Source organism: Streptomyces sp. NPDC053541 (genome assembly GCF_044544705.1).
GTDB lineage: Bacteria > Actinomycetota > Actinomycetes > Streptomycetales > Streptomycetaceae > Streptomyces.
The window spans coordinates 1-219,576 of record NZ_JBITXM010000001.1; the positions used below are offsets into that span (position 1 = coordinate 1).

The 219,576-nt window shown below is 72.9% G+C and carries 233 protein-coding genes, 1 tRNA gene, 1 rRNA gene and 1 riboswitch (1 of these 236 only partly in view); of the genes, 126 read left to right on the plus strand and 109 right to left on the minus strand.

The window, feature by feature from the left end; translation table 11 throughout:
* Nucleotides 1-145 precede the first annotated feature (145 nt).
* Nucleotides 146-262, plus strand: a 5S ribosomal RNA gene (gene rrf, locus ACIGW2_RS00005).
* Between the two features lie 60 nt (nt 263-322).
* Here rrf and ACIGW2_RS00010 read toward each other — a convergent pair.
* The 4 genes from ACIGW2_RS00010 to ACIGW2_RS00025 form a co-directional block, all read right to left on the minus strand.
* Complete coding sequence (locus tag ACIGW2_RS00010) at nt 323-1,006, minus strand: response regulator (protein WP_399840319.1); 684 nt, start codon at nt 1,004-1,006, stop codon at nt 323-325.
* Nucleotides 1,003-2,217 (minus strand): sensor histidine kinase, encoded by a 1,215-nt coding sequence (locus ACIGW2_RS00015; RefSeq protein ID WP_399840322.1) that lies wholly within the window; start codon nt 2,215-2,217, stop codon nt 1,003-1,005. The genes ACIGW2_RS00010 and ACIGW2_RS00015 overlap by 4 nt, the downstream gene beginning before the upstream one ends.
* A 97-nt stretch (nt 2,218-2,314) precedes the next feature.
* On the minus strand, nt 2,315-3,073 hold the full coding sequence (locus ACIGW2_RS00020) for an ABC transporter permease (protein ID WP_399840324.1): 759 nt from the start codon (nt 3,071-3,073) through the stop codon (nt 2,315-2,317).
* Entirely contained in the window at nt 3,070-4,101 is a 1,032-nt protein-coding gene (locus ACIGW2_RS00025) for an ATP-binding cassette domain-containing protein (protein WP_399840326.1), read from the minus strand. The genes ACIGW2_RS00020 and ACIGW2_RS00025 overlap by 4 nt, the downstream gene beginning before the upstream one ends.
* A 176-nt stretch (nt 4,102-4,277) precedes the next feature.
* Here ACIGW2_RS00025 and ACIGW2_RS00030 point away from each other — a divergent pair, with 176 nt between their 5' ends.
* Nucleotides 4,278-4,841: a GNAT family N-acetyltransferase gene (locus ACIGW2_RS00030; protein WP_361587579.1), complete on the plus strand. Its 564-nt coding sequence runs from the start codon at nt 4,278-4,280 to the stop codon at nt 4,839-4,841.
* 67 nt (nt 4,842-4,908) lie between these two features.
* Here ACIGW2_RS00030 and ACIGW2_RS00035 read toward each other — a convergent pair whose 3' ends face one another.
* From ACIGW2_RS00035 to ACIGW2_RS00065, 7 genes are all read right to left on the minus strand, one after another.
* A complete protein-coding gene (locus ACIGW2_RS00035) occupies nt 4,909-6,456 on the minus strand; it encodes a type VI secretion protein (RefSeq protein WP_399840328.1) in 1,548 nt (515 codons plus the stop codon).
* A gap of 1 nt (nt 6,457) precedes the next feature.
* On the minus strand, nt 6,458-7,861 hold the full coding sequence (locus tag ACIGW2_RS00040) for an ATP-binding protein (protein ID WP_391652922.1): 1,404 nt from the start codon (nt 7,859-7,861) through the stop codon (nt 6,458-6,460).
* Between the two features lie 20 nt (nt 7,862-7,881).
* Nucleotides 7,882-9,435: an SCO6880 family protein gene (locus ACIGW2_RS00045; RefSeq protein WP_399840331.1), complete on the minus strand. Its 1,554-nt coding sequence runs from the start codon at nt 9,433-9,435 to the stop codon at nt 7,882-7,884.
* The gene (locus ACIGW2_RS00050; protein ID WP_399840333.1) at nt 9,432-10,802 is read right to left on the minus strand and encodes a hypothetical protein; all 1,371 of its coding nucleotides are present in this window, start codon (nt 10,800-10,802) and stop codon (nt 9,432-9,434) included. The genes ACIGW2_RS00045 and ACIGW2_RS00050 overlap by 4 nt, the downstream gene beginning before the upstream one ends.
* Nucleotides 10,792-11,592, minus strand: a complete 801-nt coding sequence (locus ACIGW2_RS00055; RefSeq protein WP_399840334.1) for a hypothetical protein — start codon at nt 11,590-11,592, stop codon at nt 10,792-10,794. Before ACIGW2_RS00055 ends, ACIGW2_RS00050 begins: the two co-directional genes overlap by 11 nt.
* A 118-nt stretch (nt 11,593-11,710) precedes the next feature.
* Nucleotides 11,711-12,019 (minus strand): hypothetical protein, encoded by a 309-nt coding sequence (locus ACIGW2_RS00060; protein ID WP_046908545.1) that lies wholly within the window; start codon nt 12,017-12,019, stop codon nt 11,711-11,713.
* A 282-nt stretch (nt 12,020-12,301) separates the two neighbouring features.
* Nucleotides 12,302-12,859: a hypothetical protein gene (locus tag ACIGW2_RS00065; protein WP_399840336.1), complete on the minus strand. Its 558-nt coding sequence runs from the start codon at nt 12,857-12,859 to the stop codon at nt 12,302-12,304.
* A 184-nt stretch (nt 12,860-13,043) separates the two neighbouring features.
* On the opposite strand from ACIGW2_RS00065, the gene ACIGW2_RS00070 reads away from it, so the two are divergent.
* From ACIGW2_RS00070 to ACIGW2_RS00085, 4 genes are all read left to right on the plus strand, one after another.
* On the plus strand, nt 13,044-14,069 hold the full coding sequence (locus tag ACIGW2_RS00070; protein ID WP_391652917.1) for an NlpC/P60 family protein: 1,026 nt from the start codon (nt 13,044-13,046) through the stop codon (nt 14,067-14,069).
* A 191-nt stretch (nt 14,070-14,260) separates the two neighbouring features.
* Entirely contained in the window at nt 14,261-14,971 is a 711-nt protein-coding gene (locus ACIGW2_RS00075) for a phosphatase PAP2 family protein (RefSeq protein WP_399840337.1), read from the plus strand.
* Between the two features lie 427 nt (nt 14,972-15,398).
* Complete coding sequence (locus tag ACIGW2_RS00080) at nt 15,399-16,211, plus strand: hypothetical protein (RefSeq protein WP_391652915.1); 813 nt, start codon at nt 15,399-15,401, stop codon at nt 16,209-16,211.
* Nucleotides 16,212-16,329: 118 nt separating this feature from the next.
* Nucleotides 16,330-16,536, plus strand: coding sequence for a hypothetical protein (locus ACIGW2_RS00085; protein ID WP_391652914.1), 207 nt, complete (start codon nt 16,330-16,332; stop codon nt 16,534-16,536).
* Between the two features lie 117 nt (nt 16,537-16,653).
* Here the strand turns inward: ACIGW2_RS00085 and ACIGW2_RS00090 are convergent, their stop codons facing one another.
* Entirely contained in the window at nt 16,654-17,007 is a 354-nt protein-coding gene (locus ACIGW2_RS00090) for a metal-sensitive transcriptional regulator (RefSeq protein ID WP_356061672.1), read from the minus strand.
* 193 nt (nt 17,008-17,200) lie between these two features.
* Here ACIGW2_RS00090 and ACIGW2_RS00095 point away from each other — a divergent pair, with 193 nt between their 5' ends.
* Nucleotides 17,201-17,821: a DUF47 family protein gene (locus tag ACIGW2_RS00095; protein WP_356061670.1), complete on the plus strand. Its 621-nt coding sequence runs from the start codon at nt 17,201-17,203 to the stop codon at nt 17,819-17,821.
* A gap of 6 nt (nt 17,822-17,827) precedes the next feature.
* Nucleotides 17,828-18,826, plus strand: coding sequence for an anion permease (locus tag ACIGW2_RS00100; protein WP_391652912.1), 999 nt, complete (start codon nt 17,828-17,830; stop codon nt 18,824-18,826).
* Nucleotides 18,827-19,070: 244 nt separating this feature from the next.
* Here the strand turns inward: ACIGW2_RS00100 and pstB are convergent, their stop codons facing one another.
* The 11 genes from pstB to mshD all read right to left on the minus strand — a co-directional run bounded on the left by pstB (nt 19,071) and on the right by mshD (nt 30,721).
* Nucleotides 19,071-19,847, minus strand: a complete 777-nt coding sequence (gene pstB, locus ACIGW2_RS00105) for a phosphate ABC transporter ATP-binding protein PstB (RefSeq protein ID WP_361587556.1) — start codon at nt 19,845-19,847, stop codon at nt 19,071-19,073.
* Nucleotides 19,848-19,872: 25 nt separating this feature from the next.
* A complete protein-coding gene (gene pstA, locus ACIGW2_RS00110; RefSeq protein WP_361587555.1) occupies nt 19,873-20,943 on the minus strand; it encodes a phosphate ABC transporter permease PstA in 1,071 nt (356 codons plus the stop codon).
* Nucleotides 20,940-21,914 carry a phosphate ABC transporter permease subunit PstC gene (gene pstC, locus ACIGW2_RS00115; protein ID WP_391652910.1) on the minus strand — a complete coding sequence of 325 codons (975 nt, stop codon included), beginning with the start codon at nt 21,912-21,914 and terminating at the stop codon, nt 20,940-20,942. The genes pstA and pstC overlap by 4 nt, the downstream gene beginning before the upstream one ends.
* 138 nt (nt 21,915-22,052) lie before the next feature.
* Nucleotides 22,053-23,189: a phosphate ABC transporter substrate-binding protein PstS gene (pstS, locus tag ACIGW2_RS00120; RefSeq protein WP_356061656.1), complete on the minus strand. Its 1,137-nt coding sequence runs from the start codon at nt 23,187-23,189 to the stop codon at nt 22,053-22,055.
* 292 nt (nt 23,190-23,481) lie between these two features.
* On the minus strand, nt 23,482-23,907 hold the full coding sequence (locus ACIGW2_RS00125) for an NUDIX hydrolase (protein WP_399840340.1): 426 nt from the start codon (nt 23,905-23,907) through the stop codon (nt 23,482-23,484).
* Nucleotides 23,904-24,905, minus strand: coding sequence for a CHAD domain-containing protein (locus tag ACIGW2_RS00130; protein WP_399840908.1), 1,002 nt, complete (start codon nt 24,903-24,905; stop codon nt 23,904-23,906). Before ACIGW2_RS00130 ends, ACIGW2_RS00125 begins: the two co-directional genes overlap by 4 nt.
* 13 nt (nt 24,906-24,918) lie before the next feature.
* On the minus strand, nt 24,919-27,267 hold the full coding sequence (locus tag ACIGW2_RS00135; protein WP_399840342.1) for an RNA degradosome polyphosphate kinase: 2,349 nt from the start codon (nt 27,265-27,267) through the stop codon (nt 24,919-24,921).
* Between the two features lie 228 nt (nt 27,268-27,495).
* On the minus strand, nt 27,496-28,476 hold the full coding sequence (locus ACIGW2_RS00140; protein WP_399840344.1) for an ABC transporter permease: 981 nt from the start codon (nt 28,474-28,476) through the stop codon (nt 27,496-27,498).
* Entirely contained in the window at nt 28,473-29,312 is an 840-nt protein-coding gene (locus tag ACIGW2_RS00145) for an ABC transporter ATP-binding protein (protein WP_399840346.1), read from the minus strand. Before ACIGW2_RS00145 ends, ACIGW2_RS00140 begins: the two co-directional genes overlap by 4 nt.
* A complete protein-coding gene (locus ACIGW2_RS00150; RefSeq protein WP_391652905.1) occupies nt 29,309-29,734 on the minus strand; it encodes a GntR family transcriptional regulator in 426 nt (141 codons plus the stop codon). Before ACIGW2_RS00150 ends, ACIGW2_RS00145 begins: the two co-directional genes overlap by 4 nt.
* Nucleotides 29,735-29,794: 60 nt before the next feature.
* Entirely contained in the window at nt 29,795-30,721 is a 927-nt protein-coding gene (gene mshD, locus ACIGW2_RS00155; protein ID WP_399840347.1) for a mycothiol synthase, read from the minus strand.
* 188 nt (nt 30,722-30,909) lie between these two features.
* On the opposite strand from mshD, the gene ACIGW2_RS00160 reads away from it, so the two are divergent.
* A complete protein-coding gene (locus tag ACIGW2_RS00160; RefSeq protein WP_391652903.1) occupies nt 30,910-32,754 on the plus strand; it encodes a bifunctional metallophosphatase/5'-nucleotidase in 1,845 nt (614 codons plus the stop codon).
* 188 nt (nt 32,755-32,942) lie between these two features.
* Nucleotides 32,943-33,803: a phosphatidylinositol-specific phospholipase C gene (locus ACIGW2_RS00165; protein WP_399840349.1), complete on the plus strand. Its 861-nt coding sequence runs from the start codon at nt 32,943-32,945 to the stop codon at nt 33,801-33,803.
* Here the strand turns inward: ACIGW2_RS00165 and ACIGW2_RS00170 are convergent.
* The 5 genes from ACIGW2_RS00170 to ACIGW2_RS00190 all read right to left on the minus strand — a co-directional run bounded on the left by ACIGW2_RS00170 (nt 33,768) and on the right by ACIGW2_RS00190 (nt 39,024).
* The gene (locus ACIGW2_RS00170) at nt 33,768-35,204 is read right to left on the minus strand and encodes an ATP-binding protein (protein WP_391652901.1); all 1,437 of its coding nucleotides are present in this window, start codon (nt 35,202-35,204) and stop codon (nt 33,768-33,770) included. The two genes, ACIGW2_RS00165 and ACIGW2_RS00170, sit on opposite strands and share 36 nt — an antisense overlap.
* Entirely contained in the window at nt 35,201-35,932 is a 732-nt protein-coding gene (locus tag ACIGW2_RS00175; RefSeq protein ID WP_361587536.1) for a response regulator transcription factor, read from the minus strand. Before ACIGW2_RS00175 ends, ACIGW2_RS00170 begins: the two co-directional genes overlap by 4 nt.
* A 20-nt stretch (nt 35,933-35,952) precedes the next feature.
* Nucleotides 35,953-37,047 carry a S1C family serine protease gene (locus ACIGW2_RS00180; RefSeq protein WP_399840351.1) on the minus strand — a complete coding sequence of 365 codons (1,095 nt, stop codon included), beginning with the start codon at nt 37,045-37,047 and terminating at the stop codon, nt 35,953-35,955.
* A gap of 116 nt (nt 37,048-37,163) precedes the next feature.
* Nucleotides 37,164-38,189: a LacI family DNA-binding transcriptional regulator gene (locus ACIGW2_RS00185; protein WP_356061624.1), complete on the minus strand. Its 1,026-nt coding sequence runs from the start codon at nt 38,187-38,189 to the stop codon at nt 37,164-37,166.
* A gap of 61 nt (nt 38,190-38,250) precedes the next feature.
* Nucleotides 38,251-39,024 carry a response regulator transcription factor gene (locus ACIGW2_RS00190; RefSeq protein ID WP_361587532.1) on the minus strand — a complete coding sequence of 258 codons (774 nt, stop codon included), beginning with the start codon at nt 39,022-39,024 and terminating at the stop codon, nt 38,251-38,253.
* A 228-nt stretch (nt 39,025-39,252) separates the two neighbouring features.
* Between ACIGW2_RS00190 and ACIGW2_RS00195 the strand changes: the two genes are divergently transcribed.
* The 8 genes from ACIGW2_RS00195 (at nt 39,253) to ACIGW2_RS00230 (ending at nt 44,429) form a co-directional block, all read left to right on the plus strand.
* A complete protein-coding gene (locus ACIGW2_RS00195; protein ID WP_399840353.1) occupies nt 39,253-40,089 on the plus strand; it encodes an alpha/beta hydrolase family protein in 837 nt (278 codons plus the stop codon).
* 45 nt (nt 40,090-40,134) lie between these two features.
* On the plus strand, nt 40,135-40,389 hold the full coding sequence (locus ACIGW2_RS00200; protein WP_356061619.1) for a MoaD/ThiS family protein: 255 nt from the start codon (nt 40,135-40,137) through the stop codon (nt 40,387-40,389).
* Between the two features lie 10 nt (nt 40,390-40,399).
* Nucleotides 40,400-41,590 (plus strand): hypothetical protein, encoded by a 1,191-nt coding sequence (locus tag ACIGW2_RS00205; protein WP_399840355.1) that lies wholly within the window; start codon nt 40,400-40,402, stop codon nt 41,588-41,590.
* 146 nt (nt 41,591-41,736) lie between these two features.
* Nucleotides 41,737-42,429: a DUF2993 domain-containing protein gene (locus tag ACIGW2_RS00210; RefSeq protein ID WP_399840356.1), complete on the plus strand. Its 693-nt coding sequence runs from the start codon at nt 41,737-41,739 to the stop codon at nt 42,427-42,429.
* A gap of 205 nt (nt 42,430-42,634) precedes the next feature.
* Nucleotides 42,635-42,715 (plus strand): Ms5788A family Cys-rich leader peptide, encoded by an 81-nt coding sequence (locus tag ACIGW2_RS00215; protein ID WP_352021666.1) that lies wholly within the window; start codon nt 42,635-42,637, stop codon nt 42,713-42,715.
* 157 nt (nt 42,716-42,872) lie between these two features.
* Nucleotides 42,873-43,718 carry a sulfurtransferase gene (locus ACIGW2_RS00220; RefSeq protein ID WP_356061610.1) on the plus strand — a complete coding sequence of 282 codons (846 nt, stop codon included), beginning with the start codon at nt 42,873-42,875 and terminating at the stop codon, nt 43,716-43,718.
* Nucleotides 43,719-43,759: 41 nt separating this feature from the next.
* Complete coding sequence (locus ACIGW2_RS00225; RefSeq protein WP_361587524.1) at nt 43,760-44,047, plus strand: DUF1416 domain-containing protein; 288 nt, start codon at nt 43,760-43,762, stop codon at nt 44,045-44,047.
* Nucleotides 44,048-44,075: 28 nt separating this feature from the next.
* Nucleotides 44,076-44,429: a DUF3099 domain-containing protein gene (locus ACIGW2_RS00230; RefSeq protein ID WP_391652894.1), complete on the plus strand. Its 354-nt coding sequence runs from the start codon at nt 44,076-44,078 to the stop codon at nt 44,427-44,429.
* An 81-nt stretch (nt 44,430-44,510) separates the two neighbouring features.
* Here ACIGW2_RS00230 and ACIGW2_RS00235 read toward each other — a convergent pair whose 3' ends face one another.
* A complete protein-coding gene (locus ACIGW2_RS00235) occupies nt 44,511-44,873 on the minus strand; it encodes a DsrE family protein (protein ID WP_361587515.1) in 363 nt (120 codons plus the stop codon).
* Nucleotides 44,874-44,996: 123 nt separating this feature from the next.
* Here ACIGW2_RS00235 and ACIGW2_RS00240 point away from each other — a divergent pair, with 123 nt between their 5' ends.
* From ACIGW2_RS00240 to ACIGW2_RS00265, 6 genes are all read left to right on the plus strand, one after another.
* Nucleotides 44,997-45,824, plus strand: coding sequence for a hypothetical protein (locus ACIGW2_RS00240; RefSeq protein ID WP_399840359.1), 828 nt, complete (start codon nt 44,997-44,999; stop codon nt 45,822-45,824).
* On the plus strand, nt 45,821-46,684 hold the full coding sequence (locus tag ACIGW2_RS00245; protein WP_399840361.1) for a hypothetical protein: 864 nt from the start codon (nt 45,821-45,823) through the stop codon (nt 46,682-46,684). The genes ACIGW2_RS00240 and ACIGW2_RS00245 overlap by 4 nt, the downstream gene beginning before the upstream one ends.
* Nucleotides 46,681-47,559: a hypothetical protein gene (locus tag ACIGW2_RS00250; RefSeq protein ID WP_399840363.1), complete on the plus strand. Its 879-nt coding sequence runs from the start codon at nt 46,681-46,683 to the stop codon at nt 47,557-47,559. The genes ACIGW2_RS00245 and ACIGW2_RS00250 overlap by 4 nt, the downstream gene beginning before the upstream one ends.
* A 219-nt stretch (nt 47,560-47,778) precedes the next feature.
* A complete protein-coding gene (locus ACIGW2_RS00255; protein WP_361587509.1) occupies nt 47,779-48,351 on the plus strand; it encodes an FABP family protein in 573 nt (190 codons plus the stop codon).
* 40 nt (nt 48,352-48,391) lie between these two features.
* Nucleotides 48,392-48,829 carry a transcriptional repressor gene (locus ACIGW2_RS00260; protein ID WP_361587507.1) on the plus strand — a complete coding sequence of 146 codons (438 nt, stop codon included), beginning with the start codon at nt 48,392-48,394 and terminating at the stop codon, nt 48,827-48,829.
* Nucleotides 48,830-48,838: 9 nt separating this feature from the next.
* On the plus strand, nt 48,839-49,819 hold the full coding sequence (locus ACIGW2_RS00265) for a YgfZ/GcvT domain-containing protein (protein ID WP_391652889.1): 981 nt from the start codon (nt 48,839-48,841) through the stop codon (nt 49,817-49,819).
* Between the two features lie 107 nt (nt 49,820-49,926).
* Here ACIGW2_RS00265 and dtd read toward each other — a convergent pair whose 3' ends face one another.
* A complete protein-coding gene (gene dtd, locus ACIGW2_RS00270; RefSeq protein WP_356061586.1) occupies nt 49,927-50,352 on the minus strand; it encodes a D-aminoacyl-tRNA deacylase in 426 nt (141 codons plus the stop codon).
* Nucleotides 50,353-50,493: 141 nt separating this feature from the next.
* On the opposite strand from dtd, the gene ACIGW2_RS00275 reads away from it, so the two are divergent.
* The 3 genes from ACIGW2_RS00275 (at nt 50,494) to ACIGW2_RS00285 (ending at nt 53,247) form a co-directional block, all read left to right on the plus strand.
* Nucleotides 50,494-51,120, plus strand: a complete 627-nt coding sequence (locus ACIGW2_RS00275) for an ABC transporter substrate-binding protein (protein WP_399840366.1) — start codon at nt 50,494-50,496, stop codon at nt 51,118-51,120.
* 211 nt (nt 51,121-51,331) lie between these two features.
* Entirely contained in the window at nt 51,332-52,582 is a 1,251-nt protein-coding gene (locus tag ACIGW2_RS00280; RefSeq protein ID WP_399840367.1) for a GNAT family N-acetyltransferase, read from the plus strand.
* 35 nt (nt 52,583-52,617) lie between these two features.
* Nucleotides 52,618-53,247 carry a TetR/AcrR family transcriptional regulator gene (locus ACIGW2_RS00285; protein WP_399840368.1) on the plus strand — a complete coding sequence of 210 codons (630 nt, stop codon included), beginning with the start codon at nt 52,618-52,620 and terminating at the stop codon, nt 53,245-53,247.
* A gap of 79 nt (nt 53,248-53,326) precedes the next feature.
* Here ACIGW2_RS00285 and ACIGW2_RS00290 read toward each other — a convergent pair whose 3' ends face one another.
* Nucleotides 53,327-54,811: an MFS transporter gene (locus ACIGW2_RS00290; RefSeq protein WP_399840369.1), complete on the minus strand. Its 1,485-nt coding sequence runs from the start codon at nt 54,809-54,811 to the stop codon at nt 53,327-53,329.
* Between the two features lie 101 nt (nt 54,812-54,912).
* Nucleotides 54,913-55,398 carry a MarR family transcriptional regulator gene (locus tag ACIGW2_RS00295; protein ID WP_361587495.1) on the minus strand — a complete coding sequence of 162 codons (486 nt, stop codon included), beginning with the start codon at nt 55,396-55,398 and terminating at the stop codon, nt 54,913-54,915.
* 68 nt (nt 55,399-55,466) lie between these two features.
* Here ACIGW2_RS00295 and ACIGW2_RS00300 point away from each other — a divergent pair, with 68 nt between their 5' ends.
* Both ACIGW2_RS00300 and ACIGW2_RS00305 read left to right on the plus strand, forming a co-directional pair.
* Entirely contained in the window at nt 55,467-55,946 is a 480-nt protein-coding gene (locus tag ACIGW2_RS00300) for an HAD domain-containing protein (protein ID WP_399840370.1), read from the plus strand.
* Between the two features lie 133 nt (nt 55,947-56,079).
* Complete coding sequence (locus tag ACIGW2_RS00305) at nt 56,080-56,424, plus strand: hypothetical protein (protein ID WP_399840371.1); 345 nt, start codon at nt 56,080-56,082, stop codon at nt 56,422-56,424.
* A gap of 35 nt (nt 56,425-56,459) precedes the next feature.
* On the opposite strand, the gene ACIGW2_RS00310 is transcribed toward ACIGW2_RS00305, so the two are convergent.
* Entirely contained in the window at nt 56,460-56,879 is a 420-nt protein-coding gene (locus ACIGW2_RS00310; protein ID WP_356061568.1) for a VOC family protein, read from the minus strand.
* Nucleotides 56,880-56,948: 69 nt separating this feature from the next.
* Nucleotides 56,949-57,404, minus strand: coding sequence for a helix-turn-helix transcriptional regulator (locus tag ACIGW2_RS00315; protein ID WP_399840910.1), 456 nt, complete (start codon nt 57,402-57,404; stop codon nt 56,949-56,951).
* A gap of 205 nt (nt 57,405-57,609) precedes the next feature.
* Between ACIGW2_RS00315 and ACIGW2_RS00320 the strand changes: the two genes are divergently transcribed.
* Together ACIGW2_RS00320 and ACIGW2_RS00325 are read left to right on the plus strand one after the other, a co-directional pair.
* Nucleotides 57,610-59,970 (plus strand): ATP-binding cassette domain-containing protein, encoded by a 2,361-nt coding sequence (locus ACIGW2_RS00320; RefSeq protein WP_399840373.1) that lies wholly within the window; start codon nt 57,610-57,612, stop codon nt 59,968-59,970.
* Nucleotides 59,971-60,070: 100 nt separating this feature from the next.
* Nucleotides 60,071-61,171 carry a saccharopine dehydrogenase family protein gene (locus ACIGW2_RS00325; RefSeq protein WP_399840374.1) on the plus strand — a complete coding sequence of 367 codons (1,101 nt, stop codon included), beginning with the start codon at nt 60,071-60,073 and terminating at the stop codon, nt 61,169-61,171.
* Between the two features lie 84 nt (nt 61,172-61,255).
* Here the strand turns inward: ACIGW2_RS00325 and ACIGW2_RS00330 are convergent, their stop codons facing one another.
* Both ACIGW2_RS00330 and ACIGW2_RS00335 read right to left on the minus strand, forming a co-directional pair.
* Nucleotides 61,256-61,720, minus strand: a complete 465-nt coding sequence (locus ACIGW2_RS00330) for a hypothetical protein (protein ID WP_391652879.1) — start codon at nt 61,718-61,720, stop codon at nt 61,256-61,258.
* Nucleotides 61,717-62,172 carry a DUF6228 family protein gene (locus tag ACIGW2_RS00335; protein ID WP_399840375.1) on the minus strand — a complete coding sequence of 152 codons (456 nt, stop codon included), beginning with the start codon at nt 62,170-62,172 and terminating at the stop codon, nt 61,717-61,719. The genes ACIGW2_RS00330 and ACIGW2_RS00335 overlap by 4 nt, the downstream gene beginning before the upstream one ends.
* 152 nt (nt 62,173-62,324) lie before the next feature.
* Between ACIGW2_RS00335 and ACIGW2_RS00340 the strand changes: the two genes are divergently transcribed.
* The 3 genes from ACIGW2_RS00340 to ACIGW2_RS00350 all read left to right on the plus strand — a co-directional run bounded on the left by ACIGW2_RS00340 (nt 62,325) and on the right by ACIGW2_RS00350 (nt 63,755).
* Complete coding sequence (locus tag ACIGW2_RS00340; protein ID WP_399840377.1) at nt 62,325-62,759, plus strand: helix-turn-helix domain-containing protein; 435 nt, start codon at nt 62,325-62,327, stop codon at nt 62,757-62,759.
* Between the two features lie 20 nt (nt 62,760-62,779).
* Complete coding sequence (locus ACIGW2_RS00345) at nt 62,780-63,325, plus strand: hypothetical protein (protein ID WP_399840379.1); 546 nt, start codon at nt 62,780-62,782, stop codon at nt 63,323-63,325.
* Nucleotides 63,326-63,419: 94 nt separating this feature from the next.
* Nucleotides 63,420-63,755: a DUF2516 family protein gene (locus ACIGW2_RS00350; RefSeq protein ID WP_361587597.1), complete on the plus strand. Its 336-nt coding sequence runs from the start codon at nt 63,420-63,422 to the stop codon at nt 63,753-63,755.
* A gap of 33 nt (nt 63,756-63,788) precedes the next feature.
* Here the strand turns inward: ACIGW2_RS00350 and ACIGW2_RS00355 are convergent, their stop codons facing one another.
* The 3 genes from ACIGW2_RS00355 to ACIGW2_RS00365 form a co-directional block, all read right to left on the minus strand.
* On the minus strand, nt 63,789-65,036 hold the full coding sequence (locus tag ACIGW2_RS00355; RefSeq protein ID WP_356061550.1) for a fused response regulator/phosphatase: 1,248 nt from the start codon (nt 65,034-65,036) through the stop codon (nt 63,789-63,791).
* 370 nt (nt 65,037-65,406) lie between these two features.
* Nucleotides 65,407-66,465 carry an NlpC/P60 family protein gene (locus tag ACIGW2_RS00360; protein WP_356061547.1) on the minus strand — a complete coding sequence of 353 codons (1,059 nt, stop codon included), beginning with the start codon at nt 66,463-66,465 and terminating at the stop codon, nt 65,407-65,409.
* Between the two features lie 260 nt (nt 66,466-66,725).
* The gene (locus tag ACIGW2_RS00365) at nt 66,726-67,538 is read right to left on the minus strand and encodes a class I SAM-dependent methyltransferase (RefSeq protein WP_391652875.1); all 813 of its coding nucleotides are present in this window, start codon (nt 67,536-67,538) and stop codon (nt 66,726-66,728) included.
* Nucleotides 67,539-67,708: 170 nt separating this feature from the next.
* Here ACIGW2_RS00365 and mshA (ACIGW2_RS00370) point away from each other — a divergent pair, with 170 nt between their 5' ends.
* From mshA (ACIGW2_RS00370) to ACIGW2_RS00380, 3 genes are all read left to right on the plus strand, one after another.
* Nucleotides 67,709-69,103 (plus strand): D-inositol-3-phosphate glycosyltransferase, encoded by a 1,395-nt coding sequence (gene mshA / locus ACIGW2_RS00370; RefSeq protein ID WP_399840380.1) that lies wholly within the window; start codon nt 67,709-67,711, stop codon nt 69,101-69,103.
* The gene (locus ACIGW2_RS00375; protein ID WP_399840381.1) at nt 69,096-69,671 is read left to right on the plus strand and encodes a YbjN domain-containing protein; all 576 of its coding nucleotides are present in this window, start codon (nt 69,096-69,098) and stop codon (nt 69,669-69,671) included. The genes mshA (ACIGW2_RS00370) and ACIGW2_RS00375 overlap by 8 nt, the downstream gene beginning before the upstream one ends.
* Nucleotides 69,672-69,771: 100 nt before the next feature.
* Nucleotides 69,772-71,517: a glycosyl hydrolase family 28-related protein gene (locus ACIGW2_RS00380; protein WP_399840382.1), complete on the plus strand. Its 1,746-nt coding sequence runs from the start codon at nt 69,772-69,774 to the stop codon at nt 71,515-71,517.
* Here ACIGW2_RS00380 and ACIGW2_RS00385 read toward each other — a convergent pair.
* Nucleotides 71,504-72,886, minus strand: coding sequence for an MDR family MFS transporter (locus ACIGW2_RS00385; protein WP_399840383.1), 1,383 nt, complete (start codon nt 72,884-72,886; stop codon nt 71,504-71,506). The two genes, ACIGW2_RS00380 and ACIGW2_RS00385, sit on opposite strands and share 14 nt — an antisense overlap.
* A gap of 117 nt (nt 72,887-73,003) precedes the next feature.
* On the opposite strand from ACIGW2_RS00385, the gene ACIGW2_RS00390 reads away from it, so the two are divergent.
* Nucleotides 73,004-73,762 (plus strand): phosphoglyceromutase, encoded by a 759-nt coding sequence (locus ACIGW2_RS00390; RefSeq protein WP_361587469.1) that lies wholly within the window; start codon nt 73,004-73,006, stop codon nt 73,760-73,762.
* Between the two features lie 292 nt (nt 73,763-74,054).
* Here ACIGW2_RS00390 and ACIGW2_RS00395 read toward each other — a convergent pair whose 3' ends face one another.
* The gene (locus tag ACIGW2_RS00395) at nt 74,055-74,243 is read right to left on the minus strand and encodes a hypothetical protein (protein WP_391652870.1); all 189 of its coding nucleotides are present in this window, start codon (nt 74,241-74,243) and stop codon (nt 74,055-74,057) included.
* A gap of 49 nt (nt 74,244-74,292) precedes the next feature.
* Here ACIGW2_RS00395 and ACIGW2_RS00400 point away from each other — a divergent pair, with 49 nt between their 5' ends.
* The 3 genes from ACIGW2_RS00400 (at nt 74,293) to ACIGW2_RS00410 (ending at nt 75,731) form a co-directional block, all read left to right on the plus strand.
* A complete protein-coding gene (locus tag ACIGW2_RS00400; RefSeq protein WP_361587461.1) occupies nt 74,293-74,658 on the plus strand; it encodes a hypothetical protein in 366 nt (121 codons plus the stop codon).
* A gap of 191 nt (nt 74,659-74,849) precedes the next feature.
* Nucleotides 74,850-75,203 carry a hypothetical protein gene (locus ACIGW2_RS00405; RefSeq protein ID WP_399840384.1) on the plus strand — a complete coding sequence of 118 codons (354 nt, stop codon included), beginning with the start codon at nt 74,850-74,852 and terminating at the stop codon, nt 75,201-75,203.
* A gap of 54 nt (nt 75,204-75,257) precedes the next feature.
* Nucleotides 75,258-75,731 carry a GNAT family N-acetyltransferase gene (locus tag ACIGW2_RS00410; RefSeq protein ID WP_399840386.1) on the plus strand — a complete coding sequence of 158 codons (474 nt, stop codon included), beginning with the start codon at nt 75,258-75,260 and terminating at the stop codon, nt 75,729-75,731.
* Nucleotides 75,732-75,822: 91 nt separating this feature from the next.
* Here ACIGW2_RS00410 and ACIGW2_RS00415 read toward each other — a convergent pair whose 3' ends face one another.
* Entirely contained in the window at nt 75,823-75,984 is a 162-nt protein-coding gene (locus tag ACIGW2_RS00415; protein WP_361587455.1) for a hypothetical protein, read from the minus strand.
* A gap of 105 nt (nt 75,985-76,089) precedes the next feature.
* Nucleotides 76,090-76,770, minus strand: coding sequence for a phosphate signaling complex protein PhoU (gene phoU / locus ACIGW2_RS00420; protein ID WP_356061516.1), 681 nt, complete (start codon nt 76,768-76,770; stop codon nt 76,090-76,092).
* Between the two features lie 374 nt (nt 76,771-77,144).
* Here phoU and ACIGW2_RS00425 point away from each other — a divergent pair, with 374 nt between their 5' ends.
* Both ACIGW2_RS00425 and ACIGW2_RS00430 read left to right on the plus strand, forming a co-directional pair.
* Nucleotides 77,145-78,437, plus strand: coding sequence for a sensor histidine kinase (locus ACIGW2_RS00425; protein WP_391652867.1), 1,293 nt, complete (start codon nt 77,145-77,147; stop codon nt 78,435-78,437).
* On the plus strand, nt 78,434-79,114 hold the full coding sequence (locus ACIGW2_RS00430) for a response regulator transcription factor (protein WP_116159717.1): 681 nt from the start codon (nt 78,434-78,436) through the stop codon (nt 79,112-79,114). Before ACIGW2_RS00425 ends, ACIGW2_RS00430 begins: the two co-directional genes overlap by 4 nt.
* 234 nt (nt 79,115-79,348) lie before the next feature.
* Here the strand turns inward: ACIGW2_RS00430 and ACIGW2_RS00435 are convergent, their stop codons facing one another.
* Nucleotides 79,349-80,008, minus strand: a complete 660-nt coding sequence (locus ACIGW2_RS00435) for a DUF461 domain-containing protein (protein WP_391652866.1) — start codon at nt 80,006-80,008, stop codon at nt 79,349-79,351.
* 717 nt (nt 80,009-80,725) lie between these two features.
* Here ACIGW2_RS00435 and ACIGW2_RS00440 point away from each other — a divergent pair.
* The 6 genes from ACIGW2_RS00440 (at nt 80,726) to ACIGW2_RS00465 (ending at nt 87,065) form a co-directional block, all read left to right on the plus strand.
* Nucleotides 80,726-81,208: a CarD family transcriptional regulator gene (locus ACIGW2_RS00440; protein ID WP_003953493.1), complete on the plus strand. Its 483-nt coding sequence runs from the start codon at nt 80,726-80,728 to the stop codon at nt 81,206-81,208.
* A gap of 334 nt (nt 81,209-81,542) precedes the next feature.
* Entirely contained in the window at nt 81,543-82,292 is a 750-nt protein-coding gene (gene ispD / locus ACIGW2_RS00445) for a 2-C-methyl-D-erythritol 4-phosphate cytidylyltransferase (RefSeq protein ID WP_356061507.1), read from the plus strand.
* Nucleotides 82,282-82,812, plus strand: coding sequence for a 2-C-methyl-D-erythritol 2,4-cyclodiphosphate synthase (gene ispF, locus ACIGW2_RS00450; protein ID WP_391652865.1), 531 nt, complete (start codon nt 82,282-82,284; stop codon nt 82,810-82,812). Before ispD ends, ispF begins: the two co-directional genes overlap by 11 nt.
* A 137-nt stretch (nt 82,813-82,949) precedes the next feature.
* The gene (gene cysS, locus ACIGW2_RS00455) at nt 82,950-84,347 is read left to right on the plus strand and encodes a cysteine--tRNA ligase (protein ID WP_361587447.1); all 1,398 of its coding nucleotides are present in this window, start codon (nt 82,950-82,952) and stop codon (nt 84,345-84,347) included.
* Nucleotides 84,348-84,438: 91 nt separating this feature from the next.
* A complete protein-coding gene (rlmB, locus tag ACIGW2_RS00460; protein ID WP_361587446.1) occupies nt 84,439-85,395 on the plus strand; it encodes a 23S rRNA (guanosine(2251)-2'-O)-methyltransferase RlmB in 957 nt (318 codons plus the stop codon).
* A gap of 119 nt (nt 85,396-85,514) precedes the next feature.
* Nucleotides 85,515-87,065 (plus strand): DoxX family membrane protein, encoded by a 1,551-nt coding sequence (locus tag ACIGW2_RS00465; protein WP_399840390.1) that lies wholly within the window; start codon nt 85,515-85,517, stop codon nt 87,063-87,065.
* Nucleotides 87,066-87,294: 229 nt separating this feature from the next.
* Here ACIGW2_RS00465 and ACIGW2_RS00470 read toward each other — a convergent pair whose 3' ends face one another.
* From ACIGW2_RS00470 to ACIGW2_RS00480, 3 genes are all read right to left on the minus strand, one after another.
* The gene (locus ACIGW2_RS00470) at nt 87,295-88,008 is read right to left on the minus strand and encodes a nucleotidyltransferase family protein (RefSeq protein WP_356061493.1); all 714 of its coding nucleotides are present in this window, start codon (nt 88,006-88,008) and stop codon (nt 87,295-87,297) included.
* A 30-nt stretch (nt 88,009-88,038) separates the two neighbouring features.
* Complete coding sequence (locus ACIGW2_RS00475; protein WP_356061490.1) at nt 88,039-88,452, minus strand: hypothetical protein; 414 nt, start codon at nt 88,450-88,452, stop codon at nt 88,039-88,041.
* A 237-nt stretch (nt 88,453-88,689) separates the two neighbouring features.
* A complete protein-coding gene (locus tag ACIGW2_RS00480) occupies nt 88,690-89,787 on the minus strand; it encodes a sn-glycerol-3-phosphate ABC transporter ATP-binding protein UgpC (protein ID WP_361587439.1) in 1,098 nt (365 codons plus the stop codon).
* Nucleotides 89,788-89,968: 181 nt separating this feature from the next.
* Here ACIGW2_RS00480 and ACIGW2_RS00485 point away from each other — a divergent pair.
* The 3 genes from ACIGW2_RS00485 (at nt 89,969) to ACIGW2_RS00495 (ending at nt 92,291) form a co-directional block, all read left to right on the plus strand.
* A tRNA-Thr gene (locus tag ACIGW2_RS00485) sits at nt 89,969-90,042 on the plus strand.
* 132 nt (nt 90,043-90,174) lie between these two features.
* Entirely contained in the window at nt 90,175-91,872 is a 1,698-nt protein-coding gene (locus tag ACIGW2_RS00490; RefSeq protein WP_391652861.1) for a right-handed parallel beta-helix repeat-containing protein, read from the plus strand.
* Nucleotides 91,869-92,291, plus strand: coding sequence for a hypothetical protein (locus tag ACIGW2_RS00495; protein ID WP_391652860.1), 423 nt, complete (start codon nt 91,869-91,871; stop codon nt 92,289-92,291). Before ACIGW2_RS00490 ends, ACIGW2_RS00495 begins: the two co-directional genes overlap by 4 nt.
* 50 nt (nt 92,292-92,341) lie before the next feature.
* On the opposite strand, the gene ACIGW2_RS00500 is transcribed toward ACIGW2_RS00495, so the two are convergent.
* On the minus strand, nt 92,342-93,748 hold the full coding sequence (locus ACIGW2_RS00500) for an NAD(P)/FAD-dependent oxidoreductase (RefSeq protein WP_391652859.1): 1,407 nt from the start codon (nt 93,746-93,748) through the stop codon (nt 92,342-92,344).
* Nucleotides 93,749-93,857: 109 nt separating this feature from the next.
* On the opposite strand from ACIGW2_RS00500, the gene ACIGW2_RS00505 reads away from it, so the two are divergent.
* Both ACIGW2_RS00505 and ACIGW2_RS00510 read left to right on the plus strand, forming a co-directional pair.
* The gene (locus ACIGW2_RS00505; RefSeq protein ID WP_391652858.1) at nt 93,858-94,331 is read left to right on the plus strand and encodes a GNAT family N-acetyltransferase; all 474 of its coding nucleotides are present in this window, start codon (nt 93,858-93,860) and stop codon (nt 94,329-94,331) included.
* 51 nt (nt 94,332-94,382) lie between these two features.
* A complete protein-coding gene (locus ACIGW2_RS00510; protein ID WP_356061473.1) occupies nt 94,383-94,718 on the plus strand; it encodes a hypothetical protein in 336 nt (111 codons plus the stop codon).
* A 39-nt stretch (nt 94,719-94,757) separates the two neighbouring features.
* Here ACIGW2_RS00510 and ACIGW2_RS00515 read toward each other — a convergent pair whose 3' ends face one another.
* Both ACIGW2_RS00515 and ACIGW2_RS00520 read right to left on the minus strand, forming a co-directional pair.
* Nucleotides 94,758-95,762, minus strand: a complete 1,005-nt coding sequence (locus ACIGW2_RS00515) for a zinc-binding dehydrogenase (protein WP_399840391.1) — start codon at nt 95,760-95,762, stop codon at nt 94,758-94,760.
* Between the two features lie 154 nt (nt 95,763-95,916).
* Nucleotides 95,917-97,095 carry an FAD-dependent oxidoreductase gene (locus tag ACIGW2_RS00520; protein WP_399840393.1) on the minus strand — a complete coding sequence of 393 codons (1,179 nt, stop codon included), beginning with the start codon at nt 97,093-97,095 and terminating at the stop codon, nt 95,917-95,919.
* 105 nt (nt 97,096-97,200) lie between these two features.
* Between ACIGW2_RS00520 and ACIGW2_RS00525 the strand changes: the two genes are divergently transcribed.
* Nucleotides 97,201-97,866 carry a pentapeptide repeat-containing protein gene (locus ACIGW2_RS00525; RefSeq protein ID WP_391652854.1) on the plus strand — a complete coding sequence of 222 codons (666 nt, stop codon included), beginning with the start codon at nt 97,201-97,203 and terminating at the stop codon, nt 97,864-97,866.
* Nucleotides 97,867-97,962: 96 nt separating this feature from the next.
* Here the strand turns inward: ACIGW2_RS00525 and ACIGW2_RS00530 are convergent, their stop codons facing one another.
* From ACIGW2_RS00530 to ACIGW2_RS00545, 4 genes are all read right to left on the minus strand, one after another.
* The gene (locus ACIGW2_RS00530) at nt 97,963-98,463 is read right to left on the minus strand and encodes a hypothetical protein (protein ID WP_356061462.1); all 501 of its coding nucleotides are present in this window, start codon (nt 98,461-98,463) and stop codon (nt 97,963-97,965) included.
* 119 nt (nt 98,464-98,582) lie between these two features.
* Nucleotides 98,583-99,794 (minus strand): FAD-dependent monooxygenase, encoded by a 1,212-nt coding sequence (locus ACIGW2_RS00535; protein WP_391652853.1) that lies wholly within the window; start codon nt 99,792-99,794, stop codon nt 98,583-98,585.
* A 145-nt stretch (nt 99,795-99,939) separates the two neighbouring features.
* Entirely contained in the window at nt 99,940-100,584 is a 645-nt protein-coding gene (locus ACIGW2_RS00540) for a response regulator transcription factor (RefSeq protein ID WP_361587419.1), read from the minus strand.
* Nucleotides 100,581-101,750, minus strand: coding sequence for a sensor histidine kinase (locus ACIGW2_RS00545; RefSeq protein WP_361587417.1), 1,170 nt, complete (start codon nt 101,748-101,750; stop codon nt 100,581-100,583). The genes ACIGW2_RS00540 and ACIGW2_RS00545 overlap by 4 nt, the downstream gene beginning before the upstream one ends.
* 272 nt (nt 101,751-102,022) lie before the next feature.
* Here ACIGW2_RS00545 and ACIGW2_RS00550 point away from each other — a divergent pair, with 272 nt between their 5' ends.
* Nucleotides 102,023-102,568 carry a heme-binding protein gene (locus ACIGW2_RS00550; protein ID WP_399840396.1) on the plus strand — a complete coding sequence of 182 codons (546 nt, stop codon included), beginning with the start codon at nt 102,023-102,025 and terminating at the stop codon, nt 102,566-102,568.
* A gap of 100 nt (nt 102,569-102,668) precedes the next feature.
* The gene (locus tag ACIGW2_RS00555) at nt 102,669-104,087 is read left to right on the plus strand and encodes a M1 family metallopeptidase (RefSeq protein WP_399840398.1); all 1,419 of its coding nucleotides are present in this window, start codon (nt 102,669-102,671) and stop codon (nt 104,085-104,087) included.
* On the opposite strand, the gene ACIGW2_RS00560 is transcribed toward ACIGW2_RS00555, so the two are convergent.
* Both ACIGW2_RS00560 and ACIGW2_RS00565 read right to left on the minus strand, forming a co-directional pair.
* A complete protein-coding gene (locus tag ACIGW2_RS00560; RefSeq protein WP_391652850.1) occupies nt 104,084-104,596 on the minus strand; it encodes a GNAT family N-acetyltransferase in 513 nt (170 codons plus the stop codon). The two genes, ACIGW2_RS00555 and ACIGW2_RS00560, sit on opposite strands and share 4 nt — an antisense overlap.
* Before the next feature lie 86 nt (nt 104,597-104,682).
* The gene (locus tag ACIGW2_RS00565) at nt 104,683-105,258 is read right to left on the minus strand and encodes a TerD family protein (RefSeq protein ID WP_356061444.1); all 576 of its coding nucleotides are present in this window, start codon (nt 105,256-105,258) and stop codon (nt 104,683-104,685) included.
* A 139-nt stretch (nt 105,259-105,397) separates the two neighbouring features.
* On the opposite strand from ACIGW2_RS00565, the gene arfB reads away from it, so the two are divergent.
* Nucleotides 105,398-105,835 carry an alternative ribosome rescue aminoacyl-tRNA hydrolase ArfB gene (arfB, locus tag ACIGW2_RS00570; protein ID WP_356061442.1) on the plus strand — a complete coding sequence of 146 codons (438 nt, stop codon included), beginning with the start codon at nt 105,398-105,400 and terminating at the stop codon, nt 105,833-105,835.
* 142 nt (nt 105,836-105,977) lie between these two features.
* On the opposite strand, the gene ACIGW2_RS00575 is transcribed toward arfB, so the two are convergent.
* Nucleotides 105,978-106,544: a flavin reductase family protein gene (locus tag ACIGW2_RS00575; RefSeq protein ID WP_391652849.1), complete on the minus strand. Its 567-nt coding sequence runs from the start codon at nt 106,542-106,544 to the stop codon at nt 105,978-105,980.
* Nucleotides 106,545-106,821: 277 nt separating this feature from the next.
* Between ACIGW2_RS00575 and cdgB the strand changes: the two genes are divergently transcribed.
* A complete protein-coding gene (cdgB, locus tag ACIGW2_RS00580) occupies nt 106,822-108,501 on the plus strand; it encodes a diguanylate cyclase CdgB (RefSeq protein WP_391652848.1) in 1,680 nt (559 codons plus the stop codon).
* A 154-nt stretch (nt 108,502-108,655) separates the two neighbouring features.
* Nucleotides 108,656-109,621, plus strand: a complete 966-nt coding sequence (locus tag ACIGW2_RS00585) for a CBM35 domain-containing protein (RefSeq protein ID WP_391652847.1) — start codon at nt 108,656-108,658, stop codon at nt 109,619-109,621.
* 25 nt (nt 109,622-109,646) lie between these two features.
* On the opposite strand, the gene ACIGW2_RS00590 is transcribed toward ACIGW2_RS00585, so the two are convergent.
* The 5 genes from ACIGW2_RS00590 to ACIGW2_RS00610 all read right to left on the minus strand — a co-directional run bounded on the left by ACIGW2_RS00590 (nt 109,647) and on the right by ACIGW2_RS00610 (nt 114,749).
* On the minus strand, nt 109,647-110,492 hold the full coding sequence (locus ACIGW2_RS00590; RefSeq protein WP_391652846.1) for a ketose-bisphosphate aldolase: 846 nt from the start codon (nt 110,490-110,492) through the stop codon (nt 109,647-109,649).
* Nucleotides 110,493-110,543: 51 nt separating this feature from the next.
* Nucleotides 110,544-111,479 carry a 1-phosphofructokinase family hexose kinase gene (locus ACIGW2_RS00595; protein ID WP_356061433.1) on the minus strand — a complete coding sequence of 312 codons (936 nt, stop codon included), beginning with the start codon at nt 111,477-111,479 and terminating at the stop codon, nt 110,544-110,546.
* 116 nt (nt 111,480-111,595) lie between these two features.
* Nucleotides 111,596-112,741, minus strand: a complete 1,146-nt coding sequence (gene nagA, locus ACIGW2_RS00600; RefSeq protein ID WP_399840401.1) for an N-acetylglucosamine-6-phosphate deacetylase — start codon at nt 112,739-112,741, stop codon at nt 111,596-111,598.
* Entirely contained in the window at nt 112,741-113,694 is a 954-nt protein-coding gene (locus ACIGW2_RS00605) for an ROK family protein (RefSeq protein WP_391652844.1), read from the minus strand. The genes nagA and ACIGW2_RS00605 overlap by 1 nt, the downstream gene beginning before the upstream one ends.
* Nucleotides 113,695-113,825: 131 nt before the next feature.
* Nucleotides 113,826-114,749 carry an SIS domain-containing protein gene (locus ACIGW2_RS00610; protein ID WP_399840403.1) on the minus strand — a complete coding sequence of 308 codons (924 nt, stop codon included), beginning with the start codon at nt 114,747-114,749 and terminating at the stop codon, nt 113,826-113,828.
* A gap of 202 nt (nt 114,750-114,951) precedes the next feature.
* Here ACIGW2_RS00610 and ACIGW2_RS00615 point away from each other — a divergent pair, with 202 nt between their 5' ends.
* From ACIGW2_RS00615 to otsB, 3 genes are all read left to right on the plus strand, one after another.
* Nucleotides 114,952-116,247 carry an ABC transporter substrate-binding protein gene (locus tag ACIGW2_RS00615; protein ID WP_399840405.1) on the plus strand — a complete coding sequence of 432 codons (1,296 nt, stop codon included), beginning with the start codon at nt 114,952-114,954 and terminating at the stop codon, nt 116,245-116,247.
* Between the two features lie 10 nt (nt 116,248-116,257).
* Nucleotides 116,258-116,518, plus strand: coding sequence for a DUF3263 domain-containing protein (locus ACIGW2_RS00620; RefSeq protein ID WP_356061423.1), 261 nt, complete (start codon nt 116,258-116,260; stop codon nt 116,516-116,518).
* 85 nt (nt 116,519-116,603) lie between these two features.
* Nucleotides 116,604-117,449: a trehalose-phosphatase gene (gene otsB, locus ACIGW2_RS00625; RefSeq protein ID WP_399840407.1), complete on the plus strand. Its 846-nt coding sequence runs from the start codon at nt 116,604-116,606 to the stop codon at nt 117,447-117,449.
* A gap of 104 nt (nt 117,450-117,553) precedes the next feature.
* Here otsB and ACIGW2_RS00630 read toward each other — a convergent pair whose 3' ends face one another.
* The 4 genes from ACIGW2_RS00630 to ACIGW2_RS00645 all read right to left on the minus strand — a co-directional run bounded on the left by ACIGW2_RS00630 (nt 117,554) and on the right by ACIGW2_RS00645 (nt 122,855).
* Complete coding sequence (locus ACIGW2_RS00630) at nt 117,554-119,830, minus strand: immune inhibitor A domain-containing protein (RefSeq protein ID WP_399840408.1); 2,277 nt, start codon at nt 119,828-119,830, stop codon at nt 117,554-117,556.
* A gap of 292 nt (nt 119,831-120,122) precedes the next feature.
* A complete protein-coding gene (locus ACIGW2_RS00635; RefSeq protein WP_399840409.1) occupies nt 120,123-121,481 on the minus strand; it encodes a trehalose-6-phosphate synthase in 1,359 nt (452 codons plus the stop codon).
* A gap of 145 nt (nt 121,482-121,626) precedes the next feature.
* Complete coding sequence (locus ACIGW2_RS00640) at nt 121,627-121,857, minus strand: hypothetical protein (protein WP_391652832.1); 231 nt, start codon at nt 121,855-121,857, stop codon at nt 121,627-121,629.
* Between the two features lie 38 nt (nt 121,858-121,895).
* Nucleotides 121,896-122,855, minus strand: coding sequence for a glucosyl-3-phosphoglycerate synthase (locus ACIGW2_RS00645; protein ID WP_391652953.1), 960 nt, complete (start codon nt 122,853-122,855; stop codon nt 121,896-121,898).
* A 121-nt stretch (nt 122,856-122,976) separates the two neighbouring features.
* A riboswitch (SAM riboswitch) is annotated at nt 122,977-123,119 on the plus strand.
* Here ACIGW2_RS00645 and thrC point away from each other — a divergent pair.
* From thrC to ACIGW2_RS00670, 5 genes are all read left to right on the plus strand, one after another.
* Nucleotides 123,113-124,435, plus strand: coding sequence for a threonine synthase (gene thrC, locus ACIGW2_RS00650; RefSeq protein WP_391652831.1), 1,323 nt, complete (start codon nt 123,113-123,115; stop codon nt 124,433-124,435). Its footprint overlaps the riboswitch before it by 7 nt.
* A 23-nt stretch (nt 124,436-124,458) precedes the next feature.
* Nucleotides 124,459-124,734, plus strand: coding sequence for a MoaD/ThiS family protein (locus ACIGW2_RS00655; RefSeq protein ID WP_361587384.1), 276 nt, complete (start codon nt 124,459-124,461; stop codon nt 124,732-124,734).
* A 398-nt stretch (nt 124,735-125,132) separates the two neighbouring features.
* Nucleotides 125,133-125,336, plus strand: a complete 204-nt coding sequence (locus tag ACIGW2_RS00660; protein ID WP_005315736.1) for a cold-shock protein — start codon at nt 125,133-125,135, stop codon at nt 125,334-125,336.
* Nucleotides 125,337-125,697: 361 nt separating this feature from the next.
* On the plus strand, nt 125,698-127,320 hold the full coding sequence (gene groL, locus ACIGW2_RS00665; RefSeq protein WP_356061409.1) for a chaperonin GroEL: 1,623 nt from the start codon (nt 125,698-125,700) through the stop codon (nt 127,318-127,320).
* A 126-nt stretch (nt 127,321-127,446) separates the two neighbouring features.
* Nucleotides 127,447-127,929, plus strand: a complete 483-nt coding sequence (locus ACIGW2_RS00670; RefSeq protein WP_361587382.1) for an SRPBCC family protein — start codon at nt 127,447-127,449, stop codon at nt 127,927-127,929.
* A 30-nt stretch (nt 127,930-127,959) separates the two neighbouring features.
* Here the strand turns inward: ACIGW2_RS00670 and ACIGW2_RS00675 are convergent, their stop codons facing one another.
* From ACIGW2_RS00675 to ACIGW2_RS00700, 6 genes are all read right to left on the minus strand, one after another.
* Nucleotides 127,960-128,631, minus strand: coding sequence for a hypothetical protein (locus ACIGW2_RS00675; protein WP_391652829.1), 672 nt, complete (start codon nt 128,629-128,631; stop codon nt 127,960-127,962).
* Between the two features lie 19 nt (nt 128,632-128,650).
* Nucleotides 128,651-129,475 carry a hypothetical protein gene (locus ACIGW2_RS00680; RefSeq protein ID WP_399840412.1) on the minus strand — a complete coding sequence of 275 codons (825 nt, stop codon included), beginning with the start codon at nt 129,473-129,475 and terminating at the stop codon, nt 128,651-128,653.
* Between the two features lie 245 nt (nt 129,476-129,720).
* Nucleotides 129,721-130,062, minus strand: coding sequence for a deoxyxylulose-5-phosphate synthase (locus tag ACIGW2_RS00685; protein ID WP_356061399.1), 342 nt, complete (start codon nt 130,060-130,062; stop codon nt 129,721-129,723).
* A complete protein-coding gene (locus ACIGW2_RS00690; RefSeq protein WP_399840414.1) occupies nt 130,059-130,814 on the minus strand; it encodes a class I SAM-dependent methyltransferase in 756 nt (251 codons plus the stop codon). The genes ACIGW2_RS00685 and ACIGW2_RS00690 overlap by 4 nt, the downstream gene beginning before the upstream one ends.
* 1,113 nt (nt 130,815-131,927) lie before the next feature.
* The gene (locus ACIGW2_RS00695; RefSeq protein ID WP_391652826.1) at nt 131,928-132,188 is read right to left on the minus strand and encodes a DUF397 domain-containing protein; all 261 of its coding nucleotides are present in this window, start codon (nt 132,186-132,188) and stop codon (nt 131,928-131,930) included.
* Nucleotides 132,169-133,014: a helix-turn-helix domain-containing protein gene (locus ACIGW2_RS00700; RefSeq protein ID WP_391652825.1), complete on the minus strand. Its 846-nt coding sequence runs from the start codon at nt 133,012-133,014 to the stop codon at nt 132,169-132,171. Before ACIGW2_RS00700 ends, ACIGW2_RS00695 begins: the two co-directional genes overlap by 20 nt.
* A 116-nt stretch (nt 133,015-133,130) precedes the next feature.
* On the opposite strand from ACIGW2_RS00700, the gene ACIGW2_RS00705 reads away from it, so the two are divergent.
* Nucleotides 133,131-133,352: a hypothetical protein gene (locus tag ACIGW2_RS00705; RefSeq protein ID WP_399840415.1), complete on the plus strand. Its 222-nt coding sequence runs from the start codon at nt 133,131-133,133 to the stop codon at nt 133,350-133,352.
* Nucleotides 133,349-133,555, plus strand: coding sequence for a hypothetical protein (locus ACIGW2_RS00710; RefSeq protein ID WP_356061386.1), 207 nt, complete (start codon nt 133,349-133,351; stop codon nt 133,553-133,555). The genes ACIGW2_RS00705 and ACIGW2_RS00710 overlap by 4 nt, the downstream gene beginning before the upstream one ends.
* 30 nt (nt 133,556-133,585) lie before the next feature.
* On the opposite strand, the gene ACIGW2_RS00715 is transcribed toward ACIGW2_RS00710, so the two are convergent.
* A complete protein-coding gene (locus ACIGW2_RS00715) occupies nt 133,586-134,335 on the minus strand; it encodes a transporter substrate-binding domain-containing protein (protein WP_399840417.1) in 750 nt (249 codons plus the stop codon).
* An 86-nt stretch (nt 134,336-134,421) separates the two neighbouring features.
* Between ACIGW2_RS00715 and ACIGW2_RS00720 the strand changes: the two genes are divergently transcribed.
* Complete coding sequence (locus ACIGW2_RS00720) at nt 134,422-135,903, plus strand: alpha/beta hydrolase (RefSeq protein WP_399840419.1); 1,482 nt, start codon at nt 134,422-134,424, stop codon at nt 135,901-135,903.
* A gap of 17 nt (nt 135,904-135,920) precedes the next feature.
* Here the strand turns inward: ACIGW2_RS00720 and ACIGW2_RS00725 are convergent, their stop codons facing one another.
* From ACIGW2_RS00725 to ACIGW2_RS00735, 3 genes are all read right to left on the minus strand, one after another.
* A complete protein-coding gene (locus ACIGW2_RS00725; protein WP_391652821.1) occupies nt 135,921-137,585 on the minus strand; it encodes a PTS transporter subunit EIIC in 1,665 nt (554 codons plus the stop codon).
* A gap of 10 nt (nt 137,586-137,595) precedes the next feature.
* Nucleotides 137,596-138,531 (minus strand): N-acetylmuramic acid 6-phosphate etherase, encoded by a 936-nt coding sequence (murQ, locus tag ACIGW2_RS00730; protein WP_391652820.1) that lies wholly within the window; start codon nt 138,529-138,531, stop codon nt 137,596-137,598.
* Nucleotides 138,532-138,667: 136 nt separating this feature from the next.
* Nucleotides 138,668-139,630: a MurR/RpiR family transcriptional regulator gene (locus tag ACIGW2_RS00735; protein ID WP_391652819.1), complete on the minus strand. Its 963-nt coding sequence runs from the start codon at nt 139,628-139,630 to the stop codon at nt 138,668-138,670.
* Nucleotides 139,631-139,685: 55 nt separating this feature from the next.
* Between ACIGW2_RS00735 and ACIGW2_RS00740 the strand changes: the two genes are divergently transcribed.
* The 7 genes from ACIGW2_RS00740 to ACIGW2_RS00770 all read left to right on the plus strand — a co-directional run bounded on the left by ACIGW2_RS00740 (nt 139,686) and on the right by ACIGW2_RS00770 (nt 146,084).
* The gene (locus tag ACIGW2_RS00740) at nt 139,686-140,042 is read left to right on the plus strand and encodes a hypothetical protein (protein ID WP_356061375.1); all 357 of its coding nucleotides are present in this window, start codon (nt 139,686-139,688) and stop codon (nt 140,040-140,042) included.
* Entirely contained in the window at nt 140,039-140,323 is a 285-nt protein-coding gene (locus ACIGW2_RS00745) for a DUF4031 domain-containing protein (protein ID WP_361587354.1), read from the plus strand. Before ACIGW2_RS00740 ends, ACIGW2_RS00745 begins: the two co-directional genes overlap by 4 nt.
* A gap of 89 nt (nt 140,324-140,412) precedes the next feature.
* On the plus strand, nt 140,413-143,301 hold the full coding sequence (locus ACIGW2_RS00750) for a nitrate- and nitrite sensing domain-containing protein (protein ID WP_399840422.1): 2,889 nt from the start codon (nt 140,413-140,415) through the stop codon (nt 143,299-143,301).
* Nucleotides 143,298-143,735, plus strand: a complete 438-nt coding sequence (locus ACIGW2_RS00755) for a roadblock/LC7 domain-containing protein (RefSeq protein WP_361587350.1) — start codon at nt 143,298-143,300, stop codon at nt 143,733-143,735. Before ACIGW2_RS00750 ends, ACIGW2_RS00755 begins: the two co-directional genes overlap by 4 nt.
* Nucleotides 143,732-144,229 carry a DUF742 domain-containing protein gene (locus tag ACIGW2_RS00760; RefSeq protein WP_399840424.1) on the plus strand — a complete coding sequence of 166 codons (498 nt, stop codon included), beginning with the start codon at nt 143,732-143,734 and terminating at the stop codon, nt 144,227-144,229. The genes ACIGW2_RS00755 and ACIGW2_RS00760 overlap by 4 nt, the downstream gene beginning before the upstream one ends.
* Nucleotides 144,230-144,234: 5 nt before the next feature.
* Nucleotides 144,235-144,849, plus strand: a complete 615-nt coding sequence (locus tag ACIGW2_RS00765) for a GTP-binding protein (RefSeq protein WP_399840425.1) — start codon at nt 144,235-144,237, stop codon at nt 144,847-144,849.
* Between the two features lie 101 nt (nt 144,850-144,950).
* Complete coding sequence (locus ACIGW2_RS00770) at nt 144,951-146,084, plus strand: FAD-dependent monooxygenase (protein WP_399840426.1); 1,134 nt, start codon at nt 144,951-144,953, stop codon at nt 146,082-146,084.
* A 68-nt stretch (nt 146,085-146,152) separates the two neighbouring features.
* Here ACIGW2_RS00770 and ACIGW2_RS00775 read toward each other — a convergent pair whose 3' ends face one another.
* From ACIGW2_RS00775 to ACIGW2_RS00800, 6 genes are all read right to left on the minus strand, one after another.
* The gene (locus ACIGW2_RS00775) at nt 146,153-147,442 is read right to left on the minus strand and encodes a hemopexin repeat-containing protein (RefSeq protein WP_391652814.1); all 1,290 of its coding nucleotides are present in this window, start codon (nt 147,440-147,442) and stop codon (nt 146,153-146,155) included.
* A gap of 92 nt (nt 147,443-147,534) precedes the next feature.
* The gene (locus ACIGW2_RS00780; RefSeq protein WP_361587343.1) at nt 147,535-147,768 is read right to left on the minus strand and encodes a hypothetical protein; all 234 of its coding nucleotides are present in this window, start codon (nt 147,766-147,768) and stop codon (nt 147,535-147,537) included.
* A 38-nt stretch (nt 147,769-147,806) separates the two neighbouring features.
* On the minus strand, nt 147,807-148,013 hold the full coding sequence (locus ACIGW2_RS00785; protein ID WP_361587341.1) for a hypothetical protein: 207 nt from the start codon (nt 148,011-148,013) through the stop codon (nt 147,807-147,809).
* Nucleotides 148,014-148,055: 42 nt separating this feature from the next.
* Nucleotides 148,056-148,271, minus strand: a complete 216-nt coding sequence (locus ACIGW2_RS00790; RefSeq protein ID WP_391652813.1) for a hypothetical protein — start codon at nt 148,269-148,271, stop codon at nt 148,056-148,058.
* Nucleotides 148,272-148,322: 51 nt separating this feature from the next.
* A complete protein-coding gene (locus ACIGW2_RS00795; protein ID WP_391652812.1) occupies nt 148,323-148,517 on the minus strand; it encodes a hypothetical protein in 195 nt (64 codons plus the stop codon).
* 20 nt (nt 148,518-148,537) lie between these two features.
* Nucleotides 148,538-150,901: a S8 family serine peptidase gene (locus tag ACIGW2_RS00800; RefSeq protein ID WP_391652811.1), complete on the minus strand. Its 2,364-nt coding sequence runs from the start codon at nt 150,899-150,901 to the stop codon at nt 148,538-148,540.
* 324 nt (nt 150,902-151,225) lie between these two features.
* Here ACIGW2_RS00800 and ACIGW2_RS00805 point away from each other — a divergent pair, with 324 nt between their 5' ends.
* Complete coding sequence (locus ACIGW2_RS00805) at nt 151,226-152,002, plus strand: BTAD domain-containing putative transcriptional regulator (RefSeq protein WP_391652810.1); 777 nt, start codon at nt 151,226-151,228, stop codon at nt 152,000-152,002.
* On the opposite strand, the gene ACIGW2_RS00810 is transcribed toward ACIGW2_RS00805, so the two are convergent.
* Both ACIGW2_RS00810 and ACIGW2_RS00815 read right to left on the minus strand, forming a co-directional pair.
* A complete protein-coding gene (locus ACIGW2_RS00810; protein ID WP_399840913.1) occupies nt 151,989-153,197 on the minus strand; it encodes a Cmx/CmrA family chloramphenicol efflux MFS transporter in 1,209 nt (402 codons plus the stop codon). The two genes, ACIGW2_RS00805 and ACIGW2_RS00810, sit on opposite strands and share 14 nt — an antisense overlap.
* 139 nt (nt 153,198-153,336) lie before the next feature.
* Nucleotides 153,337-153,801 (minus strand): MarR family winged helix-turn-helix transcriptional regulator, encoded by a 465-nt coding sequence (locus ACIGW2_RS00815; protein ID WP_391652809.1) that lies wholly within the window; start codon nt 153,799-153,801, stop codon nt 153,337-153,339.
* A gap of 117 nt (nt 153,802-153,918) precedes the next feature.
* Between ACIGW2_RS00815 and ACIGW2_RS00820 the strand changes: the two genes are divergently transcribed.
* From ACIGW2_RS00820 to ACIGW2_RS00850, 7 genes are all read left to right on the plus strand, one after another.
* A complete protein-coding gene (locus ACIGW2_RS00820; RefSeq protein ID WP_399840429.1) occupies nt 153,919-154,329 on the plus strand; it encodes a VOC family protein in 411 nt (136 codons plus the stop codon).
* Between the two features lie 179 nt (nt 154,330-154,508).
* Nucleotides 154,509-154,736: a hypothetical protein gene (locus ACIGW2_RS00825; RefSeq protein WP_391652807.1), complete on the plus strand. Its 228-nt coding sequence runs from the start codon at nt 154,509-154,511 to the stop codon at nt 154,734-154,736.
* Nucleotides 154,714-155,241 carry a DUF6879 family protein gene (locus ACIGW2_RS00830; RefSeq protein WP_391652806.1) on the plus strand — a complete coding sequence of 176 codons (528 nt, stop codon included), beginning with the start codon at nt 154,714-154,716 and terminating at the stop codon, nt 155,239-155,241. The genes ACIGW2_RS00825 and ACIGW2_RS00830 overlap by 23 nt, the downstream gene beginning before the upstream one ends.
* A 13-nt stretch (nt 155,242-155,254) precedes the next feature.
* Nucleotides 155,255-156,103: a helix-turn-helix domain-containing protein gene (locus ACIGW2_RS00835; RefSeq protein ID WP_399840431.1), complete on the plus strand. Its 849-nt coding sequence runs from the start codon at nt 155,255-155,257 to the stop codon at nt 156,101-156,103.
* Between the two features lie 95 nt (nt 156,104-156,198).
* Nucleotides 156,199-156,642: a glycine-rich domain-containing protein gene (locus ACIGW2_RS00840; RefSeq protein WP_399840433.1), complete on the plus strand. Its 444-nt coding sequence runs from the start codon at nt 156,199-156,201 to the stop codon at nt 156,640-156,642.
* 200 nt (nt 156,643-156,842) lie between these two features.
* A complete protein-coding gene (locus ACIGW2_RS00845; protein ID WP_399840435.1) occupies nt 156,843-157,142 on the plus strand; it encodes a hypothetical protein in 300 nt (99 codons plus the stop codon).
* A 140-nt stretch (nt 157,143-157,282) separates the two neighbouring features.
* On the plus strand, nt 157,283-157,747 hold the full coding sequence (locus ACIGW2_RS00850; RefSeq protein WP_399840914.1) for a carboxymuconolactone decarboxylase family protein: 465 nt from the start codon (nt 157,283-157,285) through the stop codon (nt 157,745-157,747).
* Between the two features lie 22 nt (nt 157,748-157,769).
* Here the strand turns inward: ACIGW2_RS00850 and ACIGW2_RS00855 are convergent, their stop codons facing one another.
* A complete protein-coding gene (locus ACIGW2_RS00855; RefSeq protein WP_399840436.1) occupies nt 157,770-158,465 on the minus strand; it encodes a hypothetical protein in 696 nt (231 codons plus the stop codon).
* Nucleotides 158,466-158,618: 153 nt separating this feature from the next.
* On the opposite strand from ACIGW2_RS00855, the gene ACIGW2_RS00860 reads away from it, so the two are divergent.
* The 17 genes from ACIGW2_RS00860 (at nt 158,619) to ACIGW2_RS00940 (ending at nt 180,047) form a co-directional block, all read left to right on the plus strand.
* Complete coding sequence (locus ACIGW2_RS00860) at nt 158,619-160,055, plus strand: MFS transporter (protein ID WP_391652800.1); 1,437 nt, start codon at nt 158,619-158,621, stop codon at nt 160,053-160,055.
* Nucleotides 160,056-160,387: 332 nt separating this feature from the next.
* Nucleotides 160,388-161,563 (plus strand): trans-sulfuration enzyme family protein, encoded by a 1,176-nt coding sequence (locus ACIGW2_RS00865; protein WP_399840438.1) that lies wholly within the window; start codon nt 160,388-160,390, stop codon nt 161,561-161,563.
* A gap of 92 nt (nt 161,564-161,655) precedes the next feature.
* Nucleotides 161,656-162,210 (plus strand): MaoC family dehydratase, encoded by a 555-nt coding sequence (locus ACIGW2_RS00870; protein WP_361587324.1) that lies wholly within the window; start codon nt 161,656-161,658, stop codon nt 162,208-162,210.
* Between the two features lie 106 nt (nt 162,211-162,316).
* The gene (locus ACIGW2_RS00875; RefSeq protein ID WP_361587323.1) at nt 162,317-163,168 is read left to right on the plus strand and encodes an SAM-dependent methyltransferase; all 852 of its coding nucleotides are present in this window, start codon (nt 162,317-162,319) and stop codon (nt 163,166-163,168) included.
* On the plus strand, nt 163,165-164,208 hold the full coding sequence (locus ACIGW2_RS00880) for a methyltransferase domain-containing protein (RefSeq protein ID WP_399840440.1): 1,044 nt from the start codon (nt 163,165-163,167) through the stop codon (nt 164,206-164,208). The genes ACIGW2_RS00875 and ACIGW2_RS00880 overlap by 4 nt, the downstream gene beginning before the upstream one ends.
* Before the next feature lie 32 nt (nt 164,209-164,240).
* Entirely contained in the window at nt 164,241-165,131 is an 891-nt protein-coding gene (locus ACIGW2_RS00885; protein ID WP_361587320.1) for a diiron oxygenase, read from the plus strand.
* Between the two features lie 33 nt (nt 165,132-165,164).
* The gene (locus ACIGW2_RS00890; RefSeq protein ID WP_391652796.1) at nt 165,165-166,064 is read left to right on the plus strand and encodes a hypothetical protein; all 900 of its coding nucleotides are present in this window, start codon (nt 165,165-165,167) and stop codon (nt 166,062-166,064) included.
* A gap of 1 nt (nt 166,065) precedes the next feature.
* On the plus strand, nt 166,066-166,524 hold the full coding sequence (acpS, locus tag ACIGW2_RS00895; protein ID WP_361587316.1) for a holo-ACP synthase: 459 nt from the start codon (nt 166,066-166,068) through the stop codon (nt 166,522-166,524).
* Between the two features lie 25 nt (nt 166,525-166,549).
* Complete coding sequence (locus ACIGW2_RS00900; RefSeq protein WP_356061338.1) at nt 166,550-166,795, plus strand: acyl carrier protein; 246 nt, start codon at nt 166,550-166,552, stop codon at nt 166,793-166,795.
* Complete coding sequence (metK, locus tag ACIGW2_RS00905) at nt 166,792-168,000, plus strand: methionine adenosyltransferase (protein WP_361587312.1); 1,209 nt, start codon at nt 166,792-166,794, stop codon at nt 167,998-168,000. The genes ACIGW2_RS00900 and metK overlap by 4 nt, the downstream gene beginning before the upstream one ends.
* Nucleotides 168,001-168,003: 3 nt before the next feature.
* Nucleotides 168,004-168,987 carry a carbohydrate kinase family protein gene (locus ACIGW2_RS00910; protein WP_391652795.1) on the plus strand — a complete coding sequence of 328 codons (984 nt, stop codon included), beginning with the start codon at nt 168,004-168,006 and terminating at the stop codon, nt 168,985-168,987.
* The gene (metH, locus tag ACIGW2_RS00915) at nt 168,984-172,460 is read left to right on the plus strand and encodes a methionine synthase (protein WP_399840443.1); all 3,477 of its coding nucleotides are present in this window, start codon (nt 168,984-168,986) and stop codon (nt 172,458-172,460) included. Before ACIGW2_RS00910 ends, metH begins: the two co-directional genes overlap by 4 nt.
* The gene (gene metF, locus ACIGW2_RS00920; RefSeq protein ID WP_399840445.1) at nt 172,457-173,326 is read left to right on the plus strand and encodes a methylenetetrahydrofolate reductase [NAD(P)H]; all 870 of its coding nucleotides are present in this window, start codon (nt 172,457-172,459) and stop codon (nt 173,324-173,326) included. Before metH ends, metF begins: the two co-directional genes overlap by 4 nt.
* Nucleotides 173,319-174,740 carry an adenosylhomocysteinase gene (gene ahcY / locus ACIGW2_RS00925; RefSeq protein ID WP_399840446.1) on the plus strand — a complete coding sequence of 474 codons (1,422 nt, stop codon included), beginning with the start codon at nt 173,319-173,321 and terminating at the stop codon, nt 174,738-174,740. Before metF ends, ahcY begins: the two co-directional genes overlap by 8 nt.
* Nucleotides 174,741-174,829: 89 nt before the next feature.
* Nucleotides 174,830-175,426 carry a maleylpyruvate isomerase family mycothiol-dependent enzyme gene (locus ACIGW2_RS00930; RefSeq protein ID WP_391652791.1) on the plus strand — a complete coding sequence of 199 codons (597 nt, stop codon included), beginning with the start codon at nt 174,830-174,832 and terminating at the stop codon, nt 175,424-175,426.
* 63 nt (nt 175,427-175,489) lie between these two features.
* Nucleotides 175,490-179,221, plus strand: coding sequence for an amino acid adenylation domain-containing protein (locus tag ACIGW2_RS00935; RefSeq protein WP_399840448.1), 3,732 nt, complete (start codon nt 175,490-175,492; stop codon nt 179,219-179,221).
* Between the two features lie 199 nt (nt 179,222-179,420).
* Nucleotides 179,421-180,047 carry a LysE family transporter gene (locus ACIGW2_RS00940; RefSeq protein ID WP_391652789.1) on the plus strand — a complete coding sequence of 209 codons (627 nt, stop codon included), beginning with the start codon at nt 179,421-179,423 and terminating at the stop codon, nt 180,045-180,047.
* 18 nt (nt 180,048-180,065) lie between these two features.
* Here ACIGW2_RS00940 and ACIGW2_RS00945 read toward each other — a convergent pair whose 3' ends face one another.
* The 3 genes from ACIGW2_RS00945 to tpx all read right to left on the minus strand — a co-directional run bounded on the left by ACIGW2_RS00945 (nt 180,066) and on the right by tpx (nt 182,837).
* Complete coding sequence (locus ACIGW2_RS00945) at nt 180,066-180,638, minus strand: dihydrofolate reductase family protein (protein WP_361574450.1); 573 nt, start codon at nt 180,636-180,638, stop codon at nt 180,066-180,068.
* 85 nt (nt 180,639-180,723) lie between these two features.
* Nucleotides 180,724-182,115: an FAD-binding oxidoreductase gene (locus ACIGW2_RS00950; protein WP_391652788.1), complete on the minus strand. Its 1,392-nt coding sequence runs from the start codon at nt 182,113-182,115 to the stop codon at nt 180,724-180,726.
* 221 nt (nt 182,116-182,336) lie between these two features.
* Nucleotides 182,337-182,837 carry a thiol peroxidase gene (gene tpx / locus ACIGW2_RS00955; RefSeq protein WP_391652787.1) on the minus strand — a complete coding sequence of 167 codons (501 nt, stop codon included), beginning with the start codon at nt 182,835-182,837 and terminating at the stop codon, nt 182,337-182,339.
* Between the two features lie 240 nt (nt 182,838-183,077).
* Between tpx and ACIGW2_RS00960 the strand changes: the two genes are divergently transcribed.
* Nucleotides 183,078-183,998, plus strand: coding sequence for an MBL fold metallo-hydrolase (locus ACIGW2_RS00960; protein ID WP_399840450.1), 921 nt, complete (start codon nt 183,078-183,080; stop codon nt 183,996-183,998).
* 43 nt (nt 183,999-184,041) lie between these two features.
* Nucleotides 184,042-184,845, plus strand: coding sequence for a class I SAM-dependent methyltransferase (locus ACIGW2_RS00965; RefSeq protein WP_399840452.1), 804 nt, complete (start codon nt 184,042-184,044; stop codon nt 184,843-184,845).
* Nucleotides 184,846-184,885: 40 nt separating this feature from the next.
* On the opposite strand, the gene ACIGW2_RS00970 is transcribed toward ACIGW2_RS00965, so the two are convergent.
* Complete coding sequence (locus ACIGW2_RS00970) at nt 184,886-185,503, minus strand: TetR/AcrR family transcriptional regulator (protein ID WP_392172937.1); 618 nt, start codon at nt 185,501-185,503, stop codon at nt 184,886-184,888.
* A 50-nt stretch (nt 185,504-185,553) separates the two neighbouring features.
* Here ACIGW2_RS00970 and ACIGW2_RS00975 point away from each other — a divergent pair, with 50 nt between their 5' ends.
* Nucleotides 185,554-186,414 (plus strand): class I SAM-dependent methyltransferase, encoded by an 861-nt coding sequence (locus ACIGW2_RS00975; protein ID WP_399840454.1) that lies wholly within the window; start codon nt 185,554-185,556, stop codon nt 186,412-186,414.
* A 23-nt stretch (nt 186,415-186,437) separates the two neighbouring features.
* Here the strand turns inward: ACIGW2_RS00975 and ACIGW2_RS00980 are convergent, their stop codons facing one another.
* On the minus strand, nt 186,438-187,064 hold the full coding sequence (locus ACIGW2_RS00980) for a histidine phosphatase family protein (protein ID WP_399840455.1): 627 nt from the start codon (nt 187,062-187,064) through the stop codon (nt 186,438-186,440).
* Nucleotides 187,065-187,150: 86 nt separating this feature from the next.
* Nucleotides 187,151-187,666 carry a GNAT family N-acetyltransferase gene (locus ACIGW2_RS00985; protein WP_399840457.1) on the minus strand — a complete coding sequence of 172 codons (516 nt, stop codon included), beginning with the start codon at nt 187,664-187,666 and terminating at the stop codon, nt 187,151-187,153.
* 74 nt (nt 187,667-187,740) lie between these two features.
* Here ACIGW2_RS00985 and ACIGW2_RS00990 point away from each other — a divergent pair, with 74 nt between their 5' ends.
* From ACIGW2_RS00990 to ACIGW2_RS01005, 4 genes are all read left to right on the plus strand, one after another.
* Nucleotides 187,741-188,283, plus strand: a complete 543-nt coding sequence (locus ACIGW2_RS00990) for a GNAT family N-acetyltransferase (RefSeq protein ID WP_391652782.1) — start codon at nt 187,741-187,743, stop codon at nt 188,281-188,283.
* 48 nt (nt 188,284-188,331) lie between these two features.
* Nucleotides 188,332-188,937 carry a hypothetical protein gene (locus tag ACIGW2_RS00995; RefSeq protein ID WP_391652781.1) on the plus strand — a complete coding sequence of 202 codons (606 nt, stop codon included), beginning with the start codon at nt 188,332-188,334 and terminating at the stop codon, nt 188,935-188,937.
* Nucleotides 188,938-189,014: 77 nt separating this feature from the next.
* Nucleotides 189,015-189,353, plus strand: a complete 339-nt coding sequence (locus ACIGW2_RS01000; RefSeq protein ID WP_391652780.1) for a hypothetical protein — start codon at nt 189,015-189,017, stop codon at nt 189,351-189,353.
* On the plus strand, nt 189,350-189,592 hold the full coding sequence (locus tag ACIGW2_RS01005) for a hypothetical protein (protein ID WP_391652779.1): 243 nt from the start codon (nt 189,350-189,352) through the stop codon (nt 189,590-189,592). Before ACIGW2_RS01000 ends, ACIGW2_RS01005 begins: the two co-directional genes overlap by 4 nt.
* 273 nt (nt 189,593-189,865) lie before the next feature.
* Here the strand turns inward: ACIGW2_RS01005 and ACIGW2_RS01010 are convergent, their stop codons facing one another.
* On the minus strand, nt 189,866-190,393 hold the full coding sequence (locus tag ACIGW2_RS01010) for a PadR family transcriptional regulator (protein WP_391652778.1): 528 nt from the start codon (nt 190,391-190,393) through the stop codon (nt 189,866-189,868).
* 86 nt (nt 190,394-190,479) lie between these two features.
* On the opposite strand from ACIGW2_RS01010, the gene ACIGW2_RS01015 reads away from it, so the two are divergent.
* Both ACIGW2_RS01015 and ACIGW2_RS01020 read left to right on the plus strand, forming a co-directional pair.
* Nucleotides 190,480-191,043, plus strand: coding sequence for a hypothetical protein (locus tag ACIGW2_RS01015; RefSeq protein WP_391652777.1), 564 nt, complete (start codon nt 190,480-190,482; stop codon nt 191,041-191,043).
* A gap of 30 nt (nt 191,044-191,073) precedes the next feature.
* A complete protein-coding gene (locus ACIGW2_RS01020) occupies nt 191,074-191,667 on the plus strand; it encodes an SMI1/KNR4 family protein (RefSeq protein WP_391652776.1) in 594 nt (197 codons plus the stop codon).
* On the opposite strand, the gene ACIGW2_RS01025 is transcribed toward ACIGW2_RS01020, so the two are convergent.
* Nucleotides 191,654-191,857, minus strand: coding sequence for a DUF397 domain-containing protein (locus tag ACIGW2_RS01025; protein WP_356068479.1), 204 nt, complete (start codon nt 191,855-191,857; stop codon nt 191,654-191,656). The genes ACIGW2_RS01020 and ACIGW2_RS01025 overlap by 14 nt on opposite strands.
* On the minus strand, nt 191,838-192,689 hold the full coding sequence (locus tag ACIGW2_RS01030; RefSeq protein ID WP_399840458.1) for a helix-turn-helix domain-containing protein: 852 nt from the start codon (nt 192,687-192,689) through the stop codon (nt 191,838-191,840). Before ACIGW2_RS01030 ends, ACIGW2_RS01025 begins: the two co-directional genes overlap by 20 nt.
* 116 nt (nt 192,690-192,805) lie before the next feature.
* Here ACIGW2_RS01030 and ACIGW2_RS01035 point away from each other — a divergent pair, with 116 nt between their 5' ends.
* From ACIGW2_RS01035 to ACIGW2_RS01050, 4 genes are read left to right on the plus strand one after another with little or no spacing between them, the layout of a single operon-like run.
* Nucleotides 192,806-193,015, plus strand: coding sequence for a hypothetical protein (locus tag ACIGW2_RS01035; protein WP_391652774.1), 210 nt, complete (start codon nt 192,806-192,808; stop codon nt 193,013-193,015).
* A gap of 11 nt (nt 193,016-193,026) precedes the next feature.
* Nucleotides 193,027-193,389 carry an ATP-binding protein gene (locus ACIGW2_RS01040; RefSeq protein WP_391652773.1) on the plus strand — a complete coding sequence of 121 codons (363 nt, stop codon included), beginning with the start codon at nt 193,027-193,029 and terminating at the stop codon, nt 193,387-193,389.
* Between the two features lie 39 nt (nt 193,390-193,428).
* Nucleotides 193,429-193,800, plus strand: coding sequence for a hypothetical protein (locus ACIGW2_RS01045; protein ID WP_391652772.1), 372 nt, complete (start codon nt 193,429-193,431; stop codon nt 193,798-193,800).
* Complete coding sequence (locus ACIGW2_RS01050) at nt 193,797-194,072, plus strand: hypothetical protein (protein WP_356068488.1); 276 nt, start codon at nt 193,797-193,799, stop codon at nt 194,070-194,072. The genes ACIGW2_RS01045 and ACIGW2_RS01050 overlap by 4 nt, the downstream gene beginning before the upstream one ends.
* Nucleotides 194,073-194,257: 185 nt before the next feature.
* Here the strand turns inward: ACIGW2_RS01050 and ACIGW2_RS01055 are convergent, their stop codons facing one another.
* Both ACIGW2_RS01055 and ACIGW2_RS01060 read right to left on the minus strand, forming a co-directional pair.
* Entirely contained in the window at nt 194,258-194,653 is a 396-nt protein-coding gene (locus tag ACIGW2_RS01055; protein WP_391652771.1) for a DUF302 domain-containing protein, read from the minus strand.
* 162 nt (nt 194,654-194,815) lie between these two features.
* Nucleotides 194,816-195,556 (minus strand): PIG-L deacetylase family protein, encoded by a 741-nt coding sequence (locus tag ACIGW2_RS01060; protein ID WP_356068491.1) that lies wholly within the window; start codon nt 195,554-195,556, stop codon nt 194,816-194,818.
* A gap of 174 nt (nt 195,557-195,730) precedes the next feature.
* On the opposite strand from ACIGW2_RS01060, the gene asnB reads away from it, so the two are divergent.
* The 6 genes from asnB to ACIGW2_RS01090 all read left to right on the plus strand — a co-directional run bounded on the left by asnB (nt 195,731) and on the right by ACIGW2_RS01090 (nt 203,082).
* Nucleotides 195,731-197,533 (plus strand): asparagine synthase (glutamine-hydrolyzing), encoded by a 1,803-nt coding sequence (gene asnB, locus ACIGW2_RS01065; RefSeq protein WP_399840460.1) that lies wholly within the window; start codon nt 195,731-195,733, stop codon nt 197,531-197,533.
* On the plus strand, nt 197,530-198,621 hold the full coding sequence (locus tag ACIGW2_RS01070; RefSeq protein ID WP_399840462.1) for a hypothetical protein: 1,092 nt from the start codon (nt 197,530-197,532) through the stop codon (nt 198,619-198,621). The genes asnB and ACIGW2_RS01070 overlap by 4 nt, the downstream gene beginning before the upstream one ends.
* Before the next feature lie 102 nt (nt 198,622-198,723).
* Nucleotides 198,724-199,470, plus strand: coding sequence for an SDR family oxidoreductase (locus ACIGW2_RS01075; protein ID WP_356068497.1), 747 nt, complete (start codon nt 198,724-198,726; stop codon nt 199,468-199,470).
* A gap of 42 nt (nt 199,471-199,512) precedes the next feature.
* Complete coding sequence (locus tag ACIGW2_RS01080) at nt 199,513-201,078, plus strand: class I tRNA ligase family protein (protein WP_361574520.1); 1,566 nt, start codon at nt 199,513-199,515, stop codon at nt 201,076-201,078.
* Between the two features lie 296 nt (nt 201,079-201,374).
* Entirely contained in the window at nt 201,375-202,697 is a 1,323-nt protein-coding gene (gene mshA / locus ACIGW2_RS01085; protein ID WP_361575717.1) for a D-inositol-3-phosphate glycosyltransferase, read from the plus strand.
* A 217-nt stretch (nt 202,698-202,914) separates the two neighbouring features.
* Nucleotides 202,915-203,082, plus strand: coding sequence for a hypothetical protein (locus ACIGW2_RS01090; protein WP_356068501.1), 168 nt, complete (start codon nt 202,915-202,917; stop codon nt 203,080-203,082).
* A gap of 176 nt (nt 203,083-203,258) precedes the next feature.
* Here the strand turns inward: ACIGW2_RS01090 and ACIGW2_RS01095 are convergent, their stop codons facing one another.
* The 7 genes from ACIGW2_RS01095 to ACIGW2_RS01125 all read right to left on the minus strand — a co-directional run bounded on the left by ACIGW2_RS01095 (nt 203,259) and on the right by ACIGW2_RS01125 (nt 209,508).
* The gene (locus ACIGW2_RS01095; protein ID WP_399840463.1) at nt 203,259-204,404 is read right to left on the minus strand and encodes a LuxR C-terminal-related transcriptional regulator; all 1,146 of its coding nucleotides are present in this window, start codon (nt 204,402-204,404) and stop codon (nt 203,259-203,261) included.
* A 139-nt stretch (nt 204,405-204,543) separates the two neighbouring features.
* Entirely contained in the window at nt 204,544-205,626 is a 1,083-nt protein-coding gene (locus tag ACIGW2_RS01100) for a LuxR C-terminal-related transcriptional regulator (protein WP_391652767.1), read from the minus strand.
* 148 nt (nt 205,627-205,774) lie between these two features.
* Nucleotides 205,775-206,227 carry a Fur family transcriptional regulator gene (locus ACIGW2_RS01105; protein WP_399840465.1) on the minus strand — a complete coding sequence of 151 codons (453 nt, stop codon included), beginning with the start codon at nt 206,225-206,227 and terminating at the stop codon, nt 205,775-205,777.
* Between the two features lie 125 nt (nt 206,228-206,352).
* Complete coding sequence (locus ACIGW2_RS01110) at nt 206,353-207,351, minus strand: class I SAM-dependent methyltransferase (protein ID WP_361574532.1); 999 nt, start codon at nt 207,349-207,351, stop codon at nt 206,353-206,355.
* Between the two features lie 286 nt (nt 207,352-207,637).
* Nucleotides 207,638-208,120, minus strand: a complete 483-nt coding sequence (locus ACIGW2_RS01115) for a GNAT family N-acetyltransferase (RefSeq protein ID WP_361574535.1) — start codon at nt 208,118-208,120, stop codon at nt 207,638-207,640.
* A gap of 105 nt (nt 208,121-208,225) precedes the next feature.
* The gene (locus ACIGW2_RS01120) at nt 208,226-209,137 is read right to left on the minus strand and encodes a M56 family metallopeptidase (RefSeq protein WP_391652763.1); all 912 of its coding nucleotides are present in this window, start codon (nt 209,135-209,137) and stop codon (nt 208,226-208,228) included.
* Complete coding sequence (locus ACIGW2_RS01125) at nt 209,134-209,508, minus strand: BlaI/MecI/CopY family transcriptional regulator (protein WP_356068571.1); 375 nt, start codon at nt 209,506-209,508, stop codon at nt 209,134-209,136. The genes ACIGW2_RS01120 and ACIGW2_RS01125 overlap by 4 nt, the downstream gene beginning before the upstream one ends.
* An 84-nt stretch (nt 209,509-209,592) precedes the next feature.
* On the opposite strand from ACIGW2_RS01125, the gene ACIGW2_RS01130 reads away from it, so the two are divergent.
* Entirely contained in the window at nt 209,593-209,760 is a 168-nt protein-coding gene (locus ACIGW2_RS01130; protein ID WP_391652762.1) for a hypothetical protein, read from the plus strand.
* 36 nt (nt 209,761-209,796) lie between these two features.
* Here the strand turns inward: ACIGW2_RS01130 and ACIGW2_RS01135 are convergent, their stop codons facing one another.
* From ACIGW2_RS01135 to ACIGW2_RS01145, 3 genes are all read right to left on the minus strand, one after another.
* Nucleotides 209,797-210,096, minus strand: a complete 300-nt coding sequence (locus ACIGW2_RS01135) for a metal-sensitive transcriptional regulator (protein WP_391652948.1) — start codon at nt 210,094-210,096, stop codon at nt 209,797-209,799.
* Between the two features lie 44 nt (nt 210,097-210,140).
* On the minus strand, nt 210,141-212,408 hold the full coding sequence (locus tag ACIGW2_RS01140) for a heavy metal translocating P-type ATPase (RefSeq protein WP_399840466.1): 2,268 nt from the start codon (nt 212,406-212,408) through the stop codon (nt 210,141-210,143).
* Nucleotides 212,409-212,528: 120 nt separating this feature from the next.
* A complete protein-coding gene (locus ACIGW2_RS01145) occupies nt 212,529-212,813 on the minus strand; it encodes a cation transporter (protein ID WP_356068582.1) in 285 nt (94 codons plus the stop codon).
* A gap of 209 nt (nt 212,814-213,022) precedes the next feature.
* Here ACIGW2_RS01145 and ACIGW2_RS01150 point away from each other — a divergent pair, with 209 nt between their 5' ends.
* Nucleotides 213,023-214,057, plus strand: a complete 1,035-nt coding sequence (locus ACIGW2_RS01150; RefSeq protein WP_399840468.1) for a hypothetical protein — start codon at nt 213,023-213,025, stop codon at nt 214,055-214,057.
* A gap of 54 nt (nt 214,058-214,111) precedes the next feature.
* Here the strand turns inward: ACIGW2_RS01150 and ACIGW2_RS01155 are convergent, their stop codons facing one another.
* Nucleotides 214,112-214,906, minus strand: coding sequence for an alpha/beta hydrolase (locus ACIGW2_RS01155; protein ID WP_399840917.1), 795 nt, complete (start codon nt 214,904-214,906; stop codon nt 214,112-214,114).
* A gap of 284 nt (nt 214,907-215,190) precedes the next feature.
* On the opposite strand from ACIGW2_RS01155, the gene ACIGW2_RS01160 reads away from it, so the two are divergent.
* Nucleotides 215,191-215,889 carry a copper homeostasis protein CutC gene (locus ACIGW2_RS01160; RefSeq protein WP_399840470.1) on the plus strand — a complete coding sequence of 233 codons (699 nt, stop codon included), beginning with the start codon at nt 215,191-215,193 and terminating at the stop codon, nt 215,887-215,889.
* Between the two features lie 12 nt (nt 215,890-215,901).
* Here ACIGW2_RS01160 and ACIGW2_RS01165 read toward each other — a convergent pair whose 3' ends face one another.
* Entirely contained in the window at nt 215,902-216,651 is a 750-nt protein-coding gene (locus ACIGW2_RS01165; RefSeq protein ID WP_391652757.1) for a helix-turn-helix domain-containing protein, read from the minus strand.
* A gap of 431 nt (nt 216,652-217,082) precedes the next feature.
* On the opposite strand from ACIGW2_RS01165, the gene ACIGW2_RS01170 reads away from it, so the two are divergent.
* Nucleotides 217,083-217,991 carry an aminoglycoside phosphotransferase family protein gene (locus ACIGW2_RS01170; RefSeq protein ID WP_391652756.1) on the plus strand — a complete coding sequence of 303 codons (909 nt, stop codon included), beginning with the start codon at nt 217,083-217,085 and terminating at the stop codon, nt 217,989-217,991.
* Between the two features lie 5 nt (nt 217,992-217,996).
* Here ACIGW2_RS01170 and ACIGW2_RS01175 read toward each other — a convergent pair whose 3' ends face one another.
* On the minus strand, nt 217,997-219,576 hold the 3' portion of the coding sequence (locus ACIGW2_RS01175) for a HelD family protein (RefSeq protein WP_399840471.1). 454 nt of this gene lie beyond the right edge of the window; the window shows 1,580 of its 2,034 coding nt (coding positions 455-2,034); the start codon falls outside the window, past its right edge — the gene reads right to left on this strand; its stop codon occupies nt 217,997-217,999.

Sequence of the window (219,576 nt, forward strand, 5' to 3'; positions counted from 1 at the left end):
CGGATGTGGAAGCCCAGTAATGGGTGGAGCTGACCGGTACTAATAGGCCGAGGGCTTGTCCTCAGTTGCTCGCGTCCACTGTGTTAGTTCTGAAGTAACGAACACGCCCCCCTTCGGGGAGCGCGGCGGTTCAACTTCATAGTGTTTCGGTGGTCATAGCGTTAGGGAAACGCCCGGTTACATTCCGAACCCGGAAGCTAAGCCTTTCAGCGCCGATGGTACTGCAGGGGGGACCCTGTGGGAGAGTAGGACGCCGCCGAACAATCTTTGTGGGAAAGCCCCGCACCGTATGGTGCGGGGCTTTTCTGCGTTTGTGCCTCCTCTACGCGGAGGGCGATACCAGTCCCGTGTCGTAGGCGAGGATCACCGCCTGCACGCGGTCGCGCGAGCCGGTCTTCGCGAGGATGCGGGTCACGTGGGTCTTCACCGTGGATTCGGCGAGGTGGAGGCGGGTGGCGATCTCGGTGTTCGTCCAGCCCTGGGCGATGACCGTGAGGATCTCGCGTTCGCGGTCGGTCAGGGCGGCGAGGCGCGGGTCGTCCCGTCGGGTGGCCGGCTTGGCCATGGCGGTGGGGGACGGCGGCAGGTGCGGCAGGTAGGTGTCGAGCAGGCGGCGGGTCAGGCTGGGCGCCACCACCGCGTCGCCGCTCGCGACCGCGCGGATGCCCGAGAGGAGTTCCTCCGGCTGGGCGTCCTTCACCAGGAAGCCGCTCGCGCCGGCACGCAGGCCCTCGTACGCGTACTCGTCCAGGTCGAAGGTCGTGACGATCAGGACGCGGGTGCGTTCGCCCGTGGCGAGGATGCGGCGGGTGGCCTCGATGCCGTCGAGTCCCGGCATGCGGATGTCCATGAGGACCACGTCCGGGCGGTGGCGGTCGGCGAGGCGGACGGCCTCGGTGCCGTTCGCGGCCTCGTCCACGACCGTCATGTCGTCCTGGCTCTCCAGCAGCATCCGGAAGCCGAAGCGCTGCATCGGCTGGTCGTCCGCGATCAGGACCGTGGTCACGAGGGGAAGTCCTCCTTGGGGAGTCGGAGTCGTACGCGCCAGCCGGCGCCGTCGGCACCGCCGGGCAGAGGGCCGGAATCCAGTGTGCCGTCGTAGAGTGCCGCGCGTTCGCGCATGCCCACCAGGCCCTGGCCCTCTCCCTGTTCCGGTCCCCGGGCGGCGGCGCCCTTGCCGGTGTCCGTGACCGTGAGGACCACGGCATCGGGGCCGTACGCGAGCGTCACCGTCGCCTCCGCCTCCGGGCCGCCGTGCTTCAGCGTGTTCGTCAGGGCTTCCTGGAGCACACGGTAGACCGTCAGCTGGGCGCCCGCGGACAGGACGGTGTCCCCCTGGGGGCGGGGCAGTTCGGCGTGGACGCGCAGGCCCGCCTTCCGTACGCCGTCCACGAGGGCGGGGAGCTCCGCGAGACCCGGCTGCGGCGTTCGTTCGGCCGCCCCGTCCTCCCTCAGCACGCCCAGCAGACGCCGGAGTTCGGCCAGAGCCTGCCGGCTCGTGGTGCCGATGGCGTTGAGGGCCTGGGCGGCGCGCTCGGGGTTCTTGGCGGCGGCGTAGCGGCCGCCGTCGGCGAGGCCGGTGATGACGGAGAGGTTGTGGCCGATGATGTCGTGCATCTCCCGGGCGATCCGGGCGCGTTCGGCCGCCGCCGCCAGCCGGACCTCCTGGTCGCGTTCCTCGCGGCGCGAGCGGACGGTGATGCCGAGCAGCACGACGACCACGTACGCCCACAGGGTCGGCACCACGTACTGGTCCCAGGTGTCGGCCTGGTGGAGGAACGCGCCCGTCACCAGCGGCGGCACGATCAGCGCGGCCGACCATCCCAGGGCGCGGGGCGGGCGGGTGAGGGCGACGTGGAAGACGGGGAGCGCCTGGAGGAAGCCGGCCTGGAGGAAGGCGCCCGAGACGGCGCTGAGGAGCGCACCGGTCGCCATCACGGCCAGCGCCGCCGTCGGCCGACGGCGGCGCCAGTAGAGCGGCAGGGAGAGGAGCAGGCTGGCCACCAGGACGAGCCAGGTCGGTACGGACGGGTCGCGTGCGGTGTTGCGCCAGCCGCCGGACGCGTCGACGAGTGCGGCGAGCGTCCAGACCGAGGTGAGCAGGGCGTCCCAGGCCCACGGGCGTGCGGTGTCGATGGCCCGGGCGCGGGCGATGAGGCGCTGGACGTAGCGGCTGGGTCCGGTGGGTGCGGGAGCGTCCGGGGCTGCACGCCCCACAGGCGTGATCCGTCCCGTACCGCCCACGCCTGTCATGCTTCCGCTCCCGCGCCTGCCGGTCCTGCCCGTGCCCCTGCTCCTCGTCATGCGGCCATCCTCATACGTCCCTGCGGCGCAGTAGCAGTGCCGGGACGGCGAGGGCCGCGGCGGCCCACAGGGTGAGCGCGAGGAGGGCCGCGCCGGGGGAGGCGGCGCCCGGGATCGGGGTGGCGGAGCCGAGGGCGCCGGCGGCCTGGGTGGGGAAGTAGCGGATGGCGGTGTCGACGCTCTCGTACGGGAGCATCCCGAGAACCTCGGGCAGGATCATGACCCCGCCGATGAAGGCGCCGAGCGCGCCGGGGACGGAGCGGAGCGCGGCGCCCAGGCCGAGGGCGACGAGGCCGAGGAGGGTGACGCCGGCGGCGTTGCCGGCGAGGGCGGCGAGGACGCCGTCGTCGGTGAGGGAGGCGGCCTGGTCGGTGTCGTGGAGGAAGATCTGGGCGACGCCGAAGGTCAGCAGGGCGGTGGCGGACGAGAGCGTGAAGACGACGCCCGCGAAGACCGCGGCCTTCGCCGCGAGCACGGGCAGCCGGCGCGGGACGGCGGTGAGGGTCGCGCGGACCAGGCCGGTGGCGTACTCGCCGGCCGTGAGGAGGATGCCGAGGACGGCGATGGCGATGCCGCCGAGCTGGGAGCCGTAGAGGGTGAGGATCACGGTGTCGACGTCGGAGTCGCCGCCGCCGGACGTGTAGGTGGCGCCCATGAGGATGCCGACGCCGAGCACCAGGGCGACGGCGGTCAGGAGGGTCGCCCAGGTGGAGCGGACCGTCCACAGCTTGTGCCACTCGGCTCGGAGGACTCGGGTCGGGGTGATCACGCGGCTGCTCCCTCGGTCTGGGGCCGGGCCTGGGGCCGGGGCTGAGCCTGGGTCTGGGGCTGGGTCCGGGGCTGAGCCTGGGTCTGGGGCTGGGTCCGGGGCTGAGCCTGGGTCTGGGGCTGGTCGGGGGTCTGGTACTCGACGGAGTCGTGGGTGAGGTCCATGAAGGCCTGCTCCAGGGACGCGGTGCGCGGGGTGAGTTCGTGGAGCGGGACGCCGTGGGCGGCGGCGGCCCGGCCGATGGCGGCGGCGTCGAGGCCGGTGACGTGCAGGGTGCGGGGCTCGGGCCCTTCCGTGGTCACGTGGGCCGTCGCGGGCAGCAGGGCGCGCAGCCGGTCGGCCTCCGGGGTGACGACCTTGACGGTGGTGCCGCCGGCCTCGCGGACGAGGTCCGCGACGGTGGTGTCGGCGAGCAGCCGGCCCTTGCCGATGACGATCAGGTGGTCGGCGGTGAGGGCCATCTCGCTCATCAGGTGGGAGGAGACGAGGACCGTACGGCCTTCCGCGGCGAGGGACTTGAGCAGGTTGCGGATCCAGAGGACGCCTTCCGGGTCGAGGCCGTTGACGGGCTCGTCGAGGACGACGGCCGCCGGGTCGCCGAGGAGGGCGGCGGCGATGCCGAGGCGCTGGCCCATGCCGAGCGAGAAGCCCTTCACGCGGCGGTCGGCGACCTCGGTGAGTCCGGCGAGGTCGAGGACCTCGTCGACGCGGGAGCGCGGGATGCCGTGGGTGAGGGCGAGCGCGGTGAGGTGGTGGCGGGCGCTGCGGCCCGGGTGGAGCGAGCGGGCCTCCAGGAGGGCGCCGACCTGGGTGAGGGGTGCGGGGTGGTCGGCGTAGGGGCGGCCGGCGACGGTGGCGCGGCCCCGGGTCGGGGCGTCGAGGCCGAGGAGCATGCGCAGGGTGGTGGACTTGCCGGCGCCGTTGGGGCCGAGGAAGCCGGTGACGGAGCCGGGGTGGACGGTGAAGGAGAGGTCCTGGACGACGGTCCGCTTTCCGTACCGCTTGGTGAGTCTCTCTGCTCGGATCATGCTGACGACGCTAGGGAGCGGGCGGGGGCCGGGCGTCCGACCGCGGGTGGGAGGTGGCGGGCGGGCGTAGTACCGGGGTACGACGCGGGGTACGGCCCGTCCTCGGGGCGCCGCCCTGCGGGCGGCCCCGGGAAAAGTCCTTGTCAGGACGGGTCCGGGCTGGTGAGGATCGGCGCATGGACTATTCGATTCGCCCCGTGCGCGCCGACGAGTGGGAGCGGGTGCGGGAGCTGCGGCTCGCCGCGCTGCGGGACCCGGTCGCGCACCTCGCCTTCGTGGAGACCCACGAGGCCGCCCTCGCCCAGCCCGACGCCTTCTGGCAGGGGCGCGCGCAGGGCGCCTCCGAGGACGGGCCGGGGCGGGTGCGGCAGTTCGTCGCGGAGACGCCGGACGGGCGCTGGATCGGCACGACCACGGTGCTGGTGGAGCGGCCCTCGGACGAGGAGCCGCTGTTCGGCGAGCCGGCGGAGAAGGACCAGACGCAGCTGGTGGGCGTGTACGTGCGGCCGGAGGCGCGGGGCGGCGGCGTGATCGACGCGCTGTTCCGTACGGCCGTGGAGTGGTCGTGGGCGCTGCCCGCGCCGGCGGTCGAGCGGGTGCGGCTGTACGTGCACGAGGACAACGCCCGGGCGGCGGCCTTCTACCGGCGTTTCGGTTTCGTGCCGACGGGCGGCCGGATACCGGCGCCGGGCCCGGCGAGCGGTGAGGACGTGGAGTACGAGCTGCCGAGGGTCGGCTAGGTCGGCAACCCGGCTGGGTCGGCAACTCGGCTGGGTCGTCGGCCCGGGAAGATCCGGGAGGGACGGCCTAGCGGGCCGCGTTGCCGTGCGGGAGGGGCTCGGGCCAGCGGGCGCGGGCCTGCTCCTGGGAGCGCATCAGGGCGAGGGTCGGCAGGCCGAGCTCCTGGCCGGTGGCGACGAGTTCGGGCAGGCGGGGGATGGGGGCGACGGCCGCGACGTCGTCGAGGACGAGTGTCAGTGGTGGGTCGAGCCGACCGTCGGATGACCGTGCGGCCATGCGGCGGCCGTGCTCGACCACGCGTGCGGCGAGCGCGGTGAGGAGGGGCATCGCGCCCGGGTGGGTGCGCGGGTCCTCGATCGGTTCACCCACCACGTAAAGGGTGCCCTGCTCGGCGACGAAAGATGCCAGTGTGAGCGAATCCGTTCGATTCGGGGTGCAGGCCTGGCGGATGTGGATCGAGGAGAGGGCGGAGAGCGCCCGGGCCGTCAGTTCCTGGGCGGCGGCGCGGCGTTCGGGGTGCGCGGTGAGCGCGGACTCCAGGAGGCCGGCGTGGCCGGCGGCGGCCTTGGGGTGGGTGCGGAGGATCCGTACAGGTTCGTGGGCGTCGCCGCCCTGGGCCCAGCGGTGCACCTGCTTGAAGGGGCGGCCGTCGGTGGCGGCGGCGTGCAGCCAGCAGCGCAGGAGCGTTTCGGCGGTGTCGGCCACGGCCGCGTCGAGCCGGGACTGCGGGCGTACGGGTGCGAGGAGCGCCGCCGCGCGGTCGCGGGCCTCCTGGGGGTCCTCGCAGCCCTCGGCCGGGTTCCAGTGGAGCCGGGCCGGGGTGTCGCAGAGGTGGCCGGGGTCGTAGACGAGGACCGGGCCGAGCTTGCCGCGGGCGTCCTTGGTCTCGGCCCACAGCTCGGGGTCGGAGGTGACGACGAGCACGGCGCCCTCGGCGTCCCGGACCGCCTGGGCGGCGGTGGGGCGGCGGGCGGCGGCGGGGGCGTAGACGATGCGAGGGGAGGGCGCGGGGGCCGTCTCCGTCTCCTCGGCGGGGCGCCGCGGGGCCGGGGGCTGGGGGTGCGGCGCGGGCCGGGGTTCGGGCGCCACTGCGGCCGCGGGGGCTTCGGCGGGCCCGGCGGAGGACGCAGGGACCGCGGCGGCTTCGGGCGCTTGGGGGGCCTGGGGGGCTTCGGAGGCTTGGGGCTCTGTCGTACGGGCGGCGCGCTGCCGCTCGTCGCGGCGTCGCTTCCCGTACGAGATCCCCTTCCCCGCCCTGCGGTTCGCGCGGACCGTGCGCCAGCGGGCGAGGGTGCCGAGGGCGAAGACGGCGAGGACGGTCAGGACCATGGCCTCGCCGATGACCAGGCCCCAGAAGAGGCCGTAGCCGGAGAGGGCGGCCGGCGGGGTGCCGGGCCAGGCGGCGGCGAGGTCGGTCGGGGCGCCCATCAGGGAGCGCAGGGCCAGGGGCGTGCGCGTGAAGGTGACGCCCGGGGGCCAGGAGCCGTGCGCGAAGAGGCCGGCCAGGCCGGTCGCCGTCCAGACCAGGACGGCGAGGCCGAGCAGCAGGGCGAGCAGCCCGACCACGAACCCGTCGGGGATGCCGCCGCCCTGCTGCTCGCGGTCCTGCCGCATGTCACGCCACCGTCGACTGGGACGTGTCGTTCATCTGCTGCTCGATGAGGATCGCGCGCTGTTCGGTCTCCCACTCCAGTTCCTGGTCGGTCGTGGAGGGGCCGGAGGACTCGGTCATGGCGCGGTCGGTGTAGACGAGCGGGCGTTCCTTCTCGGTGATGAGGTGTTTGACCACCTGGACGTTGCCGTTGACGTCCCAGACGGCGATGCCGGGGGTCAGGGTCGGGATGATCTCGACGGCCCAGCGGGGCAGGCCGAGGACGCGGCCGGTGTTGCGGGCCTCGTCGGCCTTCTGGGCGTAGATCGTGCGGGTGGAGGCCATCTTGAGGATCGCGGCGGCCTCCTTGGCGGCGGCTCCGTCGACGACGTCCGAGAGGTGGTGGACGACGGCGACGAAGGACAGGCCGAGGCGGCGGCCGAACTTGAGCAGGCGCTGGAACAGCTGGGCCACGAAGGGGCTGTTGATGATGTGCCAGGCCTCCTCGACGAGGAAGATGCGCTTCTTCCGGTCGGGGCGGATCCAGGTGTGCTCCAGCCACACGCCGACGATCGCCATGAGGATGGGCATGGCGATGGAGTTGCGGTCGATGTGGGACAGGTCGAAGACGATGAGCGGCGCGTCGAGGTCGATGCCGACGGTCGTCGGGCCGTCGAACATGCCGCGCAGGTCGCCGTCGACGAGCCGGTCGAGCACCAGGGCCACGTCGAGGCCCCAGGCCCGTACGTCGTCTATGTCGACGTTCATGGCCTCGGCGGACTCGGCCTCGGGGTGGCGGAGTTGCTCGACGATGTCGGTGAGGATCGGCTGGCGGTCGGTGATGTGCTCGTTGACGTAGGCGTGGGCCACCTTGAGCGCGAAGCCGGAGCGCTCGTCGAGGCCGTGGCCCATCGCCACCTCGATGATGGTGCGCAGCAGGGCGAGCTGGCCGGTGGTGGTGATGGACGGGTCGAGCGGGTTGAGGCGGATGCCGTCGTCGTTGGCGACCATCGGGTCCAGGCGGATGGGGGTTATCCCCAGCTCCTGGGCGATGAGGTTCCATTCGCCGACGCCGTCCTCGCCCTGGGCGTCGAGGACGACGACCTGGCGGTCCCGGAAGCGGAGCTGGCGCAGGACGTAGGTCTTCTCCAGGGCCGACTTGCCGTTGCCGGACTCGCCGAGGACGAGCCAGTGGGGGGCGGGGAGCTGCTGCCCGTACAGCTGGAAGGGGTCGTAGATGTACCCCTTGCCGCTGTAGACCTCGCGGCCGATGATCACGCCGGAGTCGCCGAGGCCGGGGGCCGCGGTCGGCAGGTAGACGGCCTGGGCCTGGCCCGTGGAGGTGCGCACGGGCAGGCGGGTCGTCTCGACCTTGCCGAAGAGGAAGGAGGTGAAGGCTTCGGTGAGGACGGACAGCGGATCTCGCATCGGTCTGTGCCCCTTCGGCCCTAGCGGCGGATGCCGGTCGCGAACGGCAAGGTGTTCACAAAGGCCCGGTGGTGCTCGCGGTCGCACCATTCCAGCTTCAGGTAGGACTTGCCGGCGGAGGCCCTGATCGTGCGCTTGTCCCGGGCCAGGGCCTCGGGCGAGCGCGACGACACTGTGATGTACCCGACGAGGTTGACCCCGGCGGCGCCGCTGGCGAGATCTTCACCCCGCTGGTCGAGCCGGCCGTGGGCGGCGATGTCGCGCGGGTCGATGGTGCGGTTCATCTTGGCGGCGCGGCTGGCCTCCGCCTCGTCGTTGGTCTTCTCCGTGAGCATGCGCTCGATGGCGACCTCGGTGGGCTCCAGGTCCATGGTGACGGCGACGGTGCGGATGACGTCGGGGGTGTGGACGAGGAGCGGGGCGAGGAAGTTGACGCCGACCGGGGTCATCGGCCACTCCTTGATCCAGGCGGTGGCGTGGCACCAGGGGGCGCGGGTGGCGGACTCGCGGGTCTTGGCCTGGAGGTAGGTGGGCTCCGTGGCGTCGAGCTCGGCGGGCCAGGCGTTGCGCTTGGTCATGGCCTGGATGTGGTCGATGGGGTGGTCCGGGTCGTACATGGAGTGCACGAGGGAGGCGAGCCGGGACTGCCCGAGGGGCTGGCGGACGCGGATGTCGGCCTCGGCGAGGCGGGCGCAGATGTCGGTGAGCTCGCGGGCCATGACGACGGCGAGGCCGGCGTCGCGGTCGAGGCGGCGGGCGCCGGAGGCGTGGCGGGCGGCGCGGGCCATGGCGTTGGCCTCGGCGGCGAGTTCGCGGGTGTAGTGCATGCACGCGACGAGGTAGGCGCGGTGCTGCTCGCTGCTCGTCGACACCATGGACTGGAGCTGGTCGTACGACTCCTGGAGCCAGGCGGGGGCCGTGTGGTCGCCGCGCTGGGCGACGTCCTTGGCGTGGGCGTCGGGGTCGGCGGGGAGGGTGCGGGCGAGCATCTGGAGGCGGGTGACGAAGCCGTCGCCGTTGGCCACGTGCTTGAGGAGGGTGCCGAAGCGGTCGACGAGGGCTTCCTGGTCCTCGGAGTCGCGCAGGCCGACGCCGGGGCCCTCGATCTCGATGGCGGCGGTGACGGTGCGGCGGTCGGCGTGCAGGAGGACGGCGATCTCGTCGGGGCCGAAGGGGGCGGAGAGCCAGGTGACGCCGCCGATGCCGGGGGGCGGGCCGATCTCGACCTCGCGCCCGTCGAGGCGGGTGCCGGCCTCGACGGCGCCGGAGCGGTAGGCGGTGCCGCGCTTGAGCATGCGCTTGTAGCTGCGGTTGATCTCGAACCACTTGTAGAAGGTGCGCTGTTTGTACGGCACGTAGACGGCCGCGAGGGCGAGCATCGGCAGGCCCGCGAGCAGGGCGATGCGCAGGGCGAGGACCTGGACGATCAGTCCGCTCATCATGCCGAGGAACGCGCCGGCGATGATGAGCGCGATCTCGCCGGTCTCGCGGTTCTTGCCGACGATCGCGTTCGGCCGGGCGCGGCCGATGAGATACGTGCGGCGGGGCGAGACCGGCTGGGACTGGGTCGTCAACGCCCTGCACCTCCTGCTCCTGTGTTCTTGCGGTTGCTGCTGCTGCGGCTGGTGTGCGGGGTGCCCGCCGTGGGGCTGCTGCTACGGGGCGGGGGCGTGGCGCCGCTGGTGTTCTGGCCCCCGCCGCGGCTGCTGTGGGCGGCGACGCCGCCGGAGAGGGGGTTGGCGGGGCGGGGGGCGCCGCCGCCGGAGCCGCCCTGGGCGCCGCCTCCGCCGTCGCTGCGGGTGCTGTGGGTCTTGATGCCCTGCGAGACGAGGGAGGCGGGGGAGGAGATGACGGCGGCGGCGGTGTTCTCGCCGGCGCGGTGGAGGCGGTTGTTGCGGGAGGCGATGATCTCGTCGCCGAAGCCGGGGACGAAGCGGTAGATCATCGCGGAGGCGAAGATGGCGAGCAGGATGATCGCGAGGCCGGAGACGACGGCGGAGAAGGCGTCGGGGCCGGTGCCGGAGGAGAGCGCGCCGGCGAGGCCGAGGACGATGACGATGACCGGCTTGACCAGGATGACCGCGATCATGATGCCGGCCCAGCGGCGGACGTGGCCCCACATGTTCTTGTCGACGAGCCCGGAGTAGACGACGACGCCGAGGAGGGCGCCGACGTAGAGGAGGACGGCGCGCAGGACGAGTTCGAGGTAGAGCACGCCGGCGGCGAGGATCGTCACGAGGGACACGATGATCAGCATGATCGGCCCGCCGCCGATGCTGTCGCCCTTCTCCAGGGCCTGCTTGAAGCTGCCGAAGAAGACGTCGGTCTGCTGGCCGGTGCCGGAGGCGATGACCTCGGTGATGGCGTCGGTGGCGTTGACGACGGTGTAGAGGATCAGCGGGGTGAAGGCGGAGGCGAGGACCGTCAGCCAGAGGAAGCCGACGGCCTCGGAGATGGCGGTGGTGAGGGGGACGCCGCGGATGGCGCGCTTGGCGACGGCGAGGAGCCAGAGGAGGAGGGTGAGGAAGGTGGCGGCGGCGAAGACGATGGCGTAGCGGCCGAGGAAGTCGAGGTTGGTGAAGTCGACGGTGGCGGTGGACTTCACGGCGGAGGAGAGGGTGTCGACGACCCAGGCGGCGGCTTTGGCGCAGCCGTTGGCGAGGGAGGAAAGGGGGTCGGTGGTGGTGGTGGGGTCGTCGAGGCGGGGGTTGGTGCCGGGGGAGCGCTGGCCGTTTTCGCAGTACTCGCGGGCGGGGCCGACGATGAGGTCGCACTGTCCCTTGCCGGACGGGGACGCCGACGGAGTCGGGGCACCCGGTGTGGGAGTCCCCGGAGTGGGCGTGGGTGCGGCGAACGCACGGGTGGCCCACAGGACTGCGGCGGTCTGTACGGCGACCAGAGCCGTCGTCAGACGGAGCGCGGTGCGGGAGTCAGCGCGCATAGGTGAAGCCTCCGAACTCCTGGACGGCCTTGGCGATGGCGTCGGCGTCGGAGGCGGTGCGGTCGGTGTTCACCGGTGCGGGGCCCTCCTTCTGCGAGAAGGAATCCACCTTCCAGTCGCCGCCGGACCAGCGCAGGGCGAGCGTCATGGTGAACCAGTCGTTCGTGACGGGGTTGGTCGAACTCACACCGGCCGTGCCGAACACGCCCGTGCACCAGACGTCGATGGTGGCTGCGTCGTTCGCGTACGCGGTCACCTTGGTGCCGACCGGGGCCGTGCGCGACACGTAGGTCATGCCGGGTGCGGCGTTTCCCTGCTCGTCGAGGCCGAGCTTGGCGAGGAACTCCTTGCTGTACGCCTGGTTCAGCTTGGTTTCCATCTCGCCGATCTTGGCGTCGGTGAAGACGCCCCGCACGATGTCGCCGCGGCGGTCCGGCTTGAGGATGTCGGCGGAGACGAGCGCCACCGCGTAATTCGCCGCCGCGCTCTGCGCGCCCTGTTCGTCGTGGGCGAAGCCGGCCGGGAGGGGGCCGTTCTTGCCGGGGACGGGGCGGACGCCCGTCGCGGCGGTGGGGGCCTGGGTGGTCGAGGGGGTGGGGGCGGGGGGGCCCGAGGTGGTGGGGGTGCCGTCGCCGCGGTTGGCGAGGGCGATCGCCGCGACCAGGAGGACCACCACGCCGACCACCGCGACGAGGGAGCGGGCGCTCCGGGCGGGGGGTCGGGTGGTGGTGGGCGTGGAGTCGGGGAGGCGGGTACGGGTCTGGCCGTCGTGCTCGTCGCCGAAGCTCATGCCGGGTACGCCCCCTCGGCCCTGCGCGGGTACGACGACGGGAGCCGTGCTGGTTTCCGCGCGGGCGCGGCGTGGTGACTGGACATCAGGGAACGCGACCTCGGTGGTGAGAAACGGGTTAGACGGCCATCCCGTACACGATGGTGAAGAGCGTCCCCAGGGAGCCGATGATGAAGACTCCGGTCAGGCCGGCCACGATCAGGCCCTTGCCCTGCTCGGCGCTGAAGGTGTCGCGCAGGGCGGTGGCCCCGATGCGCTGCTTGGCCGCGCCCCAGATGGCGATGCCGAGGCAGAGCAGGATGGCCACGGCCATCACGACCTCGATCATCACCTTGGCTTCGGCACCGAGGCTCCCGAAAGGCCCCCAGTTCGGGGCGATTCCACCGATGATGGTGGTGATGTCGCCCTTCTCGGCCGCCAGGTACATGTAACTCACCGCCCCTGTTGGGTAGTTCGTCGCCCTGCCTGATGGCATGGGTCGTCGACCTATCTTCGCTGATGAAACCGCTCGCGTGTGACGGCTTGGCGGCTCTCTTTACCCGATCCCCGCACACTTGACCGATCCGACCGTCTTGACCTGCGGTGGTGTGGCCGGTTTGTATGCGAAGAAGCGTATGGTCACTCTGTGTATCACGCAGAGTGACTCCGGGCAATGATTGTCGTTGTGGCACCTTTGGCCGTGTATGCGCCACGCAGGAGGGCGCGTCTTTCAGGGGCGGTGCGGGGCCCAGGGCTCGCCGATCACGGACTCCTCGGCGACGGCGTGCGGGACCTTGGCGCACGGGGTGTAGCCGTCGAGGAACAGGGTCGTCGTACGGGTGTTCCAGGTGAGGTCGAACAGGTCGCCCGTCGCCGGGTCCTCGGCGCGGAAGCCGAGCTCGGTCAGGTCCTTGACCTGGCGGTCGCGGTCGTGGGTGATCTTCCAGCCGGCCGCGACGAAGGCCGCGCGCAGGCGCGTGCCGGTCGGGCGGGCGGTCTCGATCGGGACGTCCGGGACCTCCCAGCGCAGCTCGTAGGTCCGGACGTCCTCGGCGACCCGGTCGATGCCGGTGTAGCAGCTGTAGCCGGTCTCGATCCGGACCGGCCGCACCGGGGCGTGCACGGGCAGCGCCATCGACGCGTACGCCCACTGCGCACGGTCCGTCAGGCGGCCCGCGAGGACCGTCGGATCGCCCGCGGGGTAGCGCTTCTCCAGCAGGGAGCAGCCCGTGGTGGCCGTCAGGACGGCGAGCAGGAGGGCCGACAGGGCCGCGGTCGTCTTCTTCACCCCGCGACCGTACGAAGGGGGCGGCGGGGCCCGCGTGAGTAGCCGTACTCAACCGGGAGGCGGACCGGTACCCGGTCGTCTTCGGACACTTGCGTTCCGTCCGGTTCGTCCACGCCCCGAGCCGGGGGTGCCCGCCTAGACTGGGACGTCGGGCGTACGGGCAGGGACCGAGGGGTGGTTGACGGTGCGTAAGGCGCGCGGGGCCTGGCTCGTGGCGGGCGGGGCGGTCGGGGTCTGCCTCAGCTTCGTCGCGCTGCTCGTCGTCGGCACGTACTCCGCGGCCGCCGGGATGCTCGGCGGGGCCGCCAACGGCAAGGGCGGGGCCGTCGCGCTGGCCAAGGGCGCGGTGCCGGCGGCGTACCAGGGGCTCGTGCAGCAGTGGGGCAACCTCTGCCCGGCCATCAACCCGGCGCTCCTCGCCGCGCAGCTGTACCAGGAGAGCGGCTGGAACCCGACCATCGTCTCGCCCGCCAACGCCCGCGGCATCGCGCAGTTCATCCCCGGCACCTGGGCCACCCACGGCATCGACGGGGACGGGGACGGCGACCGGGACGTGTGGGACCCGAAGGACGCGATCCCCTCGGCCGCCTCGTACGACTGCGAGCTCGCCGGCTACGTGAAGGACGTGCCGGGCGACCCGACGAACAACATGCTGGCCGCGTACAACGCCGGCGCCTACCGCGTGATCCGGTCCGGCGGCGTGCCCCGGATCAGCGAGACGCAGAACTACGTGCGGATCATCCGCTCCCTGGAGAAGAGCTTCGCCCGTCCCGTCGGCCGGGTCGACCCGTCCAAGCAGGCCGCCGGGGCGATCTACTACGCGCAGCAGAAGCTCGGCACCCCGTATCTCTGGGGCGGCACGGGCACGGCCGCGCAGGGCGGGCGGTTCGACTGCTCGGGGCTCACCCAGGCGGCGTACGAGTCGGTGGGGATCACCCTGCCGCGCGTGGCCAACGACCAGTACAACGCCGGGCCGCACCCGGGCCGGGACGAGCTGCTCCCCGGTGACCTGGTCTTCTTCTCCGACGACCTGACGAACTCCCGGGCCATCCGGCACGTCGGCATCTACGTGGGCGGCGGCTACATGATCGACGCGCCGCGCACCGGCGCGGTGATCCGCTTCGACCGGATCGACACGCCGGACTACTTCGGGGCGACCCGGGTGACGAAGGACGGGGCCGCGGCCCTGCCCACCCACCTGCCCCGGTAGCCGGGCCGGGACGGCCGGAACTCCGCGTGATGCTCCGGCCCTGAGCTGCGACGGCCCGTCACCTTTCGATAACGTCGTAGTGATCTTGGGCGGAGAGCGGAACGCTGCCTTCGGGCGGATCGTTTCCCGATCCGACCACTCTGACCACGGGGGTTGGACGCCACCAACACGACAGCAAGGGGCCGCAGCAGATGGCTGGACTCGCATCGGACGGTTCGAACCCCGATGTCAGCCTGCTCTACGACATCAACGGGCTCGCGAAGACCGCCCCGCCGTGGTTCGACCGCGTCATGGAGTTCACCGGCGAGTACGGCATCGTGCTCGGCCTCGTCCTCGTGGTGCTCGGCTGCTGGTGGAGCGTGCGCAGACGCGCGGCGACCGCCGACTCCGTCTCCGGCCTGGCCGCGCTGCTGTGGGCGCCGCTCGCCGCCGGCATCGCCCTGCTCGTCAACGTCCCCATCCGGGGCTTCGTCGAGCGGCCCCGGCCCTTCAAGGACCACCAGGGCCTTGAGGTCCTCGTGGCCGGCAAGACCGACTTCTCCTTCGTGAGCGACCACGCCACCCTGACGATGGCCGTCGCCGTCGGCGTCTTCATCGCCCACCGCCGCTTCGGGCTGCTCGCCATCGGCCTGGCTCTCGCCGAGGGCTTCTGCCGGGTCTACATGGGCGTCCACTACCCGACCGACGTGGTCGGCGGCCTCGCCCTCGGCACCGCCGTCGCGCTGCTCCTGGCGCCGCTCGCGCTCGCCCTGCTGACCCCGCTGGTCTCCGCGGTCGCCCGCTCCCGGCGCGGCGCCCTCCTGGTGCGCTCCCGGCGCGCCGCCGACCGCCCGGCCCTCGCCGAGACCCCGGTCGTCCCCGAGCCCCGCCTCGGCGCCGGCGAGAGCGACCTCGCCGCCTGAGCCGTACGACCCCGAGACGTACGGCCCCGAGAGGTACGACCCCGAGACGTAGGGCGCCGGGCTGTACGACCCCGAGACGTAGGGCGCCGGGCTGTACGGCCCCGAGCCGTAGGGCGCCGGGCTGTACGGCCCCGAGACGTACACGCCGGCCTACGCCGTGCGCTCCGCCGCCCGGTCCGAGGGTTCCGCCCGTTCCGTGTGCTCCGACGCGTCCGTACGCGCCCGGTCCCGGGATCTGCGGGCGGGGCCACGCCAGCCGCAGCTGCAGCGGGCGAAGGCGAACGAACCGCGTTCCGCGGTCTCCGTGTGATGCGGCGCCTGCTCATGCACGTCAACACCGTACTGCGCGTGACGGGGCGTCCGGACCGTCGTTATCCGATGGGCGGGATCCGGACAGCGGCGGCAGGTTGTTGGGGGTTGGCAGGCGATGGTGGTGCGGAACGGACGCACGGGCGGGGCGTGGGCCGTCGCCGCGGCCCTGCTGGTCGGCGGGTGCGCGGGGGCGGGCGAAGACGATGCCGCGCCGGGCGGGGACGACCCGGCCGGGACCGTGCGCGCGGCGGCCGAGGGGCTGACCCGGGCCGGGTCCTCGCGGGCGAGCACCTCGATGGAGATGGCCTCCGGCGGGACCCGGGTCACCATTCGCGGCGAGGGCGCGTACGACTTCCGGCGCCGCACCGGCCGGCTCCAGGTGGTGCTGCCCAAGGACGCGGCCGGGGAGAGCGCGCACCGGCCCATCACCGAACTGCTCGCCCCGGGCGCGCTCTACATGAAGAACCGGGGCGCCGGCGTCCCCGCCGACAAGTGGGTGCGGGTCGACACCACGACCCTGGACGACGGCAACCTGGTCACCGGCGGCGCCACCGACCCGGCTGCCGCGGCCGAGCTGCTGCGCGGCGCGCGGGACGTCACGTACGTGGGCGAGAGCGAGCTGGCCGGCGTGAAGGTGCGGCACTACCGCGGGACGGCCGACATCGGGGAGGCCGCCCGGCTGGCCTCGCCGCAGGTGCGCGGGGCGCTGGCCGCGGCGGCGAAAGGGTTCACCACGGACACCGTGCCCTTCGACGCGTACCTCGACGCGGAGGGCCGGCTGCGCAAGGTGCGCCACCGGTTCAGCTTCAGCAACCAGGGGCGTACGGTCGCGGTCGCGTCGACCACGCTGCTGTACGGGTTCGGGACGCGGGTCTCGGTCGAGCTGCCGGCGCGGGAGGACATCTACGCCGGGAAGATCAAGGCCTGAGCGCCCGCCCCGGGGCCGGGGCACGGGCCATGGGCAAATGGCCCGGACGTGTCATGTGCGGTCCGTAGGGCCCTCCCTACGCTGGGAGACCGACGCCGGCAGGAAGAGGTGAAGGCACATGGCTCCGTCGTCGGACGCGGCGACCTCGACCGCATCCGGGGCCGCGACCGCGACCGTCGGGCCGGGGGATCCCGAGCGCGTGGCCCTGGCCGAGATCGAGCTGTGCGGCGAGCTGATCATCGCGGCCTCCGCCGTCGAGGAGGAGCGGCTGAGCGCCGACCGCATCGACGAGGTCCTCCGGGTGGGCGTCCCCGGACCGCGCTGACCGCCGTCCCCCTCCCGGGTGCCTCGGCACCGTTCTCTTTGCGCCACCGGAGCCATCGGGCCTCGGGCCGGGCCATCAGACCTCGGGGCCGCGCCCTCGGACCTCGGGGCCGAGGCCTCAGGTCCGCAGCATCCGGGCGATCGCCTTCGTGGCCTCCTCGACCTTCGACTCGATCTCGTCGCCGCCCTTGGTGGCCGCGTCCGCGACGCAGTGCCGCAGGTGCTCCTCCAGGAGCTGGAGCGCGAAGGACTGGAGCGCCTTGGTGGAGGCGGAGACCTGGGTGAGGATGTCGATGCAGTAGACGTCCTCGTCGACCATCCGCTGCAGGCCGCGGATCTGCCCCTCGATGCGGCGCAGCCGCTTGAGGTGCTCGTCCTTCTGCTTGTGGTAGCCGTGCACGCCGTGGTCGTGGTCCGTCGTCGGCGGGGCGGTCTCGGGGGTGACCTCGGCCGCCGCCTCGGTGGTCGTCATCGCGTCCTCCCGTTGTCCATAAAGGGTGTCTATACCCCTCGTGGGTATATGGTACCGATCCCCGCGAATCGGGGCGGGGGCCCGTGCAGATCACTGTGCCTGATGGGCGACACTGAAGGGACGCCGGTTAGCCGTGGCCGGATGATGCGCCTAGCATCAGCCTGACCGAATTCCAGCACCCCGAGGACCCCACGTGCGATTTCGTCTGACCCCCAGGGAGACGAGCTTCTACGACATGTTCGCCGCGTCCGCGGACAACATCGTCACGGGCGCCAAGCTCCTGATGGAACTGCTCGGAGCGGACACCTCCGCCCGGGCCGAGATCGCGGAACGGATGCGGGCAGCGGAGCACGCCGGCGACGACGCGACCCACGCCATCTTCCACCAGCTGAACTCCTCCTTCATCACGCCGTTCGACCGCGAGGACATCTACTCCCTCGCCTCGTCCCTCGACGACATCATGGACTTCATGGAGGAGGCCGTCGACCTGGTCGTCCTCTACAACATCGAGGAACTGCCCAAGGGCGTCGAGCAGCAGATCGAGGTGCTGGCGCGGGCGGCGGAGCTGACCGCCGAGGCGATGCCGAACCTGCGGACCATGTCGAACCTCACCGAGTACTGGATCGAGGTCAACCGGCTGGAGAACCAGGCCGACCAGATCCACCGCAAGCTGCTCGCCCACCTCTTCAACGGCAAGTACGACGCCATCGAGGTGCTCAAGCTCAAGCAGGTCGTGGATGTCCTCGAAGAGGCGGCCGACGCCTTCGAGCACGTGGCCAACACGGTGGAGACCATCGCGGTCAAGGAGTCCTGAGGCTTCGTGGACACCTTCGCTCTGATCGTGACCATCGGCGTCGCGCTCGGCTTCACGTATACGAACGGCTTCCACGACTCCGCCAACGCCATCGCCACCTCGGTGTCGACCCGGGCGCTGACGCCCCGGGCGGCGCTCGCGATGGCCGCGGTGATGAACCTGGCCGGTGCCTTCCTCGGCCAGGGCGTGGCGCACACCGTCAGCAAGGGCCTGATCGAGACGCCGACCGGCGACAAGGGGATGGGCATCCTCTTCGCCGCGCTGATCGGCGCGATCGTCTGGAACCTGGTCACCTGGTACTTCGGCCTTCCCTCGTCCTCCTCGCACGCCCTGTTCGGCGGCATGGTGGGCGCGGCGCTCGCCGGCGGTACGGAGGTCATCTGGTCGGGCGTGCTCGAGAAGATCGTCATCCCGATGTTCCTGTCCCCGGTGGTCGGCCTGCTGGCCGGTTACCTGGTGATGACCGCGATCCTGTGGATCTTCCGCCGGGCCAACCCGCACAAGGCCAAGCGCGGCTTCCGGATCGCGCAGACCGTGTCGGCGGCCGGCATGGCCCTCGGTCACGGTCTGCAGGACGCCCAGAAGACGATGGGCATCGTGGTCATGGCGCTGGTCATCGCGGACGTGCAGGGCGCCGACGACCCCATCCCGGTGTGGGTGAAGATCGCCTGTGCGGTGATGCTGTCGCTCGGTACGTACGCGGGCGGCTGGCGGATCATGCGGACCCTCGGCCGGAAGATCATCGAGCTGGACCCGCCGCAGGGCTTCGCGGCGGAGACGACGGGCGCGTCGATCATGTTCGTGACCGCCTTCATCTTCAAGGCGCCGATCTCCACGACCCATGTCATCACCTCCGCGATCATGGGCGTGGGCGCCACCAAGCGGGTCAACGCGGTCCGCTGGGGCGTCGCCAAGAACATCATCCTCGGCTGGTTCATCACGATGCCGGCGGCGGCGCTGGTCGCGGCGCTGAGCTTCTACGTGGTGCGGCTGTTCTTCGGCTGACGAGCGGTGCCACCCCGCTTTGCTGGGGGTCCGGGGGTTATCCCCCGGGGGATGCAGTATCACGATGCCGGCGGCGGCGCTGGTCGCGGCGCTGAGCTTCTACGTGGTGCGGCTGTTCTTCGGCTAGGCGGCCGGCCGCTCGGGTCGAACCCGGGTTGAACGTGGTTGGGCCCGGCTCCCCTGGGGGAGCCGGGCCCATTCGCGTCGTACGGCGGCACCGCCATGCAGCACCGTACGACTTCTTCTATCCGAAGCGGCCGGAGATGTAGTCCTCGGTCGCCTGGACACTCGGGTTGGAGAAGATGCGCTCGGTGTCGTCCAGCTCGATGAGCTTGCCGGGCTGGCCGACCGCCGCCAGGTTGAAGAAGGCGGTGCGGTCCGAGACGCGGGCGGCCTGCTGCATGTTGTGCGTCACGATGACGATCGTGAAGCGCTCCTTCAGCTCGCCGATGAGGTCCTCGATCGCCAGCGTCGAGATCGGGTCGAGGGCCGAGCAGGGCTCGTCCATCAGCAGCACGTCCGGCTCGACCGCGATCGCGCGGGCGATGCACAGGCGCTGCTGCTGACCGCCGGAGAGGCCGGAGCCCGGCTTGTTGAGGCGGTCCTTGACCTCGTTCCAGAGGTTCGCGCCCTTGAGGGAGCGCTCGACGATGTCGTTCAGCTCGGACTTCTTGTACGAGCCGTTGAGGCGCAGGCCCGCCGCCACGTTGTCGAAGATCGACATGGTGGGGAAGGGGTTGGGGCGCTGGAAGACCATGCCCACGGTGCGGCGCACCGCGACCGGGTCGACCCCGGCGCCGTACAGGTTCTCGTCGTCCAGCATCACCTTGCCCTCGACGCGGCCGCCGGGGGTGACCTCGTGCATGCGGTTCAGGGTGCGCAGGAAGGTGGACTTGCCGCAGCCGGAGGGGCCGATGAAGGCCGTCACGGAGCGGGGCTCGACGGTCATCGAGATGTCGTCGATCGCCTTGTGGTTGCCGTAGTAGGCGGAGAGGCCGCTGACGTCGATTCGCTTGGCCATATCAGTTCACTTCCAGTGTGCCGCGTCAGCGGCCGGTCTTGGGGGCCTTCCAGCGGGCGATGCCGCGGGCCACCAGGTTGAGGATCATGACGAAGGCGATCAGGACGAGCGCCGCGGCCCAGGCACGGGCCACGGAGGCGTCGGTGCCGACCGCGTACTGCTCGTACACGTAGAGCGGCAGCGAGGACTGGGCGCCTTCGAAGGGGTTCGGGTTGATGAGCTTCGTACCGAACACGAGGAGGAGCACGGGGGCCGTCTCACCGGTGATGCGGGCGACCGCGAGCATGACGCCCGTGGTGATGCCGCCGATCGCGGTCGGGAGGACCACCTTCAGGATCGTGCGCCACTTGGGGATGCCGAGGGCGAGGGAGGCCTCGCGGAGCTCGTTGGGGACGAGCTTGAGCATCTCCTCGGTGGAGCGGACCACGACCGGCATCATCAGGATCGCGAGGGCCATGGAGCCGGCGAAACCGGAGGGGCCGAAGCCGAGGATCAGGTTCCAGGTGGCGAGGACGAAGAGGCCCGCGACGATCGACGGGATGCCCGTCATGACGTCGACGAAGAAGGTGACGGCGGAGGCGAGCTTCCCGCCGCCGTATTCGACCAGGTAGACCGCGGTCAGGAGGCCGATCGGGGCGGCGATCAGGGTCGCGATGCCGACCTGCTCGATGGTGCCGAGCAGGGCGTGGTAGACGCCGCCGCCCGCCTCGGCGTCGAGGACGCCGTTCATCGAGTGGGTGAGGAAGTAGCCGTCGAGGACTTCGAGGCCCTTGCTGATGGTGACCCAGGCGAGGGACAGCAGCGGGACGACGGCGAGGACGAAGCAGACCCAGACGAGGCTGGTGGCGACCCGGTCCTTGGCCTGGCGGGAGCCCTCGACCTTGGTGGTGATGGCGTACGTGGCGAGGACGAAGACCAGGGCGGCGACGAGGCCCCACTGGACCTTGCTGTGCCAGCCGGCGCCGAGGCCGATGCCGATGCCGGCGGCGATGGAGCCGAGGGCGGTCGCGGCGGGGGTCCAGCGCGGGAGGCGGGCGTGGGAGAGCGGGCGGCGCGGGGTCACGGCGACCGGCCGGTCCTGTACGGCGTGGCTCATGCGTTCGCCCCCGAGTACTCCTTGCGGCGCGCGATGATCATGCGGGCGGCGCCGTTGACCAGCAGGGTGATGACGAAGAGGACGAGGCCGGAGGCGATCAGGGCGTCGCGGCCGTACTCGTTGGCCTCGTTGAACTTCGCGGCGATGTTCTGGGCGAAGGTGCCGCCGCCCGGGTCGAGCAGGTGGCCCGAGAGCACGAAGCTGGGGGAGAGGACGACGGCGACGGCCATCGTCTCGCCGAGGGCGCGGCCGAGGCCGAGCATCGAGGCGGAGATGATGCCGGAGCGCCCGAACGGCAGCACCGACATGCGGATGACCTCCCAGCGCGTGGCGCCGAGGGCGAGCGCGGCCTCCTCGTGCATCCGCGGGACCTGGAGGAAGACCTCGCGGGTCACGTTGGTGATGATCGGGAGGATCATGATCGCGAGCAGGATGCCGACGGTGAACATGTTGCGGGCGACGCCGTCGCTGGACTTGTCGAAGATGTACGTCCAGCCCAGGTACTGGTCGAGCCACTTGTTCAGGCCGCCGAGGTAGGGCACGAGGAAGATCGCGCCCCAGAGGCCGTAGATGATGCTGGGCACGGCGGCGAGCAGGTCGACCACGTAGGCGAGCGGCTTGGCCAGCTTGCGCGGGGCGTAGTGCGAGATGAAGAGCGCGATGCCGATCGCGACCGGCACGGCGATGAGCATCGCGATGATCGAGGAGACGATCGTGCCGAAGGCGAGGACGGCGATGCCGAACACCGGCGGGTTTCCGGCCGGGTTCCACTCGAAGGTGGTGAAGAAGTTGGTGCTGTCCTTCGAGATCGCGAGGACGGCACGGTAGGTGAGGAAGACCGCGATCGCGGCCATGATCACGAGGAGGGTGATGCCGGAGCCGCGGGACAGACCGCTGAAGACGCGGTCCCCGGGGCGGGTCGCGCCCTTGGCGCGCCGGCTCCTTCGTATGTCTGGTGTGGTGGAAGCCATCTGGGTTTCTCCGGTCTGCGGGGGCCGGTACGCGAGGCGCGCGGTGTGGCGTGCGTACGGTCCGGTCCCCTGGCGGCGGTGCACCGGATGCCGGGGACGGCCCCCCTACGGGAGATGAGGGGCCGTCCCCGGTCGGGGTCAGGACAGGGTCGGGATGATCTCGCGGACCTTGGTCGCGATCTCGGCCGGGAGCGGGGCGTAGCCGGCGGCGGGCAGGACCTTCTGGCCCTCCTCGCTGGCGGTGTAGGTGAGGAACGCCTTCAGGGTCGAGAGGGTCTCGGCCTTGTTGCCCTTGTCGCAGGCGATCTCGTAGGTGACCAGGGTCAGCGGGTAGGCGCCCTCGGCCTTGGTGGCGTAGTCGAGGGACAGGGCCAGGTCGCTGCCGGTGCCCTTGATCTTCGCCGCGGCGATGGCCTTGGAGGCGTTCTCGGCGGTGGCGGCGACCGGGGCGGAGGCGCCGGTGTTGATGCTGACCGTGGAGATCTTGTTGGCGGTCGCGTAGGAGAGCTCGAAGTAGCCGATGGAGCCCTCGGCGTCCTTGACGGCGGTGGCGACGCCGGAGGAGCCGTTGGCGGCCTGGCCGCCCTGGGCGGGCCACGACTTGGTCTTCGGGTCGTACTTCCAGTCGGCCGCGGCGGTGGCGGACAGGTACTTGCCCAGGTTCTGGGTGGTGCCCGACTCGTCGGAGCGGTGGAAGGCCTGGATCGTGGAGTCCGGGAGCTTGGCGCCCGGGTTCAGCTTGGCGATCGCCGGGTCGTTCCACTTGGTGATCTTGTTGTCGAAGATCTTGGCCAGGGTGGGGGCGTCCAGGACCAGGTTGTCCACGCCGTCCAGCTTGTAGCCGATGGCGATGGGGCCGCCGACCATCGGCAGGTTGACGCCCTTGCCGCCCTTGCAGATCTTCTGCGACTCGGCGACCTCTTCGTCCTTCAGGGCGGAGTCGGAGCCGGCCAGGGCGACCTGGCCCTGGTTGAACTTGGTGATGCCGCCGCCGGAGCCGATCGGCTGGTAGTTGATCTCGACGCCGGAGCAGGCGGCCTGGAAGTTCTTCACCCACAGGTCCATGGCGTTCTTCTGCGCGCTGGAACCGGCGGCGAGCAGCTGACCCTTGGCACCGTCGCACTTGATGTTCGACGCGGCGGCCGAGGTCTTGCCGCCGTCCTTGGTGGGCTCGTTGTTGTTGTCCGAACCACACGCCGAGAGGACGAGCGCGCCGGAGACGACGAGGGCACCGATCGCGGAGGCGCGAAGCCCGTTCTTACGCGAAAGCTTCACTTTCGGCTGTTCCTTCCAGAAGTCGCCTGCCGTGGACCGTGGTGTCCTGAACGTTGTACGGCGGCGCGTGTCGGGGTGGTCGGTGCGTCGCTGGGATCCGCACCGTGTACGACCGAAATTAGGCAGAACAGGTGAAGCGGTCGACGGAGGAGAGTGAACGGCAGGTGAACCATGCCGGAAGCCCGGGTTAGGTCACGCCGTGGTTACGGAGCGGCCACGGCCATGGCTCGGCACACGGGTACGGGCACGGGTACGGGACCGGCGTGGCACGGGTACGGCGCGCGTACGGGGCTCAGCGGACGGGCGTCGCGAGCAGGGCGTCCAGGAGCTCGCGGTCCCGGGGCTGGGTGAGCCGGGCGCGGGCCCGGGCCGGCGGCAGCCAGACCAGGGCGTCGACCTCCCGCCCGGGGGTGAAGGTGCCGCCGAGGGCGCGGGCCGCCCAGTAGTGGACCTCCTTGGGGCGGCCCTGCGCGAGGTAGTGCACGGAGGGCAGCCGGGCGCCCAGCTCGCAGGACTGGCCGGTCTCCTCCGCGACCTCGCGCACCGCGCAGGCCGCGAGGGTCTCGCCGCGCTTGAGCTTGCCCTTGGGGTGCGACCAGTCGTCGTATTTCGGCCGGTGGACGAGCGCGATCTCGATCCCTCCGGCGCCCGCGGCCCCCGCGGCCCCCGCGGCGCCCGGGGCCGGGCGCCACAGGACGCAGCCCGCGGCCAGGATCACGGCACCGCCGCCGTGGCGCGGGTCCAGGCGCGCTGGAAGGCGAAGCGGGCGGCCTCGACCTCGTGGCGCTGGTCGGCGTGCAGGACCCCGAGGGCGTAGGCGGTGGCCGGGGCGATCCGCGGGGTGCGGGCGGCGGCGGCCGCGGCGGCGGCGGCCTCGGCGGCGTCGCGGTGCCGGTCCAGGGCGCGGGCCGCCTCGTACAGCACCGGGTCGGGCTCGGCGCCGCCGCGCAGCACCTCGGCGGCGTAGCGGTGCAGCCGCAGCAGGCCGCGGGTCTGGTGCCAGGGGGCGTCCTGGGCCTCGCCGGCGGCGAGCGCGAGGGCCTCGGCGTTGTACGGGTGGGCGGCCCGGGTGAGCGGGAGGGCGCCGACCGCGTCGAGCAGCCGGTGCTCGACGACCATCGCGGGCGCCCGGAGCACCTCGTCGGCGCGGGTGGCGGCGGCCGGGCCGAAGGGCACCTCGGAGGCGAGCAGGGCGACGGCGTCGGCCACGGCGTGGAAGCGGGAGGAGCCGAGGGCCTGCAGGGCGGCGGAGTGGGCGCGGGTGCGGGCGAGGGTGAGCTGGCGTTCCAGGAGGGCGCCGGCCCGGGCGGCGCCGACGGTGAGCCCCGGGCCCTGGGTGCCGCGGGCGGCGGGCACCGGCCCCGTACCGCTCGACAGCCGGGACAGCGCGTCCACCAGGCGGACGAGCCGGCTGGTGCAGGCGTGCTCCAGGGCGAGGGTGCCGGAGAGCCAGGCGAGCTCGGCGCGCAGCTGGTCGGCCCAGCCGGGGTCGAGCAGCGGCCGGAAGGTGTGCAGGGTGCCGCTGATCCGGCGGGCGGCCGCCCGCAGGGTGCGGGCGGCGGCCTCGGCGCCGGCCGAGTCGGCGCCGCTCTCGGTGTGCAGCCGCAGGCCGCGGAGGAAGTCCGCGGCCCGCGCGTGCAGGTAGGGGGCGAGCACCTCGCCCGCGGAGACCTCGGACGAGGGCGTGGGTCCGGACCCGGTGGTGTCCGGCGCGATCGCCGAGGTGATGTCAGGGTTGTGCACGCCGGCGCCTCCGCGCGTCGATGAGCATCTCCTGGACGTGCCGGAGCGGCTGGCCCTCGGGGTCGGTCGCGTGCCGCGTCCAGTTCCCGTCCGGTCCCAGGTGCCAGGAGGAGGTGGTGTCGGACATCCCGGTCTCCAGGAGCCGGGTCAGGGCGGCCCGGTGGGCGGGGTCGGTCACCCGGACCAGGGCCTCGATGCGGCGGTCCAGGTTGCGGTGCATCATGTCGGCGCTGCCGATCCACACCTCCGGCTCGCCGCCGTTGCCGAAGGCGAAGACCCGGGAGTGCTCCAGGAAGCGGCCGAGGACCGAGCGGACCCGGATGTTCTCGGAGAGGCCCTCGACGCCGGGGCGCACGGCGCAGATGCCGCGGACCCAGATGTCGACCGGCACGCCGGCCTGGGAGGCGCGGTAGCAGGCGTCGATGACGGCCTCGTCGACCATCGAGTTGACCTTGATCTTCACGTACGCGGGGCGGCCGGCCCGGTGGTGGGCGACCTCCTTGTTGATCCGCGAGACCAGGCCGTCGCGGAGCGACTTGGGGGCGGTGAGCAGGCGCCGGTAGGTCTCGCGGCGGGAGTAGCCGGAGAGCCGGTTGAAGAGGTCGGAGAGGTCGGCGCCGACCTGCGGGTCGGCGGTGAGCAGGCCGAGGTCCTCGTAGAGGCGGGCGGTCTTGGGGTGGTAGTTGCCGGTGCCGACGTGGCTGTAGCGGCGCAGGGTCTCGCCCTCCTGGCGGACCACGAGCGACAGCTTGCAGTGGGTCTTGAGGCCGACGAGGCCGTAGACGACGTGGCAGCCGGCCTCCTCCAGCTTGCGGGCCCACTTGATGTTGGCCTGCTCGTCGAAGCGGGCCTTGATCTCGACCAGGACGAGGACCTGCTTGCCGGACTCGGCGGCGTCGATGAGGGCGTCCACTATCGGCGAGTCGCCGGAGGTGCGGTAGAGCGTCTGCTTGATCGCGAGGACGTCCGGGTCGGCCGCCGCCTGCTCCAGGAAGGCCTGGACGGAGGTGGAGAAGGAGTCGTACGGGTGGTGGAGCAGCACGTCCCGCTCGCGCACCGCGGCGAAGATGTCGGGCGCGGACGCGGTCTCGACCTCGGCGAGGTCGCGGTGGGTGCCGGCGACGAACTTCGGGTACTTGAGTTCGGGCCGGTCGAGCGAGGCGATGCCGAAGAGGCCGGTGAGGTCGAGCGGGCCGGGCAGCGGGTAGACCTCGGAGTCGGAGATCTTCAGCTCGCGGACCAGCAGGTCGAGCACGTAGGGGTCGATGGACTCCTCGACCTCCAGGCGCACCGGCGGGCCGAAGCGGCGCCGCATGAGCTCCTTCTCCAGGGCCTGGAGGAGGTTCTCGGCGTCGTCCTCCTCGACCTCCAGGTCCTCGTTCCGGGTCACCCGGAACATGTGGTGGGCCAGCACCTCCATGCCCGGGAACAGCTCCTCCAGGTGCGCGGCGATGACGTCCTCCAGGGGGACGTAGCGCTCGGGGGAGGCCTCCAGGAAGCGGGACAGCAGCGGCGGCACCTTCACGCGCGCGAAGTGGCGGTGGCCGGAGACCGGGTTGCGCACGACGACGGCGAGGTTGAGGGAGAGCCCGGAGATGTACGGGAAGGGGTGCGCCGGGTCCACGGCCAGCGGGGTGAGGACGGGGAAGATCTGCTGCCGGAACAGGGTGAAGAGGCGGGCCTGCTCCTTCTCGGTGAGCTCGGGCCAGCGGATCAGGTGGATGCCCTCGTCGGCCAGGGCGGGGGCGACGTCCTGCTGGAAGCAGGCGGCGTGCCGGGCCATGAGCTCGCGCGAGCGGGTCCAGATGAGGTCGAGCACCTCGCGGGGCTGCAGGCCGGAGGCGGAGCGGGTGGCGACGCCGGTGGCGATGCGGCGCTTGAGGCCGGCGACCCGGACCATGAAGAACTCGTCGAGGTTCGAGGCGAAGATCGCCAGGAAGTTCGCGCGCTCCAGGAGGGGCGTGGTGGGGTCCTCGGCGAGTTCGAGGACGCGCTCGTTGAAGGCGAGCCAGCTGCGCTCCCGGTCGAGGAAGCGGCCCTGGGGGAGCTCGCCGGCGCTGTCGTCGTCCTCGTACGCGTCGAGGTCGGCGTCCAGGTCGGGGTCGAGCTCGCTCACGGCGGCGCCGTTGACGGCGTGCGGCCGGTGCGCGGCTATGGAACCGAGGGAGGGCTGGGCGGCGGGCGTGGTGGCCGCCCGGTCGTCGGAGGCGGCGCGGGCCGCCTTCGCGGAGGCCTTGCCGGACCTCGTGCCGGACGTCCTGGCGGACGGCGCGGCCGTGGACGCGGACGACGGGGTGGACGACTGGACCGGGACCTCGGCGGGCTGCTGGCTCATGGCCCCATTCTTCCGCGCGAAGGGCTGGTCGGGCGCGTCGGAGCGGGCCGTGGTGGAGGGGAGTCTCCCTTTGGGGAGTCTGCCCCTCGGGTGGGCGGGCACGGAGCGCTTCATTGCGTGAGCGTCGCAAGCGCGTCTGAATGATTGGTAACGGGGACGTGACGTGAGGGAATCAGGGGCGGGACCGGGTCGCGGCCCCGCCCCCGTTCCTTCCACGGCCGCGGACGGTTACGGCAGCCGCGCCCGCAGCACCCGGAAGGCGAGGAGGGCCGCGAGGGCGGCGAGGGCGAGGAGGATGCCGGTCTCGACGAGCTGGGTGGGCCAGTAGTGGGACGCGGGGTGGTAGTCGACGTACTGGGCGGTGGCGCCGCGCCGGGCGAGGCAGCGGTCGAAGAGCGTCGTCCCGCCGTCTTCCAGGGCGTCCGTGCCCGGGGTCCTGTTCACCTCGTCCCAGCAGACCGACTGGTCGAAGCGGGCGCCGGAGGCGGTGAGCATGCCGGTGTCCATCACCAGTCCGTCGCCCGGCGCCCACAGGGCCCGCTCCACCGGTCCGGTGACCGTCCGCACCGGCAGGAAGGACCAGCGCAACGCGCCGAGCAGCAGCAGGACGACGCCCATGACCAGACCGGTGGCTGCCATGGCGACGAGGGTGCGGCGGATCAGCAGGCCGAGGAGGGCGCCGACGGCGACGGCCGCGAGGACGTACGCGAAGAGGACGGTGCCGGTGGCCATGTACGGATGCGGGTTCCAGCTCGTGTACCGGGCCCCCGGCATCCGTGCCCAGCCGAGCCGGTAGACGCCGGTGAGGGCGAGGGAGGTGAGCAGGGCGACGGAGGTCGCGGTGAGGAGCTTGGCGCGGAGCCAGGCCGCCGGGCTCACCGACTGGGTGAGCGAGAGCTGGTACGTCCCCGACTCGAACTCGCGGGCCACGAGCGGTCCCGCGACGAGGACGCCGACCAGGAGCGGTACGACGAGCAGGCCCAGGCCGAGGTAGTCCACGGCCAGGTCGAGCACCCGGTAGCCCCTGTTCTCGTACGAGGGCGTCCAGTGGCCGTCCTGCGCGTACACGTCCGGGGTCTGCGCGTCCCACAGGCGCAGCCCGCCGATCACCGCCAGGGCGCCGGCCACCGCGGTGGCCGCCAGCCAGAGCGTCCGCCGGTACTGGCGGACCGTCACCCAGTACGTGCCCTTGAGGGCGAGTGCGCTCACGCGGCGGCTCCTTCGGTGGTGCGGAGGTGGGCGAGGAGGAGGTCCTCCAGGGAGGGCGGCACGGTCTCCCAGGGGCCTTCGACGGGGCCCTGGTGGCGGACCAGGGCGGTGAGCTGACGGCCCGTGGTGCGGGACTCGACGACGGTGTGCGGGGCGAGGTCCGCGACCGGGCCGGTGAGCAGGGTGTGGGCGGCGAGGAGGTCATCGACGGGTCCGTCGAGGCGGACCCTGCCGCCGTGCAGCAGGAGGAGGTGGTCGCAGGCACCCTCCAGCTCGCTGAGGATGTGCGAGGACATCACCACCGTCGTCCCGTGCTCCGCCGCCTCCGCCAGCAGCAGGCCCATCAGCTGGTGGCGGGCCAGTGGGTCCAGGTCGGCCATCGGCTCGTCGAGGAGGAGGAGTTCGGGGCGCTTGCCCAGGGCCAGGGCGAGGGCGACGCGGGTGCGCTGGCCGCCCGAGAGGGTGCGGATCCGCGCGTCGGGGGCCAGCGCGTCGGCGAGGACGCGGCGCGCGGCGGCCTCGTCCCAGCGGTCCGGGTTCAGCTCGCGGCCCATCCGCAGGGTGTCGGCGACGGACAGCCGGGGGTGCAGCGGCTTGTCCTGGGCCACGTACGCCAGCCGCTCGCGCGGCGGCACCGTGACCGTGCCCTCGGTGGGGCGGCGCAGTCCCGCCGCGAGGGCGAGGAGGGTGGACTTGCCGGCGCCGTTGGGTCCGACCAGGGCGCAGACGCGGCCGGCGGGCAGGGCGAAGGAGCAGTCGCGCAGTGCCCAGGGGCGGGACCGTCCTCCGTACCGGGCGCCCAGGCCCTCCGCCCGCAGCGCGGTCTCCTCTGTCATGCGTCGTCCCCCTCGAAGAATTCGTTCAGTACGGATGTGAAGAGCGCGGCCACGTCGTCCCGCTCCAGGCCCGCCTCGCGCGCCCGCCGGGCCCACGCGGCGAGTTCGCCGCGCAGCGGCGAGTCGGCGGGGCCGGCGGCGAGGGTGCCGAGGGTGGCGCGGACGAAGGTGCCGAGGCCGCGGCGGGCCTCGACGAGGCCCTCGCGTTCCAGCTCGCGGTAGGCCTTGAGGACCGTGTTCGGGTTCACGGCGGTGGCCTCGACGACCTCGCGGGCGGTCGGCAGCCGGTCGCCGGGCTCCAGCAGGCCCATCCGGAGGGCCTGTTTCGTCTGCTGGACGATCTGGAGATAGGTGGCGACCCCGCTGCGCCGGTCGATGCGGTAGGCGAGCACGACTGCTTCCACCACCCTTTCACTAATCAAGTAGTGAAAGGGTGGTGGAAAGAAGGGGGCGGTGTCAACCGCCCCCTTCCGCAGCCGGGTTCAGGACTCCGTGCGGTACATCAGGTCCACCTCGTGGGTCCGGAAGCCCAGGCCCTCGTACACCCGCACCGCCGCCGTGTTGTCCGCGTCCACGTACAGCATCGCCGTCGGCAGCGTCTCCGCCGCCAGGTGCCGCAGGCCGATCGCGGTCAGCGCCCTGCCCAGGCCGCCGCCCTGGGCGTCCGGCAGCACGCCCACCACGTACACCTCGCCCAGCTGCTCCTCGGCGTGCACCTTCGTCCAGTGGAAGCCGACCAGCCTCCCCTCCCGCTCCGCCAGGAAGAAGCCCTTCGGGTCGAACCACGGCTCGGCCATCCGGTCGTCCAGGTCCCGCTGGGTCAGCGAGCCCTGCTCCGGGTGGTGCGCGAAGGCGGCCGCGTTCACCGCGAGCCAGGCCGCGTCGTCCTGGCCCGGCACGAAGGTGCGCACCGTCACGTCCGCCGGCAGCACCGGCTCCGGGATGTCCAGCGGCACCAAGGAGCGGCGCAGCTGGCGCAGTTCGCGGAACAGGGTCAGGCCGAGCACCTGCGCGAGGTGCCGGGCCGCCGACTTGCCGCCGTGCGCCCACACCCGCAGCCGCTTCCCGGAGGCGTCGAGCAGTGCGGTGCCGAGCGCCCGGCCGTGGCCGCGGCCCCGGTGCGCCGGGTGCACCACCAGCTCGGCCGCCGGCGCCTCCACCGGGTCGGTCTCCTCCAGTTGGGCGTAGCCGTAGAGGCGGGGGCCGACCGTGAGGAGGAAGTGCCGCACCCCCTCGCGCCGCCCGTGCCGCAGGTAGAGCCGCCCCTGCTCGGACACGGCGTGCACGCCGTCGGCGCGGTCGGCGGCCTCGAGCAGGTCGAGGACGTCACCGATCTGCTCGGGGCTCAGTTCTTCGTAACTGTTGATCTGCCGTCCCGGTTCGAGGGCCGGCGCCGCGTCGGAAGTCATGCCTCCGAGCCTACGGCGGGGGCCCGGCACCCCGTGGGAGATCAAACGGAGGCTGTCAGGTTCAGGGGGCCCCGTCCGGCGAGTGAGGAAAGTCAACCAGGTCGTAACCCGTGACCCCCTGTTGCGCTACGCGCGTTGACCCTAGGCTGCGCGGGCAGGACCGGAGTCGTTCAGGGAACTGGGGAGAAATGGCAGCGACACGGAAGAACAACAAGGCGGTGCGGCGGATACTCGCCGCGGGGGCGGGACTCGCCACCGTCGGTGCGCTGGTGGCGGCGCTGCCGGCCGGCGCCTCGCAGGACCGGGCCGAGGACGCCGGATACGGCAACGGCAAGGGCTGGGGGCGGATGGTCGACGTCCAGCTGCTCTCCTTCAACGACCTCCACGGCAACCTGGAGCCGCCGACCGGCTCCTCCGGCCGCCTCACGCACCGGAACGAGGACGGCACCACCCGGACCATCGAGGGCGTCGGCGGCGTCGAGTACCTCGCCACGCACCTGCGCGAGGCGCGCGAGGGCCACCGGTACTCCATCACCGCGGCCGCGGGCGACATGATCGGTGCCTCGCCGCTGGTCTCCGGCCTGTTCCACGACGAGCCGACCATCGAGGCGCTCAACAAGCTGAAGCTCGACGTCACCTCCGTGGGCAACCACGAGTTCGACGAGGGCGCGCGCGAGCTGGCCCGCATCCAGAACGGCGGCTGTCACCCGGTCGAGGGCTGCTTCGAGGAGGGCCGGTCCTTCTCCGGCGCCGACTTCCCGTACCTCGCGGCGAACGTGACGGACGAGAAGACGGGCCGTCCGATGCTCGACCCGTACTTCGTCTGGGAGCGCGACGGCGTCAAGATCGGCTTCATCGGCGTGACCCTGGAGGGCACGGCGGACATCGTGAACGCCGACGGCATCAAGGGCCTGAAGTTCGGCGACGAGGTCGAGACGATCAACAAGTACGCCAAGGTGCTGGAGAGCAAGGGCGTGAAGTCGATCGTGGCCCTGCTCCACGAGGGCGGCATGCCGGCCTCGGGCGCGTACAACTACGACTGCGACACCCCGGGCGCGGGCGCCGGCATCTCCGGCCCGATCGTGGACATCGCCAAGAACGTCACCCCGCAGGTCGACGCCCTGATCACGGGTCACACCCACCAGGCGTACGCGTGCAGCATCCCGGACCCGTCCGGCAGGCCGCGCACCGTCACCTCGGCGGCCTCCTTCGGGCGGCTCTACACCGACACGACGCTGACCTACGACCGGCGCACGAAGGACATCGTCCGCACCGCCGTCGCCTCCGCGAACCACGTCGTCACCCGTGACGTGACCCCGGCGTCGGACATGACCGAACTGATCCGCCACTACAAGACGCTGTCCGCGCCGGTCGCGAACCGTCCGGTGGGTCACATCTCGGCCGACATCGAGAACCCGCTGCCGGACCCGAAGAAGCCCTTCGCCGACGTCGAGCGGCCGGCCGGCTACCTGATCGCGGACGCGCAGCTGGAGGCCATGGCCCCGGCGGACAAGGGTGGCGCGCAGCTCGCGCTGATGAACCCGGGCGGCGTCCGCACGCCGCTGATCTACGCGCAGTCCGGCGGTGAGGGCGACGGCGTGGTGACCTACGCCGAGGCGTACGCGGTCCAGCCGTTCACCAACATGATGACGACGGTCGACCTGACCGGCGCCCAGCTGATCACCGCGCTCCAGCAGCAGGTCAGCGGCGCGAACCTGGCCGCCCCGAAGTACCTCCAGGTGTCGAAGGGCTTCACCTACACCCTGGACACGACCAAGACCGGCGCGGACCGGATCGTGGTCGACTCGGTGAAGCTGAACGGCGAGGCGATCGACCCGGCGAAGACCTACCGGGTCGCGATGAACGAGTTCCTGGCGGCCGGCAGCGACGGCTTCCCGGTGCTGAAGGAGCACAAGAACAAGCTCGTCGGCGTCTCCGACCTGGACGCGCTCGTCGCCTACCTGGGCGCCCACTCCTCGGCGAGCGCCCCGCTGGCGCCGCCGGCCCTCGGCCGGATCACCGTCATCAAGTGAGCCACCCTCACCTGATCCGCGCCTAAGGCGCTTCGAGCGAAGGGGCGGCGGCCGGTACGACCGGTCCGCCGCCCCTTTCGCGTACGACTCCTGGCCGTACCACTCCGGCGCCGCACGCCTCCGGGCCGTACCACGTCGCGCCCGCACACCCCTGGCCGTTCTTGTCGCGTACGCGTCATACTCCGGGCATGGACCGACGACGCTTTCTCGCGGGCGCCGCCGCGGCCGGTGCCGCGCTCCTCGCGGGCGCCCCCTCCGCCCGGGCGGCCACCGCCCTCGGGACGCAGGACTGGATGGCCGCGCACGGCGACCCCACCCCGCTCCAGAAGCTCACGATCCCCGGAACGCACGACTCCGGTGCCCGTTACGGCGGGCTGTGGACCGAGTGCCAGAACACCACCATCGCCCAGCAGCTGGACAGCGGGATCCGCTTCCTGGACATCCGCTGCCGGGTCACCGGCGGCTCCTTCGCCATCCACCACGGCTCCTTCTACCAGAACCTGATGTTCGGCGACGTGCTCGCGGCCTGCTGGGACTTCCTCGCCGCACACCCCTCCGAGACCGTCCTGATGCGGGTCAAGCAGGAGTACTCGACCGACTCCGACGCCACCTTCCGCGCGATCTTCGACGACTACCTCGACCGGCGCGGCTGGCGCCCGCTCTTCCGCATCGGCGACGGCGTGCCCACCCTCGGCGAGTCCCGCGGCCGGGTCGTGCTGCTCGCCGACAACGCGGGCCTGCCCGGGCTGCGCTGGGCCGACGGGCGGTACTTCGACGTCCAGGACGACTACCAGGCCGAGCCGTTCGCCAAGTGGCCGAAGATCCGCGACCAGTTCCGCGAGGCGGCCGCCCGGCCCGGCCCCTTCTACGTCAACTTCGTCTCGACCGCCGCCGGACTCCCGCCCCGCTGGAACGCCGACCGCCTCAACCCCCAGGTCCACTCCCTGATCGACGGCGAGGGCGCCGCCTGGAAGGGCCTCGGGATCGTCCCCATGGACTTCCCCAACACCCGCTCAGGACTCGTCGAGTCCCTCATCCGCCACAACTGACCCGTCCGCCCCGCCCGGCGGCGGTGTCGGCGCCCCCGGCAGCCGCACCGTCGCCACCGTCCCGCCGCGCCCGTCGGGCGCCGGCGCCAGCGCGACCGTGCCGCCCGCCTGCCCCACCGTACGGGCCACGATGGACAGCCCGAGGCCCGAGCCCGGCAGGCTGCGCGCCGACGGCGAGCGCCAGAAGCGGTCGAAGACGTGCGGCAGCTCGTCCGCCGGAATGCCCGGCCCGTGGTCCCGCACGGTCAGCTCGCCGCGCATCAGCCGCACCTCGACGGTGCCGCGCGGCGGCGAGAACTTCACCGCGTTGTCCAGCACGTTCACCAGCGCGCGCTCCAGGGCCGCCGGCTCCGCCCGTACGTACCAGGGCGCCAGGTCCGTCTCGAAGCGCAGCTCCGGACCGCGCAGCCGGGCCCGGTCGAGCGCCGCGCGCAGCACCGTGTGCAGCGGCACCACCTCCAGCGGACCCAGCGCCGCCGCCTCCGGCCGGGACAGCTCCTGGAGGTCGCCGATCAGTGCCGCCAGCTCCGTCATCTGCGCCTTCACCGAGGCCATCAGGGCCCGCCGGTCGTCCGGCGGCAGCGCGCGCCCGGTCTCCTCGCTGCGCGCGAGCAGCTCCACGTTCGTCCGCAGCGAGGTCAGCGGGGTGCGCAGCTCGTGCCCCGCGTCCGCGATCAGCTGTGCCTGCCGGTCCCGGGAGGTCGCGAGCGCGGCCGTCATCGCGTTGAACGAGCGGGACAGCCGGGCGATCTCGTCCTCGCCCTCCACCGGGATCCGCACCGTCAGGTCCTCGGTCGCCGCCACGTGCTCGACCGCCCCGGTCAGCCGGTCCACCGGCGCGAGCCCGGTCCGCGCCACCCACAGCCCGGCCGCGCCCGCGCCCACCACGCCGATCCCGGAGACCAGCAGCAGCACCCAGGCCAGCGTGGACATCGAGTTGTCGATCTCGGACAGCGGCCGGGCCAGCGACACCGCCATGCCGGGCCGCTCCGGGTCCGGGTAGGTGTAGACGCGCATCTCGCGCCCGTCGCCGTCCTTCGTCGTGTGCAGGGCGTCGTCGACCAGCCGGCGCGCCACCGCCACGTCCGAGGGCCGCGCCGGGATCGCCGCCTGGCCCGAGGTGCACACGGTGCCGTCGGCGAGGATCACCTGCACCGTGTACTGCGCGAGCGGCGGCGCCTGGTGCCCGGTCCGGCAGCCGGCGAGCACCATCGTCAGGTAGTCGCCGTCCACCTTGGTCCCGCGCAGCCCCGAGTCCAGCTCGCTCTCCAGCTGCGCGCGGGTCACGAACCAGCAGGCCAGTGACACCGCGGCGACCGCGACCGCCACCGCGAAGGCGGTGAGCAGCGCGAGCCGGGAGCGCAGCGGCCGGGCCCGGAACCAGGCGAGGGGACCGCTCATTCGGTGCCTCCGCCGCGCAGGACGTAGCCGACGCCCCGCACGGTGTGCACGAGCCGCGGCTCGCCGCCCGCCTCGGTCTTGCGCCGCAGGTACATCACGTACACGTCCAGGGAGTTGGAGCTGGGCTCGAAGTCGAAGCCCCACACGGTCTTGAGGATCTGCTCGCGGGTGAGCACCTGCCGCGGGTGCGCCAGGAACATCTCCAGGAGGGTGAACTCGGTACGGGTCAGCTCCACCGGCCGCCCGCCCCGGGTCACCTCGCGGGTGGCCAGGTCCATCCGCAGGTCCTCGAAGGCGAGGGCGTCCTCGGTCACGGCGGCCGGCGCCTGCTGGGCGGCGTACGAGCTGCGCCGCAGCAGGGCGCGGATCCGGGCGAAGAGCTCGTCCAGCTCGAAGGGCTTCACGAGGTAGTCGTCGGCGCCCGCGTCGAGGCCGGTGACCCGGTCGCCGACGGTGTCGCGGGCGGTGAGCATCAGGATCGGCACGGTCGATCCCGAGGCCCGGATCCGGCGGGCGGCGGTCAGCCCGTCCATGCGGGGCATCTGCACGTCGAGGACGACGAGGTCGGGGGCGTACGACTCCAGTTTGGCGAGCGCGTCGAGCCCGTCGACGGCGTCCTCCGTGCCGTACCCCTCGAAGGCGAGGCTGCGCCGCAGGGCCTCGCGGACGGCGGGCTCGTCGTCGACGACGAGGATGCGCTCGGGTGTGTTCGGCTGGCCGCTGCTCATGGGGCCAGCGTCCCATGCGTTCAGCTCCGGCCGCCCGATCGCAGCGAGTCCAGGTCGGCCTTCAGGGTGTTCACCGGGATCGCGAATCCGAGGCCGACGCTGCCGGCCGTGGAGCCGTTCGCGGAACTCGGCGAGTACATGGCGGAATTGATTCCGATGATCTCGCCGTTCATATTGATCAGCGCGCCGCCGGAATTCCCGGGATTGAGCGAGGCGTCGGTCTGGATCGCCTTGTACGTGGTCTTCGAGGAGCCGGTGTCGCCGTTGAACTGCTGTCCGCCGAACTCGAACGGCCAGCCCTGGCGCGGGTCCCACTGCTGCCCCTGGTCCTGGCCCTGGTCCTGGCCGCCGTCCTCCCTGGCGACGGTCACGTCGCGGTCGAGGGCGGAGACGATGCCGCTGGTGACGGTGCCGGTCAGGCCTTCGGGGGAGCCGATGGCCACGACCTGGTCGCCGACCCGCACCTTGGAGGAGTCGCCGAGGGTGGCGGCCTTCAGTCCGGAGGCGCCCTTCAGCTTGATCAGCGCGAGGTCCTTGTCGGGGTCGGTGCCGACGACCTCGGCCTCGTACGTCTTGCCGTCGCTGAGCCGCACGCTGATCTGCGAGGCGCCGGAGATCACGTGGTTGTTGGTGACGACCTCGCCGTCGGAGGTGACGATCACGCCCGAACCGGTCGACTTGCCGGAGGTCGAGCTCGCGGAGATCTCCACGATGGACGGGGAGACCGCCTGGGCGACCCCGGCGACGGTGCCGAGGCTGCTCGCCGAGACGTTGGTGCCGGGGACCGGGCCGGCCGCGGTCGGGGACCCGCCGTCCGTCCAGCGCTCGACGAGGGTCGCGGTGCCGCCGCCGACCGCCGCCGCGGCGATTGCCACGGCCGCCATCAGCCCGACCCCGCGCCGGGCCCGCCGGTGCGGCGCGGGGCCGGAGGGGGCGGTGGCGAAGGCCGCCGGTGCGGCCGGGGGCGGCGGCACGGTCGCGGTGGGTCCGGGGCCCGCGGGCCAGACGGTGGTGCCGGGCTCCGGCTGGTACGGCCGCGCCGGCTCGTACGGGGGCCGCGGCGGGTAGTACGGCTGCTGGGGCTGCTGCGGCTGGGGCTGGGTGTCGTCCGTCATGACCACGACTCTCGGAGCCGTAGATGAGAAGCGTCTGAGGACGGGGTGAGAAGCCCGACAGAAGCCTGTATGCCCGAAATAAAGCTGCGGCGGGCGGGCCGGTGCGTCCGGTCCGGTCAGTGCTCGCAGCCGCAGGAGCGGCGCACGATCAGCGCCGAGGGGAACTGCTTCACCCGCTCGCGCCGCGAGCCCGCGACCCGCAGCGAGTCGTCGAGCACCAGGTCGACGGCCGCCCGGGCCATCGCCGGACGGTCCGAGTAGACCGTGGTCAGCGGCGGATCGGCGAGCGCCGCTTCCTTCACGTCGTCGAAGCCGGCCACCGCCAGCTCGGTCGGCACGTCGATGCGCAGCTCGCGGGCGGCCCGCAGCACGCCCAGGGCCTGGTCGTCGGTCGAGCAGAAGATCGCCGGCGGGCGCTCGGGTCCGGACAGGATCTCCAGCGCGATCTTGTAGGCGTCGTAGCGGTTGTACGGGGCCTCGAAGAGCCGGCCCTCGACGGAGCGCCCGGACTCCAGCATGGCCCGCCGCCAGCCCTCGACGTGGTCGGCGACCGGGTCGCCGACGGCCGGGGTGTTGGGCACGCCGCCCAGGCACGCCACGTACGGATGCCCGTGCTCCAGGAGGTGCCGGGTGGCGAGCTGCGCGCCGCCGATGTCGTCGGTGACGACGGCCACGTCGTCGATCGCCTCGGGCCGCTCGTGCAGCAGCACGACCTTCGCGTCCCAGGCCTCGATCTCGCTCGCGGCCTGCTCGCTCATGCCCTGGCTGACCAGGATCAGACCGGACACGCGCATGCCGAGGAAGGCCCGCAGATAGTGGATCTCGCGCTCGGTGCGGTAGTCGGAGTTGCCGACCAGGACCATCTTTCCGCGCTCGGCGGCGGCCTGCTCGACCGCGTGCGCCATCTCCGCGAAGAACGGCTGCCGGGCGTCCGGCACGATCATGCCTATGAGGTCGGTGCGCCGCGAGGCCATGGCCTGGGCCACCCGGTCCGGCCGGTAGCCCAGCTCCTTGATCGCGGCGAGGACACGCTCGCGCGTGGCCGGGGCGACCGGCCGGGGTCCGTTGTTGATCACGTAACTCACGACCGCGGTGGAAGTACCCGCCAGTCGCGCAACGTCATCCCGCGTCACCTTGGCCACGCGCGGAAGTCTACGCGGGGTGACCTAGCTACCGGCAGGTCGCGCTGTGGCATACGCCACGTTAACGGTCCTCCACCGGAGTGAGTTCCCGCGTGTCCGCCTTGACGCGCGCCTCCGCGCGCCCACCCTGCGGCGCCCGGGTCTCCTCGGGCGCGCGCTCCGGCTTCTCGGGCGTCACGAAGCGGTAGCCGACGTTGCGGACGGTGCCGATTAGCGACTCGTGCTCGGGGCCGAGCTTCGCCCGCAGCCGCCGTACGTGCACGTCGACCGTTCGGGTGCCGCCGAAGTAGTCGTACCCCCACACCTCCTGGAGGAGCTGCGCCCGGGTGAAGACCCGCCCCGGGTGCTGGGCGAGGTACTTGAGCAGCTCGAACTCCTTGAAGGTCAGGTCCAGGACCCGGCCCTTCAGCTTGGCGCTGTACGTGGCCTCGTCGACCGACAGGTCGCCGTTGCGGATCTCCATGGGGGAGTCGTCCACGCCGATCTGCTGCCGGCCCATGGCGAGCCGCAGCCGGGCCTCGACCTCGGCGGGGCCCGCGGTGTCGAGCAGCACGTCGTCGATGCCCCAGTCGGCGGTGACGGCCGCGAGACCGCCCTCCGTGACGACCAGGATCAGCGGACAGCCCGGGCCGGTGGAACGCAGCAGCTGACAGAGCGAGCGCACCTGCGGCAGGTCGCGCCGCCCGTCCACGAGGATCACGTCCGCGCCGGGGGTGTCCACCAGGGCCGGGCCCTCGGCGGGGGCCACCCGCACGTTGTGGAGCAGCAGGCCGAGGGCGGGCAGCACCTCGGTCGAGGGCTGCAGGGCGTTGGTGAGGAGTAGCAGAGAACTCATCGCGACCCACCTGCCGGGTTCGTCGGTCGGTTGTGCGGTCGGTCGTGCTTCGTACGTGGTCGATCGTCCATGACGTCGGTTCCTCCTCGGCCCTCGCGCCCCGAGAGCTTTTGTTCACCTGTCCGTAACAACGGTCGGAAAACACAAAAGGACCCGGTGGCGGCGTCGCCCGGATCCTCTGCAAGCAGAATAGCGGACATGAGTTCCGAGGCAGAGGGCTGATTTCACATGGTGGATGTTTCCCCGATCACTTCCGGCCCCCTCCCGGACACGCCCGGCGCGGCACGGCGGGCCTGGCTCCGCACCGAGGACGGGGTCCGGATCGAGGCGGTGTACGAACCGTCCACCGCCACCAGTGTCACCGATCCGGCCGGAAGCGCGAGCGGCACGGCCGTCGTCCTCGCGCACGGTTTCACCGGCTCGGCCGGCCGGCCCGCGGTCCGGCGCGCCGCGCAGGTGTTCCGCCGCCACGCGCACGTGGTGACGTTCTCCTTCCGCGGCCACGGGCGCTCCGGCGGGCTCTCCACCGTCGGCGACCGCGAGGTCCTGGACCTGTCCGCCGCCGTCCGCTGGGCGCGCGAGCTCGGCCACGCGCGCGTGGTGACGGTCGGCTTCTCCATGGGCGGCTCGATCGTGCTGCGGCACGCCGCCCTGGAGAAGGGGACGGACGCCCGGGCCGACGCCGTCGCGGCGGTCTCCGCGCCGGCCCGCTGGTACTACCGGGGGACGCCGTCGATGCGCCGGGTGCACTGGGTGGTCACCCGGCCGGTGGGCCGGCTCGTCGGGCGCTACGGCCTCGGGACGCGGATCGACCACAGGCCCTGGGACCCGGTGCCGCTGGCGCCGTTCGAGGCGGTGCCGCTGATCACGCCGGCCCCGCTGCTCGTCGTGCACGGCGACCGCGACCCGTACTTCCCCGTCGACCACCCGCGGATGCTGATGGCCGCGGCGGAGGCGGGCGGCGGCCCGGCCGAGCTGTGGCTCGAACACGGCATGGGCCACGCCGAGAACGCCGCCGCCGACGAGCTGCTCGACCGCCTCGGGAACTGGCTCGCCCGGCCATAGCCCATCATGGGGGGCGGCGCGCACACGAACGAAGGGAGTGCCGCTATGGCAGCGGGAACCATCCGCTACTGGGCCGCGGCGAAGGCGGCCGCGGGGGTCGCCGAGGAGCCGTACGCCGCCGAGACGCTCGCGGAGGCGCTCGACGGCGCCCGCCGGCGGCACCCCGGCGAGCTGACCCGGGTCCTCCAGCGCTGCTCGTTCCTCATCGACGGCGACCCGGTCGGGACCCGTCCGCATGAGACCGTACGGCTGGCCGAGGGCGGCACGGTCGAGGTGCTCCCCCCGTTCGCAGGAGGGTGAACCGCACACCATGAGCAGTGATCAGCAGTACCCGTACGACCCCCGGCCCCAGGGCTTCCCGCAGGCCGGGCAGCAGCCGGGTCAGGCCCACGACCCCGGCGTCACCCAGACGTGGGAGGGCCAGACCTGGGACACGCAGTACCAGCCGGTGGTCCAGCCGCAGGCGGCCCGGCCGCAGGCGCCGGTGTCGTACGACACGGCCTACCTGCCGCCGCAGGGGTACGGGCAGCAGGGGTACGGGCAGCAGCCCGTGACGGGCGGGCATCCGCTGCCCCCGGAGATGCCGTACGGCTACGAGAACCAGGCGCAGGCTTCGGGCGCGGCCCCGGCCCCGGTGTCGTACGAGCCGCCCGCGGCCTACGAGGCCCCGGCCCCGGCACCCGAGGCGCCGGCCCCGGAGCCCGGCCCCGCCTACTCGCCGCCGACCCTGTCCGGGAACGCCCGGATCACCGACGCGCAGCGGGCCCGCGCCGAGGGCCGCTCGCCGATCATCGAGCCCGGGATGCAGCCGGCCGCGCTCACCGCCGCGCTCGGCGCGCTGCTCGCGGTCGGCGCGGCCGTCGGCCCGTACGCGCTGCTGGTCCCGCTGCTGCTGCTCCAGGGCCTCACCGCGGCCGGCTGGTTCCGGCTCAACGGCATGTGGCCCGCCCGGCAGGGCATCGCGCTCGCCTTCCTCGGCGGGATCGTCGCCGACGCCGCGCTGCTGGTCACCGGCCGGGAGCACGCGCCCGCCGCGGTCATCGGCACGCTCGGCGTCTGGGTGCTGCTCACCCTCGTGCTCCAGTTGCGCAGCCACGCCGATCCGGACGAGCGGATGTACGGCCTGATGGCCACGGTCGCCTCGGCGGCCCTGGCGATCCTGGCCGCCGGACAGCTCGGCGCCGAGCCCGACGCGGTGGTCGTCGGCGCGGTCGCCGTCGCCGCCACCGTCCTGGCCCGCGCCTTCCCGCTGCCCGGCCCGGCCTCCGTGATCGTCGCGCTGCTCGCGGCGGCGGGCGGCGGCATCGCGGCCGGCGGCCTGACCGGGCTCGGCAGCGCCGGCGCGCTGCTCGGCCTGGGCGCCGGCGTCTGCGCGCTGGTCGGACTGCGGGTGGCCAGCTACGACTACCCCTCGCGGTTCGTGCACATGACGGCCGGTGTGGCGCTCCCGCTGACCGCCGCCGTGCCCGCGGTGTATCTGCTCGGCAGGGCGCTCGTCTGACGCCCGCACCCACCGGAGCCCGGGGCTCCGGGGAACCGACCGGCCCCCCGACACGTCGATCTTGTGTCGGGGGGCCGGGATCGTTCGTCCGTTCGGGCGGGCTCACCGGCTCATCAGGGTTCTGTACGTACAGGGGGCTGGAACGCATGCGGGCACTGCGGATGGTGCTGATCGTGGCCGTGGTGCTCGGCGGGCTCCTGGTCGGCGCCGACCGGATCGCCGCCTCCTACGCGGAGTCGGAGGCTGCCGACGGGGTGCGGATCGGCGCGGTGCGCCCGGAGTCCACGGACGTCGACATCAAGGGCTTCCCGTTCCTCACCCAGGCCGCCGGGCGCAGCTTCGACGAGGTCGAGGTGCGCTTCACCGGCGTGCAGGCGATGGCCGGCGGCCGTCCGGTGCGGATCGGCGAGATGACCGCCACGCTGCACGACGTGTCCCTGACCGGGGACTACGCGATCGAGCGGGCGGGCAGCGCCGACGGCACCGCCCTGATCTCCTACCCCGACCTGGCGGCGGCCTCGGGCCGGGAGGCCCAGGTGGCGTACGGCGGGGACGGCAAGCTCAAGGTGACCGGCGGGGTGCGGATCCTGGGGCGGACGGTGACCCGCAGCGTGCTGTCGACGGTGACCCTGGTGAACGGCGACACCATCCGGGTGCGCGCCGACCGGGTGCCGGGCGAGGGCATCCCGATGCTGGAGGACGCGGTGCGGGCGAAGACCGACTTCGACCGCCGCATCGAGGGCCTGCCGAAGGGCATGCGGCTGACGAAGGTCGAGGCCCGCGAGAACGGCCTGGTGGTGACGGTGACCGGCCGGGACGTGGTGCTCGCGGCCGGCTGACGGGCCGGTTTCCGGCCATCGGAACGCACGCTGATCACATGTTGAGACGGTGACGTCCGATCCGCAGAAAGCGCAGGGGCGCGGCGGTGCGGGAGGCGTCCGGGGGTGATCCGTACCCTTTTCGTATCCCACATCCCGGACGATCGTGTCTCAAAATACGACACGCCGGTGACACGGCCGCCGGTCCGTCCCTACGATCGAGGGCATGAAGCGACAGGCGGAACTCACGAAGCGGCGGGCAGTCGACCTGTGCCGCGTCGCCGCCATGCTCTGTCGCTCAGTCTGAGCGGGACGCACGTTCTCCCGTATTCCCTCAGGCCCCACGACCCCACGTCGGGGCCGCCCCTGCGCAGCCGTACGCCGTCGTCCGCACCGCGAGCCGACGTGTCGTACCCGCACCACCCTGCACGAACCGCCGCACACTGCCCCGGAGGAGAAACAGCATGGCTCGCAGCGACGTCCTGGTCGACGCCGACTGGGTCGAGGCCAACCTCGACAACCCGCAGGTCGCCATCGTCGAGGTGGACGAGGACACGTCCGCCTACGACAAGAACCACATCAAGAACGCCATCCGGATCGACTGGACGAAGGACCTCCAGGACCCGGTCCGCCGCGACTTCGTCGACCAGGAGGGCTTCGAGAAGCTCCTCTCGGCCAAGGGCATCGCCAACGACACGACGGTGGTCCTCTACGGCGGCAACAACAACTGGTTCGCGTCCTACGCCTACTGGTACTTCAAGCTCTACGGCCACCAGGACGTGAAGCTCCTCGACGGCGGCCGCAAGAAGTGGGAGCTCGACTCCCGCGACCTGGTCGACGGCTCCGAGGTCCCGAACCGCCCGGCCACGAACTACAAGGCCCAGCCGCAGGACACCTCCATCCGTGCCTTCCGCGACGACGTCGTGGCCGCGATCGGCACCCAGAACCTCGTCGACGTGCGCTCGCCCGACGAGTTCTCCGGCAAGCTCCTCGCGCCGGCCCACCTCCCGCAGGAGCAGTCGCAGCGCCCGGGCCACGTGCCGAGCGCCCGCAACATCCCGTGGTCGAAGAACGCCAACGACGACGGCACCTTCAAGTCGGACGAGGAGCTCAAGGCCCTCTACGCCGAGGAGCAGGTCGACCTGGCGAAGGACTCCATCGCCTACTGCCGCATCGGCGAGCGCTCCGCGCTCACCTGGTTCGTCCTGCACGAGCTGCTCGGTGTCGAGAACGTCAAGAACTACGACGGCTCCTGGACCGAGTACGGCTCCCTCGTCGGCGTGCCGATCGAGCTCGGCGCCAACAAGTAAGACCCCGAGACCTCCCCTCTTCGACCGTAAGGATTCCTGACATGTGCGGAGCGCAGCCCGGCGGCCCCGACCCCTCGACCATCAAGCCCGGTGAGACCACCATCCAGGGCTACGTGACCAAGGACGGCCAGCCCGTCACCGGTTACGTCCGCCTCCTGGACTCGACCGGCGAGTTCACGGCCGAGGTCCCCACCTCCGCCACCGGCCAGTTCCGCTTCTACGCGGCGGAGGGCACCTGGACCGTCCGCGCCCTGGTCCCCGGCGGCACCGCCGACCGCCAGGTCGTGGCCCAGCAGGGCGGCCTGGCCGAGGTCGCCATCGCGGTGTGACCTCACACCACCGACCGGCCGAAGGGCCGTGCCTCCTGGGGGTTGGACGCTTTCCGGGACTTGGGGCACGGCCCTTCGGTCATTCCTCAACCCGGCCCGACGGTCGTACGCTGAAGGTGTGTACGCACGGCGACGGCGCGTCTACTTCTGGATGATGGGCGTCTGCCTGGTGCTTTTCGTGGGCGCCTGGGCCGTCGTGCGGCTGTTTTCCGTGCCCGCCGCGATCGCCATGTGCGTGGTCGCCATGGTCATCCCGCCGTTCGCCGCGATGGTCGCGAACCGGCGCGGCCCCGAGGACCGCTGGTGGGACGACCCCAGCGGCGACAAGCAGTCCGACGAGTGGTGGGACGAGCTGGACGGCAAGGACAAGCGGGACCGGTGAACCCGGCCGGCCGGCCTCGGCGGACGGAGTACGGCGCAGCGCCTCGAAGCCGCTGAGGCCCCCGGGGCCGAGCAGTGCGAGCTAGTACACCAGGGCCTGGGTGTCGTCCGACATGGCCTCCTGGACGAAGACCTGGGCGCCGGCGATGCGGACGCCCTTCAGGACGGCGTCCTCGGTGATCTCGCGGCGGGCGGCGCACTGCGTGCAGAGGGTGACGCGGCCGGCCGCCAGGATCGAGTCGATCAGGTCGGGCAGCGGCGCGGCGTGCGGGAGCTCGAACTCGGCCGCGCGGCCGGGAAGGGCGAACCAGGAGGACTCGCCGGTCAGCCACAGCGAGACCTCGACGCCGCTCGCGACCGCGACGGCGGCCACGGTGAAGGCCTGCGAGCAGCGTTCGGGGGCGTCCGCCCCGGCGGTCACCTTGATCACGAGCTTCTTCGCCATATACCGAACTGTAATGCGGTTCCCGGCAACCCCACGCACCCCTCGCGTGTCAGCTAGGCGCGCGGTCAACGGAATCCGCGCTTCTAGTCTCGTGGGGGGACTCTTTTGGAAGCCTCAGAAGCGGTGGAATCCGCTCAGACCACCCCGGAGGGCGTGCCCGCAGCCGCTCCCGGCCCCGCCGTCACACGGCCGGAACCGCCGTCCGTGCCGGTTCCGGCCGATCCCGCGCCCACCGCCCGCCGTCGCGGCCGGCGCACCCTCGCCCTGCTCGCGGCCGCCGCCGTGCTCGGCGTCGTCGGCGGCGTCGCCGTGGGCTACGGCGTCCAGGCGCAGCGCGAGCCCACCTCACTCCCGCCGCTCAACCAGGTCGACCTGGCCTACCCGGCGAAGCCCGCCGCCAAGGGCCAGGAGCCGGCCGTCCTCGCGGCCGCCGACGACCGCGGGCTCAGGACCGAGGGCGACCTGCGCAAGCTGCTGCTGCCCAAGCCGGCCGGCGCGAAGGACGTGCCCTTCGCGCCGGACGACCGCTGGCGGAGCGTCGCCTCGTACAGCAACACCTTCACCTCGCCCAGCGGTGCCTTCGAGTACCTCCTGGACAACGGTGTGCGCCGGGTCGCCAGCACCGCCTGGCGGGTCGGCCAGTACAAGACCGTCGAGATCAACCTGGTGCAGTTCCGCTCCAACGACCGCCTGGGGGCCGCCGACCACGCAGCCGAGCAGCGGGGGTACGAGGAGGACGACTCCGGCTACGGCGAGCCCATCAAGGGCAGCACCGACGGCCGCACCTACCTCCTGCCGGTGGACAAGGAGGAGGGCTACCTCGACGTCTACGAGGCGCGTGCGATCTTCCACCGCGGCGACGTCATGGTCCAGATCTTCGTGACGGACACCAAGAAGGTCAGCCAGAAGGAGATCACCTCGCTGGCCGAGCGGCAGCTGGGGCGCCTGTGAGCGAGGAGACCACCACCGTGGGCGAGCACGTGGAAGAGCACGCGGAAGAGCGCGTGGCAGGGCCCGTGGACCTGCACCAGAACCAGGAAACGGCGGCCGCCGCGCCCCGCGCGCGCCGCCGCCTCTTCCCGTACGTCCTCACCGGCGTCCTCGTCCTCGGCGTCGGCGCCGGCGCGACCTACACCGGCGTCACCGTCGCGGGCGCCGAGCGCCACGCGCCGACCGTCGCCTGGGAGGAGCCGCCGACCCCGCCCAAGGACCCGGCCGCGAACGCCGCCGACGGGCGCGCCTCGACCCCGCTGAGCAAGCTCCTCCTGCCCGTGCCCCTGGGGTACGCCCTCGGGCCCGACATCGAGGAGTACGGCAACGACGTCGAGCTCAGCGCCCAGGACGCCGTCGCCCTGGCCAAGCAGAGCGGCAAGGGCCTGTCCGGCAAGAAGCGCCGCGACTTCGACAAGCGGATCGAGAAGCTCGGCATCCAGGGCATCGCGATGCGCTCCTTCGTCTCCGACGACTCCGACCTGGTGGTCGAGGTGCAGGTCGTGCGGATGAAGGACAAGCGCTTCGGCGAGCGGATGTACGCGATGCGCGGCGAGGTCGCCGACCTCCTGAAGTTCCCCAAGGGACCGAAGATCGACGGCCACAAGAACGCCGGCTGCTGGTTGATGCCGCAGCCCAAGGGCGACGGCGAGGACGGGGACGCGGAGGAGAACCTCGACGGGATGCTCTGCTCCGCCTACGACTCCGAGTACTCGGTGAGCGTCACCGCCTTCGGCAGCCGGCCCTTCGACAAGTCGGCCGTCGCCGCGCTCGTGAAGAAGCAGCTCGACCACATCAAGTCCCCGGGGGAGTACGTATGACCGTGACCGAGCCGACGGGCGCCACCGCCCCGGAGACCCCCACGGAGACCACGGAGACGACTCCGGAAGCCGCTGAGGCCCCTGCGGCGCAGGCCCCCGAGGCCGTTCCCGCGACGAAGGCCCGCTCCCGCAGGGTGCTGGCCGGCGTGCTGCGCTGGGCGGCCGCCGTCGTCGTGTGCGGCGGGCTCGGGGCCGGGACGGCCGCCGCGATCACCTCGATGGAGCGCACCGACGTGCCCGGTCTCGCGACCGCGAGCGACGGCCGCTGGACGTACCCGAAGCTCAGCCTGCCGCCGCTGCCCGAGGGGTCCCCGCGCCCCTTCACCGTCGGCAACGAGGGCGAGGTCCACCACGCCGACCTGCGCCGGCTGCTGCTGCCCGCGCCGGCCGGCGCGACCGTCGACCCGAAGCTCGACGGCGCGTGGGTGAGCGTCGACCAGTACGTCTCCCTCTACACGAAGGCCGACCGCCCGAAGCTGAAGCAGGCGATCGCGGACTCCGCCCTGCGGCACGTCACCGCACGCTCCTGGACGATGCCGGACGGCACCAAGAGCGCCGTCTACCTGCTGCGCTTCAAGTCCGTCGCGTTCTCGGAGGACTTCAAGGACGAGGCGGTGAACGCGGGTACCCCGGCCACCGCGCTCCTGGAGGGCATGCAGTCCTTCGACGCCGAGGCGCTCGGCAACGAAGCCCGGGTGGCGAACACCGCGCAGTACGCCATGGCCGAGAAGGAGCCCTACGGCGCCGAGCAGACCCGCTGGGCGTACATCCAGGCCGGTGACACGCTCGCGCTGATCGTGCAGTCCCGCAAGGGTGGGGCGGCGGCCGTGCCGTTCCAGCAGACGGTCACCCTGCAGAACCAGCTCCTGGGCTGAGGCCCACCTCACCGAGAGGGGTCGGCCCCCGCCCACTAAGCTGGGGGCCGGCCCCGTCCGCCTTCACCGCTCACCGAGGAGCACCACGTGATCGTCTTTTTCGAAGTCCTGCTCGTGCTGGTCGCCGTCGCGGTGCTGGCCTTCGCCGGTCTCACCGTGAAGAAGCTGTACCAGGGCCAGCGCTGACCGCCGCCACCACAGAGATCGCCTGAGCTGCTCATGATCCAGATCCCGTCCGACCTCAATCCGTCCCTCGTCCCCCTCGCCTTCCTGCTGGGCACGTGGGAGGGCGCGGGCGTCTCCGACTTCCCCGGCGCCGAGAAGTGCAACTTCGGCCAGACCGTGACCTTCAGCCACGACGGCCGGGACTTCCTCGAGTACCGCTCCCAGACCTGGGTGCTGGACGCCGAGGGCAAGCAGGTCCGCCCGCTGGAGAGCGAGAGCGGCTACTGGCGCATCGACAAGGAGCGCCAGGTCGAGATCGTCATGGTCCGCGACCAGGGCATCGTCGAGGTCTGGTACGGCGAGCTCGCCGACCAGAAGCCGCAGATCGACATCGCGACCGACGCCGTCGCCCGCACCGCGGCCTCCGGCCCGTACAGCGGTGGCAAGCGCCTCTACGGCTACGTGAAGGGCGACCTGATGTGGGTCGGCGAGAAGGCCACCCCCGAGGTGCCGCTGCGCCCCTACATGTCGGCCCAGCTCAAGAAGGTCGTCACGCCGGAGGAGGTCGCCGAGATGGCGCGCAACCTCCCCGACATGCCGGACGACGGCATCGCCTTCTTCAAGTAGGACACCCGGGGTCGCTCGCCGCGCCTCCTACACTGGGGGCGTGGTGAGCACCGACTGGAAGAGCGACCTGAGGCAGCGCGGCTACCGGCTGACGCCCCAGCGCCAGCTTGTCCTGGAGGCCGTGGACGCCCTGGAGCACGCGACCCCGGACGACATCCTCGTCGAGGTCCGCAAGACCGCCTCCGGGGTGAACATCTCCACCGTCTACCGGACCCTGGAGCTCCTGGAGGAGCTCGGCCTGGTCAGCCACGCCCATCTGGGCCACGGCGCGCCCACCTACCACCTGGCCGACCGGCACCACCACCTGCACCTGGTGTGCCGGGACTGCTCGGAGGTCATCGAGGCGGACGTGGAGGTGGCGGCCGAGTTCACCGGCAAGCTCCGCGAGACCTTCGGCTTCGAGACCGACATGAAGCACTTCGCGATCTTCGGCCGGTGCCGCGACTGCACCCGCAAGGCCGGTGCCGCGGAGTCGTAGGCTTTTCCCATGAAGAGCCCTCTGTCGAAGAGCCCTCTGCTGTCCCTGCCGGGTGCCGTTCCCGCCGAAGGCCGTGACGAAGGCGTCGCCGCGCACTACGGCGACCTGTTCCGCGAGCAGCGGACCCTCGCCGACGGCACCGGATTCGTCGACCTCTCCCACCGCGGTGTCGTCACCGTCACCGGCGACGACCGGCTCAGCTGGCTGCACCTGCTGCTCACCCAGCACGTCAGCGACCTGCCGGCGGGCCAGGCCACCGAGGCGCTGATCCTGTCCGCGAACGGACACATCGAGCACGCCCTGTACCTCGTCGACGACGGCGAGACGGTCTGGGCGCACGTCGAGCCCGGCACGCAGGACGCGCTCCTCGCGTACCTGGAGTCGATGAAGTTCTTCTACCGGGTCGAGGTCGCCGACCGGACCGAGGACTTCGCCGTCGTCCACCTCCCGGCCGGTTCGATCGCCGAGGTGCCGGACGGCGTGGTCGTACGGGAGACGGCGCACGGCCGCGACCTGTTCCTGCCGCGCGCGGACCTGGAGGCCTTCGCGGCCACGCACGGCCCGGCGGCCGGCATCCTCGCCTACGAGGCGCTGCGGGTCGAGGCGCACCGGCCGCGGCTCGGCTTCGAGACCGACCACCGGACCATCCCGCACGAGATCGGCCTGATCGGCAGCGCCGTGCACCTCCAGAAGGGCTGCTACCGCGGCCAGGAGACGGTCGCCCGGGTGCAGAACCTGGGCAAGCCGCCGCGCCGGCTGGTCTTCCTGCACCTGGACGGCAGCGAGGTGCTGCTGCCCGGGCCCGGCACCCCGGTCCGCCTCGCCGCGGACGGGTCGGAGGGCCGCCAGCTGGGCTTCGTGACCACCTCGGCCCGCCACCACGAGCTGGGCCCGATCGCCCTCGCCCTGGTGAAGCGGAACGTGCCGGTGGACGCCGAGCTGATCGCGGGCACGACGGCGGCGGCGCAGGAGACGGTCGTCGAGCCGTGAGCCGTGAGCCGTGAGCCGTGAGCCCGGAGCCGTGAGCCGTGAGCCCGGAGCACTGAACCGTGCGGCTCCCGGTTCCCGGCTCCCGACGCTGCTCCGGAGCCGGGCCGTCAGACCTCGACGAGGACCGTGAACGGGCCGTGGTTCGTGAGCGAGACCCGCATGTCCGCGCCGAACCGGCCCGTCTCCACACGCGCGCCCAGCTGTCGCAGCTGGGCCACCACCTCGTCGACCAGGGGCTCGGCGACCGGGCCGGGCGCGGCGGCGTTCCAGGTGGGGCGGCGGCCCTTGCGGGCGTCGCCGTACAGGGTGAACTGCGAGATGACGAGCAACGGCGCGTTCACGTCGGAGCAGGACTTCTCGCCCTCCAGCACCCGGACGGACCAGAGCTTTCTGGCCAATTGCGCCGCCTTCTCGGGGGTGTCGTCGTGGGTCACCCCGACCAACACGCACAGGCCCTCGCCGACGATCTCGCCGACGGTCTCCCCTGCGACGACGACGCTCGCGCCGTCGACCCTCTGCACCACTGCTCGCATGGGGACCAACCTACCGATCGGCCCATCGACCGACACGGGGAGGGCCGAACGGGTGCAGAGCGCCTGCGTCCGCCGGGTCCGCAGTGGCACCATGCGTGTCAGGCGGTGCGGCCGACCGCACCGGTCGAGGGGACGATTCTCATGAGTGCTTCTGGCACCGGGCCCACGCCGTCCGGTCCCGTACCGCTGACCACGATGACCACCACTGCCACCACGTCGGCGGGCGGCCGCCCGCCCGTGCAGCGGACCGCCGAGCCGGAGCTGTCGCCGGACGACGGGGCGCAGCCCGACCTCGGGGGGCTGCGGCTGCCCGAGCTGCGCGCGCTGCGCCGCGACGCGCAGGGCGACGAGGCCGACCTCAGCTACGTACGGCGGATGCTGCAGGGCCGGATCGACATCCTGCGGGCCGAGCTGGCCCGGCGCACCGACCCGGAGACGCCCGTCGTCGACCGCCTGTCGGAGATCCTCGCGGACACGCCGTCGCGGCCCGGGGCGGCGGCCCGTTCGGCGCGGCACGTGACGCTGTCGACGCCGCGCAGCGAGGAGTACCGGCGGCTGGCGTCCGAGATGCTCTCGGAGGTCGAGCTGTCCGACCTCACCGCGCGCACGGACGAGGAACTGCACCGGGCGATGGGCCGGCTCGCGGGCTACGAGCAGCAGGTGTCGCGCCGCCGTCAGCAGCTCCAGCGGACCGCCGACGACTGCAGCGCGGAGATCGCCCGCCGCTACCGCGAGGGCGAGGCCCAGGTCGACGACCTGCTGGCCTGAGTGCCGGCCGCCCCCGGCACACCCGCCCTCACGCGCGTCCTCAGGGCGGACCCTCAGGGTGGACCCTCAGGGCGCACCTTCCGGTGGTCGCCTCTGGTCGTGGCCTCCGGTCGTGGCCCCCGGACGTGCCCGCGCGGGACAAGGCACCGGACGTGCCCCGCGCGGGAAAACTCGCGTGCGGCCGTCGGGCGCGCCCGCATAGCCTCGAAGGATGAGTCTTGAGGTGCGCCCGATCGACGAGTCCGAGTTCCGCGCCTGGCTGGTGGCCAAGCGCGTCGGCTTCCTCGCCCCGCCGGTGGTCGCGGACGAGGAGGTCGCCGACCGGCTGCCGCACACCGACCTCTCCCGTACCTACGGCGCCTTCGACCGCGGCCGGCTGGTCGCCACCTTCCAGTCCTTCGACCAGCGGCTCTCCACGGTCGGCGGCGCGGACCTCGCCGCGAACGCGGTCAGCGGCGTGACCGTCTCCCCGACCCACCGCAGGCGCGGCCTGCTCAGCGGCATGATGGCGGACGACCTGGCGCTCGCGAGGGAGCGCGGTGACGCGTGCGCGACGCTGATCGCCGCCGAGTACCCGATCTACGGACGGTTCGGGTACGGGGTCGCCAGCTGGATCACCCAGTGGCTGGTCGACGTGACCCGCTCGGGCCTCGACCGCCGCTGGTCCGGGCCGGGCGAGGCGGACGGCGGCGGGCGCATCGACCTCGCCGACGGCGCCGAGATCCGCAAGGAGGGTCCGGAGCTGCACCGCCGGCTCGCCGCGCAGCGCGCCGGGATCACCGACCGGACGCCGCGCGCCTGGGACGTCGGTACCGGCAACGCGTACCACGTGCGCCCCTGGACCGAGCCCTTCTACGCCGTCTACCGCTCGGAGGCCGGCGAGGTCGAGGGCTATGTCGCGTACACCTCCGACGACAACTGGAGCGACCAGAAGCAGCCGGGCAACACGGCGAGCGTGCGCGACCTGATCGCGGTCACCCCGGCCGCCGAGCGCGCCCTGTGGCGCTTCGTCTGCTCCGTCGACTGGATCACCAAGGTGCGCACCGGCTTCCGCGCGCCCGACGACGTGCTGCCGCTGCTGCTCCCGGACCCGCGCGCGGCGCAGGTGCTCACCCACACGGACATGCTGTGGCTGCGGGTCCTGGACGTGCCGAAGGTCTTCGAGCCGCGGACGTACGCGACGGAGGGCACCCTCGTCCTGGAGGTGAGGGACGCCGCCGGTTACGCGAACGGGCGCTTCCGGCTCGACGCCTCCCCGTCCGGTGGTGCCTGCGCCCCGACGAGCGCGGCACCCGACCTGGTCCTGGACGTGGCCGAGCTGGCGACGCTGGCGCTCGGCGACGAGTCGGCGGTGCGGCTCGCGACCCTCGGCCGGATCGAGGAGGCGGTGGCCGGGGCGGCGGCCCGGGCGGACCTGCTGCTGCGTTCCCCGCGCCGACCGTGGAGCATGGACATCTTCTGATCCCCGATGGGGATCCGACGTGCGAACGTGAAGGGGTGACCGTGAGCGGGCTTCGGGAGCTGAAGAAGGAGCGGACGCGGCAGACGCTCTCGGACACGGCCGTCGCGCTGTTCCTGGAGCGCGGCTTCGACGCGGTGTCGGTCGCCGAGATCGCGGCGGCGGCGGAGGTGTCGAAGCCGACGCTGTTCCGCTACTTCCCGGCCAAGGAGGACCTGGCCCTCCACCGCTTCGCCGACCACGAGGACGAGCCGGCCCGGGTGGTGGCCGCGGCCCGCGCCGCCGGCACCGCGCCCCTCGCGGCCCTGCGCGACCACGTCCTCGCGGGCCTGGAGCGCCGCGACCCGGTGACCGGCCTGAACGACGACCCGCGCGTGCTCGCCTTCCTGCGCCTGCTGTACGGCACCCCGGCGCTGGTCGCCCGCATGGCCGCGTACCAGGCCCGTTCGGAGGAGGCCCTCGCGACGGCCCTCGGCGGTACGGACCCCTTGGCGGCCCGGCTCGCGGCGGCGCAGATCGTGGCCGTGCTGCGGGTCCTGGCGCACGAGAACGTGCGGCGGGTCGAGGCGGGGGAGCCGGTGGAGGAGCTGTTCCCGGCGGCGGTGGCGGCGACCCGGGAGGCGTTCCGGAGCCTGGCGGAAGGCCTCCCGGCCGAGCTCGCGCGCTGAGGGGCCGGGAGGTCCTGGGGGTCGGTACTGGTGGTCGGTCCTGGGCATCGGTACTGGGGGGTCGTTCACGTGGCGACGTTCATACGGTGACGGGGGCGCGGCGCGTGCGGGCGGCGGGTTCGCGCGGGGTGCGCCGCAGGAGGACCAGGGCGACCGCGAAGGCGGCGACGAGCAGTCCGGCGCCGACCGCGAAGGCGAGGTGGTAGCCGCCGGTCAGGGCCTCGGGGGCGGGCCGGCCGGCGGCGGTGAGGGACGCGGTGCGGTGGGCGGCCAGGGTGGAGAGGACGGCGACGCCGAGGGCCATGCCGATCTGCTGGGTGGTGTTGAACAGGCCGGAGGCGAGGCCCGCGTCCGCCTCCCGGGCGCCCGACATGGCGAGTCCGGTGAGCGCGGGCAGCGCGAGGCCGAAACCGGCGGCGAGCAGCATCACGGGAAGCAGGTCGACGGCGTAGGAGGCGCGCACCGGCACCCGGGCGAGCAGGCCGAGGACGCCGGTGAGCAGGACGAGGCCGGTGAGGAGCACGTTCCGCTCGCCGAAGCGCGCGATCAGGCGGGCCGAGAGGCCCAGCGAGACGACGCCGATCACGACGGCGGCCGGCAGCATCGCGAGACCCGTCTCGGCGGCCCCGTAACCGAGCACCTTCTGGAGGTAGAGCGCGACCAGGATCTGGAAGGAGAACAGCGCGGCCACCATCAGCATCTGCACGAGGTTGGCCGCGGCGACGGCCCGGGAGCGCAGGATCCGCAGCGGCATGAGGGGCGTCGCGGCCGTCGCCTGGCGGACGAGGAAGCCGGCGAGGAGGACGAGCGCGAGCACTCCGAGGCCGAGGGTGCGGGCGGAGGCGGCGCCGTGCTCCCCGAGGGTGACGACGGTGTAGATGCCGGTGGTGAGGCCGGAGGTGACGAGCAGGGCGCCGAGCGCGTCGGCGCCGCCGCGCGGCCCGGCGGGGGCGGCCGGGCGGTCGGCGGCCGGGCGGTCGGCGGGCAGCGCGGGGAGCGCGAGCAGGAGCGCGGCGAGGCCGATGGGGAGGTTGATGAAGAAGATCCAGTTCCAGGACAGGGCGTCGGTGAGCAGTCCGCCCGCGACCTGGCCGATGGAGGCGCCCGCGGCGCCGGTGAAGCTGAACACGGCGATGGCCTTGGCGCGTTCGCGGGGCTCGGTGAAGAGCGTGACGAGGATGCCGAGGCTGACGGCGGAGGCCATGGCGCTGCCGACGCCCTGGAGGAAGCGGGCGGCGATCAGGACGGCGGGGGAGGCGGCGACGCCGGCGAGGAGGGAGGCGGCGGTGAAGACGCCGGTCCCGGCGAGGAACATCCGCTTGCGCCCGAGGAGGTCGCCGAGCCGGCCGGCGAGCAGGAGCAGGGCGCCGAAGGCGATGAGGTAGGCGTTGACGACCCAGCTGAGTCCGGTGGGGGTGAAGCCCAGGTCGGCCTGGATGGCGGGCATGGCCACGGTGACGATGCTGCCGTCGAGGACGGTCATGAGGAGGGCGGTGGCGAGGACGCCGAGGGCGGTCCAGCGGGAGGTGAGACGGGGGGAGGCGGGGCGGAGGGACGGGCGCATGGCGGTTCTCCTGTCGGGTGTGGCGACAGGTAGGACGCTAGCAGATAGTTTTGTTGCAGACCATCTATCTCGGATCGATGGTGGAGGGGTTCGTCCCGGGGTCAGCCCTTCTGGCGGGCCCGGCGCGCTGAGCGCGGCCCCTCGACGGGGGTCTCCAGATGCCCGGTGACCAGCCGGTTCAGCGCACTGAGCAGCACCCTGCGCTCCTCGTCGGGCAGCGAGCCCAGGGCGTCCTGGTGCACCTCGTCGACGATCCGCTGACTCCGTGCGGCGACCTCCGCCCCCGCCTCGGTCACGGCGATGATCCGCGCCCGTCGGTCCCGGCTGGACGGCCGCCGCTCGGCGAGCCCGGCCTTCTCCAGCGCGTCGACGGTGACCACCATCGTCGTCTTGTCCATGTCCCCGAGCTCGGCGAGCTGCGCCTGCGTCCGCTCCTCCTCCAGCGCGTGCACGAGGACGCAGTGCATCCGCGCGGTCAGCCCGATCTCCCCGAGCCGGGCGGCCATCTGCGTGCGCAGCACGTGACTCGTGTGATCGAGCAGGTAGGAGAGATCGGGCTCGGTCCGGGTGGGCGCCATGGCAGTCATGCCGCCAGCCTAACGAGAACCGTTCCGTTGCGGACGATACCGGCCCCGGGGTGCGCGACGCTGGGTACATGCGCCCCCTGATCTTCCTCGACGTCGACGGCCCCCTCCTCCCCTTCGGCGGCCCGGGCCCCCACCCCTCGTACGCCCCGCACCCGGCGCCGGGCGCCCACCCGCTCCTCGACCGCGTCGACCCGGCACACGGCGCCCGGCTCGCCGCCCTCGGCGGTGATCCGGTCTGGGCGACCACCTGGGCCTCCGACGCCAACGAGGTCCTCGCCCCCCGCCTCGGCCTGCCGGCCCTGCCGGTGGTCGACTGGCCGGACGAGGACGCCCCCGAGGACGGCCTGCACTGGAAGACCCGGCCCCTCGCCGCCTGGGCCGCCGGGCGCCCGTACGTCTGGCTCGACGACGAGATCACCCCCGCCGACCGCACCTGGACCCACACCCACCACCCCGCGCCCACCCTCCTCCACCGCGTCGACCCGCGAACGGGCCTCACGGAGCAGGACTACACGGCGGTACGCCACTGGCTCGCCGGGCACGGCTGAGTAGCGGGGCGCCCGGGGGATGAGTGCCGATGCTCAGGTGGTGGCGTCGGGCCGGGGGCAGGATGAGGGCGTCCGGGGGAGCCACCCCGTACGCCCAGCCCGTTTTGACGTCCGCGCCGAAGGAGCCCGGCCCATGAACCCGCAGACCTACGCGCGGCTGTACGGAGCCGCCCGGCCGGCGTCCGGGGGACGGGGCACGGGGGTCGCGGTCGTGGCCGGTGTGGTCTGGGGGGTCGTGGTGCTGGTGCTCCACGGGTTCGGGCTGCTGGCCTTCGTGATGCTCGCCGGAGGTGAATCCGCCGGCGAGCTCCTGGTGCGGGCCGCGCCGGCCGGGGTGCCCGCCGTGGCGCTGCCGGCGGTCGTCGCCTGCACGCCCGCCGTGCGGCGGCTCACGGTGCCGGGACGGTTCCTCGTCACCGGCCTCGTGGCCCTCCCGGTCTTCCTCGGGCTCGCGCTGTGGGCCCTCGCGTCCGGCTGACCGGCTCGTCGAGGGCCCCGTGCCCGCGAGGAGGATCAGGCGCGCGGCTGGTTGAAGCGGAGCATGTTGCCCGCCGGGTCGCGGAAGGCGCAGTCGCGGACGCCGTACGGCTGGTCCATGGGCTCCTGGAGGACCTCGCCGCCCGCAGCGCGGACGCGCTCGAAGGTGGCGTCCACGTCGTCCGTGCGGAAGATGACCCCCCGCAGCATCCCCTTCGCGAGGAGCTCCGCGGCGGCCTGGCGGTCGGCGGCGGGGGCGTTCGGGTCGGCCAGCGGGGGCTCCAGGACGATCTCCACGTCCGGCTGGGTGGGGGAGCCGACGGTCACCCACCGCATGCCCTCGAAGGAGACGTCGTTGCGCACCTCCAGGCCGAGGGCGTCGCGGTAGAAGGCGAGCGCCTTGTCGTGGTCGTCGACGGCGATGAAGCACTGGGCGAGATTGATGGTGTTCGTCATGCCGACGACGCTACGAGGACGGCTCGCTTTCCGCTTCTCCGTTCCTGATCTGTTCTCCGCCCCCGCCCGTTACCCCTTCCCGGCCGGTTCGCCCTTCCCGGCCCGTTCTCCGTCCCCGGCCGGTTCTTCCTTCCCGACCCGTTCTCCCTCCCCCGCCGCCGCCTCCTCCGGAGGTCTCGCCCGCGTCGGGCGGGTCAGGAACTTCGCCACGCACGCCGGGATCGGCTCGCCCGCCTCGTGGTCGCGCGCCCGGTACGCACTCGGGCTCTCCCCGACCAGCTCCGTGAACCGCGTGCTGAACGACCCCAGCGACGTACACCCCACCGCGAAGCAGACCTCCGTCACGCTCAGGTCGCCCCGCCGCAGCAGCGCCTTCGCCCGCTCGACCCGGCGGGTCATGAGGTAGCTGTACGGCGTCTCCCCGTACGCGGCCCGGAAGCTGCGCTGGAAGTGCCCCGCCGACATCAGCGCGGCCCGCGCCAGGGCCGGCACGTCCAGCGGCTCCGCGTAGTCCCGGTCCATCATGTCCCGGGCCCGCCGCAGTCTGACCAGGTCATCGAGGGAGGGTGGTGGCGTCACAGGCCCCAGGATGGCACGCGACGCCCACCGGGGCCCGGAGTTGTCCACAGGCAGCAGGTTTTCCACAGGTGAGCAGGAATCGAGAAGCACGGCGCCGGGCCCGCGCCTAGCCTGGCTCCCAGGACACGACACGGGGCCGCAGGGAGAGACGATGACCAAGCCGCACGCCGCCGACAGCCACGATCTGATCCGCGTGCACGGCGCGCGGGAGAACAACCTGAAGGACGTCAGCATCGAGATCCCCAAGCGCCGCCTCACGGTGTTCACGGGCGTCTCGGGCTCCGGCAAGAGCTCCCTGGTCTTCGACACCATCGCCGCCGAGTCGCAGCGGCTGATCAACGAGACGTACAGCGCCTTCGTCCAGGGCTTCATGCCCTCCCTCGCCCGCCCCGAGGTCGACGTCCTCGACGGACTGACCACCGCCATCACCGTCGACCAGCAGCGGATGGGCGGCGACCCGCGCTCCACCGTCGGCACCGCCACCGACGCCAACGCGATGCTGCGGATCCTCTTCAGCCGCCTCGGCGAGCCGCACATCGGCGGCCCCAAGGCCTTCTCCTTCAACGTCGCCTCCATCAGCGGCGCCGGCGCCGTCTCGGTCGAGAAGGGCGGCCGTACGGTCAAGGAGAAGCGCACGTTCTCGATCACCGGCGGCATGTGCGCCCGCTGCGAGGGCCGCGGCACCGTCTCCGACATCGACCTCACCGCGCTGTACGACGACTCGAAGTCCCTCGCCGAGGGCGCGCTGACCATTCCCGGCTACACGATGGACGGGTGGTACGGGCGGATCTTCAGCGGCAGCGGCTACTTCGACATGGACAAGCCGATCCGCCGCTACACCAAGCGCGAGCTGAACGACCTGCTGTACCGCGAGCCCACCAAGATCAAGGTCGAGGGCATCAACCTCACCTACGAGGGCCTGATCCCCAAGCTCCAGAAGTCGATGCTGTCCAAGGACGTCGACTCCCTCCAGCCGCACGTCCGCGCCTTCGTGGAGCGCGCCGTCACCTTCACCACCTGCCCGGACTGCGAGGGCACCCGGCTCAACGAGGGGGCCCGCTCCTCGAAGATCGGCAAGGTGAGCATCGCCGACGCGTGCGCGATGCAGATCAGCGACCTCGCCGAGTGGGTGCGCGGCATCGACGAGCCCTCCGTGGCGCCGCTGCTCGCCACCCTCCAGCAGACCCTCGACTCCTTCGTGGAGATCGGCCTCGGCTATCTGGCGCTCGACCGGCCCTCCGGCACGCTGTCCGGCGGCGAGGCGCAGCGGGTCAAGATGATCCGGCACCTCGGCTCCTCGCTCACCGACGTCACCTACGTCTTCGACGAGCCGACCACCGGCCTGCACCCGCACGACATCCAGCGGATGAACGACCTGCTGCTGCGGCTGCGCGACAAGGGCAACACGGTCCTGGTGGTGGAGCACAAGCCGGAGACGATCGCGATCGCCGACCACGTGGTCGACCTCGGCCCGGGCGCCGGCTCGGCCGGTGGCAGCGTCTGCTTCGAGGGGACGGTGGCGGGGCTGCGCAAGAGCGGCACGGTCACCGGCCGGCACTTCGGCGACCGCGCCAAGATCAAGGACGAGGTGCGCACGCCCACCGGCGCCCTGGAGATCCGCGGCGCCCACGCCAACAACCTCCAGGACGTCGACGTCGACGTGCCGCTCGGGGTGCTGGCCGTGGTCACCGGTGTCGCCGGTTCCGGCAAGAGCTCCCTGGTGCACGGGTCGATTCCGGCCGGCGCGGGCGTCATCTCGGTCGACCAGGGCCCCATCCGAGGCTCGCGGCGCAGCAACCCCGCCACGTACACCGGGCTGCTCGAACCGATCCGCAAGGCCTTCGCCAAGGCCAACGGGGTCAAGCCGGCGCTGTTCAGCGCGAATTCGGAGGGCGCCTGCCCGACGTGCAACGGGGCCGGGGTGATCTACACCGACCTGGCGATGATGGCCGGGGTGGCGACGGTCTGCGAGGAGTGCGAGGGCAAGCGCTTCCAGGCCTCGGTGCTCGAATACCGCTTCGGCGGGCGGAACATCGCCGAGGTCCTGGAGATGTCGGTGGCCGATGCGGAGGAGTTCTTCGGCGCGGGCGAGGCCCGCACCCCGGCCGCGCACCGCATCCTGGAGCGCCTGGTCGACGTCGGCCTCGGCTACCTGACGGTGGGTCAGCCGCTGACCACGCTGTCGGGCGGCGAGCGCCAGCGCCTCAAGCTGGCCACGCACATGGGCGACAAGGGCGGGATCTACGTGCTGGACGAGCCGACCGCCGGCCTGCACCTCGCCGACGTCGAACAGCTCCTCGGCCTGCTCGACCGGCTCGTCGACTCCGGCAAGTCCGTCATCGTCGTCGAGCACCACCAGGCGGTCATGGCGCACGCCGACTGGATCATCGACCTGGGCCCGGGCGCCGGCCACGACGGCGGCCGGATCGTCTTCGAGGGCACCCCGGCCGACCTGGTCGCCGCCCGCTCCACCCTCACCGGCCGGCACCTGGCGGACTACGTGGGCGCGTGAGCGGAGCCTGAGCGCCGTCCGGCAGCCATGTCGGAATCTGTTCGGGTCACGTCGTTTCCGACACTCACGGCGGCGGGTCGGCGGTGGCCAGGATGGCGTCATGAGCGAAGCACACATCAGCGCAGAGAACCTGAGCGAAGAGCAGCGGACCGTGGTCGTGTACGGCGCGTACGGGCACACGGGCCGGTTCGTGGTGGCGGAGCTGCGGGAGCGCGGGTTCGCCCCGGTGCTCGCGGGCCGCGACGAGCGGAAGCTGAAGGAGCTGGCGGCGGAGTCGGGCGACGGGCTCCCGGTCCGGGCGGCCGCGGTCGACGAGCCGGAGGCGCTCGACCGGGCGCTGGCGGGCACGGCGGCCGTGATCAACTGCGCGGGCCCGTTCGCGACGACCGCCGCCCCGCTGGTCGAGGCGGCGCTGCGGGCCGGGATCCCGTACGTGGACGTGGCGGCGGAGATCGAGGCGAACGCCGACACCTTCGCCCGCTTCGACGAGCCGGCCCGGGCGGCGGGGACGGTCGTGCTGCCGGCGATGGCGTTCTACGGCGGTCTCGGCGACCTGCTGGTGACGGCGGCGATGGGGGAGTGGACGGAGGCGGACGAGGTACGGGTCGCGTACGGCCTGGACAGCTGGCACCCCACGGCGGGCACCCGCGCCGCCGGCGCCGCCTCGCGCGAGCGGCGCGGCGGCCGGCGCCTGGTGTTCACGGACGGGCGGCTCCAGCACCGGGACGGGACCCCGCCGACGCGCGAGTGGGGCTTTCCGGAGCCGCTGGGGCGGCGGGCGGTGATCGACGAGTTCACGATGGCGGACGTCGTCACGGTGCCGAGCCACCTCGCGGTCCGCGAGGTGCGCACCCTGATGACGGTGGAGGCGGCCGGTGACCTGGCCACCGCCGACACCCCGCCGCCGGTCCCGGACCCGGCCGACCCGGCGGGCCGCTCCGCGCAGCGCTTCCTGGTCGACGTGCGGGTCCGCGCGGGCGGGCAGGAGCGGCGGGCGGTGGCCTCCGGCCGGGACATCTACGCGGTGACGGCGCCGCTGGCGGTGGAGGCGGTCGCCCGCCTCCTCACGGACCCCGAGTCCGGCCGCCCGACGGCGGGCGTCCACGCGGCCGGCGCCCTCTTCGACGCGCCCGACTTCCTCCACGCGCTGGCGCCGCACCTCACCGTGCGCTTCGAGGCAGGATCGGTGGATGCCCCTTGACGTCCCCACCCTCCCGACCCGGTCCGGCCTCACCCTGCGCCCCTGGCACCTGACGGACGTCCCCAGCCTCGAACGGACTACATGTCACGGGGACGTCGGCGTCTGCCAGAGGCGTCTGAGGGCTTCGAGCTCGGTTCGGGGGAAGTGCTCGCCCCACTTGCCCCGGTAGGCGCTCTCGCCGTAGGTCTGTGCGACCGCGTCGAAGCAGCGGATCACGGCGCGGGCGAGCTGGTGGATGCCGAGCGGGCTCGACCAGACGTCGACTCCCCTGTTGTCGTGGTCGCGGCCGTCGCGCAGTTCGAGCACGCGGATCCAGGCGTGCTCGCCTTCGCGGTGGAAGATCCACCGGTAGGCGGTCGGCTCGGCCTCGAACTGGGCGCGGGTCTCCGCCTCACCGGCGACGAGGCGGGCCACCGCGGTCAGGAACTCCTCGGGTGCGCTGCTGATGCAGGACGCGGTGAGTTCGGCCTTCGCCCGGTGGTCCTCAAGGGTGCAGTCGGCCCATCCTGGCCCGGTCAGTCTCCAGGTGATGCGGAAGTCTGATGTCACGGCTGCTCCCCGGCGAGGAAGTTCCCGACGTTCGCCGCCAGGGAAGCCATCTGCTCGCCGGCCTCCAGCCAGGTGGTCACCGAGGCGTCCCAGCCGCCGGCGGCCTGGGGCCACGGCCGCAGGGTCCAGGTCAGTCCGACGTAGCCGCCGGATCGGAAGACGCCCGACACCGTCAGGTCTCGGTCGTCCGTTTGCCAGCTTCGTTCGCCGTCCCATCCCCGGTAGTCGGCGGCGAGCTCTTCCAAGAACGTGGTGAGGTCGTTGTCCCAGATCCAGGCGACGACCTCGTCGACCCGAGCGGTCAGGCCCGGAGCCCGCAGCTCGACGGCATAGTGCACGGAGTCCGCGTCGAAGCTGAATCGGTCGCAGAACGTCACGCCCACGGACGGGTTGTCCTGGCAGCGGATGGTCACGCTGGGTTCGTCGTCGAGGTGGCCGTCCGGGGAAGTCATGCGCGGAACGCTAGGCCAGTGCCGCCTTGAGCGTCATCCGGTTTCGGCGCCGGCCGGCGCCTTCCCGGGGCGGTCCGTGAGAGCCGGCGTGAGCGCGTAACTATTGCAAGCGGGTGCTTGCAATAGTTAGCGCAAGCTGGCATGGTCGGAGCATGGCTTCACTCAACGTCGGGAATCTCGGTGACTACCTCCGTGAGCAGCGGCGCAGTGCGCAGTTGTCACTGCGGCAGCTCGCCGAGGCGGCGGGGGTGTCGAATCCGTATCTGAGTCAGATCGAGCGGGGGCTGCGCAAGCCGAGTGCCGAGGTGTTGCAGCAGGTCGCCAAGGCGCTGCGGATCTCTGCCGAGACGCTGTACGTGCGGGCCGGGATCCTTGACGAGCAGGAGCGGGACGAGCTGGAGACGCGGGCCGTCATCCTGGCCGATCCGTCGATCAACGAGCGGCAGAAGCAGGTGCTGCTCCAGATCTACGACTCCTTCCGCAAGGAGAACGCCGCCGAGCAGCAAGCGCAGCAAGCAGAGCAGCAAGCACAGCAGCAGGCGGCCGATCGGCCGGCGCCGGCGCAGCCCACCGACACGCAGCACTGAACCTCCGGGAGGACCACACCATGGCCATCATCGACGAGCTCCGTACCCCCCTCTACTTCGCCGCCGGCGCCGCCGACCTCGCCGCGCAGCAGGCCAAGAAGGTGCCCGCGCTCATCGAGCAGCTGGCCGCCGACGCGCCCGCGCGCATCGAGGCCGTGCGCAACACGGACCCGAAGGCGGTGCAGGAGAAGGCGCAGGCGAAGTTCGCCGAGTTGGTCGGCGGTCTGGACACCGACCTGAAGAAGCTCGGGGAGCAGGCCCAGGACCTGGCCCTGCGCGGGGTCGGCGTCGCCGCCGAGTACGCCGTCAAGGCCCGCGAGAAGTACGAGGAGCTCGCCGCCCACGGCGAGGAGGCCGTGAAGGCCTGGCGCGGCGAGGCCGCCGAGGAGCTCACCGAGATCGCCGTCGTCGTCGAGCCCGACTCCGAGCCCGGCTCCGAGCCCGAGACGAAGGCTGAAGCGAAGGTGGAGGAGGCCGAGCCCGAGGCGAAGAAGGCGCCGGCCCGCAAGACCACCACCCGCAAGACGCCCGCCAAGAAGGCCGTCGCCGCCGAAAGCGGCGAGTAGTTCCCGGTCCGGGCACCAATCCCGGTGTCCGGAGCGTTGTACCGGGTACCTTGGCCGCGAGGCGCTCCACCCACACACCTAGGCGGTGCTCAGCATGTTGGCGAACGGCTTCGACTCGCTCCTGTCCCTGGTGACCTTCCTGGTCTTCACCGGCTTCGCCGTCGCCGCGTTCGCCTTCGCCGCCGCGGCGCGCGAGGACGCGTACCGCGCGGCGGACAAGCAGACCAAGAAGTTCTGGCTGATCCTGCTCGGCATCAACCTGCTGCTCAACCTGCTCCTGCCGATGCTGTTCCTGCAGATCGCCGGGCTCATCGCCGCCATCGTCTTCATGGTCGACGTGCGGCCGGCCCTCCGCCAGGTCTCCGGCGGCGGCCGCCGCGGCGGCTCCAGCAGCGACGGCCCGTACGGCCCCTACAACGGCGGCCGGTAACCCAGAAGACGGCTCACCCGAGGCCCGGGCGGCTCACGCCCGGGCCTTGTCCCGTTCCAGGGCCAGGACCGCCACGTCGTCCGTCAGCTCGCCGCCGTTCAGCGTGCGCACCTCCGTCACCGCCGCGTCGAGGAGTTCCTCGCCGCGCAGCCCGGCCGCCAGCTGCCGGTTGATCATCTCGACCATGCCGTCCTGGCCGAGCCGCGGCGAGCCCGGCCCCGCCGAGCGGCCCTCGATCAGGCCGTCGGTGTACATCAGCAGGCTCCAGGAACCGCCCAGCTCCACCTGCCGGCGCGGCCAGCGGGCGCGCGGCAGCAGGCCCAGGGCCGGGCCCCCGTCCTCGTACGGCAGCAGCTCCGCCACCCGCCCGTGCCGGGCGATCAGCGGCGAGGGGTGGCCCGCCAGGCACAGTCCGGCGCGGCGGCCGTCCGCCGAGATGTCGACCGTGCACAGGGTCGCGAAGATCTCGTCGCTCTCCCGCTCGTGCTCCAGCACCTGCTGGAGCGTGGAGAGCAGCTCGTCCCCGCACAGCCCCGCGAAGGTCAGCGCCCGCCAGGCGATCCGCAGCTCGACGCCGAGCGCGGCCTCGTCCGGGCCGTGGCCGCAGACGTCGCCGATCATCGCGTGGACGGTGCCGTCCGGGGTGCGCACGGTGTCGTAGAAGTCGCCGCCGAGCAGCGCGCGGGACCGGCCGGGCCGGTAGCGGGCCGCGAACCGCAGGTCGGAGCCCTCCAGGAGCGGGGTGGGCAGCAGCCCGCGCTCCAGCCGGGCGTTCTCCTGGGCGCGCAGCCGGGACTCGGCGAGCTTGATCTTCACGACGTCGTTGCGCTTGCGCTCGACGGCGTAGCGGATGGCGCGGCTCAGCAGCCGCCCGTCCAGCTCCTCCTTGAAGAGGTGGTCCTGCGCCCCGACGCGTACCGCCTCGGCCGCGAGCTCCGCGTCCGCCGAGGCCGCGAGGGCCAGCACGGCGTGCCGCGGCGCGAGCCGCAGGATGTGCCGCAGCGGTGCGAGCAGGTCGTCCTCGGCCCCGCGGGGGGCGGGCAGGGCGAGGTCGACGAGGACGCAGTGCACGTCGTCGGTGAGCAGACGCTCGGCCTCGGTGAGGTTGCGGGCGGTGCGGATGCGGACCCGGGTCCCGGCCGCGTCGAGCAGCTCGGGTACGGCGAGGGCGCCGGCCGGGTCGTCCTCGACGACCAGGAGCGTGAGGTCGTGGGTGGTGCCGGGCGTTCCGGGTGCCGCGACGGGAGAATCGATTCTCTGGCGCGGTACGGGTACGGGCATCGGTCTGGGTTTCCTTCCCTCCCCCCGAGGGCCGGGCACCGACCATAGCGGTACGGCGGGGCGCAGCGGAATGGCGATCACCGAGTGAACCGGCACGGCGGTATGGCATATGCCACGGATGGGGAGGTAGTCGCCGCTCGGAGGCCCGGACGACGCCGCGCCGGGGCCTCGGGACGATGAGAAACGTCACTCCGGGCGAACGGCTCCGAGGCCCGTACGGCCGCCTCCCGAGGCCCGCACGAAGGCCCCGGGGCCCGTACGGACACCCCGAGGCGCGTACGAAGGCCCCGGGGCCCGTACGGACACCCCCGAGCCCCCGGGGCGCGCGCCCCAGGCCCCCAGGCCCCCGAGCCCCGCCCCCCGGGCGGCCTCACTCCGGGCGGACCACCCCGAGGATCTCCATCGAGCCCGCGCCCGCGATCGTCACGTTCCGGCCGGGGCGCGGGGCGTGCACGATGGCGCCGTTGCCCACGTACATCCCGATGTGGCTGGCGTCCTTGTAGTAGACGATCAGGTCGCCGGGGCGCATGTCCTTGATGTCCACCCTCGGCAGCAGGCGCCACTGCTCCTGCGAGGTGCGCGGGATCGGGCGGCCGGCCGCGGCCCAGGCGGACTGGGTGAGGCCGGAGCAGTCGTACGAGCCGGGGCCCTCGGCGCCCCACACGTACGGCTTGCCGATCTGCGCCGTCGCGAACTCCACCGCGCGCTTGCCGGCCGGGGTGGCCTTGTCGCTGAGGCCCTTGAGGACGCCCGAGTTGATCCAGGCGGTCTGCGCCTTGTACTGCTCCTGCTCCTCCAGGCGCAGCAGCTTCGCCCGCTCCTCGGCGGCGAGCTGCGACTCCAGCTTCTTCGCCGCCTCTATCTTGTCGTTGATCTCCTTCTTCGCCCGGGCCTGCTTGACCCGGTTGGCCTCCAGCTTGGTCCAGTTGAGGCTGGCGTCCTTGGCGTAGGCGGTCAGCTGGGCCTGGGTGCTCGTCATCTCGGCGAGCAGGTCCTTGGTGGCCTTGTGGCCCTCCTTGAGGCGGGCCGCGTTGTCGAGGAAGAGCTGCGGGTCGTCGGTGAGGACGAACTGGGCGCCGTCCGGCAGTCCGCCGTTGCGGTACTGCGCGCGGGCCGCGGCGCCGGCCCGGGCCTTGAGGTCCTCGATCCGCTCCTGGCCCGCCACGATCTGCCGGGCGAGCTGCACGATCTCGTCGGACTGCTCCTTGGCCTTCTCCTCGGCCAGGTTGTACGCGTCGGTGGCGGCGGCCGCCTGGCGGTAGAGCCCGTCGATCTCCTTGCGGACCTCTTCGAGGGTCTTCTTCGGCAGCGCGGGCGGCCCGGGCGGGAGCGGGGCGGCGGCGGCCTGGAGGCTGAGCGCGGGTGAGGCAAGCACCGTCAGGGCGCAGACCACGGTGAGCGTGGCAAGGGCGTGGCGGCGTCGGTTCACTGGCTCCCCCTCAGGACACCGAATCTGAAGCTGTGGTCGATAGCTGTGGTCGATGCCGGTAGCCGGCACCCCATCTGATTTACCGTCAGTAACTTAACGGTGACCTTGGCGATAGTGCCATGCCGGACCGGAAAGCAACAGGGGAAAGCCGGGCCTGTCGGGTCACTTCCCCCCACGGTGGACGAGCGCCGCGCCGGGCGCGTTCCCCACCCTGGCCAATTTCAGGGGGAGTTCACCTCCGGCCCGGAGGTGAACCGGAGTCATCCCGTACGGGGCGCCAGCGCGTCCCAGCGCACGCTCACCTCGCCCTGGCGCCAGCGCCGCGGGCCGTCGGTGAGCGGCCAGTCCGCAGCCAGGTCGCGGACCGAGCGGATCCAGCGCTGCCGGGCGCCGAGCGAGGCGAAGGGCGCGGCGGCGGCCCAGGCCCGGTCGAAGTCGCGGAGGAAGGCGTGCACCGGCTCGCCGGGCACGTTCCGGTGGATCAGCGCCTTGGGCAGCCGCTCGGCGAGGTCGGAGGGGCGGTCGAGCGAGCCGAGGCGGGTCGCGAAGGTCACCGTGCGCGGGCCGGAGCGGTCGAGCGCGACCCACACGTGCCGGCGCCCGATCTCGTCGCAGGTGCCCTCGACGAGCAGCCCGCCCGGCGCGAGCCGCCCGCACAGGCGCTCCCAGACGGCGGCGACCTGCTCCTCGTCGTACTGCCGCAGCACGTTCGCGGCCCGGATCAGCGCGATCTCGCCCGGCACCGGCACCTCGAAGCCGCCGTGCCGGAAGGTCAGCCCCTCCCGCTCGTAGGGCCGGGCCGCCTCGACCCGGGCCGGCTCGATCTCGACCCCGAAGACCAGGGTGCGCGGATCGGCCGTGCGCAGCCGCCCGAGCAGCTCGACGGCGGTCCACGGCGCGGCCCCGTAGCCGAGGTCGACGGCGACCGGTGCCGCGTCGGAGCGCCGCAGCGCGGGCCCGTGCACGGCCGCGATCCACCGGTCCTGGCGCCGCAGCCGGTTCGGGTTGGTGGTCCCGCGCGTCACCGTTCCGACGGGGCGGACGGCGGCGTGAGCGGTGGTGCGGCGGGCCATGTCACGAGCGTAAGGGGTGTCGGGCGGCACCCCGGGCCGTAATGAATTGGCAAAGCGAGTGCCCGGGGGGAAATGAAAGCGGGCATTCCGGTGTTCTGGAGGCCGGTGGGTGTTCCGCACCCTCCCTCTGCCATGCCCGACAGCGGAACCACAGCGGAAGGACCGCCGACGTGAGCCAGTACGTGTCCCGGTTCGCCGGCACCCTGGCGACGCAGTCCCGGCTCCGGCTTCCCGGCCGGCACCGCGGGCCGCGCCGGGTGGCCATGCTCAGTGTGCACACCTCTCCGCTGCACCAGCCGGGCACCGGCGACGCGGGCGGGATGAACGTCTACATCGTGGAGCTGGCCAAGCGGCTCGCCGCGATCAACGTCGAGGTGGAGATCTTCACCCGGGCCACCACCGGCGGTCTCTCGCCCGTCGTGGAGCTCGCGCCCGGTGTGCTCGTACGGCACGTGGACGCCGGTCCGTACGAGGGGCTGGCCAAGGAGGAGCTGCCGGCGCAGCTGTGCGCCTTCACGCACGGCGTGATGCAGGCCTGGGCGGGGCACCGGTCCGGCCACTACGACCTGGTGCACTCCCACTACTGGCTCTCCGGCCACGTCGGCTGGCTCGCCGCCGAGCGCTGGGGCGTCCCGCTCGTCCACACCATGCACACCATGGCCAAGGTCAAGAACTCGGCGCTCGCGGAGGGCGACACCCCCGAGCCGGCCGCCCGCGTGATCGGCGAGACCCAGATAGTGGAGGCCGCCGACCGGCTCATCGCCAACACGGCCGAGGAGGCCGACGAGCTGTCCCGCTTCTACGACGCCGATCCGGCCAAGGTCGCCGTCGTGCACCCCGGGGTCAACCTGGACCACTTCCGCCCCGCCGACGGCCGGGCCGCCGCCCGCGCCCGGCTCGGCCTGCCGCAGGACGCCTTCGTCCCCGCCTTCGCCGGCCGCATCCAGCCGCTCAAGGCCCCCGACATACTCCTGCGCGCCGCCGCGATCCTGGTGGACCGCGACCCCTCGCTGCGCTCCCGGATGGTGGTGCCGGTGGTCGGCGGCCCCAGCGGCAGCGGCCTGGCCAAGCCGGAGGGGCTGCAGAAGCTCGCCGCCAAGCTGGGCATCTCCGACATCGTGCGCTTCCACCCGCCGGTCGGGCAGGACCGGCTCGCCGACTGGTTCCGGGCCGCGAGCGTGCTGGTCGTGCCCTCGTACAGCGAGTCCTTCGGCCTGGTCGCCATCGAGGCCCAGGCGGCCGGCACCCCGGTCGTCGCGGCCGCGGTGGGCGGGCTGCCGGTGGCCGTACGGGACGGCGCGACCGGCTTCCTGGTGCCGGGCCACGACCCGGTGGACTACGCCCGGGCCCTGGAGCGGTTCGTCGCCGATCCGCCGCTGTCCGAGCGGATGGGCGCGGCGGCGGCCCGGCACGCCGGTTCCTTCGGCTGGGACACGGCGGCCTCGGCGACGGCGGACGTGTACACGGCCGCGATGCACGACCACCGGGCGCGCCACGACCACGGGCTGCGCGAGCTCCGCGAACTGCGCGAGCACCGGCGTCGCGTACGCTCGCACCATGTCTGAGGCAGCAGGGGCAGCAGGGGCAGCAGAGGCGGCGGTGGCGGCAGGGGCGGCAGAGTCGGCCGTGGGCGCGGCGGGGCCGGGCGACGTCCGGCGGATCGTCGAGGACACCTTCACGGACGCGGAACTGGAGTGGGAGTCCCCCGAACCGGGCTCCTACGTGGTCAAGCTGCCCGGCACGCGCAAGCTGTTCACCACCCTCTCGCTGCGCGTGGGACGCCACTCGCTCTCGCTGAACGCCTTCGTCATCCGGCACCCGGACGAGAACGAGGCCGGTGTGCACCGCTGGCTGCTCGAACGCAATCTGCGCCTGTACGGGGTGAGTTACGCGGTCGACCCGCTCGGCGACATCTACCTCGCCGGCAAGCTCCCGCTCGCGGCCGTCACCCCGGAGGAGCTGGACCGGCTCCTCGGGTCCGTCCTGGAGGCGGCCGACGGCGACTTCAACACGCTCCTGGAGCTGGGCTTCGCGACGGCGATCCGCCGCGAGTACGCGTGGCGGGTGTCCCGCGGGGAGTCGACCCGCAACCTCGACGCGTTCAAGAACCTGACCCAGAAGCCGGCGAACTAAGCCCTTTTCGTACGGGCCCTTCCGGTGAGGGCCCGGCCCTGCCATGCTCTCGGCCATCGCAAATCTGAACACCGTTCATATACGTGAAGGGGTCAGGTTCATGGCACTCGGCAGGCTCAGCAGAAGGCAGTTCGTCGGCGGCGCGATCGGGGTGGCCGCGGCGGCGGCCACGACCGCGACCACCACGGGATTCACCACTACGGGAATCACGACCACCACGGGAATCACGACCGCCACCGGAATCACGACCGCCACGGGATTCACCACCCCCGAACCCTCCTCCCTCTGGGCGGAGTACGCCGCCGCCCCCTACACCCACCCCCAGATCCCCTACGTGGGATCCGCCGGCGCACACGGGGGCGCCGCCCGGCTCCCGCGCCCGCCGGTCGTCACGGACGTCCTCGCCCACGGGGCCACCCCCGACGGCTCCACCGACTCGGCGCCCGCCTTCAACCGCGCCCTCGCCGCGGCCGGGGAGCGGGGCGGCGGCACCGTGCTCGTGCCGCCCGGCACGTACCGGCTCGACGGCTACGTGCACATCGGCGACAGCGGCGTCGTGCTGCGCGGCGCGGGCTCCGGCCGTACGACCCTGCGCGCCACCCGCAGCCTCACCTCCCTGATCGGCCCCTACGGGTCCCGCTACGGCGGCGACAAGTCCGCCTGGTCCTGGGCCGGCGGCCTGATCTGGCTGTCGCCGCGCGCCCGGCACGCCTCCCTGCTCGCCGCGATACGGGAGCGGGCCTGGCCCTTCGAGGGCTGGACCGGCAACCGGCGCGACGCCTGGACCACCCTGACCGCCGTCCGCCCCGCCCGGCGCGGCGACCGCGCCGTCACCGTCGAGGACCCGGCCGCGCTCCACCGCGGACGGTTCGTGATCCTCCGGCTCGCCGACGACGCCGACCACACCCTCCTGGAGCACATGGCGGGCGGCGGCCCCGGCCCCGAGGCGTACCCCTGGGCCGAGAAGACCAAGCTGACCAGCTACGTCCCCTACGAGTGGCCCGTACGGATCACCCGCGTCGAAGGCCGCCGGGTACACCTCGAACGCCCGCTGCCGCTCGACCTGCGCCCCGAGTGGGACCCCCGGCTCGTCTCCGGGACCACCCCGATCACCGGCTCGGGGGTCACCGGCCTGACCCTGGAGGCGCCCCTGATCCCGCAGTCCCCGCACCTGCTGGACCAGGGCTTCAACGGCGTCACCTTCCAGTGCGCGTACGACTGCTGGGCCGAGGACGTGGTCGTCCGGCACGTCGACAACGGCTTCGGGCTCGTCGCCGCCTCCGCCTGCACCCTGCGCCGCACCGCCGTCGAGGGGCGCGGCGCCCACCACCCGTACTTCTGCCGGGAGGGCGCGCACGACAACCTCGTCGAGGACTTCCGGATCGCGGCGCGCAGCGTGCCCGCCGCGCCCGGCACCCAGCTGCACGGCATCAACGTCGAGGGCCTGTCCAGCCACAACGTGTGGTCGCGCGGGGTGATGGAGACCGGCACCTTCGACACCCACCGGGGCATGCCCTTCGCCAACGTGCGCACCGAGATCACCGTCGAGAACGACGGCCGGCACGGCGGCGACGCCTCCGCGGGCCCGCTCTACGGCGCCCGGTTCGCGCACTGGAACGTGACGGTCACCAACGGCCGGGCGGGCCTGGTGAAGCTGGACGGGATCGCCCCGTACAGCGCGACCGTCGGCATCAGCGAGGTGCGGGAGTTCGACCAGATCGACGTGCCGGACTTCGCGGGCGAGCTCCACACGCGCGTGGAGGCGTACGGCGCGCCCGGCGCCGTACGCCCCCGGAACCTCTACGAGGCGCAGAAGCGGTTCAGGGCGGGGCTCAGGAGGAGCTGACCTTCGCGGCGGCCCCGGTGGCGGGCCCGGCGGCGGACCCAGTGGCGGCCCCGGTGGCGGGCTCCGAGGCGGCGGTGGGTGCGGCCTCCTGGACCGCGACCCCTCGGATCGCCGCTTCCTGAACCGTGTCCTCCTGGACCGCGTCCTCCTCCGCGTCGGCGAGGGCGGTCCGCAGCCGCGTCTGGTAGCCGAGGGCGGCGATGCCGCCGATCACGGCGCAGGCGATCCACAGCACGTCCGGGCCGGGCCCGTCCACGATCCAGCCGGCCAGGATCGGCGCGACGAAACCGGCCACCGCCCAGGACATGCCCATCACGCCCTGGTAGCGGCCGCGGGCGTGCTCGGGCGCGAGCCGGGCGGTGGCGGCGGCGTTCGTCGGGACGTGCACCATCTCGCCGATGGTCCAGACGACGACGGTCGCGGCGAAGGCGACGGAGCTGCCGGCCAGCGCGGTGGCGCCGGTGCCGACGGCGAAGAGGAGCGAGGAGACCGTCAGCAGGAGCACCGGGGAGCGCTTGTCGGTGACCTTGTTGACCAGCAGCTGGAAGCCCACGATGACGATGCCGTTGACGGCGATGACCGCGCCGTACGCGGAGGGCTTCAGGCCCTCGCCGGTCATGGTGAGCGGCAGACCGATCCAGGGGGCGGTGAAGACCAGGCAGACGAGCAGGTTGAGGGCCACCAGCGTGCGGAAGGGCGCGTCGCGCAGCACGGTGAGGACGCTGACCTTCTCCTCGGCGACGGCCTTGCCGGTGCTCTCGTCGACGGCCGCGGCCGGCCGGGTCTCCGGCAGGCGGAGGAAGACGATCAGGGCGCAGAGCGCGGTGGCGGCGGCGTCGACGAGGAAGAGGGTGCGGTAGCCGAGGACGATCGCGACGCCGCCGCCGATGGCGGCGATGGCGAAGCCGAGGTTGAGCGCCCAGTAGTTGAGCGCGTAGGCGCGGCGCAGCTCGTGGGCCGGGACCATGTCGGCGATGGTGGCGTTGATGGACGGCCGGACGCCCTGCATGGCGACGCCCATGAGGAGGACGACGAGGGCGATGCCCCAGGCGCTGGTGACCACGGCGAGCAGCACGGCGCAGCTCGCGGCCGCGAGGTGCATGGTGACCATGGTGGGGCGGCGGCCCCAGCGGTCGGTGAGCATGCCGCCGAGCGGGGAGCCGGCGACACCGCCGAGGCCGTGCAGGGCGACGACGAGTCCGGCGAACCAGGCGGAGTGCCCGAGTTCCTGGGTGAGGTAGAGGGAGAGGAAGGTGAGGACGAAGGCCCCGGTCCGGTTGACCAGGGTCGACAGCCAGAGCCACCAGAACCCGCCGGGGAGTCCCGAGACGGTGGCGCGCGCTGAGCGTCTGAGCGAGTCGATGGTCACGGAGCAGCCCCCTGGTAAGTCCCTCTGGCAGTGCTCGTAACTTACGAATCTCATACGCCGGACGCCAGTGAATTGACGGTGCGCGTCAATCGACGGGTGTCGTCTAGGCTCGGACACATGGCCGACGCACCGTACAAGCTGATCCTCCTCCGCCACGGCGAGAGCGAATGGAACGCGAAGAACCTGTTCACCGGCTGGGTGGACGTCAACCTCACCGAGAAGGGCGAGAAGGAGGCGGTCCGCGGCGGTGAGCTGCTGAAGGACGCCGGTCTGCTGCCCGACGTGCTGCACACCTCGCTGCAGAAGCGCGCCATCCGCACGGCGCAGCTCGCCCTTGAGGCCGCCGACCGCCACTGGATCCCGGTCCACCGCTCGTGGCGCCTGAACGAGCGCCACTACGGCGCGCTGCAGGGCAAGGACAAGGCGCAGACCCTCGCCGAGTTCGGCGAGGAGCAGTTCATGCTGTGGCGCCGCTCGTACGACACCCCGCCGCCGCCGCTCGCCGACGACGCCGAGTACTCCCAGGCCGGCGACGCCCGCTACGCGACGATCCCGCCGGAGCTGCGCCCGCAGACCGAGTGCCTGAAGGACGTCGTGGAGCGGATGCTCCCGTACTGGTACGACGGCATCGTCCCCGACCTCCTGGCCGGCCGCACGGTCCTGATCGCCGCCCACGGCAACAGCCTGCGCGCCCTGGTGAAGCACCTCGACGGCATCTCGGACGCCGACATCGCGGGCCTCAACATCCCCACGGGCATCCCGCTGGTCTACGAGCTCGACGAGAACTTCAAGCCGGTCAACCCGGGCGGCACCTACCTGGACCCGGAGGCCGCGGCGGCGGCGATCGAGGCCGTGAAGAACCAGGGCAAGAAGTAGCCTTCCCTCCCGTCTCGGGTGACGCGAGAGCCCCTGCCCCGCCGGTTTCCGGTGGGGCAGGGGCTCTTTCGTCGGGGTGGCGTTCGGGTCGCGTGACGGGGATGTACCGGGTGTGCGACAGAGTGTGGCCGGATCTCGTCGGTGGGGGTGGGGGGTTGCTACGTTCCGGGGCGGGATGCGGCTTTGGGTGGCCGCCGTCACAAAAGGGGGAGTCCCGGATGAACATCACGCGCTTCAGATCCGCCGCCGTCGCGCTCGCAGGGGTCGCCCTGGTCGCCGCGCTCACGGGGTGTCAGAAGGGGGACGCGGCGGCGCCCGCTCCGGCGGGTCCGGGTGGGCCGACCACCGCGGCGCCCACGAAGGCGCCGGCTTCGAAGGCGCCCGCCTCGGACGCACCGGCTCCCGCCGCCACGCCCTCCGCCACCTCCGGGGCGAAGAAGACGTCGACGAGCAGCAAGAAGGGCACCAAGAAGAGCACCAAGAAGACCACGGGAACCGGGTCCGGGTCCGGGTCCGGGGCGCCCGGGTGTGTGACGAGTGCGCCGAACCCCGAGGCGTACGACCCCGACGAGTTCGCGCTCTACCGCATCGAGGAGTTGCCCGGAAGCACCGGCAAGGTCAACCTCGTCCTCCAGCACGGCGCCTGGGGCTGCGGCGAGCCCGACACCGACGGCGCGCCGTTCGTCGTCAGCGGCGAGGACAGCCGCTGGGCCCTCGACCAGGCCGCGTACGTCACCGCCACCAACCCCATCGTCGAGAGCACCGAGAACCAGCGGATCGGCGTCCAGGAGCTGATCGACTGGGTGAAGGCGCACCCGGACTCCGGTCTGGTCTTCCGTTACGAGACCGGCGAGGACGGCGCCATCCACCGCCTGGACCAGGTTTTCATGCCGTAACACCGCAACACCGCAACACCGCCCCGCGCGGGGGCCCGTGGGCCGGACGGGTGACACAGAAACCTTCCGGCTCGCGGGCGCGGCATGAGCGGCGTACGGGAAGCGGTAGAGCTCGGGGGAGCGGGTCGTCCCGCTCGGGTTCCGTCCGGTTCCGCCAGCCCGTATCCCCTCTCATGAAACGAGACCTTCCCGTGCGCCTTCGGCACACCCTCGCCGCCGCCTGCGGTGCCCTCGCCCTCACCGCGGCCCTCGCCACCCCCGCCCAGGCCGCCACCGGCGACTTCTCCTACCGCGTGACCGGCCTGAACGGTGCGCCCGTCGCCGTCACCCTGCACGACCCGGCCACCGAGGTCTGCGTCACCCTCCCCGAGGTGGCGGACCCGGGCGCCACGGAGCCGGCCTTCGCGCCGCACAACGACACCGACGAGTACGCGATGGTCTTCACCGAGCCCGACTGCACCGGCGACTCCTGGACCCTCCGCCCGCACGGCCGCCCGGCCACGGACCGCCTCAAGCTGCGCTCGGTGGTCTTCCTGCGCCCCTGACCCGGCCATTAATGGAGGCGCGGTGCCGGGCACGGATCGCCTAGCGTCCCCCGTATGAGTTCACCGCGCCTCGTGCCCGTCACCCCGGCCAACGTCGACGCCGCCCTCGCCCTGCGGGTCCACCCCCACCAGCAGGACAACGTCGCGCCCGTCGTCCGCTCGCTCGCGGAGGCGTACGCGTACGGGGAGACCGCCTGGCCACGGCTGATCGTCGACGGGGACCAGGACGAGCCGGTCGGCTTCGTCATGGCCTTCGTCGACATCCAGTGGGACGCCGAACGGGACCCGGACGACCGGCGCAGCGGCCTGTGGCGGCTGAACGTCGGCGCCGAGCACCAGGGCAAGGGGTACGGGCGCTTCGCCGTCGGCGCCGTGCGCGACGAGCTGCGGCGGCGCGGCGCCCGGCGGATGTACGTGAGCTGGCACCGGGGCGAGCACGGGCCCGGTGACTTCTACCGCCGGCTCGGCTTCCGCGAGACCGGCGAGTTGGCCGGCGACCAGGCCGTCGGCGTCCTCGACCTCATATAGCCGGACGCACCCGTGCAGCAGTGTGGGGCCCGCCGGTCGGCGGGCCCCACACCCGTGTCCTACGAGGAGCCGGTCCTACGAGGAGCCGGCCCTACGAGGAGCAGCCCCCGCACTGGCACGGCCCGCCGGACTGGCAGCCGCAGCCACAGCCGGAGCCGCAGCCGCAGGCGCCGAGGACGGGCAGGAACTCGGCGCCGCGCGGGGCCGCCGCAGGGTCCTGCGAGTGGTCGGTGATCGGAGCGGTCTCGGCCATGGGGTCCCTCCCTGAGAGGCGTACCTCGCCTCCCCCCATTGCATGCCCACCGCCCAGGGCGCATCAACGGCGCACTGTTGTGCGAGCGCCCGCACCCCTACGCGGTCACGCGCCCTCGACCGGCGCGTCCGCCTGCTGCAGCTCGTCCGCGTGCTCGCCCGTCACCAGGTACACCACGCGCTTGGCCACCGACACCGCGTGGTCGGCGAACCGCTCGTAGTAGCGGCCCAGCAGCGTCACGTCCACGGCGGTCTCGATGCCGTGCTTCCAGCGGTCGTCCATCAGGTGCTGGAAGAGCGTGCGGTGCAGCAGGTCCATCTCGTCGTCGTCCTGCTCCAGCTGCATCGCCAGGTCGACGTCCTTGGTGATGATCACCTCGGCGGCCTTCGCCATCAGGCGCTGCGCCAGCTGACCCATCTGGAGGATCGTCGCGTGCAGGTCGTTCGGCACGGCCCGGTCCGGGAAGCGCAGCCGGGTCAGCTTGGCCACGTGCTGGGCCAGGTCGCCCGAACGCTCCAGGTCGGCGCTCATCCGCAGCGAGGTCACCACGATCCGCAGGTCCGTCGCCACCGGCTGCTGCCGGGCGAGCAGAGCGATCGCCCGCGCCTCCAGGTCGTGCTGGAGGTCGTCGATCTTCTGGTCCGCGGCGATCACGCTCTCCGCGAGCTTCAGGTCGGCGTCCAGCATGGCCGTCGTGGCGCGCCCGATCGCCGACCCGACCAGGCGGGCCATCTCGACCAGGCCCTCGCCTATCGAGTCAAGTTCCTCGTGGTACGCGTCCCGCATCGATGTCCCTCTCTCTGCCTACCGGCCTCTGTCCGCCCTGCGGCGTCGCCCGCCTACTGGCGTCTGCCCATTGGCGTCTGCCTACCGGCGTCTGCCTCTCGGCGTCCGTCTACCGGCCTCTGTCCGATGGTCTCTGTCCACTGGCCATGCCTCTACGCATCGCACATCCCACGTTCGGCCCCCTACGCGTCCGGCACCAGCCCCCTCGGTGAATCACCACCGTCCCCCAGGTGAACTCTGGGCAACGCCCGCCACGGCTCCGACCGGGACAAATGAACCCGGCCCGTCCCCTCGGTGAACTCTGGGCGACGACTGTTCGAGCAGCCACTCGGACGGCTGGGAGAGTGTCATTCGTCCCGCATAACCTGGATGGCATGGACGTGAACGCGGCGGTCGCCGCATTGGCCGCGATCGCCGGCGTGTGCACCGGCGTGATCGCCATGCTGGCATTCCGCTGGAGCGAGCGCGACCAGGCGCGACCCACCCGTACCTCCCTGCACACCGATGCCGTGCTGCCGCCCGGCGTCGACACCGTGCTGTCCGTGCTGCGCTCCTCCGCGGTCGTCCTCGACGAGAGCGACTCGGTGGTCAAGGCCAGCTCGGCGGCTTACGCGCTCGGGCTGGTCCGGGGCGGGAAGCTGGCCGTGGAGCCCATGCTCAACATGGCCCGCGACACCCGCAGGGACGGGGAGATACGACAGGTCGAGCTGGACCTGCCCCGGCGCGGCACCGGGCGCGGCGAGGCCCTCGCCGTCTCCGCCCGGGTCGCCCCGCTGGGGTCCCGGCTCGTGCTCCTGCTCGTCGAGGACCTGACGGAGGCGCGGCGCATCGAAGCGGTGCGGCGCGACTTCGTGGCCAACGTGAGCCACGAGCTGAAGACCCCGACGGGCGCGCTCTCCCTGCTCTCCGAGGCGGTCATGGACGCCTCGGACGACCCCGAGGCGGTCACCCGCTTCGCGGGCCGGATGCAGATCGAGGCCACCCGCCTCACCAACCTCGTGCAGGAGCTCATCGACCTCTCACGGGTGCAGAACGACGATCCGCTGGAGGACTCCGAGCCGGTGCGGGTGGACGAGCTGGTCGCCGAGGCGATCGACCGTTCCCGGCACACCGCCTCCACCAAGCAGATCACCATGGTCTCCGGCGGCACGGCCGACCTGTCCGTCTGGGGCAGCCGGGGGCAGCTCGCCGCCGCCCTCGGCAACCTCGTGGAGAACGCCGTCAACTACTCGCCGGCCCGCACCCGGGTCGGCATCGCCGCCCGCCGGGTGGCGGCGCCCGGCGGCGACCTGATCGAGATAGCGGTGACCGACCAGGGCATCGGCATCTCGGAGAAGGACCGCGAGCGCATCTTCGAACGCTTCTACCGGGTCGACCCGGCCCGCTCCCGTGCCACCGGTGGTACGGGGCTCGGCCTGGCCATCGTCAAGCACGTGGCCGCTTCGCACGGTGGCGAGGTCACCGTGTGGAGCACCGAGGGCCAGGGCTCGACCTTCACCCTGCGGCTCCCCGAGGCGGGCGCCGCGCGGAACCGCCGATCCGACGAGGACGGGCCCGGCGCCGGAAGCGGCGGCGGGTTCGGCTCGGGCCACGGTGCCGCCTCCACCTCCTCCCCCACCCCCGATCTCATGACCGAACCACTTCCCGCCCCGGAGGTCCTTCCGTGACCCGTGTGCTTGTCGTCGAGGATGAGGAATCCTTCAGCGACGCCCTGTCGTACATGCTCCGCAAGGAGGGCTTCGAGGTCGCCGTCGCGGCGACCGGGCCCGACGGCCTCGACGAGTTCGAGCGCAACGGAGCGGATCTCGTCCTCCTCGACCTGATGCTGCCGGGTCTGCCCGGCACGGAGGTGTGCCGCCAGCTGCGGAGCCGCTCCAACGTCCCGGTGATCATGGTGACCGCCAAGGACAGCGAGATCGACAAGGTCGTCGGCCTGGAGATAGGAGCCGACGACTACGTGACGAAGCCCTTCTCCTCGCGGGAGCTGGTCGCCCGCATCCGCGCGGTGCTGCGCCGCCGCGGCGAGCCGGAGGAGGTCACCCCCGCCGCCCTGGAGGCCGGCCCGGTCCGCATGGACGTCGACCGCCACGTGGTCACCGTCGGCGGCGGCAAGGTCGACCTGCCGCTGAAGGAGTTCGACCTCCTGGAGATGCTGCTCCGCAACGCGGGCCGCGTCCTCACCCGCATGCAGCTCATCGACCGCGTCTGGGGCGCGGACTACGTCGGCGACACGAAGACCCTCGACGTCCACGTGAAGCGCCTCCGCGCCAAGATCGAGCCGGACCCGGGTGCGCCCAGGTATCTGGTGACGGTGCGCGGTCTGGGTTACAAGTTCGAGCCGTAGACCGCCCGGCCCCGGCCGGCCGCGGTTGCCGGGCGGAGCCCGGCGCAGCGTCCCGAAGCCTGTGAGGCCCCCTGGGGCCGAGCAGTGCGAGGGGCGCCGTGCGGGCAGGGGTTCGAGCCGTAGACCGCCCGGCCCGGCACCGGCCCCCGCCCCGGCGGCCGGGACGGTCTCAGGTACGGAAAGGGCGCCCCCTCCGAGGAGGGGGCGCCCTTCGCGTACGTGCGTGGGTGCGGGTCAGTGGCCGGCGGCCGCGTGGCTCGCCTCGCCCGAGGGGGTGGCCTCGCCGGACGGGGTGGCCGTGCCCGCGTGCGTGGGCTCGCCCGAGGGGGTCGCCTCGCCGGACGGGGTGGCCGTGGCGGAGGTGGTCGGGGCCTTCGGCATCTCGGCGGGGCCGAACTCCTTGAAGTAGCTGTGCGCCGGGACGACGAAGGCGCTCAGCGCCACGTCGCCGGTCTTGCTCAGCTTGAAGACGACCTTCTGCGCGTCGCCGTTCCTGGCCTCGCGCAGGCCGCCCTCGATCGTGGCGGAGGCGTTGCCCGGGCCGCCGATGACGACGGAGCCGCCGGCGGGGACGACGACCGGGCCGTCGCCCTTGGCCGCCTTGAGCTTCACGGTGCCGACGGTGCCCGGCAGGGTGACGGACTGGATCGTCTGCGGCGTGCGGCCGTTGTTGAAGACGGTGGCGGAGACGACCGCCGGACCGACCGCGCCCGGGTCGGGCTGGGTGATCACGAGGGCGTTCTGGATCTTGACGTCGTCGACCGTGACGGCGGCATTGTCCGGACGGATCTGGAGCGTCTGCGCGTCGTTGCCCGCACCACAGGCGGACAGGGCGGCGATCGAGATCACGACGGCGGTGGCGGCGAGGGCGCCGCGTCGAAGGCTGCGGCTCACGGCGGCGGCAACTCCTTGGACGAACGGACGGACTGGGAAAACGGCTAAAGGTGCGTCAGCGCGCTTAGGTTACCGAGCCGCACTCTCCGTCCCGCACCCGACCCGCCCCCTGCGTGCCCACTGCGTGCCCCGGCCACGCGCCCGGACCCATCCGGCGGCCCCTGCCGCGGTCCCTTCCGCGGCTCCTTCCGCGGTCCCTTCCGCGGCTCCTTCCGTGGCCCCTCCCGCGGCTCCTTCCGTGGTCCCTTCCGCTCCCCTCACTCCACCGTCGAGAACTCGCCGTCATGGCCTGATCACGATCCATTGACCCCCCGTTCACATAAGTGCCGTGATCAATTCGGCCGCCCGCTCCGGATTACCCGCCCTTACGTCGCCCCTTACACCGCCTCGATCATTCGAGAAACCGCAGTGATCAATTCGGGAATCCGTCCGTATGGGTGGTCGATCCTCGAACGGAGTACGTGAAGAGGGCCACATCGAACCCGGCAAACCCGGACATCAACCCTCCTCCGGGCGCCCTCCGGAGCCTGTAACGTGGGCGTTTCACTGTGTCCGCGCAGCCGCTCCGACCTGCGAATACCGCCTTCCGGAAGCCCGCCGCAGCACGCGGGCGACGCACTTGTCAAGCCCCGAGATATGCCCTGACCTGCGAAAACGCCATTCAGAAGAAGCCGTATCCGTGTTACCCTGGATAGCCACGGAAGGGGTACCTGTCACATGACGTTCAAGGTTGGCGACACCGTGGTCTATCCCCATCACGGGGCCGCGCTGATCGAGGCCATCGAAACTCGCCAGATCAAAGGCGTGGACAAGACCTACTTGGTGCTCAAGGTCGCGCAGGGCGACCTGACGGTGCGTGTGCCGGCGGACAATGCGGAGTTCGTCGGTGTTCGCGACGTGGTCGGTCAGGACGGGCTGGACCGGGTCTTCGAGGTGCTGCGCGCGCCGTACGCCGAGGAGCCGACCAACTGGTCCCGTCGCTACAAGGCAAACCTGGAGAAGCTCGCCTCCGGCGACGTCATCAAGGTTGCCGAAGTGGTGCGCGACCTGTGGCGTCGCGAGCGCGAGCGCGGTCTCTCCGCCGGTGAGAAGCGCATGCTCGCCAAGGCTCGCCAGATCCTGGTGAGCGAGCTGGCCCTCGCGGAGAACACCAACGAGGACAAGGCCGAGGCGCTCCTCGACGAGGTGCTCGCGTCCTGACGCCGGCTCCTGTCGCCTGAAGCAGCAGCCTGCACGCCTGGCGCACCACCCGCCATGCCCAGCAAGCGCAAGCCCAGCATCAATGCCGCGGTGCCCGTCGGCGCGCTGTGAATCCCACCCGATTCCACAGTGCCGTCGCCGGGCACTGCGGCATGTTCGTCTCCGTTTTCGCTGTCTCTCCCATCCCCACGCACGACCCCCGCACCCACCATCGGGCTCTCGCATGGCGACGCCTCGACCGTCGTCACGGAAGGGTCCGGTCGAGGCGTCGCAGCAAGCCTGCTGACGCCATACCCACGACGCCCTCGGAAACAAACCTGCCGGAGTGCAACCGATGACAGACCAAGCGCGTCCACTTCGCACCGCCGTGGTGATCCCCGCGGCCGGCCGGGGCGTGCGCCTCGGCCCGGGCGCCCCCAAGGCGCTGCGCGCGCTGAACGGCACCCCCATGCTCATCCACGCCGTCCGGGCGATGGCCGCCTCCCGCGCCGTCTCGCTCGTCGTCGTGGTCGCGCCGTCCGACGGCGCCGCCGAGGTGAAGAACCTCCTCGACGCCCACGCCCTGCCCGACCGCACCGACTACGTGGTCGTCCCCGGCGGCGACACCCGCCAGGAGTCCGTCCACCTCGGCCTCAAGGCCGTGCCCGACGACATCACCACCGTCCTCGTCCACGACGCCGCCCGCCCGCTGGTGCCGGTCGACACCGTCGACGCGGTCATCGAGGCCGTACGCGACGGGGCCGTCGCCGTCGTCCCCGCGCTGCCCGTCGCCGACACCGTCAAGGAGGTCGAGCCGGCCGAGCAGCCGGGCGGCCCCGAGCAGGTCGTCGCCACCCCGGTGCGCGCCCGCCTCCGCGCCGTACAGACCCCGCAGGGCTTCGACCGGGAGACCCTGGTCAACGCCCACGCCACCGTCGCCCTCACCGGGGACGGCGCCACCGACGACGCCGGCATGGTCGAGAAGCTCGGCGCGCCCGTGGTCGTCGTGCCCGGCCACGAAGAGGCCTTCAAGGTCACCCGCCCCCTCGACCTCGTCCTCGCCGAGGCCGTACTCGCCCGCAGGAGGGCCAACGATGGCTTCTGAGCCCACCCCGCAGATCCCCGTGCTGCCCCGCACCGGCATCGGCACCGACGTCCACGCCTTCGAGAAGGGGCGCGAGCTCTGGTGCGCCGGCCTGCTCTGGGACGGTCCCGACAGCGACGGGTACGGGCTCGCCGGGCACTCCGACGGTGACGTCGCCGCCCACGCCGCCTGCGACGCGCTGTTCTCCGCCGCCGGCCTCGGCGACCTCGGCGCCCACTTCGGCACCTCGCGCCCCGAGTGGTCCGGCGCCTCCGGCGTCACCCTGCTCGCCGAGGCCGCCCGGATCGTGCGCGCCGAGGGCTGGGAGATCGGCAACATCGCCGTCCAGGTCGTCGGCGTCCGCCCCAAGATCGGCAAGCGCCGCGACGAGGCCCAGAAGGCGCTCAGCGAGGCGGCCGGAGCGCCCGTCTCCGTCTCCGGCACCACCACCGACGGGCTCGGACTGACCGGCCGCGCCGAGGGCCTGGCCGCCCTCGCGACCGCCCTCGTCGTCCCCGTACGGCCGCCGGCCCTCCCGTAACGTCCGGCCCGCCCCCGTACGGGACCGGCCACGGACCGGCCCACGTGCCGGCCCACCGGGCCCCGGCGCGGAAAAAAGGCGCCCCGCGATCCCCGAGCGGTCGCGGGGCACTGCCCCCCGCCCACTACCCTGGTGTGGTGACTATTCGCCTGTACGACACCAGCGCCCGGCAGATCCGCGACTTCACCCCGATCAAGCCGGGCTGCGTCTCGATCTACCTGTGTGGCGCGACCGTGCAGGCCGCCCCGCACATCGGGCACATCCGCTCGGGCCTGAACTTCGACATCATGCGCCGCTGGTTCGAGTACCGCGGCTACGACGTCACCTTCGTCCGCAACGTCACCGACATCGACGACAAGATCATCGCCAAGGGCGCCGAGCAGGGCCGCCCGTGGTGGTCCATCGGCTACCAGAACGAGCGCGCGTTCAACGACGGCTACCAGGCCCTCGGCTGCCTGCCGCCCAGCTACGAGCCGCGCGCCACCGGCCACGTGCCCGAGATGATCGAGATGATGCGCGGCCTCATCGAGCGCGGCCACGCCTACGAGGCCGACGGCAGCGTCTACTTCGACGTGCGCTCCTTCCCGGGCTACCTGGAGCTGTCCAACCAGGACATCGACGACCTGCGGCAGCCCGACGAGGGCGTCTCCGGCAAGCGCGACCCGCGCGACTTCGCCATGTGGAAGGCGACCAAGCCGGGCGAGCCCGACTGGGAGACCCCGTGGGGCCGCGGCCGTCCCGGCTGGCACCTGGAGTGCTCGGCGATGGCCCACAAGTACCTGGGCTCCGCCTTCGACATCCACGGCGGCGGCCTCGACCTGATCTTCCCGCACCACGAGAACGAGATCGCCCAGGCCAAGGCCTTCGGCGACGAGTTCGCGCACTACTGGGTGCACAACGCCTGGGTCACCATGAGCGGCGAGAAGATGTCGAAGTCGCTGGGCAACAGCGTCCTCGTCTCCGAGATGGTGAAGAACTGGCGCCCGATCGTGCTGCGCTACTACCTCGGCACCCCGCACTACCGCTCGATGATCGAGTACAGCGAGGAGTCGCTGCGCGAGGCCGAGGCCGCGTTCGCCCGCATCGAGGGCTTCGTGCAGCGCGCCACCGAGAAGGCCGGGGCGCCCGTCGCCCCCGCCGCCGAGGTGCCGCCGGCCTTCGCCGAGGCCATGGACGACGACCTGGGCGTGCCGCACGCGCTCGCGATCATCCACACCACCGTCCGCCAGGGCAACAGCGCGCTGGCCGCCGACGACAAGGACGAGGCCATCGCCCGCCTCGCCGAGGTGCGCGCCATGCTCGGCGTCCTCGGCCTGGACCCGCTCGACCCGCACTGGGCCGAGGAGACCGGCGGCGGCGAGGAGCTGCACGGCGTGGTCGACACCCTCGTCCGGCTCGTGCTCCAGCAGCGCGAGTCCGCCCGCGAGCGGAAGGACTGGGCCACCGCGGACGCGATCCGCGACCAGCTCAACCAGTCCGGCCTGGCCATCGAGGACAGCCCCGACGGCCCGCGCTGGACGCTGGGCAACCGCTAGACAAATCGACGAGTGTGCCGCCCGGGCCCCCGGGCGGCACACTTCACTTACGGACTTCGTACGCAGCAGGCAGAGGAAACAGGTAGCAGTCATGGCCGGGAACAGCCAGCGCAGGGGACGTCGTACGTCCAACAAGAAGGGCGCGACGGTCGGCAGCGGTGGCCAGCGGCGCAAGGGACTCGAGGGCAAGGGCCCGACGCCCAAGGCCGAGAACCGCAAGGGCCACAAGGCGTACCGCGTCGCCAACGCGATGGCGCGGAACGCGGCCAAGCGCAAGCCCGTCGCCCGCCGCGGCGGCAAGGGCCAGTCCGAGATGGTCGTCGGCCGCAACCCGGTCTTCGAGGCGCTCCGCGACGGCGTGCCCGCCACCACCCTGTACGTGCAGCAGTTCATCGACAACGACGAGCGCGTGCGCGAGGCCCTCAACCTCGCCACCGGCCGCGGCAACATCAACATCATGGAGGCGCCGCGCCCCGAGCTGGACCGGATGACCAACGGGCTCAACCACCAAGGCCTCGTCCTCCAGGTCCCGCCGTACGAGTACGCGCACCCCGAGGACCTCGCCGAGGCGGCCTACGACGACCACGAGGACCCGCTGATCGTGGCCCTCGACGGCGTCACCGACCCGCGCAACCTCGGCGCCGTCGTCCGCTCCGTCTCCGCCTTCGGCGGCCACGGCGTGGTCGTGCCCGAGCGCCGCGCCGCCGGCATGACCGCCGGCGCGTGGAAGACCTCCGCCGGCACCGCCGCCCGCACCCCGGTGGCCCGCGCCACCAACCTGACCCGCTGCCTGGAGCAGTACCAGAAGGCCGGTCTCACCGTCGTCGGCCTGTCCGCGGACGGCGACACCGAGGTGCACGAGCTGGACGCGCTGGCCGGCCCGGTCGTCATCGTGGTCGGCTCCGAGGGCAAGGGCCTGTCCCGCCTCGTCGGCGAGACCTGCGACTTCCTCGTCCGCATCCCCATGCCGGGCGGCGCCGAGTCGCTCAACGCCGGTGTCGCCGCGGGCGTCGTGCTCTACGAGGCGGCCCGCCGCCGCAGGGGCTGAACCGTACGGGTCACCACGGGCTGACCCGAAAGGGTGAGCCGCCCCGGCCGTGATCTTGACGGGCCTCGGACATTTCGAGGCCGTCAAGGCAGTGTCCTAACCGCGCGTCACTCGGTTAGATGAGTGTGGACACCAGAACGCCCCGGCCGGGGTTCGACGATCAGCCCGCGCTGAGCATGGTCAAGGTGGATTCCGATCCCGCCCAGGTGATCGTGAACCACGCCAGCTTCCGTGTGCGGCTCGCGACGGCCGGCCAGCCGAAGTTCGCCGCGAACCCCCGTCTCGCCGCGCTCGCCGGAGCCGCCGGGATGACCGGTGTCGCCGCGGGCGGCGCCGCGGGCCGTCGCCGCCCCGTCGTCTGGACCGGCAAGTCGGCCCCCGGCGCGACCGGGCTGCTCCAGGCCGTCCGCGCCACCTCCGGCCCCGACCGGCCGGCCGGTGGCGTCTCCACCCTGGAGCCGACCACCCAGACCATCCCGCGCATCGACGACACGATGCCCACCCCGGTCGTCCCGCCGACCCCCGCCACCCCGCTGCTGCCGCCCATGCGGCGCGCGGAAGGCGCCTACGACGAGCTGTACGAGATCGGGCCCGACGCCTACGAGGACCAGGGCGCCGAGCAGGACGGCCGCACCCCCCACCGGCAGGGCAACGACGCGGTCCGGCACGCCTACTACCCGGGCCGCCGGATGAACCTCGGCGTCGTCCTCCTCCCGCTCCGGGTCTTCCTCGGCTTCATCTCCATCTACGCGGGCATGGGCAAGCTCTGCGACCCCGTCTACTTCGACGGCGGCGAACGCGGCTCCATGGTCAAGTGGCTGCACTCGCTGCACCCCTGGGCCCTCGCCGAGCCGCTCCGCGACTTCGCCCTCCAGCACCCGGTCGGCGCCGGCCTCACCGTCGCCTTCCTCCAGGTCGTGGTCGGCGTCCTCACCGTCCTCGGCCTCTGGCAGCGGGTCGCGGCCGTCGTCGGCGGCCTGCTCTCCGCCGCCCTCCTGCTGACCGTCAGCTGGAAGACCGTCCCCGTCTACGACTCGGCCGACATCATCTACCTGGCCGCCTGGTCGCCGCTGATCATCGCCGGCGCCCCGGTCTACTCGGTCGACGGGCGCCTCGCCGGCGAGGCCTGGCGCACCCTCGGCCCGCGCTCCGAGCTGTGGGAGCTGCGCCGCCGGGTGCTGCGCCGCGGCACGGTCGTGGCCGCCGTCGTCGTCGGCCTCACGCTGCTCGTCGGCTCGATGCTGGGCGGCGCCGTCCGCTCCTCCACCGTGGTCACGGTCCCCGGTCCGAACGAGGACCCGGTCAACCACCTGCCGGGCGAGCCGCTGCCGGCCGAGCCGGGCACGACCAGCCCGTCCCGCGGCGCCTCCAAGAGCCCGCGCCCCACGGCGACGAGCGGCGCGAGCGGCACCAAGGAGCCCACGAAGAAGGCCACGCCCTCGGAGTCGGCGCGCGAGACGACCCGCACCCAGGAGCGCAGCCCCAGCGCCTCGACCACCACGCGGAGCCCCAGCCAGAGCCGTACGAGCGCACCGTCCTCGTCGACCACGGACTCCACCTCGGGCGGCACCAGCGGCACCCCGACGAGCGGCAGCACCACCGGCGGCACGTCGGACGGCGGCTCGACCTCGGGCGGGGCGCGGAACCCGATCGGCGGCCTGCTGGGCTGACGGAGCCGGAGCGCCACGGACAGCGCGGAGGGGCGGCACCACGGGAACGTGGTGCCGCCCCTCTTCGACGTACGGAAGGCGGCAGGCGGGAGGACGCGGGCGGGGCGTGGCGCGGGCGTACGGAGGGCGGGGCGTGGCGCGGGAGGACGCGGGCGGGGCGTACGGAAGGCGGGTCGCGGCGCGGGAGGACGCGGGCGGGGCGTGGCGCGGGAGGGGCGGCGGGTGAGGCTCAGGCCTGGGCGGCGAGCTCCCTGGCGGCCTCGGTGAGGTCCTTCGCGGTGTCGATGGCCCGCCAGTACGCCCCCTGGGGCAGCGGGAAGCCGGCCAGGCGCCGCTCGCGGGCCAGCCGGGGGAAGGTGGTGCGTTCGTGGTCGCCGCGGTCCGGCAGGAGGCCGGTGAAGGCGGGGGAGAAGACGTACACGCCGGCGTTGATGAGGTACGGGGACGGCGGCGCCTCGATGAAGTCGGTGATGTGCCCGAAGGCGTCCGTCTCGACGGCGCCCCAGGGGATGCGCGGCCGGGCCAGGGCGAGGGTCGCGGTGGCGTCCCGCTCGGCGTGGAACTCGGCCATCTCGCGCAGCGAGAAACGGGTCCAGATGTCGCCGTTGGTGGCGTACCAGGGGCGGTCGGGCTCGGGGAGGTGCGCGGCGGCGTACTTGAGGCCGCCGCCGCGGCCGAGCGGCTCGGCCTCGACGACCGTGGTCACCTTCAGCGGCAGCTCGGCGGTGGCCAGCCAGTCCTGGAGGACCTCGGCGAGGTGGCCGCAGGAGACGACGGCGTCGGTGACTCCCTCGGCGGCGAGCCAGGAAAGCTGATGGCCGATGATCGGGGTCCCGGTGCCCGGGATCTCGACCATCGGCTTGGGGCGGTCATCGGTGTACGGGCGGAGCCGCGAGCCCTGGCCGCCCGCCAGGACCACGGCCTGCGTCGGGGAGGAGTTCATACCTCGAACGATATGCGGACGGGTCCCCGCTCAGCTCGCGTGCATGACGCCGTAGGCGAAGGAGGTGTCGCAGACCGGACGGGAGAACGTCTGGGCCTTGGTGGGGCCGTAGCGCTGCACGGCGGCGGTGCCGAGCGAGCGGGCGATGGACATGCAGTGCTTGGCGAGCGACGGGCGGTTCTCCACCTCGCGCTGCAGGTGGGTCAGGGCCACCCCGGGGTCCTTCTCCTGGAGCTCGGCGAGGAGCTTCTCGCGGAGGACGTCCTGCGGGGCGCGGGACTTGGCGGGGGTGGAGACGTCCGTGGAGGACGCGGTCAGCATCTGCGTCCCGGAGCCATGTCCGGCCCACGGAACGGCGGACACCGCGAGCGTTCCGGAGAGCACCAGGACGACGGGCAGGACGAGGGCGAGAGATCGGCCGATACGGCGGGCAGTGTGCGTCACGCAGGCGAGCGTAGCGGGCGGTAGTGACATGGCGACATTTAGTCACTCTCGCGAGGGATGGTTCGAGGCGGCTTTTCGAATCGCGTGTTGACGCGGGTCCGATGGTCGGCGCCTGATTGCCCAGTTCTGCCGGGGTTTTCGCCGACTTCGGGTTTCATGCCTCCTGTACGCCAACGGCCCCGCACCCGCAAGCGGGAACGGGGCCGTACGGCATCGGTGTCCGGGACCGGGCCCGGGTCAGTCGGAGAGGCGCTCGCCGGTCGAGGTCGAGAAGACGTGCAGCTCGGCGGGGCGCGGGACGACCTTCAGGGTGGAGCCCTTGGCCGGGACCTCGCGGCCGCCGACGCGGACCACGACGTCCTTGTCCTCGCCGCCGACGCGGGTGGAGCCGTAGACGAAGCCGTCGGAGCCGAGCTCCTCGACCACGTTCACGGTCACGGCCAGGCCGTCCTTGCCGGTGGCGCTCTGCACGTCGAAGTGCTCGGGGCGGACGCCGACGGTGACCGTGGTGTCGCCCTTGGCGGACGCGGCGGCGATGGCCTCGCGGGAGACCGGGACGACGCTGTCGCCGAACTTCACGCCGCCGTCGGTGATCGGGACCTCGATCAGGTTCATGGCCGGGGAGCCGATGAAGCCGGCGACGAAGAGGTTGGCGGGCTTGTCGTACATGTTGCGCGGGGTGTCGACCTGCTGGAGCAGACCGTCCTTGAGGACGGCGACCCGGTCGCCCATGGTGAGCGCCTCGGTCTGGTCGTGCGTGACGTAAACGGTGGTGATGCCGAGCCGGCGCTGCAGGCTGGCGATCTGCGTACGGGTCGAGACGCGCAGCTTGGCGTCGAGGTTCGACAGCGGCTCGTCCATGAGGAAGACCTGCGGCTCGCGGACGATGGCGCGGCCCATGGCGACGCGCTGGCGCTGACCGCCGGAGAGCGCCTTCGGCTTGCGGTCCAGGTACTCGGTGAGGTCGAGGATCTTCGCCGCCTCCTCGACCTTGGTGCGGATCTCGCTCTTGTTGACGCCGGCGATCTTGAGCGCGAAGCCCATGTTGTCGGCGACGGTCATGTGCGGGTAGAGCGCGTAGTTCTGGAACACCATGGCGATGTCCCGGTCCTTGGGCGGCAGGTGCGTGACGTCGCGGTCGCCGATCCGGATGGAGCCGGCGGTGACGTCCTCCAGGCCGGCCAGCATGCGCAGCGAGGTCGACTTGCCGCAGCCGGAGGGGCCGACGAGAACGAGGAACTCGCCGTCGGCGATCTCGATCTCCAGCTCGTTGACGGAGGGCTTTTCGGCGCCGGGGTAGACCAGGGTCGCCTTGTCGTAGGTGACGGAAGCCATGGTGATGTGTCCCTTCACCGGCAGGAACGTGCCGGACGATCCGAGTAAAGGAAGGATGTGGTGTAGTCCACCTGGGTGAACTCCGGGTGACGCTACCTGGCGATGTCCGATCTGTCAGCACTCCGGGGGACGTGAGATTTCCGACCGGCGGCGGGCGGGCGTTCGTTACACTGCACTCGCTGCCTCCTTAGCTCAGCTGGCCAGAGCACCGCTCTTGTAAAGCGGGGGTCGTCGGTTCGAACCCGACAGGGGGCTCTCTGAAACAGCACCAGGTCCGAGGCCCTGTCGTCCGTGCGGGCGGCGGGGCCTTGGTTCTGGGTACGGGCGGGAGCTGACGGGGAGGTGGCCGCCTTGGGCGTGAGGTACCGCGTGTCGCCGCGAGGCGGCATGGGGGTGCACCGCGACATCGCGTCCGCGCTCGCCGCGGCGGCCCGCAAGAACCGGCCGGCCCGGATCGAGATCGCGCCCGGGCACTACGCGGAGCCGCTGCTCGTCCGGGGCGAGGTCGAGCTGGTCGCGACGGGCGAGCCCGGTTCGGTGACCGTGGTCCTGCCGAGCGGTACCGCGCTGGAGACGGCCGGGACCGTCCTGGTCCGCGGTCTCGTCCTGGCCTCGCGCGACGCGGACGTCGTGCGCTGCGCCGCCGGCACGCTCACGCTGGAGCACACGGAGGTGCGGGGGCCCGGTGGCGTGTGCGTGCACGCGACGCCCGGGAGCGCCGTGACGCTCCGGGACAGCGCCTTCCGGCAGGGCCGGGTGCTGTTCGCCGGGGCCGGCGGGCACGTCGAGCGGTGCGCCTTCACCGACGCCGCGGACAACGCGCTCGCGGCGATCGACGGCGCCCGGGTGGTGGTGCGGGGCAGCCGGTTCGCGGGGCCCCGGCTGCACGCCGTCCGGGTCATCGGCGCGCACGCCGAGATCACCGGCTGCGAGGTCACCGGGACCGGGCTCGCCGCGCTGTTCGCGGACACGCAGGCCTGGCTCGCGGTGGCCGACTGCACCATCGCCGACGCCGGCGGGGAGGGCATCGGATTCCTCCGGCACGCCCGCGGGACCGTCGAGCGGGTCCGCGTCACCGGCGCCGAGAGCGGCGTCGCGGTCGCGGAGGGCTCCGACCCGGTGGTGCGGGGCTGTGTCTTCGCCGACTGCCGGGACACCGGCATCGCCGTACGGGCGGGGCGCGGCCGGTTCGAGGAGTGCGAGGTCACGGAGGCCGGCAACGTCGCGGTGTTCGTGTCCGAGCGCGGTGCGCCGGAGGTGCGCGGCCTGCGGGTCACCGGCGGGAACGTCGGTGTCGTCGTCACCGGCACGGGCTCCCGGGGCACCTTCCACGGGGTGCGGGTCGCGGATCTGCCGAGCGTCGCGCTCCGGGCGTACGAGGGCGGCAAGGCCGTCTTCCGGGACGTGCGGGTGGAGCGCTGCGCGACCCATCTGGAGACGCGGGGCGACGCCGGCACGACCGCGGAGGTGGAGGGGGCGGTGTTCACGGACTTCTCGATGTCGGCCGTGGAGGCCATCGGCACCTCCCGGGTCACCCTGCGCCGGGTGACCGCCGAGCGCGGCACCGTGGGCTTCGCCGTCGCCGAGGACGCCCAGCTCCTCCTGACCGACTGCACGGCACGGACGGTGACCTCGGCCGGCGCCGCGGCCCTCGGGAAGGGGCGGCTCGTCGCCCGGCGGCTCCGGGTGGAGGGCTCGGAGTCGATCGGGATCCTCGCCCAGGACCAGTCCAAACTGGAGGTCCACGACAGCGAGTTCGTCGATTGCGGGTCGGTGGGCGCGTTCTTCCGGGACGAGGCGGGCGGGCTCTTCGTGGGCTGCGCGGTGTCGGGGACGGGTCCGGCGGGCGTGCGGCACAACGGGCGGGTGGTGATGCCGTCGCTGCGCACCTCGCTGTCGGTGGCCGAGTGGGAGGACGAGGCGAACCGGCCGTCGCCCACGCACGTCACCTACAACAACCACGTGACGGTCCACGGCAGTGTGACGGACTCCCAGCTCGCCGTGGGCAACGCACGGGTCGACATGAACCAGCGCATCGAGGGCCGGCCGAGGCCGCGCACCGACGAGGAGGGAACTCCCGCATGAACGGTCCCCAGCAGGGCACGCCCGCGCACCAGGGAGCGGGGCTGCACATCCACGGTGCGGTGACCGGTTCCCAGATCGCCGTGGGGAACGAGCAGGTCACCCAGAACCAGATCAACCGCACGGAAGCCGCCGCGGACCTCGTGTCCGATCCGGTCCGACTGGCGGCGTTCGTGCGGGAGTTGCTGCAGCAGCTGCCCGAGCAGCGGCTCGCCGCCGAGGACCGCGAGGACACCGAGGCGGCGGCGAACGAGGTCCTCGGCGCCCTCGCCGACTCGGATCCGCCGGAGCCGGGCCGGCTGCGCCGTGCCATGGTCCTGCTGCGCGGTGCGCTGACTCCGGTGGCGCAGGGCGTCGCGGCGGGGGCGACCGTGGGGGCGCAGCAGTGGGCGGAGGCGGCCCTGGCGAGCCTCGGCGGGTAGGGCGGGCCGGGGCCGCGCGGTGTTTCGCGCGGCCCCGGCGTGGTGGGCGGTCAGCGGCCGCTGAGGCGGTTCGCGAGGACCGCGATGCGGTCGGTGGCGGCGCTGCGGGCGGCGGTCTCGCGGCGGTCGGCGGCGCGGAAGGCGGCGTACATCGTCTGGACGCCGAGCCAGCGCAGCGGCTCCGGCTCCCACTTGCGGACCCGGTGGTTGACCCAGGGCAGGGCGGTGAGCTCGGTGGGGCCGGACTGGCCCGAGTCCTGCTGAATGAGGTCGCGCAGGGTGCGGGCGGCGAGGTTGGTGGTGGCGACGCCGGAGCCGACGTAGCCGCCGGCCCAGCCGAGGCCGGTGGAGCGGTCCAGGGTGACGGTGGCGCACCAGTCGCGGGGCACGCCGAGGACGCCGGACCAGGCGTGCGCGATCCGTACGCCGGCGAGTTGCGGGAAGAAGCGGATCAGGATCTCGCGCAGGGCGTCGACGGTCTGCGGCTGGGTGCGGCCGTCGTTGTCGGTCTTCGAGCCGTAGCGGTACGGGACGCCGCGGCCGCCGAGCGCGATGCGGCCGTCGGCGGTGCGCTGGGCGTACATGTAGGCGTGCGCCATGTCGCCGAGGGTCTCCAGGCCGTCCCAGCCGATGGACTCCCACTGGGCGTCGGTGAGCGGCTCGGTGGCGATCATGGAGGAGTTCATGGGGAGCCAGGTGCGGCGCTGGCCGGCGAGGGAGGCGGTGAAGCCCTCGGTGCAGCGCAGCACGTACGGGGCGCGGACCGTGCCGTACGGGGTGACGGCGTGCTTGGGCCGGATCTCGGTGACCGGGGTGGACTCGTGGATGGTGACGCCGAGTGCTTCGACGGCGGCGGCGAGGCCCTTGACGAGCTTGACCGGGTGGAGGCGGGCGCCGTGCGGGGTCCAGGAGGAGCCGACGGCGCCGGTGACGCGGACGCGTTCGGCGGTCTCGCGGGCGCCGTACAGCTCGCGGTCCTTCTCGCCGAAGGCGATCTCGACGGCGTGGAAGGCCTTGAGCCGGGCGAGTTGGGCGGGGGAGGTGGCGACCTCCAGGACGCCGCCGCGGTGGATGTCGGCGTCGATGCCCTCGGCGGCGCAGACGTCGACGACCTCGCCGACGGTCTCGTTCATGGCCTGCTGGAGCCGTACGGCGGCCTCGTGCCCGTGCTCCTTGGCGTAGCGGTCGCGTCCGGCGATGCCGTTGTAGAGCCAGCCGCCGTTGCGCCCGGAGGCGCCGTAGCCGCAGAAGGCGGCCTCCAGGACGGTGATGTTGAGGAAGGGGACGGCCTTCTTGAGGTAGTAGGCGGTCCACAGCCCGGTGTACCCGCCGCCGACGATGCAGACGTCGGCACTCGCGTCACCGGGCAACGGCTCGCGCGGCGCGGGTGCGCCCTCCTGCGCGTACCAGAAGGAAATTCCGCCGTTGACCGTGCTGAGCTGGCTGGTCGTGCTCATGTGTATCCCTCTTCCGGGTCGTGCGCGGGAGGTTACCGGGGAGGTGGCGGGTGATCCAGGGGCAGCAATCCGCTGGCCCGGCGGCCGTGACGGGGTGCACTCTGGGTTCATGATCCGTACTGCCACGCCCGATGACGTTTCCCACATCCACCGCATGGTCCGTGACCTCGCCGAGTACGAGAAGGCGCTCGACGAGGTCCGCGCCACGCCCGAGCAGTTGCGGGAGGCGCTGTTCGGGGAGCGGCCGGCGGCGTTCGCGCACATCGCGGAGACCGACGACGGGGAGATCGCCGGGTTCGCGTTGTGGTTCCTGAACTTCTCGACCTGGCGCGGGGTGCACGGGATCTATCTGGAGGACCTGTACGTGCGGCCCGAGCTGCGCGGTGGCGGGTACGGGAAGGCGCTGCTCGCCGAGCTGGCCCGGATCTGTGTGGAGCGGGGGTACGAGCGGCTGGAGTGGTCGGTGCTCGACTGGAACGCGCCGTCCATCGCCTTCTACGAGTCGCTGGGGGCCCGCCCGCAGGACGAGTGGACGGTGTACCGGCTGACGGACGGGGCGCTGAAGGCGCTGGGGACGGCGTAGCGGCCCGGGCCGGTTCGGCGGGACGCCCGACGAGACGGTAGGAAGGGGGGCATGGACAAGGACATTCAGCAGCGGTTCGAGCGCATCACCGGCTTCGTCGAGGCGCGGCTCACCCCCCTCTTCGATCCCGAGAACGGCAGCGACCACGGCTTCGGCATGGACGACACCTCGCGTGCCCTGCGCGCCCTCCGGTACACGGTGCAGGCCGCGTCCGCGGTCAACGGGCTGCTGGAGAAGCGGGCTTCGGCGCCCGAGCTGCGGCAGGTGGTGGACCAGGCGCTGGAGCACAACTGGGACGTGCTGCGCTCCATCGCCCGGATGTGGGAGGACCACCCCGATTTCCTCAAGGAGTTCAAGGGGCACTCCTGGGACGTGCTCGGGATCTGATCCCGGCCGTTCCCTTCCGGCCGTTCCCTCCCGACGGTCCTACGGGATCAGGACCACCTTGCCGGTCGTGCCCCGTGTCTCCAGTGCCCGGTGGGCCTCCGCCGCCCGCGCGAGGGGGAAGCGGTGCACCGCCGGGCGCAGGGTGCCGTCGGCCGCGGCGGCCAGCGCGGCGAGTTCGAGGGTGCGGATGTCGCCGCCCGCCTTCTGGAGCATGACGGGGCCGAGGACGGACTCCGAGGTGATGCCGCGGGCGGCGAGCTCCTCGGGGGTGAAGGTGAGCGGTTCGCCGTCGTGCAGGCCCGCGCCGGACCAGCCGAAGACCAGGTGCTGCCCGCCCTTGCCGAGCAGGTCCACGGCCGCCCGCCCGGTCTCGCCGCCCACCGAGTCGAAGACCACGGTCGCCGGCCGCCCCAGCGCGTCGAGGTGGGCGCGGACCTCGGCCGGCCAGTCCGGGGCGGTGTAGTCGACCGCGAGGTCCGCGCCGTTCGCGCGGACCTTCGCCACCTTCGCCGGGCCGCCGGCCAGGCCGATGACGACGGCGCCCGCGTTCTTCGCGTACTGCACGAGCAGCGTGCCGATGCCGCCGGCCGCGGCCGGGACGATGGCCACCGAGTCCGGGCCGAGCTCGGTGAACTGCAGGATGCCCAGCGTGGTGCGGCCGGTGCCGATCATGGCGACCGCCTCCGCGTCCCCGAGGTGCTCGGGCAGCGCGTGCAGCCGCGCCGCGTCGGTCACGGCGAGCTCCGCGTACCCACCGGGCGCCATGCCGAGGTGCGCCACGACCCGGCGGCCCAGCCACTCCGGGTCGGTGCCCTCGCCGAGCGCGTCGACGGTGCCGGCGACCTCGCGGCCGGGGACGGTGGGCAGCTCGGCGGGGGCCGGGAAGGGGCCCGTCATGCCCTGGCGCAGGGCGGTGTCCAGCAGGTGCACGCCGGCCGCCGTCACCCTGATCCGGACCTGGCCGGGCCCCGGGACCGGGTCGGGGACCTCCTCGTACGTCAGGTTCTCGGCCGGGCCGAAGGCGTGGAGGTGGATGGCGTGCATGGCGGGCTCCCCGGTGGTCGGTGCGGTGCGGCGGTGTTCGGCGGTGCGCGAGGCCTTCTCGTACGGGCCTTCTCCTACGGCGTCTTCTCGTACGACGTCCTCTCGTACGGGCCTTCTCGTGGGCCGAAGGCCCGTACGGGAACAGCCTCGGACCTCAAGCGGACTTGAGGTCAAGGGGGCGGGGGCGGAGGTGCTCCGCCCGCATCGCGAGCGACACCGCCTCCAGGGCGCTCGTGAAGGACACCTCCGCGAGCACGCCGGGCGCCGCCACCTGGTCGCCCGCCAGGTAGACGCCGTCGCCGCGGTCCACCGCCGGGCGGTCCCGCCAGGTCGTGCCGGGGCGGTCCACCGCGCCCGTACGCCCCTGGGACACCGCCGCGCGCCGCCAGACCGTGCGCCCGCGCCAGCCCGCGAAGCCCAGGTCCAGGAGCCGTTCGGCGTGCGCGAGGCCGTCCGCCTTCGCCTCGTCCGGGGCGATCGGCAGCTGTGCCTGGATCAGCTCACGGCCGGCCGGGGCGAGGCCCGGGTCCTGGGTGGTGAAGCGTTCCACCCAGCCCGGCGCGTCCAGGTCCGAGATCGCGAACGGGTCGCCCCGCCGCGACTCCAGGGCCAGGTCCAGCAGCACCGTGCGGCCCGACTCCCAGGTCAGCGACGGGTCGCCGAGCAGCCGTGCCGCGGCCGGCAGGGAGGTCGCGACGACCACCGGGCCCTCGCCGACGGGCAGCGCGTCGACCCGCGCGGAGGTCTCGATCGCCACCCCGAGCTCGCGGGCGTGCGCCGCCATCCGCTCGATCAGCCGGCCCCAGCCGCCCTTGACGAACCGGGCCTCCGGCGGCAGCGCGGCGGCCCGGTGCAGCCGCTCCTGCACGAAGCGGGCGGAGAGCGAGCCGGGGTCGTGGTGGTAGAGCGCCACTCCGCTGTACGAGGCGGCGGCGCGGGCCGCGGCGGGGCCGGCGAGCCGGGTCGCCCAGGTGCGGAAGTCGACGTCGACCGGGGCCCGTTCGGCACTGCGGAGCGCCTGGTGGAGCATGCCGAGCGGCGGGACCCGGCGCAGCGCGCCGTGGTGGTGGAAGCGCAGCGTGGCCGCCGCGCGCGGCGGCAGGGGGGCGAGCTCGCCGAGCAGGCCGCGCCGGCGCAGCCAGGTCCAGTGCGGGCCGCCCCGGTAGAGCGCGTGCGGGCCCTCGTTGGTGAGGTACGGGCCCTCGGCGGTCCGGGCGCGCCCGCCGAGCGTGTGGTGCGCCTCGAACAGGGTGACCCGGGCGCCCGCCTCGGCGGCGGTGACGGCCGCCGTGAGCCCGGCGAAGCCGCCGCCGATGATCGTGATCTTCCGCATGTCTGTGGCTCCCTCCGATGGGTTTCGGGAATGCGACGAGCGGCGGGCCCGGGTTCGTGACATCGCGGGCGGGGCGTTGTCAGTGGCGTGCGTCACGATGGGGTCATGAAGAGGAAGAGCGTCACGCGGCCGCGCGAGCCCGAGGTCGGGCTGCCCCCGCTGGAGCCGTACGGGGGCGGTCTGGAGCCGGACGGGGACTACGACGGCCTGGAGCTGGCCGGCCTGGACCTGACCGGCCAGGACGGGGCGGGGGCGCGCTTCCTCGACTGCGCGCTGCGGGACTGCGGGCTCGACGGGGCCCGGCTGACGGCGGCGCGGTTCCTCGACTCGGTGCTGACGGGGGTACGGGGGGTGGGCACCGATCTCGCGGGGGCGCAGCTGCGGGACGTGGAGCTGGTGGACGCGCGGCTGGGCGGGACGCAGCTGCACGGGGCGGTGTGCGAGAGGGTGCGGGTGCGGGGCGGGAAGCTCGACTATCTGAACCTGCGGACGGCGCGCCTGAAGGACGTCGTCTTCGACGGGTGCGTGCTGGCCGAGCCGGACTTCGGCGGGGCGGTCCTGGAGAGGGTGGAGTTCCGGGACTGCGTGCTGGTGGGGGCGGACTTCGGCGGGGCGCGGCTGAAGGACGTGGACCTGCGGTCGGTGCAGCGTCTGGAGATCGCGCGCGGGGTGGACTCGCTGGCGGGGGCGGTGATCTCCACGGCGCAGCTGCTGGACCTGGCGCCGGTGTTCGCGGCGCAGTTGGGGGTGCGGGTGGAAGACCCTTCCTGAGGGCCGGCCGGTCAGGGACCCGAGGGTCCGCGCCCGGGGGAGCCCGCGGTCAGGGGAGCCCGCGGTCAGGGGAGCCCGCGGTCGGGGAGCCCGCGGTCAGGGGACGCGGGGGAAGCGGGCCTGGAGGTCCCAGATGGCCGGGTTGTCGGCCAGGCCCTCGTGCATGTCGGTGAGGTCGGCGATCAGGTCGTGCAGGAAGTCGCGGGCCTCGCGGCGCAGTTCGGCGTGGTTGAAGGTGAGCGGGGGTTCGTCGCCCGGCATCCAGTCGGCCTCGACGTCCACCCAGCCGAAGCGCCGCTCGAACAGCATGCGGTCGGTGGACTCGGTGAAGTCCAGCTCCGCGTACTGGGGGCGGGAGGCGCGGCTGCCCTTCGGGTCGCGGTCCAGCTGCTCGACGATGTCGCACAGCGCCCACGCGAAGTCGAGCACCGGCACCCATCCCCAGGCCGTGGACACCTCCTGGTCCTTCACGGTGTCCGCGAGGTACACGTCGCCGCAGAACAGGTCGTGCCGCAGGGCGTGGACGTCCGCCGCGCGGTAGTTCGTCTGCGGGGGGTCCGGGAAGCGGCGGGAGAGCGAGTAGCCGATGTCGAGCACGTCTCGATGGTCCCACGCCGCCCGGGCCCCGTGAGCCCCCGGGCCCGAGGTCCTGCGAGGCCCGAGGTCCTGCGAGGTCCGGGATCCGCTGCCCGGGGCCCGGGCCCGGGCCCCGGGGCTCAGGCGCGGTGGGCCGCCTTCGCCACCCTCGGGCCGAGCCAGCGCTTGAGGCGGCGGAGCGGTTCGAGGCTGCCGGCGGCCCGGTCGAGGTGGTAGTAGAGCTGCGGCGGTACGTGGGGGAGCAGCGGGGAGTGGCGCTGGCCGAGCAGGGCGAACATCCGGTGCGGCTCCAGGCGCATGTAGCGGGGGAGGTTCTCGTACCACTGGGCGCTGTAGCGGGCGGCGCTCTGGGCCGGGACGAGCTCGTCGCGGCGGCGCCGGCCGTAGACGGCGAGGGCGGTGGGCAGGTCGGTGCCGTGGGCGCGCAGGGCGTCGGCGAGTGCGAGGGCGTCCTCCAGGGCCAGGGTGGTGCCCGCGCCGATCGAGTAGTGGGTGGTGTGGGCGGCGTCGCCGAGGAGCACGGTGGTGCCGTCGTGCCAGGTGCGGGTGGTCAGGGTGCGGAAGTTCAGCCACTGGGCCGGGGCGCCGTCGCCGTGCTGTTCGCGGCCGATCAGCGGCTCGCCGTCGAGGAGGTCGGAGAACAGCTTCTCCAGCAGGCGGAGGGTGTCCGCCTCGCTCGTGCGGTCGAGGCCGAGGCCCCGCCAGGTCTCGGGCGAGCACTCCACGACGCAGGTCGACTGCTCGCCGCTGAAGCCGTAGGCGTAGCACCAGATCCAGCCGTGCTCGGTCTCCTTGAAGGCGAAGCTGAAGGAGTCGAAGACCTTGGTCGTGCCCAGCCAGACGTAGGGGTTGCGGCCGCTGGTGATCTCGGCGCCGAAGCGCTCCGCGCGGGCCTCGCGCAGCAGGCTGTTCACGCCGTCGGCGGCGACGACGAGGTCGGCGCCGGCCAGCTCGGGCGCGTCCGGGCCGGCCACCGGGTGCTCGTGCTCGACGCGGACGCCGAGCTCGCGGGCCCGGTCGGCGAGCAGCGCCAGCATCCGGCGGCGGCCGATGCCGAAGCCCGCGTCGCCGCGGTGCACGGTCCGCTCGTCGCGCACGATCGCCACGCCGTCGGTCCAGGTCACCGACGCCTCGGCGATGGCCGCCGCGGACTCGGGGTCGCCGGCGCGCAGCTTGTCGAGGAGCCCGGCCCAGTAGGTGACGCCCCAGCCGTAGGTGGAGCCCTCCGGGTTCCGCTCGTAGACGGTGATGTCGTGGGTCGGGTCCTGGCGCTTCATCAGGATCGAGAAGTACAGGCCGCCGGGCCCGCCGCCGACGATGGTGATCTTCACTTGCGCTCCCGGGAACCTGCTGGTGGATGACACAGCGCGCTGAAACGGCAACGCACGGTAGCAGTGCGGGGTGCGCGGGGAGGCTGAAGCGGGGCCCGATCCGCCCGCCCGGGTGACGGCGCCGGCCCCCGGGGGCGTACGGGCGCTAGGGCAGCAGGCGCTGCTCCTTCGCCACCGCCACCGCGCCGGCGCGGGTGTCGACGCCGAGCTTCGCGTAGATGCGGCCGAGGTGGGTCTTCACGGTGGCCTCGCTGATGAACAGCGCGCGGGCGATCTCGCGGTTGCCGAGGCCGTGGGCCAGCTGGCCGAGGATGTCGCGCTCGCGGTCGGTCAGCGACGGGCCCGCCGCGCCGCGCATCCGGTCCATGACCCGGCTGGCGACCGGCGCCGACAGGGTCGTGCGGCCCTGCGCGGCCGAGTGGATCGCGGCGAACAGCTCCTCGGGGCGCTCGGCCTTCAGGAGGTAGCCGGTGGCGCCCGCCTCGATGGCGCGGGTGATGTCGGCGTCCGTGTCGTACGTGGTGAGGACCAGGACGTGCACGCCGGTCGGGGCGATCCGCCGGGTGGCCTCGACGCCGTCGATGCCGGCGCCCAGCTGGAGGTCCATCAGGACCACGTCCGGACGCAGGTGCGCGGCCATCGCCACGGCTTCCTCGCCGCTGCCGGCCTCCCCGACCACCTCGATGTCGGGTGCGCTGCCGAGCAGGGCGAGCAGCCCGGCCCGGACCACCGCGTGGTCGTCGCAGAGCAGGATCCGTACGGGCGAAGCCTCCGGCGTCGCTGACGTCACTGTCGTACCTCCAGCGGGATCGCGGCCGAGAGCACGGTGCCCTCGCCCGGAGTGGACTCGATGGTCAGGGTGCCGCCCAGCTGCCGGGCGCGCACCCGCATGGCGGGCAGCCCGTGTCCGCGCACCCCGGCGTCCGCGCGGGTCGCGGCCGGGTCGAAGCCCCGCCCGTCGTCGGCGACGTCGAGGACGACCTGGTCGTCGAGGTACGTCAGGGTGAGCGCGGCCGAGGCGGCCTCCGCGTGCTCGCGGATGTTCGCCAGGGCGCCCTGCGCGATGCGCAGCAGCGCCGACTGCACCCGGTCCGGCAGGGGGACCGGCGGCCCGTCGACCCGGAAGGCGGCCGACTCGCGGCTCGCGAGCCCGCGCAGCGCCTGCTCCAGGCCGCCGCCCTCGGCGAGGTCGGCGGGCGCCAGGTCGTGCACGAAGCGGCGGGCCTCGGCGAGGTTCCGCTCGGCGATCGACTCGGCCGTGCGGACGTGCCGGCGGGCGGTCGCCGGGTCGCCGTCCCACAGCCGGTCGGCGGCCTGGAGCAGCATCTGCTGGCTGGACAGGCCCTGCGCGAGGGTGTCGTGGATCTCCATGGAGAGCCGCTGGCGCTCGGCGAGGGTCCCCTCGCGGCGCTCGGTCGCCGCCAGCTCGCGGCGGGTGCGGATGAGGTCCTCGATGAGCCTGCGCTGCCGCTCCGCCTGCCGCTCGGCGTGCACGAAGACACCGGTGGCGAGGGCGGCCACGGCCGGCGGGGCGACGATCAGGTTGGGGTCCCAGCCGCCGTGCGAGAGCTGCACCTGCGCGAACACGACGAAGGCGGTGAGCAGGGCGACCAGGCCGAGCGCGGCCCGGTGCGGCAGGGTCCGCAGGCCGGTGTAGAAGAGCGGGACCGCGCACCAGGCGAAGCTGGGCGCGAGGACCACGAGCACCACCCACACGGCGACGACCGTGCACAGCCAGGCGATCCGGCGCGGGGTGGCGCGGGTGCCGAGCACGGGGCCGAGCAGATAGAGGGAGGCGAGCGCGCCGGACAGCGCCACGATCCAGGGGCTGCGGTCCTCCCAGGGGTGCCGCAGCAGGAAGCGGGCGAGCGAGGCGCCGAGCAGCAGGAAGAAGGCCACGTGCATGACCCGGGCCAGCCAGCGGGCGTCCGGGTCCCGGTGCGTCGTCCGGTCCATCGTCCGTCCACCTCTTCGCCGTACCGTCCCCGTGGCCTTCCGGCCGGCCTCCTGACCTGGGGGCACACCACCATCCTGACCCGCGGGGACCACAACGGCATCAACCGTTCGGCTGACCCCGGCATCCACCGTCCCGCGCGCCGACGGCAGCCGGAACGCGGACCGGCCGGGGCCGGATCCGGGCGGAGGATCGATGCAGAGCGAGCGAACGAACGGCACGAACGCTCCCCTCCTCTCCTCATCTCCTCCGCCCCTTCCGTCAGGAGCACGCAATGAAGAAGAAGTTCCTCCTCGGCACCACCGCCGCCGTCGTCCTCGCCGCCGGCACCTTCGGCGCCGTCTCCGCGAACGCCACCGCCCCCGCCGCCGCCCCGGCCGCCGCGGTCGCCAAGGCCGACGCCCAGGGCGACAACACCCGCCAGAGCACGCACCTGACGATCGAGGCCGCGACGAAGGCCGCGCAGGCGACCCTGAAGGCCGCCGAGAAGGAGAACCAGCGCGTCTCCGTCGCGGTGGTGGACCGCAACGGCAACACCCTCGTGACCCTGCGCGGCGACGGCGCGGGCCCGCAGTCCTACGAGTCGGCCGTGAAGAAGGCGTACACCGCCGTCTCCTGGAACGCCCCCACCTCCGAGCTGGTCAAGCGCCTCACCAACGCGCCGACCCTGAAGGACATCCCGGGCACCCTCTTCCTCGCCGGCGGCGCCCCCGTCACCGCCGACGGCGGCCCGATCGCGGGCATCGGCGTGGCCGGCGCCCCGTCCGGCGACCTGGACGAGAAGTTCGCCCAGGCCGGCGTCGCCTCCCTCAACGGCTGAACCGGCCCGATCCGCGCGTGACGCGGGCCTGAACTCCGACGGCGCCCGGACCCCCGCCGGGCGCCGTCGGCATGCCCTTCCGCCTGTTTAGGATCGGTTCGTGAACACGCGCAGCCGGGTACGGACCGGTGCTCTGGCCCTCTCGCTCGCCCTGCTCGCCGCGGCCTGCACGAGCGGCGGCAGCGGCGGGGTGAAGGGCACGCCCGGCGCGGCCGGGCTGCGCGACCCGTACTTCCCCAAGCAGGGCAACGGCGGCTACGACGTGCGCCATTACGCGCTCACCCTCTCCTACGACCCCGCCTCCGGCCGGCTCGACGGGCGCGCCGAGATCACTGCCGAGGCCACCCAGGACCTCAGCGCCTTCAACCTCGACCTGGCCGGGCTCACCGTCCGCGACGCGACCGTCGACGGCGCGCCCGCCGCCGTCAACCGGGCCGGGAACGAACTGACCCTGCGGCCCGGCGAGGAGATCGACGACGGCGCCGAGTTCCGCGCCGTCATCCGCTACTCCGGGCGCCCCGAGACCGTCACCGACTCCGACGGTTCAAAGGAGGGCTGGCTCAAGACCGCCGACGGCGCCCTCGCGCTCGGCCAGCCGAACGGCTCCATGGCCTGGTTCCCCGGCAACCACCACCCCTCCGACAAGGCGGCCTACGACGTCACCGTCACCGTCCCGGCCGGGCTCACCGCGCTCTCCAACGGCGTGCGCACCGCCGAGCGCAAGGAGGCCGACGGGCGCACCACCTCCGTCTGGCACACGGCCGAACCGATGGCCAGCTATCTCGCGATGCTCGCGATCGGGCGCTTCGACACCACGACCGCGACCCTCCCCGGCAAGGCCCGGGTCCCGGTGCTGTCCGCCGTCGACCCGCAGGTGGCCGCGAAGACGGCCGCGCTGCGCGCCCGGGTGCCCGAGATCCTGGAGTGGGAGGCGGAGAACTTCGGGCCGTACCCCTTCGCCGCCGCCGGCGTGGTCGTCGAGCGCGACGGCGACGTCGGCTACGCCCTGGAGACCCAGACCCGGCCCGTGTTCCCGGCCGGCTCCTTCGACACGGGCACGCTCGTGCACGAGCTGGCGCACCAGTGGTACGGCGACTCCGTGACCCCCGCGACCTGGGCGGACCTGTGGCTCAACGAGGGCTTCGCGACCTACGCCCAGTGGCTGTACGAGGAGGACTTCGCGCACACCCCGGCCGAGCGCAGCTTCGCCAAGGCCTACGAGGACGAGGACGCCTGGGCCTACTCGCCCGCCAAGCCGCCCGGCGCCGAGGACCTGTTCGGCGCGCCCGTCTACCAGCGCGGCGCGATGGTGCTGCACCGGATCCGGCAGGAGGTCGGCGACGACACCTTCTTCGAGATCCTGGCCGGCTGGCCCGCGAAGCACCGCAACGCCACCGCGAGCACCGAGGACTTCATCGCCTACGTGGACGCGATGACGGACGAGGACCTGACCGACGTGTGGGACGTCTGGCTGTACGGGGACGGCAAGCCGCCCCGGCCCGCCGGGTCCTCGGACTAGAGCGCCTTGCGCATCACGACGCACGGGCGGCCGTGCGCCCGGTCGGGCCTGCGGTCGGTCTCCTCGTAACCGAGCGCGGTCCAGAAGGCGAGCGCCCGAGGGTTGTTCTCCAGGACCGCGAGGCGCAGTCCGGCGCGGCCGCGGGAGCGGAAGGAGTCCTCGACGTAACGGGCGAGGCGCCGTCCGAAGCCCGCGCGGTGCGCGTCGGCGTGGACCATCAGCAGGCCGAGCCACGGGTCGGGGTCGGCCGGGTCGGGGTGGTGGGCGAGGGTGATCGCGAGGGCCACGAGCCGGCCCTCCGAGCGGGCCAGCAGCACCTCGGCGTCCGGGTGGGCGAGCTCGTCGGCGAGGGCGGCGGCGACCTGCTCGGGCCGGATCCGGTCGGGCTCCGGGAAGTCGCCGCTCAGCTGCTGGAACTCCACGTTGGAGGCGTAGAGCCCGGTGAGTTCGGTGAGCAGCGGGCCGGGCAGGTCGTAGGGGTCCTTGGCGGTCAGCGGTTCGACGATCATCGGGAAAGCGTAGGGCCGGGGAAGCGCGGAGCCCCGTCCCGCCGGGCGTGCCGGGGGACGGGGCTCCGTACGCGAGGCGCCCGGGATCAGATGTTGACGCCGAAGTCGCGGGCGATGCCCTCCAGGCCGGAGGCGTAGCCCTGGCCGACCGCGCGGAACTTCCACTCGGCACCGTTGCGGTAGAGCTCGCCGAAGACCATGGCGGTCTCGACGGCGGCGTCCTCCGACAGGTCGTAGCGGGCGATCTCGGCGCCGCCGGCCTGGTTGACGATGCGGATGTAGGCGTTGCGGACCTGGCCGAAGTTCTGCGAGCGGTTCACCGCGTCGTAGATGGAGACCGGGAAGACGATCTTGTCGACGCCGGCCGGCAGGGCCGCCAGGTTGACGTTGATCTGCTCGTCGTCGCCGCCGCCCTCGCCGGTGCGGTTGTCACCGGTGTGGACGATGGTCTGGTCCGGGGTGGACTTGTTGTTGAAGAAGACGAAGTGCCCGTCGGAGACGACCTTGCCCGTGGCGTCCACGCCGATGGCGGAGGCGTCCAGGTCGAAGTCGGTGCCCGTGGTCGTACGGACGTCCCAGCCGAGGCCCACGGTGACGGCGGTGAGGCCCGGGGCCTCCTTGGTCAGGGAGACGTTGCCGCCCTTGGAGAGGCTTACAGCCATGGGAAGTCCCTTTCTGAGGTCCTGCGGAGGTCCGACACCGTGCGGAAGTCGTCGTTCGCATTAACGCACGGGACGCGGCGGCGGTTCCCTCGCGCCGCTCCGCCAAAAGGAGGTGACGGGGGCGCGGGGCTCCGGGACCATGGGACACATGTCCGGTCCGTATCCCATCCGCGGCTCCGTCTCGCTGCCCGAGGCCGAGCTCATGTGGCGTTTCTCGCGGTCGTCCGGGCCGGGCGGGCAGCACGTCAACACCAGCGACTCGCAGGTCGAGCTGCGCTTCGACCTGGCGGCGACCGAGGCCCTGCCCGAGGTGTGGAAGGCGCGCGCCCTGGAGCGGCTCGCGGGCCGGCTGGTCAACGGGGTCGTGTCGGTGCGCGCCTCGGAGCACCGCTCGCAGTGGCGCAACCGGGAGACGGCCGCCGTCCGTCTCGCCGCCCTCCTCGCGGAGGCCACCGCGCCGCCGCCGAAGCCGCGCCGCGCGACGAAGATCCCGCGCGGGATCAACGAGCGGCGGCTGCGGGAGAAGAAGCAGCGCGCGGAGACCAAGCGGGGCCGCCAGGCCCGCGACTGGAGCTGAGCTCTCCCTCCGCGGGGCGCCGACCTACGGGCCCGAGCCCCCGCCCCTGCCCCTGCCTTCGCGACCGGAGCCGGGCCGCGGCGCGGGCCGGCCCGAGCCCGCCCGGACACCGGCCGTCCGGGCGGGATTCGCCCCCCGCCGCTCAGCCCAGCGTGCGGTACCTGCCGCGGAAGTAGGTCAGCGGGCCGCCCTCCGCCGAGGGCAGGCGGGTGTCGAGCACGCGGCCGATGACGAGGGTGTGGTCGCCCGCGACCACCCGGCTCTCGGTGCGGCACTCCAGGGTGGCGAGTGCGCCGTCGATCAGCGGGGCGGAGCTGTGCTCGCCGCGGACGTACGGCAGGTCGGCGAAGAGCAGCCGGTCGCTGACCCGGCCCTTCATGGCGAAGCGCCCGGCGATCTGCCGCTGGCCCTCGGAGAGCAGCGAGACCGCCCACACGGGCACGTCCGCGAGCAGGTCGTCCATCCGGGAGCCGTTGCGCAGGCTGACCAGGACCAGCGGCGGGTCGAGGGAGACGGAGAGGAAGGCGGTGGCGGTCATGCCGACGTCCTCGCCGTGCGGCCCGTCGTCCGGGTCGTGGGCCGTCACCAGGACCACGCCGGCCGCGAGCCGGGACATGGCGGCCCTGAACTCGTCGTTGCTCACCCCCTCAGCATGAGGGATGGCCAGGTCGAGGGCGGTGGTAGCCGTCACGGGCGTCTTCTGCAGCACCCTCGCACGCTAGTCCGGCCGCACCGGCGCGGGCATCGGGCCCCGGTACCAGCCCGGCTGCCCCGGGGGTCCTAGGACCCGCCGCCGGACCGCCGGGCCGGAGCGCCCTCCGACCCCTGAGCGACGCTTGTGACTTGAGTCACAGACAGCAGTATTTGTTGACCCTGTGTACCGGGTGCACAGCTCGCTGTGATTCAGTGGCGGAGACAGTGCACCAAGCCGATGAAGCCGATGAGAACCCTGGAGTCAGCTGTCGAGGTCTCGGGGAGAGCGAGCGATGGAGACCGAGTCGGAGCCGTACGTCCGTCTTGCGACCCTGCGTCAGCTGCATCAGGTCGTGGCGGACCTCAACACCGCCCGCAGCCTTGCGGACACCGTGCAGGCCGTCGCCGACGGCATCGTCGCGGGCCTCAACTATGAGCTGGCCTGCGTCAACCTCGTGCGCCCCGACGGCGACCTCATCGTCTCCGCCTTCGCCGGCAGCCCCGCCGCCGAGGCCCTGATCACCGGCCGGGTCGGCTCCCGCGCCTCCTGGGACCGGCGGCTCTCCATGGGCGAGGCCTGGGGCGACCTGCGCTTCATCCCGCACACCGAGGGATGGGTCCTGCTGGAGGACGACGTCCCGCAGTGGCACACCGAGGGCCCCGCCCCCCGCTTCGAGGACGAGTGGCACCCGCACGACCGCCTCTACGCCCCGATGTACGCGCCCGGCGCCCGCGCCGCCCACCCGGGCGGCCCCCCGGGAAGCGGCCGCGAGCTGCTCGGCGTGATCTCCGTCGACCGCCCGCGCAACGGCCGCCACCCCGGACCCTGGGGCCGCGAGGCGCTCCAGATGTACGCCTCGCAGGCCGCCATCGCCATCAGCAACGCCCGGCTCCGCTCCAACATGCAGCGCGCCCTGATCCGCCTGGAGCGCGAGCAGCAGGCCCTGCGCGCCAGCGAGGAGTCCTTCCGGCAGGCCTTCGAGTACGCGCCGTCCGGCATGGCCATCGCCGAGATGGGCGGCGACCAGCACGGACGCCTGCTGCGCACGAACGACGCGCTGTGCCGGCTGCTCGGCCGCCCCGCCTCCGTGATGCGCCGCTACAGCTTCGCCGACCTCGTCCACCCCGAGGACATAGGCACCCTGCTCCGCACCTCCGCCGAGGGCGGGCGTGCCGAGCTGCGCCTCGGCCGCCGCGACGGCACCTACGTCTGGGTCTCGCTGCGCAACTCCGTGGTCGCCGACACCGCCGACGGACCCCGCTTCCTGCTCACCCACGTCGAGGACATCGAGGAGCGCAAGCGGCACGAGCTCCAGCTCGCCCACCGCGCCTCGCACGACGCCCTCACCGGCCTGCCCAACAGTGCCGAGCTGCGCTCCCGGCTCTCCGCCCGGCTCTGCGAGCGCCCCTTCGCCGCCTCCGCCCCCGAGGGCGCGCCCGGCTTCGAGCCGCCGTACGAGTACGACTACGAGCACGAGCACGGCTTCGGCTTCTCCCCGGCCGCCGGTCCCGCCGGGCCCTACGACCACCACGTGCACACGGTCGCCCCCACCGGCGGCGAGACCGACGACGGCACCAAGGGCCTCGCCGTCCTCTTCTGCGACCTCGACGGCTTCAAGTCGATCAACGACCGCTTCGGGCACCACACCGGCGACGCCGTCCTCATCGAGGTGGCCCGCCGGCTCACCACCGGGGTGCGGGACGGGGACACGGTGGCCCGGCTCGGCGGCGACGAGTTCGTCGTGCTCGCCGACGGCCTCGGCTCGGCCGACGCCGCCGACCTCGCGGTCCGGCTGCGGAACGCGATCATCCCGCCGATCCGGGTGGACGGGCGGGCGGTCCGGGTCGGCGCCAGCTTCGGCATCGGCTGGGCCGAGTGCGGCATGACCGTCGAAGAGGTGCTCAACAGCGCCGACCAGCGGATGTACGTCGAGAAGCGGTCCCGTTCCAAGGTCCACAGACGGGCCGGATAGCCCCGGATCGGGCGCGGGCCGGGCGGCCCGTCGGGGCGCGGGTGCCGGGGTCGTTCACCGGACGTACACGAAGCGCCGAACCGGCGACTGGGCCGTACGAGGTAGGCTCGGCCGGTCGGCGACGGCTGGCGAGCAGGGAAAAGGAGTGACCCGGATGGCTGCCGGTAACGACGGCACGAACAAGCCCGAGGACGACGATCCGTTCGGCTATCTGTACGCCGACGGCCAGGCGGCGGGTGCCCAGCCACCCTCCGGCGGCGGCTACGGCTACCCGGGTCCGGCGGCGCAGCCGGGCGTGCCCCGCACCTCGTACAACCAGGTCCGCACGGTCGGCGAGCGGCAGTACGGCGGCCACCACCAGCACCACCAGCAGGCGCAGCCGCCCTTCCCGCAGCAGCAGGGCTACGGGCAGCCGAACCCGCAGTACGCGGCCCCCGAGACCTACCCCGGCGGCGGCGCCCACCGGCCCGGTCCGGCGCAGCCCGCCGGGCGCGGCGGCCGCGGCCCCAACACCAAGGGCCTGCTGATCGGCGCCGTCGCGGTCGTCGCGGTGGTCGTGGCCGGCATCACCGCCGCCGTGATCGCCAACAGCGGTGACAAGACGGACGGCGCGGGCGGCACCGGCGGCTCGTCGACGGCGCCGAGCCAGGTCTCGGAGTCCCCCTCGGTCGCCCCGAGCCAGTCCTCGCAGGCCCCGCAGGCGCTGCCGCAGCAGGACGCGGCGACGCTGAAGCTGGGCGGCTCGGCGGCGCTCGCCAAGGACATCAAGGGCGCGGAGGGCGCGGACGGCGCCTACGTCACCGGGTTCAACGCGATCGGGTCCTCCGTGACCTGGCAGGCGGACGTGGAGAAGGCCGGGACCTACCGGCTGTACGTGCGCTACGCGATCCCGGCCAAGGACGCCTTCGCCACCCTGACGGTGAACGACAAGGCCAACACCAATCCGATAGGCCTGAAGAACTTCATCAACTCCTCGGACCCCAACCTGGAGAAGAACTGGCAGACCACCTGGGCGCCGGTCGACCTCAAGCAGGGGCAGAACACCATCAAGATCTCGTGCGAGCAGGGCAACCAGTGCGACGCGATCTTCGACTGGCTGGAGATCCGGCCGGGAGAGTAGCCGGCTCCCGGCCGGCGCTCGCCGGTCAGAGCAGGCGCAGGAAGGCCTCCACCGTCCCGGCCATCGCCTCGCGGGCCGGGCGGAGGTACTTGCGCGGGTCGACCGCGTGCGGGTCGGCGGCCAGGAAGTCGCGTACGGCTCCGGTGAAGGCCGTGTTCAGGGCCGTACCGACGTTGATCTTGACCATGCCGGCGGCGACGGCGGCGCGGATCTCGGCGTCCGGCACGCCGGAGGAGCCGTGCAGCACCAGCGGGACCGGGACGGCGTCCTTCAGGGCGGCGATCAGGGCGTGGTCGAGGGTGGCGGTGCGCTCGGTCATCGCGTGCGAGGAGCCGACGGCGACGGCGAGGGCGTCGACGCCGGTGTCGGCGACGTACGCGGTGGCCTCGGCCGGGTCGGTGCGGACGCCGGGCGCGTGCGCGTCGAGCGGGGGCTCGCCGTCCTTGCCGCCGACCTTGCCGAGTTCGGCCTCGACCCAGATGCCGCGCTGCCGGCCCCAGCGGACCGCCTCCGCGGTGGCCTTCACGTTCTCCCCGTAGTCCAGCTTGCTGGCGTCGAACATGACGCTGCCGAAGCCCTCGGCGTGCGCCTGCCGGAGCAGGTCGACGGACTCGACGTGGTCGAGGTGGAGGGCGAGCGGGGCGGTGGAGGCGCGGGCCACGGCGGCGGCCGCGGCGGCGACGGCGGAGAGCCGGCCGCCGTGGAACTTCACGGCGTTCTCGGAGATCTGCAGGACGGCGGGGCGGCCGGCCCGCTCGGCGCCGGCGGCGATGGCCTCGGCGTGTTCGAGGGTGATGACGTTGAAGGCGGCGAGGCCGGTGCCGGCGGCCTGGGCCTCGGTGACGAGCTCGCCGGTGCGGACGAGGGGCATGCGGTTCCTCCGTGCTGCGCGTACGGCGGCCGCGTGGTCACGCCATCGGGGTCACGCGGCCGCCCGGTCGTGGACGGTGATGCGGGGGAGCAGGGCCTCGTAGGCGGTCTCGTCGAACTCGCCGGCCACCGGCGAGAGCACGGTCGCCGCGGACAGGGCCACGGCGTGGCTGAGCCGGGTGGGCCAGTCGGCGCCGTCGACGAGTCCGGCGAGGAGCGCGGCGACGGCCGAGTCGCCGGCGCCGGTCGGGTTGCCCTTCACGGGGGCCGGCGGGGCCGCCTCCCACAGGCCGTCGGGCGTGGCGGCGAGCAGGCCCTCGGGGCCGAGCGAGGTGACGACGGCGTGGGCGCCGCGGCGGCGGGCGTCGCGGGTGGCCCGGTAGGGCTCGCGGGAGCCGGTGAGCTGGGCGAGCTCCGCCGCGTTGGGCTTGATGAGTTCGGGGCGGGCGGCGATGCCGCGGCGCAGCGGTTCGCCGCTGGTGTCGAGCAGCGCGGGGACGCCGGCGGCGCGGGCGAGCCGGACGAGTTCGGCGTAGGCGCCGACGTGGATGCCGGGCGGGAGGCTGCCGCACAGGGCCACGGCGCGGGCCCCGTCGAGGAGTTCGGTGAAGCGCGCGGTGAACGCGGCCCATTCTTCCGGGGTGATGACCGGGCCGGGTTCGTTGAGCTGGGTGGTGTCGCCGCCGGCGACGTCGACGACGGCGACGGTGCGGCGGGTGGCGCCGGAGATCGGCACCAGGGCGTCGTGGACGGGCTGTCCGGCGGTGGTGGCGGCGAGCAGGGAGCGCACGGTCGCGCCGGTGGCGCCGCCCGCGAAGCCGGTGACGACGGTCTCGTGGCCGAGGGCGCCGAGCACGCGGGCGACGTTGAGGCCCTTGCCGCCGGGGCGTTCGATGACCTGGGTGACCCGGTGCGAGGCGTGCGGGACGAGGGCGGGCACCCGGTAGGTGAGGTCGAGCGCCGTGTTGAGGGTGACCGTCAGGATCACCTGGCCACCTCCCCGTTCGTCTCCCGTCACCGGCCGTCGGCGCCCTGATCATGCCAAAGAGAAGGGCGGTTGGCCCAGACCCCGGACCAACCGCCTTCCGCTGACTTGTACGGGAATCAGCCCAGTTGGGGCTCAATCACCCAGGCGCCCCCGCGCATCACGCCCTTGAGCTCGAAGTCCGCGTCGAGGACCACGAGGTCGGCGTCCTTGCCGGGCTCCAGGGAGCCGACCCGGTCGTAGACGCCGAGCAGCTTGGCGGGGTTGGCGGAGATGGCCTGGACGATCGACTCGACGGGCAGCTTGTCGACGGTGGCGGCACGCTTGAAGGCGCGGTCCAGGGTGAGCGTCGAGCCGGCGATGGATCCGCCCTCGACGAGCCGGGCGACGCTGTCCTTCACCTCGACGGCGAGCGGGCCGAGCATGTAGTTGCCGTCGCCGAAGCCGGCCGCGTCCATGGCGTCGGTGATGAAGGCGACGCGCTCGGGGCCGGCGTGGTGGAAGGCCAGCTCCAGGGCGGCGGGGTGCAGGTGGGTGCCGTCGTTGATGAGCTCGACGGTGACCCGCTCGTCCTCCAGGAGCGCGGCGATCGGGCCGGGCGCGCGGTGGCCGAGGGCGGGCATCGCGTTGTAGAGGTGGGTGGCGACGGTGGCGCCGGCGTCGATGGCCGCCCGCGTCTGCTCGTACGTGGCGTCGGTGTGGCCGATGGCGGCGATGACGCCGTGCTCGGCGAGCAGCCGTACGGAGTCGAGGCCGCCGGGCAGCTCGGTGGCGAGGGTCACCATGCGGGCCTGGCCGCGTGCGGCGTCGACCAGCTTGCGCACCTCGGCGGGCTCGGGGTCGCGCAGCAGGGTCTCGTCGTGGGCGCCCTTGCGGCAGGGCGAGATGAAGGGGCCCTCGAAGTGGATGCCGGCGATGTCGCCCTGTTCGGCCAGCTCGGAGAGCAGCCCGGCCCGCTGGGTGAGGAAGTCGGTCTCGCCGGTGACGAAGGAGGCGACGACGGTGGTCGTGCCGTGCAGGCGGTGGGTGCGGACGCCGGTGAGGACGTCCTCGACGGTGCCGGAGGTGAAGGAGGCGCCGCCGCCGCCGTGGTTGTGCATGTCGACGAAGCCGGGGACCAGCCAGTGGCCGGTCAGGTCGAGGACGGGGGCGTCCTCGGGGGCGGAGCCCGCGATGCGGTCGCCGGCGACGATCACGCGTCCGTTCTCGACCGTTCCGGTGGGCAGCACGACGTGCGCGCCGGCGAGAACCTTGTGATCGGCCATCAGGCGGAAACCTCCGGGTCGTGGGTCTGCGGGTCGGGGGAGAGAAGGTCCCAGGCGAGGAGGCCCGCGCCCAGGCATCCGGCGGTGTCCCCGAGGGCCGCCGGGACGATGGCGGGCAGCTTCTGGAACGTCACGCGTTCCTCGACCGCGGCCCTCAGGGGTGTGAACAAGGTTTCCCCGGCCTCGGCGAGACCGCCACCGATGATGAGCGTGCGGGGGTCCAGCAGGGTGAGCGCGGTGACCAGGCCGTCGGCGAGGGCGTCGACGGCGTCCTGCCAGATCCGGGCGGCCACGGGGTCGCCGGACTCGACGGCCTTGGCGCAGTCGGCGGCGTCGGCCTCGGGGTCGCCGGAGGCGGCTGCCCAGGCGAGGGAGACGGCGGAGGCGGAGGCGTAGCGCTCCAGGCAGCCGCGCTGGCCGCAGCCGCACTCGGTGCCGCCGGGGCGGACCACGATGTGCCCGATCTCGCCCGCGTAGCCGTGCGCGCCGGCCTCGATCGCGCTGCCGATGCCGATGGCGCCGGCGATGCCGGTGCCGAGCGGCACGAAGAGGAAGCGGTCGGCGCCGTTGCCCGCGCCGATCCGGCCCTCGGCGAGGCCGCCGGTGCGCACGTCGTGGCCGAGGGCCACGGGGATGCCGCCGAGGCGTTCGCTGAGCAGGGCGCGCATCGGGACGTCGCGCCAGCCGAGGTTGGCGGCGTAGACGGCGATGCCGCGGGCGGCGTCGACGATGCCGGGCACGGCGACTCCGGCGGCCGCGGCGGGCTCGCCGTACCGCTCCTGGCCGAGCGCGCGCAGCTCCTCGGCGAACCCGAGGATCGTCTCGACGACGGCCTCGGGTCCGCGCTCGCGGCCGGTGGCGCGACGGGCCTCGTGGAGCAGGGTGCCGTCCGCCCCGACGAGGGCGGCCTTCATGCCGGTGCCGCCCACATCGAGGGCGATGACGTGTCTCACGGGGACAGTCTCGCCCGTCGGGGCCCGAAAGGTCTAGTCCACTGCGCTGGATTGTTGCGGTCGGATACAAATTCGAACCGGGCCCGGCGGCGCGGGCGCGCCGGGCACCGCCCGAAGGCCGCCGCCCGGCCTCACGCCTCCGGTGCGAGGATCACGCTGCGCGTGAGGTTGCGGGGGCGGTCCGGGTCCAGGCCGCGGGACTCGGCGAGGGTCACCGCGAGGCGCTGGGCGCGGACCAGGTCGGCGAGCGGGTCGGTGCCGGGGCGCGAGACGAGGGTGCCGCCGACCCGGGCGACGTCGCCGGCCAGGCCCTCGGGCAGCTCGCCGAAGACCCAGGCGACCCGACCGGGCGCGGTGATCGCGATCGGGCCGTGGCGGTACTCCATCGCCGGGTACGCCTCGGTCCAGGCCCCGGCGGCCTCGCGCATCTTCAGGGCGGCCTCCAGGGCCAGCCCGTAGGTCCAGCCGCGGCCCAGGAAGGTCCACTGCTCGGCGCCGAGGGCGGCCTCCGGCAGCGGTTCGGTGAGCGCGAGCTCGGCGTCCACGGCGGCCTCCTCGACCGGCTTCACGCCGGTCGCCTCGCGTACGTCCCCGAGCCCGGCGCGCAGGAAGGCGAGGGCGGTGGTGGCGAAGCGGGTCTGGACGACCGACTCCTCGTCGGCCCAGTCGAGCACGGCGACCTCGTCGGCGGCCGTCATCACCGGGGTCTTCGGGTCGGCGGTGAGCACGGTGGTCGGGACCCGGCCGCGGAGCGCGGCGAGCAGGTCGAGCACCTCGGTGGTGGTGCCGGAGCGGGTGATGGCGACGACCCGGTCGTACGGGCGGTGCGCGGGGAACTCCGAGGAGGCGAAGGCGTCGGTCTCGCCGAGGCCCGCGGCCTCGCGCAGCGCGGCGTAGGCGAGGGCCATGAACCAGGAGGTGCCGCAGCCGGTGACGGCGACCCGCTCGCCGGGCTTCGGCAGCCCGTCGAAGCCGGCGGCGGCCAGGGCGGCGCGGCGCCAGGCGGCAGGCTGGGTGGCGATCTCGGTGGAGGTGCGGGCGGGGGTACGGGACATGCGGGGCGACTCCTATTGGTCCAGACCGGTCGAACATCCGGGAAAGAACTGCCAGGTACTGCCGTGGTGCTGCCGCACCGTGCATAGCAGTGCGGGCCGTCGCACGGCAATGCGTGGCAATGCGTTGCAGAAGCGATATGTGAGTGGTGTAGACCTCCGGTGAAAACCCGGGAGAAACTTGCGGTCGAACAAGGTCTCGACGATGAGCAAAGGGTGGGTTACGGCTGTGCAGCGGCGACGATTCCTGGGACTGGCCGCGGCGGCCACCGCACTCGGACTGACCGCCGGCCTCTCCGGCTGCGGCACCCTCGGCGGCTCCGGCGACGTCACCCTGAAGCTCGTGGCCGCCGACTACGACCTGACCGGCGGCGACTCCACCCGGAAGTACTGGGCCGGCCTGGTCTCCGCCTTCGAGGCGAAGAACCCCGGCGTGAGGGTCCAGGTCCAGATCGAGTCCTGGAACGACGTGGACCGCAAGGTCGCCGAGATGGTGAAGGCCGGCCAGGCCCCCGACGTCGCCCAGATCGGCGCCTACGCCGACTACGCCGCCGCAGGCCAGCTCTACTCCGCCGACGAGCTGCTCTCCATCCCCGTCCAGGCCAACTTCCTCGCGCCGCTCGTCGACGCCGGCGAGTACAAGCGCACCCAGTACGGGCTGCCCTTCGTCGCCTCCACCCGACTGCTCTTCTTCAACCAGGAGCTGTTCGACGAGGCCGGCGTCGACGCGCCCCCGACCACCTGGGCCGAGCTCGCCGCGGCCGCCGGGAAGCTGAAGAAGAAGGGCGTCACCTACCCCTTCGCGCTGCCGCTGGGCCCCGAGGAGGCCCAGGCCGAGACCATGATGTGGCTGCTCAGCGGCGGCGGTGGCTACATCGACGGCACCGGCCACTACGACCTGGACTCCGAGGCCAACGTCCGCACCTTCGACTGGCTGCGCGACCACCTCGTCGCCCCCGGCCTCACCGGCCCGGTCGCCCCCGGCAAGCTCGACCGCAAGCAGGCCTTCGCGGCCTTCACGCGCGGCGAGGTCGGCATGCTCAACGGCCACCCCTCCCTCATGCAGGAGGCCGCCAAGAAGGGCGTCAAGGTCGGCAAGGTGCCGCTGCCCGGCACCGACGGCAAGGCCAGGGCCACCATGGGCGTCGCCGACTGGATCATGGGCTTCAAGCAGAACGGGCACCGCAGGGAGATCGGCGCCTTCCTCGACTTCGTGTTCAGCGACGAGAACGTCCTGAAGTTCGCCGGCGACAACGACCTGCTGCCCGCGACCGTCACCGCCTCCGCCACCATGCAGTCCGACCCGAACTCGGCCGACCTGCGCGAATTCCTGGAGGCGCTGCCCGAGTCCCAGCTGCCGCCGGTCGGCAAGACCTCCTGGGCGCAGGTCAGCAGCAGCGTGAAGAAGGACATCGGCAAGGCGGTGCAGCCGGGCGCGCGCCCCGTGGACGTGCTGGGCCGGCTCGCCCGGCAGGCGACGGTGGCCGAGTCCGCCGAATAAATTGGTCTGTATGACCAGAGAAGCAGCGGCGGAGCCGGCCGGGCCGGGCGAGCTCGGCGAACGCGAGCGGGCCGTCCTCGCCGTGGAACGGCGCTCCTGGCCCGGCCCCGGCGCCAAGGAGCGGGCGGTGCGCGAACAGCTCGGCCTGTCCGCCACCCGCTACTACCAACTGCTCAACGCGCTCCTCGACGACCCGCGGGCGCTGGCCCACGACCCGGTCACGGTCAACCGCCTGCGCCGGGTCCGCGCGGAGAAGGCCGCCCGCCGCTGACGACCCGCCCGTGACGGCGCGCCGCTGACGCCCGCCCGCGCCCGTGCCGCTGACGGGACCGGCATCCGTCGGTAGGGTCGGGGGCATGGTCAGCAGCCTGCCGCACCCGACCACGGCCGCCGGCCGCGACGGCCTCGCCGCGCTCCTCGCGCGGCCCGCGAAGGCCGTCGTCGCCCTCGACTTCGACGGGACGCTCGCCGAGATCGTCCCCGATCCGGAACGGGCCCGCGCCCACCCGGACGCCGTCCGCGCGCTCGCCGCGCTCGCCCCGAAGGTGGCCGCCGTCGTGGTGGTCACCGGCCGCCCGGCCGGCGTGGCCGTACGGTACGGGGGCTTCGCCGGCGTCCCCGGCCTGGAGCACCTGGTGGTCCTCGGCCACTACGGCGCGGAGCGCTGGGACGCCGTCACCGGCACCGTCCAGGCCGCCGCCCCGCACCCGGGGGTCGCCTCCGTCCGGGCCGAGCTGCCCGGCTTCCTCGACCGGATCGGCGCCTGGCCCGGCACCTGGATCGAGGAGAAGGGCCGCGCGGTCGCCGTCCACACCCGGCGCGCCGAGGATCCGCAGGGCGCGTTCGAGGCGCTGCGGGGCCCGCTCGGCGACCTCGCCACCCACCACGGCCTGGTCCTGGAGCCGGGCCGGATGGTCCTGGAGCTGCGCCCGCCGGGCATGGACAAGGGCGTGGCGCTCGCCGACTACGTAAGGGAGACCGGCGCGGGCGCCGTCCTCTACGCGGGCGACGACCTCGGCGACCTGCCGGCCTTCGCGGCCGTCGAGAAGCTGCGCTCCGACGGCACCCCGGGCCTGCTCGTCTGCTCCGCCGCCGAGTCCGCCGCAGTCCCCGACCTCGCGGCCCGCGCCGACCTCACGGTGCCGGGCCCGGCGGCGGTGGTGGGGCTGCTCGCGGGGCTCGCGGAGGCGATGGGCGCCTGACGGCGGGAGCCTGACGAGAGGCGCATGACGAGGGGGCGCATGACGAGGGGCCCCGGACCGCGTGGCGCGGTCCGGGGCCCCGGTGGTGCCTCACCGATCGGTGGTTACGGGTTCGCCACCGTGATCGTCAGGTCGTCGCCGGCGTCACCGGTGATCGTGACCTTCGTGCCGTGGCCCGCGACCTTCACGCTGGCCTGCGGGGCCGTCGGGTCGTAGTAGGCGTTCGGGTCGGTGTCGTCGAAGACCGGCAGGCCGGGGACGGACGGGGCGCAGGCGGCCTTCGTCGCGACGGTCTGCTGCTTGCCCTTGCCGACCAGGACCTCCTTGTGGAGGCAGGTCGCGTCCGTCGGCTCCAGGCCGAAGGTGGCGTCGAAGGGCTGACGGCGGTTGCTGGGCGCGGTGCCGTCGTCGTAGCGGAACGGGGTCGGACGGGCGTCGACCACCATCGCCGAGCCGCCGCCGGGGTGGTTGCTGACGTTGTTGTCGTCGTACGAGCGGTCCACGTACCAGACCAGCATGCCGTTCTGGAACTTGAAGAACTCGACCCAGTCCGGAGCCGTGAGCGGCTTGCTGAACTGGTACGGGCCCTCGGCGAGGAGCGCGTCGGCGCCGACGTACTCGCGGTTCTCCAGGAGGTAGTAGCGCGGGTAGGTGGCCGTCTCGGTGCCGGTGGAGATCTTCCAGCGGTCCTGTCCGGTCCAGCCGTTGGTGCCCTGCTCGACGTCGTCGGAGGTCAGCGTGGTGCCGCCGGTGCCGAGGGTGATGTCGTCGAGGAAGGCGCCGGCGAAGTGCACGCCGCCGTCCGTCTGGTAGCGGAAGCGGAACAGCGAGGGCTTGCCCGCTGCGTCGTACGAGAAGCGCAGCGTGGTCCACTTGCCGGCCGAGGAGCCGGAGACGGCCGCGCCGGCGCGCTGCCAGTTGGCACCGCCGTCGAGCGAGTACTCGGCGAAGAGGTAGTCGAAGTCGGCCTCGATCTCGTACCAGGCGTTCGCCTTCACCGTGACGCGCGAGGTGGCGGGCACGGAGCGGGTGAGGGACTGGTTGAGGCCGTCGGCGGAGCCGGTCCACCAGGCGTGGGTGCCGGAGGTGGGCGTCGTGTAGGAGGTGCTGCTGGCCTTGTCGGGCAGCGCGACGCGGACGGCCTGGGCCTTGCCGGCGACCTGGAGGGCGGCCGGGCTGAGGGTGTACGAGCCGGTGGCGCCGAGCGGCGCGTCGGCGTAGTCCAGCCAGCCGAGGAACAGCTTCTCCTCGGCGCCCATCAGACCCGGGTGGGTGCCGATGCCCTCGCCCGCGGCGGCGCCGTGGCCGAGCCAGGAGCCGGAGCTCATCAGGGTCCAGAAGGCGGTGGAGTTCTCGCCGCCGTCGGTGTCGTAGAAGTCGGGCAGGCCGAGATCGTGGCCGAACTCGTGGCAGAAGACGCCGAGTCCGCCGTTCTCGCCCTCGGTGGTGTAGTCGCCCAGCCAGTACTTGGACTGGCCGATGCGGGCGCCGCCCTGCTTGTTCTGGGTGCCGGAGACGTCGGGGCCGGTGAGGCCGTAGTCGTCGCCGTTGACGTACCAGCGGTGCGACCAGATGGCGTCCTCGCCCTGCGCGCCGCCGCCCGCGTCCTCGCCCATGCCGGCGTGCACGGCCTGGAAGTGGTCGATGTAGCCGTCGGCCTCGTCGAAGTTGCCGTCGTGGTCGTAGTCGTTGCGGTCCCACACGTCGAACTGCGCGAGGTAGGCGTCGATCTCGGCGGGCGTCTTGCCGGCCGCGAGCTGCGCGTTCCACCAGGCGTCGCCGGTGTCCTGGATGAAGGCCCAGGAACCGCCGGTGTCCTCGACGGCGTTGTCGCCGTAGTAGGAGGCGTTGTAGGGGACCTTGACCCAGTCCTCGACGGTGTTGGTCACCGAGTAGCGGCCGTTCGACAGCTTCTCGTAGAAGGTCTTCATCGACTCGCCGGAGCCGTTGAACAGCTCCTCGTAGTGGGCCTTGGAGAAGTCCGCCGTCCACGCGTTGGAGTTGTCGGTGCTGCGGTCCGGCTGCGGAATCTGGTTGTGCAGGGGTCCGGGGACCGTGCCGTACTTGCCGGCGCTCAGGTCGCCGAACTCGGAGAGGATCGTGAAGATCTTCTCCTGCCGGACCTCGGTGGTGGTCTCGGTCTCGGCGAACTTCCCGGGCGCGACCTCGACGACGCCACGGGCGTTCGCCTTCGCCTTGCCCTTGGCGACCAGGTCGATCGCCTTCTTGCGCAGCTCGGTGCGCTGCTTGCTGAGCGGTCCGGGCCGGTCGTCCGGCCGGGGCGCCGCGGTGGCCCCGGGGCCGCTGTCCCGGGCTTCCTGCGCCGCGGCGGGGGTGATTCCCGCGGCGAGGAGTGCGGTGAGCGCCGACCCTAGGGTCATGCCCACGACAATCTTGTTCTTCAAGGCTGCGCGATCCCTTCGCTCACATGCGGGGTGCCGCATGGTTCGCGTGGTTCCGTAGGAGACTTACGGATCGCCTGGGGGAACGATCGGCGCCGAGTCTGGCACGGAAGCCCCCCGCCCGAGGAGGGGGAGATCCCGAGGAATTTCCCTCCCGTCCATAGGGGTGCTGTAGGGGAGGGGAGGGGTCCGCTCCGCCCGCGGGGGCGCGCCGCGGGTCGTGCGCGCCGCGGGGCCGTGCGTCGGTGGCCCGGCGGCGGCCCGTCGGCCGTCAGGAGGCGCGCAGGGAGTCCAGCTGGTTCAGGAACCAGCGCTGCGGCGGGTGGGCGGTGGCCGCGGTGGCGAGCCGCTTGGTGCGCTCGGCGCGCTCCGGCGCGGGCATCGACAGGGCCTGGTGGAGCGCCTCCGCCGTGGCCGTGACGTCGAAGGGGTTCACCGTCAGGGCGTCCCGGCGCAGCTCCTCGTAGGCGCCCGCCTCGCGGGACAGCACCAGCGCGCAGCCGGCCTCCGAGACGACCGGGATCTCCTTGGCCACCAGGTTCATGCCGTCGCGCACCGGATTGACCAGGGCCACGTCCGCCAGGCGGTACGCGGCGAGCGAGCGCGTGAAGTCGTCCTCCACGGAGACCAGGACCGGCTGCCAGTCCGCGGCGCCGAACTCCTCGTTGATCCCGTCCGCCAGCTCCCGCACCGACGCCGTGTACGCCCGGTAGACCTCCAGGTCCTGACGGGACGGATACGCGGACGCCAGGTGGACCACCCGGCCGCGCCACTCGGGGCGGGCGGTGAGCAGCTCGCGGTAGGCGAGCAGGCCGCGCAGGACGTTCTTCGACAGCTCCGTGCGGTCCACCCGCACGATCGTCCTGCGGTCCCCGACCTCCGCGCGCAGCCGCGCCAGCCGCTCGTCCACCTCCGGCCGGTGCGCGAGCGCGAGCAGGTCGTCGCCGTCCACGCCCAGCGGATGCACCGCCGCCCGGGGCCGGCGCGCCGCGCCCGCCACGTACGGATCGGCCAGGAACGCGTCCGCCCACCGGCGGGTGTGGAAGCCGACCTCGTCCGCGCCGAGCATCCCCTCCGCCAGCTCCCGGTGCACGTCCTCCGGCAGCATCGCCAGATAGGCCGGCTCCGCCCACGGGGTGTGGGTGAAGTGGCCGATCCTCAGGTCGGGGCGGCGCTCGCGGAGCATCCCCGGCACCAGCGCCAGGTGGTAGTCCTGCACCAGCACCGCCGCGCCCTCGTCGGCGGCCTCCGCGAGCGCCTCCGCGAAGGCCCGGTTGTAGTCGCGGTACGACTCCCAGCGGCGCCGGAACTCCGCGTCGAAGACGGGCTCGCGCGGGATGTCGTAAAGATGGTGGTGGAGGAACCACAGCACCGAGTTCGCGATGCCGTTGTACGCGTCCGCGTACACCTCCGGGTCGATGTCCAGCATCCGCACGCCCGGCTCGGCCACCCCGCGCCGCACGGCCTCGCGGTCGCCCTCGCCGAGCGCCGCGCACACCCACACGCCCGACGACACGGCGCTCAGCCCCGAGACGAGCCCGCCGCCGCCCCGCCGGGTGTCCAGTGAGCCGTCGTCGCGCACGGTGTACGAGACGGGGCCGCGGTTGGATGCCACGAGGACAGAAGCCATACGGCGAACCTAGCCCGTCCGGTAAACGCTCAAACGTGCGGATTCGAGACGCGCGGATTCGCGCCAGGAAACCCCAGGGATCTCGTGTGCCCCAGGGCCCTCGCCCGCCCCGGGAGTCCCGCCCAACCCGGAAGTCTCGGGCGCCTCACCGCTCCCTGCCGGCCCGCACCGCCGCCAGCGCCACCACGCCGGTCGCCGCCAGCGCCACACCCAGCCCGCCGAGCAGCCACAGGCGCTCCGCGCCCGCGTCCCGCTCGGCGATCGGCGTCCGGCGCTCCGGGGCCGTGCCCGCCGCCCCGGCCGGCCCCGCGCCGCCCAGGAGGAGTACCAGCACCGCGACGGCCGCCCCCAGCGCCCTTTCCGTTCTGCACCGCATGAGAGGGAAATCTAGGCAGAAAGACCCATTATCGGCTGTTACGCCACGCGGCGCCGCTCCGCGTACTCCGCGATCTCCGCCATCGGCGGGCGCTCCTCCGTGTCCACCGCGTACGTACGGGGCACGAAGCCCGGCGCTCCCGCGCCGCCCTCGCCCCGCTCGAACTGCGTCAGCCGCGGCCGCACCAGGTGCCCGCGGGACAGCCGCAGCTGGGCCGTGCGGTAGATCGCCGCCGCCATCCGGCCCAGCGCCTGCCCGTCCTGGTGCCGGTGCTTCCGCACGCCCACGTCCACCTGCGCGAGCGCGTCCAGGCCCACCGTGTGCAGCGCGTCCACCAGCAGGCCCAGCTCCACCCCGTACCCGACCGGGAACGGCAGCCGTTCGAGCAGCGAGCGCCGCGCCGCGTACTCACCGCCCAGCGGCTGCACGAAACCGGCCAGCTGCGGCCAGTGCAGGTTCAGCAGCGGGCGTGCCACCAGCTCCGTCACCCGCCCGCCCTGACCGGGGGCGTCGCCCAGCGGGCGGTCGTACATCGCCTTCACGAACGCCACGTCCGGATCGGTCAGCAGCGGCCCCACGATCCCCGTCACGAAGTCCGCCGAGAAGTCCCGCAGATCCGCGTCCACGAAGCAGACCACGTCCCCGCCCGTCACCATCAGCGACCGCCACAGCACCTCGCCCTTGCCCGGCACCGCCGGCAGCCGCGGCAGGATCGCGTCCCGCGCCACCACCCGCGCGCCGGCCGCCGCGGCCACCTCGGCCGTCCGGTCCGTGGACCCCGAGTCGATCACCACGAGCTCGTCCACCAGCGGCACCGCGTCCGTCATCAGCTCGCGGCGGATCACCGAGACGATCGCGCCGACCGTCGCCTCCTCGTTCAGCGCGGGCAGCACCACGCTGACCCGGGTGCCCCGCTTCGCGGCCAGCACCGCCTCCAGCGGACGGTCGGCCACGGACCAGGACCGCCGGGCCAGCCAGCGCTCCACTTCTTCCAGCAACGTGATCTCCATCTCGCGGATCGGACGACCGGTTCCACCGTCGAAGGCTTCGGTTACAGTCTTGAACAACGCGGAAGCCCGATGCATGTCGGGGTGCCGACCGCGTCTCACAATCGAATACCGCTCATCCAGAGGGGCAGAGGGATACGGCCCGTTGAAGCCCCGGCAACCCTCCAGTCGGTTCCGTCGTCTCCAGCGAGGTCCCCGGCTAGGGAAGGTGCCAAATCCGTCTCATGGCGAAATGCGTCATGAGGAAGATGAGGAGAAAGGGCCTCGCCTCCATGGCTGTACAGACCGTCGCACCCGCTTCCGGAACCCCCGCCACCGTCGACCTCGGTCCCGCGTCCGGACTCTCCTGCCGCGAGTGCGGCGAGACCTTCCCGCTCGGCCCGATCTTCGCCTGTGAGCTCTGTTTCGGCCCCCTCGAAGTCGCCTACGACCTGCCGACCGGCGACCCCGAGGCGCTCCGCAAGCGCATCGAGGCCGGCCCCGCGAACATCTGGCGCTACGCCCCGCTGCTCCCCGTCCCGGCCGACGTCGCCGAGAAGCCGAACCTGAACCCCGGCTGGACCAAGCTCGTCCAGGCCGACAACCTGGCCCGCGCGATCGGCGTCGAGCCCGGCAAGCTCTTCGTCAAGGACGACTCCGGCAACCCGACCCACTCCTTCAAGGACCGGGTCGTCGCCCAGGCCATCGAGGCCGCCCGCGCCTTCGGCTTCACCACCCTCTCCTGCTCCTCCACCGGCAACCTGGCCGGCGCCGTCGGCGCCGCCGCCGCCCGCGCCGGCTTCCGCTCCTGCGTGTTCATCCCGCACGACCTGGAGCAGGGCAAGGTCGTCATGGCCGGTGTCTACGGCGGCGACCTGGTCGCCATCGAGGGCAACTACGACGACGTCAACCGCTTCTGCTCGGAGCTCATCGGCGACCCGCTCGGCGAGGGCTGGGGCTTCGTGAACGTCAACCTCCGCCCGTACTACGGCGAGGGCTCCAAGACCCTCGCGTACGAGATCTGCGAGCAGCTCGGCTGGGTCATCCCGGACCAGCTGGTCATCCCGATCGCCTCGGGCTCGCAGCTGACGAAGATCGACAAGGGGCTCCAGGAGCTCATCAAGCTGGGCCTGGTCGAGGACAAGCCGTACAAGATCTTCGGCGCCCAGGCCGAGGGCTGCTCGCCGGTCTCCGCCGCCTTCAAGGCCGGCCACGACGTCGTCCGCCCGCAGAAGCCGAACACCATCGCCAAGTCCCTCGCGATCGGCAACCCGGCCGACGGCCCGTACGTGCTCGACATCGCCCGGCGCACCGGCGGCGCGGTGGAGGACGTGAACGACGAGCAGGTCGTCGACGCGATCAAGCTGCTCGCGCAGACCGAGGGCGTCTTCGCCGAGACCGCGGGCGGCGTGACCGTCGGCGTGACGAAGAAGCTCGTCGAGGCCGGCGTCATCGACCCGTCGCTCACCACCGTCGTGCTCAACACCGGTGACGGGCTCAAGACCCTGGACGCCGTGGCCGACAGTTCTCAGGCGACCGCCACCATCCGCCCGAGCCTGGACGCGTTCCGCGACGCGGGCCTGGCCCACTGACTCAGAGAGGTACGACGACCGCCATGGCCGTGAACGTCCGCATCCCCACCATCCTCCGCACCTACACCGGGGGCCAGGCCGAGGTCCCGGCCGAGGGCGCCACCCTCGCCGAGGTCATCGCCGACCTGGAGAAGAACCACACCGGCATCGCGGCCCGCGTCCTGGACGACCAGGGCAAGCTGCGCCGCTTCGTCAACGTGTACGTCAACGACGACGACGTGCGCTTCGAGCAGGGCCTGGAGACGGCCACGCCGGACGGCGCCGGCGTCTCGATCATCCCGGCCGTCGCCGGAGGCTGACCCTACCGGCGGGTACCGGTGAATCCTGAATTGCCCCTTCCGCGAGAAGAAGCGGAAGGGGCAATTCTGCATGGTTGAGCGCGATAGAGTTGGGGAAGCCCCCTCCGCTGCGCATGCCAGGTGCATATGAGAATGCGCCCCGACCTGACAAGAAGCAGCCAATGTGCCCGCCTCTTGTGCCCCATCTGCGCCGTTTGCCGGGCCCGACTTGCCCCGTGATTCAGTGAATTCTCCCCAATTCCCCTTTCCGGCGTGCCCAGAATTCTCGTCCGATTGACCTGTTGCAGAGGGCAGTTGGGCAGATACATTCAGCCGCGGTCGACGCGTTCCGGCGCAGGGTCTGACCCGGGTCCGCGAAGTGCGGATCCGCGCAAGGGCCAGTAATAGGGGAGTTAGGCATGGCTCAGGGCACCGTCAAGTGGTTCAACGCGGAGAAGGGCTACGGCTTCATCGCGGTCGACGGTGGTGCGGATGTTTTCGTCCACTACAGCGCGATCCAGATGGACGGATACCGCACCCTCGAAGAGGGTCAGCGGGTCGAGTTCGAGATCTCGCAGGGCCAGAAGGGTCCGCAGGCGGACATGGTCAAGCTCGCCGTCTGAGCGCGGCGCGATCGGCCACCGACGCACTTCCGTCGAGGGGCCCGCATCCCGGCAGGGATGCGGGCCCCTCGCGCGTCCCCGGCCACCCCGGCCTCCGTCGCCGGCCACCCCGGCGCCCGTCCGCGACCGGTCCCGGCGGTTGTCCACAGGGCGGGCGGATCCTCCGTAGTCGCTTGCACTCGCCTAGGTCGAGTGCTAATCATTGGCGTTAGCACTCTCACGCTGAGAGTGCTACGAGGATCGGGCAGACGAGGTCGCGGACCGAGTGGGGAAGGAACCACGAGGAGCGCGGGCCGTCCGTCGCGGGCGTCGGCGCGGTCCAGGAGCGTTATCCACCCCATGTCCGGGAGGACCACTTCACATGGCCAAGATCATCGCGTTCGACGAGGAGGCCCGGCGCGGTCTCGAGCGCGGCATGAACCAGCTCGCTGACGCCGTCAAGGTCACCCTCGGCCCGAAGGGCCGCAACGTCGTCCTCGAGAAGAAGTGGGGCGCCCCCACGATCACCAACGATGGTGTCTCCATCGCCAAGGAGATCGAGCTCGAGGACCCGTACGAGAAGATCGGCGCCGAGCTGGTCAAGGAAGTCGCCAAGAAGACGGACGACGTCGCCGGCGACGGTACGACCACCGCCACCGTTCTCGCCCAGGCGCTGGTCCGCGAGGGCCTGCGCAACGTCGCCGCCGGCGCCAACCCGATGGCCCTCAAGCGCGGCATCGAGAAGGCCGTCGAGGCCGTCTCCGGTGCGCTGCTCGACCAGGCCAAGGAGGTCGAGACCAAGGAGCAGATCGCCTCCACCGCCTCCATCTCCGCCGCCGACACCCAGATCGGCGAGCTCATCGCCGAGGCCATGGACAAGGTCGGCAAGGAAGGCGTCATCACGGTCGAGGAGTCCCAGACCTTCGGTCTGGAGCTTGAGCTCACCGAGGGCATGCGCTTCGACAAGGGCTACATCTCGGCGTACTTCGCGACCGACATGGAGCGCATGGAGGCCGCGCTCGAGGACCCCTACATCCTCATCGTCAACTCCAAGATCTCCTCCGTGAAGGACCTGCTCCCGCTCCTGGAGAAGGTCATGCAGTCGGGCAAGCCGCTGCTGATCATCGCCGAGGACGTCGAGGGCGAGGCCCTGTCGACCCTGGTCGTCAACAAGATCCGCGGCACCTTCAAGTCCGTCGCCGTCAAGGCCCCGGGCTTCGGCGACCGCCGCAAGGCCATGCTGAACGACATCGCCATCCTCACCGGCGGCACGGTCATCTCCGAGGAGGTCGGCCTCAAGCTGGAGAACGCCGGTCTCGACCTCCTGGGCCGCGCCCGCAAGGTCGTCATCACCAAGGACGAGACCACCATCGTCGACGGTGCCGGTGACAGCGAGCAGGTCGCGGGCCGCGTGAACCAGATCCGCGCCGAGATCGAGAACAGCGACTCGGACTACGACCGCGAGAAGCTCCAGGAGCGCCTGGCGAAGCTCGCCGGTGGCGTCGCCGTCATCAAGGCCGGTGCCGCGACCGAGGTCGAGCTCAAGGAGCGCAAGCACCGCATCGAGGACGCCGTCCGCAACGCGAAGGCCGCCGTCGAGGAGGGCATCGTCGCCGGTGGTGGCGTGGCCCTGCTGCAGGCCGGCTCGGTCTTCGAGAAGCTGGAGCTCGACGGCGACGAGGCCACCGGTGCCGAGATCGTCCGCAAGGCGCTGGCCGCCCCGCTGACCCAGATCTCCGTGAACGCCGGCCTCGAGGGCGGCGTCGTGGTGGAGAAGGTCCGCAACCTCCCCGTCGGCCACGGCCTCAACGCCGCCTCCGGCGAGTACGTGGACATGATCGCCGAGGGCATCATCGACCCGGCCAAGGTGACGCGCTCCGCGCTGCAGAACGCCGCCTCCATCGCGGCCCTGTTCCTCACCACCGAGGCCGTCATCGCCGACAAGCCGGAGAAGGCCGCCGCGCCGGCCGGCGGCGGCATGCCGGGCGGTGACATGGACTTCTGAGCCTGATCTCCCGATCGGCTCCGGTCCTGCCGAGGGCGGCACTCCCTGCTGGGGGTGCCGCCCTCGGGCGTTCGGGGGGATGCTGGTGGAGGAGCCCCTCGGCCCTCCGTACGGCGGGAGAAGCCCATGATCACGCTGCTGACCACCCCGGCGGACCGCGAGCTGGTCATCACCCGCACCTTCGACGCACCGGTCACCCGCGTCTGGGAGGCGTGGACCCGCCCCGAACACGTCCGGCAGTGGTACGCGGCCGAGGCCCTGACCATGTCCGTCTGCGAGATCGACCTGCGCCCGGGCGGCGCCTGGCGCTGGGGCCAGCGCGGCCCCGACGGCCAGGAGATCGTCTTCTCCGGCACGTACGAGGAGATCGTCCCGGCCGAGCGCCTGGTCTACACGGAGCTCTTCGAACAGATGCCGGGCGCCGCCCCGGTCCGCGTGACCCTCTCCTTCGACGCCACCCCCGACGGCGGCACGGCCCTCACCAGCACCTCCTTCTGGCCCACCAGCGAGATCCGCGACCAGGCGCTGGCCGCCGGCATGGAGGCGGGCGTGCGCGAGCAGTACGACCGCCTGGCGGCGCACCTGAAGACGATGGGGCGGACGGGCTGACCCCGTCCGCCCCCACCGTGCCCCGCGCGGTCAGTCGACCAGATCGGACCAGACGTTGAAGTCCCGGTCGTCCACGACGTCCTCGCCGAGCCCCAGCTCGTCCCCGAGCGCGAGGAAGCGCTCGTAACGGGCCTCGCCGATCGGCACGAAGTACCCCTTCAGCGCCCGCAGCAACAGCCGGAAGCCGAGGTCCGCGTCCACCTCGGCCGCCCGGCGCAGCGCCGGGACGACACCGTCGATCGGGTGGTACGCGTGGTCGGCCGTGGCCTGCTCCAGGGCGGGCCCGGCCGTCCCGATCTCGTCGAGGACCTTCTCCCGCACGGGCCCGGGCACCGCCGTGGCGGCGGCGACCGGCGTGAAGGACGGGTCGTCACGCCGGATCCGCTCCGCGCAGATCTCGGCGACCCGGCGCAACCACACCCGCCCGTCGATCCCGAGGCGCTCCAGGTCGAACGCCCGGAACGTCCCCGCGAGCCACAGGGCCTCGATCTCCCGGCTGGACAGCGCCGAATCGAGGAGCACCAGGCAGTCCCGCAGCAGCTGAACGGCGAACCGCCCCTCGAACTGCCCGGCGCAGCTCCTGACGACGTCCAGGCCGGCGGCCTCGCTGTTGACCGGGGGATAGCAGATCCACTTGATGAGTCCGCTGAGCCCGATGTCGACACCGAGGTGCCGGTGGGGGAGCGGGTGCGGCTGCGCCATCCGTTCTCTCACGTTCGCGTCACAGGCCCGCCGGTTGTCCCCGCAGGGCCGCGCGGGCCTGGGCCGCGTGGGCGCGGACGCGGTCGGCCGGGAGAGCGGTCGGGGGCGGGGCGGGGGACTGGGCGGTGCGGCAGGGGCGGCAGTGGCCGTCGGTCAGGGAGTCGGTGAAGTCCGGGGCGCCGCACTCGGCGCATTCGAGTATGCGGCGGATGGCGGCGTCGCGGCGGATCGGCTCCGGCGGCAGCTTGTCCTTGAGGCGACGCCGGGCCATGGCGGCCGGATGGTGGACGTACGGCGGCAGGCCCGCGGTCAGGGCGCGCAGCACGTCCGACTCCTCGGCGTCGCGGGCGAACCACTCCTCGACCAGCGGCGCGAGGGCGTGGCACTCGGCGTGCGAGAGCGACATGGCGGAGTTCGTCCGCCCGAGCGCGGCGAGCAGGATGTACGCCCGCGACCGGGTCGGCCGCTTCGGCTCCCGCGGCACGTCCCCGCGCCGGAACGCCGCCCACCAGGTGACGTCACGCGGCGTACGCGAGAACCACGTTCGGGTGATCCATCGCCCGTCCAGGCACTCCCGCCCACGGCGCAGGTGCCCGGCCCGCTGGATCCGGTTGAGCGCGGTCCGGAGCGCGCACTGCCCGTACGGCAGCTGCTTGGCCAGCGTCTTCACGGAGATGTCGCTGCCCTCGGGCACCCGGTCGATGTACGCGGCGATGGCCGCCTCGCGGGGCGGCAGGTGCGCGAAGTCGGTCGCGGAGCGCGGGAGTTCGTACCCGGTGGAGCGCTTGCCGTAGCCCGGGCTGGCGAGAGGGTGGGGAGGGAAACTAAGCTCGGCGTCAGCCATGAGATCGACTCATTCTCGATCGAAGTGGTCAGACCCCCTCCAGGTGTTGGCGCACCTGCTGGGGGTCGTTTGCTGTCCGCGACTGCGGATACCGGACACGCTAGAGGCATATGACGCTGCGTGGCAAGTCGGTCGCGGACCGTCAACTCGCGGGGTGGGTGGGCGGGTTGAACCCAGGCCCATCCCCATCCCCAGAAAGACGGCCCGAATCTCGACGCTTGAGCTTCGGGGCCGGAAAAACCTGCTCAGGGCAGGTCGTAGCGCAGCAGCGCACGGGCCACGGGCTCGCCGGTGCGGCGGGCGTAGGCCGTGCGCTCCTTCACCTCGCGGAGGGTGCGCGGACGCCAGCCGGGGCCACCGCAGCAGGACTTGTGGAAGCCGATGCCGGCGTTGAGGACGACCGACAGGGCGCGCCAGGCGTCCCGGTCACGCCGCTTGGGCGGCTGGAAGGCCGAGCCCGCGTGGATCATCACCCGCGCGCACCGCGGACAGCGCCGCTCGCGCGCGGCGTCGTACGCGGCGTCGTGCGGCTGCTTGTACGAGGCGCGGCACGGAAGGCACACGTACGAGGTCTTCCCATGGCTCATGCCCGCAGGGTAGGCGCCGGCGCGCCGCCCGGCCACGGATTTGCGGCGGGGCGGCGGAAGAGGGCCGTCCAGAGGAAGGGTTCGCCGAAGTGGGGGGAGTCGGCCGGCTCGTCGTGCATGCGGCGGAGTGCGCGTTCCTCGTAGGACGAGAAGAGGGTGCGCAGGGACTCGGCGGTGTAGGCGAGGCCGCCGTGGAGGGAGGCGTCGCGGTAGAAGGCGGTGTCGGGGAGTTCGGAGCCCATGCCGTCGGGGCCGGCGGCGAAGCAGGTGAGGGAGAAGTGGCCGCCGGGGGCGAGGTGACGGGCGAGGAAGTCGAGGTACGTGACGCGGCGGTGCGGCGCGATGTGGTGGAAGCAGCCGGAGTCGTGGACCAGGTCGTACGGGCCCTCGACCAGGTCCGTCGTGAACGCGTCCCCGTGCAGGAAACGGACCGGGAGACCGGCCGCCTCCGCCCGCTCCCGCGCCCAGGCGAGCGCGCCCGCCGAGAGGTCCACGGCGTCGACCGCGAAGCCCCGCTCGGCGAGATAGCGGGCGTTCCGCCCCGGCCCGCACCCCAGGTCCAGCACCCGCCCGCCCGCCGGCACGAGCCCGGCCTCGACGTGGGCGACCAGGCACTCGTCCGGCTTGTCGACGAAGAACGGCACGGGCCGCGAACGGTCGTCGTAGAAGCCCTGCCACTTGTCGGCGTCCTCGGCGAACAGCCCGTCGAGGAGGCGGAGTACGTCGTCGGCGGTACGGGTCGAGCGGTCCATGCGGGTCCCCTTCCGTGTCAGGGAAACGCTAGGGGAGACGTGCATAAAAGCCCAGGTCAGGTGGTGTGCAACGAGGTGTGGGGTGGGGTTCTGGCGGGCGTACGGGGAGGGGCGCGACGCGGGGGTACGGGGAGGGGGTGGCGGGCGCGTGGAGGGGGCGCCCAGGGCCGCCTGGAGGGGGTTTCGGGGGGTGCTCGGGACGGTTTCTGGAGCCGTTTTCCGGGGCGGGGCCGGGGCCCTCGGGGCGGGGGTTTCCGGTGGGCTTCTGGTGCGGCCGCCCTCTCTCCGAGTGTGGCCCCCTCCGCCACCGCCTCAAGGGCGCTCCCTGCGGTCGCGTCGCTCCGCGATGACCTGCGGCCACCCTTGACCCGGCGGCTCCGGGAGCCTTTCCCCACTCGGAGGGCGGCCGGGGGCCCGGCCACGCGGACAGGCCCCACCTGGGCCGGGCGCCGTGCGCGACCGACGGCCCGGTGGGGTGGGGGTGCGCGGTCGTGGAATGGGGTGCCCAGGGCCGTCTCGGCGGCATACGGCCGTCGTGGGGCCGGGATTCATGCCCCGCTGGTCACGGCCGTATGCAAAGGGCGCAATCCCCGCCCCTGGGTGGGGCGCATGGGATGTGTGTGACTCCGGAGGTGATCGGCGGGCGTCTGTGGCCCGCGGTTGCGGAGTTTGCATGCCGATGGCGCCCGGAACTCCGCTCCGATGCGATGGAAGGGGCGCAATTCCGGGCCTCCGTGGGGCTCATGGGGCCTGTGTGACTGCGGAGGTGGGCAGGGCTCCTAAGAGGCCCGCGCGAGCGGAGTTCGCCCCACCTGCAGTGAACAGCGGGGCATGAATCCCCGCCCGAAGGCGGCCCGTTGGCGCCAAGCCTTGATGGGGCACCCCATTCCACGACTGCGCACCCACCCACGGGGCCGTCACTCGCCCACGGCGGACACGACTCCCCGGATCTCCTGCGCGGCCCGCTCCCCCGGGCCGCCCTCCGAGAGCTTTCACGCACCCGCAGCCGCCGGGTCAAGGGTGGGCGAAGCCCATCGCGAAGCGACGCCGAAGGCGCCCTTGACGCGGCGGCGGAGGGCGCGACTCTCGGAGAGAGGGCGGCCGCACGGTGCCCTACTTCAGGGCGTCCACGAAGGCGGACCAGGCGCCGGTGCGGAACACGAGCTTTGCTCCGTCCGGGACCTTGGAGTCGCGCACGGGGACGACGCCGGGGTGGCCGTCGGCGACTTCGAGGCAGTCACCGCCGTCCCCGCCGCTGTACGAGGACTTGCGCCAGGTGGCGACCTCGACGCAGTCGCCGCCGCTGCCGCCGCTGAGGCTGGACTTGACCCACACGGCCGTGCTCAGGTCGTACTCAGAGATCTCGATCTTCATGGGCGTAATCCTCCGCCACGGACTCGATCAGGGCCAGGGAATCTCGCGGGGACAGCGCGGTGGCCCCGAGCAGATCGTAGGTCAGCGTGAGCTGCGCGACCGTGGCCGGATCGTCCTCCAGCCGGCCGGTGCCCAGGCCTTGGAGGTACGCCAGGGGCGGGGCGTCCTCGAAGGACATCAGCTTCAAAGACCCGGTCATCGGGCCATACGCTCCCGCCCCGAACGGCACCACCTGCACGATCACCCGATGGCTCCTCGCAAGCCCCGCGATGTGGCGCAGCGCCTCCGCCATCACCGCCGGGCCGCCGACCACCTGCCTCAGCACCGCCTCTCCCAACACCACCCACAACAAGGGCTTTGTTGGGTCGTCCAGCAACCGGCCGCGTTCCAGCCGCGCCGACACCAGATCGTCGATCTCGTCCTCCGGCGCCGTCGGCTGGTACGCGCGGAAGACCTCCCTCGCGTACGCCGGGGTCTGGAGCAGGCCCGGGATCAGCAGCGGGGCGAACTCCTTGATGCCCGTCGCCTCCGCTTCCGCCTCCGCCGCCTCCGCGAAGTGGTCCGGGTACTTCGACTTGTTCGCCGCCTTGCAGTTGCGCTCGAAGAAGCCGTTCGTGTCCAACGCCTCGTCCAGTTGGACGGCCATCTCCGGGCGGATGCGGCGGGTGCCCGCCTCCATCTGGCCGATGTACGAGCCGCTGACGAAGACCAGCTCGCCCAGGGCCTCCTGGCTCACGCCCTTCCGCTCGCGCGCGTGGCGCAGTTCCGCGCCGATTATCGCCCGGGGGGACAGGGGAGGGTCCTTCTTCTTCCTGGCCTCAGCCATATCAACTCCCGCTTGGGCATCTGGGGTTGTTGGGGCGAACTCACTGTTCCCCAGCATGCATCCTGCCGACACTCTCCGTAAGCGAAATCGATACACAGAGTGGAAAGGTCGCTACAATGCCCACCTCACCCGGCACGGATCAGGTCCAGGACGTCGTCCGCCGCCTCAAGGCCGGACTCGCCTCCCACGGGATCGTCCTCCCGTCCCTCGGCGTGGACCCCGTCACCTTCGCCGCCTCCGGCGGCACCCTCACGCATCCCCTCGTCGAGCTCGGGCGCTGCAACCTCGACACCGCCCAGCGGCTCGTCGTCGCCCTCGCCCGGGAGGGCGGCCGGTGACGGCGCCCGGTGCGTACGTCATCGACACCCGCGACGGGCGGATCGGGCAGGTCATGGGGCACGAAGGGCCCTGTCTCCAGCTGCGGCCGCCCGGTGGCGGGCGGGAGTGGGACTGTCCGCCCGAGGCCCTGGCGCCCGCGCCGCCGGGCGAGGTGCTGCGGGCGCGGGTGCGGGCGCTCAACCGGGAGCCGCGGATGCCGTGAGCGCCCCGCGTCCTGCGCCGACGGGAGGTCCTACGCGGGCGGGGCCGCCAGGGCCGGGTCCTGGCCGGCGCGGGCGAGGGCGGCGGTGACGAAGCCGTTCGCCTTCAGCTCCTCCACGGTGGCGCGGAGGAAGGCGACGGTCTCCGGGGCTCGGGTGCCGGTCGTGCCGACGGCCTGGCGGATCTCCATGAAGCGCTCCTCGACGAGGCGGACCTCCGGGTGCGCGGCGGCGTAGGCGGTCATCGGCTGGCGGATGCCCGCGCCCGCCTCCAGGCCCTGGGCGACGAAGGTGTCGACGCCCTCCTCGCCCCGCACCACGGTGGCGTGCGCCAGCGTGCGCCCGAGGTACAGGTCGTAGGCGGAGCCCGCCTTCACGCCGATGCGCACGCCGGGCGCGTCCACGTCCTGCGGGGTGCGCAGGGCGGAGTCGCGGGGGACCACGTAGACGCCCTCGATGAGGACGTACGGGGCGGTGAACGCGACCTCCGCCTCCCGGGCCGGGTCCACGGCGAGGAAGCAGAGGTCGGCGCGGCCGGTCGCCATCGCCTCGTACGACTTGCGGGCGGCGTCGAAGCAGAGCAGTTCCACGGGCAGGCCGAGCCGGGCGCCGATCTCGCGGGCGAGGTCCACGGTGATGCCGGCCGGGGCGTCGGGGGTGCCCTGGGCGAGGACCGGGTTGCCGAGGTTGATGGAGGCGCGCAGCGTTCCGGTGGGCGCGAGGTCGGCGGCGATCGCGGCGATCGAAGCGGTGCGGGCGGCGTCGGGCGGGGTGTCGGTCATGCCGTGGATCGTAGGGGGCTGGCCCCACCCCGTACCGGCCCGCCTGCCGGATGGGGTGACGGGACGCGGTCAACGAGGCTTGCCGCATGACGACTTACGCCGGCATCGCCGCAACCGCCGCCCTCGCCCTCGGCCTTGGTCTCGCCCCAGGCGGCACCTCTTCCGCCGCCCCCGTCCCCGCCCCCGTCCTCGCCTGGAGTTCCTGCGGGCCCGCCGGGCTCGGGCAGGAGTGCGCCACGCTGCGCGTGCCGCTCGACTACGCCGACCCGCGCGGCCCGCAGGTCGACCTCGCCGTGTCGCGGATCCGGGCGTCCGGCCCCGGCGCCCGGCGCGGCACCCTGCTGGTGGTGGCCGGCGGACCCGGCAGTTCGGGTGTGCAGCGGCTGAGCGCGAAGGGCGCGGCGCTGAAGGAGCAGCTCGGCGGCACGTACGACCTGGTGGCCTTCGATCCGCGCGGGGTCGGCGGCAGCGTCAAGGCGCACTGCGGGCTCGACGCCGCCGACCGGCGCCTGGTGACCCTGCGCGCCTGGCCCGCCGCCGACGGCTCGATCGACGCGAACGTCGAGCGTTCGCGCCGGGTCGCCGAGGCCTGTGCCCGCAACGGCGGCGCCGTGCTGCGGAGTCTGACCACGCCGAACCAGGTGCGGGACATGGACCGGCTGCGGCAGGCGCTCGGCGAGCGCCGCGTCTCGGCGTGGGCGAACTCGTACGGCACCTACGTCACCGCGCAGTACGCGCAGAAGTTCCCGCGCCGCACCGACCGGATCGTGCTCGACAGCAGCGCCGACCCGAACCCGGCGACGGTCGCCCAGGGCTGGCTGCGGGACATGGCGCGCGGTGCCGACGACCGCTTCCCGGACTTCGCCGCCTGGGCCGCGCACCCCGACCGGGTACGGGACGGGCTGCGGCTCGCGGAGCGGCCCGAGGAGGTGCGGCCCCTGGTGCTCGGCCTGGCCGCCCGGCTCGACCGGGCGCCGAAGCCGTCGGCCACGCCGGGGGTGCCGCTGACCGGCAACCTGCTGCGGCAGGCCCTGCAGAACGCCCTCTACTCCGACGCGGCCTTCGCCGACTTCGCCCGTCTGGTGCGGCAGGCCGCCGACCCCGACGGGGTGCCCGTGCTGCCGCCGGTGCTCGCCGGGCCGATGCCGGACGAGGACGCGACGGTGACCGTCGGCGTGGTCTGCAACGACGTGCGCTGGCGCGGCTCCGTCGAGGACCACCGGCGCGCGGTCGCGGCCGACCGGGCCGCGCACCCGCTGACGGCGGGCATGCCGGTGAACATCACGCCGTGCTCCTTCTGGAAGGACACCCCGGCCGAGCGGCCCGCCCGGCTCACGTCCGACGGCCCCTCCAACGTCCTGATGATCCAGGGCCTGCGTGACCCCTCCACCCCGCACTCCTCCGGTCTCGCGATGCGCGAGGCCCTGGGCCCGAGGGCGCGGATGGTGTCGGTCGACCGGGGCGGCCACGGCATGTACCTGTCGAACGGCAACGCCTGCGGCGACCGGACGGTCACCCGCTTCCTGCTGACGGGCGAGCGTCCGGCCGCCGACGTGACCTGTCGCTGAGGCATCGGACGGAGCCGTCAGGGCTCGGCGGTCACCGGCGCGGGCCCGGGGCCGGCGGACGGCGGTGTGCCCGGCGCGGGCTCGGGGCCGGCGGGCGGGGGTGTGCCCGGCGCGGGCTCGGGGCCGGCGGGCGGGGGTGTGCCCGGCGCGGGCTCGGGCGCCGGTTCGGCCGCCGGTGCGGTGGCCCGCCCGGGGGCCTGCTCGGCCGCCGGCTCCGTCCTCTGCTCGGTGTCCACGTCGAACTCCTCCAGCATCTCCCTGCTGAAGCCGAAGAAGTACGTGGCCAGGAAGCCCGCCGCATAGCCGACCAGCAGGCCGCCCGCGTAGATCGCGACGGTCTCGCCGAGGCCCTTGTTGCCGTCGAGGAGGGGGAAGAGGGCCCAGCCGGAGGGGCCGATCGCGGTGGAGCCGACCTTGTCGCCGAGCATGTTGAACAGGCCGACGAAGCCGCCGCCGAGGGCGCCGCCCACGCAGGCCGTGACGAAGGGGCGGCCCAGCGGGAGCGAGACGCCGTAGATGAGGGGTTCGCCGACGCCGAGGAAGCCGGCCGGCAGGGCCGACCTGATGGTGCGGCGGAGCGAGCCGTTGCGGGGCAGGCGCAGGTAGACGGCCATGGCCGCGCCGACCTGGCCGGCGCCCGCCATCGCGAGGATCGGCAGCAGGACGGTGTAGCCCTGCTGCTCGATGAGGGTGGTGTGGAGGGGGATGAGGGCCTGGTGCAGGCCCAGCATCACCAGCGGCAGGAACAGGCCGCCGAGGACGAGGCCGGCGCCCGCGCCCGCGTGGGCCAGGAGGCCGTTCGCGACGTCGCCGATCGCCTGTGAGACCTCGCCGGCCACGTACATCAGGCCGAAGACCGTGACCAGTCCGGAGACCAGGACGGTCAGCGTCGGGGTGACGAGGACGTCGAGCGCCTCCGGGACCCGGCGGCGGCACCACTTCTCCACGTACACGGCGAGGACGGCCGCGCCGAGCGCGCCCAGCACACCGCCCTGGCCGGGGGAGAGGGTCCGGCCGAAGACCTCGACCTTGGCGACGCCCGCGAAGACGATGACGGAGGCGACCGCGCCGCCGAGGATCGGCGTGCCGCCGAACTCCTTCGCGGTGTTGTGGCCGACGAAGACCGCGATGAGGGCCATGAAGCCGCTCGCGACGGCGGCGAGCGCCGGGGTGACGCCCGGCAGCCAGCCGAGGTTGACCAGCAGGCCGTTGAGGCCGGCGATGATGCCGCAGCCGATGAGGGCGGGGATCAGCGGGACGAAGACGTTCGCGATCCGGCGGAGGAGGAGCTTGAACGGGGTGGCGTTACGCGCCTTCCGCGCCGCCTTGAGGGCCGCGCCCCGGTCGGCGAGTGCGTGCGCGGTGTGCGCGGTCTGGGCGGACCCGGCCGCTGCCTCGGCGACCGGGGCCTCGGCGACCGGAGCCTCGGCCACCAGGGCCTCGAACTCCGGGGTCACCCGGGCGACCGTTCCCGGGCCCAGGACGATCTGGTACGTGTCGTCCTCCACCACGCCCAGCACGGCCGGAAGGGCCCTCAGGGCCTCGTCCTGGACGAGCGAGCGGTCCCGCAGACCGAGGCGGAGCCGGGTCATGCAGTGGGCCACGGAGGTGACGTTCGCGGGCCCGCCGACGAGGGGGAGGATCGCGGCGGCGAGGGCGCGGTTCTGGTCGTCTGTGCTCACGCTCCGAGTGTCACGGCGTGGGCCCCGCCGCGTGCAGCGCCGCGCGCAGGTGGCCGCGGGAATCGCTCAGCCGCTGCTCGGCGGCCTTGGCATCGATGTCGGCGAGGATCATGAGGATGGCCGTCTTCACCTCTCCGTCGGCGGCGGCGAGGGCGGCCTCGATCTGCTCGTCGGGCGCTCCGGTGGCGAGCGCGACGATGCGGCGCGAGCGGGCCTGGAGCTTGTCGTTGGAGGCGCGGACGTCGACCATCAGGTTTCCGTAGGTCTTGCCGAGCCGGATCATCGTGATGGTCGAGATCATGTTGAGCACCAGCTTCTGCGCGGTGCCCGCCTTCAACCGGGTGGATCCGGTGAGGAGTTCGGGTCCGGGCACGACCTCGATGGCGTGCTCGGCGGCGGCGGCGAGCGCGCTGTCCGCGTTGCAGGCCAGGCCGATGGTGAGCGCGCCGAGGGCGCGGGCGTGCTCGACGGCGCCGACGGCGTACGGGGTGCGGCCGGAGGCGGAGATGCCGACCACGGTGTCGTCGGGCGTGAGGCCGAGCGCGGTGAGGTCCGCGACGGCGAGCTCCTTGGAGTCCTCGGCGCCCTCGACGGACGTGACCAGGGCGGAGGGGCCGCCCGCGATCAGGCCGACGACCTGGGAGGGGTCGGTGTTGAAGGTGGGCGGGCACTCGCTGGCGTCGAGCACGCCGAGCCGGCCGGCCGTCCCGGCGCCCAGGTAGACGAGCCGGCCGCCGCGGGCCATCCGCTCGGCGGTGGCGTCGATCGCGGCGGCGATGGCGGGGAGCTGCCGGGCGACGGCGGCGGGGACGGTCTGGTCCTCGCGGTTCATCAGGGCGGCGATCTCGGCGGTCGGCAGCCGGTCGATCTCGGCGAGCTCGGGGCGGAAGGCCTCGGTGGTGAGGGTGGCGAGCTGGGCGCGCAGTTCGGAGTAGGCGGCGGACACGGTGGCTCTTTTCGGCGTCAGCGGTGCGGGGCGTCAGCGGGTGTCGGGCGTCAGCGGTGGTGGGGCGTCAGCGGGTGTCGGGTGTCAGCGGTGGTGGGGCGTCAGCGGTGGTCGGGTGTCATCGGGGTGCGGGGCGTCAGCGGCTGCGGGGGGAGTGGCGGTGGGCCAGGGCCTCGTACGAGGCCGCGAGGGCCGGGGCCGCCGTCTCGTACGTGCGCTGCGTGACGCAGGTGAACAGGCAGTCCACGACCAGGAGCTGGCTGGTGCGGGACGACATGGCCGCGGGGCGCAGCTCGCTCTCGCGGGCGGTGGAGGTGGTGAGCACGTGGTCGGCGTACTGCGCCACGGGGCCGTCGGGGCGGCCGGTGATGGCGACCGTGGTGGCGCCGTGGTCGAAGGCCACGCGCAGCGGTTCTATGACGTCACCGGTGGAGCCGGAGTGGGTGATGGCGATGGCGACGTCGCCGGAGCGCAGCTGCACGGCGTTGGTGACGGCGAGGTGCGGGTCGCTGTGGGCGTGGGCGACGAGGCCGATGCGGAGCAGCTTCTGGCCGAGGTCCTGGGCGACGAGTCCGGAGGCGCCGACGCCGTAGATGTCGATGCGGCGGGCGGCGGCGAGCGCGGCGACGGCGGCGCCGAGCTGGACGGTGTCGAGCCCGGCGGCGGTGTCGGCGAGGGTCTGCTGCTCGTCGTACGCGAGCTTGGCGACCACGTCGGCGACCGGGTCGTCGACGGCGATGTCGGCGGTGACCGAGGGGGCGCGGCCGGACTGCTGCTGGGCGGCGAGGCCGGCGAGGGCGAGCCGCAGGTCGCGGTAGCCGGGGTAGCCGAGCAGGCGGGCGGTGCGGACGACGGTGGCCTCGCTGGTGCCGGTGAGCTCGGCGAGACCGGTGACGGTGAGGGCGGCGCAGCCCGCCGGGTCCCCGGCGACGGCCTCGGCGACCCGCTGCATGGAGCGGGTCATGGAGGGGGCCAGGGTGCGCACCTTCGCCGCGAGCGCGGCGGGCGCGGGCGGTGCCGAGGCGGGTGCGGCCGGGCCGGCGGGGGGTCCGGGGGGCACGGTTGCGCCCGTGAAACTTTCCTTCACATCATGGGTCACACGTGAAAGATATTTTCGGGCGGAGGGGGGCGTCAAGAAGGGCGACAATGTGAACATGGATGACATCGACCCCCTGGAGCAGTCCCTCCATGCCGCCCGGGCGCTGGTCCTCGCCGACCTGGCGGCCCGCGAGGTGGCCATGGCCGAGGTCGTGTCGATGGTCGAGGAGGCGGTCGCGCACCGCCGCTGGTGGGTCGAGCAGTGGCCGGAGGGCCGGGCCTACGTGGCCGGTCTGGTCGCCCAGGACGTCCAGGACGCCCTGCTCGAACGGTACGGGCGCTGGCCGCTCTGCCCGGTCTGCTCCTCCGGCGACCCGCACGCGCTGGACGTGGAGCCGGAGATGGGCCCGGACCCGCACTGGGTGTGCGGCAAGCAGGGAGTGGTGGTCGCCCCGGTGGGCGGCCTGACGTGACCCTCTACATCGACCCGCCGACCTGGCCCGGCCACGGCCGCATGTGGTCGCACCTGGTCAGCGACCGCTCCTTCGACGAACTGCACGCCTTCGCGGCGGCGATCGGCTGCCCGCCGCGCGCCTTCGAGCGCGACCACTACGACGTGCCCTCCGACCACTACGCCGCCGCGGTCGCGGCCGGCGCGGTCGAGGTCGGTTCGAAGGAGCTGGTGCGGCGGCTGACGGCGGCGGGGCTGCGCCGACCGAAGGGGCGCCCGGCTTCAACTCCTGGCGTGGAATAGGCGATTTCCTGGCGTGGAACGATCGCTTCCGCACACCTAGTGACCGCTTGTGTTTCGTCGGTGAATACTATGCAGGCGTCGAAGCACATGTGGGTTCGAACGGGTTCCCTCCGTTCGCTGTCGAGGAGCACGCCCTGCGCAAGCGCACGCCTCAGCGGACCCGCAGGACGTCCTCCCTGTCACTGGGGCGAACCCTGCTGGTCGTCGCCTTCGTCCCCGCCCTCGCCCTGGTCGCCCTCTGGGCCGTCACCAGCGGGCAGGTCTTCCTCGACTTCCAGCGCCAGGCCGGCCAGGGCCTGCTCGCCGAGAAGGCGGGCCAGCCCTCCAACCTCGTCTACTACAACCTCCAGGAGGAACGCCGGCTCAGCGCCGAGGTCCTCCACGGACACCCCGGCGCCGCCGCGGCCCTGAAGGAGCAGCGGGCCCGTACCGACGAGGCCGTCCGGCAGTTCCAGACGCTCTCCGACGTCTCCGAGGACGGTGCGCCCCAGGAGGTCCTGGACGCCGTGGCCGGCGCCCGCGCCGCCATCGCCCGGCTCGACGCCCAGCGTTCCCTGGTCGACAGCGGCGACGAGGACCAGCAGCAGGCGGTGTACGACTACTACACCGAGCTGATCGCGGTCGACCTCGACCTCTTCGCCGCCCTCAGCCACGTCGACAACGGGCGCATCACCACGCTCTCGCAGCCCCTCGTCGACCTCTTCCGGGTCAAGGAGATGATCTCCCGCTCGGACGCCCTGCTCTCCCGCGGCTGGGGCGACCGCACCCTGACCGCCCGCGAGTTCGCCGAGTTCCGCCGGCTCGTCTCCGCGCAGCCGCTGGTCTACGACTCCCTCGTCGTCCCCTACCTCCCGCCCGACGAGCGGGCCCAGTGGGACGCGATCGTCGACAGCCCGCAGTGGCGCACCAAGACCGCCATCGAGAACGCCATCCTCGCCCCGGGGCGCACCGGCCCCGGCGGCACCGTCGCCCTGACCGCCGACGAGACGGCCTGGAGCAGTGCCGTCGACGGCGTCGAGGACCGGATCGAGACGCTCCTCGAACTCCGCACCGGCAAGGTCGTCGAGGAGGGCAAGGGCAGCGTCATGGCACTGCTCCGCAGCATGGTCCTCACCACCCTCGTCGGCCTGCTCGCCATCGCCGCCGTCATCACCGTCACCTGGCGCCTCACCCGCACCCTGCGCCGCCGCATCGAACTCCTCCGCGAGCAGGCCGAGGCCCTCGAACACAGCCTCCCCGACATCGTCGAACGGCTCGGCAAGGGCGAACGCATCGACGTCGAGGCCGAGGTGCTGCGCGTCCAGCAGGACGAGCACGACCGCGCCGACGACGAACTCACCCGCCTCGGCGAGGCGTTCAACCTCGCCCGGGCCAGCGCCGTCGAGGCCGCCATCCGCCAGGCCGACCAGCACCGCGGCTTCGAGCGCCTGCTCCAGCGCATCGCCCGCCGCACCCAGCAGCTCATCGGCCAGCAGCTCAAGAAGCTGAACGACCTGGAGCACCGGCACGAGGACCCCGAGCTCCTGGAGGACCTCTTCGGCCTCGACCACCTCACGGCCCGCCTGCGCCGCTACGAGGAGAACCTGGTCATCCTCGCGGGCGGCTCCCCGCAGCGCCGCTGGCGCCGCCCGGTCGCGCTGCTCGACATCATGCGCTCCGCCCAGGGCGAGGTGCAGGACTACCGGCGGGTCATGCTCGACCTCGACGGCAGCCCGTGGATCGCGCCGCGCGCGGTCGGCCCGGTCACCCACGTCCTCGCCGAACTCATCGAGAACGCGCTGACCTTCTCCGGCCCGCCCCACCCCGTCGAGGTCCGCGCCACCCGGGTCGGCCGCGGCCTGGCGATCGAGGTCGAGGACCGCGGCCTCGGCATGGAGGAGGACCGGCTCGCCGAGCTCAACGAGCTGATGGCCCACCCGCCCCGGATGGACCTCCTCGCCCACACCGAGGACATCCGCCTCGGCCTGCACGTGGTCTCCCGCCTCGCCGCCCAGCACGGCCTGCGGGTCGAGTTCCGCTCCTCGGTGTACGGCGGCACGCGGGCGGTCGTCCTGGTGCCGAACGAACTCGTGGCGGAGGCCGGGGAGACGGGGGAGCCGGGAGTTATGGGGGGTGTCGGGAAGGCGGGCGACGGTACGTCGTTCCCCGCGCCCGCCCCCCAGGGGCAGGCCCCGGCCCCGGCGCCGGTCGTCACACCGCTGCCCCGACAGGCCGCGCCCGCCGGACCCGCCGGACCCGCCGAGGGGGCGTTGCCCATGCGGGGCCGCGGCCGGGCCATGGCCGAGGTGACGGGCCAACACCGGCTGCCGGAGGAGCCGTTCGCGTACGGGAGCGGCGAGCGCGCGGCCTCGTACGGGACGGAGAGTCCCGCTTCGTACGGGACGGAGAGTCCGGCACCGTACGGGACGGAGAGTCCCGCTCCGTACGGGAGCGGCGAGGGCGTGGCCTCGTACGGGACGGAGAGTCCCGCTCCGTACGGGAGCGGCGAGGGCGTGGCCCCGTACGGGACGGAGAGTCCCGCTTCGTACGGGAGCGGCGAGGGCGTGGCCCCGTACGGGACGGAGAGCCCCGACCCGTACGAGCACCGGAGCCCGGCCCCGTACGAGGAGCACAGCCCCCGCCCGTACCCGTACGAGACCGCCCCCGAGCCCACCCCCAGTGCCGGCACCGGCCTCGGCTCCGACCAGCCGCTGCCGCGGCGGGTGCGGCAGGCGAGTCTCGTCGACGAGCTGCGGGTCGACCCGGAGGCGTCCGGGGCGCAGACGGCGCCGCCTCCGCCGGACTGGCGGACCGAGCCGTTGCTGCGGCCGGTGCCCCGGCGGGCCGGGGCGACGATCGGTGCGTTCCAGCGCCGTTCGCGGGAGGCCCGCGCACAGACCCGGACCCCGGCCCCGGCCCCGGCCGCTGCCCCGGCCCAGACCCCGCCCCCGTCCCCGCCCCATCCCTCCTCCCCCTCCACGAGAGAAGACTGGTCATGACCCGCACCACCGCCACCCACCAGGAGCTGGACTGGCTGCTCGACGGACTGGTGGAGTCCGTCGCCGAGACCCGCAGCGCCGTGCTGCTCTCCGACGACGGCCTGGTCATCAGCCACTCCCGGTCCCTCGACCGGGCCTCGGCCGAGCGGCTGGCCGCGATCTGCACCGGCCAGCAGAGCCTGGCCCGCGGGGTCGGTCAGCTCTTCGACGGCGGCCCGGTCCACCAGGTGATCGTCGAGCTCGCCGAGCTGTGGCTGTTCATCGTGGCCGCCGGGCAGGGCAGCCACCTCGCCGTCGTGGCCTCGCAGGAGGTCGACGCCGAGGTGATGTCGCTGGCCATGCACCAGCTGGTCCAGCAGGTGGGCCAGAAGCTGGGGACGCCGGCCCGTACCGCGTTCGACGCCTTCGGCAACCAGGCCGGGCCCCTCGGATGAACGCGGGCTGGGAGCAGGGCCTCGCGCCCGAGAACACCGGCGGCTACGGGATCACCGACGACCACGGGGACGCCGACGACCACGGGGACGCCGACGACCACGGGGACGCCGACGGCTACGAGGACGACTCGGGCACGCTGGTCCGTCCGTACACCGTGACCCGTGGCCGCACCGCGCCCGAACGGGACGACCTCACCCTCATCACGGTGATCAGCACCGTCGAGGAGCCCCTCGACGAGTTCGGCCGGCCGCTCCGCCCCCAGCGACTCCAGCCCGAACACCGGCTGATCCTCGACCACTGCCGCCGCGCCAAGGCGCTCGCGGAGGTCGCCGCCGCCCTCGGCCTTCCCGTGTCGGTGACCAAGATCCTGCTCGGCGACCTGGTCGCCCTCGGCCTGATCACGGCCCGCGCCCCGCTGTCGGTGGCCCGGGCCGCCGGCGGCGCCCCGCACAGCCTGCTGGCTGCCGTCCGCGACGGAATCCGGAGACTCTGACACCCATGACCAGCACCTTCGTCCCGGCCGGTGCCACGGCCGGCGCCGCCGCGGCCCCCGCCGCCGTCAAGATCCTCGTCGCCGGCGGCTTCGGCGTCGGCAAGACCACCCTGGTCGGCGCGGTCAGCGAGGTCACCCCGCTGCGCACCGAGGAGTACCTCACCTCGGCCAGCGTCGGGGTGGACGACCTGGCCGGGGTCGGCGCCAAGGAGACCACGACCGTCGCCCTGGACTTCGGCCGGATCACGGTGAGCGACGAGGTCGTCGTCTACCTCTTCGGCACCCCGGGCCAGGAACGCTTCTGGTTCATGTGGAACGACCTGGTCAACGGCGCCCTGGGCGGGGTCGTCATCGCCGACACCCGCCGCCTCGACACGAGCTTCGCCTCCATCGACTTCTTCGAGAGCCGCCACATCCCGTTCGTCGTGGCGATCAACTGCTTCCACGGGGTCAACACCCGGACGCCGGAGGAGATCCGGTCCGCGCTCGACCTGGACCCGCACGTGCCGCTCCTCATCGGCGACGTGCGGCAGCGGGCCTTCGGCAAGGAGACGCTGCTGGCGCTGGTCGACCACCTGATGACCCTCCCGGACCCGGCCGCCGCCCCGACCCCGGCCTGACCTTTCCGCACCCCCGTCTCACTCTCGTCTCACCCCCGTCTCACCCCGTACGACCGAAGCCCTGCGGCCCTGAAGGCCCGAAGCCCCTGGAGGCACCCGAGATGGCATCCCCCCTGCGCGTCCTCGTCCACGGCGGCGGGATAGGCGGTCTCACGGCCGCCACCCTGCTGGCCCGTCGCGGCCACACCGTGGAGGTCGTGGAGGTCCGCGACGAGCTGGACGCGCTGGGCGTGGGCATCATCCAGCCCTCCAACGCTCTGCACGCCATGCGCGAGGCCGGTGTGCTCGACGCCTGCCTGGAGGCGGGCTTCGAGTGGGAGATCCTCACCATCGCCGACCCGGCGGGCACCCCGCGCGCCGAGATCCCGCAGCCGCGGATGGGCGACGCCCCGCCCGCGAACGGCATCCCGCGCCCCGCGCTGGCCGCGCTGCTCGGCGACGCCGCCCGGGCCGCCGGTGCCACGATCCGCTTCGGCGCCACGATCGCCACGCTCGACGACGACGGCGAGGGCGTCGACGTGACGCTCACCGACGGCTCCGCCGGGCGCTGGGACCTCGTCGTCGGCTTCGACGGCATCGGCTCCCCGCTGCGCACCCGCCTCTACGGCGACCGCTACACCCCCGAGTACACCGGCTTCGCCAACTGGCGGGTGACCGTGCCGCGTCAGCCGCAGGTGCGGGGCGTCGTGATGTGCATGGCGGGCCAGGAGGCGAAGGCGCTGCTCACCCCGATCACGGACGAACTCATGTACCTGGGCGTGGTGTTCGCCGAGGACGAGGACTTCCGGCCCGGCCCGGACACCGCGCACGAGGAGCTCGCCAAGCGCCTGGCGGCCTTCTCCGGGCCGGTCGCCGAGGCCCTGGCCGCCGTCACCGACCCGGCCTCCGTCGTCTACACCCGCATCTCGCAGGTGACGGTGGAGGACCCGTGGCACGTCGGCCGCGTGGTCCTCGCCGGCGACGCCGCCCACGCCTCCACCCCGCACCTGGCACAGGGCGCGGCGATGGCCGTCGAGGACGCCGTCGTCCTCGCCGACGCCCTGCGCGACGAGCCCACCGTCCCGGCCGCCCTCACCGCCTGGGAGGCCCGCCGCCGCCCCCGCGCCCTCTGGGTCCAGGCCCTCTCCCGAGCCGTCCTCAAGCAGGAGATGGGCGCCCCGACCACCCCGGAGGAGGACGCCCTCCTGAAGGTGGGCGTCCCGGGCGCGGCGCACGTGCTGGTCCAGCCGTACTGACGGGTCCAGCCGTTCCGAGGAGCGACGAGGGGGACGCGGGGACGCGCGGGCGCGGGCACGGGTCGGCGTCACGGAAGACTGGTGACGCCGACCTGCATGTGGATGTGGTCCTGGTGCTGGGACGCGAGCCCGGGGTCCTTGTGGTCCGGGTAGACCACGAAGCCGCCCCCGGCGAGGTCCGGCATGGGCCACTTGTTGTTCGCGCCGATCGCGTTGCCCTCGCACTCGAACGTGCCGAACCGGAAGGCGGTCGTGAACAGCCCGTACGCGAGCGGGTCGACCGACGGGGAGATGCGGACGACGCCCGGCTGCTGGTGTCCCGGCGGCAGCCGGCCCCAGTGCTTGAGGACCGACCGGGTGAAGGCGGTCCCGTCCAGCTCGCCGGTGATGCCGGAGAGGTCGATGGCCCGCCCCTGGTTGTGGCAGTCGTTGGGGTGGGCGGGGTTGCCGTGGCCGATGCCCAGGTGGAGCAGTTCGGCGACGTCCGGCTTCGAGGCGTTGATCCAGCGGCCGAGGCGGTACAGCGCGATCAGCATGCGCTGGTCGAGGTTGTCGATGACCGTGGCCGCGGGGGCGATCTCGTTGGTGTAGCGCATGCCGCCGAGGACGGGCGGGCTCACGACCACCCGCTGGTTCGGCTTGGGTGACGTGATGCCGGCCGGCCCGTCGACGAACGGCGGGCTCTTCAGGGCGAGGTGGCCGCGTCGCAGCAGGTCCGCCATCAGCTGGTTGGCCTGGCCGAGGGTGAGGAGACGGGCCGCGGTGACTGCGCCGGGCGGGGTCGGTGCGAGGCGGAACGAGGCGTCGAGCGGACCGTCGGCGTCCACCGCGTCGGCGTCCACGTCGAAGCGCCGGTACTGCCCGCCGCCGAAGAAGTACGCGTACCGCCCGCCCGGGTAGGCGACGGCGTCGATGCCCGAGGGGAACACCCCGGTCCAGTTGCCGGCGACGGGGCGCGGGTAGCCGGGGTCGACCCGGTCGGCGGTGATGTCGTACCGCACGTACTGGGAGCCCTTGAAGAAGTACAGCTTGCCGTTTCCCCAGTTCACGGCCGCGTCGACGCCGGAGGGGAAGAGGCCGGTCCAGTTGCCGGCGAGGGGTCGCGGGTAGCCGGGGTCGGTCTTGTCGCCCGGCTCGTCGTAGCGCAGGTACTCGCCTCCGGTGAAGGCGTACGCCTTGCCCGCGCCCCACCACGCGAAGGCGTCGGGCGAGCGGGGGAGGCCGGGCCACTTGGAGAGCGGCAGGCCGGAGTCCTCGCGGAATCCGGTGACGGAGTCGTAGCGGTCGTAGGTGTCGTCGTCGAAGAAGAGGTACGTCTTGTCGTTCGGCCAGGAGACGGCCGTGCGGAGGGCGGTCATGGTGTCGGTTCCTTCCGGGGTGCCCTGCGGGGCCGGGCCGCCGGTTGCTCGGCCCGGCCCCTTCCCCGTCCCTCACCAGGGCTTGTCGGACTTCACAGGACGCCGGCCCAGCGGCAGCCCCCGGTCGGGGCGCACTTCCAGCCGCGCCCGTACCCGTGCACGAGGGGCGCGGGGTCGGCCGGCAGGCCCCCGAAGGGGCCCTTCGGCGGCTGGTGCACCAGGAACTCGTCCTCGCCCGGGGGATGGGCGACGACGACGACGCGGAAGGGCAGGTAGTGCTCCCGCCGGTCCACCGCCGGTGCCTGTTTCGGCAGATCGAGTCGCATGGTGCTTCCTCAGATCGGACCCGTGCTCGTCCTGCTGCTCAGAACGGGAACAGGTCGTCGATGGTCTGACCCAGGATGTTGAACAGGCCGCTGGCCGCGGCGCCGTCGGAGGCCTCGTGGCCCTCGGGCCGCCGTCCCCTGCGGACCGGTGCGGACTGCTGGGGCAGCTGGAGCCGGAGCTGTCCGGGTGCGGACCGGCGGGGCGTGCGGTCGCCGCCGTCCTCGTCGTGGATCGCTTCGAACATCGTGCTCTCCTTTCCGGTGGTTCCCCGTGGTGGCGGGTGTCCTCAGAACGGCAGGACGTTGTCGAGCAGGCCGCCCAGCTTGCCCAGCAGGCCGCTGGCGGCGGCGCCGTCGGTGGCGTCCCAGCCCTCGGGAACCCGGCCGCGCGTGACCGGTGCGGACTGCGCGGGGAGCTGGGGCCGGAGCTGTCCGGGAGCGGACCGGCGGGGGGTGCCGGCGCCGCTGCCGGTGTCGTGGATGGTGTGGGTCTCGTCGAACATCACGGTGTCCTTTCGAGGTGTCCTCTTCGCGTGTTCTTCTCGACGGCTCGGTCAGGTGGCCACGCCGTAACTGCCGTAGCACATCTGCCTGGCCGGGCCGGTCAGGGTGGCGCAGGGGGACTTGGCGGCCCCGACGCCGGTACGGGCGTCCGCCGCTCCGGCCGCGCTCTCGTCGCGCCGGACGGGGCGGGCGAGCAGGGGCAGCGCTCCCGGACGGCCGGGAGGCGCGGTGCGCCGGGTGTTCATGGGGTTCTCCTCTCGTGGTGTCAGTAGGAACCGAGGAAGGTGTGGAACGGGGCGAGGCTGACCGGCAGTTCGTCGCTCACGTCGACCGTGAACTGGTACGAGAGCCGGGACCTGCGCTCGTCCTCCGGGTCGTAGAAGGTGACCGTCACGTCCTGGCAGTCCGAACCGACGCGGCAGTACGGGCTCTTGGTGACGACGACCGTGTCGAGGGCGTACAGGTTCTTGCTGGATCCGGGCACCCTGCTGGCGGACAGCAGTCCCTGGGCCAGCATGTTGCTGAACGAGTAGGTGTTGGTGCCCATGAAGTTGAGGGCGCGGTCCGCCGAGGTCTGGCCCAGGTTGCGGAACTGGTAGTAGATCTTGTCGAGGAAGGAGCGGATGGTCAGCCGCAGTTCGTCGTCGTCGCGGATCTTGACCTTCTGCTTGCGGCCCTCTTCGTGGATCTTCTGCATGACTGCGTCGACCAGCAGCGACTCGTGCCAGGTGTACAGACCGCGGCTCTTCACCTCGACTACCGGCACGATCTGGCCGGAGTAGAGGCGGGTGGTGCGGCCGGTGAGGACGCCCGGGATCGACACCCGGGAGATGTAGTCGGCACGCCGGTCCTCCTGGCGCTCGACGTTGATGGCCTGGCCCACGATGGCGTCACGGAACACCCGGTACACGGTCGACACCGGGGGGCTGGCCAGCATCGCGTGCATCTCCTCCAGGGACTTCTTCTTCGCGGCGGCGAGTTGGGCGACCGATTTACGGGTCTTCTGGACCTCTTCCGGCAGCACCAGGGGCTGACCCCAGTCCATGGCCACGGGTGTCTCGGCCTCCAGCGCGTACACGGTGGCGCCGTCCATGACGAGGGTCCAGGTGAGCTTGTCGCAGGCCCAGGGCGCGCCGAGGAGGTAGTCGCGGAGCTGGTTCACGTTGTACGGGTCCGGCTCCTGTTCGACCTCCTCGCCGTTGACCGTGGTCGTGACGTAGGGCATCTGCTGGCGGAAGCTGTCCCGGCGGGCCTCGGTCGGGTAGTCGAAGCCGATGGTGCCGATCGCGTAGACCAACTGGCGGCCGTTGCTCCCCGCGCCGGGCGCACCGCCTCCGCAGGTGCAGCCGGCCGGGTCGCCGCCGCATCCGCACGCGGGGCGTACGCCGGAGTGCGCGGGGGCGTACGCGGGGGCCGTGGGAGTCGGCGCGGGCGCCGGTGGCGCGGCGGGGGCCACCGGGGCCTGGGCCTGAGCCGGCGCCTGGACCGGTGCCGGTGCCGGTGCCGGGGCTTGGGTCGTCGGCGGCGGGGCGGGGGCCGCTCCGTCGGCGGTGACGCCGGCCGGCACCGGTGCCGGGGCCTGCGGTGCGGGTGGGGGCACGGGTGCGGGTGCGACGGGTGCGCCGGACGGGACGGGTGCGCCGGGTGCGGGGGCCGCCGCCGCTGGGGAGGCCTCGTGGGCTGCGCCGGCCTCGTACGGCGTGGGAGTGGGAGCGGCTGCTGCGGGAGTGGTCACGGCTGTCTCCTCTTTCCTGGTGACGTGGGCGAGGGCCCGGACGGCGTCCAGGCTGCCGCCGAGCCCGCGCCGGCAGGCCCGGGCGTCCGGGTCGGCGCAGTCGGGGGCGGTGGCCGTCGCGAGCAGCGCCTGCCCCGCGGCCTTGGGGTCCGCCGCTCCGCCGCCGGCCAGCTGGGCGGCGACGAGCAGGGCCGCCGTACCGGCCACGAGGGGGGTGGCGAAACTGCTCCCGGTCAGGGCGGCGACGCCGCCGCCGGGGGCGGCGCCCTCGATGTCCTGGCCGGGGGCGAGGATGGCGTGGGTGCGGTGGTCGGCACCCCCGTTGCTGAGGTCGAGCGGGCTGCCGTCGGCCGCGGCGGCGCCGACGGCCAGCACGGTGGGGTGCGCGGCGGGCACCTGGACGGCGTCGGCGCCGTCGTTCCCGACGGCCGCGACGACGAGGACCCCGCGGTCCGCGCAGAGCCGCAGGGCCCGGTCCAGCAGCGGGTCGGCCTGCCCGTCGGCGGCACGCTCGCCGCCGCTGATGTTGATGACGTGCGCGCCCTCCTCGACCGCCCGCTCGACGGCGCGGGCCAGGTCCAGCTGAGGCACCCGGCCGTTGCCGTCGTCCCGGAAGACCGGCAGGAGCAGTCCGCGGCAGCGCGGGACGAGCCCGGGCACGGGGCCGTCGGGGACGCCGAAGAGGAGGCTGGCGACATGGGTCCCGTGGAGGGACATCGGGCCGTTCCCGGCGGGTTCCCCGACGAGGGTGTCCAGGCGGGTCAGGTCCGCGCCCGCGAAGCAGGGGTGGGCGAGGTCGACCGGGCCGTCGAGCAGGGCCACGCACACCCGGGGGTCGCCGAACGGCTCATCCGGCCGTGCGCGGAGTTCGCCGAGGACCGTCCGAGGCTTCATCCCGATCCGCCCTTCCGTCCGTACCGGTGCGGATGCCATGTCGGTACGAGCGTCGGAGGGCGCCGTTGCGCCGGCGTCACCCGGACTGTCCAAGCGGCGTCGCCGGAGCGTTTCCGGAGCGTGCGCGCGAGCATTTCCGGGGCGTTCGCGGCGCCGGTCAGAAGGGTGCCGGGGCGGCCCGGGAAGGGCCGGGGAACGGTCGGGAGCCGGCGGAGCCGGGCGGCGGGGGAGGGGCCGGAACCCGCCGGGGCAGGCGTGGGGAGCGGGGGAGGCCGGGGCGGGGAGCGGATGCGTGATCCACCGGCCGGTTGCACAGTGAGGGATGTGTCATCGAACGGCGTATACCTCGAACTGCTCGGGGCCTTCGAGCTCTCATACGCCGGATGCCGCATTCCCCTCCCCTCGGGGGCACAGCGCCTGTTGGCGCTGCTCGCCGTGCGGACCGCCGGCGTGTACCGGGGTGCGGCAGCCGAGCTGCTCTGGCCCGACTGCGTCCCGAGCAGGGCGTCCGCGAACCTCAGGACCGCGCTGTGTCACGGCCGCCGGGCCGGGCCCGTCACCACGGTCGAGTGCGTGGACCGGCGGCTGCGGCTCGCGCCCGTCGTGGCCGTCGACCTGCACCTCGTACGGGCCGCGGCCCGGAAGGCGGCGACGGACGGCGCTCCGCCCGCGGAGCGCGAGGGCCTGGCCGCCCGGCTCCGGGAGGAACTGCTGCCCCGGTGGTCGGACGAATGGCTGGTGCTGGAGCGGGAGCGCTGGGACCAGCTGCGGCTGCACGCCCTGGAGGCCCTCGCGGAGCGGCTGCGCCGCGAGGGCCGGTATCTGGACGCGTTCCAGACCGCGTTGACCGCGACCCAGATCGACCCGATCAGGGAGACGGCCCAGCGCATCCTCGTCGAGATCCTGCTCGCCGAGGGCAACCGGGCCTGCGCCGTGAAGCGGTACCGGGACTACCGGCGGCTGCTGAGCCGCGAGTTGGCGGTCGAGCCGTCCCCCCTGATGACCCGTCTGGTGCAGGACGCCACGCGGCCCTCAGGGGGACGGCAGCCGGCGGCTCCGGGCCGGCGGGGGGCGGTGAGGAGAGAGGTCAGCGGCGGCTGATCGTCTCCTGCTCCGGCTCCTCGGCCGAGACGCCCATCACCACCCGCGAGCGGGAGGTGCTCAGGCGGAGGGAGACCGTGACCGCGGCGAGGCCGAGGAGGGTCATCGCGGCGCCCGCCCAGGCCGGGGAGGCGAAGCCGAGGCCGGCGTCGATGACGGTGCCGCCGAGCCAGGGGCCGCCGGTGTTGCCGAGGTTGAAGGCGGCGGTGGTGGTGGCGCCGGCGAGGGTGGGGGCGGCGCCCGCGACGTTGAACATGCGGGCGTTGAGCGCGGGGGCCGTGTAGAAGGCGGAGACGCCGAGGAGGAAGGTCAGGACCACCGTCGCCACCGGGCTGGACGCGAACAGGGCCAGGGCCACCAGGAAGACGGTGGAGGCGGTGATGCCGGTCAGGAGGACGCCGAAGAGGTGGGCGTCGGCGACCCGGCCGCCGATGTAGGTGCCGAGGAGCGCGCCGATGCCGAAGAGGGCGAGGACGCCGGAGACCCAGCCCTCGTCGAGGCCGGAGACGTCGGTGAGCAGCGGGGCCAGGTAGGAGAAGGCGCAGAAGACGCCGCCGGCGGCCAGCGCGGTCACGAGGACGGAGAGCAGTACCTGGCGGTCGCGGTAGATGACCAGCTCGCCCTTGAGCCGGGGCCTGGTCTCGGGCAGCGGGATGTGCGGGATGCGGGTGACGACGCCGACGAGGGCGATCGCGGAGGCGGCGCCGACGGCCCAGAAGGCGGAGCGCCAGCCGAGGTGCTCGCCGAGGAAGGCGCCGGCGGGGACGCCGAGGACGTTGGCGATGGACAGGCCGCCGATCATCACGGCCATGGCGCGGGCGCGGGCGCCCATCGGCACCATGGCGATGGCGACGGCCGCGCCGACCGCCCAGAAGCCGGCGCAGGCGAGCGCGCTGACCACGCGGGAGACGAAGAGCACCGCGTAGTTCGGCGCGAGCGCGCCGGCGACCTGGCCGAGGCCGAAGAGGCTGATCAGGGCGACGAGGGTGGTCTTGCGGGGCAGCCGGAGGGTGGCCACGGCGAGCAGCGGCGCGCCGACGACCATGCCGATCGCGAAGGCCGAGATGAGCAGTCCGGCGCGCGGGATGGACACGTTCATGTCCTCGGCGATGGGCGGCAGCAGCCCGGACAGCATGAACTCGCTCGTGCCGAGGGCGAAGACGGAGAGGCCGAGGACGTACACGGCCAGGGGCATGCGGGAGGACGGGGCGGCGGCGTCGGCGTGAGTCGGCGGCATGACATGGGCAACCCGCGGTTCGTGCCTGTCATTCCTCCGTGGGCGAACGTCTCGCGATACGGGACGGGGGCGCCGGCGGGGGCTTCCGGTGACGGCGCTACAGCTCCCGGTGCACCCGCAGCAGCAGCGCGTGCAGGGTGCGCCGCTCCTCCGCGTCCAGCGGGGCCAGCACCTCGTCCTGGACGGTGCGCGCCTCGGCGTCCAGCGCGGCGAGGGCGGTGCGGCCGGCGGGGGTGAGGCTCACGGAGACCCGGCGGCGGTCGCGCGGGTCGCGGGCCCGTTCGACCCAGCCGGCGGCGGCCAGTTGGTCGATCACCTTCGTCATGTCGCTGGCGTCCACCCCGAGTCGTACCACCAGCTCGCGCTGGGCGTGCGGCCCGAAGTCCGCGAGGGCAGCGAGCACCGCCATGTCCCACAGGCGCAGGCCGCGCCCGGCGAGGCGGGTCGCGAGGCGGCCGCGGGCGGTCTTGCCGACCCGGGAGAGGAGGTAGGTGCTCAGGTCGAGGAGGGCGGGCGGGGTGGCGCGGGCCGCCCGGGTCTCGGGGGAGTCTTCGGCGTTCATGACCGGAATTCTAGGGTGTGGACCCATAGTTGGTCCGCACCCACTAATCTGCATGCGACCAGCTCCGCACCCACTCGCCCAGAAACCCACCCAGGAAACCCACCCAGGAGGCCCGGCATGGACGCCCTCTACCCCCGGCTGCTCGTCACCCGCTTCCCCGACTGCTTCCGCTTCTACGCCGCCGTCCTCCCGCCCCTCACCGGCGCCCGCCTCGCCAAGGGCGGCCCCGACGGGCCCTACGCCAACTGGGACCGGGACGACGAGGCCGTCCTCTCCCTCTTCGACCGCGCCGCCATGGCCGCCGCCCTCGGCACCACTGCCCTTCCCGCCGAGCCCGCCGGCCCGGCGCAGGCCACCGGCCTGCTGGTCCTCCGCGTGGCCGACGTGGACGCCTCCTTCACCCTCTGCACGACCCACGGCGCCACCCCGGTCACCACCCCCACCGCCCGCCCCGAATGGGGCCCGCACCTGCGCAGCGCCCACGTCCGCGACCCGGAGGGGCGGCTGATCGAGCTCCAGTCGTACTGAGTGGCGCCCGGCGGGGGGCGCGGACCTGCGGATCCGCTGTACGGGACACGGGTGCTCGCCGTTCGCTCCGGATGGAAGCCGACCATCTGTGCAAGTTCGTGCAAGGCGAGTGCGTCCCACCGGTCGTGGCGTGCAAGCTCTCACTCGGAGACCGTCAGTGACGAGCGAGGAGTACACCCATGGCTCTGCACAAACTCGGCAGGGATCCCGAGAGCAAGGACGGCGGCTCGCCCACCATCTATCTGGACGACGCCCGGGACACGTACCTCGTGCAGGGGTTCAAGGTGACCGACTCCGAGCGCCGGGACCAGATGGACATCCCCGGTCACGAGGACGTCATCGAGCTGCCGCGCCGGATGGTCCAGTTCTTCCTGGAGGTGAACGGTGACGGCAGTCCCGTCGTTTGAGGACCTTCTCGCATCGATCGAGCACAGCGCCATCCATCTGGAGATGCGCGACGGGTACATGGAGTCCGACCCGAGCTTCGTGGCATGGAAGCGGGGGCTACGGAACCAGCCCGAGGACAACGACCCCGCGTTGCGCCCCTGGCTGCGCTGGGTCCGTCAAGCCGTCGACCGCGGTGTGAGGATCCGCCGGGCCCGGGTGTTCTCCGTCCCGGAGTCCGACTACCTCCGGTTCGAGCACCATGTGTCCGACGCCAACGTCGAGGCCGGTGAGGAGATCCGCTGGCTTCCGCGCCGCCATGCCACGGACATCGCCTTCCCCGGGAACGACTTCTGGGTCTTCGACGACAAGACCGTGCTCGTCCTGCACTTCGACGGGAACGGCGAGGCCGCCCCCGGGGAGTGGCTCGAACTGACCGAGGACCCCGCCGTCCTCAAGCTGTGCACCAGTGCCTTCGAAGCCGTCTGGCACCGTGCCACCCCGCACGCGGAGTACCGGCCCGCCTGACCCCGAAGCACCCGTGAACACGTCACCCTCATCGACTGTCCAGGACGCCCGCGCTGCCTTCGGCAAGCGCCTGCGAGAGATCCGCAGGCTCACCGGCATGACAGCGCGGGCACTCGCGATCCGGGCCGGCTGGAGCGAGTCCAAGGCATCGCGCATCGAGACCGGCCGCACTCCGCCGTCCGACGCCGACCTTCTGACCTACGTCACGATCTGCGGAGTCCCCGACCAGTACGAGGACCTGCGCGCCGCCGCCCACGGCATAGACGAGATGTACGTGGAGTGGAAGAGGCTCCAGAGGAACGGGCTCAAGCGGGCCCAAGAGGCTCACGTCTCTCTGAACGCGCGTACGCGTCGCTTCCGCATCTACGAGCCCGGCGTGGTGCCCGGGCTCCTCCAGACGTCCGCGTACGCCACCGCCCTGATGAAGCGCATCGTCGCCTTCCGGCGCATCCCGGACGATGTCGACGCCGCTGTGGCGGTCCGGATGCAGCGGCAGCGCTACCTCAGGGACACTCACCGCCAGTTCGCCGTCGTCCTGGAGGAGACGGCGCTGAGGTCCCGCTTCGGAGGCCCGGAAGTCATGGCCGCACAGCTCGGCCACCTGCTCACCGTGGCCGCGTTCCCGCATGTCAGCCTCGGAGTCATCCCGATGGCGGCCGAGCGTGTGATGTGGCCCGTGGAGGGCTTCTGGATCTACGACGACGCTCAGGTCAGCGTCGAACTGGCCACGGCGGAGATCACCATCAAGCAGCCGAGCGAGATCGCGACGTACGCGCGGATGTTTTCCGAGCTGGCGAAACTCGCCTGCTACGGGAAGCAGGCACGCGCACTCGTCGCGGATGCCATCGCGGCCCTGGAGTGAACCCGCGCAAGTGCGTGCAACTCCGTTGAGGCCAGGTCACCTGCGGGCCGATGCTCGCGGCAGATGCCGAGAACCCGCGGAGAAGGGACTTCCACATGACGGTCGCACCTGAGAGGCCCGTCGCGCTGCGACGTGGCCAGGATCTCGTGGCCCCGGAGCTTTTCGACAGGCTGGCTGCGTTCTGCGCGGAGGAGTACGGGCTCGATCCGGCGACGGCCGTGCGGGTCATGAACGAGGGCCTGGCGTTCCTGTGGACGATGGGTACGACCGGGAAGGGCGCCGTCATGGCACCCAGCCGGGACGTGGACCCGGCGTGGCACACGTTCATGCTGCACAGCCAGGAGTACGCGGCGTGGTGCGAGGAGCACTTCGGCCGGTTCCTGCATCACGCGCCGAACTCCAAGACCCGCAGCGGTGGGCTGATGCTCGACGTCATGGAGCTGATGCACGGGGCCGGGTTCGCGGTGGACCGGTCGCTGTGGGGGTTCACAGCGAATTGCAACGAGCCCGCGTGCTGCGGCGACGGTCCGTGCTGCTGACCTGACCGGTTCCATGGGACGAGAGCGTGGTCCGGACGTGGAGAAGACGTCCGGGCCGCGCGGCTGACGGAGTCGACGACATGCATCACAACGGCGGCGCGGAAGGCCGCACCCGTACCTGTGTCTTTCCTCTGCTCGGGACCGTCTTCGGATACGCGACGCATCACCTGGACGAGCGAAGGCTCGGCGAGGTGGGGATCGTGGGACCCCTGACCCCGGGCGTGGACGTCTCCTGGTTGTGGCAGCTGGCGGCGCACATGAACAGGGAGGCCGCGACCGAAGGCGAGAAGGCTCGGTGGATCCTGCTCCAGGCGCACCGGGCGTTCGTCTGTGGCGATCTCCTCGCCCGCTGGGACGAGACGGGCTGGAAGCTGGAACCGGGCGGGCGACGCATCGACTTCGGCGGCGCGTGGTGCAACCGGTACGAGTTGTGGACCGGAAACCTCACCATCGAAGGCGCCACACCGGACATGGTCGCGCCCAAGCCCACCCGGTACTGAGCGGAAAAAAACTTCCCGGGATCCGTCACACATTCGCCCCGCGCTCCGTCAGTGCAGTGAAGACGACGCCACAGGACGCCGGACGGCGCCCGAGACGAAGGAGTACAGCCGTGACGAACACCAGCGCCCCGATCTCCCGGATGGCCAACCCCGCCGAGTTCGTGCCGGAGATCAACGACATCAGCGCCGCGATGTTCCGGGCCACCGGCAACCACTCCGTGCCGCGCACCACCATCAACCTGGTGCACCTGCGGGCCGGTCAGATCGTGCGGAACACCTACCTGACCGTCCTGAACACCAGCTTCCTGCGCAAGGCCGGCGAGTCGGAGGAGCGCATCACGGCCGTGTCCTCCTGGCAGGACGCGCCGTACTTCACCGCCGCCGAGCGGGCCGCGCTCGCCCTGGTCGAGGCCACGCTGCAGCCCGCTCCGCACGGCCGGGAGCGCGTGACGGACGAGATCTACGCCGAGGCGGCGAAGCACTACGACGAGAAGTCCCTGGCCACCCTCACCGTCGCGATCGGCCAGATCGGCTTCTTCATCGCCCTCGCCGTCATCGGCAAGCCCCAGCCGGTCGCCTCCCTCGCCGACGAGCAGTGGGACTGACCCGGGTTCCCCGGGGGACGGTTCAGGCGTCGCGGACGGGGGCCGCCAGCTCCGCCAGCTCCCGTTCCAGGTTCTCCCGCGCCCGCTCCTCCCAGGCCGCCGCGCCGTACGGGGTGCGGAACAGGCGCGGGAGGGAGAGGAGTTGGCGCAGGACGGCGGCGCGGCCGTCGCGGAAGGCGGCGTCCGGGACGAAGGCGTACTCCTCGCGGACCGCCTTCGCATACCCCCTGTAGGTATCGGGGTCGCTCGCCAGGATCGCGAGGTCCGCGTCGCAGAGGGTCTCGCCGTTGAGGTCGCCGGGGGCCGGGTCGTGGGTGACCGTGAGGCGGACCAGGCGGGCCACCTCCGCGACCTCGTGGGGCGTCAGGCCCGCCTCCGTGAGGGCGCGTTCGGCCAGGGCGGCGGAGCGCTCCTCGTTCTCGGTGCGGTCCGGGCGGTAGACGGCGTCGTGGAACCAGGCGGCCAGGCGCACGAGTTCCAGCTCCCCGCCCTCGCCGCCCTGGTCGGCCAGCTCGTCGATGCGGTGGAGCACCGCCCGCAGGTGGTCGGCCGTGTGGTAGCGGCGCTGCGGCTCGGTCCAGCGGTTCAGCAGCTCACGGCCGTACGGCAGGGGGTCGGGGCCCTCGCGGCCGGCGCGCGCGGCGAGCAGCGTCGTGGTCCAGCGGTGGAGCAGCTCCTGCTCCCGGTCTTCCTGGTCTGCCTTCGTCGGGGCGGTCATGGGGGCATTCTGCCGCCCGCGCGCCGGGGCGCCGGCCTCCGTTCGACGCAAGCGCGCACTCATCTCGCTCTTACATACCCCCCATGGGTATGCTACGGTCCTGCGTGCAGGTACCCCCCAGGGGTATGTCACCGCGAGCGAAGGGTCAGGGCAATGTCAACCGTCAATCCCCGGCGCTGGTGGGCACTTGCCGTGCTCGCCGCCGCCCAGTTCATGGTCATCATGGACACCTCCATCATCGGCGTCGCGCTGCCGAAGATGCAGCAGGACCTGGGCTTCTCCCAGAGCGAGCTGCAGTGGGTCTTCAACGCCTACGTGATCGTCTTCGGCGGTCTGCTGCTCCTCGGCGGCCGTCTCTCCGACCTGATCGGAGCCCGCAGGATCTTCGTCTCCGGCTGGGCGATCATGATCGTCGGCTCGGTCCTCGCCGCGGCCGCCCAGACCGCCTGGGTCGAGATCGCCGGCCGCGCCGTCCAGGGCGTCGGCGGTGCGCTCATCGCGCCCTCCGCCATGACGCTCCTGATGATGCTGTTCATGCACGACCCGCGCGAGCTCGGCAAGGCGATGGCGCTCTACGGCGCCGCGGCCCCCGCCGGCGGCACCGCCGGCGTCTTCCTCGGCGGCGTTTTCACCGAGTGGGCCTGGTGGCAGCTGTGCTTCGTCATCTACGTCCCGATCGGTCTCGCGACCCTCGCCGCCACCAAGCTCCTCCCGAACGTCGAGTCCCGCCGCGGCTCCGTCGACGTCCTCGGCGCCGTCGCCGTGACCGCCGGTCTCGCCCTCGGTGTCTTCGCCGTCGTCCGGGCCCCCGAGGTCGGCTGGGGCGCCACCGCCACCGTCCTGGAGCTGGCCGGTGCCGTCGTCCTCATCGCCCTCTTCTTCGTGATCCAGAAGGCCGTCCGCGAGCCGCTCATGCCGCTCAGCGTCTGGCGGGTCCCGCGCCTCGGCTCCGCCAACCTGGCGATGACGCTGCTCGGTGCCGCCTGGATCCCGATGTGGTACTTCCTCAACCTCTACCTCCAGCAGGTCCTGCACTTCGGCGCCTTCGAGTCCGGTGCCGCGCTGCTCCCGATGACCGTGCTCCTCATGATCTTCATGACGGCCATCACCTCCCGCCTGATGGCGAAGGTCGGCGCCAAGCCGCTCATCGGCGTCGGTCTGCTGGTCCTCGCCGCCGGCCTGGTCTGGCTGGCCGCCGTCGAGCCCACCGGCACCTTCCTGGTCGACGTCCTGCCGGCCTCGCTGGTCGCCGCGCTCGGCATGTCCCTCGCCTACATCCCCACGATGATGACCGCGATGTCCGGCGCGCCGCAGGAGCAGGCCGGTCTCGCCTCCGGCATCGTCAACACCACCTACAACGTCGGCTCCGCGCTCGGCCTCGCCGCGCTCACCGCCGTCGCCATGTCGCAGGGCGCCGCCGAGCTCGGCAACCTGCCCAAGCTGACCGAGGGCTTCTCCGCTGCCTTCATCGGCGCCGCGATCATCGCCGCGGTCGGCGGTGTCGTCACCCTCCTGGTCATGAAGTCCGACAAGGCCGCCGCGGCCGAGGCCGCCGCTCCCGCCCCGCAGGGCGAGAAGGTCGCCGCCTGAGCTGCCGCACCGGAGCCCGACGCAGAAGGGGCCGCCCGATGTTCCGCACACCGGACATCGGGCGGCCCCTTTCCCGTATCCGGGTGCCCGGCCGGCCTCCGTCCCGTACCCGGGCCGGCCCGGTCCCGTACCCGGACATCGGCCGGCCCCTTTCCCGTATCCGGGTGCCCGGCCGGCCTCCGTCCCGTACCCGGGCCGGCCCGGTCCCGTGCCCGGGTGTCCGGCCGGCCCCCGTCCCGCATCCGGGTGTCCGGCCGGCCTCCGTCCCGTACCCGGGTGTCCGGCCGGCCCCCGTCCCGTACCCCGAGCCACTCCGTCCGAGAGGAACCGCCGTGGAGCTGAACACCCGTGCCGTGCACGTCGCCAACCCGCCCCTGCCCTCCGGCAGCCACCCGCTCTCCGTGCCCCTCGTCCAGTCCTCCGCCTTCGCCTTCTCCTCCGCCGACGAGCTCGCCGAGGCGATGGCCGGGCCCGACGGGCAGTACGTCTACAGCCGGCGCGGCAACCCGACCGTACGGGCCCTGGAGCAGACCCTCGCCGAGCTCGAAGGGGGCGCCGGGGCCCTCGCCTTCGCCTCCGGGATGGGGGCGATCAGCGGCGTGCTGCTCGCGCTGCTCAAGCCCGGCGACCGGGTGGTCGCGCAGCGCTGCCTGTACGGGGGGACCTACGCCGTCCTGTCCGACCTGGCCGCCCGGTACGGCGTCCACGTCACCCCGATATCCGGCGACGACACCGCGGAGTTCGAGGCGGCCGCCCAGCACCCTGCCACCCGGCTGCTGGTCCTGGAGACCATCGCCAACCCGACCGGTCAGGTGCCCGAGCTGCCCGGGCTGCTCGCCGCCGCCCGCCGGATGGGCATCACGAGCCTGGTCGACAACTCCCTCGCCTCGCCCGTGCTGTGCCGGCCGCTGGAGCTCGGCGCCGACGTCGTCGTGCACTCCACCACCAAGTACCTGTCCGGCCACTCCGACGTGCTCGGCGGCGTCGCCGTCTTCGCCGACGACGCCCTGCGCCGCACCGTCTGGCCGCGCACGGTCGAACTCGGCGCCTGCGCCGACCCGTTCGCCGCCTGGCTCACCCTGCGCGGCATCCCCACCCTGCCGCTGCGGATGCGCGCGCACTGCGCGGGCGCCGCCGTGCTCGCCGAGCGGCTCGCCGGGCACCCCGGGGTCACGGCCGTGCACTACCCGTGGCTGGCCGGCCATCCCTCGTACGCCACCGCCCGCAAGGTCCTGTCGGGCGGCGGCGGGCTGCTGTCCTTCGAGCTCGCGGGCGGCCGGGACGCCGGGCGGGCCTTCATCGAGGGCGTCCGGCTCGCGAAGCTCGCGCTCTCGCTCGGAGGCGTGGAGTCGCTCGTCACCCACCCCGCCTCCACCTCGCACCGGGAGCTGGACGCGGGGGCGCTCACGGCCGCCGGGATCGCGCCGGGGCTGGTGCGGATGTCGGTCGGCATCGAGGACGTCGAGGACCTGTGGGCGGACGTCCAACAGGCCCTCGAACGGGGGTGATTCGGTCTTCTTTTGGGTTGACAAAATAAATGGTCGATTCGTAGATTGGGTGATGCCAGGAAACGACACTCCTAGGTCAAGGAGGGCGCGCGATGCGCTACTTCGAGGACTTCCGGCCCGGCGACGTCCACGAGCTGGGCACCGTCACCGTCACGGCGGAGGAGGTGCTGGAGTTCGGCAAGCGCTTCGACCCGCAGCCCTTCCACACGGACCCCGAGCTCGCCAAGGACTCGCAGTTCGGCGGGCTGATCGCCAGCGGCTTCCACACCCAGGCGATGTTCATGCGCCGCTACGTCGACGGGCTGCTCGCCTACAGCGCCTGCATGGGCTCGCCCGGCATCGACGAGGTCCGCTACCTGCGTCCCGTACGCCCCGGCGACGTCCTGAAGGCGCGCGTCGAGATCCTCGGCGCGACCCCGTCGCCCTTCAACCCCACCAGCGGCACGGTCAAGCCGCGCTGCACGCTGGTGGCCGCCGACGGGACGGCCGTGTTCAGCATGATCCTGCACAGCATCTTCCGGCGCCGTCCCGCCGGATCCGAGGCCGGACGTCTGTCGTCGATGCCCGCCGCCGAGGACCCCGCCGGCTGCTGCTCCCGCGGCACCCGGGCGGAGAAGAGCACTGTCGCAGCGGCGATGAGCGCCTGAGGCGATGAGCGCCTGAGACCACGCCGGACACGGCCGTCCGACAACCCCGCTCCACCGCACCCCAGCCCCCCAGCCCACCAGTGAAGCCAGTGAAGGGAGACCTCCCGTGGAGGCCGTATCCCGCACCGCCCAGTGGACCGCCGCCGCGCGCGCCCTGGAGACCGAGCGCGAGGACCGGCTGTTCGCCGATCCCTACGCGCGCACCGTCGCCGACCAGATCGGCTTCGAACTGCTCGAGCGCTACGCCGGCGGCGGCACCGTGCCGTTCCTCGCCATCCGCACCACCTACCTGGACCGCCAGATCGTCAAGACGGTCGAGGAGCGCGGCATCAAGCAGGTCGTCTTCCTCGCCGCCGGCATGGACACCCGCTTCTACCGGCTGCCCTGGCCCGACGGCGTCACCGTCTACGAGCTGGACCGCCCGGCGCTCCTCCAGGCCAAGGCCGAGATGCTGGCCCAGGAGCCCGCGCCGGCCGGCCGCACCCGGATCACCGTCCCGGTCGACCTCACCCAGGACTGGACCGGCCCGCTGAAGGAGGCGGGCTGGAAGAGCGACGAGCCCGTCCTCTGGGTCGTCGAGGGCCTGCTCTTCTTCCTGCCCGAGCAGGCCGTGCGCACCCTCATATCCCTGCTCGCCGCGCACGCCGCCCCCGGCTCCGTGCTGCTCGGCGACGTCATCTCCAAGGCCGCCCTGGAGAACCCGCTGGCCCGCTCCTTCATGAAGGCGCTGGAGGAGGACGGCAACCCGTGGCTCTTCGGCACCGAGGAGCCCGAGGCGCTGCTCGCCGACTGCGGCTGGGCGGTGCGCGAGGTCAAGCAGCCCGGCGAGCCCGGCGCCGACTTCGACCGCTGGCCCTACCCGGTGCCGGACCGCTCCGTCCCGCGCGTCCCCCGCTCCTTCCTCTTCACCTGTGACCTGCCCGGACAGAACCGCGCCGACTCGGAGGTGGCCGCATGAGCGCCCACGACTTCCACCAGAAGGTCATCACCGACGCCGGCGCGGCCGTGCGCGGACTGACCGTCGCCCTCGGCGAGCGCCTCGGCCTCTACAAGGCCCTCGCCGCCCACGGACCGCTGACCGCCGCCCAGCTGGCCGAGAAGACCGGCACCAACGAGCGGTACGTCGAGGAGTGGCTGCACGCCCAGCTCTCCGCCGGGTACGTGGAGCGGCACCCGAGCTCCCTCACGTACACCCTGCCCGCCGACCACGTCGAGGTGCTCGCCGACCCGACCGCCGTCACGTACGCGGCCGGCTTCTTCACCGCCCTGAAGGCGCTGTACGCCACCGAGGACCTGCTCGTCGACGCGTACCGCACCGGCGACGGCGTCGGCTGGGCCGAGCACGACCCGGCGCTCGACACCGGCATGGGCTCCTTCTTCCAGCCGACGTACGAGCACAAGCTCGTCCCCGACTGGCTGCCCGCCCTGCACGAGGTCACCGACAAGCTCGACAACGGCGGCACCGTCGCCGACGTCGGCTGCGGCGTCGGCCACACCACCCTGCTCATCGCCAAGGCCTTCCCGAACGCCACCGTCCACGGCTTCGACTACTCCGAGGAGGCCATCTCCATCGCCCGGCAGCTCGCCGAGGAGGCCGGCCTGTCCGACCGGGTCGTCTTCGAGGTCGCCTCCGCCGACGACTACCCCGGCTCCGGCTACGACCTCGTGTGCTTCTTCAACGCCCTGCACGACATGGGCGACCCGGTCGCCGCCGCGCAGCACGTGCACAAGTCGCTCGACGCCGACGGCACCTGGATGCTCGTCGAGTCGAACGTGTCGCCCGCCGACATCGACACCCAGACCCCCGCCGCCCGCATGTTCATGGCGCTGTCCGCCGTGATGTGCCTGCCCGTCGCGGTCGCCCAGCGCGGCCCGCACGCGCTCGGCAACCACTCGGGCGAGAAGGCCTTCCGCGCCATCGCCGAGGAGGCGGGCTTCACCCGCTGGCGCCGCGCCACCGAGACCCCGGTCAACGCGGTCTACGAAGTCCGGCCGTAACCCCACCGTCAGCCAGCGAAGGACTCACACCCATGGCCACCGCCGCCCTGCCCGTGACCGACCGGTTCATGGAGGTGCTCTCGCGCCTCAGCGAGCGGTCCGTCGAGGACTACTACAACCCGTACCAGACCTTCCAGTGGCCCGAGAGCCTGGAGGAGGACCGGTACTGGATGACCCCCGAGCTGCTCACCGTCTACGGCACCGAGCACTTCGACACGCTCGGTGAGGAAACGCTTCACCGCCTGTCGAAGTGGGAGTCGGTCAACTTCTACAGCCTCAACGTGCACGGCATCCGCGAGCTCCTCATCGAGGTCGTCGGCCGCATCCACATGCCCGGCTTCGAGGTCCCCTCGGACTTCTTCCACCACTTCATCGGCGAGGAGAACGAACACATGTGGTTCTTCTCCGAGTTCTGCCGGCGCTACGGCAACAAGATCTACGGCACCGTCGCCATGAGCGCCGACGCCGCCTGGGAGCCGGAGATCGAGAACTTCCTCGTCTTCACCCGGATCCTGTTCTTCGAGGAGCTGGTCGACCACTACAACTCCCGGATGGCCAAGGACACCTCGCTCTGCCACACCATCCGCGAGGTCAACCGCATCCACCACCAGGACGAGTCCCGGCACATCGCCTTCGGCCGCGAACTGGTCTCGCTGCTCTTCCGGCGCATGGTCGAGGCCGTGCCGGCGGAGCGGGTCCGCGAGGTCGAGGCGTACCTCAAGCGCTACGTCGTCTACAGCATCAACTCGCTCTACAACCCGCAGGTCTACAAGGACGCCGGCATCGCCGACCCGCTGGGCCTGCGCAAGTCGCTGCTCGCCGACGAGCGCCGCCGCGAGCACGAGCGCAAGGCCGTCCGCAAGCCGCTCGGCTTCTTCCTGAAGACCGGGATCTTCTCCGACGACACCCTGCCGGTCCTCTGAGCACGGGGACCTGCCCCGAGAGGTGAAGAGATCATGACCGTGACGACCCCCGCGAGCGTCGGGGAGACCAAGGGCGCGACACGGGGACTTCCCGTGCTCGGCCCGGAGGGGACGCGCCTGCTGCGGCTCCTCGACGACACCTTCGAGGGCTGGGGGGTGGCCGCGGGCGCCCGCCCGATGACCATGCCCCCGCTGCTGCCGGCCGCCGACCTGGCCCGGCTCGACTACTACGACAACTTCCCCCACCAGGCCGTCGTCGCCGCCCCGCTCGACCTGGAGCGCCGCGCGACCGAGCCCTTCTCCGCCGACACCGGCTGCTTTCCGACCGCCGCGCTCGAACCGGCCGCGCTCGGACTGCCCTCGGCGTCCTGCTACGCCGTCTACCTGACCCATCAGGGCACCCAGGTCGCCGACGACACCCTCGTCACGATCTGCTCCTGGTGCTTCCGCAAGGAGACCCACTACGAGGGGATGCGGCGCCAGCTCGGCTTCCGCATGCGGGAGATCGTGGCCATCGGCGGGCGCGAGCACGCCGAGGGGCACCTGGCGGCCTTCACCGACCGCATCCACGCCTTCGCCGCGGCACTCGACCTGCCGCTGCGCAAGGAGGCCGCCTGCGACCCGTTCTTCGACAAGGGCGGCTCCAAGGCACTGCTCCAGCGGCTCACGCCGGTGAAGCACGAGTTCCTGTACGAGGACCTGGCGATCGCCTCGGTCAACACGCACCGGAACTTCTTCGGCGACCGCTGCGACATCACCCTGGAGTCCTCCGGCGGGCCCGCCTTCACCAGCTGCGTCGCCTTCGGTCTGGAGCGCTGGCTGTCGGCGCTGACCCGCCGGCACGGCAGCTGGGCCGCCGCCACCGAGGCGGTCCTCGACGCGAACGCCCGCATGCGCACCGATGCGAGCCCCGCGGCCGGGCCGGTGATCTGACGTGCCGGCCCGCCCCGTGGCCCCGCCGGCGGGCGGCCTGGGCTGGGCGAACCTCGGCATGGACATCGTGTCCGTCAACCGTGTTCGCAGACTCCTCGCGCAGTACGGGGAGAAGTTCTTCGAGCGGATGCTCACCCCCGGCGAACTCGAGGACTGCCGCACCGCCAGCGGGCTCGACGTGCTGAGCCTGTGCGGCCGGATCGCGGCCAAGGAAGCGGCCTTCAAGACCTTACGGGTCAGGGGCAGGTTCCTGCCCTGGCCGGACATCGTCGTGCGCCGCTCCGAGGGCGGCTGGCCGCTCGTGGAGCTGCGCGGACCGGCGGCCGAGATGGCCCAGGAGTCCGGCATCTCCGAGATCACCGTGTCCATCAGCCACGACGTGGACTACGCGGTGGCGGTCGCCGCGCCGATCATCGCCCCCACCCCCGCCCCCACCCCTTACGCATCCAGCAGCAGCTGAGAAACAGTCCCAAAGGAGAAGCATCATGGCCGACGGCCTGCAGACGGTGAAGAGCTGGATCCTCGAGCGTCACCCGGAGCGCGAGGACATCGCCCCCGACCTCGACCTGATCGAGAACCGGCTCATCGACTCGCTGTCCTTCGTCGAGTTCGTCTTCCTGCTGGAGCAGGAGAGCGGCACCGCGATCCAGATGGAGACCCTGGAGGTCGACTCCATCCGCACCCTCGCCGCCATCGAGCAGCACTTCTTCAAGACGGCGGTGGAGGCATGAGCCGCCGCCTGTTCACCTCGGAGTCGGTCACCGAGGGCCACCCCGACAAGATCGCCGACCGGATCAGCGACACCATCCTGGACGCCCTGCTCGCCCAGGACCCGCAGTCCCGGGTCGCCGTCGAGACCCTGATCACCACCGGCCAGGTGCACATCGCCGGCGAGGTCACCACGGCCGCGTACGCGCCGATAGCCCAGCTGGTCCGCGACGCGGTCCTCGACATCGGCTACGACTCCTCCGCGAAGGGCTTCGACGGCGCCTCCTGTGGCGTGTCGGTGTCCATCGGCGCGCAGTCCCCGGACATCGCGCAGGGCGTGGACACCGCGCACGAGGCCCGCGTCGAGGGCGCCGAGGACGAGCTGGCCGCCCAGGGCGCCGGCGACCAGGGCCTGATGTTCGGCTACGCCTGTGACGACACGGCCGAGCTGATGCCGCTGCCGATCGCGCTGGCGCACCGGCTCTCCCGCCGCCTGACCGAGGTCCGCAAGGACGGCACCGTGCCGTACCTGCGCCCGGACGGCAAGACGCAGGTGACCATCGAGTACGACGGCGACCGGCCGGTCCGGCTCGACACCGTCGTCGTGTCCTCGCAGCACGCCGCCGACATCTCCGTCGAGGGCCTGCTGACCCCGGACGTCCGCGAGCACGTCGTCGAGCACGTCCTCAAGCAGCTCGTCGAGGAGGGGGTGACCCTGGAGTCCGACGGCTACCGGCTGCTGGTCAACCCGACCGGGCGCTTCGAGATCGGCGGCCCGATGGGCGACGCCGGCCTCACCGGCCGGAAGATCATCATCGACACGTACGGCGGCATGGCCCGGCACGGCGGCGGCGCCTTCTCCGGCAAGGACCCGTCGAAGGTGGACCGTTCGGCCGCGTACGCGATGCGCTGGGTCGCGAAGAACGTCGTCGCCGCGGGGCTCGCCCGGCGCTGCGAGGTCCAGGTCGCGTACGCCATCGGCAAGGCCGAGCCGGTCGGCCTCTTCGTGGAGACCTTCGGCACGGGCACCCTGCCGGACGAGCGGATCCAGGAGGCCGTCAGCGAGGTCTTCGACCTGCGGCCGGCCGCGATCATCCGCGACCTGGACCTCAAGCGCCCCATCTACGCGGCCACCGCCGCCTACGGGCACTTCGGCCGCGAGCTGCCGGAGTTCACCTGGGAGCGCACCGACCGGGCCGAGGCCCTCAAGAAGGCCGCGGGGGTCTGACCCATGCGCGTCGCTGTCACGGGATCCATCGCGACCGACCATCTGATGACCTTCCCCGGCTGGTTCAGCGAGCAGCTGATCGCCGACCGGCTCGACAAGGTCTCCCTGTCGTTCCTCGCCGACAACCTGGAGGTCAGGCGCGGCGGAGTGGCAGCGAACATCGCCTTCGGACTCGGCGTGCTCGGCCTGCGCCCCGTCCTCGTGGGCGCGGTCGGCGCCGACTTCGAGCCGTACCGGATCTGGCTGAAGGACCACGGTGTGGACACCGACTCGGTGCGCGTCAGCGGGTCGCTCCACACCGCCCGGTTCGTCTGCACCACCGACCGGGCCCAGAACCAGATCGCCACCTTCTACGCCGGGGCGATGGCCGAGGCCCGCGAGATCGACCTGCGGGACGTCCTCGCCCGCACCGGGCGCCTCGACCTGGTGCTGGTCTCCCCGGACGACCCCGAGGCCATGCTGAGGCACTCGCGCACCTGCCGCGAGCTCGGGGTGCCCTTCGCCGCCGACCCGTCCCAGCAGCTGGCCCGCCTCGACGGCGACCAGGTGCGCGAACTGGTCGACGGGGCGCGCTTCCTGTTCACCAACGAGTACGAGACGGCCCTGCTCCTGGAGAAGACCGGCTGGACCGAGGCGCGGGTGCTCAAGGGCGTCGGCACCTGGGTCACCACCCACGGCGAGGCCGGCGTCCGCATCCGGGGCGAGGGCCGGGCCCCGCTCGCCGTGCCGGCGGTGCCGGTCGCGGCCGTGGTCGACCCCACCGGCGTCGGCGACGCCTTCCGGGCCGGCTTCCTCGCCGGGACGCTGTGGGGCGTGCCCGAGCGGTGCGCGGCCCAGCTGGGCTGCGCGGTCGCCTCGACCGTCCTCGACTACGTCGGCACCCAGGAGTACAAGCTGCACCGCGATCCGCTCCTGGACCGGATCAGGACCACCTACGGCGTGGGCTGCACCGCAGAACTGCTCAACCACCTGAGGGGGCTGACATGAGCCGCGGCCGACCGTCGCTGCGCGAGGAGTTCGCCACCCGGGTCGTGGTCGCGGACGGCGCCATGGGCACCATGCTCCAGGCCGCCGACCCGAGCCTCGACGACTTCCGGAACCTGGAGGGCTGCAACGAGATCCTCAACGTGACCCGGCCGGACATCGTCCGCTCGGTCCACGACGCCTACTTCTCCGTCGGCGTCGACTGCGTCGAGACCAACACCTTCGGCGCCAACCTCGCGGCCCTCGCCGAGTACGGCATCGAGCAGCGCGTCCGCGAGCTGTCGGAGGCCGGCGCCCGGATCGCCCGCGAGTCCGCCGACGCCCACACCGCGGCCGACGGGCGGCCCCGCTGGGTGCTCGGCTCCATGGGCCCCGGCACCAAGCTGCCGACCCTCGGGCACGTCACGTACGAGCCGCTGCGCGACGCCTACCGGCAGAACGCGGCGGGCCTGATCGAGGGCGGCGCCGACGCGCTGCTCGTCGAGACCTCGCAGGACCTTCTCCAGACGAAGGCGGCCGTCATCGGCGCCCGCCGCGCCCTGGCGGACGCCGGCCTGGACCTGCCGCTGATCGTGCAGGTGACCGTCGAGACGACGGGCACCATGCTGCTCGGCTCCGAGATCGGGGCCGCGCTGACGGCCCTGGAGCCGCTCGGCATCGACATGATCGGCCTGAACTGCGCCACCGGCCCGGCCGAGATGGCCGAGCACCTGCGGCACCTGTCCCGGCACGCCCGGATCCCGGTGTCCGTGATGCCGAACGCCGGCCTGCCGGTGCTCACCGCCGACGGCGCCCACTACCCGCTCACCCCGGCCGAACTCGCCGACGCGCAGGAGGCGTTCGTCCGGGACTACGGCCCCGCCCTGGTGGGCGGCTGCTGCGGCACCACGCCCGAGCACCTGCGGGAGATCGTGGACCGGGTGCGCGGCGCGGCCGTGCCGGCCAGGACGCCGGTCGTCGAGCCGGGCGCCTCCTCGCTCTACAGCCACGTGCCGTTCCGCCAGGACACCTCGTACCTGGCGATCGGTGAGCGGACGAACGCGAACGGGTCGAAGAAGTTCCGTGAGGCCATGCTGGAGGGCCGCTGGGACGACTGCGTGGAGATGGCGCGGGACCAGATCCGCGAGGGCGCGCACATGCTCGACCTGTGCGTGGACTACGTCGGCCGGGACGGCGCCGCCGACATGGCGGAGCTGGCCGGGCGCTTCGCGACCGCGTCCACGCTGCCGATCGTGCTCGACTCCACCGAGGTGGGGGTGCTGCGGGCCGGTCTGGAGAAGCTGGGCGGCCGGGCGGTGCTCAACTCGGTCAACTACGAGGACGGTGACGGGCCCGAGTCGCGGTTCGCGCAGGTCACGGCGTTGGCGCGGGAGCACGGCGCGGCGCTGATGGCGCTGACGATCGACGAGGAGGGGCAGGCGCGGACGGCGGAGAAGAAGGTCGAGATCGCCGAGCGGCTGATCGCGGACCTGACGGGGAACTGGGGGATCCGCGAGTCGGACATCCTCATCGACACCCTCACCTTCACCATCTGCACCGGCCAGGAGGAGTCCCGGGGCGACGGCATCGCCACGATCGAGGCGATCCGCGAGCTCAAGCGGCGCCACCCGGACGTGCAGACCACGCTCGGCCTGTCCAACATCTCCTTCGGCCTCAACCCGGCCGCCCGGATCGTCCTCAACTCGGTCTTCCTGGACGAGTGCGTGAAGGCGGGCCTGGACTCGGCGATCGTGCACGCCTCGAAGATCCTGCCGATCGCGCGGTTGGAGCCGGAGCAGGTCGAGGTCGCGCTCGACCTCATCTACGACCGGCGGCGGGAGGGCTACGACCCGCTGCAGCGCCTCCTCGAGCTCTTCGAGGGCGCGACGGCGAAGTCGCTGAAGGCCGGCAAGGCCGAGGAGCTGGCCGCGCTGCCGCTGGAGGAGCGCCTGAAGCGGCGGATCGTCGACGGCGAGAAGAACGGTCTGGAGGCCGACCTGGACGCGGCGCTCGCCGGGCGCCCCGCCCTGGAGATCGTCAACGAGGTCCTGCTCGACGGCATGAAGACGGTCGGCGAGCTGTTCGGCTCGGGGCAGATGCAGCTGCCGTTCGTGCTCCAGTCGGCCGAGGTCATGAAGACCGCGGTGGCCTACCTCGAACCGCACATGGAGAAGGTGGAGGGCGCCGAGGGCAAGGGCACGATCGTGCTCGCCACCGTGCGCGGCGACGTCCACGACATCGGCAAGAACCTCGTCGACATCATCCTCTCCAACAACGGCTACAACGTGGTCAACCTCGGCATCAAGCAGCCGGTCTCCGCGATCCTGGAAGCCGCCGAGGAACACTCCGCCGACGTCATCGGCATGTCCGGTCTCCTGGTCAAGTCGACCGTGATCATGAAGGAGAACCTGGAGGAGCTGAACGGCCGCGGCCTGGCCGGACGCTTCCCGGTGATCCTCGGCGGCGCCGCCCTCACCCGCGCCTACGTCGAGCAGGACCTCCACGAGCTGTACGAGGGCGAGGTGCGCTACGCCCGCGACGCCTTCGAGGGCCTGCGCCTGATGGACGCCCTGATGGCGGTCAAGCGCGGGGTGCCGGGCGCGAGCCTGCCCGAGCTGAAGCAGCGGCGGGTGCCCAAGCGCGAGGCCCCGGCCGTGGTGGAGGTGCGCGAGCCGGAGCCGGCCGGGCGTTCCGACGTCGCCACCGACAACCCCGTACCGGAACCGCCCTTCCTCGGCACGCGGGTCGTCAAGGGCATCCAGCTCGCCGAGTACGCGTCCTGGCTGGACGAGGGCGCCCTGTTCAAGGGCCAGTGGGGGCTCAAGGACAAGGAGCTCATCGAATCGGAGGGCCGGGCGCGGCTGCGCGGCTGGCTGGACCGGCTGCAGACCGACCGGCTCCTGGAGGCGGCCGTCGTCCACGGCTACTTCCCCTGCGTGTCCAAGGGCGACGACCTGATCATCCTCGACGAGGACGGCAGCGAGCGCACCCGCTTCACCTTCCCCCGCCAGGAGCGCGGCCGGCGGCTCTGTCTCGCCGACTACTTCCGCGCCGAGGAGTCGGGCGAGGTCGACGTCGTCGCCCTCCAGGTCGTCACCGTCGGATCCCGGATCGGGGAGGCGACCGCCAGGCTCTTCGCCGAGGACGCCTACCGCGACTACCTCGAACTCCACGGCCTGTCCGTGCAACTGGCGGAGGCCCTGGCCGAGTACTGGCACGCCCGGGTGCGCGCCGAGTGGGGCATCGCGGGCGCCTCGGAGCCGGCGGACCTCGCGGGGATGCTGCGCACCGAGTACCAGGGCTGCCGCTACTCGCTCGGCTACCCCGCCTGCCCCGACCTGGAGGACCGGGCCAAGATCGCGGCTCTGCTCGACCCCGGGCGGATCGGCGTGGAGCTGTCGGAGGAGTACCAGCTGCACCCCGAGCAGTCGACCGACGCCTTCGTCGTCCACCACCCGGAGGCGACCTACTTCAACGCGGGAGGCCGACGCCTGTGAACCCGACTCCCCCCACCTTCTCCTTCGAGTTCTTCCCGCCGAAGACCGACAAGGGCGAGCGGACCCTGTGGGACGCCATCCGGCGGGTCGAGGCGCTGCGCCCGGACTTCGTCTCGGTGACGTACGGCGCCGGCGGCTCCTCCCGGGACCGCACGATCGACGTCACCAAGCGCATCGTGACGGAGACGACGCTGCGGCCGGTCGCCCACCTCACCGCCGTCGGGCACTCGGTGGCCGAGCTCCGGGCGATCATCGGCGCCTACGCGGACGCCGGCGTCCGGGACGTCCTCGTGCTGCGCGGCGACCCGCCCGGCGACCCGCGCGGCGAGTGGACCCCGCACCCGCAGGGCTTCACCCACGCCCGCGAACTGGTCGAACTGGTCCGCTCGCTCGGCGAGTTCCGCATCGGGGTCGCGGCCTTCCCCGAGGGGCACCCGCGCTCCCCGGACGCCGCCAGCGATCTCGCGCACTTCGTCGCCAAGTGCCGGGCGGGCGCGGACTACGCGATCACGCAGATGTTCTTCGACCCGGAGGACTACCTGCGGCTGCGCGACCGGGTCGCGGCGGCCGGCTGCGACACCCCGATCATCCCGGAGATCATGCCGGCCACCGACGTGCGCCAGATCCGCCGCTTCGCCGAGCTGTCGGACGCCGCCTTCCCCGAGGACCTGGCGCACCGCCTGGAGGCGGCCAAGGACGACCCGGCCGCCGCGTACCGGATCGGCGTGGAGCACGCGACGGCGATGGGCCTGCGGCTGCTCGACGAAGGGGCGCCCGGCCTGCACTACATCACGCTCAACAAGAGCACCGCGGCCCTCGAAATCCACCGAACGATTCAAGCCTCAAGGAGCCTGGCACGTGTCTGAGTCCACCGAGTTCACCGGTTTCACGGACTTCAAGGTCGCCGACATCGGTCTGGCGGAGTTCGGCCGCAAGGAGATCACCCTGGCCGAGCACGAGATGCCGGGCCTGATGTCCATCCGCCGCGAGTACGCCGCCGCTCAGCCGCTGGCCGGCGCCCGCATCACCGGCTCCCTGCACATGACCGTGCAGACCGCCGTCCTCATCGAGACCCTGGTCGCGCTCGGCGCCGAGGTGCGCTGGGTGTCCTGCAACATCTACTCGACCCAGGACCACGCCGCCGCGGCGATCGCCGCCGCCGGCATCCCGGTCTTCGCCTGGAAGGGCGAGACCCTGGAGGAGTACTGGTGGTGCACCGAGCAGGCGCTGACCTGGCCGGGCGGGCTGGGCCCGAACATGATCCTGGACGACGGCGGTGACGCCACCCTCCTCGTCCACAAGGGTGTGGAGTACCAGAAGGCGGGCGCGGTGCCGGACCCGTCGACCGCCGACAACGAGGAGTTCCGCATCGTCCTGGAGCTGCTCGGGAGGTCGGAGATCGACTGGGCCTCGCTGGCCGCCGGCATCCGCGGTGTGACCGAGGAGACCACGACGGGCGTCCACCGCCTCTACGAGATGCACCGCGAGGGCAGCCTGCTGTTCCCGGCGATCAACGTGAACGACGCCGTGACGAAGTCGAAGTTCGACAACAAGTACGGCTGCCGTCACTCGCTGATCGACGGCATCAACCGGGCCACCGACGTCCTGATCGGCGGCAAGACGGCCGTCGTGTGTGGTTACGGTGACGTCGGCAAGGGTTCCGCCGAGTCGCTGCGGGGCCAGGGTGCCCGGGTGATCGTGACGGAGATCGATCCGATCTGCGCGCTGCAGGCGGCGATGGACGGTTACCAGGTGACGACCCTGGACGAGGTCGTGGAGACCGCCGACATCTTCATCACGACGACGGGCAACAAGGACATCATCATGGCCTCGGACATGGCCCGGATGAAGCACCAGGCCATCGTCGGGAACATCGGGCACTTCGACAACGAGATCGACATGGCCGGTCTGGCGAAGATTCCGGGCATCGTGAAGGACGAGGTCAAGCCGCAGGTCCACACGTGGACGTTCCCGGACGGCAAGGTGCTGATCGTGCTGTCGGAGGGGCGTCTGCTGAACCTGGGCAACGCGACCGGTCACCCGTCCTTCGTGATGTCGAACTCGTTCGCGGACCAGACCCTGGCCCAGATCGAGCTCTTCACCAAGACCGCCGACTACCCCACCGGCGTCTACACGCTGCCCAAGCACCTGGACGAGAAGGTCGCCCGCCTCCACCTCGACGCCCTCGGCGTCAAGCTGACGACCCTCCGCCCGGAGCAGGCCGACTACATCGGCGTCCCCGTCGACGGCCCGTACAAGCCGGACCACTACCGCTACTGAGGCCGGACGTGTGCAGCGAATGTCGTGAGGAAACCCCGCGGGACCCGTGGCTCCCGGACCGGCTCCTGCGGACGGAGCGGGACCTGCTGATGCCGCTCCTGCGGCGCACGCCCGAGGAGGCCTTCGCCAACCGCACCGCCTGCCCCGGCTGGACCGCCCGCCAGGTGCTCGCGCACTGCGGCGCCGCGCTCGTCCGGATCGTCGAGGGGCGCCTGGAGGAGGGCGTGTTCCTGCCCGAGGCCAACGCCTGCGACGTGGCCGAGCGGGAGGACTGGCCGCTCGGCCGGATCCTCGACGAGCTGGAGCGCGGCCTCACCGAGGCCGGCCCCGTCATCGCCGCACGGGAGGACGGCCGGCTCGACGCGGTCGCCCTCGGCGAGTGGGTGCACGCCGGGGACGTACGGGAGGCGTTCGGCGAGCCCGGCGCCTACTGCGGCGAGGCCCTCGACCTCGCCCTGCCGCTGCTGTCCGTCACGAGCCGCAAGCGGGAGACCCCGCGCCTGGTCGGCGTCCTCGCCGACCGGGCGACCGAGGTCGACCTCGGCAACGCCGTCGAGGGCCGCGCACCGGCCCGCTTCCACGGCGACGCCGCCACGTTGATCCGCATCTACTCGGGGCGCCCGCTGGTCAGAACGCGCTACGAACTGACGGGCGCGACGGAGCAGGAACTTCTCATCTACCGCTGAGGGCGGCGGGCCCCGGTCCCACGGACCGGGGCCCGCCCCTTTCACTCACGAAGAGGAACCCCTATGTCCACGCTCGACCGGCTGCTGCGCGCCCAGGCGCACGCGCGGCCCGACGACACCGCCGTCGTCTTCGAGGACGACACGCTCTCCTTCCGCGAGCTGCACGAGGGCGCCGCCGTCCTCGGCGGCTACCTGCGCACGCTGGGGGTCACCGCCGACCAGCGCGTCGGCGTCCACGTCGAACCCTCGCTCGAACTGGTGATCGGTACGTGGGGTGTGGTGCTGTCCGGCGGCGCCTACGTGCCGCTCTCCCCGGAGTACCCGGAGGAGCGGCTGCGCTACATGATCGAGGACAGCGGCGCCCGGATCGTCCTCACCCAGGAACGCTTACGCGAGCGCGTCACCGAGCTCGCCCCGCCGGACACCACCGTCGTCACCCTCAAGGACGCCGTCCGGCACGCCTGGCGCACCGCCGGGGACGAACGGCCCGTCGCAGAACCCGAGGTGGACCCGCACCAGCTCGCGTACGTCATCTACACCTCCGGCTCCACCGGCCGGCCCAAGGGCGTGATGGTCGAGCACCGCTCGATCGTCTCCCAGATGGAGTGGATGGGCTCCGAGCACCGCCTCGGCCCCGGCGAGACCGTCGTCCAGAAGACCCCCATGAGCTTCGACGCCGCCCAGTGGGAGATCCTCGCCCCGGCCGTCGGCGCCCGCGTCGCCATGGGCCCGCCCGGCGTCTACCGCGACCCCGAGGCCCTGATCGACACCGTGCGACGGCACGGCGCCACCATGCTCCAGTGCGTGCCGACCCTCCTCCAGGCCCTCGTCGACACCGAGCGCCTCGGCACCTGCACCAGCCTGCGCCGGGTCTACTCCGGCGGCGAGGTCCTCTCCCGCAACCTCGCCGTGCAGGTCCTCGGCGAACTCCCGGACGCCGACCTGATCAACCTCTACGGACCCACCGAGTGCACCATCAACGCCTCCTCGCACACCGTCGACCGGGCCACCGTCGCCGCCGGACCGGCCGCGATCCCGATCGGCAGACCCGCCCACGAGACCGTCTTCCGGATACGCGAGGGCGAACTGTGCATCGGCGGCGTCCAGGTGGCGCGGGGGTACCTGGACCGGCCCGAGCTCACCGCCGAGAAGTTCATCGTCACCGACGAGGGCGAACGCCTCTACCGCACCGGCGACCTGGCGACCCTCAACGAGGACGGCACCGTGCAGTTCGCCGGCCGCGCCGACAACCAGATCAAACTCCGCGGCTTCCGCGTCGAGCTCGACGAGATCGCCCTCGCCATCGAGAACCACGACTGGGTGAAGAACGCCGCCGTCATCGTCAAGAACGAGCCCCGCACCGGCTTCCAGAACCTGGTCGCCTGCGTCGAGCTGTCCCCCAAGGAAGCCGCCCTGATGGACCAGGGCAACCACGGCGCCCACCACCAGTCCAAGGAGTCCAAGCTCCAGGTCAAGGCCCAGCTGTCCAACGCCGGCACCCTCGGCCCCACCGCCCTCGCCGGCCGCCCCGTCGTCGAACTGCCCGGCCGCACCCCGAGCGCGCGCACCCGCCGCAACGTCTTCGCCCGCAAGACCTACCGCTTCTACGACGGCGGCCCCGTCACCCGCGCCGACGTCCTCGCCGCCCTCGCCCGCCGCCCCGAGGCCATCGGCTCGCGCGCCGTCGGCAGCCTCACCGCCGCCGACCTCGGCGAGATCCTGCGCTGGTTCGGGCAGTTCCACAGCGAGGAACGCCTGCTGCCCAAGTACGGCTACGCCTCACCGGGCGCGCTGTACGCGACCCGCCTCCACGTGGAGCTGCGCGGCATCGCCGGCCTGGAGCCCGGCGCGTACTACTACCACCCGGTCCACCACCAGCTGTACCTCCTGGAGCCCGGCAGCGACGAGGGGGAGCCGCTGGTCCGCTTCTCCTTCCGCGGCACCTGGGAGGCCATCGAGCCGGTCTACAAGAACAACATCCGCGAGGTCCTGGAGATCGAGACCGGCCACATGGTCGGCCTCTTCGAGGAGATCCTGCCGCCGCTCGGCCTCGGCATCCGCCCCGTGCGCGGCGGCGACCCCGCCGACCGCACCGACCTGGGCCTCTTCGAACTCGTCCCGTACGACGAGGAGTCGGCCTGCGGACCGGACGTCGACCTGTACGTGCAGGCGCACCCGGACCGGATCGCCGACCTGCCGGCCGGGCAGTACGCCTACGAGGACGGCGGACTCGTCCCCGTCGGCACCGGCCTGGTCGAGAAGAAGCACGTCATCGCGATCAACCAGGCCGTGTACGAGCGGGCCTCGCTCGGCGTCACCGTCATCGCCCGCACCGACGTGCCCTGGCGCGCGTACATCGACCTCGGCCGGGCCCTCCAGCGGCTCCAGCTCGGCCCGGACGTCCACGGCCTCGGCTTCATGTCCTCCGGCTACAGCTCCGCCTCCGGCCACCCGCTGCCCGCCGCGCGCCGCATGGACGAGATCCTGGCCGCCGCCGGCCGGCCCGGCGGCCCCTCGTACTTCTTCGTCGGCGGCCGGATCAGCGAGGAACAGCGGCTCGGCGAGGGCATGTACGAGGACACCGTCCACATGAAGGGCCCCGCGGAGATGATCCGCGACGACCTGGTCCGGCACCTGCCCGACTACATGATCCCCAACCGGGTCGTCGTCCTCGACCGGTTGCCGCTGTCCGCCAACGGCAAGGTCGACACCAAGGCGCTGGGCGAGCTGGCCGTGGTCAACGCCGGTCTGCACGGCCGCCCGCACGTCCGGCCGCGCACCCGCACCGAGCAGCGGCTCGCGGAGATCTGGGCGGCGGCGCTCAAGTACGAGGAGGTCGACGCGGTCTCCGTCCAGGACGACTTCTTCGAGTCCGGCGGCAACTCGCTGATCGCGGTCGCGCTCATCACCCGGATCAACAAGGAGTTCGGCGCGTCGACGCTGCCGCTCCAGATCCTCTTCGAGTGCCCCACCATCGAGAAGCTGGCCCACCGCGTGGACGGCGCCGCCGCGACCCCCGCCTCGCGCCTCGTCCGGCTGCACGCGGACGGCGCCCAGTCCCCGGTCTTCTGCTGGCCGGGCCTCGGCGGCTACACGATGAACCTGCGCTTCCTCGCGGAGGAGGTCGGCATCGACCGCCCCTTCTACGGGGTGCAGGCGCACGGCATCAACCGCGGCGAGGAGCCCTACGGGACCATCCGCGAGATGGCCGAGGCGGACGTGGCCGCGATCCGGCGCCGCCAGCCGTCCGGCCCGTACACCCTGTGGGGCTACTCCTTCGGCGCGCGCGTCGCCTTCGAGTCGGCGCACCTCCTGGAGGCGGCCGGCGAACAGGTCGAGCACCTGTTCCTGATCGCGCCGGGCTCGCCGAAGGTGCGGGCCGAGTCGGCGGCCGGCGGGGCGTCCTACGCCAACCCGGGCTTCACCCAGATCCTGTGGTCGGTGTTCGCGGGCGCGCTGGGAGAGGTGCCGGCGCGGGACGCGGAGTCCTTCGCGGCGCACGTGGCGGAGCGCTTCCCCGCGCTCGACCCCGAGCTGATCGCCCGGATCATCGCGATCGTCGAGAAGACCTTCGAATTCACCTACACCTTCCGCGAGTTGACCGAGCGGAAGGTGACCTGCCCGGTGACCGTGTTCAAGGCGCGCGGCGACGACTACTCCTTCCTGGACGGCACCACGGGCTGGTCCGAGCGCCCGCCGACGGTGGTGGAGCTGGACGCGGACCACTACGGGCTGCTGCGGGCGCCGGAGCTGAAGGAGCTGGTCAAGAAGATCAGGTACCGGCTGGGCCGGTAGCGCGCCCGGCCCCCGTGGCCGCCGGGGGCCGCAGGACCCCTCCCGCCGCCGCGTAAACCGATTGCGCGGCGGCGGGAGGCGGCGCCACCCTACGGCTCATGACCACCACTCCCTTCCTCGCCGCTGCCCCCGTCGTCGTCGCCGTCACGCGCCGACAGCAGCAGCCCGGCACCCCCGGAGGCGCGACCCCACCCGTCGCGTGATCGCCGCGGCGGTGGCCGGCCTGCTGGCCGGCTACGGCATCGCGATCCCCGTCGGCGCGGTCGGCGCCCACCTCGTCGCCGTCACCGCCCGTACGGGCTGGCGCACCGGCGCCGCGGCCGCGCTCGGCGTCGCCACCGCGGACGGCGCCTACGCGCTCCTCGCGGTGGCCGGCGGCTCGGTCCTCGTCCCCCTGCTCACGTCCGTGATGACCCCGCTGCGGTGGGCCTCCGCCGTGCTCCTGGTGGCCCTCGCCGTCCGCGCCGCCTGGACGGCCGTCCGCGCCCACCGCGCGGGCGCGCTCGCCTCCCGCGACGACGGCGCCCCCGGCCCCGGCCCGGCCCGCGCCTACCTCACCTTCCTGGGCATCACGATCCTCAACCCGATGACGGTGATCTACTTCGCCGCCCTGATCCTCGCCACGGGCCCGGCGGCCCCGGCGACCGTCCCCGAACGCACCGCCTTCGTCCTCGCCGCCCTCCTCGCCTCCGCGAGCTGGCAACTCCTCCTCACCACGGGCGGCACCCTCCTCGGCCGCACCCTCACCGGCCCCCGCGGCCGCCTGACCACGACGCTCGCCTCCAGCACCCTGATCGTGGTGCTGGCGGTGCGGATGGTGGGGTGAGGTCACCGGACCAGGAGGTCACCGCACCACGTCGAAGACCTGCTTCTGCACGCCGTTCGCGTACGCCTCCTGCTCCACCAGCTCCAGCTTCTGCGCGTCCTTGTCCGTCGTGCTGAAGAGGCGCTTGCCCGCGCCGAGGAGGAGGGGGAAGACCAGGAGGTGGTAGCGGTCGATCAGGTCCGCGTCCGCGAGGGCGCGGACCAGGGTCGCGCTGCCGTGGACGATGATCGGGCCGCCCTCGGTCTCCTTGAGGGCGGCGACCTCGTCGAGCGAGCGCAGGATCGTCGTCTCGCCCCAGTTGTCCACCAGGTCGTCCTCGGTGAGGGTGGTGGACACGACGTACTTCGGCATCTCCTTGTAGTCGGCGAAGTCCGCCATGTCCGGCCACACCGGGCTGAACGCCTCGTAGCTGGTGCGCCCGAGCAGCATCGCCGTGGCCTCCCGCTGCTCGCGGCCCTTGATCTCGAAGGCCTCCGGCAGGAACTCGGTGTGCTTGAAGGTCCAGCCGGAGTTCCGGTAGCCGGGCTCGCCGCCCGGGGCCTCGACGACGCCGTCGAGCGAGACGAAGGCGGAGGCGATCAGCTGACGCATGGCGGTTCCTCGGTTTCTCGGTTTTCCGGTTTCCCGGTCCCAGTGAAGTCGTTGCACCCACTACGACCCATGATCACCGGAGAACTCATCGCTCCGCCGGACGAATGTTCTGGTTGTGGCGGAAGACGTTGTCCGGGTCGTACGTGCGCTTCACCTCCGCGAGCCTCTCGTAGTGCCCGCGGTACGTCGCCTTCACCCGGTCCGGCGACTCGTCCTGCCCGATGAAGTTGACGTACGAGCCGCCCATCGAGTGCGGGTGCAGCGCCTCCCAGTAGTCCACCGCCCAGTCCCGGATCGCGCCCGCCTCGCCCGGCTCCGGGCTGATGCCGGCGATCACCCCGGACCAGACCGCGTCACGGTAGGCCCAGGCCGTGTCCATCGGGCCGGGCCGGTGCGCCGCGCCGTCCACCGGGTACAGGTGCATCGTCGACAGCTCGGTCGGCACGTTCTCCAGGAACGCGCGGTGCACGTCGATCGCCTCGTCCGTGATCCGGTCGAAGAAGTCGCCCCGCCAGTACCACTGGAGCCCCTTCGGGATCAGCTCGTCGAACATCGCCTGGATCGCCGGGTACGGGATCGGCGTCGCGAAGTGGAAGGCCGGCGGGGCCGGATCGGAGACCGGCGCGAACAGCTTCGCCAGCGCCTCCTCGTCCGTCGGCCCGGTCGTGCACCACACCACCCCGCACATCTTCCGGTGGTGGATCCCCTCCGGGAACGGCGGCCCCGGTGCCACCGTCAGCGTGGCGAAGAATCCGTTCAGCTCCTCCGCCGCGGCCGGCAGGAACTCCCGGTACCAGCGCAGCACCGCCCCGATGTGCTCCGGCTCCCACAGCGTCACCCCGAGCCCCACCGTGTCCACCGGGTGCAGCGCGAAGCGGAACGCGGTGACGATGCCGAAGTTGCCCCCGCCGCCGCGCAACGCCCAGAAGAGCTCCGGGTGTTCGTCGGCGGACGCGGTGACCGCGGTGCCGTCGGCCAGCACCACGTCCGCCGCGAGCAGGTTGTCGATCGTGAGCCCGTGGGCCCGGGTCAGGTGTCCGTGCCCGCCGCCCAGGGTGAGCCCGCCGACGCCGGTCGTCGACATGATCCCGGCGGGCGTGGCGAGCCCGTGTCCGTGCGCCTCGTGGTCCAGGTCGCCGAGTTGGCTGCCGCCGCCGACCAGCGCGGTGCGGGCCGCCGGATCGACCCGTACCCAGCGCAGCCCGTGCGACAGGTCCACCACCAGCGCGTCGTCGATCATGCAGAGCCCGCCGCCGCTGTGCCCGCCGCCGAACACCGACAGATCGGTGCCGGTCTCCCGGGCGTAGCGCACCGCCGTCCGCACGTCCGACTGGTCCGCGCACCGCGCGACGGCCGCGGGCCGCCGGTCGACCATCGCGTTGTAGACGGTCCTGGCCTCGTCGTAGCCCTCGTCCCGAGGGCCGATCACCTCGCCGCGCAGACGTTCGCGCAGGTCCTGCACCGCCGTACTGCCCATGCCGCCCATGTCGTTCCTCCAGGGCACCCCTGCCTGGCGGCCGCGCTACCCCTCCAGTCTCCGCCCGCCGGGCCCGCCCCGCGAGCCCGTGGCGGTGGCCGGTGAGGCGTCTCCGGTGAGGCGTGGCGGTACGCCGCGGGCCCGTCCGGCGCGACGGTGCTGCGCCGGGCGGGCCCGGGGGTGGTGCGGGTGCTGCGGTGGACCGCTGCGGGGCCGGGGGACTACTTGAGGGCGGAGAGCGCGGCCTCGTAGTTCGGCTCCTGCGAGATCTCGTTGACGAGCTCGGTGTGCAGGACCTTGTCGTCCTCGTCGAGGACGACGACGGCGCGGGCGGTCAGGCCGGCCAGCGGGCCGTCGGCGATCGCGACGCCGTAGTCGGTGTGGAACTCGCGGCCGCGCAGGGTGGAGAGGTTCTGCACGTTCTCCAGGCCCTCGGCGCCGCAGAAGCGGGCCTGCGCGAAGGGCAGGTCCGCGGAGATGCAGAGCACCACGGTGTTGTCCAGCTCGGAGGCCTTGGCGTTGAAGGCGCGCACCGACGCGGCGCAGGTGGGGGTGTCGACGCTCGGGAAGATGTTGAGGACCTTGCGCTTGCCCGCGAAGTCCTTCAGCGACTTGTCCGCGAGACCCTCGCCGACCAGGGTGAACGCGGGAGCCTGGCTGCCCGCGGCGGGCAGGATGCCGTCGACCGTAACGGGGTTGCCCTTGAGCGCGACCTGCGCCATGAGGAATCTCTCCTTCGACTGAGGATGGTGGTGCCGTCGGCCGTGATCAGCCTCCGACGCCCCCGATCGTATTCCGCCCGGCGCGGCGCCCGGGCCGGGAACGCCCCTCACCGGTTCTCCCCGGCGTGCGTGCCCGCATGTCGCCAACCCCTGAAGTGCAAGGTTCATTTGACGAACCGAGACCGATCGGTCTAGTTTCGCCGGTGTCGAGTCGTACCCCGTTCCAGGAGGTGCAAGACCATGACCGCCGCCGCCCCCGCCGCCACTCCCGTCACCGCGACCTACATCGGCACGGCCACCGTGCTGCTGCGCATCGGCGAACTGACCGTCCTCACCGACCCCGCCTTCGACGCGGCCCCCGCCGACTACCCGGCCGCCCGCCCCCTCCACCGCACCGCGGGCCCCGCCCTGCCGGCCGATGCGCTGCCGCCGATCGACCTGGTGCTGCTCTCCCACGACCAGCACGCCGACAACCTGGACCGCACCGGCCGCGAGGTGCTCGCCCGCGCGGGCCTGGTCCTCACCACCCCGGAGGCCGCGGCCCGCCTCGGCGGCCGGGCGGAGGGCCTGAGCCCCTGGCAGACCCGCACCGTCACCGCCGGCGCCACGACCGTCACCGTCACGGCCACCCCGGCCCGGCACGGCCCGGCGGGCACGGAGCAGGCGACGGGCCCGGTGACGGGCTTCGTCATCGAGGTGGGGCGGGGCGCGGGTGCGGGCGACGGCGCCGGGCCGGGCGGGGGTCCGGGTGACGGCGCCGGGCCCGGCGAGGGCCAGGCCGAGACCACGGCGGGGTCCGGGCCCCGGCCGGGCTCGCGTCCACGTCCTCGCCCGCGCACGCTGTACGTCTCCGGGGACACCGTCCGCCACGACGCGCTCGCCGAGATCGGCGCGCGCTTCACCGCCCTCGACACGGCCTTCCTGCACTTCGGCGACGCGCACTTCCCGTCCACCGGCGACCTGGCCTTCTCCCTCAGCGCCGCCGAGGGCGCGGCCGTCGCCCGCACCCTCGGCGCCCACCGGGTGATCCCCCTCCACTTCGACTCCTGGGACCACCTCGCCGAGGACCCGGCCCGGATCACCGCCGCCTTCGCGGCGGACCCGGAACTCGCGGACCGGCTGCGCTGGCTCGCACCGGGCAAGGAGGAGACGCTGGACTGAGGAGAGGGCACGAGGAGGGGGCGGGGAGGAGGGTGGCGGCGCCATGGACAGATGGGAGACCGGCCCGGCGTACGAGCGGTACATGGGCCGCTGGAGCCGGCTCGTCGCCGCCCGGTTCACGCCCTGGCTCACGGCCTGGCTCGCCCGCTCGGACGGGCTGCGCTGGCTGGACGCGGGCTGCGGCACCGGCGCCCTGTCCGCCACCGTGGCGGAACGCTGCCGGCCCCGTGCGCTCCTGGGAGTGGACCTGTCGGAGCCCTTCGTCCGTACGGCCCGGGAGCAGGTCCCGGACGGCCGGTTCGCCGTCGCGGACGCGGCGGCGCTGCCGGTGCCGGACGGCGCGTACGACGTCGCCGTCAGCGGCCTGACCCTCAACTTCCTCGCCGACCCCGCCGCCGGAGCCGCCGAACTGGCGCGCGCGGTGCGCCCGGGCGACGGCCTGGTCGCCGCGTACGTTTGGGACTACGCCGAGCACCCGGGCTTCCTGCGGCGTTTCTGGGATGCCGTCGCCACCGTCGACCCGGCCGGCGCCGTCGCCTTCGACGAGGGCCGGCGCTTCCCGCTCTGCCGGCCCGAGCGGCTGCACAGCCTGTGGACGGAGGCGGGCCTGACGGAGGTCGCCACCGCCCCGATCGACGTCCCCACGGTCTTCACCGACTTCGAGGACCTCTGGAACCCCTTCCTGGCCGGCCAGGGCCCGGCCCCGGGCTACGTCACCTCGCTCACCCCGGGCGAGCGCGACCACCTCCGCACCGCCTACGCCGAGTCCCTCCCGCTCGCCCCGGACGGCTCGCTCGCGCTCACGGCCCGCGCCTGGGCGGTGCACGGCCGCCGACCGGAGCGGTGAGCCGGTACGGGACGGAGGCGCCCGCGGGCGACCGGCGTGATCACCCGCTCGCGGAGGGCCCGTTCGCCGCGCCGGGACCCACGACGCCGGCGACGACCGCCGTCACGACCCGGCCGACGTCCGCCGTCTCCGGCGGGGCCTGGCGGTCCGCGAACAGCATGTGCACGGCTCCGATGAGGGTGGGCGCGAGCGTGTCGACGTCGGCGTCCGCGGCGATCCTGCCCAGCTCGCGTTCGGCGGCGAGATAGGAGGCGAGCGCGGTCGCGGCGTCGGTCAGGACCGGGACCCCGGCCGGCCGGACCTCGCGCAGGCGGGCGCGCAGGCCGTCCCGCGAGGTGACGAGGCTGACGACGGCGACCGCGACGGGCTCGAACAGGTCCAGCAGCGCCCGGGTGAGGAGGCCGGCGACGGTGCCGGTCCCGGCGGACGCGCGCAGGTCGGCGGCGACGGCCTCGACGCGGGCGATCCGGTCCTGGACGAGCGCGGCGAGAAACGCGTCGAAGTCGGCGAAGTGCCGGTGCAGGACGCCCTTGGCGCACCCCGCCTCCGTGGTGACGGCCCGGCTGGTGAGCGCGCTCGGGCCGTCCCGGAGCAGGACCCGCTCGGCGGCGTCGAACAGTTGGCCGCGCACGTCGCGGATGGCCACTCCAGTGGGCACGGTGCGTCTCCTCCTTGACGAGTGGGCAAGTGCCCACTCATAGTGGGCGCATGCCCACTTTACCTCCGGAGCGCGCCCCTCGCCCCGTCTCCCCGGCCCATGAAAACCGCCGCGTGGCGGAGTCCTTCGGTGCGGACGCCGCACGGTACGACCGGGCCAGACCCCGCTATCCCCAGGCCCTGGTGGACCGGATCGCCACCGGCGGCCGGGCCCTCGACGTCCTCGACGTCGGCTGCGGCACCGGCATCGTGGCCCGGCAGTTCGCCGCGGCCGGCTGCCGGGTCCTGGGCGTCGACGTCGACGCCCGGATGGCCGAGGTGGCGCGCGGGCACGGACTCGACGTCGAGGTGGCACCCTTCGAGACCTGGGACCCGGCGGGCCGGACCTTCGACGCCGTCGTCTCAGGCCAGACCTGGCACTGGGTGGACCCCGTCGCCGGCGCCGCCAAGGCGGCCCGGGCGCTGCGCCCCGGCGGCCGGCTGGCCCTCTTCTGGAACGCGGGCCTGCCCGAGCCCGCGATGGCCGGGGCCTTCGCCGACGTCTGCCGCCGGGTGGTGCCCGACTCGCTCGCCGTACGCCAGTGGACGGTGCCGGCCGTCGACGGGTACGCGGCGCTGTGCGCCAAGGCTGCGGACGGGATCGGCGAGGCGGGCGGGTTCACCGCCCCCGCGCGGTGGCGCTTCGACTGGGAGCACTCCTACACGCGGGAGGAGTGGCTCGACCAACTCCCCACCCAGGGCGCCTTCACCCGGCTCCCGCCCGCCGAACTCGCCGAGGTGCTGGCCGGCATCGGCGCGGCCGTCGACGCGGCGGGAGGGAGCTTCACGATGCGTTACGCCACGCTGGCGGTCGTCGCGGAGCGCACCGGCGCCAGCGCCACCCCGACCGGTCCGGACCCGGGCCGCCCCTGAACCGGCCGGACCTCCCGGACCGCTCAGACCCGCAGCTCGGGCGGGAAACCCGTCCAGCGCAGCTCGGGCGGCAGGTGCCCGAGGTCGTTGAACAGCATCAGGGCGGGAGCGCGGCCGGGGGAGTAACGGATCACCGTGAGCGCCGCGTTGGCCTGGTTGAGGCCCATCCAGCGGGCCTCGGGCGCATCGAGCGCGGCCCGGACCAGCCAGCCGATGAGGAAGTTGTGGGTGACGACGAGCTCGTGCCGCGGCTCGTCCCCGGCCACCGGCCCGGTGAACGCGGCGACCGCCGCCGCCGCGAGCCCCGGCCCCTCCTCCCGTTCCCGCGCCGGGAACCCGGCCAGGAACCCGAGCATCGCGTCCGCCGACCCGGCCGGCAGCTCGGCGCGCCCCGGCACGTAGGGCACGTAGTCCCCGGCCGCCGGGTCGCACACGAGCGGCACGCCGTCCAGCCGCCCGGCCACGATCCGCGCCGTCTCCGCCGCCCGGGCCAGCGGCCCGTGGTGCACCGCCGCGAGCGGCACCCCGCGCAACCGCTCCCCGAGCAACCCGGCCTGCCGCCGCCCCGCCTCCGTCAGCGCGCCCTCGTCGTCCGTGGCCTGCGCGTGCCGGGCCAGATAGAGGTAACGGGCGGCGGTGGGTGCGGTCATGGGCGGGTCCTCCAACGGTTCGCCCCGAGCGGCGCCCGGGCTTTCCGGGGACGGACGCGGGGGAGGCGGGCCCTGGTTCCGTGGGGTCATGGGGTGCGGAGGCCGAGCCACTGCTCGGCGCCGTACGCCTCGTACCGCTCGACCTCGGTGAAGCCGAGCTTGGCCGCCAGCCGCATCGAGGGCGCGTTGTCCGCCCGGGTGCGCAGCAGCGCCGACGTGCCGGGCAGGGCTTCGGTGAGCCAGCCGAGCGCCGCCGCGCACGCCTCGAAGGCGTACCCCTGCCCCCACGCCTCCGGCAGGAACAGATAGCCGAGTTCGGCCTCCCGCTGCTCCGCGTCGGGCCGGTCCAGCGTCGTGACCAGGCCGATCATCGTCCCGTCCCGCTCGACCACGAACGCCCCCGGCCGCCGCCCCGGCACCTCGGGCATCGCCCGATCCAGCTCCTCGCGCGGCCGGGCCCCACCGATGTAGGTGCCGACCTCCGGCGAGGAGTACAGCACGACGAACGCGGCCCGGTCGCGGGCCTCGGCGGGACGGAGCAGCAGGCGTTCGGTGGCGATCGGCGCGGCCGGCGGCCAGGCGTCAGGTGCGAGTGCGGTCATCGCCGCAACTTACCGCGCCCGGCGGTGCGTTAATCGGATTGCCGCCGCTCGACCGGGTCGGATAGGACTCTCACATGCTGAGGGGAACGAAGGTCGCGCTGCGCGCCCGCCACGACGAAGACATCCCGCTCCTGCGGACCGAGCTCTACGACGACGTCGTCAACGGCTCCCGCGCGGAGGCCGCCCCGTGGCGCCCGATCACGCCCGGAGCGAAGGACCCCCGGCTCGTGGTGGACGACACGAACGAGCGCGTCGTCCACTTCTCCGTCGTGGAACTGGAGGGCGGCTCCCTCGTCGGCGCCGCCACCCTCTGGGGCATCGACACCCACAGCCGCAACGCCCACATCGGCCTCGGCCTCTTCCCGGCCGCCCGCGGCAAGGGCTACGGCACGGACGTCGTCGCCGTCCTCACCCACTACGGCTTCGTGGTCCGCGGCCTCCACCGCCTCCAGATCGAAACCCTCGCCGACAACCACGCCATGCTCCGCGCCGCCGCCCACAACGGCTACACCCGCGAGGGCGTCCTCCGCTCCTCGGCCTGGGTCCTCGGCGAATTCCTGGACGAGGTCATCCTGGGCCTGTTGGCGGACGAGTGGATGCAGGGCGCGCGGTCGTAGGGGTCGCGCGCGATCGCGACAGGATGACGGTTCAGGACAGGAGAGGTGATGCGTATGGGGTTGGACTACAGCTATGAGATCTTCACTCCCCCTCGGAACGTCGGGAGGGCACTGACCCGCCTGGCCGAGCTCGCTCCGCAAGGCCACAACACACCGCCGCTCCCGGTGACCCTGCCGGGCGGAGAGCAGGTGATCGTGCCGTTCACCTCGAACTTCAAGAGCGAACCGGTCGACTGTTCAGCTGGCGGCAGGCTCCAACTGGACACCGTGATCGCCGTCGGCGTCGACGACGCGGTGCGCGAGTTCTTCCTCCGCGACAGCGACAGGGTCGACGAGCAGGGACGGGTGTCGGTCGGGTACGTCTACCTGACGGTCACCTTCTCCGGATCACGGCACCCGAACTTCGCATCGCTGAACTTCATGGCCGCGACCACCGGCATGAGCCGGATGTTCGAGCAGTCCGCGAGCGTCAGGAAATTGTTCACCGACCTCACCGCCACCACCGGCGGTGTGTGCTGCCTCCTCGACACCGAGACCCGCGTCTTCGACCTCTGCTGGCTCAACGGCGAGGCGCTCAGCGGCGAGACCGTTCCCGGCATCCGTTTCCCGGACTTCGAGGACCTCGTCGCCGCCTGGCGCGATCCGGTGGAGTGAACCGGGAAGGCGCCGGCACGGGATACGGTGCACCTGCCCGGTCAACACTCAACCGGCCAACGGACGGGAGCCGCGTGATGAGCTTTGACCTCGCGTTCTGGCACTCGGCGATCCCGGTCGACAACGTGAGCGCGCTGGGAACGTATCGGGCGATCCTTGACGAGAGCCCCGGAGCGGTCGAGTCGCATGTGGCAGTCGGCGCCTTCCTGGCCGACCTCGTCAGCGTCTTTCCCGACCTGACCGAGGAGAACATGGACGCCTCCCCGTGGATGAGTCCGCTGTATTGCAGCGAGGCCTTCGTCGTGGCGAGTGTGTCCTGGTCCAGGCAGCACGTGATGACACGCGCTCTCGCCGCCCTGGCGCGGAAGCATGGCCTGGTGTGTTTCGACCCGCAGGCCGAGGCTGTCATTCCGTGATCGGACGGCTGCGCACCAGCGCCCCGGACAAGGCCGACCAGGCCCGCAACCGCCAGAAGCTCGGCTCCGGCGGCGGCCGGCCGCCGCGCTTCGACCCGGCCGACTACCGCCAGCGTCACGCAATCGAGTGCGGGACCAACCGCCTCCAGAGACACCGCGCTGTCGCCACGCGCTACGACAATCTCGCGGTCCGCTACGAGGCGACCGTCCTGGTCGCGGCGATCAACGAATGGCTGTAACCCCTCGCTGAAAAGGCATCGGGGTCCACGGCAACGCCTCCCGCCATCCCGGTCGGATCGTCCACAGTACGACCACCCGCTTCAACTACACGCAACACTGGTTTCAGCATGCACGCGACTGTACCGACCCGTAGGACTCAACTGCCCAGCGGTGCACTTCCGCAAGAGGCCCTAAAGCACCTACCTGGCCCCGCAAGCCATCCCGGTCGGCCCAGACGCCGGGACTGAGGCGGGTCGCCGCCTCGAAGGCGGCATCCGCACGGCCGGTGAGGTTCACTCCTCGGCCGCGGCCTCGACCTGTTCCGTGGCCCACTGCGCCCACTCGCGCTGCATCGCGCTGAAGCGCAGCCCCCATTCCAGGGTGAGCCTGCCGTAGAGCGAGAGGTGCCCGTCGCCCCAGGCCCGCGCGTCGGCGAACGCGCTCAGCTCGGCGTGGCGCTCGGCCGACGCCTCCGCCCGCTCCCGCAGGAAGTCACGGGCCTGCTCCGGCGTCACCGAGCCGAGCAGGAAGACCCGGAGCAGCGTGTCGCTGCGCCGCACGCGCTCGGGCTCGACCTCCAGCAGCCAGTGCCGCAGCTCCGCCCGGCCGGCGTCGGTGATCGCGTACTCCTTGCGCCCACGCGGCCCCTCGGCCCGCACGGAGACGAGCCCGGCCTCGGAGAGCCGGGCCAGCTCCCCGTACAGCTGGCTCTGGGTGGCCGGCCAGACATTGACCAGCGACTCCTGGAAGGTCTTCAACAGGTCATATCCGCTGGCCGGTTGCTCGGCGAGAAGTCCCAAGACGGCGTGACGCAGGCTCATGACCTCACCCTACCCTCCAACATTGACATGTCAATGCTGGAGGTTCTAGCTTCGACCTGTCACAACTGGAATATGGGGGGTTCAGCATGTCGCAGATCCGAGGCTTCGTCCCGTGGATCGTCTTCGTCACCGTCGCCACCCGGCTCGACTGGCGTTACGGCGCCGCCGCCGGACTCGTCCTGGCGGGAGGCCTGCTCGTCGCCGACCGCAAGGCGGGCCGCGCCTGGGACGAAGTGGTCATGGAGACCAGCGGAGTCGCCTTCTTCGCCGTGCTCGGGGTGGTGTCCCTGTGCGTCCCGGAGTCTCCGCTGCGGAACTACGCGCCAGCGCTGTCGCTGGCCTGGCTGGCCGTCACAGCCTGGACGTCCGTGGCCATCCGGCGCCCGTTCACCCTGGGCATCGCCCGCCGCAAGGCGCCCCGCGAGGCCTGGGACTCGCCGCTGTTCCGCCACATCAACGCCGTCATCTCGGGCGTCTGGGCCGCCGCTTTCACCGTCACCTCGGCAGGCCTCGCCGCCCTCCTGCACGAGGCTCCCCATGCGACCCTCGCCGTGATCGCCCTCAAGGTCGTGGGCTTCGCCGCGCCGGCGTTGTTCACCGCCCTCTACCCCTCCCGGGCGCTCGCCCGCCACGCACGGGCCACCGCATGACGGCCCCCGACCGGGTGTTACCTTCGGCGGATGACCGCAGGCATCAACTGGGCGGCCGAGTACGAGCGCCTGTTCCGCGGCCACCGCCACGACCCCGCGCCGCCCCTGGACCCCGCGCATCCGCCACTGACCGAGGCGGAGGCCAGCGAGGCCGAGCGCGACCTCGGGATCACCTTCCCGGACGCCTACCGCGAGCACCTGCTCCACGTGGGCCGCGGCGGGCGCTTCCGAGCGCTCTGGCGCGGGCCGCGCGGCTGGGTCTGGTCCGGCGACACCGACACCAACTACGACCTCCTCACCGAGCCCTTCCCGCACCCCGACTCCTACGCCGCCTACGACGACGAACTGGACGCCCGCGAGCCCCCGTACGACGACGCGGAGGCCTGGGCCGCCTGGGACGACGAGTGCGGGGTCCTCCAGGAACGGAAGACCGCCGGCGCCGTCTACCTCCAGGAAGGCGGCTGCGGCTTCAACACCCTCCTGGTCGTCACCGGCCCGCACCGCGGCGAGATGTGGTTCGACGCCCGCGCCACCTGCGACCAGATCCTCCCCCTGAAGGTGGCCGGCCGCCCGGCGACCTTCGCGGACTGGCGCGAGCGGGGTTTTCAGCTCACCCCGTGGTGACCCCCGCGACGAAGTGCGCCCACGCGGCGGCCGTGACGACGAGCACCGGCCCATCGGGGCGCTTGGAGTCCCGGACGGGGACGAGGCCGGGGGTGTTGTCGGCCACTTCGACGCAGTTGCCGCCGTCTCCGTTGCTGTAGCTGCTCTTGCGCCAGAGCACGGCGGTCAGATCAAGGGCGTTGCTGGCCATGTCGGTAGTCCTCAGCCGCTTGTTCGATGAGGGCGAGGGACGCCTCCGGCGGCAAGGCGGCGGCCCTCAACCGATCGTAAGCCTTGCGGTATTGCTTCACGATGGACGGATCGTCGATGGTCTGGCCGTGGTACGCCCCCTCCGTGTAGAGCAGCGGAGGCGCGTCGTCGAAGTCGATGAACAGCAGGGGCATGGCCATGAGGGGGATCGACTCCGCGTTCCACTGGAGGATCTGCAGAAAGATGCGGCGCCGGCGCACGAGCTGGGCGATGTGGTCGAGCTGCTCGGCCATTTCCACGGGCGGAACTGTGGGGTTGGTCAGGAGGGACTCGTGCAGGATGACCCAGTACTCGGGCCTGTTCCGGTTCTCGAAGAGCTTCGCGCGTTTCAGGCGCGCGTCGATCTTCGTCTGCACCTCCTCTGGAGCCTCCAGCGGGTGTGTGCTGTGGATGAGCGCCCTCGCGTACGCGGCCGTCTGAAGCAGATCCGGGATCAGGACGTTGCTCCACTCGTCGATCGACAGGGCGCGCTGCTCCGCCTCGGCGATCGGAGCGAAGTACGCGGCGTGCGCACCCTGCTTCGCCTTGCGGACGTCCTCGCAGCAGCGCTCGAAGTAGCCGTCCGTCTTCAGCACACAATCCGCATGCCTGGCCAGGTCCAGCGGCATGGTGCGCTTGCCGTGCTCGATCTCGCTCAGGTAGGTGGCGCCGTAGAAGCTGCCTTCGACTAAGCCTTCCAACGTCAGGCCCGCCGCCTCCCTCTTGAAGCGCAGCTCCTTTCCGTAGAACTGCGGGACGCTCGCCGAGCCGTCGATCTCCTTGCGCGCAGCCACCGTTGACCGCCTTTCGCACCTTGCTTCGTGGAGCGGGAAACCCTTCCACGGTAGAGCCACGGGGCGGCAGCGTGTGAAGGGTTCGTCACGCCCCGCTACGAAAGGTGGCCTTCCTCATGGCTCGCTCGAACGACGACCTCCAGCCCGACATCGATGCATTGCGCACCGCGCTCGCCGCTCACGGCATCACCCTCCCCTCCCTCGGGGTGGACCCCGTCACCCTCGCCGGGACGCACGTCCGGCCGCCGCTCGTCGCGCTCGGCAACTGCACCGTGGCGACCGCGCGCCAGCTCACCGCCGTCCTGCGGAAGGCGGCCGGCGGGTGAGGGTGCCGTTCGTGCTTGAGGTCCTCGCCGTGCCCAAGGCGGTGCCGGAGGTGCGGCGGATGCTGGCCGGGGACGAGCTGCGGCTCTGTGCGAGCGAGCTGCTGACGAACGTCATCCAGCACGTCGGTGAGGGCACGCCCGTGACCGTACGGGTGACGGCACGGCACTCCGGGAAGGTCCGGCTCGCGGTAACGGACCCCGACCCTCGGGTGTGGCCCGTACTGCGGGAGGCGGCCGACGGGGCCGAGTCGGGGCGGGGGCTCGGGTTGGTGGAGGCCGTGGCGGTGCGGTGGGGGGTGGAGCAGGGGCCGTACGGGAAGACGGTGTGGTGCGAGCTGCGGGCCACCGCAGACGGGGCTTCTGTGGGAGTCTGAGCAGATGAACGGCGATCTCGACGAAGGGAGCGAAGCGCCATGAGTCAGCCCGCCCGCAACCCCGCCGCAGTACCGCAGCCGCCCGTGCAGGCCGAGGCGATTCGTTCCGCGCTCGCCCAGGTCGCCCCGCACCTGCTGCCGCAGTTCGACCAGGATCGGGCGGCCGCCACCGCGCGGGCCCGTGCGGAGACCTCGGCGACACCGCTGCGGGTGTTCGCCGAGGCCTGGGCCGTCGAGGTCGCCATCGCCCGGCATCCGGAGACCGCCGCCCGGCTGCGTGACTTGGAGACGGCCGCCTCGGAGGTCGCAGACCCGCACGCCGCACTCGGTATCGCAGCCGAGATCAGCGGAATCCGCCGTGCTGCCGCGGTCGAGGCCGGCCTCGCCACGGGCGGCGGATCCGAGCGGTGACCGATGAGTGGACGTGGGACTACGCATTCCAGGCCGAGGACCAGGCCAGCTACCCCGAGGTGGTCCGCGACGAGGTGAAGGCGATGGCCGACCAGATCGCTGACCTGGCGAACCTCGGCATCGACCCCTCCGAGCTCGGCGAACCCACCCCCGGCACGGCCCGGCGGCACACGCTGCCCTGTGGCGGCTGGTTCGAGACCCAGGCGCTTCCCCGGCTGAGGCCGCGCCTGATTGCGGTGGTGCTGGTCGTGCCGCCGCCGCACCTGCTCTGAGACCTGCGCGGGCCCGAGCCACGGGCGGGAGCGGGGGGTGCGCAGGGGGGTGGGTTCGGGACGTGAAGCGTGATTTGTGGCGCGGGGTGGAGGGCCTTCGGCGTTCGGAGGGCCCGGCCGCGCCGTAAATCATGCAGTCCCGAACGCACCCACCGGAGCGCCCCCCGCGCCACCACCCACCGGCCTCACCCCACCAGCGCCCCGAGCGCGGCGCGCAGTCGCGCCCCCGCCTCCTCGGCGACCGGGGCCAGCTCCGGCCGGCCCGTCACGGAGACCATCAGCTGCGGGTCCATCGCCTCGACGACGGTCTGTCCGGGCTCCTCTGCGGCCCGCACCACCACGTTGCACGGCAGCAGCAGCCCGATGTGCCGGTCCGCCTCCAGGGCGCGGTGGGCCAGCGGCGGGTTGCAGGCGCCGAGGATGAGGTAGTCCTCCATCTCGGCGCCGATCTTCGCCTTCAGAGTCGCCTGCACGTCGATCTCGGTGAGGATGCCGAAGCCCTGCTCGGCGAGTGCCGCCCGTACGCGGTCGACGGCCTCGGCGAAGGGGAGGTCGAGGGTGACGGGGATGCCGTAGTCCATGGCGGTGCTCCAGGTGCTCCAGGTGTCGGATACCCCCCTGGGTATGAAGCGTACTGCAGCCACCCCCGAGGCCCGCCCCGACCCGCCCGACCTGCCCGGCACGCCCACCGCGCCCACCGCGCCCACCGTGCCCACCGCGCACCCCGTCCCCGGGTCGCCCCCTCAGTCGATGTGCACGATCTGGAACGCCTCCGCCATCCGCCCCGGCGGCAGCCCGCCCGCCCGCGCGTGCTCGCTCAGCCAGTCGCGTAACAGGCCCGCCAGGTCGTCGAAGTGGGCCGTCTGGGAGGTGTGGATGCGCAGGGCCTCGACCTTGCGGTCGAAGACCGGGGTGACGTCCACGTACTGGTTCGGGGTCGGGCCCGTCATCAGCCACAGTTCGTGGACGATCCACGGCTCCAGGCCCTCCTCCTTCAACAGTTCGGCGTGGGCGAAGGGGTTGCGGGCCTCGGGGTAGATCGCGCGGAGGCAGGCCTCGCCGACCGCGCGGTGGTCGGGGTGGAGGTCGGCCGCGCGGGCCCAGTTGATCTCGGGGGAGGGGACGATGCACCGCTGCGGCCGCACCTCGCGTATGACCCGGCACAGGTCCCGCCGCAGGCGCACGTCCGCCTCGACGAAGCTGTCGGGGTAGCCGAGGAAGCGCACGTCCGCCACGCCGCTGAGCTTCGCGGAGTGCATCTGCTCGGCGCGGCGCAGGTCCGCCATGGCCTGGCGGGGGAGCAGCGGGTCGTAACCGCCGGCGCCGCCGTCGGTGACGATGCAGTACGTGACGCGGGTGCCGCGCTCGATCCACTGCATGACGGTGCCGCTCACGCAGAACTCGATGTCGTCCGGGTGCGCGGCCACCACCAGCAGTGATTCCGGCGCACTGCGCACGGTCGGGTCGATCTCCAAGTCCTCCATGAGGCCAGCCTCTTGGCGTCGCAGGGGCGTCGCAAGGCCAAGTCCTGGCGTGAACCGGACATGGCACTTACGCGCCACCCAAAAGCTTGGTAGATTCAAATCATTGAGAGCGAAAAGAGACTGACTCAGCGCACGCGACCAGTGGTCAAGTGAGTGATCCGGAGGCGACCGGCAATGTGCAGGATTCTCGGCTCCTTCGCCGCGGGCACGGACGGGGCCCGTCCCGACCCGGCCGAACTCGCCGCGGTCTCCGCCCGCCAGCGGCACGGCGGCCCGGACGAGCACCAGGTGCTCAGCGGCCCCGGCTGGTCGCTCGGCTGCGACCGGCTCGCCGTCACCGACCCGTGCGGCGGCACCCAGCCCTACCGGCTGCCGCACCTCCCCGGCATCCTCGCCGTGCTCAACGGCGAGATCTACAACCACGCCGAGCTCCGCCGCCGCCTCGCCGCCCGCGGCCACCGCTTCCCCGACCGCTGCGACGGCACGCTGCTGCCCGCGCTCTACGCCGAGTACGGGCCGGGCTTCGCCGAGCACCTGGACGGCATGTTCGCGGTCGCCGTGCTTGACCTGCGCCCCGGCAGCGCCCAACTCGTCCTCGCCGTCGACGACATGGGCATGAAGCCGATCCACCTCCACCACGACCCGCGCGACGGCTCCACCCGCTTTGCCTCCGAGATCCCGGCGCTGCTCGCCTTCGAGGGCGTGCGGATCGCGCCGCGCGAGGAGTCCCTCGACACGGTGCTCGCCACCCGCACCCCGTACGCCTCGCAGACCGCCCTCGACGGGATCAGCGTCCTGCCGCCCGGCGCGACCGCGCTCGTACGGCCCGGCCGCGCACCGCTCGTGCGCCGGCGCGCCCCGCACGCGGCGACGCCCGTCGGCGACACCCAGGACGTGCTGCGGCACGAGGTGCGCCGGCTCGCCACCGCCGACGTGCCGGTGTGCGCGATCACCAGCGGCGGCCTCGACTCCGGCCTGATCACGGCGCTCGCCGCCGAGCAGGCCCGCGAGACGGACGCGCCGCCGCTGCACACCTTCCACCTCACCTACCGCGGCAAGTGGCCCGACTCGGAGTCCGCACACGCGCGTGCGGTCGCCCGCCGGGCGAAGACCGTGCACCACGAGGTGACCGTCGACCCCACCGAGCTGCCCTCCCTGCTCACCCGCACGGTCCGCCACCTGGGGCAGCCCAACGCGGACCCGATCACCCTCTCCACGTACGCCCTCTTCCGCGCCGTCCGCGAGAACGGCTTCACCGTCGCGCTCTCCGGCGACGGCGCGGACGAGCTGTTCGGCGGGTACGACCGGATGCGGGCCGCGCTGACGGCGCCGCCGGGCGTGGACTGGGCGAGCGCGTACGCGGACGCGCTCTCGGCGGCGCCCCGGCTGCTGCGGGAGCACCTCTACACCTCCTCGTACGCCGCCTACATCGCCGACCACGGCTCGGCCGCCGACCGCATCGAGCAGGAGCTCAGATCGGCGGAGGGCGACCGGGCCTCGGTCATGTCGGCCTTCGAGACCCGCTGGCGGCTGCCCGCCTACCACCTGCGGCGGGTCGACCACCTGTCGATGGCGTGGGCGGTGGAGGCGCGGATGCCGTTCTGCCAGCCGGCCGTCGTGGCTCACGCGCGCGAACTGCCGGTGGAGGCGCGGCACGGGAAGCGGGCGCTGTACGAGGCGGGGGCGGAGCTGCTGCCGGCGGGCGTCCTGAACCGGCCCAAGCAGCCGTTCACGCTGCCGATCGCGGCGATGATCTCGCCGGGCGGGCCGCTGCTCGACACCGTGCGCGAACTCCTCTCGCCGGCCCGCCTCGTGCTCGGCGGCAAGATCCGCGCGGATCGCGTGAACCGGCTCCTCGCCCGCCACCTGGAGCGCCCCAACCAGCACATCGCCCTGGCGCTGTGGGCCCTCGCGGTGCACGAGCTGTGGTCGGAGGTCGTCCAGGGCATGCGCATCCCGGTCGGCTGCGCGGCGTGAGCCCGCCAGGCCCGGGCGCCGGCCCCGGGCCGACCGCCCCCACCGACCCCGTCCCGGCCCCCGGCGCGCCCACCCCCGGCACCTCCACCCACCGCGCCCCGGCCCCCCTCCTCCCGGCCCACACCGCCCCCACCCCCGGCGCCCCCACCCACCCCGTCCCCGTCCCTACCGTCCCCGCCCACCTCGTCCTCGCCGAGGACGCCCCCGGCCCGACCCTCGTCATCCGGGTCGGGCAGCTGCCGCCCGGCGCCCTCGCGTCCAGCGCGGAGCTGGCCGGGCTCCGGGCGGCCCTCGCCCGTACCCCGTACGCCCGGCTCGGCAAGATCGCCCTGTACGGGCCCTCCGGCCGAGCCGATGCCGATGCAAGTGCGGACCTCGACTACCGCTTCGTCCAGGCCCTGCCCGACGGCCGGTTCGACTTCCGGACCGGCTGCGGACACTCCCTCCTGGCCTGCGTGGTGGCCGGTGAGGCCACCGTGGACGCGCCCGCGCGGCCGGTCACCGTCCGGGCGGTCACCACCGGGGACACCGTGCGCTGCACGCCCGAGGGCGACGGCGCGTACACGCTCGCCTTCCTGCGCCCGCCCACCGCCCCCGGCACCCTCCCGACCGGCCGGCCCGTCGACGTCCTCGACGGGGTGCCCGTGACGCTGATCCGGTACGGCAACCCGTACGTCCTCGTCGACGCCCGGCACGTCCCCGGACCCGTACCCGAAGGTCCCCTCCACGACCGCCTCCTGGAGCTCCGTGCCCACGCCGCCCGGCTCCTCGGCCACCCGCCCCGCTCCCCGCTCCCCAAGATCGCCGTCTTCACCCGCACCAGCGGCACCCGCACCGGAGGCACCGTGACCGCCCGCGCCCTCACCGTCGGCGGCTGGCACCCCCGCCTCGCGCTCACCGGCGCCGCCGCGTTCGCCGCCGCCGGGGCGATCGACGGCACCGTCCTCGCGGGGCCGGTGACCCGGATCCGTACGCCGGGGGCCACCGTGACCGTGTCGGCGGAGACGGACCGGGTACGGGTCCACCACAAGCGGGCCCGGGTGCTCGACCGGCTCCAACTCCCCTGGCGTATCCACGCAACGGCGTGAACGCGCACCCGTCTCGCCGGGCATCCGGCGGCTCACCTCTGTCACGCTGAATTACGACCGGCAATCGGTATCCGTGGGTATCCGTGGGGAGAGCAGACACACATGAAATTCGAGAATCTGCGTGTCGTCGTGACCGGGGCGAGCCGTTATTTCGGCCGCGCGCTCGCCGTCGGATTCGCCCATCTCGGCGCGGAGGTCTACGTGTCGGCCCGCACCGTCGAGGCCGCAGAGCGGACCCGCACCGAGGTCATGGGCTCCGCCCGCGACCGCATCCACGCCTTCGGCTGCGACCTGAGCCGCCCCGCCGAGATCCGCGAGTTCGCCGCCCGTGTCGGCGAGCGCACCGACCGGGTGGACCTGCTGGTGAACAACGGTGCGCGCTGGCTGGACGGGATGGACCTGGAGGCGGCGAGCGACGACCAGATCGTGGAGACGATCGAGTCGACCGCCGGCGGCACCGTGCTGATGGTGAAGCACTTCCTGCCGCTGCTGCGCGGCTCGCTGCGCCCGGACATCGTGAACATGGTGGCGGTGCGCGACGCCGAGGGCGCCTCCGCGGCGACGGCCGGCGCGGCGCACGAGGCGTTCTGGGCGGCGAAGAGCGCGCAGGCCGGATTCGCGGACATCCTTTCCCGTCGCCTCCGGCCCTCCGGGGTGCGGGTCTTTTCCCTCTTCCCGCCGGACTTCTCGACCTCCGACCCGCGCCACGCGGAATGGGACGGCTCGAATCCGGACGGAATCGCGCCCGACGAGAAGCTCACCACCCAGGCGCTGTTCGAATGCATCGTCTACGCCGTCGAGCAGCCGCGCGACTGCTTCATCCGCTCCTTCCATTTCGAGCCTCGCTGACAAGCGCTTCCCACCACCGCACGACAGCGTCAAGGAGGTCCCATGAACACGCCCGTCTGGATCACCGCGACCCCTCCGGCCACCCACGGCGAACTGCACATCGGCCATCTGGCGGGGCCGTACGTCGCGGCCGACGTCCTCACCCGCTTCCTGCGGGCCGAAGGCGAGCCCGTGCGGTTCACCACCGGTACGGCCGACCACGCCAGCTCGGTCGAGGTGAGAGCGCGCCGGCTCGGCCGCAAGCCGGAGGAGGTCGCCGAGGGCTATCGCGCGGCGATCACCGCGGACTGGCTGCGCTCGGGCGTGGCCTTCGACCACATCGTGAAGCCGCGCAAGGACCGCGGGTACGCGCGCTGGGTGCAGGACCTCTTCAGCCGGCTGTACGCGGAGGGCGTGATCGCCCCGCGCACCCGCCTGCTGCCGTACTGCGAGCCGTGCGAGCGCTGGCTGTACGGGGCGCACGTGACCGGCACCTGCCCGCACTGCGGCGCGTCGAGCGACGGCGGCATGTGCCACGAGTGCGCGCGGCCGAACGACGGCGGCGACCTCATCGCCCCGCGCTGCTCGCTGTGCGACACCCCGGCGCTGGCCCGCCGCTGCCGACGCCTGTACGTGCCCCTGGAGCCCTTCCGCGACCAGCTGTCCGACTACTGGGCGATGGTCGAGCTGCCGCCCCGGCTGGCCGCGCTGTGCGAGTCGCTGGTGGAGGACGGGCTGCCGGACATCGCCGTCGGGCACCCGGCCGAGTGGGGTCTCGACGTGCCCGTGGAGGGCTTCGCGGACCACCGGATCGACGCCTGCTTCGAGGCGGCGGCCATGCACCTCTTCGGCTACGACCCGAAGGGCCCGCTGCCGCGCCGCACGATCCACTTCTGCGGCTTCGGGCACTCCTTCTGCCACGCCGTGCTGCTGCCGGTGCTGCTGCTGGCGCAGGACGTGAAGCTGCCGCAGGAGTTCAACGTCAACGAGTCGTACGTGGTGGAGGAGGGCGTCCGCGAGGGCAACGTGTGGGCGCTCGACCTGCTCACCGAGTACGGCTCCGACACCCTGCGCCGGCACGTCCTGCAGGCCCGGCCGACCGGCCGCCGCACGGTGCACCAGCGCGACCGGCTCGCCGCCGCCCGGCAGGAGCTGGACGAGATCTGGAACAGCTGGCTGACCCGGCTCTTCGCGGCCGTCCGCGAGGAGTGCGACGGGGTGGCGCCGCAGGCGATGCCCGGCGGCACCGGCTGGACGGTCCTGGAGCGCCGGCTGCACCGCGGTCTGGACGACCTGCGCGAGGCCTACGGCCCGGACGCCTTCGACCCGCGGCGGGCGGTGGCGGTGCTCGACGAGATGGTCCGCTCGGTCGCCGACTTCGGTTACGTCAACGCGCACGAACGCTGCCGCCCGACCACCAACTGCCGGCATCTGCCCGCGCTCGCCGCACAGTTGGCGGTGGCCTCGGCGCTCGCCGCCTGGGCCCGGCCGGCCATGCCGGAGGGCGCGGACCGGCTCGCGGCGGCGCTCCAGGTGGAGCCGGGCCGGCCGGTGGACTGGTCGGCGCTGATCGCCCCGCTGCCGGGCACGCGGCTCGCGCCGCCGTCCGGTCCCGTCTTCGGATTCTGAGGCCGGATCCGTACCGCCCCCGGCTTCTAAGCCCCTAAGAAGTCGCGTACTTGCCGCCCACGACCCCCCTCTCCGCCCCGCCCACGGCCCGCACCACGCACCACGCGCGCCCACGGCCCGCACCCGCACCGCACACCCGCACCCGCGGGCCCGTACCACGCACCCGCACCCGCGGGCCCGCACCAGCCCGAAGGAACAGCCCTCTCGCCCTCCCTCCCTGCCGCGTGACCGTGCGCGCCACGCGCGGGGGCACGCGGCCCACCCCACAGGAGCCCCTCGTGTCCCTGCGCGTCGCCATGCTCAGCGTCCACACCTCCCCGCTCCACCAGCCCGGAACCGGGGACGCCGGCGGGATGAACGTCTACATGGTCGAGCTGTCCCGCGCCCTCGCCGAACAGGGCGTCCAGGTCGACCTGTTCACCCGCTGCCGGGGAGAACTCCCGCCCGGTCCGGTCGACCTGGAGCCGGGCGTACGGGTCCGGCACCTGCCGGCCGGTCCGCGCCGGCCGCTGCCCAAGGAGGCCATGCCCGACCTGGTCGTGCCCTTCTCGCTGGCCCTGCTCGGCGAGGCCCGCCGGGCCGGCCGGCGCTACGACCTGGTCCACTCGCACTACTGGCTGTCCGGGCAGGCCGGCCGGATCGCCTCCTTCGGCTGGGGCATACCGCTGGTGCACACCGCGCACACCCTGGCCCTGGTGAAGAACGCCCACCTCGCCGAGGGCGACCGCCCCGAGCCCGAGCTGCGGATCCGGGGCGAGCGCCAGGTGGTCGGGGACGCCGACCGGCTGATCGCCAACACGGGCGACGAGGCGGAGGCGCTGCGCACGCTGTACGGGGCGGACCCGGTGCGCACCGAGGTGGTGCGGCCGGGGGTGGACCTGCGCACCTTCGCGCACCCGGCCGTGCCGGGCGGCGGCCGGGCGGAGGCCCGGGCCCGGCTCGGGCTGCCGGCGGACGCGTTCGTGCCGTTGTACGCGGGGCGGATCCAGCCGCTGAAGGGGCCGGACGTGCTGGTGCGGGCCGTGGCGGAGCTGCTGCGGATGGCGCCGGAGCTGCGCCGCCGGACGGTGGTGCCGGTGGTGGGCGGGCATTCGGGCGCGACGGAGCAGGGCACGGTGTGGCGGCTGGCCGCCGAGCTGGGCGTGGACGAGGTCCTCAAGCCCTGCCCGCCGGTGCCGCAGGAGCGGCTCGCGGACTACTACCGGGCGGCGGACGTGCTGGTGGTGCCCTCGCGTTCGGAGTCCTTCGGTCTGGTGGCCCTGGAGGCGCAGGCGTGCGGGACGCCGGTGCTCGCGGCGGCGGTCGGCGGGCTGCCGACGGCGGTGTGGGACGGGGTGACGGGGCTGCTGGTGCCGGGGCACGACCCGGTGGAGTACGCGCGGCGGCTGTTGTGGCTGGCCCGGAACCCGCGGGCGCGGGTGACGATGGGGGAGGCGGCGGCGCGGCACGCGCGGGGGATGAGCTGGCGGGTGGCCGCCACGCGGACGATCGACGTCTACGAGGACGCGGTGGCGCGGCCGGCGGCGCCGTCGGCACGGGTGGGGCAAGGGCGGCGGCACGCCCCTGCCCCGGCGGCCCCTCTCTCCTGGAGGAACGAGAAGGCCGTAGCACGAGTCTAGCATCTCTTTTGGTCCGACCAAAGGTTAGGGGCGGCCAGGATGCTCCAATTCCGTTCCCGTGATGGCGCATTGACGCACTCACGCCATGGCGGGTCCACGCAGAGAGAATCCCTGGATTCGCCTCGGAGCCCCCGACAGAATGGAGATGTCTTCAGGGAGAGCCCGGCGGCACGGGCCCCCAGAAGCCGGAATTCACATTCCAACTCCTGGAGGAATCATGAAGAAGACCGTCCGTCAGTTCGCCCTCGCCCTGGTCGCCTGTCTGGCCGTCGCCGGCGGCGCGACGATCGCCGCCACCAGCGGTGAGTCCACCGCCCCCGAGGCTCCGCAGATGGTGGCCGCGGACGACAACTGGCCGGTCCCCACCCCCGCGCCGAGCAACTGAACAATCGCCCGGCATATTTCGAGCCGAACAACCGAAGAGCTGAACGGGCGAAGCTGAACAACCGAAGAGTCGAACAACCGAAGAGCCGAAGAAGCCGAGAAAAGGCCCCGTGATCGCCCTGCCACGATCACGGGGCCTTTTCCGTGCCCGTACCCGGCCCTTCGGGGGCCGCCGGCTCAGTCCAGCCAGCCCATCCGCACCGCCCGCACACCCGCCTCGAAACGGCTCGTCGCCCCCAGTTCCTGCATGAGTTCCGAGAGCATGCGGCTCACCGTGCGCAGCGACACCCCGAGGCTGCGGGCGATCTTCTCGTCCTTCATCCCGGTGGCCAGCATCCGCAGCGCCGCCCGCTGCTGTTCGGAGAGCCCGTCGCCGCCGCGCTCGGCCGCGGCCCCGGAGCCGTACGGCACGGCCGTGTGCCAGCAGTGCTCGAAGAGGCCCAGGTAGGAGCGCACCAGGGCCCGGCCGCGGGCCAGGATGGCGCCCTTGCGGGCGTCCTCGGGGCGGATCGGCAGCATCGCGTACTGCTGGTCGATGATGATCATGTTGAGCGGTACGACCGCGGCGACCCGGATCTCCGCGCCCAGCTCGCTGCGGGCGTCCAGGAGTTCGGCCACGTCCGGGCGCGTGGCGTGTTCGTGCGCGTAGATCGCCCGGACCCGGATGCCCTGTTCGAGGCGCCGGCGGTCCCGGTCGAGCGTCACCTCGTGCACCTCGCGGCTCGGCCCGCCGGGGTACATGGACGCCGAGCTCTCCTGCATCACGTCGATGATGTCGTCCAGCGCCTGCTGGATGCGCCGGTAGTCGGTCAGCGCCTCCACCTCGACCTCGGAGCCCGCGAGCACGCTGGCCCGCAGGAAGGTGCCGGCCAGCGCCTCCAGGTTCGCGTACGCCCGGTCGGCCTCCGCCAGGTGCTCGCGCAGCCGGTCCCGCTCGCGGTCGAGCAGCCGGAGCAGCGCGATCTCCGGGTCGACCGCCGCGACCGTGTCGGCGTCCGCGCGCCAGGTGCCGGCGCGGACGTCGGCGAGGGTGGCGTGGGTGCGCGTGGTGGGCACGATCAGCCCCAGCGCGATCAGTTCGGCCCGACATCGCTCGTACTCCTCGGCGGAGAGCCCGAGTTCGTCCGAGACGGCGGCGAAGCTGGACACCCCCCGGCGCCGTAACTCCTGGTAGAGCGGCACGAGTCGGGCATGCGGGTCCGTGTGGTCCAGGGTCGGTCCCGTGTGGTCCCCGGCCGGGTGCGCGGCCGGGTGCGCGGCGTGGTGGGCGGGCACGGCGCCTCCGGTCGTCCCGCCGCCCGTGGTGTCGTCGGTCGCAGCCATGGCGCGTCTCCCCCTCGTCGTCGTGGTTCCCCCGGCTCGGCCTCCTGGACGGGGGCCGCCCGCACGCGGCACTCTGTCGACTCGAACCGTGCGCGCCGCGCCGTCGTGCGACGTGCCCGCCCGCGGTTCCATGATCAGGCTACGTCGTGGGCGCCTCGTACGCCTCGCCGTCGAGCAGCCCGAGCCGGGCGGCCTTGACGCCGGCCTCGAAGCGGCTGGCGGCGTCGAGTTCCTGCATGACCTCGGAGATCAGCCGGCTGACCGTGCGCAGCGAGACGCCCAGGTTGCGGGCCACCTGCTCGTCCTTGATGCCGGAGGCGAGCATCCGCAGGGCGGCGCGCTGCTGTTCGGACAGCCCGTCGCCGCCGCGCTCGGCCGGCTCCTCGTGGCCGTACGGGGTGGCGGCGTGCCAGCAGTAGTCGTAGAGGGCGCGGTAGGAGCGCACCAGGCCCGGTCCGCGGGCCAGGATCGCGGCCGAGTCCGGGTCGTGCGGATCGGTGGGCAGCAGCGCGAAGTTCTCGTCGGCGAGCACCATGTTCATGGGCACGACGGCCGAGAGCCGCACCTCCACGCCGAGCGCGGTCCGCTCGGCCAGGTGCTGCGCCATCTCCGGGACCTGGCCGACCCGGTGGCTGTACATGGCCTGGACGCGCACGCCCCGGGCCACCCGGTCGCGGTCCCGCGCCAGTTCGAGGGACATCTCCTCGCGGCGCACCGATCCGGTGAGCATGGAATGGACGGAGCTCCGCACCGCGTTCGTCAGGTCAGCCAGTTCCCGCTGGATCCTGGCCGGATCCTCCACGATCTCGACCTCGACCTCGGAGCCCGGCTGCATGCCGGCCCGCAGGAACGGTCCGGCGAGGGTCTCCAGGGTGGTGTGCGCGCGGCTGGTCTCGGCAAGCCGGTTCTCCAGGCGCTCGCGCTCGTGCTGGAGGAGGCGGAGCAGCGCGATGTCGGGGTCGACCACGGTCGGGACGGCGGCGCGGCCGTTCCGGCCGCCGCCGTCCGGTCCGGCAGCACTGTCCGCACTGTCCGCGGGGTCCGGCCCGGCGATCAGGCCGAGGGTGACCAACTCGGCGTGGCAGCGCTCGCGTTCGGCCTTGGTCAGGTCGAGCCGGCGGGCCACGTCGTCGAAGGACTCGCCGGTGCTGCCGCGCAACTCCTGGTAGAGCGCCAGGGCCTGCTCGCTTCCCGTACGCGCTCCGGCGGCGTTTTTGGACACGGCGCAGCAGACTCCCCTCGGATCGCGCGGATCCTGTTGAAACGCCCCGCTAGACCCTGCCACAGATTCGAACGCACCGCATGGTGTTCGCCCGCTTTCGGCCTGCGGGGCACGCGTCCACCGGGCCGGCGTCCTGCCCGGCGTCCGGCTAGGCCTCCGGACCGGCGTCCGGCTCGGCGTCCGGTGTGGCGTGGCAGTCGGGGCAGACGCCCTTGAAGACCACCTCGGCGTCGCTGACCCGCCAGTCCGGCAGGCTGCCGCGGGGCGGGGCGGGGGCGGTGGCGGTCACGTTCGCCACGCGGCCGCACCGCAGGCACAGGGCGTGCTGGTGCGGCGGGCCGGAGATCTCGAACACGGCGGGCAGGCCCGGCCGGTCGAACTTGCTGACCAGACCGGTCTCCTGGAAGTGCCGCAGCATCTCGTAGACGGCCTGGCTGGTGAGCGTGCCCAGGCGCTCGCGGGCGGTCGCGGTGATCGCCTCCACGTCGAGATGGCCGCCGGCGGCGAGCACCGTGAGCACCTCCAGGCGCGGACCGGTGACCCGCAGGCCCACGTCGCGCAGGCGCTGGATCACCGCCTCGCGGCCCGTCAGCTCTTCCACGACTGCCATTCTCTCCGCCCGCCACCCGATGCCTGGTCGGCCCAAACCTTTGTGGGCATCGTACCTCTTGCCCAACCCTGGCGTCAGGGGATCCTCGGCCAGGCCGGGCACGCCCGGCTGCGGACTCAGTCGTCCGCCCGGCAGACCAGGAGCACGCTCTCCGTCCGGTCGTCGATCCGGTGCCGCCGGCGGCCCTCGATGTGCAGGCCGGCCGAGTGCAGCTCGGCCGCCAGGTGTTCGCCGTCCACGATCCACTTGTCGGTGCGGAGCACCACCCGCTCGGTGGAGAGCTTCCCGGTGCGGGCCGCGTAGTAGGTGATCCGTTCGCTCATCGTGGGCAGGTCGAAGGTCTGCCGGGCCACCACCCACTCGTCGATGCCGTCGAAGCGCGGCACCTGGAAGGCCCAGGTGCGCTGCGGCTCGGCGACCAGGCCGGGCAGCTGGTGGGCCGTGTAGTCGAGCGCGAGCGCTCCGCCCGCCCCCAGGTGCGAGGCGATCTCGCGCAGCAGCCGGGGCCGTGCCTGCGGCGGTACGGCGGAGACCATCGCGCCCGCGAGCAGCGCGAGCCGGTAGTCGCCGTCGAGCCGCAGCTCCGTGAGGTCGGCCCGGGTGGTCACGACGAGCCCGGCGACCTGCGGACCGATCCGCCGGGCCCATTTCTCGAGGCGCTCCAGGGCGGGGCCGTCCCGGTCCACGGCCTCCACGGCGAAGCCGTGCCGGGCGAAGGGGACGGCGAGCCGTCCCGCGCCGGAGCCGAGATCGAGGACGGGGCCGCCGGTGGACCGGGCGAGGGAGAGGTACCGGACGATGTCGGCGCTGTGCGGGCCGAGGAGCGCGTCGTGCAGCCAGACCGAGTCCTCGTCGCCGGGGGAGACGGATTCCAGTCCGGGAAGGGTGTCGGACGGGAGCCGGATCCCGGCGCCGGGGGCGGGCAGTTCGAGGTGACCGGCGTGCCGGTCGGGGCCGTGGTGACCGTGGTGGCCGTGGTGCTCGGGGCCGCAGGGGTGGCCCGAGGGGTGGCCGGAAGGATGGCCGGAAGGGTGACGCCGGTCGTATCGGGACGGCAGGACCGGGGCGAGCGGTGCGGGCACGACGGGCAGGGAAGTGCCGCTCGGTGTGTGCATCGCTCCTCCAGGGCTCGCTCGGTCCGTGCCGTCCGGGCGGGGCACCCGTGCCGCCGGGGCCGCGCCGCTGTGCTCCATCCTGACCTGCGGCGAAGGGCCGGTTCCAGCGGATCCGGGGGCGTGAACACGCGATGGCGTGTGTCTGCCACGGGGGCGCGCGGAGGAGTCGTGGGCGCCGGAGCGCGTGCGAGGGGGCGGGAGCCCGTACGGGGGCTTCAGGAGCGCGTACGAGAAAAGGGAGGGCGTACGAGAAAGGGGCGCGCGTACGAGGAGGGCGCCGGCCCCGTCAGAGCGGGCGGCTGTGGCGATTCGCGTCGCCGAGCGGGGCGAAGCCGCGACGCTCGTAGAAGGGGAGCGAGGGGTCGGCGGCGGCCGGGAGGGTCAGTCGCAGCTCGGTGGCGCCGTAGGCGCGCATCCGCTCGCTGGTCGCGGCGAGCAGGGCCGTGCCGATCCCGGCGCGGCGGGCCGCGGGGAGCACCGCGAGCGCGTACAGCTCGCCCTCGCCCGGTACGGGCACGCCGCCGGCCACCGCGCCGAGCAGGGTGCCGTCCGGTGCCGCGGCCACCAGCCAGCCGAGCCAGCCGGGCGCGCCGCCGGGAATTTCAATTTCCGCGCGGATACGGGGGAGTGCGCATTGCGCGGACACCAGCCGTCCGGTGGGGATTTCTCCGAGTATTTCCGTGTAGCTGTCCCGGATGCACTCGGCAAGCAGCCTGGATATCGTCGTCGCGTCGGCGGCTTCCGCCGCCCGCACGTCCGCCAGCTGCATTGGTTCGTACCCTTCGACGTGCCGAGCTGAACGCCAACAGACCCACAATAGCCGGGAATTCGGACGGGGTGCGACCGATGTGAAATCTACGAATTCCCTTAGTAATTAATTCGGGAACGAGCAGCAGGCGATGATCAGCGGGGCCGCGGCCAGGCCGGCCGCCGCGATCGTCGCCAGTCCCCACAGCACCGGATGCCCGGCGCTGTGCGGGGTGAGGATGCGCCGCATCCGCAGCGCGGCCGACGGGCCGCCCGCTCCGAAGGCCTGCCGCGGCGCCCGGCCGGAGGCGAGCGCGTACAGCGCGGTGGCCAGCGCGTCGCGCGAACAGCGGCGCAACGCCCGGTCGTCCGCGGCCATTTCGAGCAGCAGCGGCACCGCCGTGGCGCCGTCCCGGGCCAGCGGCAGATGCCGGAAGGCGGCGGCGAAGGCCTCCACCGCCGCGACCAGCAGATGGTGCCGGCCCGTGATGTGCGCCCGCTCGTGCGCCAGGGCGGCGGCCAGCTGCGGGCCGGTGAGCGCGTCCAGGGCGCCGGAGGACACCACCACCCGGCGCGAACGCCCCGGCAGGCAGTAGACCGCGGGCCGCTCGTGCTCCAGGACCGTGACGCCGAGCCCCGCGTCGTACCGCCCGACGAGCCGCAGCGTCTCCGCGTGCCGGCGCCGCTGCCGGCGGGCCCGCAGCAGGGTCCGGGCGAAGCAGGTGACGGGCACCGCGAAGATGCCCAGGGCGAGGGCGAGCGAGCTGTATTCGAGCGCCGTGAACCGCAGGAACTCCTCGGCCGTCGGCAGCCGCAGCCCGAACAGCGCGTCGCTGAGCCGGTGTCCGGTCGAGCTCGGCAGGATCAGCTGCGCCGGCAGCAGCGCCGCCGAGCCGGTGAACAGTGCCCCGCTCACCGCCCACACCGCGAGCGCGAGCCGCGGCACCTGCTGCGCCCAGCGGGCCCGCACGAGCAGCCACGGCACGAGGAAGCCCGTACAGAGGAGGAGGCCGAGCGGTGGCAGCGCGTGGTGGTTCACCGTTCCACGCCCTGGGCGCGCCGGGCGGTGCGCAGCGCCGCGTCGAGGGCCGCCATGTCCTCGTCGGAGATGGTCTCCACGAAGCGCAGCAGGGCGGCGGGCCGGTCCTGGCTGTCGCCGAGCGCGTCCTGCATGAGCCCGGCGGTGTACTCCTCGCGGCTGCGCACGGGTTCGTACAGCCAGGCCCGGCCGGACTTCTCGCGGCGCAGCCAGCCCTTGCGGTGGAGTATGTCCGCGACGGTCATGACCGTCGTGTAGGCGACCCGGCGCCCCAGATTGATGTCGTCCACGATCTCGCGGACCGTGGCGGGCCGCTGCCAGGCCCACAGCCGGTCCATGATCTCGGCCTCCAGCTCTCCCAGCCGGCGCACGTGCATCCCCTCCCCGCTCCGGGCGGCTCATCGTACGGGCCGCCTCGCCCGCTCAGGTATACCCCCCGGGGGTAGCATGGCGGGATGACGACCCTCATGAACGGACTCGTGAAGAACCGCCCCTGTGCGAAGGTCTGCGTCCCCGGACTGCCCGGCGCGGTGGAACTGGTGCTCCTGCGTCAGGTGCTCGGCCTGTGTCTTCGGCTGAGCGTCCGGCTGACCGCCGACTGCCCTTCGCACAAGGGCGGCTGACTCTTTTCAGTTGTCGGCGTGCGGATCAGGTGCGGCTCAGGTGCGGATCAGGCGGGCGATCGCCTTCGACGCCTCGCCGACCTTGACCTTGGCCTGGTCCCCGCCGGCCTCGATGGCCTCCGTGACGCAGCAGCTGAGGTGCTCGTCGAGGAGGGCCACGGCGCAGGACTGGAGGGCCGCGTTGATCGCGGAGACCTGGGTGAGGACGTCGATGCAGTAGACGTCCTCGTCCACCATCCGCTGCACCCCCCGGACCTGTCCCTCGATGCGCCGGAGGCGTCTGATGATGTCTTCCTTCTGCTGTACGTAACCGGCCATGGCGGCCTCTCCCGTCAGTACGTCACATCACGGCGCTGGAAGGGGTCGTGCTCGGGGACGGCCTAGCGGTCGGCGGCCTGGAAGCCGCGCAGGCGGAGGCTGTTGCCGACCACGAAGACCGAGGAGAAGGCCATGGCCGCTCCGGCGATCATCGGGTTGAGCAGTCCGGCCGCGGCGAGCGGCAGGGCGGCCACGTTGTAGGCGAAGGCCCAGAAGAGGTTGGAGCGGATGGTGCCGAGGGTCTTGCGGGAGAGCCGGATGGCGTCGGCCGCGGCCCGCAGGTCGCCCCGGACCAGGGTCAGGTCGCCCGCCTCGATGGCGGCGTCGGTGCCGGTGCCCATCGCGAGGCCCAGGTCGGCCTGGGCGAGCGCGGCGGCGTCGTTGACGCCGTCGCCGACCATGGCGACCGAACGGCCCTCGCCCTGGAGGCGCTTGACGACGTCGACCTTGTCCTGCGGCATGACCTCGGCGATGACCTCGTCGATGCCGACCTCGGCGGCGACGGCCTCGGCGACCGCCTTGTTGTCGCCGGTGAGCAGGATCGGGGTGAGGCCGAGGGCGCGCAGCCGCTTGATGGCCTCGGCGCTGGTCTCCTTGATGGCGTCGGCGACTTCGAGCACCGCGCGGGCCTGGCCGTCCCAGGCCACCGCGATGGCGGTCTTGCCGGCGGCCTCGGCGGCCTCCTTGGCGGCCTTGAGTGACGGGGTGAGCTCCATCGCCCACTCCTGGAGCAGCTTCTCGCGGCCGACGAGGACGGCGTGGCCGTCGACGACGCCCTGGACGCCGAGTCCGGGGATGTTGGCGAAGTCCTCGGGGGTGGGCAGGGTGCCGACCTTGGCGGCGGCGCCGGTGGCGACGGCCTGGGCGATCGGGTGCTCGGAGGAGTGCTCCAGGGCGCCGGCGAGGCGCAGCACGTCGGTCTCGTCCGTACTGGCGGCGGTGTGGACCTTGATGAGGGTCATCCGGCCGGTGGTGACGGTGCCGGTCTTGTCCAGGACGATGGTGTCGACCTTGCGGGTGGTCTCCAGGACCTCGGGGCCCTTGATGAGGATGCCGAGCTGCGCGCCGCGGCCGGTGCCGACCATGAGGGCGGTCGGGGTGGCCAGGCCCAGGGCGCACGGGCAGGCGATGATCAGGACGGCGACGGCCGCGGTGAAGGCGGCGGTCAGGCCCTGGCCGGTGCCGAGCCAGAAGCCGAGGGTGCCGAGCGAGAGCGCGATGACGATCGGCACGAAGACGGCGGAGATCTTGTCGGCGAGGCGCTGGGCGGCGGCCTTGCCGTTCTGGGCGTCCTCGACGAGCTTGGCCATGCGGGCCAGCTGGGTGTCGGCGCCGACCCGGGTGGCCTCGACGACCAGGCGGCCGCCGGCGTTCAGGGTCGCGCCGGTGACGGAGTCGCCGACGCCGACCTCGACGGGCACGGACTCGCCGGTGAGCATGGAGGCGTCGACGGCCGAGGAGCCCTCGACGACGGTGCCGTCGGTGGCGATCTTCTCGCCGGGGCGGACCAGGAAGCGGTCGCCGACCTGGAGTTCGGCGGTCGGCACGGTGACCTCGCGCCCGTTCCTGAGGACGGTGACCTCCTTCGCGCCCAGCTGCATCAGCGCCTTGAGCGCGGCGCCGGCCTTGCGCTTGGAGCGGGCCTCGAAGTAGCGGCCGGCCAGGATGAAGGCGGTGACGCCGGCCGCGGCCTCCAGGTAGATGTTCCCGGCGCCGTCGGTGCGGGCGATGGTGAACTCGAAGGGGTGCGTCATGCCGGGGGTGCCGGCGGTGCCGAAGAACAGCGCCCACAGCGACCACAGGAACGCGGCGATGGTGCCGACCGAGATCAGCGTGTCCATCGTGGCGGCGCCGTGCTTGGCGTTGGTCCAGGCGGCCTTGTGGAAGGGCCAGGCGGCGTACGTGACGACCGGCGCGGCGAGCGTGAGGCTCAGCCACTGCCAGTACTCGATCTGGAGGGCCGGGACCATCGCCATCGCGATGGTCGGCACGGCGAGCGCGACGGCCGTGATCAGGCGCTGCTTGAGCGGCCGCAGTTCGGCGTCGGCGATCTCCTCGTCGGTGGGGCCCTCGGGGCCGCCGGTGGCGGCCGGGCGCTCGGGCTCCGGCTCCTTGGCGGTGTAGCCGGTGGCCTCGACGGTCGCGATCAGGTCGGTGACGGCGATGTCGGCGGAGAAGGTGACCTTCGCCTTCTCGGTCGCGTAGTTGACGGTGGCCTCGACCCCGTCCATGCGGTTGAGCTTCTTCTCGATCCGGGCCGCGCACGAGGCGCAGGTCATGCCGCCGATGGCGAGCTCGACCTGGGCGGTGCCGGGGGTCGTCGTTGTCATGAGGTCTGCTCCTCGTTCGTCACGGGTCGGGGGCCGGGGCCCGGGCGTGGTGGGCGAGCCCCGGCGGCCGGTGGGCACGGTCGGCGCGCGGCGCCGGTCGAGCCCGGTCGGGCCCGACGGTCAGGCGCGGCCGGTCAGCTCGTAGCCGGCGTCGTCGACCGCCGCGGCGATGGCGGCGTCGTCGGGCGCGCCGCCGGTGGTGACGGTCACCTTGCCGCCGGCCACGTCGACGTCGACGGAGATGACGCCGTCGAGCGCGCTGACGGAGTTGGTGATGGCGGTCTTGCAGTGGCCGCAGGTCATGCCGCTGACGGCGTAGACCGTGGTGGTGGCGTCGGCGACGGCGGTGGCCGTGGTCGCCTCGGTGGTGTTGCAGCTGTTGTCGGGGGTGCAGCAGGAGCCCATGTCGTCCTCCGTCGGTCGGTCACTGGCGGTCTCGGATACCCTCGGGGGGTATCGCTTCGGGTCTATGTATACCCCCCTCCCGTATCGCGTGCAAGTGCGGAACCGACGTGACTTTGATACCCCCCAGGGGTATGGTGAGGTGCATGGAAGGGGACCCGACCGACACTGACGGCGCGCCCGCGCGCCACCCCACGTACGGGAGAGCAGCCATGAACACCGGAGTGAAGATCACTGCCTTTGCCGCCGCGCTCGCCGCGACCTTCGGGACGGCGTACGGGGTCGGCAAGGGCGTCGGACCGATCGACGAGCCGAAGAAGGCCGAGCACGGCGGCCACGCCGAGGCCACGCCGGGCACCTCGCACGAGAAGGGGGCCGGAACGGAGTCCGGCAAGGAATCCGCCCACGGGCAGGGCGGGGACGGGCACGCCGGGCACGAGGCGGGCGCGGCCAACGCCCCCGCCGCCGGCGGCCTCCAGGTCTCCGAGGGCGGCTACACCCTCGCCCTCGACACGCCGACCCCGGCCCTCGGCAAGAGCACCCTGAAGTTCTCCATCAAGGACGCGGCCGGCAAGAAGGTCACCGCCTTCACCACCGAGCACGGCAAGGAACTGCACTTCATCGTCGCCTCGCGCGACCTCACCGTCTTCCGCCACCTGCACCCGGTGAAGGCCGCCGACGGCACCTGGTCCGTGGACGCCGACCTGCCGGCCGCCGGCGGGTACAAGGCCTTCGCCGACTTCAAGCCGGCCGTCCGGGGCGCACAGGGCGTGACCCTCGGCGCCGACCTGTCCGTCCCCGGCGCCTTCGCCCCGAAGCCGATGCCGCCGGTGGCCCCGACCGCCGACGTCGACGGCTACCAGGTGCGCCTCGGCGGCACCCTGGACCCGGGCAAGGCGGGCGAGCTGCGGCTCACCGTGACCAAGGCCGGCAAGCCGGTGACCAACCTTGAGCCCTACCTCGGCGCCTACGGACACCTGGTCGCGCTCCGCGAGGGCGACCTCGCCTACCTGCACGTCCACCCCAACGAGGGCGGCCCCGGCCCGGACGTCTCCTTCACGGCGACCGCGCCGAGCTCCGGCACGTACCGCCTCTTCCTCGACTTCCAGCACGAGGGGAAGGTGCGCACGGCGGCCTTCACCGTACGGGCGGGGGCGACGGGCGCGGCGCAGCCGGCGCCGGCCGGGGCGTCGACGGGGGCGCCGGCGGAGCCGGGCCACGAGGCGGGCGGCCACAGCCACGGCTAGGTCTGGCAGGGAGGTGGGCCCCCGCCGGTGCGGCGGGGGCCCACGGTGTGCCTACTACTCCCGTACGTCCCTCAGATGACGGGCGAAGAACCGGGCGCCGGACTCCAGCTCGAAGGCCGGGACGCCGGTGTGGCCGCCCATGTTGGCGTGCAGGGTCTTCTCCTGGGACCCGAAGGCGTCGAAGAGGTCCAGGGCGGCCTGCCGGTCGTTGTCCTCGTCGTCCCACTGGAGCAGGACGTGCAGCGGCACGGTGACCCGGCGGGCCTCCTCGAACGAGGCGGCCGGCACGAAGCTCCCGGCGAAGAGGCCCGCGGCCCTGATGCGCGGCTCGACGGCGGCGAGGCGGACGCCGAGCGAGATCACGCCGCCCTCGTAGCCGACCGGGCCGTCGACGCCGGGCAGTGCGAGGAGGGCGTCCAGGGCGGCCCGCCACTCCGGCGCCGCGCGCTCGACCAGCGGCAGCACGAGGGCGTCGACGAGCTCCGCGCCCACCGGCTCGCCGGCCCGGAGGACCCGGCGCAGCTCGGCGCGGGTCTCCTGGGCCCCCTCCCAGCCGGGACGCCCGCCGCTGCCGGGCAGTTCGAGGGTGGCCGAGGCGAAGCCGTACCGGGTCGCGTAGTACCGGGCGCGGCCGGCGATGCGCGGATACACCGTGCCCAGGCCGAGCGGCGGCGGGCTGATGAGGATCAGCGGGGTGGAGACGGTGGAGGCGGAGGCGGTGGGGGCAGAGGCGGCGGCGGTGTCGGTGGACTCCGGCCCGGGGGTCCAGAGGAAGCCGGGGATGTCGCCGAGGGTGAACTCGCGCTCGGCGACGCCGTCGTCGAGAAGGCGCTCGGAGGTGAAGCGCAGGGTCGAGGTCATGGTCATGGTGGGCGTGTCCTTCGGGATGCGCGGGAAAACGGCGCTCCCGGACGACCTATCGCCCGACCGTGACCCCTGAGGGGAGCACCCATGTCGAAACTGCGTTCACGGGTACCACCTCCTCGTCGTGTCGCACGGCCGGGGGAAACGTAGCAGCCCTCCTCACGGCCCGCCAAAGGATTGAGGGACGAGATCCACTGTGCGCGACGGGGAAAGATCTCTTAGTCTGGTCATTGGACTAGACCTGTAGGCGGCGTGGAGGAATGGGCTCGATGAGCAACCGTGCAGTGCTGGAGGTGATCGCCCTCGACGAGCGGGACGCGGTCGCTGCCCAGGCCGGTGGGGCGGACCGCCTCGAGGTGGTCACCGACATGGCGGCGGACGGGCTCACCCCGTCCACGGCCGGCTTCGCGGCGATCCGCGCCGCGGTGGACATCCCGCTGCGCGTGATGCTCCGGCTGACCGACGGCTTCGCGGCCGGGGACGCGGCGCAGGTGGACGCCCTGGTGGCGCGGGCCGCCGAGCTCCGCGAGGCCGGCGCGACCGAGTTCGTCCTCGGCTTCCTCACCCCCGACGGCGCCCCGGACCTGGTCACGGTGGAGCGGCTGCTCGCCGTCATCGAGGGCTGCCGCTGGACCTTCCACCGGGCCGTCGACCGGGCCGCCGACCGCGACGCGCTGCGCAAGCGGCTCGCGGACCTGCCGGGCCTCGACACGTACCTCACGGCCGGCGCGGCCACCGGCGTCGACGACGGCCTGCCCACCCTCAAGGCGGAGGCCGCCCGCGCGGGGCAGCCCGGCTACGAGCCCCGGATCCTGGTCGGCGGCGGACTCCGCCTGGACCACCTGCCCGAACTCCGCGCGGCCGGCCTCGACGCCTTCCACATCGGCGGCGCCGCCCGCCCCCACGGCTGGACCGCCCCCGTCTCGCCGGAGGCGGTACGGGAGTGGCGCACGGCCCTGGACGCGTAGCGCGGCGGCGGCTCAGGCGGCGGCTGACGCGGCTCGCCGTCTGCAGTCCCGGCAGAGGGCGTCCGGATCGGAACTCCGGAAGCCGCGGTCGCAGCCGTCGCAGTTCACCATCGGCAGTGGCTTCGGGGGCGGCGGTGGCGTCGGCGGAGCCGGGGCGGCCTCGGGCAGCGGGGGCAGCGGCGGCGGCAGGAAGGCGTCCAGCCGGTACGCGAGGAAGCGGGCCGGATGGTGAATGGGGACGTGCTCGGGCGGTAGCCCCGCGACGAGCGTCCGCGTCACCTGCGCGGCGTCCACCCCGGCCGCGAACCAGGCGTCCACGGCGGGCGCCAGCCGCTCCACGTCCCGCCGGGACAGCAGCAGCCGGGAATCGACCGCACGCAGCCGCACGAGCGTCTCGACGGCGGGCCCGGAGGCCGGCGGTGGCGGGGGCGCCGGAGGGGCTTCGGGCGGCGGCACGGGCTCCGGCTCGGCCTCCGGCTCCGGCTCGGGCCCGGGCGCCTGTACGGCGCCCCGGGGCCGGTCGTACCAGATCACCCGGGTGGCGAACCGCCCCCCGCCGAGCGCCACCCGACGCCGCTCCAAGTACCCGGCCTCGGCAAGCTCGTTGAGCGCCCGCCGGATCGAGATCTCGCCCTCGCGGAAGCGCAGCGTCAGCCGCTTCACCGACGTGTCGGCGCCGTCCGGCAGCGACTGGATGTGCACCCCGAGCCCGATCGCAAGCCCCGACAGCGTCGGATGCTGGGCCAGGTGATTCCCCACCACGGTGAACCGGTCCCGATGCCGGGCTCGCACATGGATCACCCCTGAGCGTGGCGCGCCGGCGGGGATCTCGAACGGGGCGTTGGACGCGGACGGGGCCGCGTTAGACTGCGGAACAGCCATGGGGAAGGGTTCGCTTCCTTATCGGTAGGCCCTCGCCAGGATGCCAGTCCTGCCGGGGGCCGCTTTTTTGGGCATATGCCGTTGTCGCGGCCGACCGTACCGCACCCGTCCGCCTTCCGGACAATCTGTCACCCGATCGTGTGGAATGGGCAGTTGGGGGACGGAGGGGGTGGGTTGGAGGGGTTCTTCCCCCCGTATTTACAGGGAGTCGAGCACCCCCGGGGCGCGGGCGAGCACGTCCCGGATGACGCGACGGGCGGGCGTGGAAACCCCGTGGCGTCCCCGGCGGCGGGCGCCGTAGCCTCGCGCGCATGGAGGAGACGCGGGCGGGGGCAGGGGTGCGGATCGACGAGGGGTTGGCGCGGAGGCTGGTGGACGCGCAGTTTCCGCAGTGGGCCGGGCTGCCCTTGCGGGAGCTCGAGTCGGCCGGGACCGACAACGCCGTGTTCCGGCTCGGGGAGGAGTACCTCGTGCGGCTGCCGAAGGCCGAGTGGGCGCGGGGGCAGGTGGAGAAGGAGCAGCGCTGGTTGCCGCGGCTCGCGCCCGCGTTGCCGCTCGACGTGCCCGTGCCGGTCGGACTCGGGGAGCCCGGCGAGGGGTTCGACCAGGCGTGGTCGGTCTACACGTGGCTGGACGGCGCCGACGCCTTCGCCGCGCCCGTCACCGATCTCGCCCACGCCGCCGTCGCCCTGGGCGACTTCGGGGTCGCCCTCAGGGGCGTGGACGCGACCGGTGGGCCCACCTCCTTCCGTGGCGGGCCGGTGACCGACTGGGAGAAGGGGTACACGGCGGGCGCCCTGCGGGACCTCGCCGCCGACGGCACCCTCGATGCCTCCGAGGCCGAACGCGCCACCGCCGCCTGGGAGTCGGTGCTCCGGCTGCCCGCGTACGAGGGCGAGCCCGTGTGGGTGCACGGCGACCTGCTGCCCGGCAACCTCCTCACCCGCGAGGGCCGGCTCGCCGCCGTCATCGACTTCGGCGGCCTCGGCACCGGCGATCCGGCCTGCGACATGATGGCCGCCTGGACGCTGTTCACCCCGGAGACCCGGCCGCTCTTCCGCGAGGCGGCCCGGGTCGACGACGCGACCTGGGCGCGCGGCCGGGGCTGGGCCCTGTGCTGGGGGATCGTGACCGAGCACTACTACCGCCGTACGAACCCGGTCCTCGCCTCCGTCGCCCACCGCTCCTGGACCCAGGCCCTGCCCGAGTACCCGGCCTGAGGCACCTACGCGGCGTCCAACTGCTCCGGCAGATCCGTCGCGTGGACCACCGTCAGGCCCGACACCGCACGGGTCAGCGCCACGTACAGGCGACGCAGGCCGGTGCGCTCGTCGGGCTCGCCGTCGACCACGGCGGACGGCTCGTCGAGGACCACGTAGTCGTACTCCAGGCCCTTCGCCAGCGAGGCCGGCACCAGCGTGAGGCGGGACTCGGCCGTGGTCTCCTCGCCCGGGGAGAGGTGGGGCAGGCCCGCCGCCGCCAGGGCCTTTGCGAGCGGCGCGATCCGGGCGTCGGCGGCGATCAGGCCGATCGAGCCCTCGTGGGCCAGGGCGTCCACGCAGGCCGCGACCACGCTGGCGTCCAGCGCCTCCGGCGCCGCCCGCCGGATCTCCAGCGAGCCCGGGTTCTCCCGGACCGACTCGACCGGGGCGAGCCCCGGCGACATGTGCGGCAGCAGCCGCGAGGCGTACGCGATGACCTCGCGCGGCACGCGGAAACCGGCGGTCAGCTCCTCCACCACCGCGTCCGGCTTGCCCAGGTGCGCCAGCGCCTGCGCCCAGCTCTGCGTGGCCCACGGCGTGGTGCCCTGCGCCAGGTCGCCGAGGACGGTCGCCGAGCCGGTGGTGCAGCGCCGGCCCACCGCCCGGTACTGCATCGGGGACAGGTCCTGCGCCTCGTCGACCACCACGTGCCCGAGCGAGTGGGTGCGCTCCACCAGGTCCGTCGCCTCGTCGACGAGCACCGCGTCCGCCGCCGACCACTTCGCCGTCTTGACGCTGCGCGCCGGCTTCGCCCAGAGCAGCAGCTTCTGCTCGTCCTCGTCGAGGATCCCGGCGGCGTGCTCCGCGAGGAACTCCGGGTCGCTCAGCAGCCGCAGCACCAGCTTCGCCGGGTCGACCGCGGGCCAGCACTCCTTCACGACCGCCTTGACCGCCGCGTTGCGCGCGACCGCGTTCTGCACCCGGTCGTCCGGCGCCTCGCCGGCCTGCTCCATCCGTACGAGCACCGCGTGCGCGATGCGCTGCGGCAGGGCCTCGCGGGCCGCCCCGTAACGGATGTCACGGTCCGTCAGCTCCTGGACGATCTCCTCCAGTTCGTACGCGGGGACGCGCCAGCGGCGCGAGCCGCGCACCACCATCAGCGGCTCGGTCGGCAGCGACACGTGCGACCAGACCGCCCGGCGCAGCACCTCCGCCATCCGGGCGTCGCCCTTGACGACGGCGGTCGCCGCCTCGTCGGTGCCCCGCACCTCCACGTGCGCGACCAGGTCGTCCACGGTCGCCTGCTTCACCTCCAGCTCGCCGAGCGCCGGGAGGACCTGCTCGATGTAGTGGAGGAAGGAGCGGTTGGGGCCGATGACGAGGGTGCCGGTGCGGGCGAGCCGCTCCCGGTGCGCGTACAGCAGGTACGCCACGCGGTGCAGGCCGACGGCGGTCTTTCCGGTGCCGGGGCCGCCCTGCACGCACACCGTGCCGGACAGGTCGGAGCGGACGATCTCGTCCTGCTCGGGCTGGATGGTGGCGACGATGTCGCGCATCGGGCCGACGCGCGGGCGCTCGATCTCCGCCTGGAGCAGGCGGCTGG

Coding starts and splice junctions, on each gene's coding strand:
- ACIGW2_RS00800 (WP_391652811.1), bottom strand. CDS start 150,901: ATGAAGCCTCGGACGGTCCTCGGCGAACTCCGCGCACGGCCGGATGAG.
- ACIGW2_RS00690 (WP_399840414.1), bottom strand. CDS start 130,814: ATGGACCGCTCGACCCGTACCGCCGACGACGTACTCCGCCTCCTCGAC.
- ACIGW2_RS00615 (WP_399840405.1), top strand. CDS start 114,952: ATGAGCAAAGGGTGGGTTACGGCTGTGCAGCGGCGACGATTCCTGGGA.
- ACIGW2_RS00560 (WP_391652850.1), bottom strand. CDS start 104,596: ATGATCGTCGAACCGCTGACCGCCAAGGACCCCTACGACCTGCCCGGC.
- ACIGW2_RS00525 (WP_391652854.1), top strand. CDS start 97,201: ATGAAGAGGAAGAGCGTCACGCGGCCGCGCGAGCCCGAGGTCGGGCTG.
- ACIGW2_RS00345 (WP_399840379.1), top strand. CDS start 62,780: ATGGCCATCATCGACGAGCTCCGTACCCCCCTCTACTTCGCCGCCGGC.
- thrC (WP_391652831.1), top strand. CDS start 123,113: ATGAGGAGAAAGGGCCTCGCCTCCATGGCTGTACAGACCGTCGCACCC.
- ACIGW2_RS00200 (WP_356061619.1), top strand. CDS start 40,135: ATGGCAGCGGGAACCATCCGCTACTGGGCCGCGGCGAAGGCGGCCGCG.
- ACIGW2_RS00035 (WP_399840328.1), bottom strand. CDS start 6,456: ATGCGGCAGGACCGCGAGCAGCAGGGCGGCGGCATCCCCGACGGGTTC.
- ACIGW2_RS00145 (WP_399840346.1), bottom strand. CDS start 29,312: ATGACAGAGGAGACCGCGCTGCGGGCGGAGGGCCTGGGCGCCCGGTAC.
- ACIGW2_RS00815 (WP_391652809.1), bottom strand. CDS start 153,801: ATGAACGCCGAAGACTCCCCCGAGACCCGGGCGGCCCGCGCCACCCCG.
- ACIGW2_RS01115 (WP_361574535.1), bottom strand. CDS start 208,120: ATGCAGCTGGCGGACGTGCGGGCGGCGGAAGCCGCCGACGCGACGACG.
- ACIGW2_RS00310 (WP_356061568.1), bottom strand. CDS start 56,879: ATGACGAACACCATCAATCTCGCCCAGTGCTTCATCGCCGTCGACGAC.
- ACIGW2_RS00855 (WP_399840436.1), bottom strand. CDS start 158,465: ATGACCGCCCCGACGAAGGCAGACCAGGAAGACCGGGAGCAGGAGCTG.
- pstC (WP_391652910.1), bottom strand. CDS start 21,914: ATGGCTTCCACCACACCAGACATACGAAGGAGCCGGCGCGCCAAGGGC.
- ACIGW2_RS00305 (WP_399840371.1), top strand. CDS start 56,080: ATGAACCCGCAGACCTACGCGCGGCTGTACGGAGCCGCCCGGCCGGCG.
- ACIGW2_RS00965 (WP_399840452.1), top strand. CDS start 184,042: ATGGACAGATGGGAGACCGGCCCGGCGTACGAGCGGTACATGGGCCGC.
- ACIGW2_RS00740 (WP_356061375.1), top strand. CDS start 139,686: ATGGATGACATCGACCCCCTGGAGCAGTCCCTCCATGCCGCCCGGGCG.
- ACIGW2_RS00685 (WP_356061399.1), bottom strand. CDS start 130,062: ATGAGCCATGGGAAGACCTCGTACGTGTGCCTTCCGTGCCGCGCCTCG.
- ACIGW2_RS01020 (WP_391652776.1), top strand. CDS start 191,074: ATGACCGCAGGCATCAACTGGGCGGCCGAGTACGAGCGCCTGTTCCGC.
- ACIGW2_RS00885 (WP_361587320.1), top strand. CDS start 164,241: ATGGCCACCGCCGCCCTGCCCGTGACCGACCGGTTCATGGAGGTGCTC.
- ACIGW2_RS00780 (WP_361587343.1), bottom strand. CDS start 147,768: ATGCGACTCGATCTGCCGAAACAGGCACCGGCGGTGGACCGGCGGGAG.
- ACIGW2_RS00995 (WP_391652781.1), top strand. CDS start 188,332: ATGCGTATGGGGTTGGACTACAGCTATGAGATCTTCACTCCCCCTCGG.
- ACIGW2_RS00985 (WP_399840457.1), bottom strand. CDS start 187,666: ATGACCGCACTCGCACCTGACGCCTGGCCGCCGGCCGCGCCGATCGCC.
- ACIGW2_RS00210 (WP_399840356.1), top strand. CDS start 41,737: ATGCGGGCACTGCGGATGGTGCTGATCGTGGCCGTGGTGCTCGGCGGG.
- ACIGW2_RS00165 (WP_399840349.1), top strand. CDS start 32,943: ATGGACCGACGACGCTTTCTCGCGGGCGCCGCCGCGGCCGGTGCCGCG.
- ACIGW2_RS00790 (WP_391652813.1), bottom strand. CDS start 148,271: ATGTTCGACGAGACCCACACCATCCACGACACCGGCAGCGGCGCCGGC.
- ACIGW2_RS01000 (WP_391652780.1), top strand. CDS start 189,015: ATGAGCTTTGACCTCGCGTTCTGGCACTCGGCGATCCCGGTCGACAAC.
- ACIGW2_RS00980 (WP_399840455.1), bottom strand. CDS start 187,064: ATGACCGCACCCACCGCCGCCCGTTACCTCTATCTGGCCCGGCACGCG.
- ACIGW2_RS00350 (WP_361587597.1), top strand. CDS start 63,420: ATGTTGGCGAACGGCTTCGACTCGCTCCTGTCCCTGGTGACCTTCCTG.
- ACIGW2_RS00795 (WP_391652812.1), bottom strand. CDS start 148,517: ATGAACACCCGGCGCACCGCGCCTCCCGGCCGTCCGGGAGCGCTGCCC.
- ACIGW2_RS00640 (WP_391652832.1), bottom strand. CDS start 121,857: ATGCGGTGCAGAACGGAAAGGGCGCTGGGGGCGGCCGTCGCGGTGCTG.
- metK (WP_361587312.1), top strand. CDS start 166,792: ATGAGCCGCCGCCTGTTCACCTCGGAGTCGGTCACCGAGGGCCACCCC.
- ACIGW2_RS01045 (WP_391652772.1), top strand. CDS start 193,429: ATGAGTCAGCCCGCCCGCAACCCCGCCGCAGTACCGCAGCCGCCCGTG.
- ACIGW2_RS00520 (WP_399840393.1), bottom strand. CDS start 97,095: ATGCGGAAGATCACGATCATCGGCGGCGGCTTCGCCGGGCTCACGGCG.
- ACIGW2_RS00265 (WP_391652889.1), top strand. CDS start 48,839: ATGAAGAGCCCTCTGTCGAAGAGCCCTCTGCTGTCCCTGCCGGGTGCC.
- ACIGW2_RS00870 (WP_361587324.1), top strand. CDS start 161,656: ATGCGCTACTTCGAGGACTTCCGGCCCGGCGACGTCCACGAGCTGGGC.
- ACIGW2_RS00410 (WP_399840386.1), top strand. CDS start 75,258: ATGAGTTCACCGCGCCTCGTGCCCGTCACCCCGGCCAACGTCGACGCC.
- ACIGW2_RS00935 (WP_399840448.1), top strand. CDS start 175,490: ATGTCCACGCTCGACCGGCTGCTGCGCGCCCAGGCGCACGCGCGGCCC.
- nagA (WP_399840401.1), bottom strand. CDS start 112,741: ATGGCCGATCACAAGGTTCTCGCCGGCGCGCACGTCGTGCTGCCCACC.
- ACIGW2_RS01095 (WP_399840463.1), bottom strand. CDS start 204,404: ATGGCTGCGACCGACGACACCACGGGCGGCGGGACGACCGGAGGCGCC.
- ACIGW2_RS00840 (WP_399840433.1), top strand. CDS start 156,199: ATGACGGTCGCACCTGAGAGGCCCGTCGCGCTGCGACGTGGCCAGGAT.
- groL (WP_356061409.1), top strand. CDS start 125,698: ATGGCCAAGATCATCGCGTTCGACGAGGAGGCCCGGCGCGGTCTCGAG.
- ACIGW2_RS00770 (WP_399840426.1), top strand. CDS start 144,951: ATGGCATCCCCCCTGCGCGTCCTCGTCCACGGCGGCGGGATAGGCGGT.
- ACIGW2_RS00755 (WP_361587350.1), top strand. CDS start 143,298: ATGACCCGCACCACCGCCACCCACCAGGAGCTGGACTGGCTGCTCGAC.
- ACIGW2_RS00705 (WP_399840415.1), top strand. CDS start 133,131: ATGCCCACCTCACCCGGCACGGATCAGGTCCAGGACGTCGTCCGCCGC.
- ACIGW2_RS00550 (WP_399840396.1), top strand. CDS start 102,023: ATGAAGAAGAAGTTCCTCCTCGGCACCACCGCCGCCGTCGTCCTCGCC.
- ACIGW2_RS00465 (WP_399840390.1), top strand. CDS start 85,515: ATGAGTGTGGACACCAGAACGCCCCGGCCGGGGTTCGACGATCAGCCC.
- ACIGW2_RS00480 (WP_361587439.1), bottom strand. CDS start 89,787: ATGGCTTCCGTCACCTACGACAAGGCGACCCTGGTCTACCCCGGCGCC.
- ACIGW2_RS01090 (WP_356068501.1), top strand. CDS start 202,915: ATGAAGAAGACCGTCCGTCAGTTCGCCCTCGCCCTGGTCGCCTGTCTG.
- ACIGW2_RS00320 (WP_399840373.1), top strand. CDS start 57,610: ATGACCAAGCCGCACGCCGCCGACAGCCACGATCTGATCCGCGTGCAC.
- ACIGW2_RS00215 (WP_352021666.1), top strand. CDS start 42,635: ATGAAGCGACAGGCGGAACTCACGAAGCGGCGGGCAGTCGACCTGTGC.
- ACIGW2_RS01055 (WP_391652771.1), bottom strand. CDS start 194,653: ATGGACTACGGCATCCCCGTCACCCTCGACCTCCCCTTCGCCGAGGCC.
- ACIGW2_RS00860 (WP_391652800.1), top strand. CDS start 158,619: ATGTCAACCGTCAATCCCCGGCGCTGGTGGGCACTTGCCGTGCTCGCC.
- ACIGW2_RS00255 (WP_361587509.1), top strand. CDS start 47,779: ATGATCCAGATCCCGTCCGACCTCAATCCGTCCCTCGTCCCCCTCGCC.
- ACIGW2_RS00205 (WP_399840355.1), top strand. CDS start 40,400: ATGAGCAGTGATCAGCAGTACCCGTACGACCCCCGGCCCCAGGGCTTC.
- ACIGW2_RS00850 (WP_399840914.1), top strand. CDS start 157,283: ATGGCCAACCCCGCCGAGTTCGTGCCGGAGATCAACGACATCAGCGCC.
- ACIGW2_RS01145 (WP_356068582.1), bottom strand. CDS start 212,813: ATGGGCTCCTGCTGCACCCCCGACAACAGCTGCAACACCACCGAGGCG.
- ACIGW2_RS00440 (WP_003953493.1), top strand. CDS start 80,726: ATGACGTTCAAGGTTGGCGACACCGTGGTCTATCCCCATCACGGGGCC.
- metH (WP_399840443.1), top strand. CDS start 168,984: ATGAGCCGCGGCCGACCGTCGCTGCGCGAGGAGTTCGCCACCCGGGTC.
- ACIGW2_RS00655 (WP_361587384.1), top strand. CDS start 124,459: ATGGCCGTGAACGTCCGCATCCCCACCATCCTCCGCACCTACACCGGG.
- ACIGW2_RS00810 (WP_399840913.1), bottom strand. CDS start 153,197: ATGCCCCTGGCCGTGTACGTCCTCGGCCTCTCCGTCTTCGCCCTCGGC.
- ACIGW2_RS01140 (WP_399840466.1), bottom strand. CDS start 212,408: ATGACAACGACGACCCCCGGCACCGCCCAGGTCGAGCTCGCCATCGGC.
- asnB (WP_399840460.1), top strand. CDS start 195,731: ATGTGCAGGATTCTCGGCTCCTTCGCCGCGGGCACGGACGGGGCCCGT.
- ACIGW2_RS00080 (WP_391652915.1), top strand. CDS start 15,399: ATGGTGGTGCGGAACGGACGCACGGGCGGGGCGTGGGCCGTCGCCGCG.
- ACIGW2_RS00380 (WP_399840382.1), top strand. CDS start 69,772: ATGGCACTCGGCAGGCTCAGCAGAAGGCAGTTCGTCGGCGGCGCGATC.
- ACIGW2_RS00670 (WP_361587382.1), top strand. CDS start 127,447: ATGATCACGCTGCTGACCACCCCGGCGGACCGCGAGCTGGTCATCACC.
- ACIGW2_RS00715 (WP_399840417.1), bottom strand. CDS start 134,335: ATGACCGACACCCCGCCCGACGCCGCCCGCACCGCTTCGATCGCCGCG.
- ACIGW2_RS00300 (WP_399840370.1), top strand. CDS start 55,467: ATGCGCCCCCTGATCTTCCTCGACGTCGACGGCCCCCTCCTCCCCTTC.
- tpx (WP_391652787.1), bottom strand. CDS start 182,837: ATGGCGCAGGTCGCGCTCAAGGGCAACCCCGTTACGGTCGACGGCATC.
- mshD (WP_399840347.1), bottom strand. CDS start 30,721: ATGACTTCCGACGCGGCGCCGGCCCTCGAACCGGGACGGCAGATCAAC.
- ACIGW2_RS00090 (WP_356061672.1), bottom strand. CDS start 17,007: ATGACGACCACCGAGGCGGCGGCCGAGGTCACCCCCGAGACCGCCCCG.
- ACIGW2_RS00545 (WP_361587417.1), bottom strand. CDS start 101,750: ATGGACCGGACGACGCACCGGGACCCGGACGCCCGCTGGCTGGCCCGG.
- ACIGW2_RS00190 (WP_361587532.1), bottom strand. CDS start 39,024: ATGAGTTCTCTGCTACTCCTCACCAACGCCCTGCAGCCCTCGACCGAG.
- ACIGW2_RS00390 (WP_361587469.1), top strand. CDS start 73,004: ATGGCCGACGCACCGTACAAGCTGATCCTCCTCCGCCACGGCGAGAGC.
- ACIGW2_RS00425 (WP_391652867.1), top strand. CDS start 77,145: ATGGACGTGAACGCGGCGGTCGCCGCATTGGCCGCGATCGCCGGCGTG.
- ACIGW2_RS01075 (WP_356068497.1), top strand. CDS start 198,724: ATGAAATTCGAGAATCTGCGTGTCGTCGTGACCGGGGCGAGCCGTTAT.
- ACIGW2_RS01025 (WP_356068479.1), bottom strand. CDS start 191,857: ATGGCCAGCAACGCCCTTGATCTGACCGCCGTGCTCTGGCGCAAGAGC.
- ACIGW2_RS00180 (WP_399840351.1), bottom strand. CDS start 37,047: ATGACGGACGACACCCAGCCCCAGCCGCAGCAGCCCCAGCAGCCGTAC.
- ispD (WP_356061507.1), top strand. CDS start 81,543: ATGACAGACCAAGCGCGTCCACTTCGCACCGCCGTGGTGATCCCCGCG.
- ACIGW2_RS00565 (WP_356061444.1), bottom strand. CDS start 105,258: ATGGCTGTAAGCCTCTCCAAGGGCGGCAACGTCTCCCTGACCAAGGAG.
- ACIGW2_RS00505 (WP_391652858.1), top strand. CDS start 93,858: ATGATCCGTACTGCCACGCCCGATGACGTTTCCCACATCCACCGCATG.
- ACIGW2_RS00220 (WP_356061610.1), top strand. CDS start 42,873: ATGGCTCGCAGCGACGTCCTGGTCGACGCCGACTGGGTCGAGGCCAAC.
- ACIGW2_RS01010 (WP_391652778.1), bottom strand. CDS start 190,393: ATGAGCCTGCGTCACGCCGTCTTGGGACTTCTCGCCGAGCAACCGGCC.
- ACIGW2_RS00760 (WP_399840424.1), top strand. CDS start 143,732: ATGAACGCGGGCTGGGAGCAGGGCCTCGCGCCCGAGAACACCGGCGGC.
- ACIGW2_RS00170 (WP_391652901.1), bottom strand. CDS start 35,204: ATGAGCGGTCCCCTCGCCTGGTTCCGGGCCCGGCCGCTGCGCTCCCGG.
- ACIGW2_RS00700 (WP_391652825.1), bottom strand. CDS start 133,014: ATGGCTGAGGCCAGGAAGAAGAAGGACCCTCCCCTGTCCCCCCGGGCG.
- ACIGW2_RS01080 (WP_361574520.1), top strand. CDS start 199,513: ATGAACACGCCCGTCTGGATCACCGCGACCCCTCCGGCCACCCACGGC.
- ispF (WP_391652865.1), top strand. CDS start 82,282: ATGGCTTCTGAGCCCACCCCGCAGATCCCCGTGCTGCCCCGCACCGGC.
- ACIGW2_RS00290 (WP_399840369.1), bottom strand. CDS start 54,811: ATGCGCCCGTCCCTCCGCCCCGCCTCCCCCCGTCTCACCTCCCGCTGG.
- ACIGW2_RS00280 (WP_399840367.1), top strand. CDS start 51,332: ATGAGTCTTGAGGTGCGCCCGATCGACGAGTCCGAGTTCCGCGCCTGG.
- ACIGW2_RS00030 (WP_361587579.1), top strand. CDS start 4,278: ATGGACTATTCGATTCGCCCCGTGCGCGCCGACGAGTGGGAGCGGGTG.
- ACIGW2_RS00630 (WP_399840408.1), bottom strand. CDS start 119,830: ATGACCCTAGGGTCGGCGCTCACCGCACTCCTCGCCGCGGGAATCACC.
- ACIGW2_RS00960 (WP_399840450.1), top strand. CDS start 183,078: ATGACCGCCGCCGCCCCCGCCGCCACTCCCGTCACCGCGACCTACATC.
- ACIGW2_RS00495 (WP_391652860.1), top strand. CDS start 91,869: ATGAACGGTCCCCAGCAGGGCACGCCCGCGCACCAGGGAGCGGGGCTG.
- ACIGW2_RS00355 (WP_356061550.1), bottom strand. CDS start 65,036: ATGCCCGTACCCGTACCGCGCCAGAGAATCGATTCTCCCGTCGCGGCA.
- ACIGW2_RS00695 (WP_391652826.1), bottom strand. CDS start 132,188: ATGAAGATCGAGATCTCTGAGTACGACCTGAGCACGGCCGTGTGGGTC.
- ACIGW2_RS00050 (WP_399840333.1), bottom strand. CDS start 10,802: ATGCGCGCTGACTCCCGCACCGCGCTCCGTCTGACGACGGCTCTGGTC.
- ACIGW2_RS01130 (WP_391652762.1), top strand. CDS start 209,593: ATGACGACCCTCATGAACGGACTCGTGAAGAACCGCCCCTGTGCGAAG.
- ACIGW2_RS00225 (WP_361587524.1), top strand. CDS start 43,760: ATGTGCGGAGCGCAGCCCGGCGGCCCCGACCCCTCGACCATCAAGCCC.
- ACIGW2_RS00890 (WP_391652796.1), top strand. CDS start 165,165: ATGACCGTGACGACCCCCGCGAGCGTCGGGGAGACCAAGGGCGCGACA.
- ACIGW2_RS00910 (WP_391652795.1), top strand. CDS start 168,004: ATGCGCGTCGCTGTCACGGGATCCATCGCGACCGACCATCTGATGACC.
- ACIGW2_RS00590 (WP_391652846.1), bottom strand. CDS start 110,492: ATGCCCCTCGTCCGCACCGGCGAGCTCGTCACCGAGGCCCAGGCCGCC.
- ACIGW2_RS00585 (WP_391652847.1), top strand. CDS start 108,656: ATGGCTGCCGGTAACGACGGCACGAACAAGCCCGAGGACGACGATCCG.
- ACIGW2_RS00660 (WP_005315736.1), top strand. CDS start 125,133: ATGGCTCAGGGCACCGTCAAGTGGTTCAACGCGGAGAAGGGCTACGGC.
- ACIGW2_RS00785 (WP_361587341.1), bottom strand. CDS start 148,013: ATGTTCGAAGCGATCCACGACGAGGACGGCGGCGACCGCACGCCCCGC.
- ACIGW2_RS00515 (WP_399840391.1), bottom strand. CDS start 95,762: ATGCACGCCATCCACCTCCACGCCTTCGGCCCGGCCGAGAACCTGACG.
- pstB (WP_361587556.1), bottom strand. CDS start 19,847: ATGGCCAAGCGAATCGACGTCAGCGGCCTCTCCGCCTACTACGGCAAC.
- ACIGW2_RS01015 (WP_391652777.1), top strand. CDS start 190,480: ATGTCGCAGATCCGAGGCTTCGTCCCGTGGATCGTCTTCGTCACCGTC.
- otsB (WP_399840407.1), top strand. CDS start 116,604: ATGGTCAGCAGCCTGCCGCACCCGACCACGGCCGCCGGCCGCGACGGC.
- ACIGW2_RS00820 (WP_399840429.1), top strand. CDS start 153,919: ATGGACGCCCTCTACCCCCGGCTGCTCGTCACCCGCTTCCCCGACTGC.
- ACIGW2_RS00470 (WP_356061493.1), bottom strand. CDS start 88,008: ATGAACTCCTCCCCGACGCAGGCCGTGGTCCTGGCGGGCGGCCAGGGC.
- ACIGW2_RS01150 (WP_399840468.1), top strand. CDS start 213,023: ATGAACACCGGAGTGAAGATCACTGCCTTTGCCGCCGCGCTCGCCGCG.
- ACIGW2_RS00250 (WP_399840363.1), top strand. CDS start 46,681: ATGACCGTGACCGAGCCGACGGGCGCCACCGCCCCGGAGACCCCCACG.
- ACIGW2_RS00375 (WP_399840381.1), top strand. CDS start 69,096: ATGTCTGAGGCAGCAGGGGCAGCAGGGGCAGCAGAGGCGGCGGTGGCG.
- ACIGW2_RS00635 (WP_399840409.1), bottom strand. CDS start 121,481: ATGGCTTCTGTCCTCGTGGCATCCAACCGCGGCCCCGTCTCGTACACC.
- dtd (WP_356061586.1), bottom strand. CDS start 50,352: ATGCGAGCAGTGGTGCAGAGGGTCGACGGCGCGAGCGTCGTCGTCGCA.
- ACIGW2_RS01035 (WP_391652774.1), top strand. CDS start 192,806: ATGGCTCGCTCGAACGACGACCTCCAGCCCGACATCGATGCATTGCGC.
- cdgB (WP_391652848.1), top strand. CDS start 106,822: ATGGAGACCGAGTCGGAGCCGTACGTCCGTCTTGCGACCCTGCGTCAG.
- ACIGW2_RS00085 (WP_391652914.1), top strand. CDS start 16,330: ATGGCTCCGTCGTCGGACGCGGCGACCTCGACCGCATCCGGGGCCGCG.
- ACIGW2_RS01170 (WP_391652756.1), top strand. CDS start 217,083: ATGGAGGAGACGCGGGCGGGGGCAGGGGTGCGGATCGACGAGGGGTTG.
- ACIGW2_RS00415 (WP_361587455.1), bottom strand. CDS start 75,984: ATGGCCGAGACCGCTCCGATCACCGACCACTCGCAGGACCCTGCGGCG.
- ACIGW2_RS00975 (WP_399840454.1), top strand. CDS start 185,554: ATGCCCACTTTACCTCCGGAGCGCGCCCCTCGCCCCGTCTCCCCGGCC.
- ACIGW2_RS01110 (WP_361574532.1), bottom strand. CDS start 207,351: ATGCACACACCGAGCGGCACTTCCCTGCCCGTCGTGCCCGCACCGCTC.
- ACIGW2_RS00335 (WP_399840375.1), bottom strand. CDS start 62,172: ATGACTTCCCCGGACGGCCACCTCGACGACGAACCCAGCGTGACCATC.
- ACIGW2_RS00775 (WP_391652814.1), bottom strand. CDS start 147,442: ATGACCGCCCTCCGCACGGCCGTCTCCTGGCCGAACGACAAGACGTAC.
- ACIGW2_RS00825 (WP_391652807.1), top strand. CDS start 154,509: ATGGCTCTGCACAAACTCGGCAGGGATCCCGAGAGCAAGGACGGCGGC.
- ACIGW2_RS00510 (WP_356061473.1), top strand. CDS start 94,383: ATGGACAAGGACATTCAGCAGCGGTTCGAGCGCATCACCGGCTTCGTC.
- phoU (WP_356061516.1), bottom strand. CDS start 76,770: ATGCGGGACGCGTACCACGAGGAACTTGACTCGATAGGCGAGGGCCTG.
- ACIGW2_RS00490 (WP_391652861.1), top strand. CDS start 90,175: ATGGGGGTGCACCGCGACATCGCGTCCGCGCTCGCCGCGGCGGCCCGC.
- ACIGW2_RS00315 (WP_399840910.1), bottom strand. CDS start 57,404: ATGATGGACCGGGACTACGCGGAGCCGCTGGACGTGCCGGCCCTGGCG.
- ACIGW2_RS00195 (WP_399840353.1), top strand. CDS start 39,253: ATGGTGGATGTTTCCCCGATCACTTCCGGCCCCCTCCCGGACACGCCC.
- ACIGW2_RS01060 (WP_356068491.1), bottom strand. CDS start 195,556: ATGGAGGACTTGGAGATCGACCCGACCGTGCGCAGTGCGCCGGAATCA.
- ACIGW2_RS00675 (WP_391652829.1), bottom strand. CDS start 128,631: ATGGCGCAGCCGCACCCGCTCCCCCACCGGCACCTCGGTGTCGACATC.
- ACIGW2_RS00325 (WP_399840374.1), top strand. CDS start 60,071: ATGAGCGAAGCACACATCAGCGCAGAGAACCTGAGCGAAGAGCAGCGG.
- ACIGW2_RS00340 (WP_399840377.1), top strand. CDS start 62,325: ATGGCTTCACTCAACGTCGGGAATCTCGGTGACTACCTCCGTGAGCAG.
- ACIGW2_RS00720 (WP_399840419.1), top strand. CDS start 134,422: ATGACGACTTACGCCGGCATCGCCGCAACCGCCGCCCTCGCCCTCGGC.
- ACIGW2_RS00610 (WP_399840403.1), bottom strand. CDS start 114,749: ATGTCCCGTACCCCCGCCCGCACCTCCACCGAGATCGCCACCCAGCCT.
- ACIGW2_RS00765 (WP_399840425.1), top strand. CDS start 144,235: ATGACCAGCACCTTCGTCCCGGCCGGTGCCACGGCCGGCGCCGCCGCG.
- ACIGW2_RS00500 (WP_391652859.1), bottom strand. CDS start 93,748: ATGAGCACGACCAGCCAGCTCAGCACGGTCAACGGCGGAATTTCCTTC.
- ACIGW2_RS01160 (WP_399840470.1), top strand. CDS start 215,191: ATGAGCAACCGTGCAGTGCTGGAGGTGATCGCCCTCGACGAGCGGGAC.
- ACIGW2_RS00135 (WP_399840342.1), bottom strand. CDS start 27,267: ATGAGCCAGCAGCCCGCCGAGGTCCCGGTCCAGTCGTCCACCCCGTCG.
- pstA (WP_361587555.1), bottom strand. CDS start 20,943: ATGAGCCACGCCGTACAGGACCGGCCGGTCGCCGTGACCCCGCGCCGC.
- ACIGW2_RS00075 (WP_399840337.1), top strand. CDS start 14,261: ATGGCTGGACTCGCATCGGACGGTTCGAACCCCGATGTCAGCCTGCTC.
- ACIGW2_RS00900 (WP_356061338.1), top strand. CDS start 166,550: ATGGCCGACGGCCTGCAGACGGTGAAGAGCTGGATCCTCGAGCGTCAC.
- ACIGW2_RS00275 (WP_399840366.1), top strand. CDS start 50,494: ATGAGTGCTTCTGGCACCGGGCCCACGCCGTCCGGTCCCGTACCGCTG.
- ACIGW2_RS00930 (WP_391652791.1), top strand. CDS start 174,830: ATGCCGCTCCTGCGGCGCACGCCCGAGGAGGCCTTCGCCAACCGCACC.
- ACIGW2_RS00235 (WP_361587515.1), bottom strand. CDS start 44,873: ATGGCGAAGAAGCTCGTGATCAAGGTGACCGCCGGGGCGGACGCCCCC.
- rlmB (WP_361587446.1), top strand. CDS start 84,439: ATGGCCGGGAACAGCCAGCGCAGGGGACGTCGTACGTCCAACAAGAAG.
- ACIGW2_RS00365 (WP_391652875.1), bottom strand. CDS start 67,538: ATGGCCCGCCGCACCACCGCTCACGCCGCCGTCCGCCCCGTCGGAACG.
- ACIGW2_RS00880 (WP_399840440.1), top strand. CDS start 163,165: ATGAGCGCCCACGACTTCCACCAGAAGGTCATCACCGACGCCGGCGCG.
- arfB (WP_356061442.1), top strand. CDS start 105,398: ATGGGACACATGTCCGGTCCGTATCCCATCCGCGGCTCCGTCTCGCTG.
- ACIGW2_RS00295 (WP_361587495.1), bottom strand. CDS start 55,398: ATGACTGCCATGGCGCCCACCCGGACCGAGCCCGATCTCTCCTACCTG.
- ACIGW2_RS00620 (WP_356061423.1), top strand. CDS start 116,258: ATGACCAGAGAAGCAGCGGCGGAGCCGGCCGGGCCGGGCGAGCTCGGC.
- ACIGW2_RS00040 (WP_391652922.1), bottom strand. CDS start 7,861: ATGCGAGATCCGCTGTCCGTCCTCACCGAAGCCTTCACCTCCTTCCTC.
- ACIGW2_RS00160 (WP_391652903.1), top strand. CDS start 30,910: ATGGCAGCGACACGGAAGAACAACAAGGCGGTGCGGCGGATACTCGCC.
- ACIGW2_RS00680 (WP_399840412.1), bottom strand. CDS start 129,475: ATGGCTGACGCCGAGCTTAGTTTCCCTCCCCACCCTCTCGCCAGCCCG.
- ACIGW2_RS00945 (WP_361574450.1), bottom strand. CDS start 180,638: ATGCGTCAGCTGATCGCCTCCGCCTTCGTCTCGCTCGACGGCGTCGTC.
- ACIGW2_RS00950 (WP_391652788.1), bottom strand. CDS start 182,115: ATGGGCAGTACGGCGGTGCAGGACCTGCGCGAACGTCTGCGCGGCGAG.
- ACIGW2_RS00175 (WP_361587536.1), bottom strand. CDS start 35,932: ATGAGCAGCGGCCAGCCGAACACACCCGAGCGCATCCTCGTCGTCGAC.
- ACIGW2_RS00990 (WP_391652782.1), top strand. CDS start 187,741: ATGCTGAGGGGAACGAAGGTCGCGCTGCGCGCCCGCCACGACGAAGAC.
- ACIGW2_RS00055 (WP_399840334.1), bottom strand. CDS start 11,592: ATGAGCTTCGGCGACGAGCACGACGGCCAGACCCGTACCCGCCTCCCC.
- mshA (WP_361575717.1), top strand. CDS start 201,375: ATGCTCAGCGTCCACACCTCCCCGCTCCACCAGCCCGGAACCGGGGAC.
- ACIGW2_RS00025 (WP_399840326.1), bottom strand. CDS start 4,101: ATGATCCGAGCAGAGAGACTCACCAAGCGGTACGGAAAGCGGACCGTC.
- ACIGW2_RS00060 (WP_046908545.1), bottom strand. CDS start 12,019: ATGTACCTGGCGGCCGAGAAGGGCGACATCACCACCATCATCGGTGGA.